The 164,701-nt window shown below is 49.1% G+C and carries 132 protein-coding genes, 3 tRNA genes and 3 pseudogenes (1 of these 138 running past the window's edge); 81 read left to right on the forward strand and 57 right to left on the reverse strand.

What is annotated here, in order from left to right:
• The 3 genes in view from H6F51_16050 to pilM are tightly spaced (each overlapping or abutting the next) and all read right to left on the reverse strand, a layout consistent with a single transcriptional unit that may run on beyond the window.
• Nucleotides 1-84 carry the beginning of a pilus assembly protein PilO gene (locus H6F51_16050; protein ID MBD1823995.1) on the reverse strand. Its footprint begins 792 nt before the window's first position, so only the first 84 of its 876 coding nucleotides appear in the window; the start codon lies at nucleotides 82-84; the stop codon falls past the left edge of the window.
• Complete coding sequence (locus H6F51_16055) at nucleotides 81-950, reverse strand: PilN domain-containing protein (protein ID MBD1823996.1); 870 nt, start codon at nucleotides 948-950, stop codon at nucleotides 81-83. Before H6F51_16055 ends, H6F51_16050 begins: the two co-directional genes overlap by 4 nt.
• Nucleotides 951-2,039, reverse strand: coding sequence for a type IV pilus assembly protein PilM (pilM, locus tag H6F51_16060; protein ID MBD1823997.1), 1,089 nt, complete (start codon nucleotides 2,037-2,039; stop codon nucleotides 951-953).
• 525 nt (nucleotides 2,040-2,564) lie between these two features.
• Between pilM and H6F51_16065 the strand changes: the two genes are divergently transcribed.
• Nucleotides 2,565-4,106, forward strand: coding sequence for an NAD(P)/FAD-dependent oxidoreductase (locus H6F51_16065; protein ID MBD1823998.1), 1,542 nt, complete (start codon nucleotides 2,565-2,567; stop codon nucleotides 4,104-4,106).
• Nucleotides 4,107-4,340: 234 nt separating this feature from the next.
• Nucleotides 4,341-5,780, forward strand: coding sequence for a PP2C family protein-serine/threonine phosphatase (locus H6F51_16070; GenBank protein ID MBD1823999.1), 1,440 nt, complete (start codon nucleotides 4,341-4,343; stop codon nucleotides 5,778-5,780).
• A 64-nt stretch (nucleotides 5,781-5,844) separates the two neighbouring features.
• Here the strand turns inward: H6F51_16070 and H6F51_16075 are convergent, their stop codons facing one another.
• The 3 genes from H6F51_16075 to H6F51_16085 all read right to left on the reverse strand — a co-directional run bounded on the left by H6F51_16075 (nucleotide 5,845) and on the right by H6F51_16085 (nucleotide 9,686).
• Complete coding sequence (locus H6F51_16075) at nucleotides 5,845-6,441, reverse strand: hypothetical protein (protein MBD1824000.1); 597 nt, start codon at nucleotides 6,439-6,441, stop codon at nucleotides 5,845-5,847.
• A gap of 166 nt (nucleotides 6,442-6,607) precedes the next feature.
• Nucleotides 6,608-8,362 (reverse strand): ABC transporter ATP-binding protein, encoded by a 1,755-nt coding sequence (locus tag H6F51_16080; GenBank protein ID MBD1824001.1) that lies wholly within the window; start codon nucleotides 8,360-8,362, stop codon nucleotides 6,608-6,610.
• A 112-nt stretch (nucleotides 8,363-8,474) separates the two neighbouring features.
• Entirely contained in the window at nucleotides 8,475-9,686 is a 1,212-nt protein-coding gene (locus tag H6F51_16085) for a YdcF family protein (GenBank protein MBD1824002.1), read from the reverse strand.
• 564 nt (nucleotides 9,687-10,250) lie between these two features.
• Between H6F51_16085 and galE the strand changes: the two genes are divergently transcribed.
• The 4 genes from galE to H6F51_16105 all read left to right on the forward strand — a co-directional run bounded on the left by galE (nucleotide 10,251) and on the right by H6F51_16105 (nucleotide 14,001).
• The gene (galE, locus tag H6F51_16090; GenBank protein MBD1824003.1) at nucleotides 10,251-11,249 is read left to right on the forward strand and encodes a UDP-glucose 4-epimerase GalE; all 999 of its coding nucleotides are present in this window, start codon (nucleotides 10,251-10,253) and stop codon (nucleotides 11,247-11,249) included.
• A 771-nt stretch (nucleotides 11,250-12,020) separates the two neighbouring features.
• Complete coding sequence (locus H6F51_16095; protein ID MBD1824004.1) at nucleotides 12,021-12,479, forward strand: hypothetical protein; 459 nt, start codon at nucleotides 12,021-12,023, stop codon at nucleotides 12,477-12,479.
• Nucleotides 12,480-12,647: 168 nt separating this feature from the next.
• Complete coding sequence (locus tag H6F51_16100; protein ID MBD1824005.1) at nucleotides 12,648-12,926, forward strand: hypothetical protein; 279 nt, start codon at nucleotides 12,648-12,650, stop codon at nucleotides 12,924-12,926.
• Nucleotides 12,927-13,080: 154 nt separating this feature from the next.
• Nucleotides 13,081-14,001 carry a HetZ-related protein 2 gene (locus H6F51_16105; GenBank protein ID MBD1824006.1) on the forward strand — a complete coding sequence of 307 codons (921 nt, stop codon included), beginning with the start codon at nucleotides 13,081-13,083 and terminating at the stop codon, nucleotides 13,999-14,001.
• A gap of 242 nt (nucleotides 14,002-14,243) precedes the next feature.
• Here H6F51_16105 and prfC read toward each other — a convergent pair whose 3' ends face one another.
• On the reverse strand, nucleotides 14,244-15,872 hold the full coding sequence (gene prfC / locus H6F51_16110; protein ID MBD1824007.1) for a peptide chain release factor 3: 1,629 nt from the start codon (nucleotides 15,870-15,872) through the stop codon (nucleotides 14,244-14,246).
• A 145-nt stretch (nucleotides 15,873-16,017) separates the two neighbouring features.
• Between prfC and H6F51_16115 the strand changes: the two genes are divergently transcribed.
• The 6 genes from H6F51_16115 (at nucleotide 16,018) to H6F51_16140 (ending at nucleotide 23,529) form a co-directional block, all read left to right on the forward strand.
• Nucleotides 16,018-16,365 carry a DUF4870 domain-containing protein gene (locus tag H6F51_16115; GenBank protein ID MBD1824008.1) on the forward strand — a complete coding sequence of 116 codons (348 nt, stop codon included), beginning with the start codon at nucleotides 16,018-16,020 and terminating at the stop codon, nucleotides 16,363-16,365.
• A gap of 295 nt (nucleotides 16,366-16,660) precedes the next feature.
• On the forward strand, nucleotides 16,661-18,967 hold the full coding sequence (locus H6F51_16120) for a VCBS repeat-containing protein (protein MBD1824009.1): 2,307 nt from the start codon (nucleotides 16,661-16,663) through the stop codon (nucleotides 18,965-18,967).
• 356 nt (nucleotides 18,968-19,323) lie between these two features.
• Nucleotides 19,324-20,814, forward strand: coding sequence for an MBOAT family protein (locus H6F51_16125; GenBank protein MBD1824010.1), 1,491 nt, complete (start codon nucleotides 19,324-19,326; stop codon nucleotides 20,812-20,814).
• A gap of 64 nt (nucleotides 20,815-20,878) precedes the next feature.
• The gene (locus tag H6F51_16130; GenBank protein MBD1824011.1) at nucleotides 20,879-21,265 is read left to right on the forward strand and encodes a phosphomannose isomerase type II C-terminal cupin domain; all 387 of its coding nucleotides are present in this window, start codon (nucleotides 20,879-20,881) and stop codon (nucleotides 21,263-21,265) included.
• A 181-nt stretch (nucleotides 21,266-21,446) separates the two neighbouring features.
• Nucleotides 21,447-22,649: an amidohydrolase gene (locus H6F51_16135; GenBank protein MBD1824012.1), complete on the forward strand. Its 1,203-nt coding sequence runs from the start codon at nucleotides 21,447-21,449 to the stop codon at nucleotides 22,647-22,649.
• Between the two features lie 259 nt (nucleotides 22,650-22,908).
• Entirely contained in the window at nucleotides 22,909-23,529 is a 621-nt protein-coding gene (locus H6F51_16140) for a superoxide dismutase (protein ID MBD1824013.1), read from the forward strand.
• A 352-nt stretch (nucleotides 23,530-23,881) separates the two neighbouring features.
• Here H6F51_16140 and H6F51_16145 read toward each other — a convergent pair whose 3' ends face one another.
• Nucleotides 23,882-25,687 (reverse strand): proline--tRNA ligase, encoded by a 1,806-nt coding sequence (locus tag H6F51_16145; protein MBD1824014.1) that lies wholly within the window; start codon nucleotides 25,685-25,687, stop codon nucleotides 23,882-23,884.
• 55 nt (nucleotides 25,688-25,742) lie between these two features.
• Nucleotides 25,743-27,263 carry an ABC transporter permease subunit gene (locus H6F51_16150; GenBank protein MBD1824015.1) on the reverse strand — a complete coding sequence of 507 codons (1,521 nt, stop codon included), beginning with the start codon at nucleotides 27,261-27,263 and terminating at the stop codon, nucleotides 25,743-25,745.
• A 98-nt stretch (nucleotides 27,264-27,361) separates the two neighbouring features.
• Between H6F51_16150 and H6F51_16155 the strand changes: the two genes are divergently transcribed.
• The 4 genes from H6F51_16155 to ndhD1 all read left to right on the forward strand — a co-directional run bounded on the left by H6F51_16155 (nucleotide 27,362) and on the right by ndhD1 (nucleotide 33,640).
• The gene (locus H6F51_16155; GenBank protein ID MBD1824016.1) at nucleotides 27,362-28,117 is read left to right on the forward strand and encodes an amino acid ABC transporter ATP-binding protein; all 756 of its coding nucleotides are present in this window, start codon (nucleotides 27,362-27,364) and stop codon (nucleotides 28,115-28,117) included.
• An 89-nt stretch (nucleotides 28,118-28,206) separates the two neighbouring features.
• Nucleotides 28,207-29,004: a glutathione S-transferase family protein gene (locus tag H6F51_16160; protein ID MBD1824017.1), complete on the forward strand. Its 798-nt coding sequence runs from the start codon at nucleotides 28,207-28,209 to the stop codon at nucleotides 29,002-29,004.
• Nucleotides 29,005-29,837: 833 nt separating this feature from the next.
• Nucleotides 29,838-31,916, forward strand: a complete 2,079-nt coding sequence (locus H6F51_16165) for an NAD(P)H-quinone oxidoreductase subunit 5 (GenBank protein MBD1824018.1) — start codon at nucleotides 29,838-29,840, stop codon at nucleotides 31,914-31,916.
• Nucleotides 31,917-32,068: 152 nt separating this feature from the next.
• The gene (gene ndhD1 / locus H6F51_16170; GenBank protein MBD1824019.1) at nucleotides 32,069-33,640 is read left to right on the forward strand and encodes a photosynthetic/respiratory NAD(P)H-quinone oxidoreductase subunit D1; all 1,572 of its coding nucleotides are present in this window, start codon (nucleotides 32,069-32,071) and stop codon (nucleotides 33,638-33,640) included.
• A gap of 202 nt (nucleotides 33,641-33,842) precedes the next feature.
• Here ndhD1 and aspS read toward each other — a convergent pair whose 3' ends face one another.
• Entirely contained in the window at nucleotides 33,843-35,639 is a 1,797-nt protein-coding gene (gene aspS / locus H6F51_16175; GenBank protein MBD1824020.1) for an aspartate--tRNA ligase, read from the reverse strand.
• 183 nt (nucleotides 35,640-35,822) lie between these two features.
• Here aspS and H6F51_16180 point away from each other — a divergent pair, with 183 nt between their 5' ends.
• Entirely contained in the window at nucleotides 35,823-36,740 is a 918-nt protein-coding gene (locus tag H6F51_16180) for a hypothetical protein (protein ID MBD1824021.1), read from the forward strand.
• A 110-nt stretch (nucleotides 36,741-36,850) separates the two neighbouring features.
• Complete coding sequence (locus H6F51_16185) at nucleotides 36,851-38,101, forward strand: DNA repair exonuclease (GenBank protein ID MBD1824022.1); 1,251 nt, start codon at nucleotides 36,851-36,853, stop codon at nucleotides 38,099-38,101.
• 177 nt (nucleotides 38,102-38,278) lie between these two features.
• Here H6F51_16185 and H6F51_16190 read toward each other — a convergent pair whose 3' ends face one another.
• Nucleotides 38,279-40,882 carry an efflux RND transporter permease subunit gene (locus tag H6F51_16190; GenBank protein ID MBD1824023.1) on the reverse strand — a complete coding sequence of 868 codons (2,604 nt, stop codon included), beginning with the start codon at nucleotides 40,880-40,882 and terminating at the stop codon, nucleotides 38,279-38,281.
• A gap of 121 nt (nucleotides 40,883-41,003) precedes the next feature.
• Here H6F51_16190 and H6F51_16195 point away from each other — a divergent pair, with 121 nt between their 5' ends.
• Entirely contained in the window at nucleotides 41,004-41,633 is a 630-nt protein-coding gene (locus tag H6F51_16195; protein ID MBD1824024.1) for a phosphorylase, read from the forward strand.
• On the forward strand, nucleotides 41,630-42,841 hold the full coding sequence (locus H6F51_16200; GenBank protein ID MBD1824025.1) for an inorganic phosphate transporter: 1,212 nt from the start codon (nucleotides 41,630-41,632) through the stop codon (nucleotides 42,839-42,841). The genes H6F51_16195 and H6F51_16200 overlap by 4 nt, the downstream gene beginning before the upstream one ends.
• A 49-nt stretch (nucleotides 42,842-42,890) precedes the next feature.
• Here H6F51_16200 and H6F51_16205 read toward each other — a convergent pair whose 3' ends face one another.
• Both H6F51_16205 and pyrR read right to left on the reverse strand, forming a co-directional pair.
• Nucleotides 42,891-43,931 carry a type 2 isopentenyl-diphosphate Delta-isomerase gene (locus H6F51_16205; protein ID MBD1824026.1) on the reverse strand — a complete coding sequence of 347 codons (1,041 nt, stop codon included), beginning with the start codon at nucleotides 43,929-43,931 and terminating at the stop codon, nucleotides 42,891-42,893.
• Nucleotides 43,932-43,955: 24 nt separating this feature from the next.
• Nucleotides 43,956-44,492, reverse strand: coding sequence for a bifunctional pyr operon transcriptional regulator/uracil phosphoribosyltransferase PyrR (pyrR, locus tag H6F51_16210; protein MBD1824027.1), 537 nt, complete (start codon nucleotides 44,490-44,492; stop codon nucleotides 43,956-43,958).
• A 274-nt stretch (nucleotides 44,493-44,766) separates the two neighbouring features.
• On the opposite strand from pyrR, the gene H6F51_16215 reads away from it, so the two are divergent.
• The 8 genes from H6F51_16215 to H6F51_16250 all read left to right on the forward strand — a co-directional run bounded on the left by H6F51_16215 (nucleotide 44,767) and on the right by H6F51_16250 (nucleotide 52,965).
• Complete coding sequence (locus H6F51_16215) at nucleotides 44,767-45,078, forward strand: hypothetical protein (GenBank protein ID MBD1824028.1); 312 nt, start codon at nucleotides 44,767-44,769, stop codon at nucleotides 45,076-45,078.
• A gap of 166 nt (nucleotides 45,079-45,244) precedes the next feature.
• Nucleotides 45,245-46,126: a tetratricopeptide repeat protein gene (locus tag H6F51_16220; protein MBD1824029.1), complete on the forward strand. Its 882-nt coding sequence runs from the start codon at nucleotides 45,245-45,247 to the stop codon at nucleotides 46,124-46,126.
• Nucleotides 46,127-46,677: 551 nt separating this feature from the next.
• The gene (locus tag H6F51_16225; protein ID MBD1824030.1) at nucleotides 46,678-47,139 is read left to right on the forward strand and encodes a tRNA (cytidine(34)-2'-O)-methyltransferase; all 462 of its coding nucleotides are present in this window, start codon (nucleotides 46,678-46,680) and stop codon (nucleotides 47,137-47,139) included.
• 796 nt (nucleotides 47,140-47,935) lie between these two features.
• Nucleotides 47,936-49,711, forward strand: coding sequence for a peptidoglycan DD-metalloendopeptidase family protein (locus H6F51_16230; GenBank protein ID MBD1824031.1), 1,776 nt, complete (start codon nucleotides 47,936-47,938; stop codon nucleotides 49,709-49,711).
• Nucleotides 49,712-49,821: 110 nt separating this feature from the next.
• A tRNA-Met gene (locus tag H6F51_16235) sits at nucleotides 49,822-49,894 on the forward strand.
• Nucleotides 49,895-50,146: 252 nt separating this feature from the next.
• On the forward strand, nucleotides 50,147-50,563 hold the full coding sequence (locus tag H6F51_16240) for a hypothetical protein (protein ID MBD1824032.1): 417 nt from the start codon (nucleotides 50,147-50,149) through the stop codon (nucleotides 50,561-50,563).
• Between the two features lie 73 nt (nucleotides 50,564-50,636).
• Nucleotides 50,637-50,879: a hypothetical protein gene (locus tag H6F51_16245; GenBank protein ID MBD1824033.1), complete on the forward strand. Its 243-nt coding sequence runs from the start codon at nucleotides 50,637-50,639 to the stop codon at nucleotides 50,877-50,879.
• Between the two features lie 388 nt (nucleotides 50,880-51,267).
• The gene (locus tag H6F51_16250; GenBank protein ID MBD1824034.1) at nucleotides 51,268-52,965 is read left to right on the forward strand and encodes a GGDEF domain-containing protein; all 1,698 of its coding nucleotides are present in this window, start codon (nucleotides 51,268-51,270) and stop codon (nucleotides 52,963-52,965) included.
• Here the strand turns inward: H6F51_16250 and H6F51_16255 are convergent.
• Entirely contained in the window at nucleotides 52,962-53,150 is a 189-nt protein-coding gene (locus tag H6F51_16255; protein MBD1824035.1) for a hypothetical protein, read from the reverse strand. The two genes, H6F51_16250 and H6F51_16255, sit on opposite strands and share 4 nt — an antisense overlap.
• Before the next feature lie 255 nt (nucleotides 53,151-53,405).
• Here H6F51_16255 and H6F51_16260 point away from each other — a divergent pair, with 255 nt between their 5' ends.
• Entirely contained in the window at nucleotides 53,406-54,035 is a 630-nt protein-coding gene (locus H6F51_16260) for a hypothetical protein (protein ID MBD1824036.1), read from the forward strand.
• Between the two features lie 395 nt (nucleotides 54,036-54,430).
• Here the strand turns inward: H6F51_16260 and H6F51_16265 are convergent, their stop codons facing one another.
• The gene (locus H6F51_16265; protein MBD1824037.1) at nucleotides 54,431-56,293 is read right to left on the reverse strand and encodes a tetratricopeptide repeat protein; all 1,863 of its coding nucleotides are present in this window, start codon (nucleotides 56,291-56,293) and stop codon (nucleotides 54,431-54,433) included.
• Nucleotides 56,294-56,458: 165 nt separating this feature from the next.
• Here H6F51_16265 and H6F51_16270 point away from each other — a divergent pair, with 165 nt between their 5' ends.
• Nucleotides 56,459-56,974, forward strand: a complete 516-nt coding sequence (locus tag H6F51_16270; GenBank protein ID MBD1824038.1) for a hypothetical protein — start codon at nucleotides 56,459-56,461, stop codon at nucleotides 56,972-56,974.
• A 67-nt stretch (nucleotides 56,975-57,041) separates the two neighbouring features.
• Nucleotides 57,042-58,244 carry a glutathione S-transferase family protein gene (locus H6F51_16275; GenBank protein MBD1824039.1) on the forward strand — a complete coding sequence of 401 codons (1,203 nt, stop codon included), beginning with the start codon at nucleotides 57,042-57,044 and terminating at the stop codon, nucleotides 58,242-58,244.
• A 70-nt stretch (nucleotides 58,245-58,314) separates the two neighbouring features.
• Here H6F51_16275 and H6F51_16280 read toward each other — a convergent pair whose 3' ends face one another.
• From H6F51_16280 to H6F51_16300, 5 genes are all read right to left on the reverse strand, one after another.
• The gene (locus tag H6F51_16280; GenBank protein ID MBD1824040.1) at nucleotides 58,315-58,584 is read right to left on the reverse strand and encodes a hypothetical protein; all 270 of its coding nucleotides are present in this window, start codon (nucleotides 58,582-58,584) and stop codon (nucleotides 58,315-58,317) included.
• 38 nt (nucleotides 58,585-58,622) lie between these two features.
• Complete coding sequence (locus H6F51_16285) at nucleotides 58,623-59,036, reverse strand: DUF2752 domain-containing protein (protein ID MBD1824041.1); 414 nt, start codon at nucleotides 59,034-59,036, stop codon at nucleotides 58,623-58,625.
• A 3-nt stretch (nucleotides 59,037-59,039) separates the two neighbouring features.
• Entirely contained in the window at nucleotides 59,040-59,756 is a 717-nt protein-coding gene (locus tag H6F51_16290; protein MBD1824042.1) for a DUF429 domain-containing protein, read from the reverse strand.
• A 20-nt stretch (nucleotides 59,757-59,776) separates the two neighbouring features.
• Complete coding sequence (locus H6F51_16295; protein MBD1824043.1) at nucleotides 59,777-60,154, reverse strand: hypothetical protein; 378 nt, start codon at nucleotides 60,152-60,154, stop codon at nucleotides 59,777-59,779.
• Nucleotides 60,155-60,266: 112 nt separating this feature from the next.
• Nucleotides 60,267-62,849 carry a CHAT domain-containing protein gene (locus tag H6F51_16300; GenBank protein ID MBD1824044.1) on the reverse strand — a complete coding sequence of 861 codons (2,583 nt, stop codon included), beginning with the start codon at nucleotides 62,847-62,849 and terminating at the stop codon, nucleotides 60,267-60,269.
• 473 nt (nucleotides 62,850-63,322) lie between these two features.
• Here H6F51_16300 and H6F51_16305 point away from each other — a divergent pair, with 473 nt between their 5' ends.
• The 7 genes from H6F51_16305 to miaB all read left to right on the forward strand — a co-directional run bounded on the left by H6F51_16305 (nucleotide 63,323) and on the right by miaB (nucleotide 70,686).
• A complete protein-coding gene (locus tag H6F51_16305) occupies nucleotides 63,323-63,922 on the forward strand; it encodes a superoxide dismutase (GenBank protein MBD1824045.1) in 600 nt (199 codons plus the stop codon).
• Nucleotides 63,923-64,106: 184 nt separating this feature from the next.
• Entirely contained in the window at nucleotides 64,107-64,313 is a 207-nt protein-coding gene (locus H6F51_16310) for a hypothetical protein (protein MBD1824046.1), read from the forward strand.
• Nucleotides 64,313-66,478, forward strand: a complete 2,166-nt coding sequence (ppk1, locus tag H6F51_16315; protein MBD1824047.1) for a polyphosphate kinase 1 — start codon at nucleotides 64,313-64,315, stop codon at nucleotides 66,476-66,478. The genes H6F51_16310 and ppk1 overlap by 1 nt, the downstream gene beginning before the upstream one ends.
• A gap of 594 nt (nucleotides 66,479-67,072) precedes the next feature.
• Nucleotides 67,073-68,062 (forward strand): sigma-70 family RNA polymerase sigma factor, encoded by a 990-nt coding sequence (locus H6F51_16320; protein ID MBD1824048.1) that lies wholly within the window; start codon nucleotides 67,073-67,075, stop codon nucleotides 68,060-68,062.
• 263 nt (nucleotides 68,063-68,325) lie between these two features.
• Nucleotides 68,326-68,733 (forward strand): response regulator transcription factor, encoded by a 408-nt coding sequence (locus H6F51_16325; GenBank protein MBD1824049.1) that lies wholly within the window; start codon nucleotides 68,326-68,328, stop codon nucleotides 68,731-68,733.
• A gap of 210 nt (nucleotides 68,734-68,943) precedes the next feature.
• Nucleotides 68,944-69,228, forward strand: coding sequence for a DUF1232 domain-containing protein (locus tag H6F51_16330; GenBank protein MBD1824050.1), 285 nt, complete (start codon nucleotides 68,944-68,946; stop codon nucleotides 69,226-69,228).
• Nucleotides 69,229-69,333: 105 nt separating this feature from the next.
• Nucleotides 69,334-70,686 carry a tRNA (N6-isopentenyl adenosine(37)-C2)-methylthiotransferase MiaB gene (gene miaB / locus H6F51_16335; GenBank protein ID MBD1824051.1) on the forward strand — a complete coding sequence of 451 codons (1,353 nt, stop codon included), beginning with the start codon at nucleotides 69,334-69,336 and terminating at the stop codon, nucleotides 70,684-70,686.
• A 3-nt stretch (nucleotides 70,687-70,689) separates the two neighbouring features.
• On the opposite strand, the gene H6F51_16340 is transcribed toward miaB, so the two are convergent.
• A tRNA-Ser gene (locus H6F51_16340) sits at nucleotides 70,690-70,774 on the reverse strand.
• A gap of 50 nt (nucleotides 70,775-70,824) precedes the next feature.
• On the reverse strand, nucleotides 70,825-71,595 hold the full coding sequence (locus tag H6F51_16345; GenBank protein ID MBD1824052.1) for a cobyrinic acid a,c-diamide synthase: 771 nt from the start codon (nucleotides 71,593-71,595) through the stop codon (nucleotides 70,825-70,827).
• A 172-nt stretch (nucleotides 71,596-71,767) separates the two neighbouring features.
• On the opposite strand from H6F51_16345, the gene H6F51_16350 reads away from it, so the two are divergent.
• The 4 genes from H6F51_16350 (at nucleotide 71,768) to H6F51_16365 (ending at nucleotide 76,625) form a co-directional block, all read left to right on the forward strand.
• A complete protein-coding gene (locus tag H6F51_16350) occupies nucleotides 71,768-72,040 on the forward strand; it encodes a GlsB/YeaQ/YmgE family stress response membrane protein (protein MBD1824053.1) in 273 nt (90 codons plus the stop codon).
• Nucleotides 72,041-72,315: 275 nt separating this feature from the next.
• On the forward strand, nucleotides 72,316-74,847 hold the full coding sequence (locus H6F51_16355) for a sigma 54-interacting transcriptional regulator (GenBank protein ID MBD1824054.1): 2,532 nt from the start codon (nucleotides 72,316-72,318) through the stop codon (nucleotides 74,845-74,847).
• Nucleotides 74,848-75,011: 164 nt separating this feature from the next.
• Complete coding sequence (locus H6F51_16360; protein ID MBD1824055.1) at nucleotides 75,012-75,665, forward strand: hypothetical protein; 654 nt, start codon at nucleotides 75,012-75,014, stop codon at nucleotides 75,663-75,665.
• A gap of 87 nt (nucleotides 75,666-75,752) precedes the next feature.
• Nucleotides 75,753-76,625, forward strand: a complete 873-nt coding sequence (locus H6F51_16365) for a fasciclin domain-containing protein (protein MBD1824056.1) — start codon at nucleotides 75,753-75,755, stop codon at nucleotides 76,623-76,625.
• 39 nt (nucleotides 76,626-76,664) lie between these two features.
• Here the strand turns inward: H6F51_16365 and H6F51_16370 are convergent, their stop codons facing one another.
• Nucleotides 76,665-77,426: a pentapeptide repeat-containing protein gene (locus tag H6F51_16370; GenBank protein ID MBD1824057.1), complete on the reverse strand. Its 762-nt coding sequence runs from the start codon at nucleotides 77,424-77,426 to the stop codon at nucleotides 76,665-76,667.
• Between the two features lie 131 nt (nucleotides 77,427-77,557).
• Between H6F51_16370 and H6F51_16375 the strand changes: the two genes are divergently transcribed.
• The 4 genes from H6F51_16375 to H6F51_16390 all read left to right on the forward strand — a co-directional run bounded on the left by H6F51_16375 (nucleotide 77,558) and on the right by H6F51_16390 (nucleotide 82,700).
• Nucleotides 77,558-77,797 carry a TIGR02450 family Trp-rich protein gene (locus H6F51_16375; GenBank protein MBD1824058.1) on the forward strand — a complete coding sequence of 80 codons (240 nt, stop codon included), beginning with the start codon at nucleotides 77,558-77,560 and terminating at the stop codon, nucleotides 77,795-77,797.
• Between the two features lie 71 nt (nucleotides 77,798-77,868).
• Nucleotides 77,869-80,298: an HAD-IC family P-type ATPase gene (locus H6F51_16380; GenBank protein ID MBD1824059.1), complete on the forward strand. Its 2,430-nt coding sequence runs from the start codon at nucleotides 77,869-77,871 to the stop codon at nucleotides 80,296-80,298.
• Between the two features lie 5 nt (nucleotides 80,299-80,303).
• Nucleotides 80,304-80,918, forward strand: a complete 615-nt coding sequence (locus H6F51_16385) for a hypothetical protein (protein ID MBD1824060.1) — start codon at nucleotides 80,304-80,306, stop codon at nucleotides 80,916-80,918.
• Between the two features lie 48 nt (nucleotides 80,919-80,966).
• Nucleotides 80,967-82,700 carry a DUF885 domain-containing protein gene (locus tag H6F51_16390; GenBank protein ID MBD1824061.1) on the forward strand — a complete coding sequence of 578 codons (1,734 nt, stop codon included), beginning with the start codon at nucleotides 80,967-80,969 and terminating at the stop codon, nucleotides 82,698-82,700.
• A 15-nt stretch (nucleotides 82,701-82,715) separates the two neighbouring features.
• Here the strand turns inward: H6F51_16390 and H6F51_16395 are convergent, their stop codons facing one another.
• The 6 genes from H6F51_16395 to H6F51_16420 all read right to left on the reverse strand — a co-directional run bounded on the left by H6F51_16395 (nucleotide 82,716) and on the right by H6F51_16420 (nucleotide 89,444).
• A complete protein-coding gene (locus H6F51_16395; protein MBD1824062.1) occupies nucleotides 82,716-83,132 on the reverse strand; it encodes a pre-16S rRNA-processing nuclease YqgF in 417 nt (138 codons plus the stop codon).
• 33 nt (nucleotides 83,133-83,165) lie between these two features.
• Nucleotides 83,166-84,563: a DUF3084 domain-containing protein gene (locus tag H6F51_16400; GenBank protein MBD1824063.1), complete on the reverse strand. Its 1,398-nt coding sequence runs from the start codon at nucleotides 84,561-84,563 to the stop codon at nucleotides 83,166-83,168.
• A gap of 124 nt (nucleotides 84,564-84,687) precedes the next feature.
• Nucleotides 84,688-85,359: a global nitrogen regulator NtcA gene (gene ntcA / locus H6F51_16405; GenBank protein MBD1824064.1), complete on the reverse strand. Its 672-nt coding sequence runs from the start codon at nucleotides 85,357-85,359 to the stop codon at nucleotides 84,688-84,690.
• Nucleotides 85,360-85,729: 370 nt separating this feature from the next.
• The gene (locus H6F51_16410) at nucleotides 85,730-87,952 is read right to left on the reverse strand and encodes a DUF3488 domain-containing protein (GenBank protein MBD1824065.1); all 2,223 of its coding nucleotides are present in this window, start codon (nucleotides 87,950-87,952) and stop codon (nucleotides 85,730-85,732) included.
• A 72-nt stretch (nucleotides 87,953-88,024) separates the two neighbouring features.
• Nucleotides 88,025-88,798, reverse strand: coding sequence for a pentapeptide repeat-containing protein (locus H6F51_16415; protein ID MBD1824066.1), 774 nt, complete (start codon nucleotides 88,796-88,798; stop codon nucleotides 88,025-88,027).
• 7 nt (nucleotides 88,799-88,805) lie between these two features.
• Entirely contained in the window at nucleotides 88,806-89,444 is a 639-nt protein-coding gene (locus H6F51_16420) for a hypothetical protein (GenBank protein ID MBD1824067.1), read from the reverse strand.
• A 175-nt stretch (nucleotides 89,445-89,619) separates the two neighbouring features.
• On the opposite strand from H6F51_16420, the gene H6F51_16425 reads away from it, so the two are divergent.
• From H6F51_16425 to H6F51_16450, 6 genes are all read left to right on the forward strand, one after another.
• Nucleotides 89,620-90,546: a glycosyltransferase family 2 protein gene (locus tag H6F51_16425; protein MBD1824068.1), complete on the forward strand. Its 927-nt coding sequence runs from the start codon at nucleotides 89,620-89,622 to the stop codon at nucleotides 90,544-90,546.
• Nucleotides 90,547-90,572: 26 nt separating this feature from the next.
• Nucleotides 90,573-91,748, forward strand: coding sequence for a glycosyltransferase family 4 protein (locus H6F51_16430; GenBank protein ID MBD1824069.1), 1,176 nt, complete (start codon nucleotides 90,573-90,575; stop codon nucleotides 91,746-91,748).
• Between the two features lie 15 nt (nucleotides 91,749-91,763).
• Nucleotides 91,764-93,719 (forward strand): single-stranded-DNA-specific exonuclease RecJ, encoded by a 1,956-nt coding sequence (gene recJ, locus H6F51_16435; GenBank protein MBD1824070.1) that lies wholly within the window; start codon nucleotides 91,764-91,766, stop codon nucleotides 93,717-93,719.
• A 166-nt stretch (nucleotides 93,720-93,885) separates the two neighbouring features.
• Entirely contained in the window at nucleotides 93,886-94,305 is a 420-nt protein-coding gene (locus H6F51_16440) for a hypothetical protein (protein ID MBD1824071.1), read from the forward strand.
• 83 nt (nucleotides 94,306-94,388) lie between these two features.
• The gene (locus H6F51_16445; GenBank protein ID MBD1824072.1) at nucleotides 94,389-95,270 is read left to right on the forward strand and encodes an ABC transporter permease; all 882 of its coding nucleotides are present in this window, start codon (nucleotides 94,389-94,391) and stop codon (nucleotides 95,268-95,270) included.
• On the forward strand, nucleotides 95,254-96,048 hold the full coding sequence (locus H6F51_16450) for an ABC transporter permease (protein MBD1824073.1): 795 nt from the start codon (nucleotides 95,254-95,256) through the stop codon (nucleotides 96,046-96,048). Before H6F51_16445 ends, H6F51_16450 begins: the two co-directional genes overlap by 17 nt.
• Here H6F51_16450 and H6F51_16455 read toward each other — a convergent pair whose 3' ends face one another.
• The 3 genes from H6F51_16455 to H6F51_16465 all read right to left on the reverse strand — a co-directional run bounded on the left by H6F51_16455 (nucleotide 96,049) and on the right by H6F51_16465 (nucleotide 99,224).
• Nucleotides 96,049-96,747, reverse strand: a complete 699-nt coding sequence (locus H6F51_16455; protein ID MBD1824074.1) for a DevA family ABC transporter ATP-binding protein — start codon at nucleotides 96,745-96,747, stop codon at nucleotides 96,049-96,051.
• A 12-nt stretch (nucleotides 96,748-96,759) separates the two neighbouring features.
• Nucleotides 96,760-97,995 (reverse strand): FtsX-like permease family protein, encoded by a 1,236-nt coding sequence (locus tag H6F51_16460; protein MBD1824075.1) that lies wholly within the window; start codon nucleotides 97,993-97,995, stop codon nucleotides 96,760-96,762.
• Between the two features lie 80 nt (nucleotides 97,996-98,075).
• Nucleotides 98,076-99,224, reverse strand: a complete 1,149-nt coding sequence (locus tag H6F51_16465; protein MBD1824076.1) for an ABC exporter membrane fusion protein — start codon at nucleotides 99,222-99,224, stop codon at nucleotides 98,076-98,078.
• A gap of 475 nt (nucleotides 99,225-99,699) precedes the next feature.
• Between H6F51_16465 and H6F51_16470 the strand changes: the two genes are divergently transcribed.
• The gene (locus tag H6F51_16470) at nucleotides 99,700-100,122 is read left to right on the forward strand and encodes a hypothetical protein (protein MBD1824077.1); all 423 of its coding nucleotides are present in this window, start codon (nucleotides 99,700-99,702) and stop codon (nucleotides 100,120-100,122) included.
• Between the two features lie 32 nt (nucleotides 100,123-100,154).
• Nucleotides 100,155-101,042 carry an allantoinase PuuE gene (puuE, locus tag H6F51_16475; GenBank protein MBD1824078.1) on the forward strand — a complete coding sequence of 296 codons (888 nt, stop codon included), beginning with the start codon at nucleotides 100,155-100,157 and terminating at the stop codon, nucleotides 101,040-101,042.
• A gap of 107 nt (nucleotides 101,043-101,149) precedes the next feature.
• Here the strand turns inward: puuE and H6F51_16480 are convergent, their stop codons facing one another.
• Together H6F51_16480 and H6F51_16485 are read right to left on the reverse strand one after the other, a co-directional pair.
• A complete protein-coding gene (locus H6F51_16480; GenBank protein MBD1824079.1) occupies nucleotides 101,150-101,632 on the reverse strand; it encodes a hypothetical protein in 483 nt (160 codons plus the stop codon).
• An 8-nt stretch (nucleotides 101,633-101,640) separates the two neighbouring features.
• Nucleotides 101,641-102,471: a hypothetical protein gene (locus H6F51_16485; protein ID MBD1824080.1), complete on the reverse strand. Its 831-nt coding sequence runs from the start codon at nucleotides 102,469-102,471 to the stop codon at nucleotides 101,641-101,643.
• A 151-nt stretch (nucleotides 102,472-102,622) separates the two neighbouring features.
• On the opposite strand from H6F51_16485, the gene H6F51_16490 reads away from it, so the two are divergent.
• Complete coding sequence (locus H6F51_16490) at nucleotides 102,623-103,021, forward strand: DUF3110 domain-containing protein (GenBank protein ID MBD1824081.1); 399 nt, start codon at nucleotides 102,623-102,625, stop codon at nucleotides 103,019-103,021.
• On the opposite strand, the gene H6F51_16495 is transcribed toward H6F51_16490, so the two are convergent.
• Nucleotides 103,018-103,890: an S-methyl-5'-thioadenosine phosphorylase gene (locus H6F51_16495; GenBank protein MBD1824082.1), complete on the reverse strand. Its 873-nt coding sequence runs from the start codon at nucleotides 103,888-103,890 to the stop codon at nucleotides 103,018-103,020. The genes H6F51_16490 and H6F51_16495 overlap by 4 nt on opposite strands.
• A gap of 143 nt (nucleotides 103,891-104,033) precedes the next feature.
• Between H6F51_16495 and H6F51_16500 the strand changes: the two genes are divergently transcribed.
• The 7 genes from H6F51_16500 (at nucleotide 104,034) to H6F51_16530 (ending at nucleotide 110,901) form a co-directional block, all read left to right on the forward strand.
• Entirely contained in the window at nucleotides 104,034-104,567 is a 534-nt protein-coding gene (locus H6F51_16500) for a hypothetical protein (GenBank protein MBD1824083.1), read from the forward strand.
• An 11-nt stretch (nucleotides 104,568-104,578) separates the two neighbouring features.
• Complete coding sequence (locus H6F51_16505; protein MBD1824084.1) at nucleotides 104,579-105,622, forward strand: DUF5357 family protein; 1,044 nt, start codon at nucleotides 104,579-104,581, stop codon at nucleotides 105,620-105,622.
• 57 nt (nucleotides 105,623-105,679) lie between these two features.
• Complete coding sequence (locus H6F51_16510) at nucleotides 105,680-106,480, forward strand: ABC transporter permease subunit (GenBank protein MBD1824085.1); 801 nt, start codon at nucleotides 105,680-105,682, stop codon at nucleotides 106,478-106,480.
• A gap of 150 nt (nucleotides 106,481-106,630) precedes the next feature.
• The gene (locus tag H6F51_16515; GenBank protein ID MBD1824086.1) at nucleotides 106,631-108,364 is read left to right on the forward strand and encodes a response regulator; all 1,734 of its coding nucleotides are present in this window, start codon (nucleotides 106,631-106,633) and stop codon (nucleotides 108,362-108,364) included.
• Between the two features lie 57 nt (nucleotides 108,365-108,421).
• Nucleotides 108,422-109,027, forward strand: a complete 606-nt coding sequence (locus H6F51_16520) for a DUF3177 family protein (GenBank protein ID MBD1824087.1) — start codon at nucleotides 108,422-108,424, stop codon at nucleotides 109,025-109,027.
• 25 nt (nucleotides 109,028-109,052) lie between these two features.
• Nucleotides 109,053-109,352 (forward strand): hypothetical protein, encoded by a 300-nt coding sequence (locus H6F51_16525; GenBank protein MBD1824088.1) that lies wholly within the window; start codon nucleotides 109,053-109,055, stop codon nucleotides 109,350-109,352.
• Nucleotides 109,353-109,440: 88 nt separating this feature from the next.
• Entirely contained in the window at nucleotides 109,441-110,901 is a 1,461-nt protein-coding gene (locus tag H6F51_16530) for a phosphoglucosamine mutase (protein ID MBD1824089.1), read from the forward strand.
• An 81-nt stretch (nucleotides 110,902-110,982) separates the two neighbouring features.
• Here the strand turns inward: H6F51_16530 and H6F51_16535 are convergent, their stop codons facing one another.
• A complete protein-coding gene (locus H6F51_16535) occupies nucleotides 110,983-111,975 on the reverse strand; it encodes a phosphotransferase (protein ID MBD1824090.1) in 993 nt (330 codons plus the stop codon).
• 86 nt (nucleotides 111,976-112,061) lie between these two features.
• Entirely contained in the window at nucleotides 112,062-114,212 is a 2,151-nt protein-coding gene (locus H6F51_16540) for a response regulator (GenBank protein ID MBD1824091.1), read from the reverse strand.
• 94 nt (nucleotides 114,213-114,306) lie between these two features.
• Between H6F51_16540 and H6F51_16545 the strand changes: the two genes are divergently transcribed.
• The 3 genes from H6F51_16545 (at nucleotide 114,307) to moeB (ending at nucleotide 117,245) form a co-directional block, all read left to right on the forward strand.
• Nucleotides 114,307-115,365 carry a Gfo/Idh/MocA family oxidoreductase gene (locus H6F51_16545; GenBank protein MBD1824092.1) on the forward strand — a complete coding sequence of 353 codons (1,059 nt, stop codon included), beginning with the start codon at nucleotides 114,307-114,309 and terminating at the stop codon, nucleotides 115,363-115,365.
• Nucleotides 115,366-115,548: 183 nt separating this feature from the next.
• Entirely contained in the window at nucleotides 115,549-115,983 is a 435-nt protein-coding gene (locus H6F51_16550) for a M67 family metallopeptidase (GenBank protein ID MBD1824093.1), read from the forward strand.
• 83 nt (nucleotides 115,984-116,066) lie between these two features.
• Nucleotides 116,067-117,245: a molybdopterin-synthase adenylyltransferase MoeB gene (gene moeB, locus H6F51_16555; protein ID MBD1824094.1), complete on the forward strand. Its 1,179-nt coding sequence runs from the start codon at nucleotides 116,067-116,069 to the stop codon at nucleotides 117,243-117,245.
• A 54-nt stretch (nucleotides 117,246-117,299) separates the two neighbouring features.
• Here moeB and H6F51_16560 read toward each other — a convergent pair whose 3' ends face one another.
• From H6F51_16560 to H6F51_16585, 6 genes are all read right to left on the reverse strand, one after another.
• The gene (locus H6F51_16560; protein MBD1824095.1) at nucleotides 117,300-118,286 is read right to left on the reverse strand and encodes an energy-coupling factor transporter transmembrane protein EcfT; all 987 of its coding nucleotides are present in this window, start codon (nucleotides 118,284-118,286) and stop codon (nucleotides 117,300-117,302) included.
• A gap of 3 nt (nucleotides 118,287-118,289) precedes the next feature.
• Nucleotides 118,290-119,651 carry a ribosome biogenesis GTPase Der gene (gene der, locus H6F51_16565; GenBank protein MBD1824096.1) on the reverse strand — a complete coding sequence of 454 codons (1,362 nt, stop codon included), beginning with the start codon at nucleotides 119,649-119,651 and terminating at the stop codon, nucleotides 118,290-118,292.
• Nucleotides 119,652-119,708: 57 nt separating this feature from the next.
• On the reverse strand, nucleotides 119,709-120,473 hold the full coding sequence (gene map / locus H6F51_16570; GenBank protein ID MBD1824097.1) for a type I methionyl aminopeptidase: 765 nt from the start codon (nucleotides 120,471-120,473) through the stop codon (nucleotides 119,709-119,711).
• Nucleotides 120,474-120,537: 64 nt separating this feature from the next.
• Complete coding sequence (locus H6F51_16575; protein MBD1824098.1) at nucleotides 120,538-120,945, reverse strand: acyl-CoA thioesterase; 408 nt, start codon at nucleotides 120,943-120,945, stop codon at nucleotides 120,538-120,540.
• Complete coding sequence (locus H6F51_16580; GenBank protein MBD1824099.1) at nucleotides 120,945-122,201, reverse strand: ATP-binding protein; 1,257 nt, start codon at nucleotides 122,199-122,201, stop codon at nucleotides 120,945-120,947. The genes H6F51_16575 and H6F51_16580 overlap by 1 nt, the downstream gene beginning before the upstream one ends.
• Nucleotides 122,202-122,205: 4 nt before the next feature.
• Nucleotides 122,206-123,690: a site-2 protease family protein gene (locus H6F51_16585; GenBank protein ID MBD1824100.1), complete on the reverse strand. Its 1,485-nt coding sequence runs from the start codon at nucleotides 123,688-123,690 to the stop codon at nucleotides 122,206-122,208.
• Between the two features lie 103 nt (nucleotides 123,691-123,793).
• On the opposite strand from H6F51_16585, the gene H6F51_16590 reads away from it, so the two are divergent.
• Nucleotides 123,794-124,543, forward strand: a complete 750-nt coding sequence (locus H6F51_16590) for an MBL fold metallo-hydrolase (protein ID MBD1824101.1) — start codon at nucleotides 123,794-123,796, stop codon at nucleotides 124,541-124,543.
• A gap of 261 nt (nucleotides 124,544-124,804) precedes the next feature.
• Here the strand turns inward: H6F51_16590 and H6F51_16595 are convergent, their stop codons facing one another.
• Nucleotides 124,805-127,000: a DUF839 domain-containing protein gene (locus H6F51_16595; protein ID MBD1824102.1), complete on the reverse strand. Its 2,196-nt coding sequence runs from the start codon at nucleotides 126,998-127,000 to the stop codon at nucleotides 124,805-124,807.
• A 223-nt stretch (nucleotides 127,001-127,223) separates the two neighbouring features.
• Here H6F51_16595 and H6F51_16600 point away from each other — a divergent pair, with 223 nt between their 5' ends.
• Complete coding sequence (locus tag H6F51_16600; protein ID MBD1824103.1) at nucleotides 127,224-127,730, forward strand: hypothetical protein; 507 nt, start codon at nucleotides 127,224-127,226, stop codon at nucleotides 127,728-127,730.
• Between the two features lie 21 nt (nucleotides 127,731-127,751).
• Here H6F51_16600 and H6F51_16605 read toward each other — a convergent pair whose 3' ends face one another.
• Together H6F51_16605 and H6F51_16610 are read right to left on the reverse strand one after the other, a co-directional pair.
• Nucleotides 127,752-129,194 (reverse strand): alpha/beta hydrolase, encoded by a 1,443-nt coding sequence (locus H6F51_16605; GenBank protein MBD1824104.1) that lies wholly within the window; start codon nucleotides 129,192-129,194, stop codon nucleotides 127,752-127,754.
• Between the two features lie 59 nt (nucleotides 129,195-129,253).
• Nucleotides 129,254-129,589, reverse strand: coding sequence for a hypothetical protein (locus H6F51_16610; GenBank protein ID MBD1824105.1), 336 nt, complete (start codon nucleotides 129,587-129,589; stop codon nucleotides 129,254-129,256).
• 483 nt (nucleotides 129,590-130,072) lie between these two features.
• Here H6F51_16610 and H6F51_16615 point away from each other — a divergent pair, with 483 nt between their 5' ends.
• The 3 genes from H6F51_16615 (at nucleotide 130,073) to glgX (ending at nucleotide 134,344) form a co-directional block, all read left to right on the forward strand.
• Nucleotides 130,073-130,618 carry a DoxX family protein gene (locus H6F51_16615; GenBank protein ID MBD1824106.1) on the forward strand — a complete coding sequence of 182 codons (546 nt, stop codon included), beginning with the start codon at nucleotides 130,073-130,075 and terminating at the stop codon, nucleotides 130,616-130,618.
• A 336-nt stretch (nucleotides 130,619-130,954) separates the two neighbouring features.
• Nucleotides 130,955-132,004, forward strand: coding sequence for an AI-2E family transporter (locus H6F51_16620; GenBank protein MBD1824107.1), 1,050 nt, complete (start codon nucleotides 130,955-130,957; stop codon nucleotides 132,002-132,004).
• 216 nt (nucleotides 132,005-132,220) lie between these two features.
• Nucleotides 132,221-134,344 (forward strand): glycogen debranching protein GlgX, encoded by a 2,124-nt coding sequence (gene glgX / locus H6F51_16625; GenBank protein MBD1824108.1) that lies wholly within the window; start codon nucleotides 132,221-132,223, stop codon nucleotides 134,342-134,344.
• Nucleotides 134,345-134,451: 107 nt separating this feature from the next.
• On the opposite strand, the gene H6F51_16630 is transcribed toward glgX, so the two are convergent.
• Genes H6F51_16630 through H6F51_16645 form a run of 4 tightly spaced genes read right to left on the reverse strand, consistent with a single transcriptional unit; the run spans nucleotide 134,452 to nucleotide 137,405 of the window.
• The gene (locus H6F51_16630; protein MBD1824109.1) at nucleotides 134,452-136,050 is read right to left on the reverse strand and encodes a response regulator; all 1,599 of its coding nucleotides are present in this window, start codon (nucleotides 136,048-136,050) and stop codon (nucleotides 134,452-134,454) included.
• Between the two features lie 19 nt (nucleotides 136,051-136,069).
• Nucleotides 136,070-136,693, reverse strand: coding sequence for a chemotaxis protein CheC (locus tag H6F51_16635; protein ID MBD1824110.1), 624 nt, complete (start codon nucleotides 136,691-136,693; stop codon nucleotides 136,070-136,072).
• Nucleotides 136,693-137,067 carry a response regulator gene (locus H6F51_16640; protein ID MBD1824111.1) on the reverse strand — a complete coding sequence of 125 codons (375 nt, stop codon included), beginning with the start codon at nucleotides 137,065-137,067 and terminating at the stop codon, nucleotides 136,693-136,695. Before H6F51_16640 ends, H6F51_16635 begins: the two co-directional genes overlap by 1 nt.
• Nucleotides 137,068-137,111: 44 nt before the next feature.
• The gene (locus H6F51_16645; GenBank protein ID MBD1824112.1) at nucleotides 137,112-137,405 is read right to left on the reverse strand and encodes an IS1 family transposase; all 294 of its coding nucleotides are present in this window, start codon (nucleotides 137,403-137,405) and stop codon (nucleotides 137,112-137,114) included.
• 145 nt (nucleotides 137,406-137,550) lie between these two features.
• Between H6F51_16645 and H6F51_16650 the strand changes: the two genes are divergently transcribed.
• The 4 genes from H6F51_16650 (at nucleotide 137,551) to H6F51_16665 (ending at nucleotide 146,081) form a co-directional block, all read left to right on the forward strand.
• Nucleotides 137,551-139,674 (forward strand): chemotaxis protein CheA, encoded by a 2,124-nt coding sequence (locus tag H6F51_16650; GenBank protein MBD1824113.1) that lies wholly within the window; start codon nucleotides 137,551-137,553, stop codon nucleotides 139,672-139,674.
• An 8-nt stretch (nucleotides 139,675-139,682) separates the two neighbouring features.
• Complete coding sequence (locus H6F51_16655; GenBank protein ID MBD1824114.1) at nucleotides 139,683-140,156, forward strand: purine-binding chemotaxis protein CheW; 474 nt, start codon at nucleotides 139,683-139,685, stop codon at nucleotides 140,154-140,156.
• Between the two features lie 14 nt (nucleotides 140,157-140,170).
• Nucleotides 140,171-141,574, forward strand: a complete 1,404-nt coding sequence (locus H6F51_16660) for a methyl-accepting chemotaxis protein (protein ID MBD1824115.1) — start codon at nucleotides 140,171-140,173, stop codon at nucleotides 141,572-141,574.
• 346 nt (nucleotides 141,575-141,920) lie between these two features.
• Nucleotides 141,921-146,081, forward strand: a complete 4,161-nt coding sequence (locus H6F51_16665; GenBank protein MBD1824116.1) for a response regulator — start codon at nucleotides 141,921-141,923, stop codon at nucleotides 146,079-146,081.
• A gap of 330 nt (nucleotides 146,082-146,411) precedes the next feature.
• On the opposite strand, the gene H6F51_16670 is transcribed toward H6F51_16665, so the two are convergent.
• The 5 genes from H6F51_16670 to H6F51_16690 all read right to left on the reverse strand — a co-directional run bounded on the left by H6F51_16670 (nucleotide 146,412) and on the right by H6F51_16690 (nucleotide 150,209).
• Nucleotides 146,412-146,876 carry a tetratricopeptide repeat protein gene (locus H6F51_16670; GenBank protein ID MBD1824117.1) on the reverse strand — a complete coding sequence of 155 codons (465 nt, stop codon included), beginning with the start codon at nucleotides 146,874-146,876 and terminating at the stop codon, nucleotides 146,412-146,414.
• Nucleotides 146,877-146,918: 42 nt separating this feature from the next.
• Nucleotides 146,919-147,809: an ABC transporter permease gene (locus tag H6F51_16675; protein ID MBD1824118.1), complete on the reverse strand. Its 891-nt coding sequence runs from the start codon at nucleotides 147,807-147,809 to the stop codon at nucleotides 146,919-146,921.
• Nucleotides 147,802-148,812 carry an ABC transporter permease gene (locus H6F51_16680; GenBank protein ID MBD1824119.1) on the reverse strand — a complete coding sequence of 337 codons (1,011 nt, stop codon included), beginning with the start codon at nucleotides 148,810-148,812 and terminating at the stop codon, nucleotides 147,802-147,804. Before H6F51_16680 ends, H6F51_16675 begins: the two co-directional genes overlap by 8 nt.
• Before the next feature lie 135 nt (nucleotides 148,813-148,947).
• Nucleotides 148,948-149,202 carry a hypothetical protein gene (locus H6F51_16685; protein MBD1824120.1) on the reverse strand — a complete coding sequence of 85 codons (255 nt, stop codon included), beginning with the start codon at nucleotides 149,200-149,202 and terminating at the stop codon, nucleotides 148,948-148,950.
• Entirely contained in the window at nucleotides 149,184-150,209 is a 1,026-nt protein-coding gene (locus H6F51_16690; protein ID MBD1824121.1) for a ParM/StbA family protein, read from the reverse strand. Before H6F51_16690 ends, H6F51_16685 begins: the two co-directional genes overlap by 19 nt.
• 169 nt (nucleotides 150,210-150,378) lie before the next feature.
• On the opposite strand from H6F51_16690, the gene H6F51_16695 reads away from it, so the two are divergent.
• The 7 genes and pseudogenes from H6F51_16695 (at nucleotide 150,379) to H6F51_16725 (ending at nucleotide 157,123) form a co-directional block, all read left to right on the forward strand.
• Nucleotides 150,379-150,450: transfer RNA gene (locus tag H6F51_16695), tRNA-Val, on the forward strand.
• Nucleotides 150,451-150,917: 467 nt separating this feature from the next.
• Complete coding sequence (locus H6F51_16700) at nucleotides 150,918-151,151, forward strand: helix-turn-helix transcriptional regulator (protein ID MBD1824122.1); 234 nt, start codon at nucleotides 150,918-150,920, stop codon at nucleotides 151,149-151,151.
• Between the two features lie 13 nt (nucleotides 151,152-151,164).
• Nucleotides 151,165-151,764: pseudogene (locus H6F51_16705) on the forward strand (GAF domain-containing protein).
• Nucleotides 151,765-152,088: 324 nt separating this feature from the next.
• Nucleotides 152,089-152,571, forward strand: a pseudogene (locus H6F51_16710) (PAS domain S-box protein).
• Nucleotides 152,572-152,706: 135 nt separating this feature from the next.
• Nucleotides 152,707-153,432 (forward strand): annotated as a pseudogene (locus H6F51_16715) (GAF domain-containing protein).
• A 135-nt stretch (nucleotides 153,433-153,567) separates the two neighbouring features.
• Nucleotides 153,568-155,175: a response regulator gene (locus H6F51_16720; protein ID MBD1824123.1), complete on the forward strand. Its 1,608-nt coding sequence runs from the start codon at nucleotides 153,568-153,570 to the stop codon at nucleotides 155,173-155,175.
• 505 nt (nucleotides 155,176-155,680) lie between these two features.
• Nucleotides 155,681-157,123, forward strand: coding sequence for an S-layer homology domain-containing protein (locus H6F51_16725; protein ID MBD1824124.1), 1,443 nt, complete (start codon nucleotides 155,681-155,683; stop codon nucleotides 157,121-157,123).
• A 101-nt stretch (nucleotides 157,124-157,224) separates the two neighbouring features.
• Here the strand turns inward: H6F51_16725 and H6F51_16730 are convergent, their stop codons facing one another.
• Nucleotides 157,225-157,368, reverse strand: a complete 144-nt coding sequence (locus tag H6F51_16730) for a hypothetical protein (protein ID MBD1824125.1) — start codon at nucleotides 157,366-157,368, stop codon at nucleotides 157,225-157,227.
• Between the two features lie 131 nt (nucleotides 157,369-157,499).
• Nucleotides 157,500-163,742 carry a choice-of-anchor I family protein gene (locus tag H6F51_16735; protein ID MBD1824126.1) on the reverse strand — a complete coding sequence of 2,081 codons (6,243 nt, stop codon included), beginning with the start codon at nucleotides 163,740-163,742 and terminating at the stop codon, nucleotides 157,500-157,502.
• Nucleotides 163,743-164,701 lie beyond the last annotated feature (959 nt).

Raw genomic sequence — 164,701 nt, forward strand, 5'->3', positions numbered from 1 at the left:
CATGGGCGTAAAGGTAATGCCAAACGCAGTGGGATAAGTCGGGGTACTCTCAAAGTCTGAATCAGGAATAAAGTCAGCCGTCATGGTTTTTTCGCTCCGTCCGTTTGAGTTGCTGCGGGAGTCGGTGAGGCAGGCTTCGCTGAAGTAGCCGAAATCACGCCGCGCTGCTTTAAGGCTTCGATCCGCGTCACCAGGCCCACTGCACCTTTACGATCGAGTTCCCGGATCAGTTCTGAAGCCGGCACATCGTTGATGGCTGTGGCGATCGTGAAGGACACTTTGCGCGGTAGGCGAGGCGGCTTGAATCCACCCATTTCTCGCTTGACTCCCGGAAATTCAGGGATTTGCAGCGCTTTCTCTTCCCCTAGCTCTGCACTAACCACTTTGGTTTGATCGGCTCTTAAGAAGTTCGACTGCTGAAGCGTCAGCATAAAATCGTTGACATCATTGAATGAATTGGCAATGCCTTTGATTTCAATGCGGGACGAAACGGGTGGAGTTGCGCCTGCTGCGGGAGTCGGTGCAGCGCCTTGTGCGGGAGCGATCTGGGCAACCGAGGCAATCTGAACGCTCTTCGGTAAGCGATCGCGAATATCCTGCGTCATCGCTGACCACGGCTTAATTTGGTTAAACACCGTCGCCAGGGCTTGTGCTTCTTCGGTCGCTTGCTTTGTCTCTTCCCTGACCTTGGATAGATTCTTCTTCTCGGCTTCGAGGGTGCCAAGCTGCACATCGAGATCGGCTTGCTGCCGCTCTAGATCGCCATTTCGCAGAGTGAGAATCCCGAAAAGCGATCCTGCCAGCACCGGAAAAAAGACCATCGCTGCAACGCCCAAGAGTAAGGGGCGACGATCGTCGGCTGAGACGGTGGCTTGGGGTCGATTGCCTCGCCCCTTATCGGGCTTACTCTCTGATCGATCGTTGAGAAAATTAATATCTAAACTGTACATTTACCAGGCCTCCCGCAACCCTAAACCGAGTACAACACCCAAACCGGGTCGCAAATTTGCTGGAATGTCTTCTGCACCCAGCGACAAGGCAGACACCGGATCAACTAAGCTGCAAGGCAGGCTCAGCCGTTGAGTAAAAAACTCGTCTAACTGCCCGATCGCGGCTCCGGGGCCTGCCAGCATCACTTGAGCCACTTCCAGGTTTTCACCTTGATTCAGGTAGAAGTCCACCGATCGCCGCAGTTCGTCGCTCAGTTCTCCCAGTACCCGCAACATTGCGGTTGCCCCTGGATTGCCACCGGGACGACTCGGCTCCGTTACAGGAATCGTCATGCCTTGCAATAAGTCGATATTGCGCGACGGTGGCAGGTTCATCGCTCTAGAAAGAGCTGACTGAATCTGATAGGTTCCGATCGGAACCGTGCGCGAAAACTGAGGAACACCATCAACGGTGATCGAAATTTCGGTATTTTCAAATTGAATATCAACGAGTGCCACAGCTTCTTGCGGTGCGAACTGTCTGAGCTGCTCTCGAATTGTCCGAATCAGAGAAAAACTGCTGACTTCTAGAATGTCCACCTTCAATCCCGCCTGCTGAAAGGTATCGAGGTAGGTATCGGTGACTTCCTTGCGGGTAGCAACTAGAAGAACCTGCACTTTCTCAATGCCATCCTCATCCACAAACAGACCCAGCTTTTGATAATCAACATCGGCTTCCTCACGCGGAAACGGCAGATACAATCCGGCTTCTTGATTCAGTACCATTTCGCGCAGTTCGCGATCGTCGAGTTCTGCCGGAACCGGGATGATCCGGGTCACTGTGTCTCGTCCGCCAGGAACCGCCGTTGCGACTTGTTTAACTTTAATTTTGTGTTCGGCTAACGCAGATTGAATAATCTCTGCCATCGCGGGCGGATCGGTAATTTGCCCTTCGTGAAACACACCTTCAGGAACGGGAACCGTGGCATAAGTGCTGAGCCGATAGCCTTGACCCTGTTTGCGGAGTACCGCAAGATTGAGGCGATCGGCGGCTAACTCAATGCCAACCCCCCTTGATTTTTTTGAGAATAAACTCTTGACGTTAACCACTGTTCGTTAGCCTGCTATGAATGAATGAGTGACAGGTTTTCTGCAATCGGAAATTGCAGTCTTGCATGGGTTGAGAGAGCCTAGTAATCACACGTAAAGCAGCAGAGAAGACAGCTACTTTGATCAAAATTGAGAGAATCAATCTCTGGTGTAACGAACTTAGACTGCCCAGTTTTTTTGCAAGAATACACAACTTGATTCAAAAAAGTTAAGAAAATCCTGAAGTCCCTGCCATAGAGCAATTTCAGAAATTAAAAATTGAGCGAATCTAAATAGAAATCACTCTGGATTGCTTTATTTGATTTAATTATTTCGACTACAATTCCAATCTTTTAGAGGCAATTTGTTTCATTCGGTCGCGCTATAGCAGCGCGCTCGATGTAAGAAATAGCACATCTATTTCTGCATACTACACGCGATTTTAAAAATGGCACGACTAATTTTGTGGGGAGTGGAGAGTAGATTTTCTTGTTTGGCTTTTGCCGTCGATCGTGAGAAGAAGAGAGTTGTGGAATAGCAGAGAACATGATGATTGATGTGATTGTGATTGGTAGCGGGATTGGTGGTTTAAGCTGTGCGGCGATTTTGGCGCGGTATGGATTCAAAGTTTTGGTATGTGAAAGTCACGCGATCGCAGGCGGAGCGGCACAGAGTTTTGAGCGCAAGGGGTTTAAGTTCGATTCGGGGCCTTCGCTGTATTCGGGAATGTCTTACAGTCCGTCTCCGAATCCTTTGCGGCAAGTTCTCGACGCGATCGACGAAGACGTTGAATGGCTCAACTACGAGACTTGGGGCTGTTGTTTGCCGGAAGGTACTTTTGATACGCAAGTCGGAGCCTCCCAATTCTGCGACGTATTGCAGCGATTACGCGGAGAAAGCGCCGTTGCAGAATGGCGACGATTACAAGAGATTATGGCTCCTTTGTCGAAAGCGGCGATCGCGCTTCCGCCTGCTGCGGTGCGTTACGATTTGGGCGCGGTGTTAAGCGTGGGGCAGTTTTTACCCGCGGTGCTGCAACACGCGATCGGCTTCTCTAAACTCACTGGAGCATTCGCGCCTGTGATGGATCAAGTGATTACTGATCCATTCATTCGCAATTGGTTAGATCTCTTATGCTTTCTATTGTCAGGATTGCCTGCTGATAGCACGAATGCGGCTGAAGTGGCGTTTATGTTTGCCGATTGGTATCACCCGGACGCGAAATTAGACTATCCAAAAGGCGGAAGTGGCGCGATCGTCGATGCGCTTGTTCGCGGCTTAGAAAAACGGGGTGGGCAAATCAGACTGAACGCTCATGTCGAAAAAGTGTTAGTTGAGAATCAAAAAGCCATCGGAGTGCGATTGCGAAACGGGGAAGAACTACGATCGCGCTATGTCGTTTCTAACGCCTCGATCTGGGACACGCTCAAACTGGTCGATGATTTTCCGAAACGATTCCAGGCTGAACGGCAAGCGACTCCGACCTGCGAGAGTTTTATGCACCTGCATTTAGGCATTGATGCTCAAGGGTTAGACTCGATCGCCTGTCATCACATTGTGGTGAATGATTGGAACTTAGGCATTACTGCACCTCAGAATGTAGTGCTGATTTCGATTCCGTCACTGCTTGATCCGTCACTTGCACCGCCTGGAAAACACGCGATTCACGTTTATACTCCCGGCAATGAGCCTTACGCCATTTGGCAGCAGTGCGACGATTACGAGCAACTGAAACAACAGCGTTCAGTGGTGATGTGGAACGCTCTAGAACGAGTAATACCGGATATTCGATCGCGAACCGAACTCACCCTAATCGGAACCCCGCTCACCCACGAGCGCTATCTGCGGCGACATCGCGGAACGTATGGAGCCGCCATTCGCGCAACGGACGGATTATTTCCGGGTGCAGTGACCCCAATTTCAAGATTGCTTTGCTGTGGAGATTCAACGTTTCCGGGCATTGGGTTGCCTGCGGTGGCGGCGAGTGGCATGATTGCGGCGAATACGATCGCGCCCCTTGGCAAGCACTTGGAGTTGCTAAAACAGATTCGAGGCATAAGGCATTATTCAGAGCAAACCGCAGAATAGACGAAAGTTCTAGACACCATTCATACGCTAAATCGAGGAACTGTGTATAATCAGTCCCAACCGTTCGGATTCAGTTCGATCACGTTCATGAACCAAGGCTACAATCCCGGCAGTTTGAGATCGATCAAACTCCGATTGACTGCTGCGACTTGCGACAATCTTCGCTAACATTAGTTCTCACTCTCAGTTTTCTCTCCCACGCTCTGCTCTATCTCTCTTACTAAAATCGCCCGAATGACCGCTGTGCCCCTTCCTCGTCCCTCTTCTCAACCGCCTGAGCGCAACAACTCAGGCTCCCCTGACATGACACCAGTGTTTGCCCTGAAGGAACTGGTGGCACGTCTGAATCGGGAGCAGCATAAAATTCAGGATTTACTGAGTTCGCTCGGTTTCGCACTCCGTAGCTTCAGCAATCTCAATCAATTTCTGGAACTGATTCCGCTGATGGCAAGTCGGGTTACAGATGCCGACGGTGGAGCGCTCATTTTGTTCCGCCCCAATGGGCAGGTGAAATTAGAGCGCCTGCACTGTCAGGATGCCATGTGGGGTCAGGAATTACGCAAAGGATTAGAGATTGCAACGCGGCAGATGACGGCTTCGCTAACCGGATTACCCACGAATGAGGCAGTTTCTCGATCGTCGCAAATGGTGGCAATGCTCGATCACCAGATCGCCCGCAACTTAGGTGGGAATATTCAAATTTTTGGGACCGGGATTCTGGTAAGAAACAATGAGCGCGGTCGGCTCTATGTGTTTAGTCGAGAGCAAGATTACGCTTGGACAGAAACGCGGCAAAAATTAGTCCGACTCGTGGCGGATCAAACCGCAGTGGCGATCGAGAATGATGAACTCACGGTCGAACTAAAGAAAAAAGAACGCCTCGATCGCGAACTCGAAATCGGAGCCGATATTCAGCTTCGCTTGCTGCCGCGTCAATGCCCGGCGATCGATGGCATTGAACTCGCAGCGCTGTGTAAAACTGCAAATCGCGTCGGGGGAGATTATTACGACTTTATTCCGGCGGATTATGGGCAGACGCGCCCAGCGAACCTGAGTAATTCGGGCGGAAAATGGAGTGTGACGATCGGCGATGTGATGGGGAAAGGGGTTCCCGCCGGGCTGATTATGACGATGACACGCGGGATGCTACGAGCTGAGGTGCTAAACGGTCACTCTCCCGCACGGATTTTGCAGCACCTAAATCAGGTGATGTATGCCGATTTGGAAAACTCAAATCGATTTGTGACGCTGTTTTACTCGGAGTACGATCCGAAGACTCGCTTATTGTCGTACAGCAATGCCGCGCATAATCCGCCGCTTCTGTGGCAAGCGGCAACGAGTACGATTAAGCGCCTCGATACACATGGAATGCTGATCGGCTTAGATGCTGAAACCCAGTACCAGGATGCACAAATGCAACTAGAGCTGGGAGATACGATTATTTATTACACCGATGGCTTTACCGATGCGGCAAATCAGTACGGGCAGCGATTCGAGGAAGACAATCTGGTGAGCGCGTTTCGTTGGGCGTGTCAGCATTATGACGATCCGCAGCAGATTTTGAAGTATTTGTTTGATTGTGTGCAGCAGTTTATCGGCATGGGCAATCCGAATTCGGATGATATGACGCTAGTGGTGATGCGGGTGAAGGCTGTGGAAGAGGGACGATCGTAACAGTCAAATCTAACGAAAAGCCCACGGCTAGAAACCGTGGGCTTTCAATTTATTGACCGGAATTTTATTGACCGGAATTGTTGGATTCTGAACTATTTGAATTGGGGCTGGCTTCAGGAGACGGAGAAGGTTCTGCGGATCGGGGTTGTTCGATCGCCGGAGACTCCTTCTGTGAACTGCTGCTCGGTGCCGCAGGCGCGGTTTGAGGAGCCGGGGCAACGGGCTTCGGAGCCTCAATTTTTATGTTTGGAGCGGGAATGACAGTCGGTGAACTTTGCTGCGGTTGCGGTACAGGCACAATGCGATCGCGCTCGATGACTCGTTCTTTCACTGCGGGAGAGGGGGACGGGGAAGGTGCCGCAGAGGGAACGACGATTGTGCGTTGAACAGGAGTCTGATTGCGCTGAGTTGCAAAATACGCCAGTGCAGCACCGCCTAAGACTAATCCTGTGAGCAAAATACCAATTAAGAAACCAGTTGCACTGTTATTTTCGTCTCTGGTTTGCTGAGTGGCTTCGTAGCGTTGCCGTTCGACCGTTTGACCATGTATATAACCACTACCATAGCTTTGTGGATTTGGTTGAACGCCGGGAGTTTCGTTAGGATTTGAGCCAGTATAATTTGCGCGATCGTGTTGATCACCAGGATTTGTATTCGCCATTTTGAATTTTCCTTTAAGTAATTTTGTCGATCGCTAGAGCGATCAGGCTTGTGATAAAAATTTCGGGAGATGCCCTGATGTGACTAAATTAACCGAAGCACATCGTGATATCACTCTGCCCAGAGAAGGGAACGGCAGTATCAAAAGCGTCTATCCACTGATAGAGCTATTTCAGCGCTTCTTCGAGTTTGTTTTGTTCCCAGAGCGATCGATACAGTCCGGCTTGGTTAATCAGTTCAAGGTGAGTGCCGATCTGCACAATGCGCCCTTGCTCCATCACGAAGATGCGATCTGCCATTGCTGCGGCGGAAAGTTGGTGCGAAATGAATACCACCGTTTTGCGAACGGTTCCTTCAGAGAGGTTTCTTAAAATCCGCGTCGCAGTCTGATTGTCCACGCTCGATAAGGCATCGTCCAAAATCAGAATCGGGCTATCGACTAAAAGCGCCCGCGCCAAAGCTGTTCGCTGGCGTTGTCCGCCGGATAAGGTAATGCCACGCTCTCCAACGATCGTGTCATACTGCTGCGGAAAGTTCAGCACCTCGCTGTGAATTTGAGCAATTTTCGAGGCAAGTTCGACCTCAGACTGATCCGCCATTGGCTTACCGTATCGAATGTTATTGCGGATCGTGGTGCTGAATAGGAAGCTTTCTTGGGGCACGTAAGCGATCGCGCCACGTAAGTCTTCTAATCGCAGTTGAGTAATATCGTATCCGTCTACAAATAGCTGATTTGGTGAGATGTCTAACAGTCGCGGTAATGCGTTCGCTAAGGTTGATTTACCGGAACCGATCGCACCAACGATCGCAACCGTTTCACCTGGAGAAATGACAAAATTAATCTGATCCAAATTAGGACGAGACACGCCGGGATAGCGAAAGGTTAAATCCTGAGCGCTTAGCTTTCCTTTTACTTGCGCTAACGGTAAGGGAATCGCATCTGAAGCATCTTTAATCGTGGGTTCAACCGAGAGAATGGCTTCGATACGATCGATACTCACTTCTCCGCGCTGATATGCCGTAATCGTAAATCCAAGGAGTGCAGTCGGAAACGCCAATCGCTCGACGAAAATCAACAGCGCAATAAAATCTCCAACCGTGATTTCGCCCCGCGAGATTAACCCACCCCCAAACCACAGCAAAATTAATGCACTGCCATACGAGATCGCTTGCAAAATTGGGAATAACGTAGTCCGGGTCAGTGCCAGTTTGAGATTGGCATTCAACAGCGATCGATTGTATTCCCGGAATGCGCGGCGCTCGTTTTCTTCCTGACCGTAAATTTTAATCAGAGCGATGCCGCTCATGTCTTCCTGCACCAGTTCGCTCAGCGTCGAGAGTTCTTCCTGGACGGTTAACTGTTGCGATCGCAGCCTGTTACTAAACAAACTGACCAAGAGCAACATAAACGGATACACCGAAAGCGCTAATAAACTCAACTTAGCGTTGATTGTAACCATCGCAGGCAGCGTTAACGCATACGCGAATAGTGTATTTGCCAAACTGAGAACCGCAAAACCTAAAAGACGACGAATATTATCGACATCACTGGTAGCACGGTTAATTAAATCACCAACGGTATTCGCTGCAAAGTATGCGGGTTCTAACTTCAGGAGATGATTAAAAATCTTTTGCTTCAGGTCAAACTCAACCTGACGACCGACACCGAATAGCAGAATTCGGGATGCCATTCGCACTGCCCACATCACCGATGCCAGCACCAGGATCAGCACAGCGTAAAACAAGATCTGGTTCACGCTGAAGGCAACACCGAGTTTATCGACAGCATCGCGAATCTGGAGCGGAATATAAATCCCGATCGCATTCACCACCAACAGCGCCAAAACTCCTAAAGTTGCATCCCGCCAGTGTGGGCGAAGATATGACCCTAGTTTTTGCAGCGGGGAACGCGATCGCGCCATGATTCTACCTACCATCGAAACTTTCTCATGGTAGCGCGAATAAAAAAGCAAATTCCACGAGAAAAAAGGAGAAGCTTTCGCCTCTCCCCCTAGCTTTCAGCCTTTAGAGCGTTTAGAGCGTCGTCCGAACCGGACGAATCCAACCCCGTAAGAAATAGTAGATAGAAGTCAGATACTCGTTAATCACTTTAGAACTGAGCGATAGCGCATCAATACTGGGTAACAGATCGGCAATCTGCAAATTGCGCTCGACCACATCCCGCCCTTGCGCCCGACCTCGGAATGCTTCTCGCGGCGGCAGCGTAAAGAAATTCGTCGGACGGGGAATCACCGTGAGCGGCACGTTATTGCTATTGAACTCGCGATTAAACGTCAAGGCTGCTCGATTCATCTCGATCGCAGAACTAATCAACACCAACTGATTGCCGAAATTGATACCTCTACGCCGCAGTTGCTCACGCACATTCACAGCGCTATTTTGAACCGTTGGGCTGTTGGGGTCGGCAATAATATCTTCTGCCGGAACCCCCAATCCTTGCAGAAATCGCCGCGCATCTGCGGCTTCTGAAACATCATCGTTGGTTTCTCCAGCTTTACGCACCCGCTCCGGTCGGCTCCCGGCGCTGACGATGACGATCGGATCAGTTCCGCGTCCTCGCTCTTCTCGATAGACCTGATTTGTATAAGTCAGAATATCGCCGCGCTCGGTCAGTTGCACGGGCTGATCGGCGAGGACTGGAAATGCGCCCGCAGGAATCTGGGCAGGCGGCGGAAACAAGCCCGGAGTAGGAAGAGCCGGAGCTGCTGGAACAGGTTGCGATCGCGGTCGAACTTGCAGTTGAGTCGTATCCTGCGCTAGGGCAACGATGACGCGCCGCGCTCCCGGTGGTAGGGCGGCAGTGGCAGCAGGGCGGGCAATGTCGATCGCTTCAGCTTCGGCGCGTTGTGCCAGAAAATACGACACGGCTGGAATACTCAGAATTAACAAGGCTGGAATCGCAATTCGCAGCAAGACTAATCCGGTTCTCGATAATTTTCCACCCCGCAGCAGTTCTGAAAATGCGACTAGGAGCAAAATTAGGATAATTCCGAGGGGACTAAACGGAATCGCAATAATCCGAAAAATATCGCCAACTAGCCCTTCTTGGGGCGACCCCCGATAAAACGTGAATGCTGCTACGCCCACCAGCAGCAGCAGCACCAGTCCACCGAGAAAGGGTCTGGGTAGCACCCGTAAGAGAACATACCAGGCAAATAGACCCACCACGACCCAGAGTAATACCTGAGTCAATAAAACAAATACATCAGTGACTAATAGAATCATCTATTCAATCCCTTATATCGCGCTACTCCTCCTCACCCCTAAATGCGATCGTTAAACGATTAAATTTAGGGACACACTTTATCGCTTCAAGATTACCCGTAAGTAGTAAATTTCATACGTAGAGTGGTTGATCTGTTGAATGATTCGATCGTCACCCATCGAACTCTCTAATCTTAGACTTGGGCTGGAAAATGAACTGTTTCAAGACTAGGATTGTACCTAAAATTGCTAGATTGTAGGAGGTTTTCGGGCTGAGCGATAGATTTCTTCTCGAATTTGCTGACAAGGGAACCTCTGTGTTCTGAAAATGAATCTAAACGGCTCTGAAACGATCGCAGCATTGTTTCAATCGGGTTGCAAGCGCCGAAGGGTGTATGGGAGGAATCTTCAAATGGAGCTAATTTTGGCAGGAATTGTATTTACGGTGATTTTGTTTTTGGTGACTCGCGATATCTTCAGATAGGGCGATGGAGTGAAGAACCGGATGAAGTTTGCGTCTTTCTAGCTGAATCTGAAAGCGCAGTTTGAAATAAAAATAATTCTAAAACTGGGCGAGGGTTTATTATGTCATCTCAAAAGCCGATCGTATTAGTCACAGGTGGAGCCGGATATATCGGTTCTCATGCGGTTCTTGCTCTGCAAAATGCAGGGTATGAAGTGGTTGTTTTCGATAATTTGGTTTACGGGCATCGCGATATTGTCGAATCGGTTCTGAAGGTGGAACTGATCGAGGGGGATACGAACGATCGTGAGCTGCTGGATCAGGTGTTTGCCTCGCGTCCGTTTAGTGCGGTGATGCACTTTGCGGCGTATGCCTATGTGGGTGAGTCGGTGACGCAACCGGGTAAGTATTATCACAATAATGTGGTGGGGACGCTGACGCTACTCGAAGCAATGGTGGCGGCGGGAATTAAGCGTTTTGTCTTTTCTTCGACTTGTGCGACTTATGGAGTGCCACAGGTGGTGCCAATTCCCGAAGATCATCCCCAAGATCCGATTAATCCCTATGGCGCAACGAAGCTGATGGTGGAGCGGATGTTGGCGGATTTTGATCCGGCGTATGACTTTAAATCGGTGGCGTTTCGGTACTTCAATGCGGCGGGGGCTGATCCAGAAGGTCGCTTAGGCGAAGATCACCAACCGGAGACGCATTTGATCCCGCTGATTCTGATGACGGCTTTAGGACAGCGCGATTCGATTTCGATCTACGGAACAGATTATCCGACTCCGGACGGGACTTGCATTCGGGATTATATCCATGTGACGGATTTGGCTGAGGCGCACGTTTTGGGCTTGGATTATTTGCTCAAGGGCGGCGATTCTCAACTGTTTAATTTGGGCAATGGGAATGGGTTCTCGGTGCGGGAAGTGATCGAAGCAGCGCGGAAAGTGACGGGGAAACCGATTCCGGCGATCGAGTGCGATCGTCGTCCGGGTGATCCGCCTGCATTAGTCGGGAGTGCAGAAAAGGCGCGATCGATGTTGGGATGGAATCCTCAATATGCAGATATCGAAACGATCCTGACCCACGCTTGGGCATGGCATCAAAAACGACACGGGTAAGATTACCGAAACTTAGATTCCGCACGATCGCTCTCGATGAGCAGATCTGCGGATTTTTTGTGCGATCGCGATCAAAACTGTGCCACCTACGGATTCTCTCAGTACACTACTAGTGTTCATCAGCACAAGGCTCTACTCAACCTCATTGACACTGGGGATGACAGCTACGGCGAATGTACTGAACGACAACACTAAGGAAAGACAATGAGATATGCAATTCTAGGCGCAGTCGCGATCGTCCGCCCTGCAAGCCCAACGATGAACTGAAATTGCTCATCGGATCACTAAAAGAGTTCATCGGATCGCTAAAACTGCTCAGTGATGAACTGAAATTGCTCATCGGATCACTAAAATTGCTCGTTGATGAACTGAAATTGCTCATCGGATCACTAAAATTGCTCGTTGATGAACTGAAATTGCTCATCGGATCACTAAAATTGCTCGTTGATGAACTGAAATTGCTCATCGGATCACTAAAATTGCTCGTTGATGAACTGAAATTGCTCATCGGATCACTAAAACAGTTCATCGGATCACTAAAACAGTTCATTGATGAACTGAAATCGCTCATTCAACGAAAAAAGATCCTCCGATCACGTTTGCCGCGGCGATCGACCCATTCGATCCGGGGAACGATAGATTTATCGTTTAGCGATGCAAAAACTTGCATCTACCCGAATGACCCTAGTAAAAACCGACAGCAGCACCAACAGCAAAGAACCGAGTACCCCTTCGATTTCCCTTCAGTTGATTGAATCTAGCGCTTCTGCCATCCCAGAAGGTTTAAGTCAAAACGATCGCGATGTCATTCTCAACGTGATTGCCGAGATCCGCAAGATGATGCCCTATTTGCGGGACATTAGCGCCGAAGAGCGCAAAGCGATGCTGGGGATGGCAGATGCTAATCGCGTCTTTGCCGGAAAAGTCTTAGAAGTAATTCAGCAAAATGCAGATTTTCTGCCACGATCGTTTGATGTCGCAAAATTCGATCGCGACTTAAGCACCTACGATCGCCTCAATACCGTCTTGATGGCATTGACGCAACTGCGCGATCTCGTCGATGCCACGACAATTGCGATCGGCTCAGAAGCCTATGAAGATGCCCTCACCGCTTATCGTCATGCCAAAGCCAGCGGTCAAGGAGCCAGCCTAGAAGCGATGGTCGCAGACATGGGGCAGCGCTTCCGCAGAACCAAAAAGAAAGCCACTAAACCCAGCGAAACCGCCTAGAAATGACACCAGGGATCGAGCTTCGATCCCGATCGACTGTTCCCCTGCAAATCGCGAAAACACCCTCAGAATCTTACCCCCGTTTTCATCATCGATTCCTCACTTTCCCGGAGATGCACAAAACAGCGAAGTAGAAAGACCCCAGTACAATACAGATACGAAATTTGTGTGAGAAGAGGAACCAACGTGGAAACCGCAGCATTAACAACGATCGTCCAAGAACTTGCAGAAACCACGATCGCTGCCACGGAAACGATCGAGCAACTATCGGGACGTATCGACACGATCGCCACACAAGCCGATCAGCAAGGTGAACAAATCTTTGCATTAACCAACGCGCTGCAAACCTTAACCGACAACCAATCCACGCTAGTTTCCCACATTGCCCACCTCACCGAAACCCTAGAGCGAATCGCCACGTCGTTAGAGTCAAGAAGCATGTCGTAAGTGAGTAGAAGCCCCTAAGAAACGTTTTATACTAAAAACCTCAGTCAATGGGTCAAGCTGAGCGAATTTAGATCACAGCCTTACCCGATCGGGTAAGTGATTTTAGGGTCAACTCTGCGGCACACTCTATATCAGGGTAATGAGGACGGCAACCATGACACGAGCAGAACAAATCGCATCCGACTTGCGATCGCGGCTACAAACCGAACTTCCACGCAGCAACGAAACCACCCGCGAGAGCATTATCCGATGGTTGCTCGGTGAGGATCTCGATCGCTTCGATAGCTACACGCCAGAGCGCCTTGATATCGAAATTCAGGCAATGGATTACCGCTATCGCATTCTGGTGCAGCGCTACTACGAAGCGCCCCCCCAGCGCGCTTATAAGAACTTAATCCAGCGTCTAGGAAGCATCTTTGTCATCAGAAATAAAATTAGTACCTGGATTGCCTTATCCCGCGATCGTCAAACCACCGTGATCGATGTTCTGCAAGAAGTGATTCAGGACTTATTGCAGAACGATAAATATATGCAGGAGCAGGTCAGTTGGATTGCTCAATGCACCAACGATCCCCGGATTCGCAACGCGATCGTTCTCACCGCCACCGAGGAATATTGTCTCCGTCCGATTCGCAATCAGCCGCTACTCGTCTATCGCTTTGTCAATTACCAGAAGCGCACCCAGCGCGGCGGCATGACCCAAGTTCCAGCCGCCGACTTTATCCGCCTAGTCTCCGAAGAGATTGCACCGGATGATTCCGAAGGTTCAGTCAGCTTGCTCGATGGGCAGGCGGTGGCTCAGTTTCAGGAAGAGCAGAGCCTCCAGCAGCAGCAAGAACTCCGAAGCGAGATCGTGCAGCAGTTTGAGACCTATCTCACCGAAAAAATCGGAGCGGAAGCGGCGCAGTGGCTCCGACTGTATTTGCAGGGTAAAACGCAAGAAGCGATCGCGCAGCGTCTCGATATGCCAATTAAGCAAGTGTATCGATTGCGCGAGAAGGTGAATTACCATGCGGTGCGAGTGTTTGCCCAGAAGAGTCAGCCGGAACTGGTCACAGAGTGGCTGGGGCATTGAGTCGATCGAGGGGTTCGCTGCGGTTGCTTCGGCTAAATGCCTCTTAAATCCCCCGCTCGTGGAGGACTTTGAAGAAAGGAAACTTGCTTGCAATTCAATGACAAACCCCTGAGTCAACAAACGAGTTGTTTCCCAGGGCCTTAGGAACAAGGTATGCCTTTCGATTAAGGTATTTTCTCTTCCTCAAAGTCCCCCACTCGTGGGGGATTTAGGGGGCAGCTATCCGCCCCAATCGCAGCGCGCTAAATATCCACAGGTTGCTTCCCAGCCACCACAGGCGCGATAGCGCTCAGCTTCAACTCCGGATGATCCCCTTGAAGCTGCTGACAATTCCACTCGTTGCGGAAAAGCAAGACCGGACGCTCCCAGCTATCTTTTACAGCGAGCGTGTTAAAAATCCGCCCCACTTTTTGCAGGGCTTCCCAACCGCCATCCACCCAGCGCGCCACCGTATACGGCAGATACTCAACGGTCGTTTCCACCCCGTATTCGTTTTGCAGCCTGAATTGCACCACTTCCATCTGCAACTGTCCAACCGCTGCCAAAATCGGATCGCGTTTCGCTTCATCCGCCGAATACATGATTTGAACCGCACCTTCTTCGCGCAGTTCAGAAACACCCTTACGAAACTGCTTGAACTTCGACGGATTCGGATTTCGCAAGAACGCAAAGAGTTCCGGCGAGAAACAAGGAATCCCCTCGTACTCTAGCTTCTGCCCCATATAAATCGTGTCCCCGATCGCGAACACCCCCGGATTATTCAACCCGATCACATCCCCCGGATACGCTTCTTCGATCACTTCCCGATCTTGAGCAAACAACTTCTGAGGACGCGATAACCGCACCGTTTTCCCGGTTCGCGCATGGCTCACCACCATATCTTTCTCAAACTTGCCAGAACAGACCCGTACAAAAGCGACACGATCGCGGTGTTTTGGATCCATATTCGCCTGAAGCTTAAACACAAAGCCAGAGAACTCCGGATACGTCGGTTCGATCTCACCTTTGGTACTGTGATGCGTTCCCGGCTTCAGCGCATAATCCAAGAACGAATTCAAGAACAACTCCACCCCGAAATTCGTCATCGCACTCCCGAAAAAGATCGGAGTCATTTGACCGTTGTGAATTGCATCGAGATCGAATTCTGAACCGATCCCTTCAATCAGTTCCAATTCGTCCTTGAACTGATAATAAAGATCCTTCTCCAAAAGCGCTTCGATATTCGGATCACCTAAATCAACCACCGTATTCACTGCTTCTCGCTTTCCGTGCAGACTGCGCTCAAACAGGTGAATCTGCCGAGTGCGACGATCAAATACGCCCTTAAACTGATCGCCCATGCCGATCGGATAATTCACCGCATAAGTCTGCATCCCTAACTCTTGCTCAATCTCATCCATCAGTTCGATCGGAGAGCGTCCAGGACGATCGAGCTTATTCACAAAGGTAAAAATCGGCAGCGATCGCATCCGGCAGACTTCAAACAACTTGCGGGTCTGAGGCTCCAAGCCTTTCGCCGCATCGATCAGCATCACCGCATTATCTGCTGCCGCTAGAGTGCGATACGTATCTTCACTAAAATCTTGGTGTCCGGGCGTATCGAGCAAATTAATCTGACACGCCTGATACTCAAATTGCAGCACCGTTGAAGTGATCGAAATTCCCCGCTGTTGTTCCATCGCCATCCAGTCGGAGGTCGCGTGGCGTTGAGCACGACGCGCCTTTACTGCGCCCGCTTCGTGAATCGCTCCTCCGTACAGCAGCAGCTTTTCGGTCAGAGTCGTCTTTCCGGCATCTGGGTGAGAGATAATCGCGAAATTTCGTCGCCGCTCTACGGCTTTTTGCAATTCGGATTCAAGTTCGATCGCCATGCTGTTGTCTCTAAGTTAATGCGGGAAATGTTAGTGCGGGAAATGTTAGCGCGGGAAATCCCAATACATCACAATACTTTAAAGATAGCGACAAATTCAGCGCGATTGTAGCTAGATTCAGAAGCGATAAGTTGAATCTGAACTCATGCAAACCACCGATCGCCAAAAACTCCTCTCTGCACTCTGTCACGGCTCAATTTTCTTCAGCGCCACGATCGTATCCATTGGCATCCCGATCGTCATTCTGCTCATCACCGACGACTGGGTAATTAAAGACAACGCCCGCGAAGCACTAAACTTTCATATCAATTTGTTCGCTTATGGCATTCTGGCAAGTCTTTTCTTCGCCACTGTCATTGGCATCCCGATCGCGCTCATTCTCGGAGGCGGACTGCTGATCTGTAGCTGGCTACTGCCGATTCTCGCGATCGTCAAGGTGCTTGATAATCCAGGTCAACCGTACCGCTACCCATTTATCCTCCGATTACTGTAACTTCACCTACTATTTGTAATCGCTTCGTGAAATCTTCATCGAACAAACTAAAAACTAGACAGTTTTGCGAATAAAATATTTCCCAAGGGTACGTGAATCTACCAGCCTGCTTTGGTTAATTGTTAAACTTCGCAAAAAGTTAGGTCGTGGAGATTCCGAGCGATCGTGCTTCAGTGCGGTTTCTCTTGGTCAGTTATGAGTAAACGAGTGAATGACGGGATTGGGCAACGGTGTTGCCTTATTTTTATTGAGAATATGTCCGAACGGAAAAACCTGAGCGGTAGGAGAAGCAACCATGTGTACTAATTCTTTGCCGGATCTGGTCGATTCGTCGGCATCCCTGCTGGGTTTAAGTTCTACTGCTGAAAAAAAACCGTTGCAGACCTCGATCGCGCCACAAAATCAAGGACTTCGATCCGCGCTCCAACCCGGCAGTGCTTCTACAGTTACAACTCTACTTTCTCGCAACGCCGCAACGGGCGCAGCGCAAATCTGGTCGGTGAATGGCTCTACCCCCGTCACTCGTCAAGACTTGCCCACCGAAACCGATGACAACTGGCAAGTTTCAGGCATTGCTGATTTTAACCGCGACGGACAGCAAGACTTACTGTGGTTTAACTCCCAAACCGGAGCCGTCAGAATCTGGCAACAGAATAATGGGGCGGTTCAATCGATCGCGCTTGGCACCGCCGGAGGCGGAGGTTGGTACATCGGAGGCTTAGCCGATTTCAACAGCGACGGCTCTACGGATATCATTTGGCACAATCGACGCGACGGACAAGCAGCCCTTTGGTTTCTCAACAACACAAGGCTTGCATCTGGAGCGTTTATCGGCTCCAGTGGGGCAGGCGACTGGCGGGTTCAAGGCATCGCCGATCAGAATGCCGATCGCGCTCCCGATCTAGTTTGGTTCAATCCCAGCACAGGAGAAACCGCGACCTGGTTACTCAATCAGGGAAAACTGGCTCAGGGACTATTCTTGAATCCGGCTCCCAGCAAAGATTGGAAGCTGTCAGGCTTGGGAGACTTCAACGGAAACGGCAGTTCCGACTTGTTTTGGCGCAACGATCGCACCGGTGAAACACAGTTTTGGTTATACAACGGCACACAGCGCACGGGAATTAGAACCGGAAACTCAATCAGTTCCGATTGGCAGGCTTTAGCCGCAACCGATCTTAACCGCGACAGCACGATCGATTTACTCTGGCGCAATTCCTCGACCGGAGAACTACTTGCCTGGTTTGTGCAAAACGGCAGTGTCAGCAATTCTGCGACCGTCCTGACCGAATCCGAATTAAACTGGCAGCCGATCGCCGCGCTCGAACGCTCGACCTCCCCACTCATCACGCCCACGCAAACGGTTTCGCCCCCCAAAGCCCCCATCAGCAACAGCAGTCTAGCCACCGCTGAAAACCAAGCGCCAACCTTCTCTCGCCGCGATCGCGTCGATGCAAATAACCTCAATGATTTCTATCGCTTTACGATCGGGCAGTCTGGCATTTTCACGGCTGGGCTGACTGGACTTACAGGCGACGCAGACGTGCGTTTGATTCAAGACGCAAATGGCAATGGCGCGATCGACAACGGCGAAATTCTGGCATGGCAATGGGAACGCGGCTTAAAAGACGAATCAATTCGCAGATTCATCGCCCCCGGCGCTTACTTTGTACAGGTGCTGAGCTACAACAATCAAGCCGCTGATTTTACCGTTTCTACAAACTTCACCGCCGCTGCTAGTGATGATCAGCAGTTTCGCATTCAGCTCAATTTTGCCGACTCTCTGAACGGACTCACTTCCGCAGCGCGAGATGCGATCAATCAAGCCGCGAAGTTTTGGGAAAGCGCAATTCTCAGCCGCAGCGCCATCACTCAGTCGAATATCCTGCCGATCGCGCTCATCGGACAGAACCTAATGGCTCAAGACGGCACAGCAGATGCCGGAACACTAGCGCTATCTGGGCCTTCGCTGACACTCGATGCCGCAAATAATCTTGTGATCACTCGTGGCAGCAGCACCTTAAACACACGCAGACTCGCCGAATTTAACGCCAATCCGCTCTATCTGCGTGACATCATGATTCATGAATTCGCGCATGTTCTCGGCCTCGGCACGATTTGGCAACCGTTACGCTTCTCGTTTACGGATGGCTCAACCGAAACCGCTGGAAAAGACTGGATCGATCGCGCCACCGCTACCTATCGTGCAGACAGCTACGCAGGACGGGCTTACGGCGACCTGATTGGCAGCTTTACGCCGACCGCAATTCCGATCGAGCCGCAAATCTTCTACCACTGGGATGAGACGCGATTTGATACCGAACTGATGACCCCATTCGCTGAAGTCGCTGGTACATTAATGCCATTAAGCAGTTTGACGCTCGGATCGCTGCGGGATTTGGGCTGGAACGTGAATTTTGGCGCAGTCCAACCCTATTCACCACCCGTAAACGCCGCAATCACCGCTTCTACCCCTGGAACTCAATCTACTTCTCAAAAACCCTCTGCTCGACTTGCCGCTTATAAATGTGGTTGCGGTCGTTGTCTTGCCGCAGCCCGGACAGAATTGATTGCACCGAAATTAACCGACCAGATTGCGGCTTAAAACAAAACTGCCCTGCACTCGAATGAGCAGCAGGGCAAGGGACAGTTAAACGCTAGGTTTATTATGGCTAGGCAAAACCCGGATCAGGCAGGGAATCTGGGACGGTTATTAGAGTGTCCATTCTGCACGGGGAATTGCTTCAAGAGAACGCACACTAGAAATCGCCAGTGTGGGCTGGAGTCCTGAAGATTCATCATTTTATTGACGTGACGATCGCGCTTTTAGCAGCGCTGATGTCTTTATTTAGACCATTCTTGATATCTGAGATCGCAGCTTTCGGGCTGCTTTTTTTTGGCAAATTGTACTGACCTGGAACTTTACCAGTACACTAGACGCGAATCGAGTTTTCGGGCGCTATGCAATTTCTTTCCCCGCTGTACGCCGTTTTTCTGCTGTGTGTGATCGGAGTGTTTTGGTCGGCACGATCGACGTGGCTACGATCGTGGCTGCTGTTTCTCACCAGTTTGGTCTTTTATGCGTCGCTGCAAGCGCAGTATATTCCGCTGTTGCTGGTGGCGACAGGGGTTAACTACTGGTTAGGGCGGGCGATGTCTGTGCCGCTTGATTGGAGAATCGAAGATTGGCAGTTTGCTCAGGCAGATTGGAGTCGGCGGCGACTGCGGGTATTGTGTGGCGGCATCTTTCTCAACGTACTGTTGCTGCTTGGATTTAAGTATGTGCCGTTTATTTTTTCGACGATCGGTACGACGTTTAACCTTCCAAACCTCCAGCAGAACGCAAATTGGGCAGATGTGCATTTGATCGCGCCGCTGGGAATTAGCTTTTTTTGTTTTGAGTGTATTGCTTACCTGGTGGATGTTTATCGCGGTGCGCCTGCGGCAAAAGGATTTCTCGATTTTGCAGCGTACAAACTATTCTTTGCGAAATTAATCTCAGGCCCGATTACGCGCTACCACCCATTCGCAGCTCAGTTCAGCGCGATCGCAGCGCCAAAAATGCCCCAAATCACCGAAGGACTCTGGCTCATTGCCTGCGGTGCGATTAAAAAGGGGTTGGTTGCCGATCGCCTGAATGGGTTAGTCAACCTCAGTTTTGACAACATCCAAAGAGCCGGGAGTACAGATTTGTGGATCGCGATCGTCGCCTATGGCTTTCAGCTTTACCTCGATTTCAGCGGGTATGTCGATGTAGCGCGGGGGAGTGCGTTGCTGTTGGGGATTGAGCTACCGGAGAACTTCAATTTTCCTTACCTAACCACAAGTTTGGCTGACTTTTGGCGGCGTTGGCACATGACGCTGGGCGATTGGCTGCGAAACTATCTTTATTTCCCGCTGGGTGGATCGCGTCAGGGATTGATGCGGACTTGTCTGAATTTGATTCTGATCATGCTGATTGCGGGAATCTGGCACGGAGCAGCCTGGGGATTCATCGCTTGGGGTGGAATTCACGGCTTAGGGCTCGCGATTCATCGGATTAATCACACGATCGCTAAACAGTTCACCTGGATCGAGGTGTTCTGGTCAAGTTTGCCTGGTGTACTGGTGGGATGGGCACTGACACAAGGATTGGTGTTTGTGTCCTGGGTGTTCTTCCGCCTGCCGAATGTCGATTCAGCTTGGCAAGTGTTGCAGCGCTTATGGGGCTACACTGCCGACGTGCAGTATGCCCAGAAGGTTTACGGGGAAGCAGTCGGACTGTATCCACTGCAAATTGCCATTCTGTTTGCGGCGATCGCGCTGGTAATGCTGCTGACTTATACCTTGCAGCGGGGATTAAAGCTAAATCTGACTTGGCATCTGAAATTGCTGCTAATTCCGATCTACTTCTACATCGTTTGGCAGCTTGCCCCAGAGGCAGGAAGCCGATACATTTACTTCGACTTTTAGGCGGATAATGCTGTTTTTTGCTGCATGATTTAGACAGTGGAGTACCTAGACATTTCTATTTTCTATGAAGAACCAACGCTCTGAAGACACAGTGAGCGATCGCGCTGCTGAGGACGTAACGGAAATTCGGCATTGGGGAACGGTGACGCTTTTAGAAGATGCGAAGCGCTATCGGATCAACCGAATTGAGATCAAGCCGGGAGCGCACATCAGCACTCAAATGCACTATCACCGCAGCGAACATTGGATCGTGGTTTCTGGAACGGCAAAAGTAATCTGCAACGGCGAAGAGAAAATGGTGATGCAGAAGCAATCCACCTACGTACCGATGGGAACGCCGCATCGAGTGGAAAATCCAGGTGTGATTCCGCTCGTGATGATCGAAGTGCAGAACGGTGAATATCTGGGTGAGGATGACATTGTTCGATTTGAAAAAGACTCGAACGTTTGATGCGCCTAAGCAATTGAGTTGCTCGGTTGATTCGTCGAATATGCTTGTAGAGCGGGTGGCACTGAAGCGGCACCTAGTTTTTTCGATCGCCAATCCGACAAAATAAAATAATGTCTTTGGAATGGCTAAATTAGAATGACTATCTTCATATCGTCGCTCCTTACACAACGGTCTACTACCTATGGTTTCTACTTTTCTGAGTTCACCTTCGGTTGATCTCTCTCAGATTCGACTTGAGATCCGATCGCTCCAAGCCCAACTGGTCACTTGGCGCAGACAATTACACCAGCGTCCAGAACTCGGTTTTCGAGAAGAGTTAACCGCCGAGTTTATCACCGAAAAACTCAAGCAGTGGGGGATTCCCCACCAAACCGGAATTGCAAGAACGGGAATTGTCGCAACGATCGCGGGAAATCGCCCCGGTCGCGTGTTAGCGATTCGCGCCGACATGGATGCGCTACCGATTCAGGAGCAGAATGAGGTTTCGTATAAATCACAGCATGACGGCGTGATGCACGCTTGCGGACATGATGGGCATGTGACGATCGCGCTTGGAACTGCTTATTACTTGTCCCAGCATCGCGATTTTCCGGGTACCGTTAAGTTCATTTTTCAGCCTGCGGAAGAAGGGCCAGGTGGGGCAAAACCGATGATCGAGGCAGGCGTTCTCAAAAATCCAACGGTTGATTCGATTATTGGATTGCATTTGTGGAATAATTTACCGCTCGGAACGGTTGGCGTTCGGACAGGCGCATTAATGGCAGCCGTTGAGACGTTTGAGGTGATTATTCTGGGTAAAGGTGGACACGGCGCAATTCCGCAGCAAACGATCGATTCGATCGTCGTCGGGGCGCAAGTGGTAAATGCGCTGCAAACGATCGTGGCGCGAAATATTGATCCGATCGAGTCTGCGGTTGTCACGGTGGGTGCCTTTCACGCCGGAAATGCTTGTAATGTGATTGCCGCCTCAGCCCACCTTAAAGGAACTGTGCGCTATTTCAATCCGAACTATGCAGGCTACTTTAAGCAGCGGATTGAGCAGATTGTAGCGGGTATTTGTCAGGCGCATGGAGCGACTTACGAATTGAATTATCAGCCGCTGTATCCGCCCGTGATCAATGATGGTGCAGTTGCGGACAGGGTGCGATCGGTGGCTGAAACTGTAGTCGAGTCGCCGATCGGCGTTGTGCCAAACTGTCAGACGATGGGCGGCGAGGATATGTCATTCTTTTTGCAGGAAGTTCCAGGCTGTTATTTTTTCCTAGGTTCTGCCAATTCAAAAATTGGACTAGATTATCCACATCATCACCCGCGATTTGATTTTGATGAGACGGTCTTGGGAATGGGTGTTGAAATCTTTGTCAGGTATGTAGAGCAGGGTTGAAACTTGAAGATTTCGCGAGAGGGGCAGGGAGCCCCTTTTTTATTGTATTCCTTTTATTGAGAATAAGGCTCAATAATATTAATCTTCGTAATAAAAGAAAAGCGAGGATTCAAGCGCTTTTTTGTACGGTTAACCCGCTCAAATTATACGGATTCTCTAATGCAACCTAAACTCAGAATGACTATGATTTGAATATTGAAGCTGAGACGACACACCAGCTAGACAAGTTTCCTCACAACTCATTCTGGAGAACTTTCACATGGCTTTTGAATTGCAACCGCTCCCTTATGCTTACGACGCTCTAGAGCCTTACATTGATGCCACTACGATGCAGATTCACCACGACAAGCACCATGCTGCTTACGTGAATAACTTGAACGCTGCGATCGAGAAATACAGCGATCTGCAAAGCAAGTCGGTTGACGAACTCGTGACTGATCTAAACCAAGTTCCTGAAGATGTGCGGACTGCGGTTCGCAACAATGCCGGGGGGCACGTCAATCACACGATGTTCTGGGAAATTATGGGGTCGAATGGTCGAGGTGAGCCGACAGGTGCGATCGCCGAGGCAATTAATAATACGTTTGGTAGCTTTGATGCCTTCAAGCAGCAGTTTAATGATGCGGGCGTGAAGCGATTTGGTAGCGGTTGGGTTTGGTTAGTTCGATCGGCTCAAGGCGATCTCAAAATTATTTCCACACCGAACCAAGATAGCCCACTGACTGAGGGACATACCCCGATTCTGGGTAATGATGTCTGGGAACACGCTTACTATCTGAAATATCAGAACCGTCGTCCCGAATACCTCAACGCTTGGTGGAATGTATTGAACTGGGAAGAGATCAACCGCCGATTTGATGCAGCCTTTAGCGGTCGATAAGCTGCCTGTGATTAGGATTACTGCCTTGTATGATCCTAATCACTCAAGGTATGATTGACCGCAGACATACTGTAGAAGACTCAACTTTAGCCGAGTCATCAACAGGGAACACACGACTGACCGACAGGTTTCTCAGGAAGCTGTCGGTTTTTATTGTACAGTGACCCATTTTTGGTCAGGCGAGATCGCTGACCTGCGACACATCCATCGTCCACGCAACAATAGACTGCGATGACGAACTCCTCGATAGAATAACGTCTCACCTGCTTTTGTCGTTTGGTTTCGATCGAAAGCTTAAGAATGGGGCTTTCCTATGCTGATCTGAAAGTTGCACATCGCCTAAAGTTGCCTTCTATCGCATTGCGTTTGCGATCGCCTCCTTTAAGGTCGAAACCACATCACCGATCGCAACCTCTTGTACTGCTTTGGTCGATCGTGCCACCAGTTCAACTTTGCCATCTTTCAAAGATTTACCTGTCACAATCCGGTAAGGAATTCCAATTAACTCCGCATCTTTGAATTTGACTCCTGCTCTTTCATTGCGATCGTCGAGCAAGGTTTCAACGCCTGCTTGATTTAACTCGGTATACAGCTTTTCTGCTGCGCTGACTTGATCCGCGTCGTTCACATTCGGAATCACCACGATCGCATGATAAGGCGCGATCGCAACGGGTAAAATAATTCCATCCTTGTCGTAAGACTGCTCAATCGCAGCCTGAGCCAATCGCGAGACACCAATTCCATAGCAACCCATGACCAGGGGCATTTCTTCGCCCTGCTCATTTGTATAGGTTGCATTCATCGCTTTAGAATACTTGGTTCCAAGCTGAAAGATGTGCCCGATCTCGATTCCGCGTGCAGTTTTTAGCGTTTGGGTTGGATCGTGAGCGGCACGATCGCCGACTTTCGCTTTTCGCACATCCACGACCCGATCCGGTTTCTGAAATTCTTTGCCCCAGTTGGCACCGACTACGTGATAGTCAGAGTCATCTGACCCTGTAACAAAGTTCTCTAAATCGACGGCAGTTTGATCAATGAATCGAACAAACTTCGGTGCAATATCTTTGCTCGGTTGAATATAGCTATCAGAAATCTTAGGAGAAATATAGCCAAGCGGTAGCGATTTTGCGGCCCACTTTTGCTGAGTTTCCGCATCAGGAACCGTGAGCGAAATGATCGTTTTTCCACCGAAACGATCGGCGATCTTTGTCAGTTCATTCTGCAATTTCACATCATTCACATCTTGATCACCTCGGATGTGAACTAATACTAATGCCGTCATGCCGCTATCGAATACAGCTTGATAGAGAACATTTTTAACCACATTAGTCGGAGAACACTTCAAGAATTGGCAAAGCTTCTCGATCGTTGCCGTTCCCGGTGTTTCTAATTTCTCGTAGTTTGTAAACGGTGAAGCTTCCGCATCGGGGGGAAGGGCGATCGCTTTCTCTACGTTTGCCGCGTATTTGCCATCATCAGTGTAGAGAACTTCGTCTTCTCCTGCTTCTGCTAACACCATAAATTCTTGCGAACCAGAGCCACCGATCGCGCCTGAGTCTGCATCGACCGCACGAAATTCTAAGCCTGTTCTGCGAAGAATATTGCAGTAGGCATCGTGCATTTTTTGATAGGTTTTCTTCAGCCCTTCTTCATCAGCATCAAACGAATACGCATCTTTCATGATGAATTCTCGCCCCCGCATTAAACCGAATCGAGGACGAATTTCATCGCGGAATTTCGTTTGAATCTGATAAAGATTTTGCGGCAGTTGACGATAAGAGCGAATCATATCGCGAGCGATCGTCGTAATTACTTCCTCATGCGTGGGGCCTAAACCCAGTTCGCGTTCCTGACGATCAACCAGCGCAAACATAATTCCTTCCGCTTTCGTATAAGTATCCCAGCGCCCCGACTCTTTCCACAATTCCGAAGGCTGCAACTGCGGCAATAAGGTTTCTTGTGCGCCTGCTGCATTCATTTCCTCGCGCACAATGTGAGAAATTTTTTGCAGCACCCGCCACATTAGCGGCATATACGCATAAATCCCGCTACCAATCCGCCGAATATAACCCGCTCGCACCAAAAGCTTATGGCTGGGAATTTCTGCCTCTGCTGGATCTTCCCGCAAAGTGACCAGTAGCATCTGAGATAGCCGCATCAATCGTGCCCTTCGTTTCAAAAAACCACACTCTATTCTAAAGGGCATTGGCGAATTAGACTGAAGCACGATCGAGCGCTTGATCGCGTTTTTTCACCGTCCGCCGTTGCTGAGTCGGATTCATGCGCCGTTCTAAATAGCTAAAGCCCTGAGACGAAAGTAGCGTTAATGCAAGATAGATCAGCGCAACGATCGCATACAGTTCAAACGGTCGATAGTTCTCAGCCACAATCAATTGCCCGCGTCGGAATAGTTCTTCAAATCCGATGACTGCGACCAAACTGGTATCTTTCAGCAAAGTAATGAACTCATTCCCCAACGGCGGCAGCATCCGGCGAAACGCTTGCGGAAAGATAATATGTCGCAAAGTTTGGGTCGCATCTAAACCGAGCGATTCCGCCGCTTCGGTTTGTCCAACGTCGATCGACGCAATTCCCGCCCGCACAATCTCAGCAATGTAAGCCGCACTGTTCAGACTCAAAGCGACCACCGCAGCAACAAAGCGATCGAACGTAAATTCCAGTCCGAGATCTTTGACCACCGCAGGAATACCAAAATAAATCATGAAAATCTGAACAATCAGCGGTGTTCCCCGGAAAAAATCAATGTAAGCCCTTGCTAACCATCGCAGCACACTAACTTTAGACAATCGAACAATTCCAATCAGCGATCCTGCCACTAAGCCGATCACCACTGAAATCGCAGCCAATTGAATCGTGACAATCGCTCCCGTAAGTAAGGCTGGCAGCGCATTTTGCATCACGGTGAGCCAGTTCGATCGCGCTTGTTGTTCCCCAGTCGCAATCGTCTCAGGCAACGCTGGCGGTTCAGCATTAAACCATTTTCGATAAATCTCAGCATAGGCTCCATTGTTCAGAATCGTTCCCAGCCCTTGATTGATCCGGGCTAAATTCGGCGAATCTTTTGGAGTTGGAATACCGTAATACTCAGAAGTTAAAAGCTGATTGCTAACTCGCAGATTCTTTAAGCTCCCAGTTTTAAGTGCATATTGCAAAATCGGGGCATCGTGAACCACTGCAACCACATTGCCATTGCTCAGTTCTTGCAGTGCCGACACAGCTTCATTAAATGTCCGAATCTGAGCATTCGGAACCTTCTGGGCGGCGAGAGCACCTGTCGTTCCGATTTGAACCGCGATCGATTTACCTTGCAGGTCTTCAAGCGTATTAATATTCGGCGTATTGGTGCGAGTGGCAATCCCTAAACCTGCCTTGAAATAAGGACGAGAAAAAGAAACAACCTGCGATCGTGCAGGCGTAATCGTGATCGCTCCGACTGCTGCATCGACAGTTCCCGCTTGCAAAGCTGGAATAATGCCATCAAACGAGATGCTTTGAAAGTTCACCCCAAATCCGGCAGCTTTCCCCACCGCCCGAATGATATCAATATCAAATCCCTGTAGTTCTCCCGACTGGCTGCGAAATTCAAACGGCGCGTAAACAGGCTCAACGGCAACCGTTAACGTCGATTGACTCAGTGTGCGAACTGGATGCAAAACCACAAGCAATGTACAAATCAAAGCCAGCCAAATCGATCGCGCTCTCAGCATAAACATTACTTTGAATGATCTTTTATTAATCAATCAGTTTGAATCGATCTAACTCTGTCTAAAGAGATATGTATCGATCGCAAAACGCGGATACTCTACGTCTTATGACACACGCGATTCAGTTCGACCAGGTTGAAAAGAGCTTCGGTGCGCTGCAAGTGCTAAAAGGTATTAGTGGCTATGTTGCTGCGGGCGAAGTGCTATCCATTATCGGGTCGTCGGGCTGCGGAAAAAGCACCTTACTACGCTGTTTAAATCGATTAGAAGTCATTGATCGGGGACGAATTGTGATCAATGAGCTAGAAATCTCGCGATCGAACCTCTCAAACCATGAATTAAAACAAGTTCGATCGCGCATCGGCATGGTATTTCAGCAATTCAACCTCTTTCCACACCTCAGCGTTTTAGAAAATCTCACTCTAGCGCCACAGCAAGTCCTGAAACTATCGCGTCGAGACAGCATCGATCGGGCGCGATATTATCTCCAAGAAGTCGGACTCAGCGACAAAATCGATGTTTACCCCGAACAGCTTTCCGGTGGACAACGGCAGCGCGTTGCGATCGCCCGTAGCCTTTGTATGGAACCTCAAGCCATGCTGTTTGATGAACCGACCAGCGCCCTTGACCCCGAATTAGTCGGCGAAGTTCTATCCGTTATGCACCGACTTGCAGAACGCGGAATGACGATGGTCGTGGTCACGCATGAAATTCAGTTTGCGCGAGAGGTGGCAAGTCGAGTGATGTTCCTCGACCAAGGTCGCGTGATGGAAGAAGGATCAGCGCGAGAAGTCTTGACTAATCCGCAAAGCGATCGTTTAACCGCTTTCTTAAGCCGAATGCGCCAGGCTCAAATCGCATGAAGACGGATATCCCTACACGAATTAGATGATCTTCTGAGAGTTTAGTTTTATGTTAGGGAGTGGTCGCGCAATTTTCTGAGGAAATCATTATGCTAGAGCTATATCAATTTGAAATGTCGCATTTTGCAGAAAAGGTGCGATTGATTCTTGACTATAAAGGCTTGCCTTATCGCAAAATAGAAGTGACACCGGGAATCGGACAAATTGAACTCTTTCAACTGTCAGGACAGCGCAAAGTTCCCGTACTCAAAGACGGCAGCGAGATTATTCCAGATTCCACAGCGATCGCGGAATATCTCGATCGAAAATATCCCGAAAAGCCAACTATCCCAACCGATCCGAAGCAAAAAGGACAAGTCTTACTGATAGAACAATGGGCAGACGAATCACTGGCGATCAATGCGCGTAAAGGTTTGATCGGTTCACTTTCACAAAATCAAAGCTTCCGCACCGCTGTTCTACCCGCTTCAACACCAGATTTATTGAAGAACTTAGTCGGCGCAATTCCAGGTGAATTTCTCGGTGTACTCGGATCGGGTGTTGGCATGGGGCCTGATGCTGTGAAAGAAGCAACAGACGCACTAAAACGCAGCTTCACCGCCCTTTCCCTCATCCTAATGGAGCAACCTTATTTAGTCGGAGACAGTCCAACTTTGGCAGACTTTGCAGTTGCTGGATTATCAATGTACGCCAAATTTCCGATCGGGGGCTATCTAGATATTCCAGCATCGCTTAAGGGTAAAGGTGTTGCGGGCATTGCCGACGTTAGCATTTTCGATCCATTCTTCAACTGGCGCGACAAGCTCTACACTGATTTCCGCAAAGTTTCTGTCAGTAGCTATACATCCCCAGGTGGCTCAGCTCCAACCTCAATTAATATCGAGTAGAGCGATTGCTCGTCAGGCTTCTTAGGTTGCCTAGATCGATTTTGCCTGACTGTGCAGGGAGAAAACACGGGTTCATCACCGCAGTCTACTGTTAATTTAGACTAAAATTCGGTACTTTCTGTGAGGGGATTCCCTCTTCGGATGATCGACAATGGGCTTAAATCTGAGGAACGCGATCGGAGACGCTAAGCAACTAGGGGGCAACTAAGCTTGTTTAGTCTATCCGGCTAAAAGCGTCCTTACAGGTAGACTGCCTGACTCTGGGGGCTTTTAAGAGTCAGGCAATTTTTTCCATTTCTTCAACAAGCCCTATCGCCGATCTAAAATCCTTCACGAATTGTACAGGTGTTTCGTTTGACTTTGAACGCTCCAAAGCTTTGGTCAAACAATCATACTTCGTGTGAGCCAGAGGCAACAGTATTTGCGGGTGATTTGCGGGTGAACTCAGCAGGTGAAAGGTTTCGAGCAGACTGGAAAAATCTTCGTCTGTCGTCGCTGCATTTAAACCATATCCGATCGCCGCTTTTGCAACCAGATTTTGAATTAGTCACTTCGATTAATTGTTCGATTGACTGAATGATCGCGATCGCCTCATCGCTGGCTTACAATTCGCTCTCTAGACTGATTCGCTCGATTTTGTGCCAAATTGTTAAGAGAACCTGCCTCTTTTTCCCCACTTAATGCAGATGTTGTCTATAAACAAATTGGAAATCCTGGATCATAGAGACTCATAACGTCATTTAAAGTCAACGACTTTGAATCCAGAATGACTCAGAGATGCCGAAATTGACTACTCTGGTAATGTAAAGAACTCTTAACTTTAGGCGCGAGTGATGGAACCGATATATCAGTACGCCTGGCTCATTCCCGTTCTGCCATTGGCAGGGGCGATGCTTGTGGGTTTAGGGCTGATCACCTTTAACAAGGATGTCAACAAGCTCAGAAAAGCGAACTCTATCTTCATCGTGTCCTTGATTGGCGCGGCGATGACCTATGCGTTTGCTCTATTCTGGAGCCAGTATCAAGGACACGAACCTTATACACAATCGATCGAGTGGGCAGCAGCCGGAGACTTCCATCTGTCGATGGGATACGTCATCGATCCCCTGTCCTCGCTGATGCTCGTGATCGTGACCACTGTAGCTTTTCTGGTGATGATCTATACCGATGGCTACATGGCGCACGATCCAGGCTATGTACGTTTTTATGCTTATTTGAGCCTATTCAGTTCCTCGATGTTGGGCTTGGTTATCAGTCCGAATCTGGTACAGGTCTACATCTTCTGGGAATTGGTGGGGATGTGTTCATATCTGCTGATCGGCTTTTGGTTTTACCGCAAGGCGGCGGCAGATGCTTGTCAGAAAGCGTTTGTCACCAACCGAGTCGGTGACTTTGGCTTGCTGCTTGGGATTTTGGGTCTGTACTGGTCTACCCGCAGCTTCGAGTTTAATGAAGCTGGGGCACGACTCCAGGACATGGTCGCAACCGGATCGCTGAGCGGTTTCGTTGCCGCATTGTTTGCGATTTTGATCTTCCTAGGTCCTGTGGCGAAGTCGGCACAGTTTCCGCTGCACGTCTGGTTACCGGATGCGATGGAAGGCCCGACTCCGATTTCAGCCCTGATTCACGCAGCAACGATGGTGGCAGCAGGAGTATTCCTGATTGCGCGAATGTTCCCGGTGTTCGAGGGCATTCCGGCGGTGATGAATACGATCGCTTGGACGGGTTGTTTTACGGCATTTTTGGGCGCGTCGATCGCGATTACCCAGAACGACATCAAGAAGGGCTTGGCGTATTCCACAATGTCGCAGTTGGGCTACATGGTGATGGCAATGGGCGTTGGAGCCTATAGCGCGGGACTATTTCACCTGATGACCCATGCTTACTTTAAGGCGATGCTGTTTTTGGGATCGGGATCGGTGATTCATGGCATGGAAGCGGTTGTCGGACATGATCCGGTGTATGCCCAAGACATGAGAATGATGGGCGGTTTGCGGAAATATATGCCCGTCACCGCGACTACCTTCTTGATTGGAACATTGGCGATTTGTGGAATTCCGCCGTTTGCTGGCTTCTGGTCTAAAGATGAAATCCTTGGCTCGACGTTTGCCGTAAATCCGATCATGTGGGCGATCGCTTGGGGAACTGCCGGGATCACTGCTTTTTATATGTTCCGGATGTACTTCAGCACGTTTGAAGGCGAGTTCCGGGGCACAAATGCCGCTATGAAGCAAACGCTCAAAAACGAACAGCTTCAAATGGCAGGATTAGCATTTGGGCCAGGGGCAATGGATCCGCGTGAACTGACGATGGAAGCTCCAGGCGAAGAAGTTGATCCTGGCAACGACGAACATCACAGCCACGAACCGCACGAATCGCCGATCACGATGACGTTACCGTTGATGATTCTCGCGGTTCCGTCGGTGCTGATTGGCTTAGTCGGAACGCCGTTTGCCAACTACTTTGAACACTTTATCCACGCTCCGAGTGAAGCGGTTCAAGTGGCGGCGGAAGCAGGCGAAGAAAGCCTGACGGAGTTCCTGATTATGGGTGGAAACTCCGTCGGGATCGCGCTGATTGGAATTACGTTAGCCTCGCTGATCTACCTCCGAGGCAAGATCGATTCAAGTGCGATCGCCGAAAAGATCCCTGCTCTCTATCGCCTCTCGAAAAACAAATGGTACTTCGATGAAATTTACAACGAAGTCTTTGTTCAAGGGAGCCGTCGTCTGGCGCGTCAAGTCCTGGAAGTCGATTCCAAAGTCGTCGATGGTGTGGTGAACCTTGCAGGTTTAGTCACGTTGCTGACAGGCGAAGGACTGAAATACTTTGAAAACGGTCGCGCTCAATTCTACGCGCTGATCATTTTCGTGGCGGTTCTAGGATTGGTGGTCTTCTCCGGTGTGACCTGATTCAATCATCCTTCTCAGGGTGGGGGCGACCTCACCCTTTCATCTGAAGACTCTGTTACGATTTCTTATTTTCAATAAGAACCGTCTAGGATCGTCCTATTACTCCCCGCGTGTTATCTTCACCGCAGTATAAACAAAACTTAACAGTAATGATTGAGAACTTTCCCTGGTTGACTACGATCATTTTGTTTCCGATCGTGGCTTCCCTTGCAATCCCCTTCCTGCCCGACAAAGACGGAAAAACCGTCCGCTGGTACTCCCTCGTTGTCGGTCTGATTGATTTTCTGCTAATCGTTTACACCTTCTACACCCAGTACGATTTCTCCAACCCAGAAATGCAGTTGGTGGAGCGTTATGCCTGGGTTCCTCAAATCGACCTGAATTGGTCAGTCGGAGCCGATGGTCTGTCGATGCCGTTGATTATTCTGACTGGGTTTATTACAACGCTGGCAATTCTGGCGGCTTGGCCCGTTACCTTCAAGCCTCGCCTGTTCTACTTCCTGATGCTGGTGATGTATGGCGGGCAGATCGCCGTCTTTGCCGTCCAGGATATGCTGTTATTCTTCCTATCATGGGAACTTGAACTCGTTCCAATCTACTTTCTGCTTTCGATTTGGGGCGGAAAAAAACGGCTGTATGCCGCGACGAAGTTCATTCTCTACACGGCAGGCGGTTCGCTGTTTATCTTAGTTGCTGCTTTGGCAATGGCATTCTATGGGGATAGCCCCACCTTTGATATGCAAACCTTGGCGCACAGGCAGTTCCCGCTGACGTTTCAGTTGTGGATTTATGCGGCGTTCTTGATCGCGTATGCCGTGAAGCTGCCGATTATTCCGTTACATACCTGGTTGCCCGATGCTCACGGTGAAGCAACAGCTCCGGTGCATATGTTGCTGGCTGGAATTCTCTTAAAGATGGGCGGATATGCGCTGATTCGCATGAACGCGGAAATGCTGCCTGCGGCTCATGCGATCGTTGCCCCGGCGCTGGTCATCCTCGGTGTCGTCAACATCATTTACGCAGCGTTGACCTCATTCGCTCAGCGCAACCTCAAACGCAAGATCGCTTACTCTTCGATTTCGCACATGGGCTTTGTGCTGATCGGGATCGCATCGTTTACCGATCTTGGTTTGAGTGGTGCGGTGCTGCAAATGGTGTCGCATGGTTTGATCGGAGCGAGTCTGTTCTTCCTGGTGGGTGCGACTTACGATCGGACTCACACCCTAATGCTCGATGAAATGGGCGGTGTCGGTAAGCAGATGCCGAAAATCTTCTCGATGTTTACTGCTTGCTCGTTGGCATCGTTGGCGCTCCCTGGAATGAGCGGATTTGTGGCAGAACTGATGGTCTTCGTCGGATTTGCGACCAGTGACGCTTATAGCTTGCCCTTCCGGGTGATTGTGGTCGGTTTGGCAGCAATTGGTGTAATTCTGACTCCGATCTATCTGCTCTCGATGCTGCGTGAGATCTTCTACGGGCCAGAGAACAAGGAACTGACCTCGCACGAAGTTCTGATTGATGCAGAACCCCGCGAAGTCTTCATTATTGCTTCGTTGCTGGTTCCGATCATTGGCATCGGGTTCTATCCAAAGATGCTGACGCAGATCTATGACTCGAAAACGCTGCAATTGACGGCGCGTTTACGTGATGAGGTGCCGACGTTGGCAAATCGTAAGGCAGATACGATCGCGGCTCAAGCCACGACTGCTCCTGCGCTTCGATAACTCATCTTGATTCACTCAAAAATCCGACTTCTTGAAAGAGGTCGGATTTTTTGTACTCACAATTTTGGTATTCGGCGCATATCTAGGGAAATTAATCAGGCTTAGGCGCGATCGTCCCTCGCAATCCCGCAGATTTTCAAATCTATCTGATTCCAGTGCTTTCGATCGCCGGCGTAAGCAGCTAGACGCTTCAACCGAAGACTCAAGATGCACCGGGTTTGGGCTTCACAGTAGACGCAACGTGCAACTCTTTCAATTGTTTGTCATCAACGCTAGAAGGAGCGCTGGTGAGTAAACAACGCGCTTGCTGTGTTTTCGGGAAGGCAATCACATCGCGAATCGACTCTTCACCGGATAACAGCATCACCCAGCGATCGATGCCATAAGCCAATCCCCCATGAGGCGGTGCGCCATATTCAAACGCTTCGAGCAAGAAGCCAAATTTATTTTGGGCTTCTTCGGCAGAAATGCCGATCGTTTCAAACACTTTCGCTTGTAGTTCAGGCTGATGAATCCGCACACTACCGCCGCCCACTTCAAACCCGTTAAAGGCTAAGTCGTATGCCTGAGCGCGAGCGTTTTTGAGGTCATCGACATCATCGGGGTGCGGTGCGGTAAAGGGATGGTGCAGCGCTTCTAAGCGTTTCTCATCGGCATTCCACTCGAACATCGGGAAATCGACCACCCAAAGCAAGTTCATCTTGTCGGGATCAATCATGCCGAGTTCGTTGCCGAGATACTGACGTAAGCGATCGAGTGTTTTATTGACCGTTGCCGCATCGCCTGCTGCAAACAATAACAAATGTCCCGGTTTTGCTGCGGTGCGGGTGAGAATTTCCTGCTTCTGAGCGTCGCTGAGGTTGTCTTTGATAGCTCCGATCGTATCAATCTCGCCGTCTTCGCGAACCCGAATGTATGCAAGTCCCCGCGCTCCAGCTTCTGAGGCTTCTTTGAACACATCGCCACCGGGCTTAATTCGTACATTCGAGATTGCATCATTACCGTTGGGAATCGGTAGGATTTTCACTAATCCGCCTTTTTTCACTGCATCCGCAAAGACTTTGAAGCCGCAGTCTTGTACCACATCAGACACATTCACAAGCTCTAAACCGAATCGAGTATCCGGCTTGTCGCTACCGTAGCGATCCATTGCTTCTGCATAGGTCAAACGCGGGAATGGACGCGGGATTTCAACACCTTTGATCGTCTTGATAATGTGACAAACCAGCCTTTCATTGAGATCCAGAATCTCATCCTGGGTCATAAAGCTCATTTCCATATCAAGCTGCGTAAATTCAGGCTGACGTTCTGCCCGCAAGTCCTCATCGCGGAAGCATCGAGCGATTTGATAATAGCGATCGAGTCCCGACACCATCAACAATTGCTTAAATAGCTGTGGCGACTGAGGCAAGGCAAACCATTCACCCGGATTTACCCGCGATGGAACCAGATAATCCCGCGCTCCTTCTGGGGTCGATCGCGTCAAAATTGGCGTTTCCACTTCGACAAAGCCTTCTGTATCTTCGAGGAATCGTCGCATCGATTTGATTAACTGATGCCGCAGTTGCAGATTGCGACTCATGCGATCGCGTCTCAAGTCCAGATAGCGATATCTTAGCCGTAACTCTTCGCGCACCGATTCGCTGTCTGCGGCAGACACTTGGAATGGTAGCTGCTTGCGAACGCTGTTGAGAATTTCAATTTCGTCAGCGTAGATTTCGATTTCGCCAGTTGGAATCTTGGGATTGAGTGATTCATCTGGACGCTTGGTGACTCGTCCGACGATTTTGATCACATATTCATTTCGCAGATCGCCTGCTGCTTTGTAAGAATTTGGAGTGCGTTCGGGATCGCTAACGATTTGCACAATGCCTTCACGATCGCGCAGATCAATAAAAATCACATACCCGTGGTCGCGTCGGCGATCAACCCATCCGAAAAGAGTGACCGTTTCACCAATGTTGCTCGCTCGAAGTTGACCACAGTACAGGGTACGCATATCGCTTGAAAAGAGGGTTAAAAATTAGAAAACCTCCTAATTATGCCGTATTCACGACACAATCGCGATCGATATTTCGAGCAATGTTTTTCGGCTCAATCATGACTTCGGCAAGGTCGGAAATTACAGAATGCAACAACCTCCCGAAATCTCTCCGATTTAGCAGTATAAGAGATAGTGCTTTTGCTCTATGTAAAAGTGGTGTTTGGTAGAAATAGCATGATTAAAACCCTGAAATATCTTCCTGTAGTTGCTTTATCGATCGTTCTAACGGGTGGCGCAACGAAGGGGCTGACTGCCCAAACTACTAGAAGTCAAGCTTTATTGATAGCTCAAAACCAGTCCCTTGATCGATCAGACATTAATCAAGTGATTGATTTTTACGAATGGGTGTTTAGAGCAAAATTTACGCCTGCACAGCGCAGTGAATTTCAATCCATTACATTAAACCGCTTTAACCAAGATCCAGCAGGAACTAAAAAAAGCATTGACGAACTCATTGCCAATTACACAGAAGTCATTGCTCAACCTGAAGCAGCACAAAGCCGAGTGCGCCAGGGATTCACGCAGGAATTTGTCGAGCAATTGCGAAAATTGCCGAACGATGCCGAAGCCAAGCTTTTGCTGTCTGTTTACGAAAGTGCAAACTCGCAAACGGCTTCAACTCAGCCAGAAGGCTCGGCGGAAGGTGTTGGCAATGTTTCGACTCTCACGGGTAAATGGGTTTGGGCACGTACCGGAAGCGGCACGTATACTCAGGGCGGTGCGTATTTGGGGGCGAACGGCTCACGATTCACCTATCAATTTCAGCCGAATGGAACCGTTGAGTTTACTGGAATTATGAATGTTATGAGCGGTGGCTGCAATCAGCAAATTTTCCAGTCTCGAAAAGGAAGAGTGCGGCTCAGTGGCAGTACATTGACGATTAATTGGTCTCCGGGAACCTTTACTCGTGACTTTTCCTGTGACAGCGCAAACAACTACACGAAAACTGTACCCGCCGAAAACGAAACTTATCAGGTAAGATTCAAAGCTGATGTAGGACAGAGACAGCTTTGCTTAACCAGAAAGGATGAAACCTGTTACAGTCCGACAAACTAGAACAGCAAATAACATTTGTGAGGGCAGAGCAGCACGATCGAGCTTTAGGTAGTAAACTCGTTCTTGCTGCTTATCGTGAATTCTTTTGTGAATTCTTTGTTGTGAATCCTATGCCGCGATTTCTTCATCTTGCCGATGTTCACTTGGGTTACGATCGCTATAACAACAAAGAACGCACCAAGGATTTCTTCTTAGCGTTTGAGAATGCGTTGCTGAAGTATGCAATTGAACCCCAAGTTGATTTTGTCGTCATTGCGGGTGATTTGTTTGAACACCGCACCATTCAGCCGAACATTCTCAACCAAGCAAAAGTTTGTTTACAACTGCTAAAAGAGGCGCATATTCCAGTCATTGCGATCGAAGGCAATCACGATAATCGGCCCTATGGCATCTCGACTAACTGGCTGAAATATTTGGCGGACGATGAATTAGTGATTTTGCTGGAACCCGATCGGGCTGAAACCGGAGGTGTGATTTATGAGATGTGGAATGGTGAAGTGGGCGGATACATTGATCTCGATTGTGGCGTAAGAGTGTTGGGATCGCGCTGGTACGGAGCCTCTGCACCTAGAGCCGTGGAGCAATTAGCCCAAGCGATTCAACAACTTCCACCGAGTCCGGGACATACAATAATGCTGTTTCATCAAGGGCTAGAAGGTCAGATCGCACGCTATCAGGGCGCGATGCGATACACAGACTTATTGCCGCTCAGAGAGGCAGGGGTTGATTATCTTGCGCTCGGACACATTCACAAAAGCTATGTAGAGCAAGGCTGGATTTTTAACCCTGGATCAACGGAAGCAAACAGCGTGGAAGAAGCCAACTACGATCGGGGTGTGTTTCTCGTTGAACTGAGTGATCAGGGCATTGATGCTCAGTTAAAGAAAGACTATTATCAGCGTCCGTGGGTGCGATTGAAGCTAAAAGCACGGGGACAAGAAAGCACCGAAGACATTGAACAAAGCGCGATCGCCCTGGTTGAAGCCGCAATCCGGTCTAGTGAACTTCAGCCAGAGGAGCAGCCAATGGTAGAACTCCGCATCGAAGGGCAAGTGGGATTCGATCGCCTAGAACTAGATACCCGCAAGCTTCAACAAGACCTACAACAGTTAAGTCAAGCCTTAGTGTTCTTGCTCAAATATGAGGCAGATTCTGTAGAGTATGCGTCTCCGTTGGCAGAAGATGCGAGTCGGACTCAAATCGAACAGGAAGTTTTTACAGATTTATTAGCCGCACACAATCACTATAAAAATCGCGCTCCAGAGTTAGCCAAAGGATTGATTGGGCTGAAAGAAATGCAGCTAGAAGAACGATCGGAAGCTGAGCTTTATGAGTTTGTCGAGGAGCTTTTAGGCGCTTAAGCGAGTTCAGATTAAAAGGCTGAGCCGATTCCTAATACCAAGTCAATTCGTGAATGCTACAGATCTTGGAAGCCCCCTAAATCCCCCACTCTGGGGGATTTAGGGGGCTTCCAAGATCTGTAGCAATTGAAGATTAATTTGGTATAACAAAACAGAAGCGGCTCGTCGATCGTTTCCCTATTTCTTGAACTTGAGATCATCGAGCAAGGTATACACCACAGGCACGACGAACAAACTTAGTAGCGTTGAAGTAATCAGTCCGCCCGCGATCGCGACTGCCATCGGAGATCGAAGCTCTGATCCCGCACCCAAACCAATCGCGATCGGAACCATGCCCAAAATCGTTGCGGCAGTCGTCATCATAATTGGGCGCAGCCGGATTGGAGCGGCTTTGAGAATGGCAGCGTTGCGATCGAATCCTTCGCGTCTAAGTTGATTGATGTAATCGACAATCAAAATTGCGTTTTTGTTGGTTAATCCTAAAAGAAACACAAACCCGATTAGTGAAATCATGCCAAAGTCGCTTTGAGTGATCAGTAGCGCTAACATTGCACCGACCAAAGCAAGCGGTAGCGACAGAGCAACGACGAGCGGATCAATCAAGCTCTTAAACAACCAAACCAGCACAATCACAATACACAGCGCAGAGAGTCCCAGCGTTTTGCCAAAGCTGCCAAAAATCTCGCGACTACTCGCAGAATCACCCCCCAAATCGAGCGTGACACCTGCGGGAAGAACAGATTTCGATTCCGCGACTAATCGCTCCGTCGCTCCTCCCAAAGACAAGTCTTCACCCAGATTTCCGCTGACATACACCACTCGTTGTCCAGCCTGTCGATCGATCTGTTGAACCCCGTTCCGATTGCTGCTACCGCTCACAGTTACATCAACAATTCCTGAAATCGGTTGCAAACGGTTCTTCAAATCGGTTGCTGCTTTCTCCAGCGTGGCTAAATCATCGCCTTTTAGCATTGCCTGAAGCGGTTTCTGGCTACCTGCTTCGACAAAGGGAATATCTTCTACACTCGTCGAAACGCCTGAAATTTGCGGGAGGCTCGATCGCAGTTGATCTTGTAGTGCGGCAGTGGGTGTGGTGTGGTTTTCTTTGAGCTTGACATAGAGTAAACCTTTATTCGGTTCTCCTTCACGCGATCCCACAGTCGTAAACACGGTTGCGACATCAGAAGATTTTCGCACGGTATCTTCTAGCTGTTTAGCAACATTTAGCGAGTCTTGTAGCGGATTGATTTGCGGCACCTGTCCACCTGCTGCCACAAGTGCTGCAATCTGCTCCTGAGAGGGAATCTGCGGTAAAGGTGCAGTGTATCGCACATTAAATTCACCCCGATCGAGCTTCGGAATAAATCCTTGAGGAATCAACGGAATAATCGCAATCCCCGCGGCAAAACTCGCTAGCGCAATGCCAACCACGATCGCTCGATGCCGCAATGACCACTGCAACAATCGTCGATACGCCTCATTGAAACGAACCCAAATCATGCTGGTTTGAGTGCGAGGCTGTCCCGGACGCTTCCGCAATAAATAAATCGACAATACAGGCGATAATGTCCGCGCTACCAGTAGCGACATAATCATCGCAGCAGAAACCGTAATTCCAAACGGTTTGAAGAACTGCCCAATCACACCTCCCATCAGCCCGATCGGCAAAAAGACCGCAACGGCTGTAAACGTTGCCGCCGTCACCGTTAAACCAATCTCGTTAGTGGCATGAAGTGCGGCTTGTCTTGGAGTCGCTCCGTCTTCGATATGGCGGCTGATATTCTCGACATCGACGATCGCATCATCGACCACGCTTCCAATCACCAGCGCTAATGCCAACAGCGTAATCGTTTCCAGATTGAACCCGAAAAACGCCATGACAATGAACGTTCCCAGCAACGAGATTGGAATTGCCAACGCCGAGATCAACGTCGCTTTCCAACTGCGGAGAAACGGGAAAATGACGACGATCGATAACACGATCGCTTCGATCAGTGCCTCAATTGTGGAATGCGTGGCTTTCTCGATATATTCCGCTTGCGTTGCTGCAAGTGTGAGCTTGACGTTTGTAAGATTGTTTCTAAGTTTTGAAATCTCTTGCTCGACTGCATCAACCACTTCAAGCGTGTTTGCATCTCCGCGTTTGATCACTTGAATCGCGATCGCATCGTTTCCATTGAATCGCGTCAGTGTTGCTCCTGGCTGAGTGCCACCGCTGCCCAACACATTCACTTTTAGAACACCTGGAATTTTTGTAAGTTGCGGAACGATTTGATCGCTCGTCAGCGTCGCTAAATCCTGGAGATTGCGCGAAGTGCTTTCAATCGCATAGCTCACAGCCGCCGATTCATTCAAATTCAGCGCTGTCACCGTGTACTTTGTATCTTTGGGCAACGCGATCGACTTCATCGCCGCTTCAACTGTTTGGCTCGATGTCTCCAGGCTCGTGCCCACGGCAAACGATAAACTCACTGCTGTTTGGTTTGGATAGGTCGAAGACCGAATCTCGGTTAAACCTGAGAGCGATCGCAGCGTTTGTTCGATCGGCTGTGTGACCTGCTTTTCTGTTTCAGTCGTCACCGTCAAAGGCGCTTCCGCATTCACAACTACAACCGGAAAGGTGACATCCGGGAACAGTGCATACTTCAGCGAACTAAATGCAAACAGCCCAGCCACAGTGATAAACAGCCAAACGCAAATCGTCAATACAGGTTTGGCGATCGCGAGACGTGAGATATTGAAACGCTCCCGTGATTTGGGAACCGGAGTGGGCAGATCCATAAGAAGTCAAACCTAGAAAACAGTGGGTGAGGGCAAAAAAGCGTGAGATACGATCGGAAATTTGAGATGATTGAGCGTGTCTCCTCAGAGCGAGATTACTTTATAAAACTTTATTCTTTCAATGGTCTCCGTCATTCTCGTCCCTCAAGGTGCAGAATATCAAGCCGTTTATCAGGGCGTTCGGTCGAGGATAAATCCACCAGAAGTGATACCTATTTCGGCCGGTGAAGCCGCTGTGCGGCGAATTGATCGCACTTTTGATGCCGCTGAAATCCTACTGATGGGACTGTGCGGCAGTTTATCGCCTCACTTTGACGTGGGCACGATCGCGCTGTATCGTGCCTGTGTGAACGATTCAGGACAGGTAAAAGCGTGCGATCGCGCTTTAACTCAACGACTTCAAGCCCAGTTTCAGATTTCCCCGGTTTTGGGATTCACCAGCGATCGCGTAATTTGCTCGGCGAGCGAAAAACGCGATTTAGGCAAAACCTATGGTGCAGAAGTCGTCGATATGGAAGGATTCCCAGTTTTGTCTCAGTGTCCGGTGGCGATGCTGCGGGTTGTGAGCGATGATCTGCGGGGAGATTTACCGGATCTCAGCGGTGTGATTGATGCTAACGGTAAGATTCAAGCGGTGCTGATGGCGAAAGCGATGATCCGAAAACCGATCGCCGCAGGTCGGTTAATTCGAGGATCGCTGACCGGATTGCGAAAATTGCGCCAACTTGCAGCGGAGCTACCTTGTTCATGAACGCTCAACTGATATTAGTTCTCTCTAGCGGTCTCGCGTTTTACCTCGCGTGGAATTTGGGCGCGAATGATGTCGCAAATTCGATGGGAACTTCCGTCGGCTCGAAAGCGGTCACACTAAAGCAAGCCTTGATGATTGCTGGAATCTTAGAGTTTACAGGTGCGGTTTTATTCGGCAGCAATGTTTCTCAAACCCTGATTACAGGCGTTCTTGACCCTAAGCAATTTACGCCGCAGATTTTACTCATCGGCATGATTGCGGTTCTTATTGCGGCAGGAGTTTGGATGAATGTGGCGACGCTGTTTGGCTTTCCGGTGTCGTCGTCTCATGCCACCGTTGGCGCGATCGCGGGAGTGGGTTCTTTAGCATTCGGACTGGATGCCGTCAATTGGAATACGATCGGAATCATTTCAATTACCTGGATCATTACTCCAGTGGTCAGCAGTCTGATTGCAGCAGCATTCTACAGTGTGATCAAGCGGTGGATTCTCGATCAGCCGAATGCGATCGCACAATTACAAGAATGGATTCCCTGGATCAGTGCCGTATTGATTGGAGTTTTTGGTGTGATTGTGTTTCCAGCGATCGCGCAACCGATTCAAAGTCTGATTAATTCACCTATTCAAAATATTGCTTTAGTTCTAAGTGCAATCTCAATTAGTGCTTTATCGATCTCAGCATTACAAAATCTGCAAACGGTAGAATCTACGATTGGAAGATTTCAGGTTGTGAGCGCGTGTTTTGTGGCGTTTGCTCACGGCTCGAATGATGTCGGAAACGCGATCGCACCCTTTGCTGCGATCGTTTCTGTGCTGCAATCGGGCAGCGTTCCGACAGCCGACTTTCAAATTCCGCTCTGGACGCTGGTTTTAGGCGGAGTAGGGATTGTGGCAGGCTTAGCGGTTTTGGGTAAGCGGGTAATTTCAACGATCGGGGAAGGCATCATTTCACTCCAGCCTAGCGGCGGACTCTGTGCCGAACTCGCGACCGCAACCACAATTTTGGTTGCGTCTCGGTTTGGTTTACCCGTTTCGACTTCTCATGCGCTGGTTGGCGGTGTAGTCGGCGTAGGACTGGTGCAAGGCTTGAAATCAATTCAATTCCAGACGATTCGGTCGATCGTTCTCACCTGGCTGATCACAATTCCAGTTTCGGCAATCTTGAGCGGGATTCTGTTTTTGATTTTGCGATCGATCTTTGTGGCTTGAATACATCCGTGATCGTAGCAACACGGTGAACCGCGTTGCTACCAAATCCTTAGAACGATCGTTTCTGCAACACCCCCGATTGTCTCAATTCCTTTAGATCTTTCGTGCCTGTACAAAACAATACGGTCGTAATCTCCGCTTTCAAAATATCCACCAATAAGTGCAGCGCTTCTTCCGACTCGTTCGCCGCCTGCAAAAACGGCAACGCTAAACCCGCCAGATCTGCGCCAAGCGCGATCGTTTTGGCGATATCCAAGCCGTTTCGCAATCCACCAGAAGCAATCAACGGAATCGTCGGAGAAACCTGTCGAACCTGCGTAATACAATCAGCAGTTGGAATTCCCCAATCTGCAAACGTCATTCCCAATCGACGCTGCTTCGGATCTTGAGCGCGCCCACTTTCGACTTTTGCCCAAGAAGTCCCACCCGCACCCGCAACATCGATCGCAGCCACACCCGCTGCAATCAGTCTCTCTGCCATCGATTTCGAGATCCCATTGCCCACTTCTTTCGCAATCACCGGAACGGGGAGTCGATCGCACAACTGAGCAATCTGATCGAGCAGACCCCGAAAATTCGTATCGCCCCGCGTTTGTACCGCTTCTTGCAGTGGATTGAGGTGCAAAATCAGCGCATCGGCTTCGAGTAGCTCAACCGCCCGTAAACATTGCTCAATGCCATAGGTGTAGTTGAGCTGAACCGCACCTAAATTCGCAAACAGCAACGCATCTGGCGCGATCGCTCTCAATGTAAACGAATCAGAAACACTAGGATCTTCGATCGCCACCCGTTGCGATCCGACTCCCATTGCAAAGCGATACTCTTGAGCGATCGCGGCTAAACGATGATTAATCATTTTCGCCAAGTCAGTTCCGCCTGTCATCGAAGAGATGAGAATCGGAGCGCTGAGCGATTTTCCTAAAAAAGTTGTAGCAATCTCAATCTCTGCGCGATCGAGTTCCGGTAAACAACAATGTTCAAAATGATAGTTCTCAAGTCCCGTCGTCGTTTGTTGAAATTGCACATCATCTTCTAGACACACTCTCAGATGATCCGCTTTGCGATTCTGAGTTTCCATCGCTCCATTCATAAAATTATTCAGCCCAGTATTTTCTTATCCTTTCACAAGCTCGACTCCATCCCGCCCGTCGGTATCTTGCAGATACACCTTAATCATCTCCTCTTTTGCGGTTGGGAGCTGTTTACCAATGTAGTCTGGATGAATCGGCACTTCTCGATGTCCGCGATCGATTAACACTGCCAACCGAATCACTTCCGGTCGCCCATAATCATTCACTGCATCCAAAGCCGCCCGAATCGTTCGCCCTTTATAAATGACATCATCGATCAGCACCACTGTTTTCCCGGTCAAATCAAACGAAATCTCAGTTTTAGCAGGGGTGCGAACTCCGATCGTATCAAGATCGTCGCGGTAAAACGTAATATCGATCGCGCCCAATAAAACCTCAATGTTTTCTAGCGCATTGATTTGATCCGCGATTGTTTTTGCCAGGGGAACTCCCCGCGTATAGATTCCAAGCAAAACCAACTTTGATAAATCACCCGATCGTTCAACAATTTGCGATGCAAGGCGATTTGCCGTTCGGCGTAACTCTTCAGCAGACAAAATTTCAATTCGTTCCAGCGGCATGGCGCGATCGTTTCTACAGGGTATAGCGTTAGCGTACAAGGAATTTGATCCACCCTGCGCCAATTCTTTATTTGCTCCCGCTTGTTCAGGGGGTTGATCATACCTCTACCTACCGAGTGAGGATATTTATCAATCCTGCGCTGTTTTTCTTTGACAGGGTTGAACGACTGTAAAAGTAAATTAAAAAAGGTTGCGAAAACCGGAAGAATCCAGCGCGATCCCTATGTTGGCGCTACGTTTAGAGAATCGCTCTAATCGTTTTGCATCGGAAACTATGAATAATATGCAGCGGTATCGCTTAAGTTGTACGCTTTCATTCGGCGATATTTACGGTCAGATTATTGTCTGGCTAATTGTGATTTTCATCTCTCTTGCCGCAGCAATGGCAATGATGGGTGCAAGTCGTCCAGTTTACGCTCTTGCCACCGTCGGACTCATTCTTGTTTTATCACTGCCTTTTTTACTTTTCGCCTTTGTCACCACCCTGTTAAATCACATCGAAATTACAGAAATCGATTCTGTCAAAGAAGCCCGATCGATGCCCAGCAATTCACCAACCGCTCCACCCCGAACCGCTCAAGCCTGATTCACAAAGCGGGGAGCCAGGGGAGAATAGCGCAGCCCTGCTGATTTCATCCCCACTCCCTACTCTCTACTTCTTTCCGCTCCCTTTTCACAACTTTGCGCTATCGTTGAATCTGCTAACTTCTGTCTTAGCCATTCAACGTTGCGAAAAATTGTGAGGTAATCTTGTGACCGAACTACGGAAAAATCGTTGGCTGCTGAATCTCGTTCTAATTGTGGCAACCGTCGGCTTATTGGGTGTCACAATGTTGCCTTTGATTACCTCTGCATTCAGCAACAATCCCCAAGCGAATAAACCGAGTCCAAATCCTTCTCAAACGGCGACTCCCCAGAAAGCGGATATCGAAGCACAAGCTAGAGGCTATGAAGAAGTCCTCAAGCGCGAACCCGATAATGCAACAGCTCTGCGCGGACTGGTCGAAGCTCGATTACAGCTAAACGATGTTAAAGGAGTTGTTTCTCCACTGGAGAAACTCGCAAAGCTTAATCCAAATATGACCGAATATTCCGTTCTACTAGCTCAGGCAAAACAGCAGTTGAACGACCCAGAAGGAGCAGCCCAGGCTTATCGATCGATTCTTCAATCTAAACCTGGCGATCTCAACGCCCTCGCAGGTCTCTCTGATCTCTTAATCAAGCAGCAGCGCCCTGAAGCTGCGATCGGACTCCTACAAGACACCATTAAGCAAGCGCCGACCGCAAATAAAACTCAGGCAAACAGCGTTGATAGTACAGCCGTACAGGTTCTGCTAGGAAAAGTATTTGCTTCTCAGAAACGATATGACGATGCTCTTGCTACCTTTGACGAAGCTGCCAAAACGAACGCCAATGATTTTCAGCCTGTTCTTTATAAAGCGCTAGTTCTGAAAGAGCAAGGCAAGAACGACGAAGCAAAACCTCTATTCGATAAAGCAGCTTCCCTTGCACCTGCTCAGTTTAAAGATCAGATTACCCGTCTAAGTACAACTCAACCTGCCCCGCCCAATGCAGTGAGTCCAACTACTCCTTCAACCGGAGTGACCCCAGCAAGTCCTGCTCCTAAAAATTAGTTTCATCACATCCCGCGAAAAAGCCAGGATTTAGAGAAATCCTGGCTTTTCGTATTTTTGAATAAATAAGCGCAACAACATTAAAGATCCTCATCCCCTAACCTCTTTTCTTCCCAATGAACAAGAGAAAACGGATTTTAGGCTCCCTTTCCACAGCAGAAAGTCGAGGTGAGGGTAGAGCAGCAGTCTTAAAATTAATTAGGCTGCTCAGCTTATTAAAAATCCTGAACACTAGAAATTCCGCATTGCCCTGATTGGTGCTCCAAGCGGCTCGTTTATGACCATAAATGAGCCAGATTCTTGCTGGGCATATGAGAATTAAGCAATAGTTTCTATCAACTTTGCTACAGAAGCATCAAACTTCATTGACAAAATAAGCCACTTCATCTGACTTTAGACAGATACTTGGTTTTAATTAAAATATTTAATACTTTCGCTTGCTTCACGGTGCATTAAAAAATTGTATAGAACGGAGATGCTCAAACTTTCCTTCAAAGTTATATTGCCGCCACAACTTACTTTCTCACAACTTACTTTCTACTGCCTGATCCATGCCAAAAGTTGTTCTCGTTCATCCTCAAATTCCTCCAAACACAGGGAATATCGCTCGCACTTGCGCTGCAACTCAAACCGATCTGCATCTTGTAGCACCCCTTGGCTTTGAAATCAGCGATCGCTATCTCAAACGCGCTGGCCTCGACTACTGGAAATACGTCTCGTTGACTGTTCACACCTCGATCGCAGACTTCCAAGCCTGCTCGCAGAGTCAGGGTGGGCGCTGGATTGGCTTTAGCGCCAAAGCGACTCAGAATTACACTCAAATCGAGTACCGCGATGATGACTGGCTACTGTTCGGCAGCGAAACCAACGGACTTCCTGACGAAGTGATGCAAGCTTGCCCGATATTGGCTTATATTCCCATCAGCCAACCTGGTGTTCGTGGCTTCAACCTCTCCGTCAGCGCCGCAATTGGGCTATTTGAAGCTCGCCGCCAACTTGGATATCTAACCTAAATATCTATATATTGATGTGTCGAAAAAAGCCGCGATCGCGGCTTTTTTTGCGATCATTTATCGATTACCTAATGACTTCAAACTAAGTGCAATACAAATTTATGCGGATAAATTAGTTATCTTGATCACCAAATACCCATTTTTAGATAAGAAATTTATATGATAAAAATCATATTTTGCCCACGTAATTTTGCCATTTTCCTATCACCTAGATTTAACAATCACAAGGCCACAAGTCGCTCAGAGACAGCAATAGTGCGAAATTTTAACGATTCTAATCATCAAGCTAAAAAAATCAAATCTAAGACATTTACATGAAATTACGGTTGAGCAATGGTATGGTTTACATTAATTTCTTGTCATCAGATATGAACAAGAGATACCTTGACTAAAATCTTGAATTTGTTCTAAAAGATTTCAGTCAGATCATTCCGCTCAAGATTACCCAGACAACTTCGTTAAGATGCTGATCAATCGACTAAGCTTCACTCCAAATCCCCTGATATTTCGGATTTCTCAAAATCCGCTTCAGGCATATGGAGACTGGAATTTAGCCCAACAGCCCGACCGTGGCGAGTTGACAGTTGCTCAAACAATCTGCTATCGATTTTTCTCGGATACACAAACAATCGCTGAGCAAAACAGATTTTCCAAAAATCGTGAATTAGGGTACTCTTGCTTGGGGATCATCAGTGAACGTTTGTTAAATTGTCCGAACATAACTCAATCGAGTAACTGGCAACAAGTTTCGGACTCGATGACAGTTAAATGCTGCACACTTTAGGAGGTCGTTTTTTTGAAACGAGCAGTTCCGCAAGACTTAAACTCGGTTCCTTTCAGCGTACTCGGCTCCGAGACGACTGAAGGACACCCCCGGCAGACCCCAGAGGTCAATCGAACCGTTCGTACCTCTGCTGCCATGCTTGGTCTCGCTTTCTCAGTCGGCGCTTATGGTTTAGCCGCTCCGCGTCAAGCAGAAGCTGCAACCCCCACTGAACCTGCGACATCCGACTTGACTCCCAGCACTGCTACCTCGGCGGATGCACCCAGGGTGTCTGAACCTGCTGGTGCTGCCACAGTGACTCATACCGTTCAAGAGGGACAAACGCTGTGGAAAATTGCAGAGCTTTATGGCATTGAAGTCGCGAAGCTGGCAAACCTGAATGGGCTGCAAACCACTACTGTTCTGTCGGTCGGTCAAACTTTGCAGGTTCCTGCTGCAAATCAAACAGCGCTCCGGGCAACGCCAATTCAGTCCATGCCCGACCTTAAGGCTGTTCCAGTCATTCCACCGCAAGCAAACGCTTCTCAAGGCGTTTCCTCAACGGTTGTTAAGCGCAAGCAAACTGCACTTGCAGAATTGAAGCAGAACCGCGATCGATTGAAGCAGAGTCTGGCGGAGTTAAAGTCTGAGGAGCCTTCTAAGTCTGAATCTAGCTCGAAAGTCGTAGCGACCCTACCGCAATCGACGAATCCTAGTGTGGTCACGTACCGAGTGAATCCGGGTGAAACCCTTTCTTCGATCGCACAAGCACACGGCATTTCGGCTCGCGATCTGGCTAATCTGAACCAACTCACCAACCCCAATTTCGTCCAGGCAAACCAATTTATTAAAGTGCCTCAGAAAATGGCACAGGCACAGCCTGCTACTGTAGCTGAATCCCAAGCTCCCAGCGTGTCGCAGGTTCAAGTGCCGACAGTTCCGAGTCTTGCCTCGGCTCAAAATCCGATCAATCCCAGCGTTCCGTTGGCAGTGGGTGGTGCTGCTCGTCAAGTTGCCCTGACTCCATCGCGGAGCCACTCCCCAGAAATACAAGCCGTTGATGTTCGGCGAAATGATGACCAGTATGTCAATACTCTGATGTCTGAAATTTCGCGACTGCGGGAACGTTATCAATCTCGGGAAGCCAAACGTGAGGCTCCTAAAGCTTCTAATGCTGGTGCTTCGTCTCGTCGAGTCAATCCGCAATTCAAATCTGCTAGCCAGGGTGGTGCAGCGTCTTTGGGTCAGACTCGGCTGGAGCGCATGTTAGCAGATGCACCCAAGCCAAAGTCTCAAGTTGTGGCAACTGCACCGCTGGGATCAGAATCCTACACCCCTATTCTGCGCTCTCCTGTCGGAAAGACGGTTTCACCCAATCTTCCCCCATTAGGTCGATCGGATGCGTATATGCCGGGCGATCGCTTTAAGGGCTATATGTGGCCCGCTAAAGGTGTGCTGAGTTCTCCCTACGGTTGGCGTTGGGGACGGATGCACAAGGGAATTGATATTGCGGCTCCGGTTGGTACTCCGATCGTCGCAGCAGCCTCCGGTAAAGTGATTACTGCCGGTTGGAATGATGGCGGCTATGGCAACCTGGTTGAAGTCGAACATGCAGATGGTAGCGTTACGCTCTACGCTCATAACAACCGGATTCTTGTCCGCGTTGGTCAGCAAGTTCGCCAGGGTCAGCAAATTGCTGAGATGGGCAGTACAGGCTTTAGCACAGGCCCACACTCACATTTTGAGGTGCATTTACCGGGTCGAGGAGCCGTAAATCCGGTTGCATTACTGCCCCAGTCTCGCAGCTAAGACGCAACCGTGACAGTTGTGAATAGGGAAGGCTAATTAGCCTTCCCTATTTTATTTTCTGGTGCGATCGCTTTATTCACGTTTCTAGTTGTGGTAATATAACTTTGTAAGGCTCAGTAGCTCAGTGGTTAGAGCAGGGGACTCATAAGCCCAAGGTCGCAAGTTCAAATCTCGCCTGAGCCATAAATTTTAGAGGTTGGGGAAAGTCAAAGCCCCAGATTACCCCTAAAACTCCCATAAACCGAATAGCGTGGACGCGATATCTAGAGCGTATTCACAACTTTTAACAGGGTGAAATACCCATAGAAAGCTATGAATACCGAAACTTATACCGCCGTTTTTTCTGTGTGTGAGAACTGATTTATTTAACTAGGACGCTTATACTCCGGTTCTCACACACGCTAGAGTCGAAGCCCAAATTGGAGGTGACTTGGTATGGGAATATTCGATCGCATTAGCCGAATTGCGCGGGCTGAGGTGAATAGCCGTCGATCTCAGTCAAGCCATGATGTGAACTCGCAGGCTAGAGAATTAGAACAGCAGGCGGATTCACTTCGTCGTCAAATAGTGGATTTAGAGACTACGGCTAAAAAATCAATGAGTGGCGCATTGCGGCAAGAGTATGAAACTACGATTTCAAGCCTGAAGCGCTCTCTGGCAACATTAGAGCAAGCAATTCTTGATCTTGGTGGAACTGTTGATTCTAAATCTGCTGGTGTTGACGATTCAGAATTGGAAGCAACAAAGGTAAGTTTTGGCGCTTCGCAGAACTTGATTAAGACTCATTCCCCCTCAGTCGCTGCTATTGATGCAGAGTTAGAAGAACTAAAGCGATCGTTAGACGAACTCTAAAGCGATCGCACTCAATTTCGGAACGCTAAACCTGTTCCTTATCCCCAGTGGCGATGGAAGGAATTGATTTTTAATGAACTCTGAACCCGCGATCGTCATAGGCGCGATCGCGGCCTGGTTGCTCTTGGCACTGTACAGACGGCTTGTATTTCGCATTCGCTTATATTTCGCGCTTGGGCTTTATTTAAGCTTGATAAAGACGGAGAGATTAAATCCTGGCCGCTTGACCCGTGACGACAATTCCACCGACCGGAAAAGGATTACGAGCATGGAAGACATCATTTCTTTCCCGCTACTCACCTCTGGCAGCGATTGAACACCCACATCGTATCGCCTAACGGCGGGTTGCGCTCAGAAAGCGAAGCCCTTCGACTGTAGTAGTCGTAACTGCCTAATTCATTGATGCAATACAAAATGGACACATGATGCTATCTCTCTGCTGTGTCTATGTCGTTGAAATTCCCTACCCCTCGGAAAGCGTGGCTTAGCCGAAGGCAACGCTCCGATGGCGATCCAGGCGTAGCCCGTTCTGGCATGAATGCTTGCTGCTGCAGTAGGTCAACTTTGGACTATTAAGACCGGTCTTCATTTGTTGCAATTCATTCTTTTTCTTTATGCGTTGGTTGTCATAATGCATAAAGAAAGAAGTTATCTATGAGAATAATTTAGCTCTTGTTTGTTCCTTACTTTCTCCGCCCAGATCAATGACCCTTTCCCACAATCTCCACCTGTATTCGTTTCTGTCCCGTTTCAGCCTCGTTAATAAAAGCTACGTTGCCAAAATTATATTAATTGCCTTTCTCGGAACTCATATCCCCCTGTTATCCTTACTGCTTAGTTTTTTGCTCTCAAATGCCTATACTTGGGAAGTCATAGTGCGAGTTCTTTCCATCGCATTAGTGGCAACTCTAGCGGGAACGGGAGCTACACTTTATGCGCTACACCACCTCCTCACGCCAGTCATTTTGACTTCTGCTACCTTGCAGGACTATCTGAACACGCAAACGTTACCGAAACTGCCCATAGAATTTAGTGACGAGGTAGGCACATTAATGGCGAATACCTCAAAAACGCTGCATCAGTTGGATGAGTTGATTCACTACATCAGTCACTATGATGACCTGACTGGCTTGCCCAATCGCAATTTATTCTGTGATCGCTTTGCTCAAACCCAAGTTCAGAACAATCCGCAACTGATTGCGGTGCTCGTGGTGGGCATTGATGATTTTATGGAGATGAGCCATGCTTGGAACCCTGAAACCTCAAGAGTGCTATTGAGAGCGGTCGCTCAGCGTTTAATCTCCTGCATCACTCAGCCCCATATTCTGGCTCACTTGAATGACGATGAATTTGCCATTGCCTTATTAGACATCTCCTCATTTGAGAGCGTCATTCATCTCTCGCAATTGCTGCTGAGTACGCTGATGAAGCCCTTTCCCATCGAAGGTCATCTCATTCACCTCACCGCTAGTGTTGGAATCAGCATCAACAGTGACGCTGCTTATGATGCTGAGCGATTTTTACAACAAGCTCACATGGCGCTGCATACCGCTCAGCAGCAGGGACGAGGGCAATACCAATTCTACTCCCCAGAAATTTCGGCTCAGTTGCAGGAACGACTAGCGTTAGAAAACGAATTATATGGGGCAATTGAGCGTGGTGAAATGCAAGTTTACTACCAACCCTTAATCGATCTGCAGACTCAGCAAGTCATTGCGCTGGAAGCATTAGTCCGTTGGCAGCATCCCACACGAGGGTTAGTTTCTCCAGCAAAGTTTATTCCCATCGCTGAGTCCAATGATTTGATTCAGTCCCTGGGCGAATGGGTGCTGCGAACAGCGTGTGCTCAGAACCGGGCTTGGCAACTGGCTGGACTCCACCCGGTGCGGATATCGGTGAACTTATCAGCTCGACAGCTTGAGCAACCGAATCTAGTGGACATCGTCAAACAGATTTTGGAGGAAACCGAATTGGCAGCGCCTTATCTAGAATTGGAAGTGACTGAAAGCGCATTGATGGTCGATATTCAGCAGTCGGTTAAGCTCCTAGAACAATTGCGAGACTTGGGCATTTTGCTGGCTCTCGATGACTTTGGCACAGGCTATTCTTCCTTGAGTTACTTGAAGCGATTCCCGGTGAACATGCTGAAAATTGATCGCTCCTTCGTGCAGGATATTATGTCCAATCCTGATAGTGCAGCCGTAACTGATGCCATCATTGCTCTTTCCCAAAGCTTACGACTGACTGTTACAGCCGAAGGCATAGAAACACAAGAACAGCTAGATTATCTGCAAAGCCGGGGGTGCCATGAAGGACAAGGGTTCTACTTTAGTCGCCCTGCACCCGCACCGATGATCACCGAAATGCTCAAAAACAAGTCTCAGCAGCTCCAGACCGTCTAGCTTGACTGGGTTGTGCAGAATTTCCAACTTGAATGAGGCAACGGGCGGTTAGAACCTTGAACGATCGCTTGATTGCTCGATCGCTTCTGAATTTGGTTTACGACTCCCGATCGAGTGGTGAAGATTCTTACCTGTTTTTGCTCGTAGTCGAAAGCGATCGTAGTTTCGTGTTCAGTAATCGACATTTTTCTGCTCGTCGTCTGTTTCGGTCATGTTCTAGACCTGTGGATGAACGATCACACAGCCCGACCAAATTCATAGCGGTTGATGAACAATCCAATCACCACATCGTGCAACCCCCCAAATCTGAAACGACTTGGAAATCAAACTATCTGCAACCGTTTACCAGACTGCCACATGAGAAGCCATTGACGGCTGAACTGCTGCGACAGGTGATTCTCGAAACCGAGCCAGACACGCGCAATCGACAAAAGTACTGTATTGCTTATGAGGCGCTTGCTAAATTTGCTGGGGTGATAGACCTCAATGCAACCTCACTCAGAGGCGATTACAGCCCCAAGAGATTGACTCCGAGAGACTTGCCAACTGACAAAGAGATTAGCGAGTGGCGCGATCGCATCAATGCTAAAAACGAGTCTTGGGGTTGGGCGTTTGGAATCATGGCAACCTACGGACTAAGGAATCATGAGCTATTTCATATCGACTTAGAACGGCTGAAACAATCGCCAGTGTTGAGCCTAATTGATGACAACAACGGCGGCGGAAAAACAGGCTCTAGGCGCGTCTGGGCAGTTTTCCCGGAATGGTGGGATAAGTGGCGACTGTGGGATGTGAGGCTCCCAGCAGTGACGGGAAAAGACAATTCAGCCTTGGGGAATCGCGTTACGAAAGCTTTCGCTCGGTACGGATTCAGCAAACCGTACAATCTGCGGCATTGTTGGGCAGTTAGAACGATCGGATTTGGAATCCCCGTTGAATTAGCAGCGCAACAGATGGGGCACTCGTATCAAGTTCACTGCAACATCTACCACTATTGGATTTCTGATGATGTACATCAGAAAGCGTTCGACTTGGCAATGCAAAGACCCGATCGACCATTAGCGCCATAAACCCCCTAAAATCCCCCTAGATTTTGCCAATATTGCAGAACAATTCAGGGTAATTTAGTACATTTGCTCAACTAAAAAGGCCTGATTTTATAAGGAGTTTAGCCTGTACCACAGCAGTACAGGCTTTTTACTGCTGCTGTCCCACAAGCCCAAGGTCGCAAGTTCAAATCTCGCCTGAGCCATAAAGAAAACAAACTCTATAAACGTTTGGATGAGATACTCGAAAGAATCTCGCCCAAATGCTTCTGCCTAATTCAGCTTGTTTTTTACCAACGTCACCAGCTTCGCCTCGTCTGGAATTTCGTACTGTCGTTGAATGCTTCCAAGCGGAGCCAGAAACTCCTCTAAATATTACTTCGAGAGTTGGTCAAAAGAATTTTGAGCCATTGGTTTCACTAAGATTGACGATATCGATCAAGCAATTCCATCAAATAGTCAAAGCCATCGACTCCAATCTCAGTCATTAAGCGCGATCGTTGCTCCTGCAAAAGCTGGTCAAACCGCTCTCCGAGTTGTCCCCGCAGGATTGTTAACAAGCCGGCTGCACTTCTCCAATCATTCGTTCCCATCTGCTCAAGCTTGTACATCGCGATCGCCGAGGCAAAAACGACTCTTTCATAGTCCTGACGCTGATAAAACGCTTCGCCAAAGTTCGACAAACAGAGCGCATGTAGATAGCGATCGCCCGCATCTACAGCGGCGTAGCTGGCTTGTTCTAGATACTTCAGAGCTTGATCAGTGTCATTCAAGGTGACATAAGCACTGCCTAAGCTGAGGGCGCAGAGTGCCTTGCTCTGAAAGTCTCCTAACTTTTCCGAGAGCGCTAATCCTTGCTCCAGGTAGCCGATCGCGAGTTCATAAGCATCCGGATCAGACTCTAATAGTTGAGCTTGAAACACTTCCGCATAGCCTAAGTTTGCCAGTGCGTTTGCTTCACCCATGCGATCGCCCGATTGTCGGCTGAGAATTAAAGCTCTTTGACTGTTACTAATCGCTTCTGCATACTGTTTTTGATGCAGACTGACGCGACTTAGATGGTTGAACGTCGCAATCTCACATCTGCGATCGCCTGCTTCTTGGGCAATCTCTTGGGCTGCAAGGTAAATCTCTTTTGCTAAATCCAAGGCTCCAGAGATACGCTGCGATGACCCGATCAATGTAAGGATTCTTGCTTTCTCCTGAGTGCCTTCGACCCGCTTTAAAGGTTCGCTCAAATAGTTCATCGCTTCACGGAACGATGCACCCGTGAACGACGTGTAAACGGTTCCATACAAAGGAAAGTAGGGGCGCTGAGCAAAGATTCTCAAAATTTGGAGCGACACCCGAAATGAGGCTTCTGAAAAGCGCGATCGATTGATCGAATTGAGCGACGACGATCGCGCAAAGCCATACGATAACTCCATCCAAATCAAGGCAAAGGTCAAAAAGATCGACACGCACAGCGAGGTGCCGATCTTAGAACTATAGCTTTGATTTTCTGACCAACTGACCAAACCACGCTGCAACGCTTGCACCACGATCGTAAACTCAATCCAATCCGCTAACGTGATTTCGGGTTGAGATTCGACCCATAGACTTGCTGCTTGATTTTGATTTAATGCCGTAAAAAATGATTTGGGAATATTGCCAATCGCTTGTTTTGACCACAACTCCCAAGGCTTTGCTCCTCGCGAGGACTCACCAAATCCTAATTGTTCGGGATTATAAATCCAACTGATGAGATGAGGTTGTAAGGTATTCCAAGACTGAAAACCGCGCAGAATTCCATCACTCAGTTGTGCAAGTTCTTGTTGAGTTTCAACATCAGAAATTGGCTGTTGCTTCAGCGTTACTGCTAATTGTTTGAGTTGATCAGCATTCAAACTATTTGGATGATTGGGATCACTCAAGGTCAGAAAAATGAGTAATCGCTCGGTTTTGTCTGCTTGATTCAGTTGTCGAACTGCGGTCGCGATCGCGCTCCTGTTTTGATTTTCAGACTGCCAGCGCTTCCATTCACCGTCAAGCGTCGAGAGTGCCCGCATCGCCCGCATTGCTTTGGCTTGCTTGAGCTCATCGCTGCGATCGTTCGCCCGAGTTTGAGTCTGCACAAATCGATCGCGAAACTTCGCCTCAAAGATCTCACCGCTATCTGGTTCAATTTCCTGCACCAGCATTTGATAAACCTGTTCTTTTGATCGAATGTTGCCTTTCAGCGTCATTTGAACGATTTGTTCAATCAAATTTGTATAGCGATCGCCCAGTGCAGAATCAGACATAGAACATCCCGTGATGAAGGCTTTCTTCATTCTAAAAGTTCTGGCAAAAGTCTTTCATCTCCGACTTAAAAATCAGCGTATTGCGATTGTGAAGTGGGTAAATTTGGATATGATGAACAAATAATTTCGGTGCTTCGCTGTTTCTGCTTAATGAGGAGTCGATCGATGAGAAATTTGATGGGATTAATCAATCAAAAGCTGAGCTTAGTTGGAGTGGTAGGAGTTTGCGCGATCGCCGTTGCAAATCAGGCTCCGGCTTCAGCCCAAGCCGCTTACGGCAGCTATGTGGGTATTGGTCCTGGAATCGGGTTGACGAGCGGTGATGACGGTGGAAGCAGTGTATCGGCTGTAGTGGCTGGACGTTATAAGTTCCTCAGAGCGCCGATCTCGCTGCGAGCACAAGCGTTTATTGGCAATGGAGTCGCGATCGTTCCAACCGTTTCTTACGATATTCCGCTCAATTGGCAGACTGATGTTTACATCGGTGCGGGTGCTTCGATTCCGCTCGGTGGTGATACGGCGGTGGGAAATCGCACCAGCTTTGCGATTCAGCCGGGCATTGACTACGCACTTCCCAATAGTAATTTAGTCGTGTTTGGCAATGCGGTGATTGCGTTTGATGGCTACCGGGGCGGTGGAGCGGCTGCAACCCTGCAAGGTGGAGTCGGATTGCGCTTCTAAGTTGACGCAATGTTGACGCAATGACGTGACACCCGTAACGATAGAGTGAGTTGCGATCGGATTATTTATGACCGCTCCCCTAAGCTGGACAGAACTCGAAGCCCTCACCGACTTTCAACCCGACCCGATCGACGGTTTAACGAATGCTCAATCCCGATTACGCCTGTTTGGACAGGCTGAATCGGAGGTGCGCGTGACGCTTTATCGTGACTATCATGCCTGGTGTCCCTACTGCCAGAAAATTTGGCTATGGCTAGAAGAAAAGCAAATCCCGTACCGCATCGAAAAAGTGACGATGTTCTGCTACGGCGAGAAAGAAAGCTGGTACAAGCGGAAAGTGCCATCGGGAATGCTGCCTGCGATCGAGCTTGACGGGCGCATCATCACCGAAAGCGACGATATTCTAATGGCGCTGGAACAAAAGTTCGGTGTTCTGACCTTGGGGATGGAAGATCCGAGAGTGAAGCCGTTGCGCTGGTTAGAGCGACTTTTATTTCGAGCATGGTGCAATTGGCTATGCTATCCATCGATGTCAGCGCGCGAGGAACAGCGCAAGCGTGAAAAGTTTATCGAGGTGATGGCACAGGTCGAAGTAGCCCTCGCTCAAACGCCAGGAGCTTACTTTTTAGAAGAATTCAGTACGGTGGATGTGATTTTCACGCCGTATGTCGAACGCATGAATGCAAGCCTTTATTACTACAAGGGCTACTCGATGCGCGAGGAAAATCCGCGATTTAAAGCGTGGTTTGATGCGATGGAAACTCGATCGACCTATCGTGGCACTCAGAGCGATTTTCACACGCACGTCCATGATTTGCCGCCGCAGATGGGGGGATGCTGGGAAAATGGCGAACCGCAGATGCGGATCAATAAAGCGCGAGTGGATCAAGGGTCTTGGTTTGAGTTACCGGATGTGGCTTATCCAGAACCGGAGAACTCTCGTCAAGAGGCGTTGTATCGCGTAATCAAGCATCGATCGAACATTATTCGCGTCAATCCTGCGCCGGATGAATTAATGGATGAAGCACTGCGTTCTGCCTTAACTCGAATGATGACGGGTCGCGCGTGTGTCCCGCCATCGGGTGCAGATGTGGCGCTGCGGTATTTGCGCGATCGCATTAGTGTGCCGCGGGATATGTCGATTTATGCTGCGAAGCGACTGAGAACGGCGTTAGAGGAAACCGCTGCCCTAGTTGGCAGCGGTCAAGGCCTACCGATTCCGGTGAAGCATCGACGTGACCAAGATCCGGCGAACTTTGCCAAACGATAAGCGCTTAGGCAAATGGGGCTTAGACAAATGGTAGAGTATGACCCGCTCCTCGGGGGAAGGTAACCGCGCTTTAGTCAGCAGATGACCCCGTAATGCTAACTACCACAATTTGCAGCAGGATATTCGCGACGAACGCCGCCGACCAGAGCGTCATAATGTTTTTAAGGTTATGACGATCGGCGTTCTGCCATCCCCAAATGAAGGTGTAGATACCGCAGAAAATTCCAAAAATTCCCCAACCGACTCCTTTATCGGGAAAGAGCTTCAGTAGAACGAGAATAAAGCAAACTAGGCTGACAATTGATGCTGCTAAATTAATTAATGTGAGCAGAACTTGCATTCACAAACCCTCAAAAAATCTGTAGCCATAAAAGCACATTACAGAACTAATTGATAAAACTCCTTTGTAAAAAAGAACAATCGAATCAGCCAATATATCAAGGCACTACTGAGAAGCACGATCGTAATTCCAGTGCGCCGCTCAATGCGATCGACAATGCTTACAAACTTGATGTAGTTTGATTTTGGCAGCACGATCGCGGCTAAAACTAATCCCCCTATACCGACCACGATCGGTGCAAAGGCATGAATTCTCAAGGCATGATCAAAGTGACCGTGTAAGAGTTCTAAGGTGGCGCGCGAGAGTCCACAGCCCGGACAGGGAATACCCAGCCCATACCGGATCGGGCATTGCCAGCTTGGTAAACCGAGTAGAATCAGTCCGAAATGAACGGTTGCCGTAGCTGCAAGAATCACACAGAGTTGGCGCGATCGTACCAGTGAAGACAGCATGGTTTAAGTCAACGGCGATGGAACCACAATATACCCGGATGCACGATCGCCCAACACCATATTTTTTTCGGTTCCCCAGTACCACCAGTAGGCAGCTACATACGCACAAATCAAACTATCGAACTGATCTTCAACTGCTTTGAGTTCAGTTCCTTTGTTTGGAATGCTGGGCAGTGTTTCTAACTTTAATCGCGGTTCAATCTGAGGTAATCGCTCTAGGATGAACTGGCGTAATTTTTCGAGTTCCGGTTTGCGCTGTGCGATCGTGCCTTTTTTGTATTTCAGGATTTGACTCAGTTGAAATAAATTCACCATTGCAGGATGCGGAAACACTTCGATTTGATAGCGCCCCGGATGCTGTGGCTCGATCGTCGGCGCGTGTTCAAATCCCCGCGCTTCTAAGCTCAGCCCGACGCCAACGGTACGATCGGCAAACGGCAGCCCTAAGTTTGCTGGATAACAGCCTGCGTGGTAGCGCCCGAAGTGTTTGTGAGCTAAACGATCGGGAAGTCGCATTCCAGTTTGATTCGGAATAAGGGTCGGTGCATCAACGGCAACGATCGCACAATCTGGAGCCTGCTGATCCACCCAGGCAAGAATGTTGTCGATCGAACTCTCTCGCCGCAGGTCTAGCAGCGTTAAGGTTCGATCGACCAGCTCTAAACAGCACAAGCCGCTAGGATTTGAACTCCAGCCTAAATCAATTCCGAGACATCTCACAGTCACAACGTGAAGCGAAGCTACCGATTCTCTTCGGTTCTGAGCCGCTCTACTTCTGCCCGGAGTGCGGCTAACTGTGCGGTGAGTTCTTGCAGTTCAAGCTGGACTTCCGGCGAAGCGGTGGGAACTGGGGTTGCAGTGGTTGTCACCGTGGTTCCAGAATTCATCTCACCCCGCCGTTGAGCCATCAAAGTATCCACATAGCTGCGGGCTTCTTGCTCGGTCATTTCGCCCTTGTTTGCCCATTCGCGGGTGAGTTGGTCGAGTTCGGCTTTGATTTTAGTTAAATTAGCTTCGCGCTTTTGCGGGTCTTGGAGAATTTCGACGAGCGATGCAGTCGCTCCAAGTGTGACACGAAAGCTTTTTTGTAAGATGCGAACGACAGTATCAGAATTCATACATCCAGCCCAGCAACTCAATACTTCGATTTTACTGCACGAAGTTTTAGCGACTGCTTTTCTTCAACTTTCAGTCGCCAAGCTTAATTAAATTTGTAAGGCTCAGGTGATCCTACTTAATCGCCATCAGCTTTCTCCAGTCTGCGATCGCGCTTTCACTCCAATACCAGTTTTGGCTGAGGGCTTTGATTTGAAACTGCTCCGGAGCTTCGTCCGAGACTCGATCGCGCAATGCAACCGCCCGCTGTCTGGATTGATTACGTGCATTGCCCTTTTGAGTTTGAGCCTCTTTATTAAACGCAAGTGCGAGTCCTGCCTGTGCCGTCAGTTCCTCGCGTTTTGCCGCGCCTCCAATTTCTCTCGCAAGTTTCGCCGCATTCAGCCAACTCCGACCTGCACGATCGGCATTGCCTTGAGAATAATAAACAAAGCCCAAAGCATTCAGAACTTGAGGCGTTCGATTGCCTTTCAGCGCCGTTTCAAAATAATTTTGAGCATCATCTAAGCTGTAGCTGCTCTTACGCTGCTGCACCGACTGCCACGCAATTCGACCGCGCAAAAATGCCACGGCTGGATTGTCTAATTTATCGGGGGGCACATTCTGAAATGCAGAATCGGCAGCCGCAAGCTGTCCTTGGCTCAGCAACTCCTCGATCGCATCTTGCCCAGAACGCAAATCACCTTGAGCAAAGCTCCGAGTCGCGGTTGAGACTAAGATATTCGCTCGACTCGGATTCGCTCCGACGGGCTGATCTAGCTCACGCACTGCATCAATCAACTGGCTGGGTGGCGGAGTCGAAGCCCGCCAAGCAGAGAAGCCGACTACGCCTAAAACCGCAGCTACCGCCCCCGAAATTCCTAGCACCAGCCAAGGGTGGCGGCGTGCAGGTCTGGATTTTCGAGTGCCAAAGATGCGATCGACGATCGGTTCTTCGGTGATCTTGATATCTTCAACGTGCAGGTCGGGAGTGGGAGCGGTGGGGGGAGTGACCTGCTGCGTCGGAGCGAGATGGTGTGCCGCTTCTAAGCGCTGAAGATGGCGACGGGCATCACTTAAACTTGGCTCATATTGCAGTGCCATTTTATAAGCCACGATCGCCTCAGTTGGGCTACCCAACTGCTCTAAAGCCGTTCCCATTTCGCTAAACGCCTCTGCACAGTGGGGATCAAGCTCGATCGCTCGTCCATAAGCGACCACGGCTCCACTGAAATCTCGGTTTTGCGCTCGCAGCCTGCCGAGCGTTAGACAGTCTTCTGCAGTGTGAAGCTGGGATTCATCAGTATTAACAGAGAGCGATTCAAAGAACGGTTGCGTCTCTTGCGTTGGCAAAAAGGGATTCTCTTCGGGGTCACGAATTTCCCTCAGCATTTCCAGAATGGCTTGTCGATCGCTGTCTTCCGGCTCGTCAAAGTCTAGATTCGAGAACGATTCATCTTCGAGATCGAGCGGATCACCGATCGCGCTGGCATTGATGCTAAAGGTTGAAGCAACCAGTTGCGAATTTTCCAGTGAGTCGGCTAACGGTGTTGGGGCAGCGGGCTGGAGGTAGCCGTCGAAATCGGGATGCAAATACAAGATCGGCAATGCCCAATACAACTGATCCGAGCCGTAAGACGACAGCAATCCCTGCCGCGCCCGACTCAGACTGAGATCAATCGGGGATCGCTGCCTCAAATTGCGGTAAAACAAGCGGCTGAGCGTCAATGCCACATCATCGGGGATGCGTTCCGCCATTGCCAGCACTGCCGGCATTCCTCGCTTCAATAGCGCTTCGGTCAGATTGCTCGACTCAGTTTCGTTTGCGGGATCAGCCGTTGCTGTATATACGCCGCGACAGGAATTAAATACCGCCATGCGTACTCCATTGTTAACGAGCAATCCGGCAAGATCATCACCGCTCAGCACCTCGGTTAATCCGGTACGATCGCTCACCAGATACAAATCTCCCCCAGACATGCCTAAATTGCTGTGTCCAGCATAATGCAGCACTTGGTAATGCCCTTGTTCCAAAGCTTGGGTCAACTGTTCGCGTCCGGGTTGATCCAGGATGGTTAGATCAATTTCGCCGTTCGTTTGTCGATCGCGTTGCAGTTCATCGCGCAGGTGATCTGCTTCTCGCCGCAGTTCCAGCACTTCTTGATCGGTCGGAGCCGCCAATACCATCAGAATTCTCAGCGGTTGGTTTGGGTCAAGCTCGATCGAGCGATGCGGCTGCAAAATCGTTCCCATGGGTGCAAAAGCAGCCTGATAGCGCGAAAATACGACATCGGTTCCCGTTGCCAAGGGTCGCGCTCCGGCATACAGCACTTCCCACGGTAAACGCGGCAAGCGATCGCCCTTCAGCCCTAACCGCAAGCGCAAGCCTTCGCGTCGATTCTGAGCGATTCCCTGCGCGGTCATCCAGCTATCGCGAATCGTGCCTTGAAATAGCGCATTGTAGAGCGTTTGTCCCAATTCCACTAGGTTGGAGGAAAAACCGTCGCCACCCATTGCCAATTGACCCGATCGCATTCGTCCGCGCAAAATCCCCAACAGCGGATCGTGCATCAAATGGCGAGCTTGTTCCAGCCACTCTTCGACTTGCCAAGTGACCAGTTCTTCTGCCAGCGGCACTCCCGGTGAAACGCGCTCGGTTCTCACCCAATATTCATCGCCTCGCACTGGCGTGACGGAAATGTAGAATTCCTGATTCACAAGCCACCCTCCAACAATTCGCTGCGCTCCTCAACTGGAGTATCGAGGTCATCGCTGCTTTTATTACCACCGACGATCGATCCCGTTCAGGGAAAATTCGCAATCAATTCGCACTCTATAGCATTACAAATTTTTGCCCCGATCGACTGCCTCTGCCTTTGACGCAGGACTGCGATCATAGACGTAATTGACTCCAGACCTAGACGCACCTTTTATCTAAAAGTTACTAAAAGTTCAAGAAAACTTTGCTTTAGCTTTAAGTATTCCCACTCAAAGCATCCGGAGAACCCGCATGATTCCGAGCAAAGAGGAATGGTAGATGCACCCTGATTATTTCCCTCATTCATGCCTAGTGAGTGAGGGTTTTTTATTTGTTCAAGTCTCATCTCCTTTTTGAGATAGAATTTTCACGGTTAAGTTATGTTTCTGCCAACGCTCAAATCGCAGAACTACGATCGAGAGGAATTGAACACATGGCATTCACACAAGCTCCCTTACCTTTTGCAAAAGATGCCCTTGAGCCATATGGCATGAAGGCAGAAACGTTTGACTATCACTATGGCAAGCACCATGCCGCTTATGTCACCAACTTAAACAAACTGGTGGAAGGCACACCGATGGAGAGCATGGCGCTAGAAGATGTGATCAAGCAGGCGTATGGCGATTCGTCGAAGACTGGCGTTTTTAACAACGCAGCCCAGGTTTGGAACCACACCTTTTTCTGGAACTGCCTCAAAGCAGGCGGTGGTGGCGCTCCTACAGGCGAACTGGCTGCAAAAATCGATGCGGCTTTCGGCAGCTATGACAAGTTCAAAGAAGAGTTCAGCAATGCTGCAACAACTCAGTTTGGCAGCGGCTGGGCTTGGCTGGTCGAGGAGAACGGAACGCTGAAGATCACAAAGACTCCGAACGCAGAAAACCCCCTGGTTCACGGTCAAAAGCCCTTACTGACCCTGGATGTGTGGGAACACGCTTACTATCTTGACTACCAAAACGCTCGTCCTGCGTTTATCAAGAACTTCTTGGATAACTTGGTGAACTGGGATTTCGTGGCTCAGAATCTCGCAGCGTAACGTTGGAGTCAATCGATTTTAAGTGAGGTAGGGAACTGCCTCGCTTTTTTGTTTGTCAGGCGAATAGCCTTATGTTTTCTAGATGACACAGCCTTTACTCAATTACAAAAAACTTTGTACGATCGCACCCACAACGCCAAAAATAACGCAACAATGAAGCTAAACCGCAGATTTTGACCTCTTCATGAATAGCACCGAACTCGCCCGCTACCTTGAACAAACGGGCAATGTAACAAAGCCCTGGTTACTCGCTCAGTTAAGAGTCCTGAAACTGAATGAACAACGATCGCAGATGACTACTGCTGAGTATGAGCAGCGATTAGCAGATATTCACCAGGATTTAATGAATTTGGGTGAATGGTGGGTCGGTCGTGAAGATGAGGTGTTCTAATGCGACGACGCAAGCAGGCAACGGTAGAACCCGATTTGAGCGATCCACAGTTTTTTTTCAATCGAGAACTAAGCTGGATCGAATTTAACAATCGGGTGCTGCATGAAGCATTTGACCCCCGCACACCCTTGATCGAGCGGCTCAAGTTTCTAGCGATCTTTAGCTCAAACTTGGACGAATATTTTATGGTGCGAGTGGCAGCCTTCAAGGAACAAGTCGAGGCGCAAGTCAGTCGCCTCAGTTCAGACGGTCGCACACCCCAAGAACAATTAACGTTAATCAACGAGCGATTGCGTCCCCTTGTGGCAAAGCAACATCGTCATTTTGAGGAAGCGCTGCGTCCTCAGATGGTCGCTCAGGGCATTTATCTTCTGGATTACATCGATTTAAGCCAGGAACAACGCGCTTATTTACACCGGTATTTTGAATCTCAAGTCTTTCCGGTTCTGACTCCGCTTGCGATCGACCCTGGACACCCGTTTCCTTATATTTCTAATCTCAGTTTGAATTTAGCCGTTGTCATTAAAGACAGCGTGACCGATGAGGAACTGTTTGCGCGAGTGAAAGTTCCGAGGGTGCTGCCGCGCTTTATTCCATTGCCGATCGAAACTCAGGATCTCCCCACTTCCGTTGCAAAAAGTCGCGCCACAATTTGGGCAGGCGTTCCGCTTGAACAAGTGATCGCCCATAATCTGGAAGCTTTGTTTCCGGGGATGAACATTCAGGAATATCATCCGTTTCGGATTACGCGCAACGGGGATTTGGATGTTGAGGAAGACGAAACCGACGATTTGCTGATCGCGATCGAGGAAGAACTGCGAAAACGCCGCGTTGGGGGTTCGGTGGTGCGGATGGAAATTAATCCATCCATGCCGCAGCACATTCGATCGATGCTGCTCGAAGAAATGGAACTCACTTCTGATGATATTTACGAAATTGACGGGCTTCTGTGTCTGAAGGATTTGTTTACCCTCACAGGTTTACCGCTTCCAGAACTCAAAGATCCGCCTTGGAATCCCGTAACGCACCCGAAACTAAGACGAGTTGCAGAAGTTCCTGTGACAGAGGCGCTGACGCACGATGAAAACTTTTTTGCGGTGGTTCGTCGTCAAGATATCCTAGTGCATCACCCGTATTATTCGTTTTCTCGCAGCGTGCAGCGCTTTATCGAGGAAGCGGCTTACGATCCGGATGTGCTTGCAATCAAGATGACGCTTTATCGCACATCGGGAGATTCACCGATCGTTCAAGCCCTGATTGCTGCTGCCGAAAACGGAATTCAAGTGGCGGCTCTAGTCGAACTTAAAGCCCGCTTTGATGAAGCCAATAACATTAGCTGGGCAAAGAAACTAGAAAGCGCAGGCGTTCACGTTGTTTATGGGTTAGTCGGGCTAAAAACGCATACTAAATTGGTGTTAGTGGTGCGGCGCGAAGAGGGGCGTATCCGGCGATATGTGCATATTGGCACAGGTAATTACAATCCGAAAACTGCCCGGCTCTACACAGATTTAGGCATCTTTAGCTGTCGTGAAGAGCTAGGAGCCGATTTAACGGATTTGTTTAACTATCTCACCGGATATTCGCGCCAACAGTCTTATCGCAAGCTACTGGTTGCGCCAGTGAATTTGCGCGATCGCATGTTGAGCTTTATTGATCGTGAAATTGAACATCAGCGCAACGGTGGACAAGGGCGGATTGTTGCCAAAATGAATGCCTTAGTTGATCCACGGCTAATTACTGCACTCTATGAAGCATCTCAAGCTGGAGTTCAGATTGATTTGATCGTGCGCGGAATTTGCTGTCTGCGTCCAGGATTAAAAGACATCAGCGAGAATATTCGCGTGGTCAGCATTGTGGGACGCTTTCTCGAACACGCTCGAATTTTCTACTTCAGCAACAATGGCGACTCTGAAGTTTATATCGGAAGTGCGGATTGGATGCCGCGAAACCTCGATCGTCGAGTTGAAGCAGTCGTTCTAGTCGATGAGCCTGCCCTTTCTCAAGATCTGCAAGAGATCCTGGGGATTATGCTGGCAGATAATCGCCACGCTTGGGATTTGCAGCCGGATGGCAAATACATACAGCGACAGCCCCAAGCGGATCAGCCCGAACAAAGTTCGCAGCGCATTTTCATGGACATGGCGCAGCAACAAGCTAGAGAGTGACCCCACACCAAACAATCTAGATCTGGAGGCGAATGTTTCGGCATTCGCCTTTTTTGTGATCTTCGTTCAACAACTTCGTAGACGCGCACTGAATCGCCTCCCTACTTCCTTTGCTCAATGCAGGATTGGCTCAGATTTATTGGCTTTGATCAACTTTTGTATTCCAGGCTACTCTATGAAGAATATTCTTCTGAATTCAAGCTAAATTAATCAGGTTTCCTACTTGTTTCCGTAATATTTCGGAGAAACGAGCAGAACTTTAAACTATTTAAAAAGACCACGGCAATTCCTCGGATCTAATTTCTAAAACGAGCTAATCTATCTGTGCATCTCCGTGGAATTCCTAGTAGCTTACTTAAGCAAAAACCGACTACTATACTGCCTTAGCACCCTATCCTTTCTTCCGTACTGCCACTGAAATTCAGCAAAAAAACGGACGTATTTCAATTCATAAACAAAGACGAGATAAAGCTCATAAAAAACAATAGAAAATGTCCAGATTTACTGCAAAAAACTCAATCATTTCGATTAAAGTAGGTTGCAGTTGAGCATAGCTACATTGAGACCAATTGAAGACCCCAGTGTGATCTAAAAATGGCAACCAAATTACCCACTGACTCTCTCCCGATCGACGCAGTTGTAACCGAAAGCGATATCGATTTCTCTGAACTCGCATCGCTCGAAAACGAAGATCTTTCACCCGAAGGTTTAGCAAAATCGCTGAGAGGAAAAGCCAGCGAATATCTAGGATTGTCCGATGATTCGGTTGGAATGTTTCTGAGGGAAATGGCAAGATATCCGCTGCTGACTCAAGCTGAAGAAATTGAATTGGCGCGAGAAATTACCAAAGGTGGAATTGTTGGAGAACGAGCAAAGCGAAAATTAGTTCGAGCGAATCTGCGCTTAGTCGTGTCAATTGCCAAAAAATATCTCAATCGGGGAGTTCCTTTCTTAGATTTGATTCAAGAAGGGGCAATGGGTTTAATGAGAGCCGCAGAAAAATTTGACTACGAACGCGGCTACAAGTTTTCAACTTATGCGTACTGGTGGATTCGCCAAGGAATTACCCGCGCCATTGCGTCTCAATCTAGAACGGTTCGCTTACCCGTTCACATGGTCGAAAAGCTGAATCAAGTTCGCAAAGTGCGTCAACTGCTATCTCAAGAACTCGGTCGTAAACCGACAAAGAAAGAGCTAGCTGGTGCGCTCGATATGGAAGAAGATAAGTTAGAGCAGGTTCTAGACGTGAGCCAGCGCACCTTATCGCTTCATGCCTGGGTGGGACGCGATGAAGATACGGAACTTATGCAACTAATCGAAGATGCGGATAATGTTGCGCCGAACGATAACTTAGACCACAAACTCTTGGTCGATCGCCTCAACTCGGTGCTGGATCACCTCAGCGATCGAGAGCGCGAAATCATCAAACTGCGGTTTGGTCTCACCGATGGTCAACACTATACCTTGAGTGAAATTGGTCAGCTTTATGATCTCTCGCGTGAGCGAGTGCGGCAGATTCAGGCAAAAGCGATGAGAAAGCTGCGTCATCCTCGTCGCCAAGCCCTGCTGAAAGATTGGATGTGATTAAAGCTTGTCGGTTGCTATCAGCGATTCGTCTTCTTAGATGAGTCGCTGATTTTTTTACATTAACTTTATATTAACTAAGATGAAAGAGCCTATGAAGCTCCATTTCGTCCCGCATCAGAGCAAATAAGTATAAAATCTATTTTGACTCAGTAAGCGTTCAGAACCGGGGTTCTACTAAATTTATTCGGTTAGTCCTTGCGGTAGAGGACTGTGAGATGTACGAATCATTACACTTTTAGTCACATCAATTATTCCGTCCCATGCTGTCTAGTGAGTGCAAAGTGTTGCGTGTTTTAATTGTCGATGATCATGAACTGACCCGCTTTAGCCTGAAGTTGGCACTCCAACGTCAGGAAGGAATTGAGCTAGTGGGTCTTGCTAGCAACGGTCAAGAAGCCGTTGAAATGGCGAATCGTCATTGCCCAGACGTAATTGTTTTGGATTTGCAGATGCCTGTGATGGATGGGCTGAGTGCCTCAACTCAGATTAAGAGCGCTCATCCAAATGTCAAGATTTTGGCGTATTCTTCGCTCGAAGATCCGCAGACTGAGGTAATGCTGCAAACGGCGAAAGTCGATGCGTTTTGCAAAAAGGAAACCACAGTTCAAGATCTAATCGCGATCGTGAATGAACTCGGAGAACAAGCGAACCAGCCTCGCAGTTTTTAGCGAATCCAAAGGTGAGTGAGAAATAGTGACAGTACCCTCGTTCTAGATAGGCTTTGTACGTATCTTGGCGCGATCTCTGAAGTTAGAGATTGCGCTAAACAACAAACTCTAACTGAATGACGGTTTCTCCCCCTTCTTCAGACAGGTTTCCCCCAACGACAGCCCTAATACGATCTGACATTATAAAAACATAAGAGAAGGGCACAACTTATGAAATTCTACGACTGGTATCGCACTCTTGTTCGCAACTCTAAATACCGCTGGTTAGTGATTGCTGGCACTTTGCTCTATTTGTTTAGCCCGATCGACCTTTTGCCCGACTTTGTTCCGCTAATCGGACAGATTGACGACACGGTGATTTTAGGGCTTCTGGTTGCTGAAGTCTCTTCGATGCTGATGGATCGCCTGAAAGCCCAGAAAGAAACGACCAACGCCGCCGTCGATGGTAAGCCGACCGCAGAAGCTGTTGATGTCGAAGCGACGACCGTTCGATAATTTTCGCTCAATTGAATAATTCCTGGAGGCGCGAGAAATCGCGCCTCTTTTGCCATAGTTTCTCGAATCCATCTAGAATGGGGGTCTGAGTTTATTTTGTCGCCCATGACTGCTTCTCGCCGCTATCACATCACCACGTTCGGCTGCCAAATGAACAAAGCAGACTCCGAGCGCATGGCTGGAATTCTAGAAACAATGGGCTTTGAGTGGTCAGAAGAACCGAACGAAGCCGACTTGATTCTTTATAATACCTGCACGATTCGCGATAACGCCGAGCAGAAGGTTTATTCGTATCTGGGACGACAAGCACAGCGCAAACAAGAAAACCCGAATTTAACGATCGTCGTTGCCGGATGTGTGGCACAGCAAGAAGGCGAAGCATTGTTACGCCGAGTGCCAGAACTGGATCTGGTAATGGGGCCTCAATATGCAAATCAGCTAGAAGATCTACTGGAACAGGTCTTCAGCGGCAATCAAGTGGTGGCAACTGACCCGATCCACATTGTCGAAGATATTACAAAACCTAGACGGGATAGCCAGGTTACAGCCTGGGTGAATGTAATCTACGGTTGTAACGAACGCTGTACCTATTGTGTGGTTCCAAGCGTGCGGGGAGTCGAACAGTCGCGCACTCCAGAAGCAATTCGAGCAGAGATTGAATCGTTGGCTGCACAGGGTTACACAGAGATAACACTGTTAGGACAAAATATTGATGCGTATGGGCGAGATCTGCCGGGTTCTACTCCTGAAGGGCGGCATCTACATACGTTGACTGATCTGCTGTACTTTGTGCATGATGTCCCAGGCATCGATCGCATTCGATTTGCGACCAGCCACCCGCGCTATTTCACCGAACGGTTGATTCGGGCTTGCGCTGAATTACCAAAAGTGTGTGAGCACTTCCACATTCCGTTTCAGTCGGGTGATAACGAAGTCTTGAAAGCGATGGCACGCGGCTATAGTCACGAGCGCTACCGCCGCATTATCGATATGATTCGTCAATATATGCCGGATGCCTCGATTAGTGCCGATGCGATCGTCGGGTTCCCTGGCGAAACCGAAGCACAATTTCAGAATACGCTGAAGCTGGTTGAGGAAGTTGGCTTTGATTTGATCAATACGGCGGCTTATTCTCCACGTCCGGGAACGCCTGCGGCAGTGTGGGAAGATCAGCTTTCTGAAGAAGTCAAAGCCGATCGACTCCAGCGCCTAAACCGCTTAGTGTCGCAAACGGCAGCAGAACGATCGCAGCGCTACGCCGGACGAATCGAAGAAGTCCTAGTCGAGGCGCAAAATCCGAAAGACCCGACTCAAGTGATGGGACGGACACGCGGTAATCGACTGACGTTCTTTGCAGGGTCGATCGACGAGTTACGTGGTCAACTGATCAAAGTCAGAATCACGGAAGTTCGCCCGTTTAGTTTGACGGGACAACCCTTGATTGAAGTTCGATTGTAGAAACGGAGAGGGTGGGATTCGAACCCACGGAACCTTTCGGTTCATTCGATTTCAAGTCGAACGCGATCGACCACTCTGCCACCTCTCCAGGCGCTTGCCTGATTTTAACTCAGTTTGGCGCAAATACGATCGCCAAATCTAAGGAAAAGCGGCTTCTGGATCAACACCAAACACATAGTCATAATCAAACACGATTGCGTCCGGGTGACGAATCACAGAGAAGCCAAAGCTGCTGATGACTTCAGTTGTGAAGGTGGCGATCGCCAGTTCGATCAGCTTTTTGTCGGCGATCGTTGGAACCTGGACATAGTAATCTCGCCGTGCGAAGAAGAGCTTTTCGTCTCTTGGCACAATGATTTGATTTAAGCGATGGGTTTGCTGGATCGGCTTGAGATAAAGCGTGATGAATTCTTCCTGGTTGCGTTGGAGTCGGTAGAGTCGTTCATGTTGCAGCCAACTCATCCGGAATAGCAGCTTGATGATTTCAAAGCCGAGAATGTAGTTGAAAATATGATTTCTCTCTTCGGTGCTAACCACTACTCGCACCGCAGATTCCAGGATTAGATCGAGTTTTCTTCTCGAATCCTGGGCGGAGTGAATGTAGAACTGGCGGATATAGTTTCTTAAAACGGCTTCAGTCAGTTGGGTCGTGATGCGGAATCGATCTAAATTGAGCTTAACTTTTTGTCTAATTTCGTGATTTTCGATCAGTTTAGAAATGAGTCCATTCGCAGTGTACTCATCGAGAAATTGAGCCTGGGTCGCAGGCGATGCGGCACAGAGCAGATGACACAACGACAGCACGTAGCGCCGCTGATTCCAGGGTAAATTTTCCGCCCACAATCTTGCTTCTGGCGGTAATCTCTGCAAGATATTCTCGATCGACTCGGAGTGTAGGGGGTGAGACATGGCGCGATCGCTGGAAATAAAGCACACTGGCTTAGAGTGCCCAATTTAAGCTATGCAGCAGCAGTCCGATGTCATCATCCCGGTAGAGGCGTGAATCATTCTGTTGATGGAACAGTTTCAAGCGTAGGATTGCTAACCTTAAATCATTGAATCCGAACAGGAAGTTATTAATATGAATCTTTTAGCATGGATTGTTTTAGGTCTAATCGCAGGTGCGATCGCAAAAGCAATTGATCCCGGTGCTCGTGGTGGTGGAATTTTAGGGACTTTGCTTTTAGGAATTGTGGGTGCACTGGTGGGAGGTAGTTTGTACACCCTGTTGACGACAGGGACGCTAGCAATTACCTCGGCTGGCTTGAGCTTGGGTGGCATTATTGTGGCTGTGCTCGGCGCGATCATTTTCTCGTTTATCTGGAATCGCATCGCTGGACGGGGTGCGATCTAGGGTTGCGTTTGATTAAATTTGCTTTCTAAGCTGAGATTGCCCGTAGCTTTGCACCCGCGAGATTACGGGCAATTTAGCGTCTGTGCCCTGTTTGTCTCCTTGGCACGGGTGGGGGTCGAGAATTTGTTTTAATGGGTCTATGAGGGTCGTGGGCTGTTACTTTGCACTTACTTTTCAGTCCATCCTCGTTAGCCTGTACGAAACCATCCTGCTTCTCCTGCGGGGTAAGGGACTAAAGGATGAGTGTCTGTGGGCAAATTCTAAAGAGGCAAATCATGGACGTTTTAGAGCGGGTGGAATGGCTGCGGCAGCGGACGGAATTCTCTAGTCTGTCATCGGAAGCGTTGCAGGCGATCGCGCAACAGGTTCAAGAACAACAGGTTCAAGAAAATCGCCGCCTTGGACTCGAAGACACGCAGCCTGAAGCACTCTACATTTTGTACGACGGGCATCTTGAGCGGTATCGCACCAGTAAAACGGGCTTGGCAAAGGTCACGAGCTTAATTCCAGGGTCGATCGTCTATCTCAAAGAACTGTTGCTCGATCGCAAGGCAGAAGAAACCACAATTACCCTGAATGACTGTGTGATCTGGACAATTCCACGGGAGGCATTCAAAGCGATCGCTCAACAGTTTCCCGAAATTGCTCAAGGCGTTTCGCAGCAGCTTGCCACGCAGTTAGAGGAAGTGTCTTCGCAACTTGCTTATGAGCGGGAACAACAGATCGCCTTGCGTCCTTATCTTGTTCCAAAAGTTAAACGCGGCATTGTGGGAACCAGCCGCTATGCAGTGCGACTGCGGCAAGACATTAAAAAAGCCGCCAGCGATCGTGGTTCTGTCTTAATCTTTGGAGAGCCGGGACTGGAAAAAGACAATACTGCGGCGTTAATTCACTTTGGATCGAGCGATCGTAAAGAGCCATTAATCAAAATCAACTGCAACACGCTACAACCGAGCGGCGCAGAAATCTTTGGGCGAACGGGTAAGCCTGGATTGCTCGATTGGATTGGGCGCGGCACCATTATGCTGAACAATCTCGAAGATATTGCGCCGGAGTTTGAAGAAAAGTTGGTGCAGCTTTTGAAGACGGGGAAGTTTACGCCGATCGCACGCGAAGGAGAACCGGAACCAGAAGCCCGATCAGTTGAAGCGAGGCTGCTCATGACTTCTGAGAAGATTCTACCGCGATTGGAAAAATGTAAGCTAATTACTCATGTGATCAAGGTGCCACCCCTGCGAGTCAGAAAAGCGGATATTGCCGTTCAAGCAGAGTATTACTTGAGTTTAATTGCTCGATCGCGAGGCATCTCTAAGCCCAAGATTACACCCGAAGCGTTACGCCGACTTCAAGGTTATGACTTTCCTGGAAATCATGTCGAACTTGAAAGTCTATTGGGACGGGCAATTACTCAAGCAGAAAGCCCAGAACTCACCGAAGAGGTGTTCTGGGCAGCAGGCAATAAAAATCGTCGATTTCGGGTCAATCTGCTTAATGCTTATCCACGATTGCGGCAATTCCTCAGGAGTCCCTGGTGGCCAGATCGGATCAATTACGGCTTTACCTTGGGAGCTTTTGCAGTTATCGTCACCGTGTTAATGGTGGCACCGCAAAGCCGCGATCGTAACTTCGCCTTGAATCTATTCTGGGCATGGTGGTGGATGCTGATTCTGGTTGCATTCCCCTTTGTGGGACGGCTTTGGTGTGCGGTTTGTCCATTTATGATTTACGGCGAACTGGCGCAAAAGATTTCTCTCTGGCTCTATCCGCGTAAGCTACAACCCTGGCCCAGACAAGCGGCTGAGAAGTGGGGCGGTTGGTTTTTGTTTGGTATGTTCACGCTGATTCTACTGTGGGAAGAACTGTGGAACTTAGAAAATACGGCTTATCTATCGGGCTATTTATTGTTGCTGATTACGGCTGGAGCCGTTATCTTTTCTGTGTTGTTTGAGCGGCGATTTTGGTGTCGATATCTCTGTCCGATCGGGGGCATGAATGGCTTATTTGCTAAACTTGCCATGATTGAACTCCGAGCACAGCAAGGAATTTGTTCTGCAACTTGTACGACCTATCAGTGCTACAAAGGCGGGCCGCAAAAAGGCGAAGGCATGGAAACTGGAGGCTGTCCCATCTATTCACATCCAGCGCAGCTCCGGGACAATCGCGATTGTGTGTTGTGTATGACCTGCCTGAAAGCTTGTCCTCACCGATCGGTCGAACTCAACCTGCGTCCACCGGGAATTGAACTATGGACTACCCATCAACCGACTTATCCTGAAGTTTGCTTATTGTTTCTGCTGTTTGGAGCCGTGTTTTTGCATCGGCTTCCTGCAATCCAACAGCTACTGGATATCAATCTACATCTTGATCAATTTAGCTACCACGCGATCGTCTCGGTTCTTGCTTTGATGTTGCCCGGAGCCATTGCACTGTTGTTCGATCAAATAATGAGGCTGTTCAATCGACGATCGCGCCCTTTTCTTGAACTCGCATATGGTTATCTCCCGCTGGTTTTAGGGGCGAGTTTAGCGTACTACTTACACTTGGGACTAAACGAAGCAGGACGCATTCTTCCGGTGACGGCTGCAACCTTCGGCGGTAGCACAGAACTGATGGCAACCTTACCGATCGCAGTCGCTCATCCCGCTGTGATTGAATTCTTACAAGCTGTCACGATCGCGGGATCGTTCTGGTTGAGCGTCTTGCTCACGCAAAAAATTGCTCGACAGCCGATCCGATCGCTTCTCCTGCAACATAGCGCAATGGTGCTGCTTGGATCATTGGTATGGCGGTTAATCGTTGTTGCCTAGATGTTTGATGCTCAGAGTATCAATAATTCCACGAGTCTATCTTTGGATAGGTTGCAAAGATAGACTTATGCTGCAATATTGACCAATCAAAGAATTTCTCCTGTACAATCAGTACCCATCCATTCGATGTTGAATACATCACTGTTGAACACATCACTATAGATATGGGCAACCCAATTACTCCTGTGCAAAACGTCACCGCTCCTCGATCTGCAAAGCGTAGCCGAAAACCTACAAAGCCACCGTCAGCCGGGCGACTTCTACTGCACTTTGCACAACGGCATCCCTTCATCTGCTTGTTTGCGGTTTGGAGTTCCTTCCTGTTCTTTGGTTGGCTAGCGGTCTCAGGGTTAACCTACACCAATCCAGCCCCCTTAGAAGCCGTAGAATCGCCGCAACCGGTTGCAGAATCACCCGCTAATTCTGCTGACTCCAGCAGCGCCATTGGCTTACTCGCGATCGTCGTTGCTACTTGTGCAACCAGCTCTGTCTTGATTTCTCGACGCTTGCGTTCGGCGCAGCAGACATCTCGCCGCATCATTAAGCAACAAGCTGCACTCAGTCCTACCTCCGAGCGCAGAGCAAGCCGATCGCAGCAATCTGCGCGGGGTCGTCAATCAGGCGGTCAGTCGATCGCAGTGAAATCCGCAAGCCCTGCACATTATGCCGCGACTGCCAAAACTTCGACTCGTTCCCCCGCCCTCACCCTTCTGCCAGACAAGACTCCACTAGAGTCAAACCCGCCACTTAGCCTGGCGGAAAGGCTTGATATTCGGCAACAAGACCGCACCTCTAAACGGATTCAATCAAACAGATAAACCATCCTTTCGGATTATTTCAAGCGAGGGAGGAAGTTCACGTTTGTAATTTATACGCTTGGGGAGCAATGTTTACGATAAGTAACAATGAAAACATCACTGAAGCGTTTAGTTACTGGATTATCTGTAGTTGGATTAGGCGTTAGCGTTGCCCTGCCCTCAATGGCACAAAGTAAATTCACGCCCAATGCTGAAACCACTCCGGCAAATACTCCCCAAACACCCGCTCCGACAAATCGGGATGCTGGTATTCCTCCGGTTGGGGGTCAATCCGGTCAAAACACTCCTGGAAGCATCACCAATCCTGACAGTTCTGTAGATTCAGGCACAACTACCGCTCCCGGTTTGCCCAACAATCAAAGCGTTCCTGGCACCGTTGCCCCGGCAAACCGTCCTGAAGTTAACAATACTCCAACCAATAGCAGCCCGACCGGTGCAACCCCGACCGACACCACGAACTACGCATCTACGGGCTCGTCTGATCAGTCTATCGACCGAATCGTTCGCACCAGCCCTTCGTTTGAATTGTTCAATGCACTGGTGCGCGTGGCTGACTCTCAAGGCGGTGCATTTTCTTCGCAGCTTGCAGGGGATAGCAGCGTGACTGTTTTTGCGCCAACTGATGAAGCCCTCGCTGCGCTTCCCCCAGCAACCTTCAAAGCCTTAGTGCAGCCGGAAAACCGTGCTTTGTTAACCCAAGTTCTGCAAAATCACATCGTGCGCGGCAAAGTCTCCTCCAGCGATTTGTCAGCAAAACAAGTGCAATCGATGGGTGGAAACCCGATCGCGGCTCAAGGTAGCAACGGAATGCTGATGATCGGCAACGCACAAGTCGTTGGTGCAGACATTGCTGCAAGCAATGGCACCATTCATGCAATCAATCAAGTAATTCTTCCCGCAAGCCTGCAAGGAAAGCTGACTAGCTTGGCTCCCACAGGAATGCCGATGACGCAGCCGTAGAGAATTTGCAGAGATGCACATTGCATCCCTCAGGCTCTGTTAGCGCATTAGAAACATTTGCAACAGTCCGCCGACCACGTTGATCAGGGTTTGCCCGAAGCCGCCGCCCGATCGCGCTTTCGGCGGATTTTTTAAGGTTTGGGCAAGCGTAGTTGCAGATTTGGCGCTGCTGGCATCCCCTTGCTGCTCGAATAACGCTGCTGCCTGTTCCGAGTCTTGAACTGCGCCTTTTTCGTCTCCAAGTTCGAGTCGCGCCATTGCCCGACCGATCAAGGCTGGAGCCGAATCGGGTTTACGAACTAGCACTTGATTGAAATTCTCGATCGCTCGTTCATATTGTTTGCGTTTGCCTGCTTCCATTGCCATCTGGTAAAACATCTCCGGAGTTCCCGCTGTAGTCGGTAGCCCGATCGCGCCTTGAATCAGCGCCATTTCGATCTGCGTTCCGGTTAGGTCTGCGCCGACAAGATACGATCGAGTTAAATCGGTGCCTTGTAAGTTGGCGCTAGTCAATTTCGCGCCTGCGAGATTTGCGCCGCTTAGAGTTGCACCTGCCAGATTCGCGCCTGTGAGGTTGGCTCCGGCAAGGTTGGCTTGACTGAGATTTGCGCCTGCGAGATTTGCGCCTGCGAGATTTGCACCCGGCAATTGAGCCAGCACAAGCCCTGAACTGGTTAATTCGCAGTTCGGACATTGTTTCGTTGCCAGCAGTTGGCGCACATGCTCGAGATTTTCAGCTTGAGCCGGGAGAATGATGCCGATCGACATCAGCGCAGCAATCGATAAATTTGTCCGCATCATATACAGGAACCTTAACCGGGAAGGGTGAGCAGGAAAATACTTCATACTACTGTCTCGTTGCAGTTGCGACGATCTTTTTGATGTCCAGACTGAGTATTCCTGAATTGAAGGCAAAAATCTAAAATGGAGGTATGGCTAAAAAACAAAAATTTCCTCATCTGGTTGGATCAAAGTGGACAGCACAGGAAGAAACCTGGGGCTGGCGGCACTTTCAGGTCGTTAATCGCAAAAATGAGGGCGAATGGGTATTTGCGGAAGTGGTGGCAGCTTGCGATCCGTCGGTGCGGTTTTGGATGAATGCGAAATTGTTCAAAGACCGATCGCAGTGGCAAGCGGGCTGGAAATCCCTCAACGAGCAGGAAGAAGCGTGAAAGATGATTTTGCGAGAAGGAAAGCAGTGTCTATGATATTGACATCCTTCTGATTTAGCCCCTTCAGATTCATGGCAACGCTTCCCGGATTAAGCGATCGACAAGTGCGTGAGCGCGTCTTAGCAGGTGAGACAAATAATGTTAAGCTGCCGACGAGTCGATCGTATGCACGAATTTTTCAAGAGAATTTACTCACGTTTGTCAATGCCGTTTTCTTTGCAATTAGCGGTGTTTTCATTTTGCTGCGTCGTCCGAGTGATGCCATCTTCGTTGCTGTGGTGATTTTCAGCGGCGTGGTGATCGGGATTGTGCAGGAGATTTGGGCAAAGCAGAAACTGGATGAAATTGCGCTGTTGTCTCGTCCTCACGCGACGGTGATTCGCAACGGTGAAGAAATTAATATTGACCCCAGTGAGATCGTGCTGGGAGATACGCTGGTGCTGCGTCCGGGGGATCAGGTGTTGGTCGATGGGGAAATTGTTGGAGCAGGACGAGTTGAGGTCGATGAATCGCTGCTCACCGGAGAATCGGATCTGATTGTCAAGGTTGCGGGTAAGCCTGTGTATTCAGGCAGTTTCTGTGCGAGTGGTAGTGCTTGTTATGAAGCGCAAAAGGTCGGAACTGATACCGTCGCTTATCAGATAACGATGGGAGCGCGAGAGTTTCGCCAAGTCTATACGCCGTTGCAAGCGGAGATTAACTTAATTATTCGGATTTTATTGCTGCTGGCATCGTTTTTATGGTTGCTGATAGGAATCAGTTTTGTGAGTCGATCTCAGACCTTAAACGAAGTGGTACAGCGTGCCGCAGTGATCGCGGGTCTGATTCCTGCGGGATTAATTCTAGCAATCACGCTGTCATATGCGATGGGTTCGATTCGGATGTTGGGGCAGAATGTTTTGATTCAGCAAACGAATGCTGTCGAGTCGTTGAGCAATGTTGATGTGCTGTGTTTGGATAAAACTGGAACGCTGACGACGAATCAAATCGAACTGCATTCGCTACATCCGATCGCTCGTTCAGAACTGGAATTACGATCGCGCTTAGGTGACTTTGCCGCTAGCACCCAAGCCAGAAACCGCACCAGTGAAGCCGTTCTGATTGCCTGTGGTGGATATGCTAAACCGATTCGCGACGAAATTCCTTTCTCTTCAGCGCGAAAGTGGAGCGCGATCGAATTTGCCGATCACCCAGGGACTTACATTCTGGGCGCACCGGAAATTTTGATGAAAGCCACAACTTTAGATGATGAAAGTTTGGACTACATCGATCGCCAAGTGAATCACGGCTATCGCGTTGTGTTGTTTGCTTATACATCAGGGTCAATCACCTTGGAGTCGATCGCAGGCTCCACGCTGCCCGAATTGACTCCGCTTGGAATTCTTTGCTTTTCTGACCAACTCCGACCTTCTGCCCGTGAAACGCTGCAAGGATTCGTCAAAGCAGGCATTACGCTAAAGATTATTTCCGGTGATAATCCTCAAACGGTTGCAGCCTTAGCAAAACAAGCAGATTTTAGCGATGATATTCGATTGATTTCGGGTACAGAACTGGCGCAGATGGACGAAGCGCAATTGATGCAGGCGGCGCGAAATTACAATGTGTTCGGACGAATTACACCGCAGCAAAAAGCGCAACTGGTTCGGAGTTTACGCAAATCGGGTCACTATGTCGCGATGACCGGAGACGGCGTGAATGATGTGTTGTCGCTCAAGCAAGCGAATCTTGGAATTGCGATGGAGAGCGGCAGTAAGGCAACTCGCAGCATTGCCGATATTGTGTTACTGAAGGATTCATTTGAAGCATTGCCGCATACGTTCTTAGAAGGACAACGCATTCAAAATGGCATTCGCGATGTCATTAAATTATTTATGGTAAGACTGAGTTGCGTGGCGTTGCTAATTTTTGCGATCGCCATTGTTTCCGATAGTTTTCCACTGTTAAATAAACATAGCGCGATCGTCACTCTGATTGGTGTAGGAATTCCCACAACGTTTATTCCAATCTGGGCACAACCCGGAGAACTGCAAAAGCGCAGTTTAGTGCGATCGATGCTACATTTCGTCGTTCCTGCTACGATCACGATTACGTTAGTGTCGCTCACCGTGTATCTATTTTATTTAGTGAGTGCTGTCTTGGATCTACCTCCTAATGTTGGACTTGCTGAGATCGAATTTAATATTCCTCGGACTGCATTAGTCACCATTTTAGTGTTTTGCGAACTGTTGTTGATTCCGTTTCTCAAGCCACCCACAAACGCTTGGACAGGCGGAGAACCATTAAGCGGCGACTGGCGATATACGATCGTTGCCGTTGCCCTACTTGTTGTCTATTTGCTGATTCTTGCAATTCCGCCGCTGCGGGTGTTTTTTGAACTGTCTCCGCTGAGTTTACAGGATTGCCTGTTTTTGGGTTTGGTTGCGATAGAGTGGGCGCTAATTCTGAGATTGTCCTGGCGGACTCGGTTTCTCGATCGCTTTTTAGGCGTTGATTTGGAGTAAGAACAATGAGAGACCTCCCTTCTAGAATTCCGCAATACAAAGTTTCAATTTGGGAAACGCTTGCCGTGGTGCTGGGCGCGATCGCTACGCTGGGAGTCGGCTTAACCGGACTCGGATTAAAATTTCTCAGCAATGCTGCAACCCCCCAACGCGCAGAAGCGATCGCCAGCAATATCATGACTTATTCCCTACCTGGAGGCTCTCAGGGTCTGCTGGGTGTGAATATAGCAGGCGCAAAAGTTGCCCTTGTTGCCAGCGAAGGCAATGAACCCGATATTCAGCTTTTGATGGCGCGGGTTCCGGTAGATCAAGAATCAGGACGGCGGCGGATCGATCGCATCTTAGACAGCATTGCGCTGGGCGCGGACGAAGAAGAACTGAAAATCAAGACGGTGCGGGCTGAAAACCGGACGCTGTGTGGACAAACGACGGGAATTGCGGTTCGGGAGGGATTGCTAAAGTACCCCGATTCCCCCGAAAAAGCGACTGTGATTTACCGAGCAAACATCATTTTGGGTGACAGTCGATATGTGGTGAATCTGCTGGCAAATGACGCAAATTTAGATGTAGCGCGAAAGAAAGCAGACGATGTGTTTAAGTCGCTCCAGTGTCGTCAGTAAAGAAATTTTTGTGACCGCTAAGATCGATCAGTCCCTTTTCACTGATTTATGGTTCGTGCTCTCCGGCTCTCGCGCAAAGTTCCCGTTTTGCTGGCGATCGCATCGTTCATGGTCGCGATCGCGATCCACTCCATTTCAGAACCGATCGCATCGGCAAAACCTAACTGGATCACAAGAAGCAATGAAAATACAAACCTTCTAATCAAAGCTGAATCAGAATCAAACTGCACAGATCAACCCACACTCAGCCAATCGCTGCTGAAACTAGATACAAACTATGTGCAATGCTACGAGCGAAACTTAAATAACGCAGTTGCAACACTTCAGACAAAGCGAAAGCAGGAAACTGAGCCATCGGTCAAACTTGATCTAGAAATTCTGATTCAATCAGCAAACGAGGAATTGCGATCGATTCAACTCGATCGACGATACCGTTTGCCTTATGTGAATTTAGCTAGAGAAATTAACCGCAGCATTGATGATCTCAACAAGCGCGATTTAACCAAGCAGCTAAAGCGAATTAGCGGAGAAAATACAACTGCGATCGCGACGATGGCAATTCAAAGAATGCGAGAGAGCATGACGCAACAAAACGTTTTCTTTCCCGAAAAATCGCAGCTTGAAAAAGATCTAGCAAATACAGCCATTCAACTCGAACAAATCAAGCAACGCATCGAACAACAGAAAATTGATCAATCAAGTTACACTAAGCTAAAAGCACAATTAACCGAATATACAAACTTTGTTCGGCAAGAAATCCTACCCAAAGCCAGAACCAGCTTCCGCTTACCGAGCGAACTTTATGCAGCAGAACTCGCAGAACGAGGAGTCGAAATCCCGATCGACGAACTCCTGCAAAATGCCCATTCTGCCTTTGCCGCCATTCAACAAGAAATGAACGTGCTTGCTCCACAAATCGCCAGACAAAAAGGCTTTCAGGCAAAAGACTATCGCGACGTAATCCGCGCTCTCAAGCAAGAGCAATTACCGAGCGATCAAATTCTGCCGCACTATCAGAAACGCCAAAAGGAAATCGAAGCCATCATTCAGCGTGAAAAATTAGTCACGCTCCCGAAACGCCCCTTAACCATTCGGCTCACCACTGATCGTGAAAACGCAATTTTTCCCGTTCCGCAATACCATGCTCCCAAAGCTTCAAGCAAAACGGCTGGAACCTTCATCATTCCCCTCCTAAAACCAGACCCCCAACCCCGTACCTACAACGATTTCACCTATCCCGCCGTTTCCTGGACGCTCACTGCTCACGAAGGCAGACCCGGACACGACCTCCAGTTCACCACGATTCAAGATCAAGGCATTTCTGAGGCTCGATCGAAGTTCGGCTACAACCCCGCCAACCACGAAGGCTGGGCACTCTACGCCGAAGCGATTACCCTACCGTTCATGCCGATCGAAGGGCAGTTTATCTCCCTACAATTTCAGCTATTGCGGGCGGCGCGTGCCTTCTTGGAACCCGAACTGCATTTAGGTAAAATCTCGACGACCGAAGCACTGCGCATTCTCACCGAAGAGGCAGGCTACTCAAAGTTCTTCGCTCAGCAGGAAATCGATCGCTATACCGTCCGGCTTCCCGGACACGCTCCCTCTTACTTCTATGGCTATCAACGCCTGATGCAGCTTCGCAAAAATGTCGAACAACAACTGGGTGCGAAGTTTGACTCCCAAAAGTTTCACGACTTCATCTTGGCTCAGGGATTTATGCCACAGCGATTGCTGCGTCAGGCAGTGCTAGAACAATTCGTTCAAGCTAAGCCCGCTTAGGAGATGAGTCGATCATTAGCTCACCAAGCGTTCTAAATACCGTTCGATCAGCAGAATCGCCACAATATCATCGATCGCTCTCGGCGGCGTTCGCATTCCTTGCGGGATCAACCGATTCAACCCTTCTGGCGGATAAAGCTGCCAATAGCGATCGCGAGCTTCTAAGGAACTATTGCGCTCATCCACCGTGATAATCCGCAGCGGCTCACTTAATTCATCCGCAATCTTGAGCTTCCAATCTTTTGAGGAAGTCTGATCCCCCATCACCAATAGCGAAATCGGATACCGCTCCCGCAAGCCTTGAATCGTCGCGATCGTGCTTTCGGCGCTGATCACTTCATGATAGTAGAGGCGGCGATCGACCCCCATGACCGCTAATCCACACTTTTGCCGCCCTGGATCAAACCCCAGAATTACTGGCTGTTCCGCCATGCTGCGTCTCTACTCCCCTATTCGCTGGATATGTTAGCTCGATGCTCTCAGCACCACTTGTCCGTTTTGAACTGCCACTAATTCTATTTTGAGCGGCCCAGCCGTGTATGTGGTATCCGATGCGATCGCTCGCAGTTCAACCGGAGTGGGATAGCGCCGCAGCTGGTCAATGAATGATCCTAATGTAAGCAGTTTTTCGATTTGAATGTTGTCGTTCAAAACGCCAGCGACACGAGCGCGAGTATTAGAAACAGCAAGCAGTTCTTGAATCGACCGTTGGAAGTCCTGCGGTGCAAGCTTGGAGGGATCGATTGTTTGGGCAGCGATCGTCTCTCCCGCAGAAAACACAACCCGATTGGGGACTGCACTCATGTAAACAAACACGGGTTTGTTTTCGCCTTTGACATAGTTTGCGAGGGCTTGTACCCGAACCAGATAATCTTGACCATTCCTGATTTGTTGAATCAAACTTTCAACTTCCGCCGTCCGAATCTGCACAATTTGCAGATCATCTCGTCCGAGCCGCAGTGCCTCAACCGCAGAACGATTTGCATATTGCAGGAGTTGATCGATCGCTGCTTTCGCACCTTCCGAATTTCCTACGCGCACCACGCCAGAAGACAACACTTGTGTCCGATAAATCGCCAGATCGCCGCTGCGAATTAGCTCGACATCCCGTTCAATTTGCTGCAGTGTCGCAGTTAGGCTGGCTCGTTGTGCCTCTAATCGCTTCAGATCCGTCTCACGCTGCCCAATCACCTGATCGCGCTCATTAATCTCACGATCGCGCTGTTCAATCAGTTTCGTGCGTTCGGCAATCTCTGCATCGCGCTCGGCGATCTGCTGCTTGACCTGATCGCGCTGCGTAATCAGGGTCTTTTGTTCCGACTGCAGTTGATTGATATCGCTGCGGAGTTTTAATGCTTGACCAGACACCGCGACCAGTTGACGACGCGTGAGATCACGCTGCGCTTCGGTGGTGCGGAGTTGAGCATTGGTTTCCCGTTGGCGATCGATTGAAGTTTTCAGATCGGCATTGATTCGCTTTAGCTGTTCCTCAACTTGGGCGCGTTCCGACCGAGCTTCTGTGAGTTGCTTCTCGACTTGCGCTTTCTGAGCATCGGTCGCCTTCAGATCGGTGGCAGCCTTTTCCAAATCGCGTCCGCGATCGCGCAGCTCGGTTTGGATTCGCCCAAAGTTCAGCAGCATTTCGCGAAAGGTTTTACTTGCCAGCAGCAGCACCCCTAAAGTTGAGGCAGAAATCAGCGTTCCGGTCAAAATCGTAACTACGACCGCGGTTTGCTTCGGACGAAGATTAAACAAGCTAAGCCGCGCTTTTCCCACACGAGTTCCCAAGCGATCGCCCACGGTTGCGATCACTCCACCCAACACCAACACCACCAGAATTAAAATCAGCCCGACATCGGACATAAGACTCCCAAGAGATCCTTAGACCAGCACTTTTACACTGGCAAGGCAATTCTAGATCCGCCTATCATTATGCCTGTTCGATTTATACTTCGGGCGGGTCTTCAAGGAAAGAATTCTAGTCCAATTAGGTAAACTGCTGACTTAGCGTTACCGGATTGTGAACGGTGATTTTTTTCTTGTGAATCGAAATCATTTTGTCCTGACGCAAATCTCCCAGTAAGCGCGTCACCGTCACGCGAGTCGAACCGATCGCTTCAGCGATCGCTTGATGCGAGAGTTTGAGGTCAATCATGATTCCCTCTTGCGATGGGACTCCAAAATCGCGGCAGAGAATCAGCAAAAAGCTCACCAATCGCGATCCCATATCCCGGTGCGCTAAGGTCTCGATCATCATCTCGGTTTGCAAAATCCGCGAGGACAAGCCTTTGAGCATCAGCATCGAAAGTTCGGGGTTTTCCTTCAGTGCTTTCTCGACTTGCTCGATCGGGATCGAAAGCAACTCAACCGGAGTAAAGGCAACGGCGTGATAAAAGCGATCGGCTCTTTGTCCGGTAATCAGTGACAGCACCCCGAATACGCTGTTTTCTCTCAGCAGCGCCACCGTAATTTCTTCGCCTGCTTCGTACACCCGCGACAGTTTGACGGCACCCTTGACCAGAAAATACACTCGTTCTGCCGGATCTCCGGGAAAGAAGATTGTTTTGCCCCGTTCAAACGTTTCAATCACGGGAGGATATGCACTTCCTCCAATCTGACGGAACATTGCTGCAAGCGGTCTATCCTTGGTCACAACCATTTCTTTCCTTGTCGTGTCGAGTGCTGGATGAGTTTACAAGCCGGTCAGCGATCGAGCTTTGTAAACAATTGATGACTTTAGACCACTAAAACTGAGTCACCGAATGCTTTTTGTACACTGCGCTACATTTTAGCCGTGATCCTGAAAATCTCTGGGAATTTTCTACTTTCGAGCGTGTTTTTTTCGGCACGCTTAGATTCTCCCTCTCAGGGCTGAATAATTTTGGAAGATTGTACCGTAACTCGAATCGGGTGGCGATAGTGTCACTTGCACCCATTCGAGCAGATTCCTTTGTGCTGCTGAGGTCGAGACGGTTGCTATGCGAAATGAATACTGCCAATGGTGTTGCCTTTGGCACAGGCTTACTCATTTACTTTCGCTGAGGTTTTAGTCTCTTCAACTGATGCCGCAGCGCTTCAATTTCAGGTTTTTCTCGTCCGTAGCGCCACTTCACATACGCTTGGGAAATGTCTTCGATCGCACCTGCTTGCTCTTGAGTCCGCATGGTTTTCGCTCGTTGGGCATATTCTAGCGGCGTATCTGCTGAAGATTTACGAGTGCCTTGCGCTTCGAGGCGAGACAGCATTTGCTGATAAAGCCGCTCCATCGGTGCAAGCTTCTGCAACCGCTGGTAAGTTCGCCATTTTTTCCAGCCTTGACCACACAGCCAAACCAGCAAGGCAGTGCTAATCATTAGCAAACACGCGGTCAAGAATCCACCTAATCCTTGAGTAAACAGCGCCAAAAACCAGCCGATCGCGCTCCCGATCGTCCGAATTACTTCGCTGATCCAAGCCGTTACAGGCAGAGGTAGCCATCCCGCGACCCAGTTCCAAAATCGCTGCAGCAGACTAAAGGGCTGATATTCCTCGATCGAAGGCGGAATCAGTTCACGTCCCGGAATCGGGTCGATCGTGAACCATCCCATGCGCGGCACGAAGATTTCTGTGATCGCGTAAGCATCGGTATTCTTCACAATGTACAGTCCGGTGAAGGGATTAAATTCTCCGGGCGCATATCCCGCTACTAATCGCGCCGGAATGCCAATTGATCGCAGCATCATCGTCAGCGTCGTAGAAAAATGATCGCGATCGCCGCCTTGATTTTGCAAAAATGCCTCGACGAGATCTTCACCCGGCTTCAGCAAATCCAGGTCTTGCCGAACCTGATAACGCTGCTTCAAATACTGCCCCAGATAAAGCGCCTTTTCATAATCGGACTCGATCGGCTGTTCAGAAGTTGCCAGGATTCGCTTCGTTTCTTTAGCGACATTCTGAGCAATTCCCGCTGGAATCTGTAAGTGTGGACTCTCTTTTGGATACTGCGCTCTGGACGAATACAGCCGCAGCAACGTGCGATCGCGATACGGCACATCCGACACCACGGTATAAGTAATGCCATCGCTTAACTCGATCGGCGCACGTAATCCTGCTTCGGGGTCGATCGCAATTTCATCGGTCGGGAAATAGATTTCTCTCGCCCTTGAAAGCGCCGGAATTAGATTCGGCATTGGGGCAATAATCGTGTAGGTCTGCACCACTTCGCGTGTTTTGCCGATCGTCACCGGAGTCGGCAGAAAGAACCGATATGACCAAGGTGAGCGTTTAACTGTCTGCGTCTTGTCGTTGCGCGACACTTCCCAACCCTGCCCTGTGTAGCGATCGAAAGCCATCACCCGCCAAAAGCCTTCGATCTGCGATCGCACCCGCATAATGACTCGCGGCTTTAATGGATGCCGCACGTTTTGGCTAATCTTGTCGCCAAATCCACCATAAGACAGGTCATCCGGATCTTGGCTTTGCCCTGCGCCTTTTCCGCTCCCCGATCGCATTCCCACACGCGGATCTCGACTCTGACCCATGCCCGGATTGGTAATCACTCGGTTATTAAATCGCTCCTGAACGCTCACCGGAGAACTGACCGGAAATATACGTAACTGATAGCCAGGAAGTCGCGGCATCAGCGCAAAAATCACCAATCCCAATGCCAGCACGATCGCAAAGATCGCAGGCAGCACTCGAAAATTGATTTTCTTAAAGCTGGTGCGCTCTAACTTGACCACATCTACGCCCAAGCGCGAACAATAATCGAGCATCAGTACCGGGAGCGCGATCGCCAAAAATACCAGCAGCATTGCGCCAAACAGCATCGTCTGACTCAGCGTACTTGCCACCGACAGCAGCACTAGCCCAATCATCATCGAATAGCCCAAATCCTTGCGGCGTGGCAAATCAAAGCTGTGCAGCACTTGGATCTGAATCAGAAACTCTGCCAGCAGCAGCCGATTATCACCGCTCTGAGCACCACCGAGCATCCTGCCAAAAAAACTAAACAGCACGATCGTCATTGCGATCGCCAACAGGAATTTAAACCCTGTATTTTTCTTGCGTCGTCGATGCCAACTCCAATAGGCTCCGATCGCGCTTAAGGGAATTGCCCACACGCTCAACTGAGTTTCCGCAGCCAAATCTGTCGCCAAAATTCCCACGCTGACAAGCGACTGAGTGAGGACTCGCAGAAGAATCGATTCTTCTGGTTTTGCTTCTGGAATGACCTGAATTTTCGCTTGGATTTGCTGCCACCAGTTTTTCATGCGGAGAGAACGAAGGAATTTTACCTCCAGAGTACCCGTTTACCTGAAAAAGACGATGGCAGGGCGATCGCGTCATCGACTTAATCTAGCGGGCAAAACCGCACCCGCCAAATTTGCACCTCTGAGATTCGTGCCGGCTAAAGTTGCCCCAGTAAAATTTGCCTTGCCCAAATTTGCCCAGGACAAGTCAGCTCCCGACAAGTCAGCACCCGTAAAATCTGCCCCAAATAAGTAACTCCCGCTAAAGTGAGCGAACTTTAAATTGGCTTTGTGGAAGGTCGATCGATAAAAATGCGCTCCGCTTAATTCCGCCTCAACTAAATTTGCATCGCTCAAATTGGCTTCGGCTAAGTTTGCCTGAATCAAAATCGCATTGCTTAAATCCGATCGCCGCAAGTCTGCACCTGTAAGATCCGATCGCTTAAATTTCGCGCCCCGTAACTCCGTGCCAATCAAATTCGCCCGAATCAGATCTGCATCATTAAAATTCGCCCCTTTGAGATCTGCTCCGATGAAATTGGCATCGGTTAGATTAGCGTGGCGAAAATCTGCTCCAACTAAGTTCGCATCCACAAATTGGGCGTGCTGTAATGTCGCGTGCATAAATTCAGTTTTCTGAAGCACTGCTTTATTAAATTTTGCCGCGTTCAACTCTGCTTCATTCAGCACCGCCCAGCACAATCTAGAGCGACTAAAATTCGCTCCTCGTAAGTTTGCGCCGCGCAACTCAATCTCATCTAAATCCGCATCGCTTAAATCCGGCTCGATCGTCGGATAGCGCGATCGCCAGTCTGACCAAATCACTGCGCCCTTATGCAGCGTCATCAAATGTGCCATCACCGCCACGATCGCTTTACTCCTTACGATCGCTGTAGTGTTCTCGTCCCGGCAGATTTTCCATCGTCTCGATCACTGCCTTCGATGCGGCGATGATGTCGCGCTCTTCACCGCCTAGATACAAGCGTCCAAAACTGCCCACGGCTGAGATTTGCAGAATGTTAATGAACGCTGCTTTTTCGGCTTCGTTTGCAGCTAAAGCGGCATATGCCGCTGGTTCTACTTCAAACACATACAGCGTTTGTCCTGCCAAAATCATATTGCCGCGCCGCGTTCGGTTAATCAGTTGCGTATGGTGAGCATCAATATTGCGGATAATCTGGCTGGAGATCACACGCGGTCGCAGACAATCCTGTTTCTGCACATTCAGCGCCGCCAGAATTGCTCGCCCCGCCGCATTCACTTCGCCTTGATTGCTCGCGTGAATTTCGAGGACTCCATATAACCGCTCGACCATCTGCACTCCCGGACGCACCACTGCCGCTTTCAGTGCCACATCCATGATGCGATTGATTTCAATTCCAGGCGTGATTTCAATCCATAATGAAGCGTCACCGGGAAGTGGCAGAAATCCTAGCGCCTCGGTTCCCAGATAAGCTGCGTGCTGCGACTGCAAGCGATCGATATAAACGTAGCTGCGAAGATCGATGCCCAAGAGTAAACGATTGTAAATTGCTCTCTTAGTATACGATTCGACCCGTGCGATCGTATCTTTCAATTGATGCAGTTAAATTTTATTTTGTTTAGAAGGAAGCTGTCCTATCCTCGGGCAGATGACAGATGCCCACTATCACTTCAAATTTTAAGGAGTTGACGCGATTCGCCTGATGATGAATTCTACCTCTCCAGCGCTCTCAGTCTGTGTTGCCAGTCGTAATCGTCCTGATGATGTGATTCGCTGCCTGAATTCTCTTACCTTGCTTCAGCACGTTGAGTTTGAGATTCTGCTGATTGATGATGCCTCAGAAGCGCCGATCGCCGATCGGGTGCTTCCAGCGATCGATCCGATTTTGGTCGATCGATTACAAGTCTTTCGGCATGAAAACAATAAGGGTATCCCTGCTACTCGCAACGAACTTGCAGAACGAGCGAAAGCGCCTTATTTGCTGTATCTCGATGATGATGCTCAACTGTTGAGCGCGGAGAGTGTTGATAACGCCTTAACGGTGTTGAAGATTAGTCCTGAAGTGGGAGCAGTCGCGCTGTCTCAAAGCGACGAAACCGGAAAACTCTTGCCGGGTCAACCCTTGGCAATCGAGTATCGTTGTTATGCTCCGACTTTTGTAGGCTACGGTAGCCTGCTGCGACGAGACTTGTTTCTCGAATTAGGAGGCTATCGGGAAATGTTCGCCGCGTATTATGAAGAACCCGAATTTTGTAAGCGAATGCTCGATCGCGGCTTTTATGTGGTTTATCTACCGGATGCTTGTGTGGTTCACTATAAGTCCCCGATCGGACGAAATAACTTAGTCGCGCTGAGAAACAACTGCCGGAACAAGTGTTTTGCTGCGATTTATAACGAACCTTCGGCGATGATGGTGTTCAGCGTTCCCCTGAGAATCTTGCTCTACGTTTACAAACATTGGGCTTATTGTCGTCAGCACAAGATCAAGAGTGAATTTGGGGCAAGTTGGATTGTTCGCGAAATTCAGCAAAATCTTCCGGCACTCTGGCGCGATCGTCGTGCCTTGAAGTGGAGTACCTATTACAAATGGCACAAAATCAAGCAAGCTCCCGCTTATCAGCCTGCCGATTAGTTCTTTAATGTCCTGCGGTGCAATCTATGAAGCTTTTGATCGTGAATCATTCTTGTACAGTCTCTGTGGTTCAACAGTTTTACGCTGAGATTGAGCAGCAAACCGGCTGGGAACTCACGATCGTCATGCCTGAAAATTGGAAAGATGAATACGGCATTCGGCGCAAGATCGAGCGCTGGAAAGATTTTCGCGGACAGATCATCAGCATTCCAGTTTGGCGCTCAGGCAGCATTCCTCTGCATAGTTATCGATCGTTCTTTGTAAATCTACTCCGCAAGCTCAATCCCGATTTTATCTACCTACATCAGGAGCCTTATGCGTTAGTGACGTTGCAGGTTTATCTCGCAAACTATTTCACGATTCGCAAACCGATTAGTTTTTTTACCTGGCAGAACATTCTCAAGCGCTATCCGATTCCGTTTCGGCAGATGGAGCGCTGGATTTTGAAGCATACTGATGTGATGTTTCCTGGGTCTTACAGCGCAGAAGCGGTGATGCGAGAAAAGGGATACACGGGGCAAAGTGTATTGATGCCGTCTGGAATTGATCCAGCAATTTACTATCCCCGATCGAACACGCTTAAAACTGAACTGGGTGCCCAAGCTGTATTAATCGGCTATGTTGGGCGCATTGTTGAACAAAAAGGACTGAAAACGCTACTCCTTGCTTTGAACGAGATCCGATCGCTCCCGTGGCGGCTGGTGATGATTGGGGCTGGAGAGTATGAGCCAGAGTTTGACGCGATCGCCCAACAGTTGAATTTAAACGATCGCATTCAGAAATTAGGTTTTGTTCCGTTTACCGAAACTCCGAACTATCTTTCGGCATTCGATCTGCTGGTGCTGCCTTCTGAAACGCGATCGAGTTGGAAAGAACAGTTCGGGCGAGTAATCATTGAAGCGATGGCGTGTGGAACTCCGGTAATCGGCTCGGATTCAGGCGAAATTCCTCATCTAATCGCTGCCACAAAAGGCGGATTAGTTTTTCCTGAAGGAAACGCGATCGCGCTGTCACAGAAATTAAGCGAATTGATTCTAAATCCCGAACTGCGATCGCACTATGCAGCCACCGGACGACAAGCAGTTCTGAGCCATTACACCAATGCGTTACTTGCTCAGCGCTTTGCTGAAACAGTAAAGAATACAGTGGAGTTTGATCCGCGATCGCAGCGTTCAAGAGTACAATCGTTTCCGTCTCTTTAAGTTTGCGCTCTGGCTATGTCTGATCGATCGCGCCTCCCGGATCAACGTTGGTTTATTCATCCCGCTCAGCGCGATCGTGCGACACAGCTTGCTGTAGAAACTCAGCGATCGCCCCTTCTCGCGCAGGTTTTGATCAATCGCGGCTTCACCTCGCTCGAATCCGTCCAAGAATTTCTCGACCCAGAACGACAATCGCTGCCTTCTCCGCTAGAAGACTTTCCAGATTTAGCGATCAGCTTAGAACTCTTGATTAATGCAATCAACGATAAAACCCGGATTGCGATTTGCGGCGATTATGATGCAGACGGCATGACGAGCACTGCATTGTTACTCCGAGCATTGCGGTATTTGGGCGCAAGAGTTGACTATGCGATTCCGAGCCGCATGAGCGAAGGATACGGCATCAATCGCCGCATTATCGAAGAGTTTCACGAGGAAGGAGTCGGGCTGATTCTCACGGTCGATAATGGCATTGCGGCACATGATCCAATTGATCGCGCCAGAGAACTCGGTTTAACAGTAATTATCACCGATCACCATGATTTACCGCCAACCCTGCCAAACGCAAATGCAATTCTAAATCCGAAGTTAATCGCAGAAACCTCACCGTATCGCGGTATGGCGGGAGTGGGAGTTGCGTATGTTCTCGCCGTCTGTTTAGCTCAAAGTTTTGGACAGACCAGAGACTTACAGCACTCTCTGTTAGAGCTATTTACACTAGGCACGATCGCAGACTTGGCTCCACTGACCGGGGTTAATCGCCGCTGGGTAAAGCGCGGTTTGCAGTTATTACCAAAGTCCAAAATAGCGGGCATTCAAGCGTTAATTCAGATTGCAGGCTTGAGCAATGACAAAAACCTCAAGCCTGAAGCGATCGGGTTTCGATTAGGCCCTAGAATCAATGCGATCGGGCGGATCTCTGATCCAGAGATTGTGATTGAGCTATTGATTACTGATGATGATGGCGTTGCATTAGAGCGTGCAATGCAGTGTGAACAGGTGAATAAACACCGGCAACAATTGTGTGAACAGATCGAGAAAGAAGCGATCGAAGCCTATGAAAACAGTTCGCTAAATGCAAAAGACGATCGTGTTTTATTGTTAGTGCAACCCGATTGGCATCATGGCGTAATCGGAATTGTTGCCTCTCGATTAGTCGAACGCTACGGTGTTCCAGTCTTTATCGGAACGTATGAAGACGCAGCAAAAACCCATATTCGCGGGTCGGCTCGCAGCATCCCAGAATTCAATGTGTTTGAAGCGTTAGAGTGCTGCAAAGACTTGATGCTCAAACATGGAGGACACAAAGCAGCAGGCGGGTTTTCTTTTGAAGCCGATCGTTTAGACGACATTCGAGCAAGACTTAGAACCTTCGCCCACCGATCTCTCAAACCTGAGCACCTTAAACCTTTAGTCACGATCGATGCCCAGGCCGAACTCGCTCAACTTGATCTAGCGCTTCACGCCCAACTTGATGCCCTGCATCCTTGCGGCATGGACAACCCCGATCCGGTTTTCTGGACACCGAACGTTTGCATTGATGAGCAACGCCGGATTGGGAAAGGACACATCAAATTTGTACTGCGCTCAGGCAGCGAGAAAATTAACGCGATCGCATGGCGCTGGGGCGAATATTTCCCCCTACCAAGCACCTTAGATATCGCCTATCGGCTCAAGTCCAACGAATGGAACAACGAAGTTTCCGTCCAACTCGAAATCGTTGGGGCAAGACTACCGTCGCAGCAAACCGAATTTATCTTCAGCGATCGACCCTACACCTGCACACTCCTCGAACAAAGTGGGATCAAAGAGTTAAGAATTCAGAACACTAAAGGTGAAACCTTAATTATTCAAAAAGGGCAAAGAATTGGAACGCTTGGAAAACTAGATCAAGCAATGCAAGAAGTCGATGTGTCGCAAGCGCCCTTTTATGGCTTGGTAAAAGCTGCGGTAGATGCGTTAAAAGTCTAAAGATTTTATTCATATTCATTAGAAGCCCCACGCGCTAGGCTGAGACTACTTCCGTTTTTCTCTAAAATCTACCCCGCTACCTCCCATGAGATTGAGGAACACGCTTCACATCTCGTCCTAAAGTTGAGGCATATTGCTCGTGACCCATTCTGATTTCGCGCAACCTATGGCAACTGAACAACAAGTTAGACAGTATCTCGCCTACTGGTTTCAGCTAGGAAAGCGACTCATGACTCACAACGGACGGCAAGCCCTCAAGGTATCCTCTGTGATTGCGGGCGATCGCTACAGTGACGAGTTTGAAGCCTGCTGGAATTTGGTGCGCGCTCCAGAATCGGGGGATTGCTACATCGAAGGCACTACCCAAACGATCCGAGAACTGCTCTCGTCGGATTGGGAAATCAATCCCTGCGCCCGTTGTGCGATGCCTGTGCCCACGCGATCGCTGGGAATGCCTCCCTCTGACTGTCCTTGCGCGGATCTGCCGTTCTGGCCCGATAGCGAAACACCCCAGCCGCGATCGCCCGTCCGCACTTCCGATACGCTGCAAAAAATTCGCGATCGTCTGTCTCGCTCTAGCCACTAGCAGAGGCATCAAGCAAAATTCGTGTCACGGTGAGAAATCCTGGGTATTCTTCATACAAGAGCTATTCTCATCGTCACTGTTCCATGAAAGCGCCCTCTGTTTCTGAAACTCCGAGCATTGCACCTCGGTGGCTGCAACCTTTGCTCATGCTGGCTCCGGCTAGTCTCTGGTTGCTGCTATTGCTGATCGTGCCTACGCTGATCATTTTCCAGCTGAGCTTAGTACCAAATATCAAGCCCGGTGATGTCGTAATTCCGTCGGGTCTTGATAACTACTGGCGCATTTTCCAGCCAGAAACCTTTTCGATTATTAGAAGATCGTTCCTGCTTGCTTCGGGTACGACGTTAGGATGCTTGGTTCTGGGATTTCCGGTGGCATATTGGATTGCGCTTTCTTCTCCGAAACGCTGGCGCAATCTACTGCTGCTCGGATTTACGCTGCCGCTCTGGACATCTTCGCTATTGCGATCGTATGCCTGGGTGAGCATTCTCCGCAGAACAGGCGTTTTGAATAGCATTCTTACCAGTATTGGTTTACCTGCGCTGGACTTGTTGTATCAGCCGATCGCAGTCTTGATTGGAATGATCTACAGCTTATTACCTTATATGGTGTTAATTCTGTATGCGTCGCTCGAAAAGCTCGATCGTCAACTGCTCGAAGCCGCAGCAGATTTAGGCGCAACACCGTTCCAAGCTTTTTGGAGGGTGACGGTTCCACAATGTTTACCAGGAATTGCCGCCGGAAGTCTATTAGTGTTTATTACCGGAGCGGGCGATTTCGTCAATCCTGAATTATTAGGCGGAACTGCCAGTCGAACCGCAGCGCGGTCGATCTACGATCAGTTCCTTGGCGCAACGCAGAATTGGGGCTTTGGTTCAGCGCTGAGTATGATCTTAATTTTGGTGGTAAGTCTTGCGATCGCACTTCTAATTAAATACGGGGATAGAAATGCAAAGTCAATCTAAGTTTCCAGTTTCAGCCCTATTCACGGTGCTGATGTTTGGCTTTATGTATTTGCCGATCGCAGTTTTAGCATTTTATAGCTTTAACGCAGCGCCGAATAGCGCTCAGTGGAAAGGGTTTACGTTCTCCTGGTATGTCAAATTTTTCCAAGATAATCGTATCTTGTCGGCACTAGGAGATAGCTTATTAGTTGCAAGTTTGGCAACCGCAATTGCAGCCGTGATCGGAACCCTAATGGCGATCGGGCTTTCCCGCTACCAGTTTTATGGGAAAAAGCTATTTCAAGGCGCAGTATATTTGCCTTTAATCATTCCTGATATTGCGATCGCTGTTGCAACTTTAGTGTTTCTTGCTGTGATTGCAGTGCCGTTGAGTTTGTGGACGATCGTTGCGGCTCATGTGGTGTTTTGTTTAGCGTATGTTGCGCTAGTTGTTTCTACAAGGTTAACGAATCTCGATCCGAATTTAGAAGAAGCTGCTTTAGATTTAGGCGCATCTCCGCTTCAATCATTAGTTTTCGTATTACTGCCACAATTGGCGCCTGCAATCATTTCAGGCTGTCTTTTAGCGTTTGTATTGAGTATGGATGACTTTTTGATTGCGAGTTTTACGGCGGGAGGCGGTGTGAATACGATACCGATGGAAATCTTTAGTCGGGTGCGTACCAGTGTTAGACCCGATATGAATGCTTTGAGCGTTGTCTTAATGATTGCATCAGCCAGTGTCGCTCTGATTGCTGAAGTGATTCGCTATCAAAGTGAGAAAAAACGGTTTCAGTAATCAGGGCGATGATAGCTCTAGTGAATTCAATCGCCCATCTTCCATATTGATAATACGATCGGCGATATCCAGAATCCGATTGTCATGTGTGACCAGCAAAATTGCCGCGCCTTGCTTTTTCGCCAAATTCTGCATAATCTCTACGACATCGCGACCAGACTTCTTATCAAGGGCGGCGGTCGGTTCATCTGCCAGCACGATTTTCGGATTGCACACCAAGGCACGAGCGATCGCAACGCGCTGTTTTTGCCCCCCGGATAATTCGTGCGGATATTGATTCACCCATTCACCGAGTCCCACTGCCGATAACATCGATTCCGCCATTTCACGCGCGCTCGATTGCGGAATGTCCGTGTGAAGCTCGATCGACATTTGGACATTTTGACGAGCCGTTAGCGAATTCAGCAGATTATGCGCCTGGAAAATATAGCCAATGTTGCGACGCAGTTCGACTAACTCCCGCTCTGGTGCATTTAATAACTCTTGCCCTAGCACTTTCATACTGCCTTCTTGCGTTGATCGCAATGCTCCGATTAACGTCAACAGCGTCGTTTTCCCAGACCCCGAAGGCCCCGTCATAATCACCACTTCACCCGGTTCGATCGCGGTTGTAACCTCAAACAAGATCTGCTTTCGCAATCGTCCTGTCCCGTAATAGTGATTGACTTTCTGAATATCGATGATGGAATCTTTAGCCATAGTTAAAAAATGTTAAAAAATATCAGCCGGATCAGCTTGTTGAACTTTGCGAACGGCGATCGTGCCAGAAATTACACACATGAGGATCGTCAAGCACAAAACCAGAATGCCCCGCGAAGTCGTCATCGCTAAAGGAAGCGCGGTTGCATTACGAGTAAGATTGTAAAGCCCAACACAAAGAATATAGCCAGGAATATATCCCATAACCGATAGAATTAACGCTTCCTGAAACACAACGGATAATAGGTAGCGATTCTTGTATCCCATTGCTTTCAACGTTGCATACTCTGCTAAATGATCCGCAACATCGGTATAAAGAATCTGGTAAACAATCACCGTTCCGACCACAAAGCCGATCGCTGCACCCAAGGTAAAAATAAACCCGATCGCCGTGCTGTCTTTCCAGTAGTTCTGCTCAAATGCAACAAATGCTGCTTTTGACATCACGCGCACATCCCCCACGACAAAATCTTCTTTTGTCTCCTCAATTTTCTTATTCGGATCAACCCGGCGCTCACCAGGGAGACTCTTGAACCGCTCTAACGCTGCTTCTAAGTTTGCTCCCGGCTCAAGCTTGATCACCCCCACATCAATCAGGGCTGGATCGCGGCTGGGAAAAATGCGTCGGAAATTCAGATCGCTCGTAATTAAGTTTCCATCTGCCCCGAACGAAGCCCCCAAACGGAACAATCCGCCAACTTCGACTCGACGCGATTCCACCTCAGTCCGAATCGCAGGATCAGAAGGACTCAGTGCCTTAAATTTCTCGGCAACGGCACCAAACTCAGGACGCGACGCGCTGTCGAACAGCACCACATCCGTTAACTGAATCTTCGATCGATTCTCTGCCACACCCGGAATCGCGAAGATATTGTCTCCTGGGTTTGTGCCAATCACCAAAATACTACGAGTTTGCGACGCAGGCGGCCCTTGCCAGAATGGATTCTTCCAAATCCCAAATCCAATGTAAATCGGGCTAACCGACTTCACTCCCGCAAATCCCAACGATTGATACAATCGCCGTTCTGGAAAGCTCTTCATCGAAATCAAGGAAGTCGATTGCGGACTGATGAGAAAGATATCCCCTTCAATATTCTGGTGCAGCGTGATTGCACTCTCAAACAGCGCATCCTGAAAGCCCAATTGCAGAAACATCAAAATGACTGCAAATCCAATACCCGCAAGCGCTACCAACAGCCGGACTTTTTCGCGCTTCAGTTGTAACCAGGCTAGGGGAATCGAAAACATACATTACTCATCAACAGTTCAGAAATTTATCTGCTTTGCGCGGTGTATCAATCCCTAATCTCGCGTCAGACTCGGCAGTTCTAGGGCTGAATCGCAACTTTAACCTGCAAATTGGTTAAGCCCGCAACGGGTTTGCTATTGTCTAGGCGAATTCTGACTTCAACTACCCGCGTATCGGTTTTATCAACCGGATCAGTGTTGAGAACAGCATTCTTCCGAACTTGTAGCCCCACACGATCGACCGTTCCTGTGAGTTCACCCGGAAGCGCATATCCGGTAATTTTGGCGCGTTGTCCCACTTTCACCCGGTTGATGTAATTCTCATCCACTTCCGCCACCACATACATCTGCTGGGTGCGCCCTAAATCCATTACGCCATCGTTGCCTGCGACTTCTCCTGGATCAGTGTGAATCTTCAGCACTTGCCCATCCGATGGGGAACGCACGATCGCTTTATCTAGCTCGGCTCTTGAGCGCTGAAAATTTGCCATTGCCACCTGCACATTCGCTTCTGCTTGCTGAAGATCCGTGGGTCGCACTTCTGCTACGCTGCTTAACGTCTGTCTTGCGCCTTCAAGCCCTAACTTTGCTTGCTCAACAACTTGCGCCGCTTGCTGACGTTGTTTTTCGGTCGTATTTAGGGCGAGCCTGCGGTTACTTACTTCTAATTCGTTCACTGCCCCTTGAGTGTAGAGAGCAGCAAAGCGATCGTAGTCGCGCTTCGCTTTTTGATATTCGGCATCCACTTTGAGAAATTCTGCTTCTGCCTTCGGTAATTCAGCTTGGGCGCGTAAAACTGTCGCTCGTTGCGCGTTGATATCACCTTGTTTTGCGCCGGCTCTGACTTGTGCTAAACGTGACTCCGCTTCTTTGACCTGTGCTTCTGCCTGCATCGCTGAAGCTAAAAGCGTCTGGTAGGTATCCAAAACTGCTAGAGGTTGATTGGCTTTGACGATCGCGCCTTCTTTCACAAGCACTCGTTCGACCCGCGATCCACCCAATCCGCCTGCCATTGAAGCAGACGGAGCAGAAATCTTGATCACGCCGCCTTCTGGCTCCAAGCGTCCCAGGGCGCTGATAGCGTCTACAGCGTCGGTCTGAGCCGTCAGAGTTTGAGCAGAAGACGGGGGATTGGGGCGAAAGATGGAATATGAGAAAATGCCGAACCCGGAGACAGCAAGTGCGATCGCAGATCCAATGAACACTGCCCGCGCACCAGCGGGTTTCATCAGCGGTTTGAATTTCACAGAGAACTCCTATGCGGCAAGAGCGATCAGGGTAAGGTTAAACAGCAGCGAGAACAAAATTTAACAATTCTAAATCTATTATTACTGAATATGAAGACCTCGATCAGTGAAAGTTATGGAAGGTCTCAAGTTCTGCTGAAGGGTAGATAGCGTACCGCAATTTTCCCTGCCTAATGTCACTTTTGGTTCTAATACCGAATCAATTTGTTAATGCGACAGATCCTTCGCCCCCTAAATCCCCCATATTGGGGAACTTTGAGAATCCGAAACAGATTTGGCTTGAAGTCCCCCACGCGTGGGGGATTTAGGGGGCTTCCAAGATCTGTCGCACTCAAAAATCAATTTGGTATAACATGGCTGAATCGCTGCAAATTCCTAAAAAGCCAACAAATGTTTGTGACAGATGATTCCTGAGTGGGAATACTGAGAGCATCGATCGCAATCGGGCAGCAATCAAATGTGGCGCGAACTCACGAACGTAGTCCTAACAGTCAGAACCTACCCGGATCTCAGTCCGGATCTCAGTGTTCGTCGCCACATTCAGCAGAACTGGCGATCGCGTCCCGCCCTTAGTTTAGAAGACTGGCATCAGGCATTCTGGCAACCCCTGAAAATCTCCCAAGATGTCTCTGCGTTTGTCTATCAGCAGATGGAATTTTATTCTGGGTTGCCGTTTAGTAAAGTCGTTCCTGACGATCGCCTCGTCGAAGATTTGCAGCTTCCTTTGGTGTGCTGGTTCGATTGGGAGTGTAACTTGCACGACGATTTTTGCGATCGATTTGAGATTGAGATTAGCGATCTCTGGGATATTGGTATGCTGTATACGGTTCGAGATTTCGTCATATTTCTCGATCGGCAACTTTTATCGGTTAACCGCTGATGACTGCGACGACAAATTCGTATCCGAGAGACATGGTGGGCTATGGTCAACACCCACCGCACCCCCACTGGAAAGACCAAGCCCGCATCGCGCTTCAGTTTGTGATCAACTACGAAGAGGGCGGCGAAAACTGTATCCTGCATGGCGACCCCACTTCAGAAGCGTTTTTATCTGAAATTGTGGGAGCCGCGCCGTTTGTGGGATTGCGCCATATGAATATGGAGTCGTGTTACGAATACGGCAGTCGGGCGGGATTTTGGCGGTTGCATCGGATGTTTACGTCGCGTGGAATTCCCGTCACGGTTTACGGCGTTGCGATGGCACTAGAGCGAAATCCTGAAGCGGTAGCGGCGATGAAAGCAGCCGATTGGGAAATCGCCAGTCATGGATATCGCTGGATCGAGTACAAAGACTTTTCCGAAGAAGCCGAGCGGGAGCATTTGAAAAGAGCGATCGATCTGCACACTCGCGTCACCGGAAGCCGTCCGCTCGGTTGGTATACCGGACGCAATAGCCCACACACGCAAAAGCTAGTGATCGAGGAAGGCGGATTTCTCTACGATTCAGACAGCTATGCAGACGATTTGCCCTACTGGGTGCAAGGGAACGGCAAGCCCCATCTAGTCATTCCCTATACGCTGGACAACAACGATATGCGATTTGCCACGAATCAAGGATTTAATTCGGGCGATCAGTTTTTCGCGTATCTGCAAGATGCGTTTGATGTGCTGTACGAAGAAGGAGAAACCGCACCGAAAATGATGAGTGTCGGGTTACACTGTCGATTGGTCGGCAGACCCGGAAGAGCAGCAGCACTGGCGCGATTTTTAGATTATGTGCAAGGGCACGATCGAGTGTGGCTCTGTCGGCGCATTGATATTGCGCGTCACTGGCACGAACATCACAAACCCACGGCCTGATCGGCTAGATTTAGAGCGATTTTACAGAGCAAAATCAGAGAAAAGCATTGGTATAAAACTCGCTTTTCTAAGGTTGCAAATCTTGCACTAATCTTGCTGATTGAAGTTCACGAAACCTTCTCCAAGATTAACGTCAATATCTTCAAAGCTTTGCTTAGATCAGTGCGTACAGTTTGTAACTCAAGCTCGATCGTATCTAATCGTTGAAACACAGATGTTTGATTAGGGATAGAAACCGTTGCTTGTCGATTCAACTTATCAGCCAGCGATGCCCATGTGTTTGCCTTGATTCCGAAATGTAATTTTGCCTGTTTCAAGGTTTTGAACTGCTGCTGAAGTTGTTCGATTGTCAGTGGTTCTGTTGTCGTGGATTGAGTATATCGCTCTAAATCTTCTTCCACCATTTCAACAACTTGATCAATTAAGCGATCGTGATTCTCCGAAATTTGGGCGGCTGCTCCTAAAATTCGTGAGGTTGCCTTAATTTGCAAACTGGTCTCTTGGCGCAGTTGATCGGCGATCGCGCGAATATGATCGCCAGCGTTTCCCGAATTTGCCATCTTTTTAATTGCACTAGAGCGATCGCTCATTGCCTGCCTCACTCTGCCAAAATTTCTTTTACTGCCTGCCAAATTCGCTGTAGTTTCTGAATCATGCCCACAGGGTTAGTCGTTGAATCTTCATCGACGGAATCGACTAATCGTTGAATGCGATCCATGCGCTCAGCGACCACATACAAACTATCAATTGCTTCATCTTTGCGCTCTAAGGAGTCGCGTAGCAACACAGTCATCTCTCCGATCTCCTGTTTCAAGCGTTCATTCTCCCGCTTACGTCGCGTCTCCCAACCTTTAATTCCTGCCTTTGAGCGGCGTTCAAACTTAAGCTCATTCTGGGACTCGTTGTAGAGTGTCAGATAGCGATCGCGTTCCGCTTGAATCTGCTCGAATTTAACAGAGAGTTGATCATTTTTTGTTTTTTCAGATTCGTAAAGCGCCAAATAAGACTCAAAATGAGTTTGAGCTTCTTGATACAGCATTGAGTAAGATTGAATTTGACTTTGAGCCTCTTGATATTGTGTAAAATAAGACTTTGCTTGGTTTTGAGCTTCCTTGTACTGAATCAGGTATGAACGTGCCTGAACTTGCACTTCTTCATACTGCGTCAGCGTTGCTTGATATTGCTGCTGTGCTTCTTGATACAGTGTCAGTGATGTCTGATGCTTCCGTTGTTCCTCTAGGTACAAGCAATGTGTTTCTTCAGCTTCTTGCTCTTTTACTTTAGCAAGCTCCTGCCATTCGTCTCGCTGTACTCGTACCGTGGATAATTGCTGCCTCAGTTCATGAGTGGAAAGAGGCTCTTGTTTCTGAGACTGGGGATATTTGCGCTCATTGTCACGAGACTCGCTTCCCCGATCCGCTCTTTTCATCGGTATCGTTTCACTCCAGCAATTTGTCGTCTAAACCTTAGTATCTTTTTGCACTGATACAAGGATAAGTCTAAGATTTCCGAAAAAGATTCATCTTTAAGCGAACTTCGTGAAGTACCCTTAAATCTAGCCCATTGATTTCTCTAGATCTATGCAAGTATTCGTCTTACTTTTCAACGCCGACACTGATAATCCAGGAATCCATACAATTAGTGTGGGCGATCAGAACCTCGTGTTGATGTTTGCCCAAGAAGACGATGCCACGCGCTACGCCTTGATGCTGGAAGCTCAGGATTTTGCGGTTCCAACCGTTGAAAAGATTGAGCAGGAAGAAATTGAGGAATTTTGCCAAGATGCGGGGTACGAGGCATTCCTGATTCCAGAAGATTTCATGCCGCAAAACGAGTTTGAGCGATTGCTGCTCGCGCCCCCGGAACGGAACATCGATGAAACCGATTGGAATCCGGAGGAGAAAGCCCAACAGGAAGAATCTGAGATGTCGAATCGGGATCTCGATCGCATTCGTCGCCAACTAGAAGGGTTGCTCTAAAGATATTTGTTCAGCAGCAATCCGAGCTTCTCTCTTGCCGCCGCACGAATCTTATCTTTCGGAGTCAAAATGGCGTACTTTAACGCCGAATGCGCTTCGGAAACAGGCGGATTTTCGTTCAATCTTCGCACCGTCTCGCGGATCACTTTCTGGGCGTTCACGGCATTACGCTGGAGATTATCGATCACCATTTCGACTGTGACGCTATCGTGATCCGGATGCCAGCAGTCGTAATCCGTTACCAATGCCAAAGTCGCGTAGGCAATTTCCGCTTCACGCGCTAACTTTGCTTCGGGAAGATTGGTCATGCCGATCACCGACGCGCCCCAACTGCGATGTAAATTCGATTCGGCTTTAGTAGAGAACGCAGGGCCTTCCATACAGACGTAAGTTCCGCCGCGATGCAAATTAACATTCGCGAGATCTAAACTCTCAACCGCATCGCCCAACACTTTTGCTAATGCTAGACAAACCGGATCACCGAATGCCACATGAGCTACTACGCCATCGCCGAAAAAAGTTCCGACACGGTGATAGGTACGATCGATAAACTGATCTGGAATCACCATATCGAGCGGCTTTGCCTCAGCTTTCAGCGACCCCACCGCAGAAGCAGACACTAAATACTCGACTCCTAAACTTTTCATTGCGTAAATATTGGCGCGAAACGGCAATTCTGACGGCATCAAATGATGGTTGCGCCCGTGACGCGCCAGAAAAGCGACACGAGTTTGATCCAAAGTGCCAATGATCAAAGCATCAGACGGTGAGCCGAATGGAGTGTCGACCGTTCGTTCTTCTACCTCTTTGAGCGCTTCCATTTTGTAGAGACCGCTGCCGCCAATGATGCCGATTTTAACTTCAGACATAAGCACACTAGAACGTAAAATACGGGCTTATTCTAGTGTGTTTTGTCGGTGTGTCACAGATTCTTTTGTTTCTCTGTATGTTTTTGCTGCAAACCCGAACCACTGCACTTACAATCTGGAAGTGAATTTAAGTAGATTGACTCATGTTGAATGTCTTGCCTCTGAGGGCGATTTTATATCAGCTTTTCTTTATTGTGTTGGCGATCGCAGTCGAAGCGATCGTGCTGCAATTTTATTTAGGCATTGGCAAAAAATCCAGCATTCAATATGCCTCAACCGCAAATCTTTTCTCCACGGTCGTCGGCTGGCTTGTGTTTTTTTCGAGCGATCGCTGGCTGCCTCAACCCTGGCAACAACAGCTAATGAACTACATTTTTCTAGATGAAATTAGTAATTACTCCTTGTTAGTCGTGATTGCATTTGTGACATTTTTAGGAACGTTTGTGGTCAAACTTCAGAGCTTAAACTGGCTGGACTTGATTTTAGAGAACAAACCGACCAGCGTGATGGAAGTGCGCGATCGTACAAAATTTCAAGGTAAGTCCGCACAGCGTCAAGCCTTTCAAGAAGTACCGAGTCGAGCATTAGCTGTGCTGTTGGCGAACTCGGCAAGTTTTGCGCTGATTGCGTTGATTATTCTGATTCGGACAGTTTCTGAACAGCCCGTTGCGTTTTAGGGATAGAAGCCATGCTGTGGATGAATCAAGTCTTTAAGCAAATTCGCGATCGCGTCACGCTGCCGCAATGGGCATCCTGGCAAACGCTCTTATTCTTAAGCATTTTTAGCGTAATTGTTGCGGCACTCACCACATCGCCGCCGCCGCAAATCGCTCAACGGATTATTTCATCTTTTGGTTGGATATTCCTAATTCTCAGCGTGTGGTGGTTTGTCTACGAACCGCCTGTGAAAAAGAAATTGACTTTTTATAATTTCTTTATCGGTCCTTGGATTGTTGGGGCGATCGTATGTGTATATTTGTTCGGCACGATCGAAGGTGGAAGGATTCCAACTCAAACTTCATGGATCAGTTGGCCCCCGATTTCATCGCTTATCTGGTCAGCTCCCAAATTCATCAAGTCTGACTCCAAAACCAAAAGCCCCGTTTACACCAATCCCAGCAAGGCACATCGTCAAGACATCATTTTGGTGATATTAGCCAATCTCATTATTAGCTGCTGGTTTCAGTTCTCCTTTCAAATTCAAAATTGGATTGCAAATAATCCCTCGCTGCAAGGCGAAGATTTCTCGCGCAGTGGGTTTGTTTGGCAACCGCAGCGCTTCGATCGAGATACGGCGCTCTCTCGTGGAGCCGATGTGCTTAACATTGCCGCCCAATCTGTCCGCACTGAACTCGAAGGCAAACCCTGGGGACAGGTCGAACGCTGGCTTACCAACCTCGATCAGCAAGTGCCGCGCTTGAGGCAGCAGGTCAAGGAGCAACTGCCGCGATCGTCACAGCCAGATTTATGGATGCTCAATGCTGAAGTCACTTCGGCAGCGTATGACTTAAAGCTTCAAGCCCTCTGGCGCAGACCCAACTCTCGTCAGGCAGGATCTGAACTAACGCGCACTTGTCGCATTACTCCGGTACGGCGAGAAAGACCCACACCAGAGTTTAGATTCGATGACTCGGCTCCGCCAGCTCCGGCTCCGGCTCGCGTGCAAGAAGTAGGAACTGTGCAATGTGGTTCGATCACGCCGCCTAAGCAAATTCAGCCGACCAGATCGTAATTCTTCGGGCAAAATGGGGAATTCGAAAGGTGAGTTTCTTGTGCAGGAGAATTGGCTATGAGTCAGGCGGTGCAGACCGTGGGCGGTACGGTCATGCGAATTCAGGCGATCGCGGCAAATGTGTTTCGAGAAGTGATTCGCGATCGTGTTCTCTATCTGATTGGGCTTTATGGAGCGGGCTTGTTGTTAGCGGGTCGCCTTTTACCCGAAGTGGCGGCGGCAACCGAAGCGAAAATTCTGCTTGATTTGGCGCTGGCAGCGATGCCCGTTTTCGGATTGATTGTGGCAATTTTTATTGGCACAGGATTAGTCAACAAAGAAATTGAAAAACGCACCGTTTTTGTCCTAATCGCAAAGCCTGTGAGCCGTGCTGAGTTCATCATTGGCAAGCATTTGGGGTTATCGGCAGTTTTGGCAGTGTTGATTACAGCTATGACCGTGAGCGCGATCGCGATTCTATCTGCATTCAAGGCTCCGTTTCCTTTGGCAAATCTTCTCTTGTCCTCTATTTTTCTATGGCTGCAATTGTCTCTAGTCAGCGCGATCGCGCTGCTGTTTAGTGTGTTTGCTAGCGCTCTGCTGGCGATGATGCTGACGTTTGGCATTTACCTGATCGGACAACTGAGCCAAGACCTGGTGCAATTCGGCAGATTGACCAAAAATCCTGCGATCGAAACTGCGACCCAAGGATTGTATCTTGTGCTTCCGGATCTAGCGCGGTTGGATTTGAAAAATCAAGCAGTCTACAACTTAATTCCCGCTGCCCCCACTTTATTCGCAAGCGTGTTGTATGCCCTGCTTTACATCACCTTGACTTTGGCGATCGCGTCGCTGATTTTTTCACGGCGGGAATTCTAAGCTTCATACTTGCCTGCAACTTCTTAAGGCTTTGATTAAGCTCACAGTCTTATCAAGCTGAGGGCTAGGTAGATCTCGGTAGGATGATCAGTAATTCCACAGAGACTCTACTTCAACCTCCGTAATGTCTAAATGATTCGAGAAAGCTGCATGACTTTGCAACTGCACCAGACCAGTCGGGAGGAATCGACCAGCGCCGCTTTGCGTCAATTCTTTACGCAGCCGGATTCCTGCATCGCGAATCCTCTTGCGGCTGCGTATTGGGTCGAACGCTTTCTCAATGATGTGAATGCTCGCCTGTTCGAGTGCCTGAACAATGCGCCCACCGAAGCAAAGCTCTGGCAAACCCTAGCCGACGAATTAGCCCAAATCCTAAACGGTGAACTCGTCGCGATCGCCCTTCCGACTGAAACTGGCGCACTTAAAATTCAGCATCTCGCCGCCTCAATGATGTCGCCTGATCGCCCCGGTTGTATGGCTCGTTTTGAGATCGAATTAGGTCAAGAATTAACGCTCTTAGATCTACAGTCCTTGTCTCCCCTCAAGGGACAAAGCACCTGGGAACTGTGCGATCGTACAATCACTTACGGATGGTTGATCACTGTTTCTCCTACGTCACCCCTGCCGATCGATACGGCTCTGATGCAGCTCCGGCATCAATGTATCAGTCGAGCGATCGCGCAAACCATTCAGCTCATTCACCACGCTAAAACTACGCAGGGACTGCTTCAGAAATGCCAAATGCTGGCAACCGACAATCGGGAACTCACGCAAATTAGCAAACTCAAGAGCGAATTTCTGGCGAATACGAGCCACGAGATCCGCACGCCTCTAAGCTCAATCCTTGGCTTTACGCACTTGCTGCGAGAGCAAGGTTACACCCCCTCTAATCTGCGGCATCAGGAATACCTCAAAATCATTCTCAGCAGTGGTCAGCACTTGCTGGCTCTGATCAACGACATCCTCGATTTGTCTAAAATCGAGGCAAATCAATTCACCTTGCAGCCAGAACCGATCGAGGTCAGTGAAGTCTGCAAACTAGCGCTGAAACTGGTGCAAGAAAAAGCCAGTGATAAAGGGTTACTCCTTAAGCTGGCGATTGCGCCCGGAGTCACTGCGATCGTCGCTGATCCACTACGCCTCAAGCAGATGTTGTTTAACCTGCTTTCAAACGCGCTGAAATTTACCGATCGCGGCTCTGTGGGGCTAGAAGTCAAAGCTGTCGCAGACTTGATCGAATTCACAGTCTGGGACACCGGAACCGGGATTTCTTCTGAGCAGCAGCAGATCCTCTTTCGTCCCTATATTCAACTGCGAAATGCACCGCCGGGTGAAGGTACAGGATTGGGGCTGGCGCTCACTCGTCGGCTGGCTGAACTGCACGGCGGCTGGATACGAGTCGAATCGGAACCTAATCGCGGCTCACGCTTTACGATCGCGCTTCCCCGTACTGTCCCTGATACCGTTGCCCCCCGTGCAAACGGCCCCTGTACGCCTCCCCCGGCTGCTTCCTGCTCCGGCTCTATTCTTCTCGTCGAAGACCACGCGATTAATGCTCGATTAATTCTTACCTACCTCGGTAAACTCGGATACACCGTCACTTGGGCAAAAAGCAGTGAAGAAATGTGGCAAGCGCTGCAACAATCAGTTCCCACTCTGATTTTGATGGATATTCACCTTCCTGATGTCGATGGTTTAACGCTCACCCAACAACTACGATCGATGACTCCCTATCAATCCATCCCCATCGTCGTGCAAACCGCAATGGCGATGAAAGGCGATCGCGAAAAATGCCTCGCAGCAGGTGCAACCGACTATGTGACAAAACCGATCGATCTCACCGCACTGGCACAAACCGTGGCAAAGTACAGTCAAAAACGTTGAAACTCCGGATTCCTTTATATACTGATGAAGCTAAACACCTGTTTTACTTTTTGAGCTATGCAAGATGTCCCCGCCTGGTTATCTTCAATCGTCTGGACAGATTACCGATTGGCAGTCTTGTTTACTGTCATCTTGCCGCTGGTGTTGCTGATTTGGGCAGTCGTCCAGCGTTCAGAAGCGATTCAAAAATTGATGTTGATCTACTGGCGCGTCTCCAGTTTACTGGCGATCACCGTGTATTTGTTAATCGGAGTTTTGCCGATCGGCTTTGTCTCCGGCTGGCTGGCGCGGATCTTAATTCCGCTGGGTCTGTGGTACTGGGTGGACTTGAACGAAGAAATCCGCGATTCGCCGCCGAGTGCCTTGAAGCTTTCGGTTGTGTCTTGGCGTTGGGCAGTATCGCTGTACTGCGTTTTGGGAGCGATCGGACAGATTCCCGTCTTGCGCTGTGCCACGCTTGCCAGTCAACAGATTCTAAATGATGGTGCTTGTCGAGTTTGGCTTGATCCACCTTTCCTGTTCCGCGAATATTTTCATGGGGGAGTCAGACCGTTTGTGCTCGGATTTTTTGGCATCCTCGGACTGGTGATTTACGTGCTGTATCTCGGCTATTTTGTTTTCTTCCGGTTAGGCAAGCGCAAGCGGACGGCGATCGAGAATTAAGTTTACCTGTTCTTTTTTGGGGTTCATGAAACATTCCATTGGGCATCGTTTAGAGCAATACACGATTAAGTGTCCGAATGAGGTCTTGTTGTTGTCGATCGAAATTGAGGGTCAGCCGGATCAAGTTGCGATATTTAAGGGATTTTCTAGTTCGCTAATGAATCCGACTTCGTTTGATCCAGATGTCCCGGTTTTACCGGATTCTGCGGTGATTCAATCGATCGATCGGCTAGAAAGTCCCTATAACCCAAACGCGCCGCGCTATGTGGAACAGGGACTAAGCTGGGACGCATTTCAGCGATTGCTGGATGCAGTGGGAATCTAACTAAGCGGCTAAAGAAGAACTAGCGCTGAAGTTAGAGTGACAGGGGTGCGATCGAATAACGTCAATTGTGTGAGGATGTGAACAACTTATGGTGTCATTGCCAACCAAGGCTGAGTTGCTTAGCCGTCTTTCGTCTCGTCCCCAGATTCATCATTGGGATGCGCTGCCGCTCCCAGAGTCTGCACTGTTTGGAACCGATGGTATTCGAGGAAAAGCAGGAGAGTTATTAACTGCGCCGCTCGCCATGCAGGTTGGCTACTGGGCAGGGCAAGTGTTGGGATCGGGCAATCATGCGCCTGTGATCATCGGTCAGGATTCGCGCAATTCGAGCAATATGCTAGCAATGGCGCTTTCTGCTGGATTGACTGCTGCTGGAATTGAGGTGTGGGACTTGGGTTTGTGTCCGACTCCGGTGGTGGCACATTTGACGCATCACAGTGAAGCGATCGGCGGTGTGATGATCTCTGCCAGCCACAATCCGCCCGAAGATAACGGCATTAAATTCTTCAATTCGGATGGCTCGAAGCTGGCGCTAGAACTTCAGCAGCAAATCGAAGCTGGATTGCGGGGTGAAGGCAAAATTGCGACGATTTCCCAGCAGTGGGGACAGCATTTTCATCGTCCAGAGTTGATTAATCATTACATTGACGCGATTCAAACGCCTTTAGTCACAGAATCTGAGCAACCGCTAGCAGGATTGCGCGTTGTCTTAGATTTAGCGTGGGGTGCAGCAACGCGATCGGCAACCGAAGTGTTTCGCGCTTTAGGGGCGGAAGTGATTGCCCTGCATGAAATTCCAGATGGCGATCGCATTAATGTAAACTGCGGTTCTACTCATTTAAATCTGCTGAAAGCGGCGGTGATCGAACAGTCTGCGGATGTCGGATTTGCCTTTGATGGCGATGCCGATCGAGTGTTAGCAGTCGATGCTCAAGGCCGCACGGTGGATGGAGATTACATTCTCTACTTATGGGGACAGCAGCTTTTATCAGCGGGTCAACTTCCAGGGGCGACGATCGTCGCAACCGTAATGTCAAATCTTGGGTTTGAACGTGCCTGGGAAAAGTTGGGCGGACGCTTAATCCGGGCGGCTGTGGGCGATCAGTATGTTCATGCCGAAATGGTGAAATGCGGTGCGGCTCTGGGCGGCGAGCAATCTGGACATATTCTTTGTCCGCAGCATAGCGTCAGTGGCGATGGATTATTAACCGCACTGCATTTAGCGAATTTGATTGTACAATCAGGCGTTTCGCTCTCGCAATTGGTCGATCGCAGTTTCAAAACCTATCCGCAACTGCTGCGGAATGTACGAGTTGAAGATCGAGCCTTACGCATGAACTGGAATAAGAATCAGGCGGTACAGAACGCGATCGCGCAGGCTGAGGCGGCAATGGGCAACCAAGGGCGAGTTCTGGTACGCGCATCGGGGACTGAACCTGTGATTCGGGTGATGGTCGAAGCTGAAAATGCAGAACTCGCAACCTACTGGACAGAGCAACTGGTTTCGACCGTGCAGCGGCATTTAACCGTGGAGAAGCATCTGAGCTAGGTGATAGGCGCGATCGCAGCCGTAAGTTCGTAGCCGTAAGTGATGTCAATGCTCGATCGCTTACGGCTTGCGAGAGCGGGATTAAAACATTTGCCAATCCGGAGATTTGAGTTGCTTCAATTGCTCAACTCGTTTGCGAAAAAACTGTTCATCTAAACGGCTGTAATTGTGGCGAAGTGCATAAGTTAAGCAAATCGACCACATCCAAATATGGGCAGTTTGTGTAAATGCAGAAATCGCTTCAAGCTCAAACGCTTTGAGCGGGGACACCGATTGGTATCCTTGCAGAAAAGCCTCTCTGACTCGCCGACTGATGCCCGTACTCAACGCAACTTGACGAAACTTGCCAAGCTCAAACGCTCTCCAACCAAAGCCGCATTGATCAAAATCAAATAGAGTCGGCTGATCCGCCTCATTAAAGTGCGTGTTGCCACTATGCGGATCGCCCCAGCAAATTCCCCAGTAAGGTGCCGATCGCGGAAAGTTTTTCAGTGCAAACTTAATCTGCTCGATCGCCGCTTCGATATAAGCCTGATCCTCAAGCTGCAAAAAAGGCGAAATCTCACTCCAAGAATCGTTGAGCAAATAATCGAGCGTCAAGGGCTTACGATCGAATGTACAGTCAAACTCCAGCCCCGCTTGGTGTACTTTTGCCAGCGTCTCACCCAATCTTGTGGCTTGCCGAATACTCAGATCACCAATCGGGACACCTCCGGGCGCATACGTAAACAGAGCCGCATAGCGATCGCCCTCCGGCGCAGAAATGACGATCGACAGTTTGCCCGCTTCCGTCTTTAAAGGATATGCCACAGGCAAGCCGCGCTGATGTAGAAAATTTAGCAGTGCTAACTCAAAATCGATATCGGCTTGAGAACGCCAGTCCCAGTGTGAAATTCTTAGGACATAGGCAGCGCGATCGGTTTCGATCAGATAGACATCGCTCAATCCCCGACACCAAAACTGACAGTTTCTCACCGTTCCAAGGTCGTAGCACGATAAAATCCTTGCCACGATCGCCCTTGGATCGATCGTAGAATACAGGACAGGAAACAGATCGGCGGTGAGAGATCGCATTGATACAAGGAGCGGCAGCGCTTTTGTTATCCTCCATACTGCGCTAGAACTCCACCCACAATGGTCAAGTTTGATACGAAATGCAGTTAATTTCGGGCGATTAACGCTGCTGCAACCATGACGAGATGATCGGGTTCGACAGGTTTTGCCACATGTCGCGCAAATCCCGCTGCGATCGCCTGCTGTTGAGCCATTTCTCCGGCAAAGGCACTCAGCGCGATCGCTGGAACTCTTTGTTCTGGCTTGAGGCTTCTGAGCAATTGATAGCCATCCATCTCTGGCATTCCGACATCGCTGATCAAGAGATCGGTCTGATGATGAGCCAGAATCTTCAGCGCTCCGATCGCGCAGTCCGCCCGCTGAACGCTTGCCCCTGCCGATTCAAGCACATACGCGACAAAATCCCGCGAATCCAATTCATCATCCACGACTAAGATCCGGATTCCTTCGAGGCAAGGTCTAGGCTCTGGCGGGTCAAGGTTTGACTGCAACGCTGCGATCGCGTTACTTAACGGGAGCGTCACGGTAAAGACGGCACCTTGATTTTCACCCCCACTTTCGGCGCGGATGGTGCCACCATGGAGCTCGACAATCTGACGCACGATCGCTAAACCCAAGCCTAGCCCCCCGAACTTGCGCGTGGTCGCGCTGTCAGCCTGACGAAACCGATCGAAGACATACGGTAAAAACTCAGCATCAATTCCCTTGCCGGTGTCGATGACTTGAATTTGCGCCGATCGATCAAACTGCGTTAAGCGCACTTCAACCCGACCCCCTTCCGGTGTAAACTTCACCGAATTCGAGAGCAAATTACACACAACTTGCTGTAACCGTGCCGCATCTCCTAGCACGATCGCAGAAGCTTCGATGCGCGTTTGAATTTGAATCCTTTTCGCATTGGCAGCAAGCCGAATCGTTTCGATCGCCGTAGTCATTACTCTAGATAAGTTTACCGATCGCACATCCAGCATTAACTTACCTTGCAAAATTCGCGAAATGTCCAGCAAATCCTCGATCAATTGGGTCAGTTGTACCGCATTGCGCTCGATCGTTGCCAAGGCTTTATCCTGGCTTTCGAGGCTGACTTTGCTCGATCGTAGGAGTTTCGTCCAGCCCAAAATGGGACTGAGTGGCGTTCTCAGCTCATGCGATAAAACCGCGAGAAATTCATCTTTCATCCGGTTGGCGGCTTCGGCTTGCTCTCTCGCAGCCCGTTCAGCTTCTGACACTCGTATTCGATTGAGTTCTGTCGCAATTCGCAGCGCAAAAATGGTTAATAGCGACTCTGCAAGCTGTACATTTTCTAGCGGCTTGCTGTGCATAATCCCCAATAGTCCCAAAGGGTTTTCTCTTGAGTCAAAGAAAGGCACAGCGATATAGCCTTCGATGTTCAAGGGTGCAAGCAGTGGCGCATCGGGAAACAGCGCTTGCACCCGACGCGGGTAAGAGCAAAGCTTGCGATTTGCGATCGCCTTCTTGCAAGGCGTGTCATCGATTAGATAGTCGAAGTTATCGACATTTTGACCATGAGCGCAAACTGCGATCGTTTGCACGGTCTGTTGCGCGGGTTCAGCTAAGCGCCCGATGTAGACATAATCGACCGATAAAGCCTTAGCTAAGTGTAGAACCAACGCATCAAAAAACGCTTGTCCGGTGACGGCTGAAACGCCCTGCGTTACTTCCAATAATGCTGCATCGGTTTGAGCAATTTTTCGGGCGGCAAGTCTTAGCTCTAGCTCATCCATCACCATCGCGGCTAAATCAACGAGCGTTTCTCGCTGCTCAGCACCCAAGTCATCGTGCGGCTGGCTATCTAATAAACAGAGTGTTCCTAAGTTGTAGCCATCTTGGGTGATCAGGGGTGCGCCTGCATAAAAGCGTAAACCCGGTTCTGCCATCGCAAACGGATTACAAGCGAAGCGATCGTCCTTGCGCGTATCGGGAATCACTAAAATTCCGTTATAAAGTACGGCAACGTTGCAGATCGCGTCGTTGCGCGGAACTTCTGGAAGATTAAACCCCTGACACGACTTAAACCAAGCGCGATTTTCATCTACTAAAGAAACAATCGCGATCGGGACATTGAACAATCGAGCTGCGAGTTTGGTGATGCGATCGAAAGCCTCCTCGGCAGGTGTATCCAGAATGTTGTATCGCAGCAGTGCTTCTATCCGCTCTGCGTCGTTTTCAGGTCGTAAGGATTCTGGAGAAGTCTCTTGAATCAAAGCGTCGGCCATAAGAATTGAACAAGAACCGTGAGTTCGGGAACAGTGGGTCAAACGATCGCTAGAATTTCTATCTTAGTATCAGAGATTTTTTGCTTGTATACAGATGTTTCTCAACCTACAACGTTCTTTTGTTCGTGGGACTCTAGCTAAGGGAGGGATCTCTACCAGTACACTGAGAGGAGAACATTCAAGGAATAGTTTCGTGATTCGAGTTGGACTGGTCGGAACCGGATATGCCGCGAAGCTGAGAGCAGAAGCGGTGAATCAAGACGATCGAGCAAAATTAGTTGGTGTAGCAGGACATCAACCTGATAAAACGGCGGAATTTGGGCATACGCACCAAACCCAAGCGTTTAATGCTTGGCAAGAATTGATTCAAGCGGTTGATTTAGTCATCATCTGCGGCGTGAACTCAGAGCATAGTGAGATCGCAGAATCTGCGCTCGAATCCGGTCGTCATGTCGTGGTCGAATATCCGTTGGCGATCGATCTTGAATCTGCAACGCGAGTAATTGAACTCGCTCATGCTCGAAATCGCTTACTGCATGTCGAACATATCGAGATTTTGGGCGGAGTGCATCAAGCCTTTTTGCGATCGCTTTCTCAAGTTGGTACGCCGTTTTATGCTCGGTATGCGACCGCAACGCCGCAACATCCTGCACCTCCGAAATGGACATACACGCGATCGCTGTTCGGTTTTCCATTGGTGGGTGCCTTATCGCGACTGCACCGATTGATTCATGCGTTTGGGCAAGTTGAATCGGTGAGCTGTCAGAATCGCTATTGGAATTTGAACGCCGATCGTTACACAGGTTGTCTCTGTAAGGCGCAACTGCAATTTAAGAGTGGGGTGATTGCAGATGTGGTGTACGGCAAGGGTGAAACACTTTGGACACCGGAGCGCAAGTTAGAAGTTCAGGGCGATCGTGGTGCATTAATCTTTGATGGTGATGAAGGTGCATTCGTGAATTCGGAAGGGGTGAGCGCGATCGAGGTCGGTGCGAGACGGGGATTGTTTACCAAGGATACGAGCGCTGTTTTAGATCATTTACTGAACGGAGCGCCGTTATATGTTCAACCCGAAGAGAGCTTATATACATTGAAAGTTGCGATCGCTGCTCAACGATCGGCAGAACAGGGACAAACGATCGCGATCGAATAATTACTCAGGTTGGAATTCAATGATCGCAGCGATCTCGCTACAAATTTTTTGCGTTTGTTCTTCAAAGAGTTGTTCAATGCACCGGATAAATCGTTGAGCATCAACTTCTTCATAATTCTCATTCTTGCGTCTGGTGCTGAATCCCTTAGAATAAATATTTGGCTTGCGATTCTTCATCCTGTCGTGATTCTCAGACTCAACTCTCAGCATCTTGTGAGCATTCGTGTTCATGCCGAGCGCACCTATCCAGACGAGTGCTGCGGCTTGCTGTTGGGCAAGAGTGACCCCACTGGGAAAACCGTCATGGAAGTGAAAGCAACGGAGAATCGATGGAGTGACGACGAGAGCGGTCTGACCAGAAAGCGTCAATATGAAATTGCACCAGAAGAAATGCTGGCAGCGATGAAAGAAGCTCGATCGCAAGGTCTCGATATTATTGGGATCTATCACTCACATCCGGATCAGCCAGCAGTGCCTTCAGAATGCGATCGTGCAGCGGCATGGTCGGCTTATAGTTATGCGATCGTGTCAGTGTCTGAAGGCAAATCGGTTGACCTTCGCTGCTGGAGCCTCGACGATCAACAGGTTTTCCAACCGGAAGAACTCTTGATCACCTGAAGGAACTTCCCTAATTCGAGCGAACACGTACCTGTGTAGCAAAGCTATCGAATTGATTTTGTCAACTTGTTCAGCGACGCACCATGCTAAACCCAAATCTGGATGAAATCCAGTTAACCAATGATGATTACGCCCGATATTCCAGGCATATTATTTTGCCGGAAGTCGGGCTGGATGGACAGAAAAAACTCAAAGCGGCAAGCGTTCTCTGTGTGGGAACAGGCGGACTGGGATCACCGCTATTGTTGTATTTAGCAGCAGCCGGGATCGGACGGATTGGAATTGTCGATTTTGATGTGGTCGATAGTTCTAACCTGCATCGCCAAATTATTCACGGGACATCGTGGGTGGGTAAGCCCAAGATCGAATCGGCAAAACAGCGAATTCTTGAGATTAATCCAACCTGTCAAGTGGATTTGTATGAGACGCGATTGAGTTCTGAGAATGCGCTGCAAATTGCGGAACCCTATGACTTGGTGATCGACGGAACCGATAATTTCCCAACGCGATATCTCGTGAATGATGTTTGCGTGCTGTTGAATAAGCCGAATGTGTACGGCTCGATTTTCCGGTTTGAGGGACAAGCGACGGTCTTTAACTACGAGGGCGGGCCAAATTACCGCGATCTTTATCCAGAACCCCCGCCACCCGGATTGGTGCCTTCTTGTGCTGAGGGCGGTGTTTTAGGCGTGTTGTGCGGCATTATCGGAACGATTCAGGCGACTGAAGCGGTGAAAATCATTCTCGGACAAGGCAACACGCTCAGTGGGCGACTGTTGTTGTACAACGCGCTAGAGATGAAGTTCCGGGAGCTTAAACTGCGTCCGAATCCGGTGCGCCCTGTGATTGAGAAGTTAGTGGATTACGAGGAATTCTGCGGAATTCCGCAAGCAAAAGCGGCTGAAGAACAGGCAAAAGCAAGTATGCAAGAAATTACGGTGCAGGAATTGAAGCAACTGATCGACAGTGGCGCGATCGGTCAAGAATACGTCTTGCTCGATGTCCGCAATCCCAATGAGTACGATATTGCTCAGATCCCCGGTTCTGTCTTGATTCCATTACCAGATATCGAGAACGGAAATGGCGTTGAGAAAGTGAAAGAACTGCTCAACGGACACAAGTTGATTGCTCACTGCAAAATGGGAGGTCGATCGGCAAAAGCGATCGGTATTCTCAAATCGGCTGGGATTGATGGGATCAACGTGAAAGGCGGAATTACTGCCTGGAGTCGCGAAGTCGATCCCTCTGTACCGGAATATTAAACGGCTTGAAAATGCAGTTGGGGCAATTTACAGCAATTGCCCCAATTTTTTGTGTTATCCAAACGCCAGCCTTGCTGCCCAAAATCCACCCAAAACAACCAACGCGAGCCAATCAAACCGCTTCAAAATCAACTGGTGCCATTCCACTCGATGCTGATTCGGACTGGTAAACCCACGAACCTTCATCGCACTCGCAATCTGCTCTGCTCTCAGCAATAGATTTTGCAACAATCGCTCTGCAACCGATAAACACACCTGAATCGTGCGGCGAAATCCTAACTTCTTCCAATTGATAGCACGAGTGCGAATCGATCGAATCAAATTCTGAAATTCCTCCAACACCAGCGGAATGAATCGCAATGACAACGTTAATGTCAATGCAACTTCAGTCACCGGAACATTAAACCGACGCAACGGACGCATCAAATCTTCCAATCCTGCGGTGACTTCTTCTGGAGCAGTTGTAAGCAAAAATAAGTTCGTACTGTAGATCAGCGTAAACAATAAAGTACCAACCCGGATCGCCAGATCCAACGATCGCCGAGTCACTCGAATCGGCCCACGCTGAAAGATCACATACTGATAGTCTGTCGGTTGTCTCAACTCTGGGCGCTTTAACTGATTGGCAAGTTGGGTTTGCTCTTTGGGCGCTGCTTGAAATGGATTGAACCAAGACTGCGGCGGTGCGGGTTTTGGAACCGTGTTCGGTTGCTGCACAAATGCCAGTTCATTTTCAGGCAGTCGAGGACGCGGCTCAACACTCAAACCATCAGGCGCGATTGCAACCAGCGAAAACACATAGACCGCCAGCAATAACAGCCAGCCCATCTGCTGCCGCCAGACTCGGAGCGGAATCCGAGACGCTAGAGTTAGTACAATCAACACACCCACGAGCAGCAACCGCCATTCTGCACTCGCCAGTAAGGGAGTTGCTAGAAAACTCATCAACCACGCCAGCTTTACCCGTGGATCGAGCCGGTGCATCCAGGTGATCGGCTGTTCGAGATACAACCCTAACGGCAGCGATCGCAGTAAATCCATACGCTAAACCTTCGTTGCTCGATTCGCTGTGTTCCGCTCGACTTCCCGTACTTTCTTGCCCCGCCAAAGTAATCGGAGCGGCGTACCCTGGAAGCCTAAAGATTCACGGAATTTACGATCGATATAACGGCGGTAGTTGTCGTTAAACAGATGGGGATCATTGACGAATAGCGCGATCGTCGGAGGTGCACTGCTTACCTGAGTTCCGTAGTAGATCTTGCCCTGTCGTCCTTGTCTTGTGGTCGGTGGCGTGTGCCAAGACAGCGCATCTTCTAGCACTTCATTGATTACAGCCGTTGAAACTCGGCGCTTGTGTTGTTCGGCGGCACGATCGACGAGTTCAAAAATCTTTTCGACGCGCTGACCCGTTTTGGCACTGATAAAAATGCTTTCTGCCCACTCGACAAAATGCAAGCGATCGCGGATTTGACGCTCATATTCATAAATGGTGTGCGCGTCTTTTTCGACTGCATCCCATTTGTTAATAATCACCACACAGCCGCGCCCTTCATCGTCAATTCGTCCGGCTAACTTTTGGTCTTGCTCGGTTACGCCGTCTAGGGCATCGATAACAAGGAGCACCACATCAGAACGATCGATCGCTTTAAACGCTCGATTGATTCCAAAAAATTCGGGGCCGTACTCTACGTTCTTTTTCTTACGAATCCCGGCAGTATCAATCAAGCGATAGGTTTTATCGTTGCGCTCAACTACCATGTCGATCGCGTCTCTCGTCGTTCCTGAGATGGGACTGACGATCGAGCGATTTTCGCCGACAAACGCATTAAGTAAGCTCGACTTACCCACATTCGGGCGACCTGCGATCGCGACTTTAGTTTCAGGATTTTCTTCGATTTCAAGGGTGGTGGGTAAGTGTTCGACAACCTGATCGAGTAAGTCCCCTGTACCGCTTCCGTGAATGCTGGAAACCGGATACGGCTCACCCAGCCCTAATTCCCAGAATTCTGCGGCTTGGATAATGCCTTGATCTACCGATTCACACTTATTGACCGCCAGCACAACCGGAACAGGCTGCTGACGCAGCCATTGAGCAATTTCCTCGTCGGCTTGAGTTAATCCCGCCTGTCCATCCACAACAAAAATCGCCGAGGACGATTCTGACAAAGCCGCCATTGCTTGTTCTCGAATCAGGGGTAAAAATTCGGTGTCATCATCAAACACCAGTCCGCCCGTATCAACAACTTGGAATTCTCGATCGCGCCAAAACGCTCGTTTGTAGGTGCGATCGCGGGTCACACCGGGTTCATCGAACACGATGGCATCCTGCACCTGAGCAAGACGGTTCACAAGCGTAGACTTGCCCACATTCGGGCGACCAATAATGGCAACGATCGGCAATGACATATTTTTGAGAGACAGGGATTGACTTAAGCCAGCACATCATTGTAACGCAATCTCTCCTTAGTCAGCTTGCGTCAAGATTTCGTAGCCTGTGGAGGTTACGGCGATCGTATGTTCACATTGGGCGGAGAGTTTGCGATCTTTTGTTAAGGCTGTCCATTGGTCGGGCATGACTTCGACTTCCCAGGTGCCTTCGTTGATCATCGGTTCGATCGTAAATACCATTCCAGGACGCAACTTTTTCCCGGTACCGCGTTTGCCATAGTGCGGAATTTGGGGAGCCGTGTGGAAAATATGGCTAATTCCATGCCCCACAAAGTCTTGCACGACTGAAAAGCCTTGAGATTCGGCGTATTCTTGAATCGCTGCGCCAATATCCCCAATTCTTGCACCGGGTTTTACCGCATCCATGCCTAGCTGTCGGCATTTGTCAGTCACTTCGACCAAACGCTTTGCTAACGGTGATGGTTCTCCGACGAAATACATTTTTGAGGTGTCGCCATGATAGCCATCGACGATCAGCGTCACATCAATATTGATAATGTCTCCATTTTTCAGCACTTGCTTGGCGTTGGGAATGCCGTGACATACGACCTCATTAACGCTAGTGCAGATGGACTTGGGGAAGCCGTTGTAGCCAAGAGGAGCACTTTTGGCTCCGTGGGCTTGTGTCCAGCGTTCGGCTTCGTCGTTGAGTTCTAATGTAGAGACACCGGGTTTGACGAAGGACTCTAAGTGATTCAATAGCTGCGCTGCAAGCTTTCCGGCTCGGCGCATTTTTTCGATTTCGCGACTCGAAAGGAGGGTGATAACTTCTTGTTCCATACCAACATTTTAGCGAGAACTGTTCTGAGCTTTGAGCTAGAGCGATTCGATTTTAAACGGTTTTCTATTGAACTGAACGATCGCCATTGATCCAGTGCAGCAAATCGGGTGTGAGGTCTTGCCGCGATCGCGTTTGAGAGTTTATACAAACATGGCGGGTGAGCGCTTTTGCTATCGTTTGCTCCTGAAACAAACGGTAAGAAATTTCAAATTCACTCGGTTTTAATAAGTTTGGAGTGAGCGCGATCGTAATTTCATCGCCACAAAACATCGGCTTAAAAAAATCGACTTCAGCGTGAACAATTGGAACCGCAATGGTTTGACCCGAAAAAAACGATCGCAGATTAATTCCACTTGCGGTCAAAGAGGCTTCATACGCTTCGTGGCAGAAGTTCAAAACGTTTGCAAAATACACCACTCCTGCTGCATCGGTGTCGGAAAAGCGAATCGATCGAGAATAAGTAAATTGCATCAGGAAATCATCAGTTCAGCTTTAAGAAAGTCGATAAATTGACGGGCAGTTCTGCCCGATCGTCCATTATGCCGAGTTGCCCACTGCAACGATCTGAATTCTAGATCTTCAGTGCTCAATTCAATCTGAGCTTGGCTTGCTAAATGATGAACAATTTTCAGATAAGTGGTTTGATCCGCAGGCTCAAACGTCAGGGTTAAACCGAAGCGATCGCTAAACGATAGCTTCTCCTGCACCGTATCCCAATGATGCACTTCGTCGGCATCTTTTGGACGGGGACGATCGTCAAAGAATTCTCGAATTAGGTGCCGTCGATTTGAAGTGGCGTAAACTACCACGTTTTGAGGTCGAGCGGTGAGATTCCCTTCTAATACCACTTTCAGTGCTTTATAAGCATCGTCATCTTCTTCAAAAGATAAATCATCCACGAAAATGACAAATTTCTGGGAGAGATCCCGCAAGCGTTCTACGATCGTCGGTAACGCTTTCAATTCGGATTTTGGCACTTCGATCAGGCGGAGATTCTCATAGTTACCGAGCAGCGATTTCACGAGCGACGATTTTCCTGAACCACGACTGCCATATAGCAAAATGTGCAGCGCAGGCAATCCAGCCAGCAGAAATTCGGTGTTTCGCAGCAAAGTATCGCGCTGAGTTTCATAACCGACTAAGGCATCGACTTGAATTGGATCGGGATTAGCGATCGCATTCAATTGCCCATCTTGCCAACGAAATGCACGGTACTCAGCAAAAACTCCTGTCCCAAAGCGGCGATAAAACTCGATTAATTCTGGAAGCGCGTTCGACCAATCTTGTAGCGATTCAAGCTGTTTCTGAATTTGTCTAATTTGCGTTTGTCTTAAGCTGCTTTCTGTATCAGGAATGTAATCAACCCAAGGTGCAGTCTTGTGTTTCATTAATTGATAAAACTGCTGACTACCGCATTCATAAAACCGTTGCAGAATTCTTAAATCGTGCTTTGCTGCTTCCATCAGTTCTTTGAGAATTTCGCCGCGACGAAGCTGGTATGTCAGCGGATTTTCTGAAGCTAAAATCCGATTCAGCAAATAGTCGCGCCATCCTTGGTTCCGTTTTGCCAATTCTGAAAACCATTCACTGTAGCTCGCCGCTGCAATCTCTGGACGATCGAGCGCGCTCAAAGCGGTGCGAAATGCTAATAACACCGGATCATCTAACAAATCCCGGTAGATTAACAGCGACAGACATTTCTCAGGTAACGATCGTACTTTTACCATTCAACTACATCCCCAACACAGTCGTTAAAAATTTCGGCGCAGGTAACACCAATAGAATCAAAATCACCAACGCCATCAACCCCACCGCATTGCGAAAACCATCGACTTCAATCACATCATTCAGCGTCGGTTCATTCAACGCAGGCAGCAAAAACAATAACACTGTCCACAGCAACAAATGTGGATATACAATCGCAAACCCTAATAGCAAGAATCGAGAAATGCGTCCGATCCTGGCTCCGACCCGTCGCCCAAACACAGCATGAATCATCCGTCCGCCATCTAACTGACCGATCGGCATTAAATTAAACGCAGTAAACAATATCCCAACCCAACCCGCGATCGCCACCGGATGCAGCCGCAGTGCTGCATAGGGAGTTAAATCACGCCCGATCGCCAACTTGCTAAACACCGCAAGCACGATCGAAACTCTCGGATCAAGCGCTTGGAACTGAAAGAGTCCGCCCTGACTCGGTAGCGGCACAACCCCCGACTGCACCAATCCCCAAGCGAATAACGGAATACTCACGCTCAACCCCAAAAACGCACCCACCAGCCCAATGTCAAACAGCGCCTTACGATGTGGAATTGGAGACTTTAACTGCGTAAATGCCCCGATCGTTCCCAGGGGAAAAAACGGCAGTGGAATAATCGGAATAAAATACGGCAGCGTAATTGCAATGTGAAATTTACGAGCGGTGACAAATTGCCCAATACTTCGTGCTGCAAAAAAGATCAAAACCGGAATCGAATAAGGCAATCCATTTTCTAAAAGCGCCGCGATCGTCGGAACCCGTCCCACAATTTGCAGCCCCGCCCACGTGGTTGTAAATACCGTCAAAAGCATCAGCGCGATCGCAAATCCAGGACGAATCAGCGGACTCGAATTCTTTGACTCAACGCTTGCCGCTGGATTAATCACCAGTTCAAAAAACGGCTCTCCCGGATAATACTCCTGAAAAATCACATGAAAGCGATCTCCGAACTGTGCCTCAACATTCTGCCGCACCGTTTGATAAGCGACTTCCGGTGAGGTACGTAACTGCCCCCGACAAACCACGCCCTGCGGATGATATTCCAAGTGCCGTAGATAAAACACCGACCAAGGAAAGCACGTTTGTAAACTGGTTTCTTCGGCGGGATTGAGCGGACGCAAGCTTGCTAGATTCGGCGGTTGTAGCTCAGATGCAGGCTTGGGAGGTGCAGAGGGCGCAGTATCCAGCGCTGCCCAGCGCTGATCCTGCCCGGATCGCGCAATTCGCCCCCGCTGAATCAGATACAAATACAGCACCAAACAGCCCGCAAACAGCACGATCGTATATGGCATCGGCATCGCTTGCCCCCGAAACGCGATCGTCCACACCACCATGACAAACACAGGCAGCATCGCCACCAACCACAGTGCCCAAACCGGTGTGCGCGTCAGGCTGGCAACCCATTGGGTAATAAACAGGTAAGTGAGCAATCCGAGAAGCAAAAGCCAAATCATGACCAAAGGATGAGACAGGGGGCATAGATGGAAATCACGCGATCTGGCACAATCAACGATGGCAGACTTGCCATATTCTTTAGTTTGACCGATCGAGAAGCTTGTGCCACCAGAATCTCCGATTCCTTTAACGCCACAGTCCCGCACTCCGAAACAGCCGCGTCTAGTGTTTTCAGCGGAAACTTTTCCAGAATCTAGCGTCACGCCAGTTTTCGCGTTTCCGCCGAATCGGGATACGCTCGGTGGTACCGCGTACCTCATTGTAAGAAAAGATGGAAATTTATTGATCGATTGTCCGGCTTGGGATGAAAACACGCGATCGTTTCTCGATGCTCAGGGCGGAGTTAGCAAATTAGTCATCACGCATCGCGGCGGGATGGGAAAGGTGCGTGAGATCCAAGAAGTGTTTGGCTGTGAGGTGATTGTGCAGGAGCAAGAGGCGTATTTGCTGCCCAATATGGCGGTGAGTTCGTTTCGAGAGAGCTTGTCGCTCGCTTCGCTTGCTCACGGGGATATGTCGGAGATGCAAGTGATCTGGACTCCGGGACATTCTCCAGGATCAGCTTGTGTGTATTACGCTGCCTTGGGTGGGATTTTATTCTCCGGTCGCCATTTGCTCCCGAATGCGCAAGGCGATCCCGTTCCGCTCAGAACGGCGAAAACATTTCACTGGAACCGCCAGATTCGTCATGTCCGGAAGCTTTTAGAAATGTTCAATTCAGAGACATTGCACTTTATTTGTCCCGGTGCGAGTTCTGGGCTGCTGCGGGGGAAGTTTGCGATCGAGCAAGCTTACTCCAGATTGGCAAAACTCGATCTTGAAGCCTGTCTGATTCAGGCTGCAACCTTTTGAATCGTTTTTACAGAAGGCTTAAGCACGATTTTCGATTTCGCGATCGTAGCAATTAATCGCGTTGCTACTCAATGAAGACCCTCATCCCCTCGCCCCTTCTCCCCAAGGAAGAAGGGGAACTGGACTTCTGGCTTCCTCTCCCACAGGAGAGGGGTGGGGGCGGATCAGGGGTCTTATGTTTAGGCTTATCCACTGAAATAGTTGAAGCGGATGTCAATCCTGCAAAGTATGACCAAGCTTCTGCAAGACTATTCTGCAAGACTAGGTGGATGTAATGTTCTGGCGATCGCTCCTCGTCACTACCACGACACAAGGCTTGGGTACAGCGTTTGCTTTTTTATCGGGGAAGTTAGAACCGATCGGAACTTGGCGCGATTGGGTGAAGTCTTTGCCGTCTGTCGTTTTCATGGCAAATTTGCGGGTTTCGGACTTCATATTTTGACGAATGCCGTTGCTTTCTCCGGGGTGCTGAACAGCGAGAAAGAGGGATTGACGATCGCGGCTCAAAAACGGGCCAGTTAATTCAGCTTCCATCGGAGCCATTGCAAACAGATAAGCATTGCCAGCATTTGCGCCCGATGTGGGCACAAACCATAAGCTATTGTTGCCGAACAGTCCGCGTAAGTTGGATTGGCTGGTTGGGACTCCATTTTTATCAATCCGCCTTGGAACCGCTTTGTTTAACTTGTCTGAAGACATATCGGTAACAATCCAAATATGACCATCCGGATCAATCAGTAAGTTATCAGGATTTGAGAAGCCTGCACCACCCGCAGTCGGTTCGCCGCCCATTGCTAACATTGTCCACCGGAAAGACAGTGCAGCAGGGTCATTGTTGTCTTCAATTAAGTGCATGACAAACCCGTGTTCATAAGGGGTTTCGCCTTTCGGGCCTTTAAACACACGCTTATCTGCACCACCATCTCGACTATCTGACGATCCAGAAGTAAAAGAAATGTACAGAGAGCCATCTGGAGCAATCTCGGTGTCTTCGGGTCGAGCCGTACAGGTGGCACCACACGCATTTGCAGCATAGTGAGCATCGATCAAAATAGCACCTTGTTTTTCTGTCGGATTGCCTTCATAGAGATCGCCTAGCGTTTTGAATCGCCGCTTGTACTGGTCGATCGCACCTCTACTGCGAATACTAATAAATCCACCTTCTGGGCGTTTTGGGAGATTGATCATACCTCCAACGATCGTGGCTGGATCTTCAGGATTAACCGCAGTATCAGGTTTAAGTGCAATCCAGCGTCCTGTACCATCTTCGTTGAACTTCGCAGCATAAAGCATTCCATCGGCTAATAAGCGGGAATTTGCTTTATCTTTCGGATCATTCACTGAATCACGACTGACAAACTTATAGATATGTCCACTGCGTCGATCGCACCCGGAATAAAACGCTAAGGGTTTTCCCGCCTCAACTCTCACCCCGACTGCCTCATGGCGATAGCGACCGAGCCAAGTATGCTTAGTTCCATAGTCGTTCGGGTTAGCTGGATCAACTTCAACAATCCAGCCGTATTTGTTACCAGACAATCCAAAAACATTACCTTGTCCAGAAACATCCTCATCGTTAATCCTGAACGTCACGCGATCGGGCGGAAACGATGTGCCATCAGCATAAACTGGCTCAGGAACTTGAATGTGAATGTTTTCTTCCGCACTCAAAACAGTTCCCCACGGCGTTGTACCGCCCGCACAGTTACCAAATGTCCCGATGATCCGATCGCCCAGTTTATCAATGTACCCTGTTCCCGTTTTCTTCTGAAACACAGCTTTTGCTGCGCCAGTACAGCTAAGGTAACGTTTATCTTCTAAGCCTGAGATTCCGGTGATGCGTCGATCGACGTTTGAGAAGGTTCGCTCCCACTTGCCGTCTGGAGTCTTACGAATCGAAATGACACCCATGCCCTGATCAATCAACGCTTCTTTGCAAATAGTTGCAATCTGAGCTTTGAGCGCACTTTTTTCGGGTAGAGCAAGGGCGTTGAGTGCTTTTTTCTTTTTGAGTTCTTGCTCAACTGCGGCGATCGGGAGCGCTTTGCCCAACACTTTTGAGTAAGATTGCAACCACGGAATCGCGCTAATGTACTCAAAGTTAATTGTCAAAAAGCCTTCATTCGGAGCTGTCTCGACAAAGGATAAGTAATCATTGTTGTAGCCAAACCGGGAATCACCAATTCGATCGCCCCAAGCCCCAATCACCTGATAAGAGAATCCTTCTGGAATAACCAAATCATCCACAATCTCAAACGCAGTCACAGCTTTAACATTAGTTAGCAGTGACATCGGACTTTGAATTGGCTTAAAGCTGAGATTCGTCAAAGTCCCGCTTGTTTCTGTCGATTGAAACGGCATCGAAAACTTTTGACTATTTTTCACCAAGCTACCGATCGCAGTTGTGCCAGCCGCAGCACCCAGAAGTAGAAGAAGATTCCGACGTTTCATCGGCATAGAGGGATGTCCCCAGTAGGTTTTCGCCTCAGTCTTAGCAGAAAACTTAGTCATTCAGGGTTAAGGCTGGGTAAAAGATAGCTCGTCTTACCCACTAGACTCTAACCCACTAGAAAAGGTAGCAGACTCTTCAGAAACTAAAATTAGTAGTAGACAAGAGACATCAAAGACAGCGAATCGCACTACAATCGAAGTAAATGCGCTTCAAATTAAGGAATCTACAGTGCCTCCTATTCTTAACGACTCCCTCAAAGCTGAACTAGAGCAAACCCGCGACCGTTTACTGAACGAGCAAGACGAAATTGTTCAAGCGGTTAGTAAGCAAGCTGAGGCAGAAATCGATCGCTTGCTCGGTTATATTAACTCACTTTTAGGAGACAGCCAGTCCAGCGCTTCACGGAGCAGTCAGACCGTACCGGCATCCCAGCCCGAAGCGTCGAACTCCAAACCTAAAGCAACATCTGCTAAATCTGATCAATCAGCCTTCGACGCAACAGCACTCAAGGCAAAGTTCAAAGGAGCCAAACCAATGGACGCGATCGTGCAGGTTCTTGCAGATGAGAAGCATCCGCTGTCGATCGACGATCTCATTAATCAGCTTTATGATGCGTTTGATCAAGCTGATATCTCAAAAGCAAGAAGAAGTGTTGCAATCACCACTAAACACGCAGAGCGGCGCGGTTTAGTTCGGAAGATCCAAGACAATCCGCCGCAATTTCAAGCGCCCTAAATGAGTATCGCGATCGCAGGACTACGCCAGCGGAAACCCTGCGGCTAACAGCCATGCGAAAAATAACGCACTAGGGATTGCAACACTCCAACTCTCTCGCACTTGCGCGGAGACGATCGACAACAAACTGATTAATACCGGGAACAACGGCAGCAGCAAAAACATAAATCCAAGCTGCGGTAGAAATTGCAGTACCAACACAAACCCGCCAATGAGGGCAATGCTTTGTGCAACTCCCCAAGCGATCCGTTGTGCTGGCGTTCGATTTTGCTGCGTCATTTCAGTTGCAAGAAACCAAGGCAGTGACGCGATCGCGATTGCTCCCCAAACAACCAACCGCTCCGGAGTCGACACCGACTGCAACCATACAACCTGTGCCATCGCTCCGACTGCAATCCATAACACTGTAAACACACCGATTCCCACGCCCACCGCTCGTAATCTCAGTGGCGGAATTTGGCGCAACACGCTCAGCCAAATTGCCCCTGCCATCAAGAACCAAAGCGCGACGGCTCCACCCACTTGAACACCACCCAGCGTTTGCAGATCAATCACACGATTCAGTAAAACAAGCCCAAGGGTCGGCACGATCGACGATAAAATCAAACCACCCCAGCGCTGTACTGCTGAAATCGCAGAAACTTCGCCCTTCATTCGTACACTTGGCATCACCGCAGTAAGCGCCATGATCCATCCCACGAGATGAACGCCTTGCCAAAGCATCCGACGATCGACGTACTGACTTTGCTGTTGCTGTCCAAAGGTGCGATCGAGCCAGTGGCGTGCCGCAGTGTGACTGACTGAATTAAATAAAATCGTGATGTGTTCCACATTGGGCACCAAGACAAACTCGCGCCCTCGTTCTGATGCGGTATCCGAATTGGTGCCGCCTGCTTGCTGAAGGATGCGTTCTGCATTGCGAATAAATCCACCTTCCCAAGTGCCCGCTTGTAGCTGTAGATTTCGGGGTCGATCCGCAGTTACAGTCGCGCCCGTGGGCGAGATCGCAACAGTTGCAGAAAAATCGCTCAGATGCTCGATCGCAGCATCCATCACGGCTCCACTTCCCATCGAATGCCCCAGCACCGCAAGTCGAGAACGGTCTACTTCTGGCTGCTGTGCGATCGCATTCCAAGCCGTTTGAAAGTTACGCTGGAGTGAACCAGAATGCAAACGATTTGGGTTTGCACCATGACCATCCCAATCCCAAAGCATGACTGCATAGCCTGATTGAGATAATACATATCCGTAAGTCAGCATCAACTGTTTTGAACCAGAGTAACCATGTGCAACTAACACTCCCGGAACAGACTTCGCTGACTTTGGTGCAAGATAGAGCAGTGGAACTCCTTCTTGATTCAAGGGACGCACAATTAATCCTGCGCGGGCTGTGAAGATGCCCCACCAGGACAGCGCAATCAGCAGCACCGCTAGAATAAGTAGGCCAATTCGCGATCGTTTCAAGTCAGGTGTTCCTTAATAAAAGCAGCGAAAGATATCAATCTCAGCTTAGTTGAATGGAGCTAGTCATTTGTTATCTGTGCCGTTAGCGGCGCAGTAAACACCAACAACCCTGGAATTTCTCGACCATTGACCTGCCGAGTATATAACCTGGAGCCTTTGATCGCGTAACGCTGTGAAATCTCTTCTAATGCTGTTAATAGCGAGTCCGGTGCTAGATTGCCTAGTGATAGCCTTGGCTGTACATACAAGACACGATCGACCTGTAGGGGCTTAATCAAATAGTGAGATTGTTGTGGGCTACTTGCAGCACTCTGAGGAGCCACAAGGTTAATGGTAATAAAGAAGAGGCAGCCAATAAAAGCGGCAATCACAGGCGCGAATTTCTGAACTTTCATCACTCTTATCCTTTAGATTCTGCTCATTTAGTAAAGACTAAGCCCCTCCGTAGACATGCCTTAGCCTTTGAAGTGAAGGGTATCCACTCTGCCCTTGGTATACCAAACAGGTATACCAAGGGCAGGGCTGCTGAGGCATTTTTGAAAGGATCTACCTAGAAGACTGTTAACTCTATTCACAAACCTTAACCATGATATTAAGAAAAGTAAAGTTCGCTGTAAGATTTTCTATCTAAAGACTGAAATATCAGAGCGATAGATTACGGTTTCGCTTTCAGAAGTCATTCAAAAAATAACCCAATCTCAAGCTCCCGATTTCCAGGAATTTCCACGCCTCAGCAGGATTCTGTTCAAAAAGAAAGAGAGCAAGTTTTAGAGCCTTATTGCTTAGAAGCCACACTGCACAGTCAGGGTCTCTTTACGTTTCTTAATGCTATAGTTAATGTAATTTAATACTTTTTCTCACAGCGCAACCCTAAACCTATGGCACCCTCTGCTTTTCTAACGACGCTTCTGAAACCGACTGTTACGCCTAACTTCTGGTCGCAAACGGTCTGGGCGATTTTGCGAACTGTCCTGGGCATTATGATGATCCACAATGGACTCGACAAGTTCGCCGATATTGAAAGCTTTGCTCATGCTTATGTCGAGGTCATCGGGCTACCCTTCCCGATCGTGTTTAGCTATCTCGCTGCCCTCACTGAAACGATCGGTGCACCCTTGCTGGTCATCGGCTTTTTGACTCGTCCAGCAGCCTTAGGATTATTCGGTACAATGTGTGTTGCGATGTATCATCACATCCTCGTAGCGGGCTTGAATCTGACTTATCTAGAGTTATCCGCAATTTACGCCGCTTGTTTTCTGGTGTTTGCCGTGAATGGAGCAGGGTTATTCTCGACCGATGCCTTGATTGCAAACTGGTTGGATACGAATGCTTTGTCAGCCCAAGCAAAACAGCTTATGCGCCTAGAGCAAGCTTATCAAGCTTCTAGTGCTGAGCAGAAGCAAACTGATGTCGCTAAGTCGTAAAGAGTCGTGATCGATCGAGCGTTGAATAGTCGGATGAGGCGCTGCTGGGTCTGTATGATCCGCAGCGCCTCTATCTTTTTGGTAATACAAAAACAACAATACCTTTCAACCTATTGATAGAAGCCTTTTAGCTTCGCTTCATGCAAATCTCGCTATAGCTACTTTGCTCACTACATTATTGTTTAACTAAAAATTTTAGTCTGGAGACTTTTAGGCAGATCGATTGAGTAATTCCTTTGACGTATCCTGGATGCTTGCGATGTCGAGTAGAGTATGACCTCCCTATCGCTAACAGTACGCCCTGCTTTGTGATCGATCGTCAAAAAGGTAGCCTTCATGGATCAACTGCCAGACCCCACAAATCATCAGTCCCTGTGGAGCCGAATCAGCACGAATGCTTTGGTTCGATTTCTGCTGTTCTTTGCCTCTGGCTGGGTATTTGTTGCGCTACTTCAGTATTTTGAGTATGTGATTTTTGTATTTGCGTTATCAGCAATTCTGGCACTTCTGCTCAACTATCCAGTCCGCTATCTAGAGCGCTTTGTTAAAAGAAGTATTGCGTTGAGTCTTGTCATTGCGTTAAGCCTGATTTTTATTATTGTTGCCATTGTGACGATCGCGCTTACGTTAGCCGATCAGGTTCAGCAATTAGCAACCTTGTTGCTCCAGACGCTAAATAGCGCAAACAATCCGCTCGATCAGTTGCAAAATGCTCTGGTAGCCCGCAATATTCCCCTGAATCTGGATGCGATCGAAGCTCAAATTCGCAACGCATTTATATCAAGCTTAAATTGGACAATCCAGTCTCTACCAATTCTTTTCCAGAACTATGTGACCTTTATTATTGTGCTGGTAGTTGCCTTTTTCATGCTGATTGATGGTGCAAAACTGTGGCAACTCGTGCTGCAATTAGTTCCAACTCAACATCGAAGCCGCGTCGCTACCGCAGTACAAAGAAACTTTGTCGGCTTTCTTCGAGGTCAATTACTGGTTTCGTTTCTCCTGAGTGTTGCTACTTTTCTGGTTTTTGTTCTGTTTCAGATTCCATTTTCGTTTTTGCTTGCGGTTACTGTTGGAGTGTTTGACCTCATTCCTGGAATTGGAGCGACGTTAGGGGTGTCTCTTGTTTGCTTGGTTATCTTGGTGCAGAGTGGCTGGCTGACCGCGCTCAAAGTTCTAGCCGTTTGCGTGATTCTACAACAGTTGCAGGATAACTTCATTTCTCCGCGTATCATGCAAAGCACTGTTCATCTCAGTCCGGTCGTTGTGTTTTTTGCGCTCTTAGTTGGAACAAGGGTTTCAGGGCTACTAGGAATCTTTTTGTCGGTGCCGATCGCGGGTGTCATTGTCAGTCTGTTACATCTTGAAGAAGCGCAAGGAGATTAAAAGCTGACGACAAAGGTGAAGAACCAATCAGATAGAGCGATCTCTACTCCCCACTCTGATCGATTCCACCCCTAGAGCGATAGACAACAGCGTTAGTAATCCCTATTGTCAAAAAATATGCGGATTGAGAAACGAGCCTGATGGCTGTAAATCATTCAGCGATCGTCCAGTCTGCCACATTATTGTTCACGCCTAGATTTTAAGCGAAAGTCCCCTATGCATGTTTCCGTATGGCCTGGTAACGTCTATCCCCTGGGTGCTTATTGGGATGGAAAAGGAACCAACTTTGCCCTGTTCTCTGAGAATGCAACTGCGGTTGAATTGTGCCTGTTCGATCGCGACGATCAAGAGACACGGGTAAAGCTGACCGAAGTGAATAACTTTGTGTGGTATGGGTATTTACCTGGTGTAGGGCCAGGGCAGCGATACGGCTATCGGGTGCATGGAGCTTATGAACCAGAACAAGGATTTCGCTTCAATCCTAACAAGCTTCTTATTGATCCTTATGGCAAAGCGATCGACGGAGACGTGCGGAACGGTCCTGAGATTTTCGGGTATGACTGGAATAGTCCGGATGCAGATCTATCGTTTTCAGAACTTGATAGCGCTCCATTGATGCCTAAATCGGTGGTGGTGGATCAATCCTTTGATTGGGAAGGCGATAAGCTATTGCGGACTCCCTGGCATGAAACAATTATCTACGAAGTTCATGTCAAAGGCTTCACGAAGCTACACCCAGATGTTCCTGAAGCGCTACGAGGAACCTATGCGGGCATGGGGCATCCAGCCGCGATCGAACACTTGCAGCGACTGGGAATTACGGCAGTTGAACTCATGCCGATTCACCACTTTCTCGCCTACCCAGGACATCTTGCCGACAAAGGACTGAAGAACTATTGGGGCTACGACTCGATCAACTACTTTGCCCCTCACGCCGCTTACAGTGCTGGTGGGACGCTAGGGCAACAAGTGGCTGAATTTAAGGAAATGGTGAAAGCCTTGCACCGAGCTGGGATTGAGGTCATTCTCGACGTAGTTTACAATCACACTGGGGAAGGCAATCATCTGGGGCCGACGCTCTCGCTGCGGGGAATTGATAACAGAAATTACTATCATCTGGTTGCAGACAATAAGCGCTATTACATGGACTTTACAGGTTGTGGTAATTCGCTCTCTGCTGGACACCCTCAAGTCTTGAAGCTGATCACCGATAGCTTGCGCTATTGGGTCACAGAAATGCACGTAGACGGCTTCCGCTTTGATCTGGCTTCTGCTCTGGCGCGGGAGTTGTATGAAGTGGACAGCTTGGCTGCGTTTTTCAACATCATCCATCAAGATCCAATATTAGCGGATGTGAAGCTGATTGCTGAGCCGTGGGACGTGGGCGAGGGCGGCTATCAAGTTGGAAACTTCCCGGTACTGTGGTCAGAGTGGAACGGTAAATATCGCGATACGGTGCGGGATTTTTGGCGGGGGGAAGACGAGACGTTAGGAGAGTTCGCTTATCGACTCACGGGCAGTCCCGACCTATACTTCCAGCAAAATGGCAGACGACCCAATGCCAGCATTAACTTCATCACAGCGCATGATGGGTTCACGCTGAATGATTTAGTCAGCTACAACGAAAAACATAACGAAGCCAACAGCGAAGACAATCGCGATGGAGAAAGCCACAATCGCTCTTGGAACTGTGGAGTCGAAGGAGCAACAGACGACCCGGAAGTCTTACAGCTCCGGGAGCGGCAACGGCGAAATCTGCTCGTCACTTTGATGCTGTCCCAAGGAATTCCGATGCTGTTGGGAGGCGATGAACTGGGTCGATCGCAAAGAGGCAACAACAACGGCTACTGTCAAGACAGCGAAATCTCCTGGTTTGATTGGAATTTGGTCAAGGGCAATCAGGATTTGGTCAATTTCTGCCGAGAACTGATTTATTTCCGCCGTCAGCATCCGGTGTTTCGTCGTCGCAAGTGGTTCCAGGGTCAGGCGATTCGAGGAGTTCCGGATATTGCTTGGTTTGACCCGGATGGAACAGAACATACCGAACAAGAGTGGCAAGAAGGCTATCCCAAATCGATCGGCGTGTTTCTCAACGGTGATAGAATTCCCAGCCCTGGGCCTCAAGGGCAAAAAATTAGAGATGATAGCTTTCTGCTGCTGTTTAATGCCTATTGGGAAACGATTGAGTTCATTTTGCCGCAAGCGCTAGCAGACAAAGAATGGCAAATGCTAATCGACACCAAAGAGCCTCGCTTTATTCAAGAGGAGCGGATTTTTGCCTCTAATCAAGCGGTTCCTTTGATGGCGCGATCGCTGATTGTGTTACGCCAACTCACTTGACCTCACTTGAGGTTAGGGAACCTCTTTCCTCTGAGTCCCCCACTCGTGGGGGATTTAGGGGCAACCCAAATGCAGCATCGAAGCGAGTTCTTTCTATCGAACTTTCGTTAATGGGGGGTTCGATTCAGCATCACTAGCTGGCTGACCGCTTCAAGCAGTTTATCCGGGTGAATGGGTTTAACAAGATGCTGCTGAAATCCAGCGAGAAGGGCTTGCTGCTGAGTCAGTTCAGACGCATAAGCTGTAAGCGCGATCGCAGGAATCCGCTGTGCCTCGTCGGAGCGCGATCGCACCGCTTGAATCAAGTCAAACCCATTTGCCTCTGGCATTCCTAAGTCACTCACAATTAAGTCAGGCGTGTAACGATTGAGCGCAGCGATCGCGGCTGCAACTGATTCTGTAGCAGTCACGATCGCGCCACTACTTTCCAGCACAAACTGAATCAGATCGCGGCTATCTTGCTCATCATCAATGATCAGAACGCGCACACCAACCAGGTTCACGTCTTTACCTGGCTCTAAAGAATGAGGAAACTTGATCACCTGATTTTCCACTTGAGGATTGGGCAGCGCGATCGCAAAGGTTGAACCCTGATCAACTCCGGCACTATCCACCTTGATTGTTCCGCCGTGCAGCTCAACTAAATTTCGCGTGATTGCTAACCCTAGCCCTAAGCCGCCAACTTTGCGCGTACTAGAAGCATCCGCTTGACGAAACGCCTCGAACACAAATGGCAGAAAATCTGGCGCAATGCCAGTTCCCGTATCTTGAACAGACAAAACCGTTTGCTTAGATTCACGGCGGAGCGTTACCTCGATCGTTCCGCCCTCTGGAGTAAATTTGATCGCATTGGTGAGCAAGTTCCACACCACTTGTTGAAGTCGCATGGTATCTCCCACAATCGGAGCAGCGCGATCGGTCTGTAGCGCGATCTCAATCCCCTTATTCTCTGCCATCAACCGGACAGTATCGAGCGCTGCTTGCACAATCAGAACGAGATCGACCGTATGCCGAGCGAGCGTTAATTTGCCGCGCAGAATTCGAGAAACATCGAGTAAATCATCGATTAATTGGGCTTGTAGGGCTGCGTTTCTGGCGATCGTCTCAAGGGCGCGTTGAACAGCCGCACCCGAAAGTCTGCCTTCAGCGAGTAATTTCGACCAGCCGAGGATGGGATTGAGGGGTGTCCGCAGTTCGTGGGACACCACCGCCAGAAATTCGTCTTTGACCCGATTTGCACTTTCGGCGCGTTCTTGAGCGTATTTGCGCTCTTTGGCTTCGGCAACTGCCCGATCGCGCATCTGACGATATTCCTGAACGCGAAAGGTTAAATCCGTCACGTCTTGAATCGAGATCAGCGCATAGAACCCTTCTTCCCCATCTGCGGGAATTGCCGTAATTGTGGTGTGCTGAATACGCTTGCTGCCATTTGGCAGCGTTACTGGAATCAAATAGTGATGCAGTTGTGAGGAGAAAATAGTCGGCGGGCCTCCTGCAAAAATGGGAGCCAAGCGATTGACATACAGGGCTTCAGCAAACCGGGGAAAAAATTCGCGAATCGCTTGTCCCTTAATGCGATCGCGCGGAATTTTTGTCCATTCTTCTAGACAGTGATTCCAAAACACCACTTGATAATCAGCGCGTAGAACGCAGACACCGAGCGGGATTTGATCTAATAGGCTGAAGCGATCGTGACCGTGGGACATGAGATTGAACTGCTCCTGCTCACAACGATGAGATTAGTCTCAGTTCTTCATTAATACAGATCAGGAGCGCATCGAAGGAAGCCATTTCAAAAATTAGAATAATTTCACCCATAATCTCAAGCTGTTCGATCTCAAATCTTGCTTGAGCCAGGAAAAAAACAGTATCGAGTTCAAATGGGTAATTTTCAGATAGAAGATGGTCAAGCTTGTCCTCGGAGTAGGTCGGCAGCGCATAATCCATTTGTCGCCGCAGTAAGTTACTGATTGATCCGAGCACTCCGTTGATCACGATGTTTCCCACTTCGGTCAAGGTACCAATTTTCACGGCATCCAGATCCGGAGAATCGCGCTCCTCACCGGTTAACAGCGAGACGAGCGCAGCAGCACTATCCGTGGGAAAGACTAATTCTGCGCTGCCAGTAAAGCTGCCTGAGAATTTTAATCCCACTGTGGATAAACAATGACCATTAAACTGCGCTGCTAGTTCTTGCTGCAAGGTTGTGCTATCAAACACTTGTAAAACTGGAACATTCAGCACGATCGGGGATGCTACCATTTCGTTCAGCATGGCTCCAGCTCGCCCAACACCAATGTTGATAAACTCCTGAAGCGCATCCAGTTGCTCGTCTGTAATCAGTGGCATCAAACATCGGCTCCTTCTGGCTGCAAGAGTTGGCGAATCGTCTGCCGCACTTGATCTTCTTTTGCGGGTTTGTTGATAAAGCTTGCGGCTCCCAGTGCAACTCCACGTTCGCGAGAGGCATCCTGGATATCCGCTGTGATAATTGCGATCGGAATTGTCTCACCTTGCTCTCGTAGCATTTGCAAGAGTTGAAAGCCATCCACATCTGGCATGAGCAAATCTGTCAGAATACAGCTTGGGTGATGTTGCTGCACCATCTCTAGCGCCTGTTGTCCGTTACAGGCTTCTAACACTTGATAGCCTTCCGCTTCTACATACTTGCGAAGCATCCGTCGTGAGAACGCTGCATCATCCACAATCAGCACTGAAGTCAAATTTGCATCGTCCACGGTTCCTACCCCTTTCACTATTGCGCATATTATTCTGTGGAGTCTAGTTCCTCTCCGCAAGATAGTTCCAAAACGTTCAAATCGACTCCTCGAAGCCAACTTAAAACGGTGGTGTGATGAATATCCGTCATTTTTTCGATGCGTCGGGTACTCATACCTCTGAGATACATCTGAATGCAAAGCTGCTTGATGTCTTCTGAGTAGCGAGTTTGTTTGTAGGACGCTAGAAACTGCCGTCCACAGCGTTTGCACTTGTGGCACTGAACGTGATTGCGGTGCCCATTCCGGTGGAGTTCAGTCGAACCGCAGGTTGGACAATCCATATCCCCCTATCAAGTGAATTTTCCAAGTGAATTTTCATTAGTGTTCAGCATTCCTTTTGGATCAACGTCTATCTTAGGGTAGATTGTGAGTCGTGTTCATCCTCCGTAGGATAGGAATAGTGGGCACCTGTTGAGTCCGGAGTACATGCAGCCTTTGAATGAAATCGATGCAGAAGATTTAAAGGTTTTTCTGGTTGAGAGTCACGAGATTCTTGCCCAGTTTGAGCAGGATGTTTTACACCTAGAAAATAGCTCTCTTGACCCCGCTCTGCTGCATCGGATGTATCGTGCCTTGCATACGATTAAGGGAAACTGTGGATTTATTCCGTTTCCGAAACTTGAAGCGATCGCTCATGCAGGAGAGGCACTGCTCGACAAGATTCGGACGGCTCAGCGCCGAATTTCTCCTGAGATTGCAACAGTGCTGCTGCAGCTCACAGACGTGATTCGACAGATTTTACGCACGATCGAAATTACCAAAACCGAGGGCAATCAGGATTATTCCAGCTTGATTGCAACGTTAACGGCGCTTTGCGCGGTGGATGCTGCGATCGATGGCATCAATCCCAGAGAAAGTTTGGAAGATGCCGAAGCAAAAGCTTTAACCCCGTTTAATTCTACGATTCGAGTTCAAATCGATTTACTCGACCATTTGATGAATCTAATGGGTGAACTGGTTCTCGCGCGCAATCGAATGCTGCAACTCACCGCAACAAGCAGCGATGCTGCTTTAGTTTCAACCTGTCAGCAAATTAATCTGATTACGAATGAACTGCAAGATCAGGTGATGCAGACGCGCATGCAGTCGCTTCATACGCTCTGGCGGACTCTGCCCCGATTTGTGCGAGATCTAGCAATCGCCTGTAGTAAAGAAGTGACGCTGGTTCTCGAAGGGGATGAAACCGAACTCGATCGTAGTCTTGTTGCAGCGATTAAAGATCCTCTGACGCATTTAATTCGCAATTGTATTGATCATGGGATTGAACTCTCAACGGCTAGACTGGCGGCGGGTAAATCGGCTGCCGGTATGCTCAAGTTAAGAGCCGCTCAAGAAAGCGGCAAAGTAATTCTAGAAATCAGCGATGATGGCGCGGGCATTGATCCCCAGCAGATTAAGGTTCGATCGCAGCAACTCGGCTTAATTAGCGCCACCGAAGCGGAATTAATCAGCGACCAAGAGGCGTTGGCTCTGATTTTTCAGCCTGGATTTTCGACGGCGACAGAAGTGACCCGCTTATCTGGGCGCGGAGTTGGTTTAGATGTCGTGCGGCGAAACATTGAAGCGGTTAAAGGCACGGTCGAGGTTGAGAGCCAATTAGGTCAGGGAACTACATTTCGCCTGAAAATTCCCCTGACGTTAGCTATTATTCCGACGCTATTGGTGAAAAGTGGAGGTGAGCGATTTGCAATTCCTCAAGCCAGCATCCAGGAACTGGTGAGAATCGAAGGGAAAGAACAAATTGATCGAAGCATTGAAACAGTGCTGAATGCTCCTGTGTATCGACTGCGCGGACAGATTCTGCCTTTGGTTAATCTTGCTTCCGTTCTACAGCTATCAACCACAACAACTGATGTGGTTTATTTCGTTGTGATTACCGTCGATCGATATCACTATGGCTTGCTTGTGGATGAGATTGAAGATACTCAGGATATTGTGATTAAGCCGCTCAGTAAACAGTTAAAGTCGCTGGAGATGTTTGCAGGCGCGACCGTTTTAGGAGATGGAACCGCGGCGCTGATCCTTGATGCTGCTGGACTTGCTCGATATGCAGGTGTTCAAAAGCAGATTCCCATTTCAACTGCGGTCTCTGAATCAGAACAACGCGATCGTCAATTGATTCTGATTGTGCTTGGGACTGAGAATACTCGGATGGGAATTGTTCTGACTCAGGCAACTCGACTAGAAACAATTTCCAGGACAAGGATTGAACAAGTAGGACAGCAACTTCTGATGCAATATAGCGATCGCGTCGTTGCTTTGATTGATCTACAAGCCGTTTTCACCGGAAAGCCTCGTTCTCTCAATCAGTTTGAGGAGAGTATCCCGATCGTCGTGATCACACTTGATCAGAATCGCACTGTTGGATTGATGGTGAATCAAATTCTCGACATCGTAGAAGAATCGCTGACGGTGACAGGAGCGGCAATTCGTCCGGGTGCTCACTGTTATGCAACGGTTCAAGGTCAGATTACTGAAATTTTGGACTTAGACGCGATCGTCGAGCTAGCCAATCCTTATCGAGTTCCCGAACTCACAACCAGGAGGTGAAGCAATCAATGACGATTCAACAGGTATGCACTTTCTATCTCAAGGGTTCCTACTTTGGCATCGAGATTGAGCAGGTGCAAGAAATCATTCGCCAACCCCCGCTCACCCGAATTCCGCTCGCGCCTCCAGACATTTGCGGCTTAATGAATCTGCGCGGACAGGTGATTCCCGTCGTGGATTTGCCTTGTCGATTGGGACTGCGATCGGCATCCTGTGGCATTGGCGAGGAAACGACTTACAACGTGATTGTGAACACGATCGACGATGTGATCAGTTTCATTGTTGAGGACATTGGAGATATCTTGTCCTGTGACAGCGAAACATTTGAGCCGCCGCCTGCTAATTTGACTGCTCACATTCGAGGCTTTCTAAAAGGCGCATACAAACTTGAGCAAGGTGTTCTGCTGATCTTGGATACTATCAAAATCTCAGATTCAACCAAATTTTCAGATTCAACCCTAATCACGAGTTCGCTCAATTAACTAAGGATATCTCGATGGTTTCTAATTCAACCCCAAAAACAGCAAGCGCTGGATCGGCAACCGCGATGAAAGCACATATGCAGCAACTTTTACAGGCAATGCAAGCCGCAAACGCAGGCGATTTCTCGGTTCGTTTAGATGAGAACAACGGCTTCGGCGAGATAGCGCGAGAATTCAATCAGTTAATGATCCGCAATCAGAGCCTGACGCAAGGAATGAGCGAAGCCGAGCAAGTGTTAAGCGCGATCGCGCAAGGCGACCTCAGCCAAAAAATGTCAACCAGTGAGGAATCTCTCCCAATCGCACCGATCGTCAACGATCTAATCGATCGGCTTAATCTTTACACTGCCGAATTTACGCGAGTTGTGAGAGAAATGGGCACCGAAGGCAATCTGGAAATAGTTGCAACGATCGCAGGCGCAACAGGAATCTGGCAGGAGCTGATCGAAACCGTCAATCAGATGGCTCACGATATCACTGAGCAAGTTCGCGGCATTGCTGAGATCTCTTGTGCTGTTGCTCAAGGAGATTTGGCAAACCAAATCGAAGCAGAAAACACCGGAGAATTTCGCACCCTCACCCGCAGCATCAACCAAATGATCGAAAATCTCCGGTGTTCGCTGCGGCAGATTACAGAAGTGGCAACAACGGTCGCGACCGCAGCCGAAGAACTTTCTGCTGTGAGTCATGAAATGACCGGCAATGCAGGACAAACGGCTGAACAAGCAACCTCGGCTTCGGCTTCGGCGGAACAAGTGAGCCAGAATGCAGCCACGGTTGCTACAGCGATCGAAGAAATGAACGCGAGCATCCGAGAAATTGCGAAAAGCGCAGCAGAAGCCGCAAAAGTCGCGAGCGATGCGGTCAGAACTTCCGATCAAACCAACGCGACGATCACAAAGCTGGGTCAAAGCAGCGTTGAAATTGGCAAAGTGATCAAAGTGATTACCTCGATCGCGCAGCAAACTAATTTGCTGGCATTAAACGCCACGATCGAAGCGGCACGAGCGGGAGATGCAGGTCGAGGCTTTGCGGTTGTTGCCAATGAAGTCAAAGAGCTGGCAAAACAAACCGCCGCCGCCACCGAAGATATTAGTCAACGAATTGAAGCGATTCAGACGGATACAAGCGGTGCGGTTGAAGCGATCACTCAAATTACAGCCGTGATCAACCAAATTAACGACATTCAAAATACGATCGCCAGCGCGGTTGAAGAACAAACGGCAACGACGAATGAAATCTCTCGTAATGTTGCAGAAGCTGCAAAGGGAAGTTCAGATATCGCCAAGAATATTGGAGTGGTGGCTCAAAATGCTCAGACGACCACGATCGGAGCAAGTAACACGGCTCAAGCAGCAATGCAACTGGCGCAGATGGCAGTCAACTTACAAACGATTATCAGTCAATTTCAGATATAAAGGGAATTTTGATACTCCCGAATCTGCGGTCAATCTGTTTGACCGTCGATTGAAGCTTTCTAGCGTTCAGGGGGAGCAAGATAATCGCTAGAACATGACCTAATGATTCAGCTGCCAGATTTTGGAACAGGATACTCTTCTCGTTTTCAGGTTTGACCTGGGGATGCTTGTATACGCATTGTGAAACAGAGGAAACTCAAAAAATTGTTCATTCATTAGTTCGGCAAGGACTTTGGCGGCACGGCGGCAAGCAGGAGCAAGCATAATATTTATAAAGGGACGGGACTGACGGCTTCCCCCACTCGAGCCGCGAAATGCCTAATATGAAGAAGAGAAAGGAAGGCGAATGAACAGACACAGAACAAGTCCCTTTCCCAAGTTTGGGGAAATGGGAACACGGATGCAGGCAATGGAGTGGGCACAAACGCCAGTGGGGGCTGTTGAATCCTGGTCGCAAAGCCTAAAATCAACCGTTCGTACGCTGTTAGGCTCGCGTTACCCCATGATCTTGCTGTGGGAGCAGGAGCTAATTCAGATTTACAACGATGCTTATATTAATCTGATTGGCACGAAACATCCCTACGCGCTGGGACGATCGATCCGGGAAACTCAAGCTGAGTCCTGGGATGTGATCGGTCCGATGATTACCGAAGTCATGACGACTGGGGTTCCCAACTGGGTGGAAGACCAGATGCTCGCCGTGAACCGCTCCGGCTACAACGAGGAAGCTCATTTCAGTTTGTCCTACAGTGCCGTTGAAGATGATGCAGGTGCGATTCGCGGCATGCTCTGTGTCTGTAGCGAAGTGACGCAGCAGGTGTTAGGAGAGCGACGGTTGCGTTTGCAGCGCGACTTGGCAGCCCGGGCAGGGGAAACGCGGAGTGTGGATGCAACCTGTCAGGATATTCTGGCGACGATCGCGGAATTTCCGCTGGATGTGCCTTTTGCCCTGATCTACTTGCGCGACTCCAACGACCCAACCCTAAAGCTCTGCGGCAGCGTGGGGATGAACGGCAATCCGGCGATCGTTCCCACAACTGTTCTGGTTTCAGAAGCACTGGCAGACACAGCGGATCGATGGTCTCTCGCAAAAGCGATGGCGGGTCAAACCGCGATCGTCTCAGAACTTGATCGGGACATCACCATTGCTGGCGGACCCTGGAACGAAAGCGTGAGCCAGGCGATCGCTTTACCAATTCCGTCGTCGAATGTGGCTGCCCCGCTAGGCGTGCTGATTTGCGGCATCAGTCCGAACCGTGCACTGGATGAGGGCTACCAGTCGTTTTATGAGCTGTTGGCTGGACAGGTTTCCGTGTCGATCCGCAATGCTCAGGCTTATGAAGAAGAACGCCGCCGCGCCGAAATGCTGGCAGAACTCGATCGGGCAAAAACGGTTTTCTTTTCCAATGTCAGCCACGAGTTTCGCACACCGCTGACCTTGATGCTGAATCCGCTCGAGGATTTGCTGCAGAATGACCAGTTGCCTGCTGCTGAACGAGAACAAATTGCTGTGGCACATCGCAACAGCCAGCGCTTGTTAAAGCTGGTCAACACCTTACTCGACTTTTCTCGGATTGAGGCGGGGCGGATTCAAGCCGTTTATGAGCCAACGGATCTGGCAAGCCTGACGGCTGATCTCGCCAGTGGGTTTCGATCGGCGATCGAGAAAGCAGGAATGCAGCTGGTCGTGAATTGTCTTCCGCTGCCGGAACCTGTGTATGTCGATCGCGAAATGTGGGAGAAGATTGTGCTTAACTTGCTCTCCAACGCGTTCAAGTTTACTTTTGCGGGACAGATCTCGGTATCACTGCGTCCGGTAGACGCTGCGGTTGAACTGGTCGTCCAAGATACGGGAACTGGCATTCCGGCTCATGAGTTGCCCCGTCTGTTTGAACGGTTTCATCGGGTTGCCGGGGCGCGGGGTCGCTCCTATGAAGGTTCGGGCATTGGACTGTCGCTGGTGCAGGAATTGGTCAAGCTGCATGGGGGAACGGTGACTGCGAGCAGTGTGGAGGAGAAAGGAAGTACTTTTGTGGTGCGATTGCCGATCGGGTGTGCTCACCTGCCGTCGGAGCAGATTCAAGCCGCCCGAACCCAGGCTTCAACGGCTACAGGCGCAGCGGCTTATGTCGAAGAGGCCCTAGAGTGGGTTGTGGAGCGCAGCGAAGACTCAGCAGCGTTACCTCCTCGCGCTTCTGCCCGAATTTTGTTAGCCGATGACAACGCGGATATGCGTCACTACCTGCAACGGCTCTTGAAGGAACACTATGAGGTCGAAGCGGTTGCCGATGGTCAAGCTGCTTTGGAAGCGGCTCGTGCCCAATTGCCGGATTTAGTACTCACGGATGTGATGATGCCCAAGCTCGATGGCTTTGAACTGCTGCGGCAACTCCGGGCTGATTCCCAAACTCGCGAGATTCCAATTTTGCTGCTTTCAGCGCGAGCGGGTGAAGAAGCTGCCGTTGAGGGACTAGAAGCAGGAGCCGATGATTATTTGGTCAAGCCTTTTAGCGCGAGAGAACTGCTGGCACGGGTGGCCACGAATTTGGAGTTGGGTCGATCGCGTCAGGTCGCCAGCCAACAGCGTTTTCGCTTTCTCGCAGAATCGATTCCGCAAATGGTTTGGACAGCGGATGCAGGAGGTTGCGTTGATTATTACAGCCCTCGCTGGTTCAACTACACGGGGCTAACCCTGGCACAAACTCAGGGATGGGGCTGGCAGGACATTATTCATCCCGACGATCGCGCCGATAGTATCAGGCGGTGGACTCAAGCCGCTGAGCAAAAGACCAGCTATGACGTAGAACATCGCTTGAGACGAGCGGATGGCAGCTACTGTTGGCATCTCACCCGCGCCTTGCCGATGCTGGATGAGCAAGGTCAAGTCATTCGCTGGTTTGGCACCTGTACAGACATTACCGAGCGCAAACAAGCGGAAAAAGCATTAAAAGAGAGTACTGAGCAGTTAAGTTTGGCGTTGGCGGCTGCAAAACTGGGAGACTGGAGCTGGAACGCAGCAACCGACATTGTGACATTTACAGAGCAAGCGGCTGAGATATTTGGCATTCCACCAGGACCTTATATGACCTGGACCCAGATGCAAAAGCTCCTTCATCCAGACGATCGAGAGCGAGCAGGTTTACAGGTAGAACAAGCGATCGCTGAACACAGCGACTACGACGTTGAATATCGAGTGATTCATCCGGATGAAACAGAACGATGGATCGCTGCAAAGGGACGTGCTCAGTACGACTCGTTCGGGCAGGTTCTCGGAATGCTGGGAGTTGTGCAAGATATCACGCAGCGAAAGCAAGCTGAACAAGAGCGCGAAAAATTGTTAGAACGCGAACAGAATGCCCGGAGAGAAGCCGAACAAGCCAACCGGATTAAAGATGAATTTTTGGCAGTGCTGTCTCACGAACTGCGATCGCCCCTCAATCCCATTCTGGGATGGTCAAAGCTGCTGCAAGCGCATCAGTTTGATGAAGCAGCAACAAGGCGTGCCCTGCAAACGATCGAGCGCAATGCCAAGCTGCAAACTCAACTCATTGATGATTTACTCGATGTCTCGCGGATTCTGCGCGGCAAAATGATGTTGGATGCTTGTCCAGTCAATTTAGTCACAGTCGTTGATGCTGCTCTGGAAACCGTACACTTGTCTGCTGAAGCAAAAGGGATCGAAGTACAGAAGGTTATCGCCAGTGAGATTGAACTGGTCTCAGGAGATGTAGCTCGTCTTCAACAGGTGGTCTGGAATTTGCTCAGCAATGCAATCAAATTTACCCCGTCAGGCGGAACCGTAGAGATTCGACTAGCCCAAACCAATACTCACGTTCAAATTCAAGTTCAAGACACCGGAAAAGGAATTGCTCCGCAGTTTCTACCCCATGTGTTTGAATACTTCCGACAGGAGGACGGCGCAACAACCCGTAAGTTTGGGGGATTGGGGTTAGGGTTAGCGATCGTTCAGCACTTAACAGAACTACACGGCGGAACGGTTCAGGCAGAAAGTCCTGGAGAAGGATTAGGGGCAACATTTACTGTTCTATTACCAGCGTCAAAAAATCGGCGTGGAGAAAATTCAGGTCAGCCTGAGCCTTTAAGCTCCTCAGTAAAAGCTTTTCCCCTGGCGGGTTTACAAGTTTTAGCGGTGGATGATCAAGCCGATATGCGAGAACTGGTTTCTGCCATTTTGGAACAAGCCGGAGCAGAAATAAAAGTGACAACTTCTGCGATCGAAGCTCTAGAAGCCTTAGATGTATTCAAGCCTGATGTTGTCATTAGCGATATTGGGATGCCAGAAATGGATGGCTATGAACTCTTACGTCAGATTAGAAGACGATCGCCAGAAGACAACGGGGATGTTCTCGCAATTGCGCTAACAGCTTACGCCGGGGAACTTAACCAACAACAGGCATTCGCAGCAGGATTCCAGGGGCACGTTGCTAAACCAGTGGAGCCGGAGAAGTTAGTGGATGTAATCATCTCCTTAATAAAAGAGAAGTAGAGAGTTGAAGTTCCACCTGGGCAGGAAATTAAGGGCAGTAGCTCGTTTACTCAGTAGACATTCATGACATTGTTATACCGAATTGATTTTTGAGTGCTACAGATCTTGGAAGCCCCCTAAATCCCCCACTCGTGGGGGACTTCAAGCCAAATCTGTTTCGGATTCTCAAAGTCCCCCAGTATGGGGGATTTAGGGGGCGAAGGATCTGTCGCATTAACAAATTGATTCGGTATTATCGGGTTATTCATGAACCGCTATGAATTCGGGCTTCCCGTTTAGAAACTTCCACAGGTCTGAACATTACCAGACTACGCTATCTCGTCGTTTAACTCAGCTCAGTTTAGCGGTACATTCCAAAATCAAGCGCTGATTCTCGATCGCATACGGTTGAATCTCTAGCGCCTGCCGAAACGCAGAGATCGCCTCTCGATATTCCCCTCGTGCTGCATAGGATAGTCCTAATCCGTGCCACGCGCCGAAGTGAATTGGATTTAGCTCGATCGCTTTTTGACAATCGGCGATCGCTTTGCGGTACTGTTGCTGCACAAAATACAATACCGCCCGTCGGTTCCAGGCCTCTGCAAAATCCGGTAATTGTTCAATCAACTCAGATAACACGGCTTCCGCCTGCATTGCTTCACCAGATTCGAGTAGCACCTGTGCTCGTTGTAGCGTTTGCAGTCCTGCGACTCCTTTTTGAGCAAACCAAATCTGCCACAACGCCTGAGTTGCATCCGATCGCACTTCTTCGTCTGGATCTTTTAGCGCTTCAAGTAGAATCTGAATTTCTTTCATAGCGGGTGGAACAGGTGACGAAACACAGGATAGCATTTTTGACTATTGCGATCGTGGGTCAAACCCGTCGCGCAATCCATCACCTAATAAGTTAAACGCTAGAACAATCATCGTAATCGCTAACCCCGGAAAAATCGTTGTCCAGGGGGAAGTCAGCGCGTAGCCGTTGCGAAACGCATCAGATAACAGGGTGCCGAGTTCTGGAGTTGGAGGTTGTGCCCCCAGCCCCAAAAAGCCTAGACCGGCTGCTTCGAGCGTCGCCGTTCCCAATGATAAAGAGGCTTGAACAATGATCGGAGTTAAGCTTCCGGGCAAAATGTGCCGCACAATGATTTGGGGTGCTGTCGCTCCGATCGCGGTTGCCGCCTGCACGAAATCTTGTTCTCGGAGCGAGAGCACCAGACTGCGAGTGAGGCGAATATAAATCGGAATTTGTGCGATCGCGACCGCAATCACTACTTTTTGCAGACTCGTCAGGGTGTGATTGAAAATGACTAGATCGTTAATTCTGAAGGTGAATCTCTCGACCGTAGTGACAATGGCGATCGCTAGCAAAATCGACGGAAACGCCAGCAAAATATCTGTAAGCCAAACAATCAGCGCCTCGATCCAACCGCGAAAATAGCCCGCGAGTAAACCGAAAAAGACCCCGATTGCGGCTCCAACTCCCACCGAAACCAAGCTAATGAACAGCGATGTCTGAATTCCATGCCAAATCAATGTCAATAAATCGCGTCCCAGTCCATCAGTTCCCAGTAAATGAACGGGGCTTGGCGGCTGTAATCGGGCAATAAAATCGCGATCGCCTCCGGGAATGTAAGGTCTAAGAATCGGTGCAAGCAGCGCAAGTGCAAACAATACCAGAGTAAGAATCAGCCCAGTTCTGCCAGAAGCCGATCGCCAGAATCGCAGAAGAGAGCGGTTTCTACTCATATCGAACTCTTGGATCAATAAGCGCATAAGACAGATCCACGACTAAATTAATCAATACGAAGACGATCGCCACAAACACCACTCCACCTTGCACCACCGGATAATCTCGCGCCAAAATGCCTTCGTAAATCCAAGAGCCGATCCCCGACCACGAAAAGATTGTCTCTGTCAGAATCGCACCCCCTAGCAAGGTTCCGAACTGAAGCCCGATCGTGGTATTAATCGGTAACAGTGCATTCTTCAACGCATGACGCAGAATCACTAGATAATTCGATAATCCTTTCGCTCTTGCTGTCCGGATATAATCCTGTGACAACACATCTAACATCGCGCTTCGGGTAATACGGGCGACGATCGCCAATGGAATTGTCCCTAACGTTACTGCTGGAAGAATCAGATGCGCGATCACATCGATCAATGCTGGAGCATTCAACCTTAACACTGTATCCAGCAGGTAAAATCCGGTAATTGGTTGAAAGTTGAATCCAGTCTCAACGCTAATCCGACCACTCGGAGGCAACCATCGCAACGTGATTGAAAATAGGTAAATTAGCAACAATCCCAGCCAATACACCGGAAGCGACACACCGAGCAATGACCCCGCGATCGTCACTTGGTCTTGCCAGCGATTTTTCTGTACGGCAGCAATGATTCCGGCTGGAATTCCGAGAATAATTGCAATCAAAATTGCCGCGGTCGACAATTCAAAGGTTGCTGCCCAGCGTGATCGAATTTCATCGATCACGGGAATACCGCTCAAAATACTATTGCCTAATTTCAACTGCAATAGATTGCCCACAAACGCGAAATACTGAAGCCACAAGGGGCGATCGAGTCCTAGTTGAGTCCGCAAGGCGGCGATTTGCTCTGGCGTTGCCCGTTCTCCCGCAAGCACGATCGCCGGATCGCCCGGAATCAATCGCAGCAATAAAAATACCGCTAATGTAATTCCAAATAGAACAGGAACCAAGCCAAGAAGTCGTCTTAGAATATATTGCGACATAGATTTATGAATTTGCCTGTATCAAATTTATAGATAAATCTGACTGATAAATCATTCAATGCCGCATAAAAAACGGCATCTAAAGATTTAGAGCATCTTTAGATACCGTTCAGCCCAATCGCTCTAAAGTCCTAACTAAAGTCCTAACAAATCATCCAGCTCCTCGATCGCTTCACACGGAACTGACTGACTATCGCGATCAACCGCTATCATCGGTTGTGATCTTTGAATCACAGAGGTTCCTTGTGATCGTCCATACAGATAATCATCTGCATACTTGCGAAATACAGCTTCGATCGCTGCTCTTGCATTCTTCAATCCCCATTCTGTGGCAATCAATTCTGCCTTTTCGATCACATCTTTGCTGAGTCTTATTTTGTTGTCATACATAGCTGCCACCCTTCAGCGACCGGGTACAATCCTCGAACATTGGCAAACTGCGGATCAGGCATCACTGCAAATAACTTTCGCCCTGCGAGTCGTTCTGCAATTAGGTGTGAGCTTCCGCCTGTGACCAAAAACCGGGTGACGCGCGGCATATAAGGCGTGTACTGTGCTTTGATTGTTTGAAAAATTCCCTTAAACCAAGGATCAAGATACTCTTCCAGCCAGAGCGACCAGGATAATCCTGTATCCGCATAGGTATGCCCCGATTTGAATCCATCCATCACAATTGCTGGATCAACTGTGGTTCCCAACGCATCAATTAGCCGTCGATCGAAGCTAATCGCTGTTGCAAGCTCATACGATCCTCCTCGATCCATCACGTTTTCATCGATCACATCTCCTTCCGCATCAATCAGTCGTGTTAGCCACGTTCCACCACCGATATCAACGACGATCGTATAACCACTATCAGGAATGAGTCCTAACTGTTGAGCATAGCGATAAGCTCCAATTCCTTCGCGTTCTACTTCAACGTGCTCGACTGTAATTCTAAACGGAATACCATTCCGTTTAAATTCGTGCATTCCCAGCAGTTGAGATTTGATCGTGTCTGCATTGCGGCTCGGATCAGGCGTAGAGGCATAAACGTGCAGCGGAAACTGGCTCATCTCCTCATCCCGCTCAGACTCCAAACAGGCATATAGATGCAATCTTGCTAGATCAACTTTATTCTCTACAACCGTCTGCTGTTGACGGCGATATTTGTACGCTTGTGTGCCAAAATGATAGCGAGTTCCATCCGGCAACTCAATCAGCGGCGACTGGTCAGAATAACGCACCGGATCACGTCCTTGCGGTAATTGAAACCTCATCGATCGAATCGCTCTTGGATGTCCTGCTCCGTTCCAAAACTTGAGATCGTAGTTGCCAGCATCAAGTGCGATCGTACGATGGGACACAGTTCCAGTGGTTTCTTTCCGGGGTCTGCTGCGAGTGCCTAATCCGTTCATGGCGTTTTCCTCAACAAGATAAGGGCAATACAAGTGTATTTAGTACATCGGTACTATATTCGGTTTTACTGGTAGTGTCAACCTGGGGACAAAGAATTTTGCGAAACTTGATTTTTAAGGATTGCGCTTGATCGATCGGAAGCAATCTGTGATATCTTTATAAAGATTCGGGCGATTGGCACAGGGGTAGCGCACATCCTTCACACGGATGGGGTCACTGGTTCAAATCCAGTATCGCCCATAGATTCCAGGTCTCCATAAAAAGTTGTGAATGCCCAGATTGATGCAGCCAACTTTGTTGTGTGAGAAGCCGACTTAATTAACTGGAACGCTTATAATACGGTTCTCACACACATTTGTTTGGGTTTGAAAAGTGTTTGGGTTTGAAAAGCGCAATGGCGTACAAACACAATCTGTATCTCAGGATGATTTAAACATGGACACGCTCGATCGCATCAGCCGTATTGTGCGTTCCGAAACAAGCAGTCGTAGATCTCAATCGAGTCATAGCTCGAATCCGTCCATGAGAGAACTACAAGAACAGGCTATTTCTCTCCGGCAGCAAATTGCGAACCTAGAAGCTACAAATAAAAGCTTAATCAGTAGCGCGTTGCGGCAAGAGTCATACGATCGTTATGTCATATGAGAGAAGCTGCTCGATATACCACATGGTATTGGTGGTAAAGGTAATTTAATGATTCGTACCCTATGCCTACGATCGATCGAACAGAGCTAGCAGATCTGGTGCGAGAAACACGACAACGCCTAGAACTCTCGCAAACCAATTTTGCTGCGAGGTTAGGCGTTTCATTCCAAAGCGTCAACCGCTGGGAAAATGGACGAACCAAGCCCTTGCCGGTCGTGTTGAAGCAGATTGAACACTTGCTCGTTGAGATGGGCGATAGTGGCAAAGATTTGCTTGTCAAATACTTCTCCGAGTGAGGACACAGAGCCGATGACAGATACCCTCCACCGCTCTGGTCTTGCAGACAGAGACTCCACCCCAAGTTCTCGGGAAATCACTGAGGCAGACGTCCTCATGACAGGGGTGCTGGCGAGTCGCCCCACCCGAGTGCCTGATTTTGAAGCGGAAAACCAAGCGCTTCGCACCCTTGCTCAACACCTGATGGACGATCCACAGTCCATGTTGAAAACGCTTGTTCGCTTGGCACTCGATCTTTGTCGAGCCGATACGGTGGGGGTTAGCTTGCTCGAAACTGCGCCAGATGGGACATCGGTTTTCCGGTGGGTGGCGATCGCGGGTGCGCTAGAAGCGTTAGAGCAGAGCACGACTCCCGGCAACTTTAGTCCTTGTGGCACAACCCTTGCTTGTAACCAGCCCCAGCTATACAGCTATCCTGAGCGGTTTTTTACCTATTTGTATCACCCACAGTTCTCGGTCGTGGAAGGATTGCTCATTCCTCTATGCATCAACGATCAAGCCCTGGGCACGCTTTGGATTGTGTCGCATCGCGAGGGGCGGCGTTTTGATCCCGAGGATCAGCGGCTGATGATGAGCCTGGGCGGCTTTGCGGCTTCTGCCCTGCACAGTCTACAAAAGATGAGCCAGACGGCAGCAACCGTGTTGCGCCACGAGCAGTTCAATCAGCAGATCCTTGACAGTAGCGATGACTGCATCAAGGTGTTGGACTTAGAGGGGCGGCTTTTGTTCATGAGCCAGCCAGGGCAAGCATTGCTGGGCATCGAGGATATCACGTCCTTTCTCAACACGTCTTGGGCTGAGTTTTGGCAGGGAGCCGATCAGCAAGCGGCAATCGAGGCGATCGCCAAAGCCAGAGCAGGCGAAGTTGGCACCTTTCAAGGCTATCGTCCGACGCTGAGCGGTGAACCTAGATGGTGGGATAGCAAGGTCAGTCCCATTCGAGGAGCAGCGGGGCAAGTTGAACGGCTGTTGTGTGTTTCACGGGACATTACCGCACGCAGGCAGAGCGAAGACAAACGCAAACAGGCGGAGGAGCGCTTACGGCAGTCAGAAGAGCGGTATCGAACTATTGTCAACCAGGCAGTGACGGGCGTGGCGTACAGCGAGATTGGCGGCAACCTGACGATCGTGAATCAGAAATATTGTGATATCACAGGTTATTCTGCCGCCGAACTGAGTCGATTGCGAATGGCTGACATTACCCATCCAGATGATTTGCCAGGTAATGTCGAACTCTACAATCGCCTGGTGACTGAAGGAGCACCGTTTGAGATCGAGAAGCGCTACATTCGCAAGGATGGCTCGATCGTCTGGGTCAATAACTATGTCTCTCCGATCTACGATCGCACTGGGAAGCCGCAATCGGTTGTGGCAGTGGTGCTTGATGTCACTGATCGCAAGCGGGCTGAGGCGGCACTAAAGGCGAGCGAGGCGAAGTACCGGACGCTGTTTAGTTCGATGGACGAAGGGTATTTTCTCGCTGATGTCATTTTTGACGAGAACAACCAGCCGATCGACATCTTCTATATAGATGCAAATCCAGCGGCAACTCGAATGGTGGGGCAAGATTTCACCGGACGACGGCTGAGCGAGATTGACCCAGCTTATGAACCCTACTGGTATGAAATCTTCGGTCGCGTGGCTCGCACAGGCAAGGGCAATCGCTTAGAGCAATACGCTGAGCCAAATCAAAAATGGTATGACTTCTACGTCTTCAAAGTGGGTGATAAGAACAGCCGCCGTGTTGCCGTCGTCTTTCAAGACATCACCGATCGCAAACAAGCAGAAGAGAGGTTACACCTTGCCGCCAAATTGGATGCTTTTCGCCTCTCTCTCGCCGATGCGCTCCGCCCCCTTGCCGACCCGGTAGAGATTCAAGCAACTGCTACCCGTGTACTGGGTGAATATCTTAATGCAAACCGTGTCGCATACTTTGAGGTTCGCGGTGCTGATTACGTCGTTGAACGCGATTACGTCAATGGTGCCGTAGCACTTATTGGTGGCTACCCGATTGATTCGTTCGGCTCTCAACTGCTCGCGGATTTCCGTGCGGGTCGTACCGTATGTGTGTCGGATGTGTCAACAGATCCCTACCTGTCTCCGGCTCTGAGATCGGCTTACACCGCCATCCAAATTGGTGCCCACATCAGCATCCCGCTAGTTAAGGACGGCGAGTTCGTCGCAGGGCTGGCAGTCCACACGTCTGAACCGCGCGCTTGGACAGAGGATGAAGTGGCTCTAGCCGAAGAAGTTGCCGAGCGGACTTGGGCGGCAGTCGATCGCGCCCGCGCTGAAGCAATTGTCGCAGCAGACCTCCAAGATACGCAGCGACTCCGCGAACTGGGGGTGAGACTGGTGATCGAAGGCGATATTGAAACCCTGTACCAGGAGATTTTGTCTACGGCGATCGCGCTCATGCAGGCAGATGCTGGCACAGTGCAAATCTTCGACGAAGCGACGCAAGATCTGGTACTGCTTGCCACGCAGGGCTTTGAACAAACAATCCGCGAGTCCTTCTACCGGGTGAATGCAAGTTTTAATACGTCCTGCGGTATTGCTCTTAAGAACGGTGCTCGCACTTTTGTCAACTTTGATGTGCCCGAGAGTGAAGACCCCAGCGGTTCAATGCGACTGCATGTGGAGGCTGGGTACCTCTGTGGACAATCTACTCCGCTGATCACCCGTGCAGGCAAACTAATCGGCATGGTTTCAACCCATTGGCATGACCATCACCACCCCAGCGATCCTTCGGAGCTTGGCAAAGCCAATCGCGAGTTGCGGTTTCTGGATCTGCTCGCTCGCCAAGCCGCTGACCTGATTGAACAACGCCAGACTGCTGCCGAACGGGAACAACTCTTAGCCCGCGAGCAAGCCGCCCGCACCGAAGCCGATCGCGCCAATCGAATTAAGGATGAGTTTTTGGCAGTGTTATCGCATGAATTGCGATCGCCCCTCAATCCGATATTAGGTTGGGCAAAACTCCTGCAGAGCGGCAAGCTAGACGCAGCCAAAGCCCAGCAGGCACTGCAGACGATCGAACGCAATGCCAAATTGCAATCGGAATTGATTGAAGATCTGCTGGATGTTTCTCGGATTCTCCAAGGAAAGCTCAACCTGAACGTTAGTTCGATCAATCTGTCCTCCATCATCGAAGCGGCGATGGAAACAGTACGGCTAGCGGCAGAAGCCAAATCAATCCGCCTGGAAGCAAGCTTTGCGGAGACGGGTTTGGTTGCAGGTGATGCCACTCGGTTACAGCAAGTGATGTGGAATCTGCTCTCTAATGCCGTGAAATTTACGCCAGCAAGGGGACAGGTCAACATTCAATTAGAGCAATTAGATTCCTATGCCCTAATCAGTATCAGCGATACTGGGCAAGGAATCGCGCCTGACTTTCTCCCCTATGTATTCGACTACTTCCGTCAAGCTGATGCAGCAACAACTCGAAAATTCGGAGGACTGGGATTAGGGCTGGCGATCGTGCGGCATTTAGTCGAACTACACGGTGGCACAATCGCAGTCGAAAGTCCTGGGATTGGGAAGGGCGCAACCTTTACCGTCAGGTTGCCACTCATGCCCATCCAGGCGATCACCGATCCCGATAGTCGATCGTCAGAGCCATCTTCTGACTTAAATGGGATTCAAGTCTTGGTTGTAGATGATGAACCGGATTCACGAGAGTTCGTGGCGTTTGTGTTGGAGCAAGCGGGCGCAACCGTACTTACTGCAACGACCGCTAGTGAAGCATTAACCCTGCTCATTCAAGCTAAACCAACGGTGCTGCTGAGTGACATCGGTATGCCAGATATGGATGGCTATATGCTGATGCGACAGGTGAGAGCGCTGCCACTCGAGCAAGGGGGACAAGTTCGGGCGATCGCGCTCACTGCTTATGCAGGCGACTTCAACCAGCAACAAGCCCTGCAAGCAGGATTTCAACAGCATCTCTCAAAACCAATCGAACCAGAGAGATTAATTCAAGTGATTTCTCGCCTAACTCAGTCTGCTGAGCGATCGCCTTGAAGCTTAGCAACACTCTACCTTCAGCTTTTCCTTTGGTTATAGCCCTCTCGCTATTCTAATATTTAGCTGAAAATGATTTATTTCGACATCGGCTTCACTCAGGGCAATTTGCGAAAGGGCAAGCGTCATGAGCGTTCCCAATAATGCTTGTATTGCGTCGATTCTAGATAAAATATAATTTTTAATTCAATATCTACAACTGTAGTGCTAGAGAAGATTAGGCTTCCCCACCTTACCATTTTTGCAACACAACCAATTTGAGACGATTCAATCCCTCTCTGTTCTCCAGAATATTTTTTAGGTTCAAAGTTCCCAAAATTAGCTCATTCTAGCGGGCGCGATAAACTGTGCATTTTACGACTGATTCAGGCTTGACCGAACTGAAGTAGATTCCGTAAAATCACTCTCGACTCACTGAGTATAATTTTACACAATGCTTGCTTAGTGAGAGTAAAAAACTACTCCGCTTAATGTCACCCTCAACACGCATTTCAGTGTGGGAGTTATGAGCCAAAACTATTTTGCTTTCCTCGGTAATGCTACTTTAGCAGCCGCTATTCTCGTGCTTGCTCAAGCTAAAGGTGTTTCAGCAACACCTTCACAAATTGGTCAACTCGATGCAGCTTCGGTGGCTTCACAATCTCATGTACAGCCGCTTGCTGATGCCAGCAGCCAATTGAAAGATGACGACAAGAAAGAACGTGAGGATGATGAGGTCAAGAAGCTGCCCAAATCGGTTTCTTCTGCTGTTCTCAAAGATGCAGCAAAACGGACTGGTGCAGATATCGCGACCTTGCGGATTGTTAACGTCGAACAGTACGACTGGTCTAATGGTTGCTTAGAGTTAACCAGCGGACAAATGCGTTGCCTTCAAGCAATGGCGCAAGGCTATAAAGTCGTTGTGATGCGCGAGCAGCAGTATTGGGTCTACTACAGTAGCGCATCTGGCTCAACGATCTCCTACGACGAAGCAATGTCCCAAAGGCTGATTGCCCAATCCACTGCTGAGGTTACTCGATCGCAAACCGTAATGAGCACCAGCACTCAGAGTATGAGTATGACCAGCACTCAGAGTATGAGTATGACCAGCACTCAAAGCATGGGCACTCAGAGTATGAGCAATGCTGAAACTATGGCTAGTGCAGAACAAAGCTCCAGCAGCACAGCTTCAATGTCACAAAGTAGCACCACAACTGCTACCAGCGCGACAATGATGAGCTTTACAGATGTCTCGACAAGCTACTGGGCGAGTTCATTTATCTCTGAACTGGCTAAGCTGACGATCGTTGAAGGCTTTCCAGATGGCAGTTTCCGTCCTGAGGAAGTCATGACCAAAGCACAATTTGCAGCAGTGATTCGCAAAGCCTTTGAGCAGGCTAAAATGCGAAACGCGATCGCGTTTCAAGATGTTTCTGAGAGCTACTGGGCTTACAGTGCCATCAGCAAAGCGTATGAGATGGGTTTCTTGGGTGTAAACGCAGAGAATCAATTCAACCCGAACAGCCGTCTCACCCGCCTAGACATCTTGGTTGCGTTGGCAACTTCACTCAATTACACGACAGTAAGCGGCTCTGTTGAGAAGATTTTGTCAGTATACAGTGATGCAGCAACTATTCCTGTCCAGTATCGCTCTTTGATTGCTGCTTTGACAGAGCGAGGAATTATTGTCAGCTATCCCCAAACCAGTCGGCTTGACTTAACTCGTGTGGTGACTCGATCAGAAGTCAGTGCCTTCGTCTACCAATTCCTAGCAAGCACTGGGAAAGTTGAAAAAATTTCCTCCCCCTATATCATTCAATCAGAAGAAATCAGCAGCCGTTCTAAGCCGACGGGCAAGCAGCACTGCAATCAGGGAATCGGAAATGGATCAGAAGGGTGCGATCCTGGTAACTCTCGTCCTCACGGTGGTAGTAACGATGAAGCTGGAAGAACACCTGGAAATCGCTAGACGGTGTTGTGCACTTTGAAAGCGAATTGTAACAAACTGTTTGGCCATCAAGATGACAAACATAACTATACCTAACCCTGCTAGGGTTAGGTATAGTTAGCCTAAGTCAGGGAGGCGGCTCCCTGACTCGGCTTCAGAATCGGACATGATTCGTTAAAATCATCTGGCTCCTCTCCAACTTGATTCGGTGTAAAGCTAGACACAGTAGCTAATAATTTCGCCAGATAGCGATGACGGGAATACATGGGTAAGCGGATGCGAACGGAGTTGAAGCAGTACGATTATTCTACATTCCGGTTAACCTGACAATGCCAGGGAAACATAGCCTTTTAGATTCAGGCCAGAATCTTATAATCGCGTCAAACTCCCCCGCCAATTACACTCCCAGGAAACTGCTAGAAGTAATGCTAGATGCTTGAACTCCAATTAGGGAAGCAAGTTTCTCTGATCCCGCTCTAATCAGCGTATTGCTGCCGTCTTGTAATACTGTGAGGTCATTGTAAGTTAAGCCAGCCGTTAGATTAAAGCGAGTCGAGCCTGCTGAGTAATTGTAGAGGGTGTCAATTCCACTGCCACGAGTCAACGCGATCGTATCTTGACCACCGCTTAGGTAGATCGTGTCATTTCCTAAACCGCCATCGATCAGGTTGATACCAGAACCAACATAGATCGTGTCGTTGCCAGCTCTACCATAGATGGCGTTGTTACCACCATAGGCGTAGATTTTATCGTTGCCGTTGCCGCCATCGATGTAGTCACTGCCAGCGGCACCATATAGCTCATCATTGCCATCTCTACCTAGCAGAATGTCATTTCCGCCATTTCCATAGATTTTGTAGTTGCCAGAACCAGCGTAGATCGTGTCGGCTCCAGCAGTGCCCTGAAGAGTGCCGTTTTTAACAGTGCCCCGAATCAAATTGGCAGGGTTGATCGCGATCGTGATGGTATCGGTATCAGTCTTCGCTCCCTCTGTTCCAGTGTTACCCAAATCATTGGTTTGAATGGTGAGGGTAACAGAGCCATTAATCACGGATGGGGCATCTGGAGTAAACTTCAAGCCATTGAGAGCGTTATTGAGGTCAGTTAATGTCCCTTGAATCGTGATTGCAGCCGAGTTGTCGCTACCGTTGATCACCGTCAGTCCATTGGTGTTGCCTAAGCTTAAGAAGCCGTTATTAACTGACAGTTTGACCTGCTCCACACCACCATTTGCATCGACATCATTGATAGAAATCATATTTCCTTCTATCGAAGAGAAGGTTAGGAAAGAATCCTGAGTCGCGGTTTGAGCACCAGGAACCGTATTGATGGGAGCATCGTTGACAGGGTTGATCGTTAGGCTAGAAACTGCGCTCTCTTTGCTGAAAGCGGTTGATCCCCCATTCAAGCTGGTATCTACTTTGTTTCCAGCCGTGCCACTGGTTTGATCCCAAGCTCGGAAGTTGAGGTTGATCGTGCCGTTGTAATCAAGCGCGGGGTTGAACCGCATTAGAATATTAGCATCTAGCAGCAAGGCTGAGTTATCCTTGACACTGCCAAAGTCAGTCCAGCTTGTACCACTGTTGATGGAGTATTGCCAGGAACCAGAACCTGTTGTTCCGATAACGGCAATTCCCTGCAATGCTCCAGCATCCTGGTCAACAACTGAGTTCGCCAAGATCGTAGAGAGGCGGGTTCCAGGATTGGTAGCCGGATCTTCATCGATCGCGGCGAAGTTTTGCACCTGAATGGAATTGAGAACAGGCGCATCATTTCGATCGTTAATGGCGATCGTCAGAACCTTGTCTAAACTCAATCCACCCTGATCGGTCGTACGCACTCGAATGCTGTAGGTAGACTTTGTTTCAAAATCTGGGGAGAGATTGATTTGCAGTTGATCGCTGTTAATGGTGAATTGAGTGTTGTCAGTATCTCCAGTTCCAGAAACCAGACTGTAAGTGAAGGTGTTACCCGGATCAAAATCGGTTGATGAGAATGTGCCAACAACTGTGTTCGCCGAAACATTCTCATCAAGGCTTGTTGTGCTCAAGGCTAGAGCGGTAGGAGCACTGTTAAAGAGGAATCGAGCGACTGAGGGATCGTGATCGCTGACTTGATCAACAAACTCAGAGTTAATGTGAACAACATCAAACCCATTTAATTGATTGAGCAGATTTTTGCTCACTAAGATGTGATCCAGCGTTTGAGCATTCCCTTCAAAGTTGTAGGTATACCGTTCGTTTGCAGGCAACGTTTCAATCAGATTATTGAGTCCACCACTTTTGAGAATGTTGAGTGGATTGGAGAACTCAAAGTCATTCAAGTCGCCAGCAACAATAACGTTGGCGTTAGGGTTGATCGCCAAAATACTTTGAACAAAGTTCTTGACGATCGTCGCCTGTTGATTGCGCTGAACTTCGCTACTCAAGGTTGGCGGTTGATTGGGGCCAAATAGGGGTTGATCGCCTCCCTTTGAGTTGAAGTGGTTGCCAATGACATAAACGGTCTGTCCGTTGAAAACAAACTCACCAACTAAGGGTTTACGACTCACATTGAAAGCAGAATTGGTAGGATCGATCAGACCAGGGCTAGCAGACAGATCAGGAATGCCATCATTTCCGACATCTGTAACTATGGTGTTGGAGATTGAGGTGCCACCTGGACGATCGACAAATGTAACCCGCTGCGGATTGTACAGGAACCCAACTCGGATGTTTCCACCCGGTTCTCCACCGTTGGTGTCATCGACCGGATTAATCTGACGATATTGGTAGGTGGGACCTCCTGCGGCTGCGATCGCGTTGATCAAAGTCTGATAAGTCACGCTCGCATCAACCACAGAATCATTCGTTGAACCATTATTGTCCTGAATTTCTTCAAGATTGATGATGTCGGGAGATTTTAGATTTGTGACGATCGCACTCGCCAGCCTATTGAACTCAGCAGCACTATCCCCCGGATCAAGGTTCTCGACGTTGAAGGTCGCAACCGTGAGCCGATTAGGATCGCCCACGAGGGAGGTAACTTCCTTAGTCAAAGAACTGGGAGTCACGACCGTTGGCGCAGTAGAGGGCAACACTTCATAGTTGTTGAAGTTATAGTTCACCACACCTACGATCGTGCCGAGTTGCGCTCCAACATTAACCTCTGGCATTCCACCAGTAAACAGATTGTCATCAATTTGAATCCGTTCCGGGTTGAAGTCGGTTGGGTTGATCAAGCTACCGCCGCGTGCAGTTTGGCTGGTTGCATTAGCGCCGTTGTCTGCCAATACCCAGACTTCGCCAAAGCTATTAGTAGGGCTGGTAGTAAAAGGGTTATTAATCTGCACCCGCATCCCTTCCAGACTTTCGTAAAAGTCGATGCCATCCTGCGTTGGATCAAAGATGCCATTGTTTTCCACATTGCTGGCATCGTTTTCAATGATCGATGTTGGAATGGTGCGCCCTCCGTTGCCTAGAGCGATCGTGGCAGGTAGCGCGTTACCGGACGATATTTTGTTAATGGTGGGATTGGTAATCTGCGTTGTCGTCAAGTTATTGGCATTGTTACCAGGACGGAATTCAGTGACTCGACCACTGACCTGCACAGCGTCACCCACAACAACCGTTGGACGAGAACTGGTGAAAACAAAGATACCTTCCGAGGTGCGGATGTCATTATCGGCAATGGGATCTTGTAAATAAAATCCGTTACTCGCAACGGCGGTGACAATCCCTTGGACATTGTTCACATCTTTGCCATTGAAGGAGGAAATGTGACCAGCGCCTTGAATGTCACTAATCCGAATAGGCGGCGTAAACTCAAACACTGCTACGGTTTGGCTGACTTCATTTGCAGTCACAAGCAAGGGTTTACCCGTGGGACTATCTGCCGCTGAGATGAATGTAAGACCCTCTGGACTCACATCTGCTGGGGAGTTAATATACTCAATGAATTGGGGCTTCGTCGGGTCGGTGACTTCGTAAACTACCACATCTCCCGTTCGCTCCAAACCAATGAAGGCATAGGTACGATCGTTCACAACGCCAATGACCACACCTTCTGGTTCTGGTCCTTTGTTATCGCTGCGAGTATCGAAGTTTGGTGACGTAAAACTGCCATCGGAGTTAAAAACGCTCGGAACCTGAGCAGCGGTGATACGCTCCAATTGATCCCCGCTATCAAAGACCTGATTTCCACTCGCATCCCAAATAGAGAAAGACCTCGCACCAAGCGCTTCGATGCGATCGATATCTCCATCCCCATCAATATCTCCGGTTGCATTCGTTAACTGCAACCGACCCAAATTAGCATTCTGCTTCAAGGTTGCAGCATTGGGAAACACAGTGGGATCGAGAACATAGCTGCTGCTGCCAACCCGCACTTCCTCGTTAAAGCCAGGATAGTTACGGGAATCTCCTTCATTCGCCGTGATGTAGTAGGTCTGACCATTGACAGCAAAGCTTGCGATCGCATCAGGTTGATACAATCCAAACACAGGCACATTGCGAATGTTAATGCCACCATCTTGATCGCTTGGATCGATGCCGTTACCAGGAAGATTATGATTTTTTGCTCCTAGAGGCTTAATGTCAGTCACGGTTGCAGTTGCGATGTCTACGATCGCGATCGCATTGTTTTCCTGTAAGGTGACATAAGCTTTAGTGCCATCTCCGGAGAACGCAATATATTCCGGTTCTAAATCTTGAGCAACTGTGGCTCCTGGAGCATAAATTCGCACACCTGCTGCCTTCAAAGCATTAATTTTGCTATTGAATGCTGTGAAGCCAGCCGTTTGCACCATTGCATTGGCAACACCATTTGCCAGATTGATAATACTGATCGAGCCTTCGGGGTCAAACGAGTTCGCTTGTCCGTAACTGTTGGGTTCTCCTTCGTTTGCCGTCAGCACTTTGGTTCCATCCGGCGTGAAGGTGAGCATATCTGGTAGGTAGCCAACTTCGATCGAATTTAGGAAACTGCCATCCGATGCCTTAAAGAAACTCACTCGTCCCGGCAATTGAGCATTGGTTGTCGTATTTTGAATCGCATAGGCAACCGCAACAATGCCATTTTTGGTCGCCACACTGTTGGGAATGGCTGCTGTTCCAGCAGGCGGCGTAAAGCCAGGTGCGAGGGTGCCGATCGAAGTCAGTGCGCCTGTGTTGCTGATATTGTAGATGTCAACCGTCGCTCCAGCGACTGCAAACAAGCGTTGGCTACCTGGATCAAACGCCGGAATCTCTGCGCCATTGGGACTGTTCAAGCCTCCGACTTTCTTGAGCGATCCGGTGGTGTTATCAGCGATCGTCACTGTAGCACTGCTCGTTGACCCCAGATCGTAAGCGGCTCCATCCACCAAATTCAGAATGACGGTTTCGTTACCTTCAGTGGTGTTGCCATCATTCACAGGAGTAATCGTCAGGGTTGCGGAGCTTTGCCCTGCTGGAATCGTTACTGTTCCAGGTAGGTTGTTGTAATCGCTGCCATTGGTTGAGGTTCCTCCCGCTGTGTAGGTAACAGTCAATGCTGCCGTTGTATCTCCTGTTCGAGTGATCGTGAAGCTACCAGTATTCACCGTCGTACCCGATTCGGCTGCATTGGCATCTGTTGCAGTAATACTAACGCTGGGAACTAACGGAGCATCATTATCTGCGATCGTAATGTTTTGAATCGTTGTATCCCCAAGTACAAGTCCTGCAGAGGGATTACTAATAGATAGAACCGCCGTTTCTGTTCCTTCTATCAAAGCATCATCGACTACTGTGAAGCTAACAGAACCGCTGGTTGCGCCATTTGGAATGGTGATGATCGGATTACTGAGGGTATAGTCTCCTACTGTAATGCCTGTGCCAGCTACGCCCAAGTTCACAGTTTGATCACCTGTAACCGCGCTAGAAGCCGTAGCAGTCACCGTGATTGCTGTAGTACCCGCTTCAGAACCCGTTGTGGTGCTAACCGACAAGTTGACGCTGGGAATTGCTGCACTACTGTTGACAGTAAGGCTGCCAGTGGGTAGGACTGTTCCAGTGTTACTAAATGTCCAGTTTGCTGGATCATTAATCGCAGCTCGCCACTGTTCTTTAGTTCTACTGGTGAGTGTGCTGAAGTTAAAGGCAGCATAGGTTGCCCCATTGCTAAATAAAACAGTAGTGTTGCCACCTTGGGACAACCCTGGAATCACATTGCCTGTATTGGAAGTCGTGGCGTTTTCAAATGTCCCTGTGTAATCAATCTGGTAAATTGGGGTGAATCCTGACAGCAAAGGATTGTTACCTGTGGATTGAACAGCAGCAAGTTGATCCCCGCTCGTTCCCGTTCCCTGAGCTAGAGAGAGATCTGCATAACTCCCTGATGCTCCTGACGCGATCGGTCCAGATTTTGCCCAAGTGAAGCTAGTGGATGTGTCAATACTCCGAATGACAGTACCAGCAGGAATATCTAGAGTAGCAGTAAATTTAATCAGATTTTCATTTCCATCAGCATCGCTAGCCGTCACGCCTCTGAAAGCAGAGCCAGTCCAACCGTTATCTGTGAAGTAAATAACTGTATCAGCGTCGATCGGAACGAGATTCACGAAAGAGAAAGAGTCAGGATTGCCGTTGTTAATATAGCCAACGATCGCAATATCACCGGGATTAAGAATTGTGGGTGCCATAGAAAATCACAACACGAAGAACAAGTAACACGGACATGACAAATTGCCCCAACACCTGCGAAGCAGTGGAAATCTTGAAGATGTAGGGGGCTTCTTTTTGCCGAATTGTAAAAATTGATTCTCCAGCCTGAATCTACAAATAGTGAGTAGAAATCGGCTAGGTACTAGGAGTTGCAGAATGGGATTTGAACCTAAATGTCATTAAGGACTGATACTCCTTTCAGTGTTGTTACTCACGCAAAAACTCTACATTGAGAAAAACAGGTAGCTATGTAATCACGAACACAAAGACAATAAAGATTGTATGAAGTGATACCGTAGAACTCTGATGAAAACACCATCTAGCAGCCGACTTAATCGCTGCATTCAGTTCTCGCAAGCCCATCCGTGTCGCCATCACCACGATCAGAGCCGAAGGCTATGCAGCGTTATCTAAAGAACTCAGACCATCTCAATTAATACCTGCTACAGATAAGATGAACCAGTATCCGGCGATGGATGCGATCGTTTTCTGGCAAAGCTGGTTGAGCAGATCGCGCGCATCCAGATTCCTCTGATTGTGTCGCAAATACTTTCTAGGACATTGTCAGGCTAACCGGAATGTAGAATAATCGTACTTCTTCAACACGGACAAGCTCAAGAGCTACGAAGCGGCGAAGAAATAGGTGATAACGGTGGTAACAGTAAGCCAAAGTGCCGCTGAATTGGCGCTTTCGAGTGTTATCACCGTGTGAATTAAGGTGGTAACAGTTGCACTTATGCCAGGTCAGCAGTGTTGATTGAAATTCAATATTTACATTTCGCCAAAGCTCATCTGAAATTTTGATCCTACTTATATTGGGAACCGGCGTTGTTGCATGAATAGGGGTTGCGGAGCGGCGACGTGATAGGTTTGAAGTACCACCAACAAGCCTTCACAGCGATGAGCTACCGCATCCGCAACTGGTCTGAGTATAACG

The organism is Cyanobacteria bacterium FACHB-DQ100, from assembly GCA_014695195.1.
In the GTDB taxonomy this organism is placed as follows: Bacteria; Cyanobacteriota; Cyanobacteriia; order Leptolyngbyales; family Leptolyngbyaceae; genus Leptolyngbya.

Excerpts from the sequence above, each read along its gene's own strand:
- H6F51_16530 (MBD1824089.1), top strand. The coding sequence starts at position 109,441 with ATGGTGTCATTGCCAACCAAGGCTGAGTTGCTTAGCCGTCTTTCGTCT.
- H6F51_16615 (MBD1824106.1), top strand. The coding sequence starts at position 130,073 with ATGGCACCCTCTGCTTTTCTAACGACGCTTCTGAAACCGACTGTTACG.
- H6F51_16355 (MBD1824054.1), top strand. The coding sequence starts at position 72,316 with ATGGACGTTTTAGAGCGGGTGGAATGGCTGCGGCAGCGGACGGAATTC.
- miaB (MBD1824051.1), top strand. The coding sequence starts at position 69,334 with ATGACTGCTTCTCGCCGCTATCACATCACCACGTTCGGCTGCCAAATG.
- H6F51_16310 (MBD1824046.1), top strand. The coding sequence starts at position 64,107 with ATGAATAGCACCGAACTCGCCCGCTACCTTGAACAAACGGGCAATGTA.
- H6F51_16120 (MBD1824009.1), top strand. The coding sequence starts at position 16,661 with ATGTGTACTAATTCTTTGCCGGATCTGGTCGATTCGTCGGCATCCCTG.
- moeB (MBD1824094.1), top strand. The coding sequence starts at position 116,067 with ATGCTAAACCCAAATCTGGATGAAATCCAGTTAACCAATGATGATTAC.
- H6F51_16130 (MBD1824011.1), top strand. The coding sequence starts at position 20,879 with ATGAAGAACCAACGCTCTGAAGACACAGTGAGCGATCGCGCTGCTGAG.
- H6F51_16085 (MBD1824002.1), bottom strand. The coding sequence starts at position 9,686 with ATGATTCTATTAGTCACTGATGTATTTGTTTTATTGACTCAGGTATTA.
- H6F51_16190 (MBD1824023.1), bottom strand. The coding sequence starts at position 40,882 with ATGGATCTGCCCACTCCGGTTCCCAAATCACGGGAGCGTTTCAATATC.
- H6F51_16285 (MBD1824041.1), bottom strand. The coding sequence starts at position 59,036 with ATGCTGTCTTCACTGGTACGATCGCGCCAACTCTGTGTGATTCTTGCA.
- H6F51_16535 (MBD1824090.1), bottom strand. The coding sequence starts at position 111,975 with ATGCGATCTCTCACCGCCGATCTGTTTCCTGTCCTGTATTCTACGATC.
- H6F51_16515 (MBD1824086.1), top strand. The coding sequence starts at position 106,631 with ATGACTTTGCAACTGCACCAGACCAGTCGGGAGGAATCGACCAGCGCC.
- H6F51_16575 (MBD1824098.1), bottom strand. The coding sequence starts at position 120,945 with ATGCAATTTACTTATTCTCGATCGATTCGCTTTTCCGACACCGATGCA.
- H6F51_16065 (MBD1823998.1), top strand. The coding sequence starts at position 2,565 with ATGATGATTGATGTGATTGTGATTGGTAGCGGGATTGGTGGTTTAAGC.
- H6F51_16650 (MBD1824113.1), top strand. The coding sequence starts at position 137,551 with ATGCAGCCTTTGAATGAAATCGATGCAGAAGATTTAAAGGTTTTTCTG.
- H6F51_16525 (MBD1824088.1), top strand. The coding sequence starts at position 109,053 with ATGAAACATTCCATTGGGCATCGTTTAGAGCAATACACGATTAAGTGT.
- H6F51_16215 (MBD1824028.1), top strand. The coding sequence starts at position 44,767 with ATGAATAATATGCAGCGGTATCGCTTAAGTTGTACGCTTTCATTCGGC.
- H6F51_16250 (MBD1824034.1), top strand. The coding sequence starts at position 51,268 with ATGACCCTTTCCCACAATCTCCACCTGTATTCGTTTCTGTCCCGTTTC.
- H6F51_16410 (MBD1824065.1), bottom strand. The coding sequence starts at position 87,952 with ATGAAAAACTGGTGGCAGCAAATCCAAGCGAAAATTCAGGTCATTCCA.
- puuE (MBD1824078.1), top strand. The coding sequence starts at position 100,155 with ATGGTGGGCTATGGTCAACACCCACCGCACCCCCACTGGAAAGACCAA.
- H6F51_16320 (MBD1824048.1), top strand. The coding sequence starts at position 67,073 with ATGGCAACCAAATTACCCACTGACTCTCTCCCGATCGACGCAGTTGTA.
- H6F51_16735 (MBD1824126.1), bottom strand. The coding sequence starts at position 163,742 with ATGGCACCCACAATTCTTAATCCCGGTGATATTGCGATCGTTGGCTAT.
- H6F51_16460 (MBD1824075.1), bottom strand. The coding sequence starts at position 97,995 with ATGTTTTCGATTCCCCTAGCCTGGTTACAACTGAAGCGCGAAAAAGTC.
- H6F51_16440 (MBD1824071.1), top strand. The coding sequence starts at position 93,886 with ATGGCAACTGAACAACAAGTTAGACAGTATCTCGCCTACTGGTTTCAG.
- H6F51_16520 (MBD1824087.1), top strand. The coding sequence starts at position 108,422 with ATGCAAGATGTCCCCGCCTGGTTATCTTCAATCGTCTGGACAGATTAC.
- H6F51_16425 (MBD1824068.1), top strand. The coding sequence starts at position 89,620 with ATGAATTCTACCTCTCCAGCGCTCTCAGTCTGTGTTGCCAGTCGTAAT.
- H6F51_16165 (MBD1824018.1), top strand. The coding sequence starts at position 29,838 with ATGGAACCGATATATCAGTACGCCTGGCTCATTCCCGTTCTGCCATTG.
- prfC (MBD1824007.1), bottom strand. The coding sequence starts at position 15,872 with ATGGCGATCGAACTTGAATCCGAATTGCAAAAAGCCGTAGAGCGGCGA.
- H6F51_16670 (MBD1824117.1), bottom strand. The coding sequence starts at position 146,876 with ATGAAAGAAATTCAGATTCTACTTGAAGCGCTAAAAGATCCAGACGAA.
- H6F51_16620 (MBD1824107.1), top strand. The coding sequence starts at position 130,955 with ATGGATCAACTGCCAGACCCCACAAATCATCAGTCCCTGTGGAGCCGA.
- H6F51_16305 (MBD1824045.1), top strand. The coding sequence starts at position 63,323 with ATGGCATTCACACAAGCTCCCTTACCTTTTGCAAAAGATGCCCTTGAG.
- H6F51_16345 (MBD1824052.1), bottom strand. The coding sequence starts at position 71,595 with ATGTCTCACCCCCTACACTCCGAGTCGATCGAGAATATCTTGCAGAGA.
- map (MBD1824097.1), bottom strand. The coding sequence starts at position 120,473 with ATGGAACAAGAAGTTATCACCCTCCTTTCGAGTCGCGAAATCGAAAAA.
- H6F51_16675 (MBD1824118.1), bottom strand. The coding sequence starts at position 147,809 with ATGAGTAGAAACCGCTCTCTTCTGCGATTCTGGCGATCGGCTTCTGGC.
- H6F51_16070 (MBD1823999.1), top strand. The coding sequence starts at position 4,341 with ATGACCGCTGTGCCCCTTCCTCGTCCCTCTTCTCAACCGCCTGAGCGC.
- H6F51_16140 (MBD1824013.1), top strand. The coding sequence starts at position 22,909 with ATGGCTTTTGAATTGCAACCGCTCCCTTATGCTTACGACGCTCTAGAG.
- galE (MBD1824003.1), top strand. The coding sequence starts at position 10,251 with ATGTCATCTCAAAAGCCGATCGTATTAGTCACAGGTGGAGCCGGATAT.
- H6F51_16055 (MBD1823996.1), bottom strand. The coding sequence starts at position 950 with ATGTACAGTTTAGATATTAATTTTCTCAACGATCGATCAGAGAGTAAG.
- H6F51_16325 (MBD1824049.1), top strand. The coding sequence starts at position 68,326 with ATGCTGTCTAGTGAGTGCAAAGTGTTGCGTGTTTTAATTGTCGATGAT.
- H6F51_16445 (MBD1824072.1), top strand. The coding sequence starts at position 94,389 with ATGAAAGCGCCCTCTGTTTCTGAAACTCCGAGCATTGCACCTCGGTGG.
- H6F51_16720 (MBD1824123.1), top strand. The coding sequence starts at position 153,568 with ATGCAGGCAGATGCTGGCACAGTGCAAATCTTCGACGAAGCGACGCAA.
- H6F51_16630 (MBD1824109.1), bottom strand. The coding sequence starts at position 136,050 with ATGTCCCACGGTCACGATCGCTTCAGCCTATTAGATCAAATCCCGCTC.
- H6F51_16385 (MBD1824060.1), top strand. The coding sequence starts at position 80,304 with ATGAGAGACCTCCCTTCTAGAATTCCGCAATACAAAGTTTCAATTTGG.
- H6F51_16580 (MBD1824099.1), bottom strand. The coding sequence starts at position 122,201 with ATGGTAAAAGTACGATCGTTACCTGAGAAATGTCTGTCGCTGTTAATC.
- H6F51_16455 (MBD1824074.1), bottom strand. The coding sequence starts at position 96,747 with ATGGCTAAAGATTCCATCATCGATATTCAGAAAGTCAATCACTATTAC.
- H6F51_16380 (MBD1824059.1), top strand. The coding sequence starts at position 77,869 with ATGGCAACGCTTCCCGGATTAAGCGATCGACAAGTGCGTGAGCGCGTC.
- H6F51_16280 (MBD1824040.1), bottom strand. The coding sequence starts at position 58,584 with ATGCAAGTTCTGCTCACATTAATTAATTTAGCAGCATCAATTGTCAGC.
- H6F51_16430 (MBD1824069.1), top strand. The coding sequence starts at position 90,573 with ATGAAGCTTTTGATCGTGAATCATTCTTGTACAGTCTCTGTGGTTCAA.
- H6F51_16560 (MBD1824095.1), bottom strand. The coding sequence starts at position 118,286 with ATGGATTTACTGCGATCGCTGCCGTTAGGGTTGTATCTCGAACAGCCG.
- H6F51_16485 (MBD1824080.1), bottom strand. The coding sequence starts at position 102,471 with ATGAAAAGAGCGGATCGGGGAAGCGAGTCTCGTGACAATGAGCGCAAA.
- H6F51_16540 (MBD1824091.1), bottom strand. The coding sequence starts at position 114,212 with ATGGCCGACGCTTTGATTCAAGAGACTTCTCCAGAATCCTTACGACCT.
- H6F51_16635 (MBD1824110.1), bottom strand. The coding sequence starts at position 136,693 with ATGCCACTGATTACAGACGAGCAACTGGATGCGCTTCAGGAGTTTATC.
- H6F51_16080 (MBD1824001.1), bottom strand. The coding sequence starts at position 8,362 with ATGGCGCGATCGCGTTCCCCGCTGCAAAAACTAGGGTCATATCTTCGC.
- H6F51_16330 (MBD1824050.1), top strand. The coding sequence starts at position 68,944 with ATGAAATTCTACGACTGGTATCGCACTCTTGTTCGCAACTCTAAATAC.
- H6F51_16135 (MBD1824012.1), top strand. The coding sequence starts at position 21,447 with ATGGTTTCTACTTTTCTGAGTTCACCTTCGGTTGATCTCTCTCAGATT.
- H6F51_16375 (MBD1824058.1), top strand. The coding sequence starts at position 77,558 with ATGGCTAAAAAACAAAAATTTCCTCATCTGGTTGGATCAAAGTGGACA.
- H6F51_16115 (MBD1824008.1), top strand. The coding sequence starts at position 16,018 with ATGCAAACCACCGATCGCCAAAAACTCCTCTCTGCACTCTGTCACGGC.
- H6F51_16105 (MBD1824006.1), top strand. The coding sequence starts at position 13,081 with ATGACACGAGCAGAACAAATCGCATCCGACTTGCGATCGCGGCTACAA.
- H6F51_16075 (MBD1824000.1), bottom strand. The coding sequence starts at position 6,441 with ATGGCGAATACAAATCCTGGTGATCAACACGATCGCGCAAATTATACT.
- glgX (MBD1824108.1), top strand. The coding sequence starts at position 132,221 with ATGCATGTTTCCGTATGGCCTGGTAACGTCTATCCCCTGGGTGCTTAT.
- H6F51_16510 (MBD1824085.1), top strand. The coding sequence starts at position 105,680 with ATGAGTCAGGCGGTGCAGACCGTGGGCGGTACGGTCATGCGAATTCAG.
- H6F51_16145 (MBD1824014.1), bottom strand. The coding sequence starts at position 25,687 with ATGCGGCTATCTCAGATGCTACTGGTCACTTTGCGGGAAGATCCAGCA.
- H6F51_16370 (MBD1824057.1), bottom strand. The coding sequence starts at position 77,426 with ATGATGCGGACAAATTTATCGATTGCTGCGCTGATGTCGATCGGCATC.
- H6F51_16200 (MBD1824025.1), top strand. The coding sequence starts at position 41,630 with ATGAACGCTCAACTGATATTAGTTCTCTCTAGCGGTCTCGCGTTTTAC.
- H6F51_16185 (MBD1824022.1), top strand. The coding sequence starts at position 36,851 with ATGCCGCGATTTCTTCATCTTGCCGATGTTCACTTGGGTTACGATCGC.
- H6F51_16480 (MBD1824079.1), bottom strand. The coding sequence starts at position 101,632 with ATGAGCGATCGCTCTAGTGCAATTAAAAAGATGGCAAATTCGGGAAAC.
- H6F51_16240 (MBD1824032.1), top strand. The coding sequence starts at position 50,147 with ATGGGAATATTCGATCGCATTAGCCGAATTGCGCGGGCTGAGGTGAAT.
- H6F51_16205 (MBD1824026.1), bottom strand. The coding sequence starts at position 43,931 with ATGAATGGAGCGATGGAAACTCAGAATCGCAAAGCGGATCATCTGAGA.
- H6F51_16660 (MBD1824115.1), top strand. The coding sequence starts at position 140,171 with ATGGTTTCTAATTCAACCCCAAAAACAGCAAGCGCTGGATCGGCAACC.
- H6F51_16465 (MBD1824076.1), bottom strand. The coding sequence starts at position 99,224 with ATGAAACCCGCTGGTGCGCGGGCAGTGTTCATTGGATCTGCGATCGCA.
- H6F51_16275 (MBD1824039.1), top strand. The coding sequence starts at position 57,042 with ATGACCGCTCCCCTAAGCTGGACAGAACTCGAAGCCCTCACCGACTTT.
- H6F51_16655 (MBD1824114.1), top strand. The coding sequence starts at position 139,683 with ATGACGATTCAACAGGTATGCACTTTCTATCTCAAGGGTTCCTACTTT.
- H6F51_16505 (MBD1824084.1), top strand. The coding sequence starts at position 104,579 with ATGCTGTGGATGAATCAAGTCTTTAAGCAAATTCGCGATCGCGTCACG.
- pyrR (MBD1824027.1), bottom strand. The coding sequence starts at position 44,492 with ATGCCGCTGGAACGAATTGAAATTTTGTCTGCTGAAGAGTTACGCCGA.
- H6F51_16690 (MBD1824121.1), bottom strand. The coding sequence starts at position 150,209 with ATGAACGGATTAGGCACTCGCAGCAGACCCCGGAAAGAAACCACTGGA.
- H6F51_16365 (MBD1824056.1), top strand. The coding sequence starts at position 75,753 with ATGAAAACATCACTGAAGCGTTTAGTTACTGGATTATCTGTAGTTGGA.
- H6F51_16295 (MBD1824043.1), bottom strand. The coding sequence starts at position 60,154 with ATGAATTCTGATACTGTCGTTCGCATCTTACAAAAAAGCTTTCGTGTC.
- H6F51_16700 (MBD1824122.1), top strand. The coding sequence starts at position 150,918 with ATGCCTACGATCGATCGAACAGAGCTAGCAGATCTGGTGCGAGAAACA.
- H6F51_16610 (MBD1824105.1), bottom strand. The coding sequence starts at position 129,589 with ATGAAAGTTCAGAAATTCGCGCCTGTGATTGCCGCTTTTATTGGCTGC.
- ppk1 (MBD1824047.1), top strand. The coding sequence starts at position 64,313 with ATGCGACGACGCAAGCAGGCAACGGTAGAACCCGATTTGAGCGATCCA.
- H6F51_16495 (MBD1824082.1), bottom strand. The coding sequence starts at position 103,890 with ATGTCTGAAGTTAAAATCGGCATCATTGGCGGCAGCGGTCTCTACAAA.
- ntcA (MBD1824064.1), bottom strand. The coding sequence starts at position 85,359 with ATGGTTGTGACCAAGGATAGACCGCTTGCAGCAATGTTCCGTCAGATT.
- H6F51_16155 (MBD1824016.1), top strand. The coding sequence starts at position 27,362 with ATGACACACGCGATTCAGTTCGACCAGGTTGAAAAGAGCTTCGGTGCG.
- H6F51_16490 (MBD1824081.1), top strand. The coding sequence starts at position 102,623 with ATGCAAGTATTCGTCTTACTTTTCAACGCCGACACTGATAATCCAGGA.
- H6F51_16545 (MBD1824092.1), top strand. The coding sequence starts at position 114,307 with ATGTTTCTCAACCTACAACGTTCTTTTGTTCGTGGGACTCTAGCTAAG.
- H6F51_16400 (MBD1824063.1), bottom strand. The coding sequence starts at position 84,563 with ATGTCCGATGTCGGGCTGATTTTAATTCTGGTGGTGTTGGTGTTGGGT.
- H6F51_16350 (MBD1824053.1), top strand. The coding sequence starts at position 71,768 with ATGAATCTTTTAGCATGGATTGTTTTAGGTCTAATCGCAGGTGCGATC.
- H6F51_16680 (MBD1824119.1), bottom strand. The coding sequence starts at position 148,812 with ATGTCGCAATATATTCTAAGACGACTTCTTGGCTTGGTTCCTGTTCTA.
- H6F51_16225 (MBD1824030.1), top strand. The coding sequence starts at position 46,678 with ATGCCAAAAGTTGTTCTCGTTCATCCTCAAATTCCTCCAAACACAGGG.
- recJ (MBD1824070.1), top strand. The coding sequence starts at position 91,764 with ATGTCTGATCGATCGCGCCTCCCGGATCAACGTTGGTTTATTCATCCC.
- H6F51_16730 (MBD1824125.1), bottom strand. The coding sequence starts at position 157,368 with ATGTATTCCCGTCATCGCTATCTGGCGAAATTATTAGCTACTGTGTCT.
- H6F51_16450 (MBD1824073.1), top strand. The coding sequence starts at position 95,254 with ATGCAAAGTCAATCTAAGTTTCCAGTTTCAGCCCTATTCACGGTGCTG.
- H6F51_16645 (MBD1824112.1), bottom strand. The coding sequence starts at position 137,405 with ATGGATTGTCCAACCTGCGGTTCGACTGAACTCCACCGGAATGGGCAC.
- H6F51_16195 (MBD1824024.1), top strand. The coding sequence starts at position 41,004 with ATGGTCTCCGTCATTCTCGTCCCTCAAGGTGCAGAATATCAAGCCGTT.
- H6F51_16255 (MBD1824035.1), bottom strand. The coding sequence starts at position 53,150 with ATGTCGATTACTGAACACGAAACTACGATCGCTTTCGACTACGAGCAA.
- H6F51_16265 (MBD1824037.1), bottom strand. The coding sequence starts at position 56,293 with ATGTCTGATTCTGCACTGGGCGATCGCTATACAAATTTGATTGAACAA.
- H6F51_16360 (MBD1824055.1), top strand. The coding sequence starts at position 75,012 with ATGGGCAACCCAATTACTCCTGTGCAAAACGTCACCGCTCCTCGATCT.
- H6F51_16665 (MBD1824116.1), top strand. The coding sequence starts at position 141,921 with ATGAACAGACACAGAACAAGTCCCTTTCCCAAGTTTGGGGAAATGGGA.
- H6F51_16725 (MBD1824124.1), top strand. The coding sequence starts at position 155,681 with ATGAGCCAAAACTATTTTGCTTTCCTCGGTAATGCTACTTTAGCAGCC.
- H6F51_16150 (MBD1824015.1), bottom strand. The coding sequence starts at position 27,263 with ATGTTTATGCTGAGAGCGCGATCGATTTGGCTGGCTTTGATTTGTACA.
- H6F51_16585 (MBD1824100.1), bottom strand. The coding sequence starts at position 123,690 with ATGATTTGGCTTTTGCTTCTCGGATTGCTCACTTACCTGTTTATTACC.
- H6F51_16125 (MBD1824010.1), top strand. The coding sequence starts at position 19,324 with ATGCAATTTCTTTCCCCGCTGTACGCCGTTTTTCTGCTGTGTGTGATC.
- H6F51_16685 (MBD1824120.1), bottom strand. The coding sequence starts at position 149,202 with ATGTATGACAACAAAATAAGACTCAGCAAAGATGTGATCGAAAAGGCA.
- H6F51_16390 (MBD1824061.1), top strand. The coding sequence starts at position 80,967 with ATGGTTCGTGCTCTCCGGCTCTCGCGCAAAGTTCCCGTTTTGCTGGCG.
- H6F51_16270 (MBD1824038.1), top strand. The coding sequence starts at position 56,459 with ATGAGAAATTTGATGGGATTAATCAATCAAAAGCTGAGCTTAGTTGGA.
- aspS (MBD1824020.1), bottom strand. The coding sequence starts at position 35,639 with ATGCGTACCCTGTACTGTGGTCAACTTCGAGCGAGCAACATTGGTGAA.
- H6F51_16595 (MBD1824102.1), bottom strand. The coding sequence starts at position 127,000 with ATGCCGATGAAACGTCGGAATCTTCTTCTACTTCTGGGTGCTGCGGCT.
- H6F51_16395 (MBD1824062.1), bottom strand. The coding sequence starts at position 83,132 with ATGGCGGAACAGCCAGTAATTCTGGGGTTTGATCCAGGGCGGCAAAAG.
- H6F51_16470 (MBD1824077.1), top strand. The coding sequence starts at position 99,700 with ATGTGGCGCGAACTCACGAACGTAGTCCTAACAGTCAGAACCTACCCG.
- H6F51_16500 (MBD1824083.1), top strand. The coding sequence starts at position 104,034 with ATGTTGAATGTCTTGCCTCTGAGGGCGATTTTATATCAGCTTTTCTTT.
- H6F51_16160 (MBD1824017.1), top strand. The coding sequence starts at position 28,207 with ATGCTAGAGCTATATCAATTTGAAATGTCGCATTTTGCAGAAAAGGTG.
- der (MBD1824096.1), bottom strand. The coding sequence starts at position 119,651 with ATGTCATTGCCGATCGTTGCCATTATTGGTCGCCCGAATGTGGGCAAG.
- H6F51_16245 (MBD1824033.1), top strand. The coding sequence starts at position 50,637 with ATGAACTCTGAACCCGCGATCGTCATAGGCGCGATCGCGGCCTGGTTG.